The sequence below is a fragment of the Thiovibrio sp. JS02 genome (assembly GCF_053485635.1).
Map to the genome: position 1 here is coordinate 1939086 of NZ_CM130715.1, position 230686 is coordinate 2169771.

192 protein-coding genes, 3 tRNA genes, 2 rRNA genes, 1 pseudogene and 1 CRISPR repeat array (1 of these 199 running past the window's edge) are annotated in these 230686 nt (G+C 60.4%); of the genes and pseudogenes, 96 read left to right on the plus strand and 102 right to left on the minus strand.

Features of this window, described 5'->3' with window-relative positions; all coding sequences use genetic code 11:
• The 5 genes from ACUUL3_RS08985 to larB form a co-directional block, all read right to left on the minus strand.
• Positions 1–2040: ribosomal RNA gene (locus ACUUL3_RS08985) — 23S ribosomal RNA — on the minus strand; it reaches 917 nt to the left of the window's first position.
• 173 nt (positions 2041–2213) lie between these two features.
• Positions 2214–2289: transfer RNA gene (locus ACUUL3_RS08990), tRNA-Ala, on the minus strand.
• A 17-nt stretch (positions 2290–2306) separates the two neighbouring features.
• Positions 2307–2385: transfer RNA gene (locus tag ACUUL3_RS08995), tRNA-Ile, on the minus strand.
• A gap of 119 nt (positions 2386–2504) precedes the next feature.
• Positions 2505–4066, minus strand: a 16S ribosomal RNA gene (locus ACUUL3_RS09000).
• The 16S and 23S rRNA genes sit together here with 2 tRNA genes alongside, the layout of an rRNA operon.
• Before the next feature lie 455 nt (positions 4067–4521).
• On the minus strand, positions 4522–5283 hold the full coding sequence (gene larB, locus ACUUL3_RS09005) for a nickel pincer cofactor biosynthesis protein LarB (RefSeq protein ID WP_448550643.1): 762 nt from the start codon (positions 5281–5283) through the stop codon (positions 4522–4524).
• Positions 5284–5473: 190 nt separating this feature from the next.
• On the opposite strand from larB, the gene ACUUL3_RS09010 reads away from it, so the two are divergent.
• From ACUUL3_RS09010 to ACUUL3_RS09025, 4 genes are all read left to right on the plus strand, one after another.
• Entirely contained in the window at positions 5474–6400 is a 927-nt protein-coding gene (locus ACUUL3_RS09010) for a 50S ribosomal protein L11 methyltransferase (RefSeq protein ID WP_448550644.1), read from the plus strand.
• A 6-nt stretch (positions 6401–6406) separates the two neighbouring features.
• Positions 6407–7153, plus strand: coding sequence for a 16S rRNA (uracil(1498)-N(3))-methyltransferase (locus tag ACUUL3_RS09015; protein ID WP_448550645.1), 747 nt, complete (start codon positions 6407–6409; stop codon positions 7151–7153).
• Positions 7154–7171: 18 nt separating this feature from the next.
• Positions 7172–7621, plus strand: coding sequence for a D-aminoacyl-tRNA deacylase (dtd, locus tag ACUUL3_RS09020; RefSeq protein WP_448550646.1), 450 nt, complete (start codon positions 7172–7174; stop codon positions 7619–7621).
• 138 nt (positions 7622–7759) lie between these two features.
• The gene (locus tag ACUUL3_RS09025; protein ID WP_448550647.1) at positions 7760–8467 is read left to right on the plus strand and encodes a hypothetical protein; all 708 of its coding nucleotides are present in this window, start codon (positions 7760–7762) and stop codon (positions 8465–8467) included.
• Here the strand turns inward: ACUUL3_RS09025 and ACUUL3_RS09030 are convergent.
• Positions 8464–9525: an HD-GYP domain-containing protein gene (locus ACUUL3_RS09030; RefSeq protein ID WP_448550648.1), complete on the minus strand. Its 1062-nt coding sequence runs from the start codon at positions 9523–9525 to the stop codon at positions 8464–8466. The genes ACUUL3_RS09025 and ACUUL3_RS09030 overlap by 4 nt on opposite strands.
• Before the next feature lie 278 nt (positions 9526–9803).
• Between ACUUL3_RS09030 and ACUUL3_RS09035 the strand changes: the two genes are divergently transcribed.
• The 3 genes and pseudogenes from ACUUL3_RS09035 to ACUUL3_RS09045 all read left to right on the plus strand — a co-directional run bounded on the left by ACUUL3_RS09035 (position 9804) and on the right by ACUUL3_RS09045 (position 13716).
• Positions 9804–11315, plus strand: a complete 1512-nt coding sequence (locus ACUUL3_RS09035; RefSeq protein ID WP_448550649.1) for a nickel-dependent hydrogenase large subunit — start codon at positions 9804–9806, stop codon at positions 11313–11315.
• A gap of 30 nt (positions 11316–11345) precedes the next feature.
• Positions 11346–12275 (plus strand): annotated as a pseudogene (locus ACUUL3_RS09040) (hydrogenase small subunit); the annotation flags it as partial.
• 13 nt (positions 12276–12288) lie between these two features.
• Positions 12289–13716 carry a methyl-accepting chemotaxis protein gene (locus ACUUL3_RS09045; RefSeq protein ID WP_448550650.1) on the plus strand — a complete coding sequence of 476 codons (1428 nt, stop codon included), beginning with the start codon at positions 12289–12291 and terminating at the stop codon, positions 13714–13716.
• Between the two features lie 7 nt (positions 13717–13723).
• Here ACUUL3_RS09045 and ACUUL3_RS09050 read toward each other — a convergent pair whose 3' ends face one another.
• Positions 13724–14212, minus strand: coding sequence for a DciA family protein (locus ACUUL3_RS09050; protein WP_448550651.1), 489 nt, complete (start codon positions 14210–14212; stop codon positions 13724–13726).
• Positions 14213–14378: 166 nt separating this feature from the next.
• On the opposite strand from ACUUL3_RS09050, the gene ychF reads away from it, so the two are divergent.
• From ychF to ACUUL3_RS09070, 4 genes are all read left to right on the plus strand, one after another.
• Positions 14379–15473, plus strand: a complete 1095-nt coding sequence (gene ychF, locus ACUUL3_RS09055) for a redox-regulated ATPase YchF (protein ID WP_448550652.1) — start codon at positions 14379–14381, stop codon at positions 15471–15473.
• Positions 15474–15514: 41 nt separating this feature from the next.
• Positions 15515–16399: a DUF4438 domain-containing protein gene (locus ACUUL3_RS09060; RefSeq protein WP_448550653.1), complete on the plus strand. Its 885-nt coding sequence runs from the start codon at positions 15515–15517 to the stop codon at positions 16397–16399.
• A 92-nt stretch (positions 16400–16491) separates the two neighbouring features.
• Positions 16492–17043, plus strand: coding sequence for an orotate phosphoribosyltransferase (gene pyrE / locus ACUUL3_RS09065; protein ID WP_448550654.1), 552 nt, complete (start codon positions 16492–16494; stop codon positions 17041–17043).
• Between the two features lie 14 nt (positions 17044–17057).
• Complete coding sequence (locus tag ACUUL3_RS09070; protein WP_448550655.1) at positions 17058–17228, plus strand: dual CXXC motif small (seleno)protein; 171 nt, start codon at positions 17058–17060, stop codon at positions 17226–17228.
• Between the two features lie 3 nt (positions 17229–17231).
• Here ACUUL3_RS09070 and ACUUL3_RS09075 read toward each other — a convergent pair whose 3' ends face one another.
• Both ACUUL3_RS09075 and ACUUL3_RS09080 read right to left on the minus strand, forming a co-directional pair.
• A complete protein-coding gene (locus ACUUL3_RS09075) occupies positions 17232–19220 on the minus strand; it encodes a ribonuclease catalytic domain-containing protein (RefSeq protein WP_448550656.1) in 1989 nt (662 codons plus the stop codon).
• A 125-nt stretch (positions 19221–19345) separates the two neighbouring features.
• Entirely contained in the window at positions 19346–19600 is a 255-nt protein-coding gene (locus ACUUL3_RS09080; RefSeq protein ID WP_448550657.1) for a hypothetical protein, read from the minus strand.
• Here ACUUL3_RS09080 and era point away from each other — a divergent pair.
• Entirely contained in the window at positions 19593–20492 is a 900-nt protein-coding gene (gene era, locus ACUUL3_RS09085; RefSeq protein ID WP_448550658.1) for a GTPase Era, read from the plus strand. The genes ACUUL3_RS09080 and era overlap by 8 nt on opposite strands.
• A gap of 59 nt (positions 20493–20551) precedes the next feature.
• Here era and ACUUL3_RS09090 read toward each other — a convergent pair whose 3' ends face one another.
• On the minus strand, positions 20552–20887 hold the full coding sequence (locus tag ACUUL3_RS09090; protein WP_448550659.1) for a hypothetical protein: 336 nt from the start codon (positions 20885–20887) through the stop codon (positions 20552–20554).
• A gap of 269 nt (positions 20888–21156) precedes the next feature.
• On the opposite strand from ACUUL3_RS09090, the gene gltX reads away from it, so the two are divergent.
• Complete coding sequence (gene gltX / locus ACUUL3_RS09095; protein ID WP_448550660.1) at positions 21157–22635, plus strand: glutamate--tRNA ligase; 1479 nt, start codon at positions 21157–21159, stop codon at positions 22633–22635.
• 73 nt (positions 22636–22708) lie between these two features.
• Positions 22709–24397 (plus strand): glutamine--tRNA ligase/YqeY domain fusion protein, encoded by a 1689-nt coding sequence (locus tag ACUUL3_RS09100; RefSeq protein ID WP_448550661.1) that lies wholly within the window; start codon positions 22709–22711, stop codon positions 24395–24397.
• A 56-nt stretch (positions 24398–24453) separates the two neighbouring features.
• On the opposite strand, the gene fbp is transcribed toward ACUUL3_RS09100, so the two are convergent.
• The 19 genes from fbp to ACUUL3_RS09195 all read right to left on the minus strand — a co-directional run bounded on the left by fbp (position 24454) and on the right by ACUUL3_RS09195 (position 54207).
• A complete protein-coding gene (gene fbp / locus ACUUL3_RS09105) occupies positions 24454–25479 on the minus strand; it encodes a class 1 fructose-bisphosphatase (protein ID WP_448550662.1) in 1026 nt (341 codons plus the stop codon).
• Between the two features lie 395 nt (positions 25480–25874).
• Positions 25875–27461 (minus strand): response regulator, encoded by a 1587-nt coding sequence (locus ACUUL3_RS09110; protein WP_448550663.1) that lies wholly within the window; start codon positions 27459–27461, stop codon positions 25875–25877.
• A gap of 134 nt (positions 27462–27595) precedes the next feature.
• Positions 27596–28660, minus strand: coding sequence for a protein-glutamate methylesterase/protein-glutamine glutaminase (locus ACUUL3_RS09115; RefSeq protein WP_448550664.1), 1065 nt, complete (start codon positions 28658–28660; stop codon positions 27596–27598).
• A 10-nt stretch (positions 28661–28670) separates the two neighbouring features.
• Positions 28671–29189, minus strand: a complete 519-nt coding sequence (locus tag ACUUL3_RS09120) for a chemotaxis protein CheD (RefSeq protein WP_448550665.1) — start codon at positions 29187–29189, stop codon at positions 28671–28673.
• Positions 29180–30034, minus strand: coding sequence for a CheR family methyltransferase (locus tag ACUUL3_RS09125; protein ID WP_448550666.1), 855 nt, complete (start codon positions 30032–30034; stop codon positions 29180–29182). Before ACUUL3_RS09125 ends, ACUUL3_RS09120 begins: the two co-directional genes overlap by 10 nt.
• Positions 30035–30075: 41 nt before the next feature.
• Positions 30076–30630, minus strand: a complete 555-nt coding sequence (locus ACUUL3_RS09130) for a chemotaxis protein CheW (RefSeq protein ID WP_448550667.1) — start codon at positions 30628–30630, stop codon at positions 30076–30078.
• A gap of 216 nt (positions 30631–30846) precedes the next feature.
• On the minus strand, positions 30847–32964 hold the full coding sequence (locus tag ACUUL3_RS09135; RefSeq protein WP_448550668.1) for a chemotaxis protein CheA: 2118 nt from the start codon (positions 32962–32964) through the stop codon (positions 30847–30849).
• Between the two features lie 61 nt (positions 32965–33025).
• Positions 33026–34684 (minus strand): methyl-accepting chemotaxis protein, encoded by a 1659-nt coding sequence (locus tag ACUUL3_RS09140; RefSeq protein WP_448550669.1) that lies wholly within the window; start codon positions 34682–34684, stop codon positions 33026–33028.
• A 53-nt stretch (positions 34685–34737) separates the two neighbouring features.
• Entirely contained in the window at positions 34738–36519 is a 1782-nt protein-coding gene (locus ACUUL3_RS09145) for a methyl-accepting chemotaxis protein (RefSeq protein WP_448550670.1), read from the minus strand.
• 216 nt (positions 36520–36735) lie between these two features.
• Entirely contained in the window at positions 36736–38868 is a 2133-nt protein-coding gene (locus ACUUL3_RS09150) for a HAMP domain-containing methyl-accepting chemotaxis protein (RefSeq protein ID WP_448550671.1), read from the minus strand.
• Positions 38869–38925: 57 nt separating this feature from the next.
• Positions 38926–39489, minus strand: a complete 564-nt coding sequence (locus ACUUL3_RS09155) for a PDC sensor domain-containing protein (RefSeq protein ID WP_448550672.1) — start codon at positions 39487–39489, stop codon at positions 38926–38928.
• 174 nt (positions 39490–39663) lie between these two features.
• Positions 39664–41838, minus strand: coding sequence for a methyl-accepting chemotaxis protein (locus tag ACUUL3_RS09160; RefSeq protein WP_448550673.1), 2175 nt, complete (start codon positions 41836–41838; stop codon positions 39664–39666).
• 153 nt (positions 41839–41991) lie between these two features.
• Entirely contained in the window at positions 41992–45096 is a 3105-nt protein-coding gene (locus ACUUL3_RS09165) for a methyl-accepting chemotaxis protein (RefSeq protein WP_448550674.1), read from the minus strand.
• 296 nt (positions 45097–45392) lie between these two features.
• On the minus strand, positions 45393–47651 hold the full coding sequence (locus ACUUL3_RS09170) for a methyl-accepting chemotaxis protein (RefSeq protein WP_448550675.1): 2259 nt from the start codon (positions 47649–47651) through the stop codon (positions 45393–45395).
• A gap of 130 nt (positions 47652–47781) precedes the next feature.
• Positions 47782–48621, minus strand: a complete 840-nt coding sequence (locus tag ACUUL3_RS09175) for a glycosyltransferase family 2 protein (protein ID WP_448550676.1) — start codon at positions 48619–48621, stop codon at positions 47782–47784.
• 91 nt (positions 48622–48712) lie between these two features.
• A complete protein-coding gene (locus tag ACUUL3_RS09180; RefSeq protein WP_448550677.1) occupies positions 48713–49636 on the minus strand; it encodes a biotin--[acetyl-CoA-carboxylase] ligase in 924 nt (307 codons plus the stop codon).
• Positions 49637–49742: 106 nt separating this feature from the next.
• Positions 49743–50390, minus strand: coding sequence for a hypothetical protein (locus ACUUL3_RS09185; RefSeq protein ID WP_448550678.1), 648 nt, complete (start codon positions 50388–50390; stop codon positions 49743–49745).
• A 21-nt stretch (positions 50391–50411) separates the two neighbouring features.
• Positions 50412–52664: an acetyl-CoA carboxylase carboxyl transferase subunit alpha/beta gene (locus ACUUL3_RS09190; RefSeq protein ID WP_448550679.1), complete on the minus strand. Its 2253-nt coding sequence runs from the start codon at positions 52662–52664 to the stop codon at positions 50412–50414.
• A gap of 136 nt (positions 52665–52800) precedes the next feature.
• Complete coding sequence (locus ACUUL3_RS09195; protein WP_448550680.1) at positions 52801–54207, minus strand: biotin carboxylase N-terminal domain-containing protein; 1407 nt, start codon at positions 54205–54207, stop codon at positions 52801–52803.
• 564 nt (positions 54208–54771) lie between these two features.
• On the opposite strand from ACUUL3_RS09195, the gene ACUUL3_RS09200 reads away from it, so the two are divergent.
• The 9 genes from ACUUL3_RS09200 (at position 54772) to ACUUL3_RS09240 (ending at position 65351) form a co-directional block, all read left to right on the plus strand.
• The gene (locus ACUUL3_RS09200; RefSeq protein WP_448550681.1) at positions 54772–55623 is read left to right on the plus strand and encodes a hemolysin family protein; all 852 of its coding nucleotides are present in this window, start codon (positions 54772–54774) and stop codon (positions 55621–55623) included.
• Positions 55620–57221: an apolipoprotein N-acyltransferase gene (gene lnt, locus ACUUL3_RS09205; RefSeq protein ID WP_448550682.1), complete on the plus strand. Its 1602-nt coding sequence runs from the start codon at positions 55620–55622 to the stop codon at positions 57219–57221. The genes ACUUL3_RS09200 and lnt overlap by 4 nt, the downstream gene beginning before the upstream one ends.
• 14 nt (positions 57222–57235) lie before the next feature.
• Positions 57236–58334, plus strand: a protein-coding gene (prfB, locus tag ACUUL3_RS09210; RefSeq protein WP_448550683.1) for a peptide chain release factor 2 whose coding sequence is annotated in 2 segments (ribosomal slippage) — positions 57236–57304 and positions 57306–58334 — 1098 coding nt in all. Because the reading frame shifts where the segments join, the coding sequence is not laid out codon by codon here.
• 67 nt (positions 58335–58401) lie between these two features.
• On the plus strand, positions 58402–59592 hold the full coding sequence (locus ACUUL3_RS09215) for a (Fe-S)-binding protein (RefSeq protein ID WP_448550684.1): 1191 nt from the start codon (positions 58402–58404) through the stop codon (positions 59590–59592).
• A gap of 195 nt (positions 59593–59787) precedes the next feature.
• The gene (locus ACUUL3_RS09220; RefSeq protein ID WP_448550685.1) at positions 59788–60660 is read left to right on the plus strand and encodes a DsbA family protein; all 873 of its coding nucleotides are present in this window, start codon (positions 59788–59790) and stop codon (positions 60658–60660) included.
• Positions 60661–60673: 13 nt separating this feature from the next.
• The gene (locus tag ACUUL3_RS09225) at positions 60674–61669 is read left to right on the plus strand and encodes a PhoH family protein (protein WP_448550686.1); all 996 of its coding nucleotides are present in this window, start codon (positions 60674–60676) and stop codon (positions 61667–61669) included.
• An 8-nt stretch (positions 61670–61677) separates the two neighbouring features.
• Complete coding sequence (locus ACUUL3_RS09230; RefSeq protein ID WP_448550687.1) at positions 61678–62850, plus strand: pyridoxine 5'-phosphate synthase; 1173 nt, start codon at positions 61678–61680, stop codon at positions 62848–62850.
• A gap of 21 nt (positions 62851–62871) precedes the next feature.
• Positions 62872–64869 (plus strand): cation:proton antiporter domain-containing protein, encoded by a 1998-nt coding sequence (locus tag ACUUL3_RS09235; protein ID WP_448550688.1) that lies wholly within the window; start codon positions 62872–62874, stop codon positions 64867–64869.
• A complete protein-coding gene (locus tag ACUUL3_RS09240) occupies positions 64866–65351 on the plus strand; it encodes a DUF3124 domain-containing protein (RefSeq protein ID WP_448550689.1) in 486 nt (161 codons plus the stop codon). Before ACUUL3_RS09235 ends, ACUUL3_RS09240 begins: the two co-directional genes overlap by 4 nt.
• Before the next feature lie 31 nt (positions 65352–65382).
• On the opposite strand, the gene ACUUL3_RS09245 is transcribed toward ACUUL3_RS09240, so the two are convergent.
• The 3 genes from ACUUL3_RS09245 to ACUUL3_RS09255 form a co-directional block, all read right to left on the minus strand.
• The gene (locus ACUUL3_RS09245) at positions 65383–66849 is read right to left on the minus strand and encodes a DUF342 domain-containing protein (protein ID WP_448550690.1); all 1467 of its coding nucleotides are present in this window, start codon (positions 66847–66849) and stop codon (positions 65383–65385) included.
• 173 nt (positions 66850–67022) lie between these two features.
• Entirely contained in the window at positions 67023–68009 is a 987-nt protein-coding gene (locus tag ACUUL3_RS09250) for a potassium channel family protein (RefSeq protein WP_448550691.1), read from the minus strand.
• Positions 68010–68201: 192 nt separating this feature from the next.
• A complete protein-coding gene (locus ACUUL3_RS09255; protein ID WP_448550692.1) occupies positions 68202–68564 on the minus strand; it encodes a hypothetical protein in 363 nt (120 codons plus the stop codon).
• Positions 68565–68705: 141 nt separating this feature from the next.
• Here ACUUL3_RS09255 and ACUUL3_RS09260 point away from each other — a divergent pair, with 141 nt between their 5' ends.
• The 7 genes from ACUUL3_RS09260 (at position 68706) to ACUUL3_RS09290 (ending at position 73752) form a co-directional block, all read left to right on the plus strand.
• Positions 68706–69386, plus strand: a complete 681-nt coding sequence (locus ACUUL3_RS09260; RefSeq protein WP_448550693.1) for an adenylate kinase — start codon at positions 68706–68708, stop codon at positions 69384–69386.
• A gap of 380 nt (positions 69387–69766) precedes the next feature.
• Positions 69767–70189: a thioesterase family protein gene (locus tag ACUUL3_RS09265; RefSeq protein WP_448550694.1), complete on the plus strand. Its 423-nt coding sequence runs from the start codon at positions 69767–69769 to the stop codon at positions 70187–70189.
• A gap of 256 nt (positions 70190–70445) precedes the next feature.
• Positions 70446–71024, plus strand: a complete 579-nt coding sequence (locus ACUUL3_RS09270) for a cysteine hydrolase family protein (RefSeq protein WP_448550695.1) — start codon at positions 70446–70448, stop codon at positions 71022–71024.
• Positions 71025–71135: 111 nt separating this feature from the next.
• A complete protein-coding gene (locus ACUUL3_RS09275; protein WP_448550696.1) occupies positions 71136–72242 on the plus strand; it encodes an alkene reductase in 1107 nt (368 codons plus the stop codon).
• Between the two features lie 122 nt (positions 72243–72364).
• Complete coding sequence (locus ACUUL3_RS09280) at positions 72365–73075, plus strand: class I SAM-dependent methyltransferase (protein WP_448550697.1); 711 nt, start codon at positions 72365–72367, stop codon at positions 73073–73075.
• A gap of 82 nt (positions 73076–73157) precedes the next feature.
• A complete protein-coding gene (locus ACUUL3_RS09285; RefSeq protein WP_448550698.1) occupies positions 73158–73433 on the plus strand; it encodes an Lrp/AsnC family transcriptional regulator in 276 nt (91 codons plus the stop codon).
• Positions 73434–73557: 124 nt separating this feature from the next.
• Positions 73558–73752 carry a hypothetical protein gene (locus ACUUL3_RS09290; RefSeq protein WP_448550699.1) on the plus strand — a complete coding sequence of 65 codons (195 nt, stop codon included), beginning with the start codon at positions 73558–73560 and terminating at the stop codon, positions 73750–73752.
• Between the two features lie 87 nt (positions 73753–73839).
• On the opposite strand, the gene ACUUL3_RS09295 is transcribed toward ACUUL3_RS09290, so the two are convergent.
• Both ACUUL3_RS09295 and uvrB read right to left on the minus strand, forming a co-directional pair.
• The gene (locus ACUUL3_RS09295; protein WP_448550700.1) at positions 73840–74550 is read right to left on the minus strand and encodes a lysophospholipid acyltransferase family protein; all 711 of its coding nucleotides are present in this window, start codon (positions 74548–74550) and stop codon (positions 73840–73842) included.
• Entirely contained in the window at positions 74541–76535 is a 1995-nt protein-coding gene (gene uvrB / locus ACUUL3_RS09300) for an excinuclease ABC subunit UvrB (RefSeq protein ID WP_448550701.1), read from the minus strand. Before uvrB ends, ACUUL3_RS09295 begins: the two co-directional genes overlap by 10 nt.
• Before the next feature lie 300 nt (positions 76536–76835).
• Here uvrB and ACUUL3_RS09305 point away from each other — a divergent pair, with 300 nt between their 5' ends.
• Entirely contained in the window at positions 76836–79463 is a 2628-nt protein-coding gene (locus ACUUL3_RS09305) for a glycosyltransferase (protein ID WP_448550702.1), read from the plus strand.
• A gap of 70 nt (positions 79464–79533) precedes the next feature.
• Here the strand turns inward: ACUUL3_RS09305 and ACUUL3_RS09310 are convergent, their stop codons facing one another.
• Positions 79534–79980, minus strand: coding sequence for a universal stress protein (locus ACUUL3_RS09310; RefSeq protein ID WP_448550703.1), 447 nt, complete (start codon positions 79978–79980; stop codon positions 79534–79536).
• 420 nt (positions 79981–80400) lie between these two features.
• On the opposite strand from ACUUL3_RS09310, the gene mtgA reads away from it, so the two are divergent.
• Entirely contained in the window at positions 80401–81189 is a 789-nt protein-coding gene (gene mtgA, locus ACUUL3_RS09315; protein ID WP_448550705.1) for a monofunctional biosynthetic peptidoglycan transglycosylase, read from the plus strand.
• Here the strand turns inward: mtgA and ACUUL3_RS09320 are convergent.
• From ACUUL3_RS09320 to ACUUL3_RS09340, 5 genes are read right to left on the minus strand one after another with little or no spacing between them, the layout of a single operon-like run.
• A complete protein-coding gene (locus ACUUL3_RS09320) occupies positions 81173–82021 on the minus strand; it encodes an RluA family pseudouridine synthase (RefSeq protein WP_448550706.1) in 849 nt (282 codons plus the stop codon). The genes mtgA and ACUUL3_RS09320 overlap by 17 nt on opposite strands.
• A 58-nt stretch (positions 82022–82079) precedes the next feature.
• Positions 82080–83264, minus strand: a complete 1185-nt coding sequence (locus tag ACUUL3_RS09325; protein ID WP_448550708.1) for a S1C family serine protease — start codon at positions 83262–83264, stop codon at positions 82080–82082.
• Positions 83265–83289: 25 nt separating this feature from the next.
• On the minus strand, positions 83290–84282 hold the full coding sequence (gene thiL, locus ACUUL3_RS09330; protein WP_448550710.1) for a thiamine-phosphate kinase: 993 nt from the start codon (positions 84280–84282) through the stop codon (positions 83290–83292).
• 8 nt (positions 84283–84290) lie between these two features.
• Positions 84291–86126 (minus strand): phosphoenolpyruvate--protein phosphotransferase, encoded by a 1836-nt coding sequence (gene ptsP / locus ACUUL3_RS09335; protein WP_448550712.1) that lies wholly within the window; start codon positions 86124–86126, stop codon positions 84291–84293.
• 24 nt (positions 86127–86150) lie between these two features.
• Positions 86151–86423, minus strand: coding sequence for an HPr family phosphocarrier protein (locus ACUUL3_RS09340; RefSeq protein ID WP_448550714.1), 273 nt, complete (start codon positions 86421–86423; stop codon positions 86151–86153).
• Positions 86424–86552: 129 nt separating this feature from the next.
• On the opposite strand from ACUUL3_RS09340, the gene ACUUL3_RS09345 reads away from it, so the two are divergent.
• Complete coding sequence (locus tag ACUUL3_RS09345) at positions 86553–86726, plus strand: hypothetical protein (protein WP_448550716.1); 174 nt, start codon at positions 86553–86555, stop codon at positions 86724–86726.
• A gap of 39 nt (positions 86727–86765) precedes the next feature.
• On the opposite strand, the gene ACUUL3_RS09350 is transcribed toward ACUUL3_RS09345, so the two are convergent.
• Entirely contained in the window at positions 86766–87140 is a 375-nt protein-coding gene (locus ACUUL3_RS09350; protein ID WP_448550718.1) for a hypothetical protein, read from the minus strand.
• 314 nt (positions 87141–87454) lie between these two features.
• On the opposite strand from ACUUL3_RS09350, the gene ACUUL3_RS09355 reads away from it, so the two are divergent.
• The 4 genes from ACUUL3_RS09355 to ACUUL3_RS09370 all read left to right on the plus strand — a co-directional run bounded on the left by ACUUL3_RS09355 (position 87455) and on the right by ACUUL3_RS09370 (position 91503).
• Positions 87455–88015: an RNA polymerase sigma factor gene (locus ACUUL3_RS09355; protein WP_448550719.1), complete on the plus strand. Its 561-nt coding sequence runs from the start codon at positions 87455–87457 to the stop codon at positions 88013–88015.
• Positions 88016–88028: 13 nt separating this feature from the next.
• Entirely contained in the window at positions 88029–88859 is an 831-nt protein-coding gene (locus ACUUL3_RS09360; RefSeq protein ID WP_448550720.1) for an anti-sigma factor family protein, read from the plus strand.
• 405 nt (positions 88860–89264) lie between these two features.
• On the plus strand, positions 89265–90728 hold the full coding sequence (locus ACUUL3_RS09365; protein ID WP_448550721.1) for a DegQ family serine endoprotease: 1464 nt from the start codon (positions 89265–89267) through the stop codon (positions 90726–90728).
• Positions 90729–90750: 22 nt separating this feature from the next.
• Complete coding sequence (locus ACUUL3_RS09370; RefSeq protein WP_448550723.1) at positions 90751–91503, plus strand: hypothetical protein; 753 nt, start codon at positions 90751–90753, stop codon at positions 91501–91503.
• A gap of 94 nt (positions 91504–91597) precedes the next feature.
• Here the strand turns inward: ACUUL3_RS09370 and ACUUL3_RS09375 are convergent, their stop codons facing one another.
• The 6 genes from ACUUL3_RS09375 to rpsT all read right to left on the minus strand — a co-directional run bounded on the left by ACUUL3_RS09375 (position 91598) and on the right by rpsT (position 96750).
• Positions 91598–92248, minus strand: coding sequence for a phosphoribosylanthranilate isomerase (locus tag ACUUL3_RS09375; protein WP_448550725.1), 651 nt, complete (start codon positions 92246–92248; stop codon positions 91598–91600).
• 66 nt (positions 92249–92314) lie between these two features.
• Positions 92315–93079 carry an indole-3-glycerol phosphate synthase TrpC gene (gene trpC / locus ACUUL3_RS09380; RefSeq protein WP_448550726.1) on the minus strand — a complete coding sequence of 255 codons (765 nt, stop codon included), beginning with the start codon at positions 93077–93079 and terminating at the stop codon, positions 92315–92317.
• Positions 93076–94107 (minus strand): anthranilate phosphoribosyltransferase, encoded by a 1032-nt coding sequence (gene trpD, locus ACUUL3_RS09385; RefSeq protein ID WP_448550728.1) that lies wholly within the window; start codon positions 94105–94107, stop codon positions 93076–93078. The genes trpC and trpD overlap by 4 nt, the downstream gene beginning before the upstream one ends.
• The gene (locus ACUUL3_RS09390) at positions 94104–94712 is read right to left on the minus strand and encodes an anthranilate synthase component II (RefSeq protein WP_448550730.1); all 609 of its coding nucleotides are present in this window, start codon (positions 94710–94712) and stop codon (positions 94104–94106) included. Before ACUUL3_RS09390 ends, trpD begins: the two co-directional genes overlap by 4 nt.
• A 49-nt stretch (positions 94713–94761) precedes the next feature.
• Positions 94762–96264: an anthranilate synthase component I gene (gene trpE, locus ACUUL3_RS09395; protein WP_448550731.1), complete on the minus strand. Its 1503-nt coding sequence runs from the start codon at positions 96262–96264 to the stop codon at positions 94762–94764.
• Positions 96265–96474: 210 nt separating this feature from the next.
• Positions 96475–96750, minus strand: a complete 276-nt coding sequence (gene rpsT / locus ACUUL3_RS09400) for a 30S ribosomal protein S20 (protein ID WP_448550733.1) — start codon at positions 96748–96750, stop codon at positions 96475–96477.
• A gap of 442 nt (positions 96751–97192) precedes the next feature.
• Here rpsT and cdaA point away from each other — a divergent pair, with 442 nt between their 5' ends.
• From cdaA to ACUUL3_RS09420, 4 genes are all read left to right on the plus strand, one after another.
• Positions 97193–97987: a diadenylate cyclase CdaA gene (gene cdaA / locus ACUUL3_RS09405; RefSeq protein ID WP_448550735.1), complete on the plus strand. Its 795-nt coding sequence runs from the start codon at positions 97193–97195 to the stop codon at positions 97985–97987.
• A complete protein-coding gene (locus ACUUL3_RS09410) occupies positions 97969–98934 on the plus strand; it encodes a CdaR family protein (protein ID WP_448550736.1) in 966 nt (321 codons plus the stop codon). Before cdaA ends, ACUUL3_RS09410 begins: the two co-directional genes overlap by 19 nt.
• A gap of 111 nt (positions 98935–99045) precedes the next feature.
• The gene (gene glmM, locus ACUUL3_RS09415; RefSeq protein ID WP_448550737.1) at positions 99046–100404 is read left to right on the plus strand and encodes a phosphoglucosamine mutase; all 1359 of its coding nucleotides are present in this window, start codon (positions 99046–99048) and stop codon (positions 100402–100404) included.
• A 64-nt stretch (positions 100405–100468) separates the two neighbouring features.
• Entirely contained in the window at positions 100469–101206 is a 738-nt protein-coding gene (locus ACUUL3_RS09420) for a TlyA family RNA methyltransferase (RefSeq protein ID WP_448550738.1), read from the plus strand.
• Here ACUUL3_RS09420 and ACUUL3_RS09425 read toward each other — a convergent pair.
• Entirely contained in the window at positions 101182–102936 is a 1755-nt protein-coding gene (locus tag ACUUL3_RS09425) for an HD domain-containing phosphohydrolase (RefSeq protein ID WP_448550739.1), read from the minus strand. The two genes, ACUUL3_RS09420 and ACUUL3_RS09425, sit on opposite strands and share 25 nt — an antisense overlap.
• Before the next feature lie 135 nt (positions 102937–103071).
• Between ACUUL3_RS09425 and ACUUL3_RS09430 the strand changes: the two genes are divergently transcribed.
• The 7 genes from ACUUL3_RS09430 to ACUUL3_RS09460 all read left to right on the plus strand — a co-directional run bounded on the left by ACUUL3_RS09430 (position 103072) and on the right by ACUUL3_RS09460 (position 110200).
• Entirely contained in the window at positions 103072–103737 is a 666-nt protein-coding gene (locus tag ACUUL3_RS09430) for a DUF3047 domain-containing protein (RefSeq protein WP_448550740.1), read from the plus strand.
• Between the two features lie 179 nt (positions 103738–103916).
• The gene (locus ACUUL3_RS09435) at positions 103917–104384 is read left to right on the plus strand and encodes an SH3 domain-containing protein (protein WP_448550742.1); all 468 of its coding nucleotides are present in this window, start codon (positions 103917–103919) and stop codon (positions 104382–104384) included.
• Between the two features lie 285 nt (positions 104385–104669).
• A complete protein-coding gene (locus tag ACUUL3_RS09440) occupies positions 104670–106073 on the plus strand; it encodes a sigma-54-dependent transcriptional regulator (protein ID WP_448550744.1) in 1404 nt (467 codons plus the stop codon).
• 31 nt (positions 106074–106104) lie between these two features.
• The gene (locus ACUUL3_RS09445) at positions 106105–108210 is read left to right on the plus strand and encodes a PAS domain S-box protein (protein WP_448550746.1); all 2106 of its coding nucleotides are present in this window, start codon (positions 106105–106107) and stop codon (positions 108208–108210) included.
• A gap of 284 nt (positions 108211–108494) precedes the next feature.
• Complete coding sequence (locus ACUUL3_RS09450) at positions 108495–108833, plus strand: chemotaxis protein CheW (RefSeq protein WP_448550748.1); 339 nt, start codon at positions 108495–108497, stop codon at positions 108831–108833.
• Between the two features lie 268 nt (positions 108834–109101).
• The gene (locus ACUUL3_RS09455) at positions 109102–109722 is read left to right on the plus strand and encodes a chemotaxis protein CheD (protein ID WP_448550750.1); all 621 of its coding nucleotides are present in this window, start codon (positions 109102–109104) and stop codon (positions 109720–109722) included.
• 73 nt (positions 109723–109795) lie between these two features.
• A complete protein-coding gene (locus ACUUL3_RS09460; protein ID WP_448550752.1) occupies positions 109796–110200 on the plus strand; it encodes a response regulator in 405 nt (134 codons plus the stop codon).
• Here ACUUL3_RS09460 and ACUUL3_RS09465 read toward each other — a convergent pair.
• Positions 110197–113178, minus strand: coding sequence for a DEAD/DEAH box helicase (locus ACUUL3_RS09465; protein WP_448550754.1), 2982 nt, complete (start codon positions 113176–113178; stop codon positions 110197–110199). The two genes, ACUUL3_RS09460 and ACUUL3_RS09465, sit on opposite strands and share 4 nt — an antisense overlap.
• 143 nt (positions 113179–113321) lie before the next feature.
• Here ACUUL3_RS09465 and ACUUL3_RS09470 point away from each other — a divergent pair, with 143 nt between their 5' ends.
• The 5 genes from ACUUL3_RS09470 (at position 113322) to ACUUL3_RS09490 (ending at position 119471) form a co-directional block, all read left to right on the plus strand.
• Entirely contained in the window at positions 113322–115004 is a 1683-nt protein-coding gene (locus ACUUL3_RS09470) for a prephenate dehydratase domain-containing protein (protein ID WP_448550755.1), read from the plus strand.
• Between the two features lie 32 nt (positions 115005–115036).
• The gene (locus ACUUL3_RS09475; protein ID WP_448550756.1) at positions 115037–116611 is read left to right on the plus strand and encodes a DUF445 family protein; all 1575 of its coding nucleotides are present in this window, start codon (positions 115037–115039) and stop codon (positions 116609–116611) included.
• 163 nt (positions 116612–116774) lie between these two features.
• Positions 116775–117281: a Cache 3/Cache 2 fusion domain-containing protein gene (locus ACUUL3_RS09480; RefSeq protein ID WP_448550757.1), complete on the plus strand. Its 507-nt coding sequence runs from the start codon at positions 116775–116777 to the stop codon at positions 117279–117281.
• A gap of 147 nt (positions 117282–117428) precedes the next feature.
• Positions 117429–119048, plus strand: a complete 1620-nt coding sequence (locus ACUUL3_RS09485) for a methyl-accepting chemotaxis protein (RefSeq protein ID WP_448550758.1) — start codon at positions 117429–117431, stop codon at positions 119046–119048.
• A 222-nt stretch (positions 119049–119270) separates the two neighbouring features.
• The gene (locus tag ACUUL3_RS09490; protein ID WP_448550759.1) at positions 119271–119471 is read left to right on the plus strand and encodes a ferredoxin; all 201 of its coding nucleotides are present in this window, start codon (positions 119271–119273) and stop codon (positions 119469–119471) included.
• A gap of 61 nt (positions 119472–119532) precedes the next feature.
• Here the strand turns inward: ACUUL3_RS09490 and ACUUL3_RS09495 are convergent, their stop codons facing one another.
• Both ACUUL3_RS09495 and ACUUL3_RS09500 read right to left on the minus strand, forming a co-directional pair.
• On the minus strand, positions 119533–119934 hold the full coding sequence (locus ACUUL3_RS09495; protein ID WP_448550760.1) for an Hsp20/alpha crystallin family protein: 402 nt from the start codon (positions 119932–119934) through the stop codon (positions 119533–119535).
• 51 nt (positions 119935–119985) lie between these two features.
• Positions 119986–120444: an Hsp20/alpha crystallin family protein gene (locus ACUUL3_RS09500; RefSeq protein WP_448550761.1), complete on the minus strand. Its 459-nt coding sequence runs from the start codon at positions 120442–120444 to the stop codon at positions 119986–119988.
• A 337-nt stretch (positions 120445–120781) separates the two neighbouring features.
• Between ACUUL3_RS09500 and ACUUL3_RS09505 the strand changes: the two genes are divergently transcribed.
• The 3 genes from ACUUL3_RS09505 to ACUUL3_RS09515 all read left to right on the plus strand — a co-directional run bounded on the left by ACUUL3_RS09505 (position 120782) and on the right by ACUUL3_RS09515 (position 125898).
• On the plus strand, positions 120782–121432 hold the full coding sequence (locus ACUUL3_RS09505; RefSeq protein WP_448550762.1) for an adenylate kinase: 651 nt from the start codon (positions 120782–120784) through the stop codon (positions 121430–121432).
• A gap of 121 nt (positions 121433–121553) precedes the next feature.
• On the plus strand, positions 121554–122885 hold the full coding sequence (gene trmFO, locus ACUUL3_RS09510; RefSeq protein WP_448550763.1) for a methylenetetrahydrofolate--tRNA-(uracil(54)-C(5))-methyltransferase (FADH(2)-oxidizing) TrmFO: 1332 nt from the start codon (positions 121554–121556) through the stop codon (positions 122883–122885).
• Entirely contained in the window at positions 122815–125898 is a 3084-nt protein-coding gene (locus tag ACUUL3_RS09515; RefSeq protein ID WP_448550765.1) for a ChaN family lipoprotein, read from the plus strand. The genes trmFO and ACUUL3_RS09515 overlap by 71 nt, the downstream gene beginning before the upstream one ends.
• A 10-nt stretch (positions 125899–125908) precedes the next feature.
• Here ACUUL3_RS09515 and ACUUL3_RS09520 read toward each other — a convergent pair whose 3' ends face one another.
• The 3 genes from ACUUL3_RS09520 to ACUUL3_RS09530 are packed head-to-tail and all read right to left on the minus strand — an operon-like array spanning position 125909 to position 127153.
• Complete coding sequence (locus ACUUL3_RS09520; RefSeq protein WP_448550767.1) at positions 125909–126346, minus strand: gamma-glutamylcyclotransferase family protein; 438 nt, start codon at positions 126344–126346, stop codon at positions 125909–125911.
• The gene (locus ACUUL3_RS09525; protein ID WP_448550769.1) at positions 126330–126527 is read right to left on the minus strand and encodes a hypothetical protein; all 198 of its coding nucleotides are present in this window, start codon (positions 126525–126527) and stop codon (positions 126330–126332) included. Before ACUUL3_RS09525 ends, ACUUL3_RS09520 begins: the two co-directional genes overlap by 17 nt.
• Before the next feature lie 23 nt (positions 126528–126550).
• Positions 126551–127153, minus strand: coding sequence for a nitroreductase family protein (locus ACUUL3_RS09530; protein WP_448550770.1), 603 nt, complete (start codon positions 127151–127153; stop codon positions 126551–126553).
• 179 nt (positions 127154–127332) lie between these two features.
• Between ACUUL3_RS09530 and ACUUL3_RS09535 the strand changes: the two genes are divergently transcribed.
• A complete protein-coding gene (locus ACUUL3_RS09535; RefSeq protein WP_448550772.1) occupies positions 127333–128142 on the plus strand; it encodes a uracil-DNA glycosylase in 810 nt (269 codons plus the stop codon).
• Between the two features lie 382 nt (positions 128143–128524).
• Entirely contained in the window at positions 128525–131878 is a 3354-nt protein-coding gene (locus ACUUL3_RS09540; protein WP_448550774.1) for an RCC1 domain-containing protein, read from the plus strand.
• 97 nt (positions 131879–131975) lie between these two features.
• Here the strand turns inward: ACUUL3_RS09540 and epmA are convergent, their stop codons facing one another.
• The 12 genes from epmA to ACUUL3_RS09600 form a co-directional block, all read right to left on the minus strand.
• The gene (gene epmA / locus ACUUL3_RS09545; protein WP_448550776.1) at positions 131976–132878 is read right to left on the minus strand and encodes an EF-P lysine aminoacylase EpmA; all 903 of its coding nucleotides are present in this window, start codon (positions 132876–132878) and stop codon (positions 131976–131978) included.
• A gap of 27 nt (positions 132879–132905) precedes the next feature.
• On the minus strand, positions 132906–133469 hold the full coding sequence (efp, locus tag ACUUL3_RS09550; protein ID WP_448550778.1) for an elongation factor P: 564 nt from the start codon (positions 133467–133469) through the stop codon (positions 132906–132908).
• A 114-nt stretch (positions 133470–133583) separates the two neighbouring features.
• Entirely contained in the window at positions 133584–133949 is a 366-nt protein-coding gene (locus tag ACUUL3_RS09555) for a molybdenum cofactor biosynthesis protein MoaE (protein ID WP_448550780.1), read from the minus strand.
• Complete coding sequence (locus tag ACUUL3_RS09560; protein WP_448550781.1) at positions 133919–134215, minus strand: hypothetical protein; 297 nt, start codon at positions 134213–134215, stop codon at positions 133919–133921. Before ACUUL3_RS09560 ends, ACUUL3_RS09555 begins: the two co-directional genes overlap by 31 nt.
• A 3-nt stretch (positions 134216–134218) precedes the next feature.
• The gene (locus ACUUL3_RS09565; RefSeq protein WP_448550783.1) at positions 134219–135265 is read right to left on the minus strand and encodes a hypothetical protein; all 1047 of its coding nucleotides are present in this window, start codon (positions 135263–135265) and stop codon (positions 134219–134221) included.
• A 13-nt stretch (positions 135266–135278) separates the two neighbouring features.
• Positions 135279–137480, minus strand: a complete 2202-nt coding sequence (locus ACUUL3_RS09570) for a DUF1156 domain-containing protein (RefSeq protein WP_448550785.1) — start codon at positions 137478–137480, stop codon at positions 135279–135281.
• A gap of 164 nt (positions 137481–137644) precedes the next feature.
• Positions 137645–140290 carry an aminopeptidase N gene (gene pepN / locus ACUUL3_RS09575; RefSeq protein ID WP_448550787.1) on the minus strand — a complete coding sequence of 882 codons (2646 nt, stop codon included), beginning with the start codon at positions 140288–140290 and terminating at the stop codon, positions 137645–137647.
• A 124-nt stretch (positions 140291–140414) separates the two neighbouring features.
• Positions 140415–142562: a LysM peptidoglycan-binding domain-containing protein gene (locus tag ACUUL3_RS09580; protein WP_448550789.1), complete on the minus strand. Its 2148-nt coding sequence runs from the start codon at positions 142560–142562 to the stop codon at positions 140415–140417.
• A gap of 181 nt (positions 142563–142743) precedes the next feature.
• Complete coding sequence (locus ACUUL3_RS09585) at positions 142744–143706, minus strand: hypothetical protein (RefSeq protein ID WP_448550791.1); 963 nt, start codon at positions 143704–143706, stop codon at positions 142744–142746.
• A gap of 26 nt (positions 143707–143732) precedes the next feature.
• Positions 143733–145214 (minus strand): carboxypeptidase M32, encoded by a 1482-nt coding sequence (locus ACUUL3_RS09590; protein WP_448550793.1) that lies wholly within the window; start codon positions 145212–145214, stop codon positions 143733–143735.
• A 15-nt stretch (positions 145215–145229) separates the two neighbouring features.
• Positions 145230–145970, minus strand: a complete 741-nt coding sequence (locus tag ACUUL3_RS09595) for a sulfite exporter TauE/SafE family protein (protein WP_448550795.1) — start codon at positions 145968–145970, stop codon at positions 145230–145232.
• A gap of 22 nt (positions 145971–145992) precedes the next feature.
• On the minus strand, positions 145993–146985 hold the full coding sequence (locus ACUUL3_RS09600) for a GGDEF domain-containing response regulator (RefSeq protein WP_448550797.1): 993 nt from the start codon (positions 146983–146985) through the stop codon (positions 145993–145995).
• Positions 146986–147143: 158 nt separating this feature from the next.
• Here ACUUL3_RS09600 and ACUUL3_RS09605 point away from each other — a divergent pair, with 158 nt between their 5' ends.
• On the plus strand, positions 147144–147629 hold the full coding sequence (locus tag ACUUL3_RS09605; RefSeq protein WP_448550799.1) for an NUDIX hydrolase: 486 nt from the start codon (positions 147144–147146) through the stop codon (positions 147627–147629).
• 37 nt (positions 147630–147666) lie between these two features.
• On the opposite strand, the gene ACUUL3_RS09610 is transcribed toward ACUUL3_RS09605, so the two are convergent.
• From ACUUL3_RS09610 to ACUUL3_RS09620, 3 genes are all read right to left on the minus strand, one after another.
• On the minus strand, positions 147667–148062 hold the full coding sequence (locus tag ACUUL3_RS09610; protein WP_448550801.1) for a hypothetical protein: 396 nt from the start codon (positions 148060–148062) through the stop codon (positions 147667–147669).
• Between the two features lie 137 nt (positions 148063–148199).
• Entirely contained in the window at positions 148200–148616 is a 417-nt protein-coding gene (locus ACUUL3_RS09615) for an Lcl domain-containing protein (protein ID WP_448550803.1), read from the minus strand.
• Between the two features lie 122 nt (positions 148617–148738).
• A complete protein-coding gene (locus tag ACUUL3_RS09620; RefSeq protein WP_448550805.1) occupies positions 148739–149332 on the minus strand; it encodes a TetR/AcrR family transcriptional regulator in 594 nt (197 codons plus the stop codon).
• A gap of 278 nt (positions 149333–149610) precedes the next feature.
• On the opposite strand from ACUUL3_RS09620, the gene ACUUL3_RS09625 reads away from it, so the two are divergent.
• The 8 genes from ACUUL3_RS09625 to ACUUL3_RS09660 all read left to right on the plus strand — a co-directional run bounded on the left by ACUUL3_RS09625 (position 149611) and on the right by ACUUL3_RS09660 (position 160026).
• On the plus strand, positions 149611–152580 hold the full coding sequence (locus ACUUL3_RS09625) for a 7TM diverse intracellular signaling domain-containing protein (RefSeq protein ID WP_448550807.1): 2970 nt from the start codon (positions 149611–149613) through the stop codon (positions 152578–152580).
• Between the two features lie 7 nt (positions 152581–152587).
• The gene (locus ACUUL3_RS09630) at positions 152588–154273 is read left to right on the plus strand and encodes an AMP-binding protein (protein ID WP_448550809.1); all 1686 of its coding nucleotides are present in this window, start codon (positions 152588–152590) and stop codon (positions 154271–154273) included.
• 18 nt (positions 154274–154291) lie between these two features.
• Entirely contained in the window at positions 154292–155536 is a 1245-nt protein-coding gene (locus tag ACUUL3_RS09635; protein ID WP_448550811.1) for an OmpP1/FadL family transporter, read from the plus strand.
• A 10-nt stretch (positions 155537–155546) separates the two neighbouring features.
• Positions 155547–156743, plus strand: coding sequence for a TraB/GumN family protein (locus ACUUL3_RS09640; RefSeq protein WP_448550812.1), 1197 nt, complete (start codon positions 155547–155549; stop codon positions 156741–156743).
• A 12-nt stretch (positions 156744–156755) separates the two neighbouring features.
• Entirely contained in the window at positions 156756–157076 is a 321-nt protein-coding gene (gene yhbY / locus ACUUL3_RS09645) for a ribosome assembly RNA-binding protein YhbY (protein WP_448550814.1), read from the plus strand.
• 35 nt (positions 157077–157111) lie between these two features.
• Positions 157112–157975, plus strand: coding sequence for an isocitrate lyase/PEP mutase family protein (locus ACUUL3_RS09650; RefSeq protein WP_448550816.1), 864 nt, complete (start codon positions 157112–157114; stop codon positions 157973–157975).
• 3 nt (positions 157976–157978) lie between these two features.
• The gene (gene cmoB, locus ACUUL3_RS09655; RefSeq protein WP_448550818.1) at positions 157979–158938 is read left to right on the plus strand and encodes a tRNA 5-methoxyuridine(34)/uridine 5-oxyacetic acid(34) synthase CmoB; all 960 of its coding nucleotides are present in this window, start codon (positions 157979–157981) and stop codon (positions 158936–158938) included.
• Between the two features lie 248 nt (positions 158939–159186).
• Positions 159187–160026 (plus strand): flagellin N-terminal helical domain-containing protein, encoded by an 840-nt coding sequence (locus ACUUL3_RS09660; RefSeq protein ID WP_448550820.1) that lies wholly within the window; start codon positions 159187–159189, stop codon positions 160024–160026.
• Positions 160027–160111: 85 nt separating this feature from the next.
• Here ACUUL3_RS09660 and ACUUL3_RS09665 read toward each other — a convergent pair whose 3' ends face one another.
• From ACUUL3_RS09665 to ACUUL3_RS09675, 3 genes are all read right to left on the minus strand, one after another.
• Positions 160112–160540, minus strand: a complete 429-nt coding sequence (locus tag ACUUL3_RS09665) for a hypothetical protein (protein ID WP_448550822.1) — start codon at positions 160538–160540, stop codon at positions 160112–160114.
• An 83-nt stretch (positions 160541–160623) separates the two neighbouring features.
• Positions 160624–162042, minus strand: a complete 1419-nt coding sequence (locus ACUUL3_RS09670; RefSeq protein WP_448550824.1) for a choice-of-anchor F family protein — start codon at positions 162040–162042, stop codon at positions 160624–160626.
• Between the two features lie 620 nt (positions 162043–162662).
• Positions 162663–163637: a LysR substrate-binding domain-containing protein gene (locus ACUUL3_RS09675; RefSeq protein ID WP_448550826.1), complete on the minus strand. Its 975-nt coding sequence runs from the start codon at positions 163635–163637 to the stop codon at positions 162663–162665.
• Between the two features lie 175 nt (positions 163638–163812).
• Here ACUUL3_RS09675 and ACUUL3_RS09680 point away from each other — a divergent pair, with 175 nt between their 5' ends.
• Together ACUUL3_RS09680 and ACUUL3_RS09685 are read left to right on the plus strand one after the other, a co-directional pair.
• The gene (locus ACUUL3_RS09680; RefSeq protein ID WP_448550828.1) at positions 163813–164286 is read left to right on the plus strand and encodes a hypothetical protein; all 474 of its coding nucleotides are present in this window, start codon (positions 163813–163815) and stop codon (positions 164284–164286) included.
• The gene (locus ACUUL3_RS09685; RefSeq protein ID WP_448550830.1) at positions 164270–164701 is read left to right on the plus strand and encodes a hypothetical protein; all 432 of its coding nucleotides are present in this window, start codon (positions 164270–164272) and stop codon (positions 164699–164701) included. Before ACUUL3_RS09680 ends, ACUUL3_RS09685 begins: the two co-directional genes overlap by 17 nt.
• 103 nt (positions 164702–164804) lie before the next feature.
• On the opposite strand, the gene ACUUL3_RS09690 is transcribed toward ACUUL3_RS09685, so the two are convergent.
• From ACUUL3_RS09690 to ACUUL3_RS09700, 3 genes are all read right to left on the minus strand, one after another.
• Positions 164805–165779 (minus strand): transposase, encoded by a 975-nt coding sequence (locus tag ACUUL3_RS09690; protein WP_448550832.1) that lies wholly within the window; start codon positions 165777–165779, stop codon positions 164805–164807.
• 143 nt (positions 165780–165922) lie between these two features.
• Positions 165923–166669, minus strand: a complete 747-nt coding sequence (locus ACUUL3_RS09695; RefSeq protein ID WP_448550834.1) for an SAM-dependent methyltransferase — start codon at positions 166667–166669, stop codon at positions 165923–165925.
• A gap of 79 nt (positions 166670–166748) precedes the next feature.
• Positions 166749–167963 (minus strand): IS256 family transposase, encoded by a 1215-nt coding sequence (locus ACUUL3_RS09700; RefSeq protein WP_448550836.1) that lies wholly within the window; start codon positions 167961–167963, stop codon positions 166749–166751.
• A 795-nt stretch (positions 167964–168758) separates the two neighbouring features.
• Here ACUUL3_RS09700 and ACUUL3_RS09705 point away from each other — a divergent pair.
• Positions 168759–169178 carry a hypothetical protein gene (locus ACUUL3_RS09705; protein WP_448550838.1) on the plus strand — a complete coding sequence of 140 codons (420 nt, stop codon included), beginning with the start codon at positions 168759–168761 and terminating at the stop codon, positions 169176–169178.
• A gap of 90 nt (positions 169179–169268) precedes the next feature.
• Here ACUUL3_RS09705 and speA read toward each other — a convergent pair whose 3' ends face one another.
• Complete coding sequence (speA, locus tag ACUUL3_RS09710) at positions 169269–171212, minus strand: biosynthetic arginine decarboxylase (RefSeq protein ID WP_448550839.1); 1944 nt, start codon at positions 171210–171212, stop codon at positions 169269–169271.
• Between the two features lie 330 nt (positions 171213–171542).
• Between speA and ACUUL3_RS09715 the strand changes: the two genes are divergently transcribed.
• The 9 genes from ACUUL3_RS09715 (at position 171543) to ACUUL3_RS09755 (ending at position 178738) form a co-directional block, all read left to right on the plus strand.
• Complete coding sequence (locus ACUUL3_RS09715) at positions 171543–172835, plus strand: radical SAM protein (RefSeq protein WP_448550841.1); 1293 nt, start codon at positions 171543–171545, stop codon at positions 172833–172835.
• 20 nt (positions 172836–172855) lie between these two features.
• The gene (locus ACUUL3_RS09720) at positions 172856–174277 is read left to right on the plus strand and encodes a CDP-archaeol synthase (protein WP_448550843.1); all 1422 of its coding nucleotides are present in this window, start codon (positions 172856–172858) and stop codon (positions 174275–174277) included.
• Positions 174274–174585, plus strand: a complete 312-nt coding sequence (locus tag ACUUL3_RS09725; protein WP_448550844.1) for a 2Fe-2S iron-sulfur cluster-binding protein — start codon at positions 174274–174276, stop codon at positions 174583–174585. The genes ACUUL3_RS09720 and ACUUL3_RS09725 overlap by 4 nt, the downstream gene beginning before the upstream one ends.
• Before the next feature lie 126 nt (positions 174586–174711).
• On the plus strand, positions 174712–175746 hold the full coding sequence (locus tag ACUUL3_RS09730; RefSeq protein ID WP_448550846.1) for a rod shape-determining protein: 1035 nt from the start codon (positions 174712–174714) through the stop codon (positions 175744–175746).
• Entirely contained in the window at positions 175710–176135 is a 426-nt protein-coding gene (locus tag ACUUL3_RS09735; protein ID WP_448550848.1) for a VanZ family protein, read from the plus strand. Before ACUUL3_RS09730 ends, ACUUL3_RS09735 begins: the two co-directional genes overlap by 37 nt.
• 137 nt (positions 176136–176272) lie before the next feature.
• Positions 176273–176734, plus strand: a complete 462-nt coding sequence (locus tag ACUUL3_RS09740; protein ID WP_448550850.1) for a glycine zipper domain-containing protein — start codon at positions 176273–176275, stop codon at positions 176732–176734.
• A 257-nt stretch (positions 176735–176991) separates the two neighbouring features.
• Entirely contained in the window at positions 176992–177924 is a 933-nt protein-coding gene (locus ACUUL3_RS09745; protein WP_448550852.1) for a magnesium transporter CorA family protein, read from the plus strand.
• A 157-nt stretch (positions 177925–178081) separates the two neighbouring features.
• Entirely contained in the window at positions 178082–178324 is a 243-nt protein-coding gene (locus ACUUL3_RS09750; protein WP_448550853.1) for a TM2 domain-containing protein, read from the plus strand.
• Between the two features lie 12 nt (positions 178325–178336).
• Positions 178337–178738 (plus strand): hypothetical protein, encoded by a 402-nt coding sequence (locus ACUUL3_RS09755; protein WP_448550855.1) that lies wholly within the window; start codon positions 178337–178339, stop codon positions 178736–178738.
• 122 nt (positions 178739–178860) lie between these two features.
• On the opposite strand, the gene ACUUL3_RS09760 is transcribed toward ACUUL3_RS09755, so the two are convergent.
• The 3 genes from ACUUL3_RS09760 to ACUUL3_RS09770 all read right to left on the minus strand — a co-directional run bounded on the left by ACUUL3_RS09760 (position 178861) and on the right by ACUUL3_RS09770 (position 182320).
• Positions 178861–179658: a C-GCAxxG-C-C family (seleno)protein gene (locus ACUUL3_RS09760; protein WP_448550857.1), complete on the minus strand. Its 798-nt coding sequence runs from the start codon at positions 179656–179658 to the stop codon at positions 178861–178863.
• A gap of 307 nt (positions 179659–179965) precedes the next feature.
• Positions 179966–181774, minus strand: a complete 1809-nt coding sequence (locus ACUUL3_RS09765) for a SulP family inorganic anion transporter (RefSeq protein ID WP_448550859.1) — start codon at positions 181772–181774, stop codon at positions 179966–179968.
• A 12-nt stretch (positions 181775–181786) separates the two neighbouring features.
• Positions 181787–182320 carry a hypothetical protein gene (locus ACUUL3_RS09770; RefSeq protein ID WP_448550861.1) on the minus strand — a complete coding sequence of 178 codons (534 nt, stop codon included), beginning with the start codon at positions 182318–182320 and terminating at the stop codon, positions 181787–181789.
• Positions 182321–182477: 157 nt separating this feature from the next.
• Between ACUUL3_RS09770 and ACUUL3_RS09775 the strand changes: the two genes are divergently transcribed.
• Both ACUUL3_RS09775 and ACUUL3_RS09780 read left to right on the plus strand, forming a co-directional pair.
• On the plus strand, positions 182478–182840 hold the full coding sequence (locus tag ACUUL3_RS09775; RefSeq protein WP_448550863.1) for a diacylglycerol kinase: 363 nt from the start codon (positions 182478–182480) through the stop codon (positions 182838–182840).
• A 121-nt stretch (positions 182841–182961) separates the two neighbouring features.
• Positions 182962–184716 (plus strand): YcaO-like family protein, encoded by a 1755-nt coding sequence (locus tag ACUUL3_RS09780; protein WP_448550865.1) that lies wholly within the window; start codon positions 182962–182964, stop codon positions 184714–184716.
• Between the two features lie 28 nt (positions 184717–184744).
• On the opposite strand, the gene ACUUL3_RS09785 is transcribed toward ACUUL3_RS09780, so the two are convergent.
• Entirely contained in the window at positions 184745–185290 is a 546-nt protein-coding gene (locus ACUUL3_RS09785; RefSeq protein WP_448550867.1) for a DUF3617 domain-containing protein, read from the minus strand.
• A gap of 267 nt (positions 185291–185557) precedes the next feature.
• Between ACUUL3_RS09785 and napF the strand changes: the two genes are divergently transcribed.
• The 6 genes from napF (at position 185558) to ACUUL3_RS09815 (ending at position 191316) form a co-directional block, all read left to right on the plus strand.
• Positions 185558–186034 carry a ferredoxin-type protein NapF gene (gene napF / locus ACUUL3_RS09790; protein ID WP_448550869.1) on the plus strand — a complete coding sequence of 159 codons (477 nt, stop codon included), beginning with the start codon at positions 185558–185560 and terminating at the stop codon, positions 186032–186034.
• A 215-nt stretch (positions 186035–186249) separates the two neighbouring features.
• Positions 186250–186525 carry a chaperone NapD gene (locus tag ACUUL3_RS09795; RefSeq protein WP_448550870.1) on the plus strand — a complete coding sequence of 92 codons (276 nt, stop codon included), beginning with the start codon at positions 186250–186252 and terminating at the stop codon, positions 186523–186525.
• 150 nt (positions 186526–186675) lie between these two features.
• On the plus strand, positions 186676–189186 hold the full coding sequence (gene napA, locus ACUUL3_RS09800) for a nitrate reductase catalytic subunit NapA (protein WP_448550872.1): 2511 nt from the start codon (positions 186676–186678) through the stop codon (positions 189184–189186).
• Positions 189187–189196: 10 nt separating this feature from the next.
• Positions 189197–189979, plus strand: a complete 783-nt coding sequence (napG, locus tag ACUUL3_RS09805; protein ID WP_448550874.1) for a ferredoxin-type protein NapG — start codon at positions 189197–189199, stop codon at positions 189977–189979.
• Complete coding sequence (napH, locus tag ACUUL3_RS09810; RefSeq protein ID WP_448550876.1) at positions 189976–190821, plus strand: quinol dehydrogenase ferredoxin subunit NapH; 846 nt, start codon at positions 189976–189978, stop codon at positions 190819–190821. Before napG ends, napH begins: the two co-directional genes overlap by 4 nt.
• 51 nt (positions 190822–190872) lie before the next feature.
• The gene (locus ACUUL3_RS09815; protein ID WP_448550878.1) at positions 190873–191316 is read left to right on the plus strand and encodes a nitrate reductase cytochrome c-type subunit; all 444 of its coding nucleotides are present in this window, start codon (positions 190873–190875) and stop codon (positions 191314–191316) included.
• A 138-nt stretch (positions 191317–191454) separates the two neighbouring features.
• On the opposite strand, the gene ACUUL3_RS09820 is transcribed toward ACUUL3_RS09815, so the two are convergent.
• The 6 genes from ACUUL3_RS09820 to ACUUL3_RS09845 form a co-directional block, all read right to left on the minus strand.
• On the minus strand, positions 191455–192366 hold the full coding sequence (locus ACUUL3_RS09820) for a GGDEF domain-containing protein (protein ID WP_448550880.1): 912 nt from the start codon (positions 192364–192366) through the stop codon (positions 191455–191457).
• On the minus strand, positions 192363–197330 hold the full coding sequence (locus ACUUL3_RS09825) for a response regulator (RefSeq protein WP_448550882.1): 4968 nt from the start codon (positions 197328–197330) through the stop codon (positions 192363–192365). Before ACUUL3_RS09825 ends, ACUUL3_RS09820 begins: the two co-directional genes overlap by 4 nt.
• Before the next feature lie 357 nt (positions 197331–197687).
• Positions 197688–199748 (minus strand): OmpA family protein, encoded by a 2061-nt coding sequence (locus ACUUL3_RS09830; RefSeq protein ID WP_448550884.1) that lies wholly within the window; start codon positions 199746–199748, stop codon positions 197688–197690.
• 131 nt (positions 199749–199879) lie between these two features.
• Positions 199880–200671 (minus strand): hypothetical protein, encoded by a 792-nt coding sequence (locus ACUUL3_RS09835; RefSeq protein ID WP_448550885.1) that lies wholly within the window; start codon positions 200669–200671, stop codon positions 199880–199882.
• A 117-nt stretch (positions 200672–200788) separates the two neighbouring features.
• A complete protein-coding gene (locus ACUUL3_RS09840) occupies positions 200789–201532 on the minus strand; it encodes a tRNA1(Val) (adenine(37)-N6)-methyltransferase (RefSeq protein WP_448550887.1) in 744 nt (247 codons plus the stop codon).
• A gap of 18 nt (positions 201533–201550) precedes the next feature.
• On the minus strand, positions 201551–202915 hold the full coding sequence (locus ACUUL3_RS09845; protein ID WP_448550889.1) for a DUF1015 domain-containing protein: 1365 nt from the start codon (positions 202913–202915) through the stop codon (positions 201551–201553).
• 238 nt (positions 202916–203153) lie between these two features.
• Here ACUUL3_RS09845 and queD point away from each other — a divergent pair, with 238 nt between their 5' ends.
• The 3 genes from queD (at position 203154) to ACUUL3_RS09860 (ending at position 205429) form a co-directional block, all read left to right on the plus strand.
• Positions 203154–203525, plus strand: coding sequence for a 6-carboxytetrahydropterin synthase QueD (queD, locus tag ACUUL3_RS09850; protein ID WP_448550891.1), 372 nt, complete (start codon positions 203154–203156; stop codon positions 203523–203525).
• Entirely contained in the window at positions 203515–204171 is a 657-nt protein-coding gene (locus ACUUL3_RS09855; RefSeq protein ID WP_448550893.1) for a radical SAM protein, read from the plus strand. The genes queD and ACUUL3_RS09855 overlap by 11 nt, the downstream gene beginning before the upstream one ends.
• 100 nt (positions 204172–204271) lie before the next feature.
• Positions 204272–205429 carry an ATP-binding protein gene (locus ACUUL3_RS09860; RefSeq protein WP_448550895.1) on the plus strand — a complete coding sequence of 386 codons (1158 nt, stop codon included), beginning with the start codon at positions 204272–204274 and terminating at the stop codon, positions 205427–205429.
• A 47-nt stretch (positions 205430–205476) separates the two neighbouring features.
• On the opposite strand, the gene ACUUL3_RS09865 is transcribed toward ACUUL3_RS09860, so the two are convergent.
• From ACUUL3_RS09865 to kdsB, 3 genes are all read right to left on the minus strand, one after another.
• Positions 205477–207717 carry a gluconeogenesis factor YvcK family protein gene (locus ACUUL3_RS09865; RefSeq protein ID WP_448550897.1) on the minus strand — a complete coding sequence of 747 codons (2241 nt, stop codon included), beginning with the start codon at positions 207715–207717 and terminating at the stop codon, positions 205477–205479.
• 67 nt (positions 207718–207784) lie between these two features.
• Complete coding sequence (mdh, locus tag ACUUL3_RS09870) at positions 207785–208714, minus strand: malate dehydrogenase (RefSeq protein WP_448550898.1); 930 nt, start codon at positions 208712–208714, stop codon at positions 207785–207787.
• A 117-nt stretch (positions 208715–208831) separates the two neighbouring features.
• Complete coding sequence (gene kdsB, locus ACUUL3_RS09875; protein WP_448550900.1) at positions 208832–209614, minus strand: 3-deoxy-manno-octulosonate cytidylyltransferase; 783 nt, start codon at positions 209612–209614, stop codon at positions 208832–208834.
• Positions 209615–209730: 116 nt separating this feature from the next.
• Here kdsB and ACUUL3_RS09880 point away from each other — a divergent pair, with 116 nt between their 5' ends.
• From ACUUL3_RS09880 to ACUUL3_RS09895, 4 genes are all read left to right on the plus strand, one after another.
• Complete coding sequence (locus ACUUL3_RS09880) at positions 209731–210522, plus strand: class I SAM-dependent methyltransferase (protein ID WP_448550902.1); 792 nt, start codon at positions 209731–209733, stop codon at positions 210520–210522.
• Between the two features lie 229 nt (positions 210523–210751).
• Complete coding sequence (locus ACUUL3_RS09885; protein WP_448550904.1) at positions 210752–213385, plus strand: ATP-binding protein; 2634 nt, start codon at positions 210752–210754, stop codon at positions 213383–213385.
• 26 nt (positions 213386–213411) lie between these two features.
• Entirely contained in the window at positions 213412–214233 is an 822-nt protein-coding gene (locus tag ACUUL3_RS09890) for a nitroreductase family protein (protein ID WP_448550905.1), read from the plus strand.
• Between the two features lie 147 nt (positions 214234–214380).
• Positions 214381–214551, plus strand: a complete 171-nt coding sequence (locus ACUUL3_RS09895) for a hypothetical protein (protein ID WP_448550907.1) — start codon at positions 214381–214383, stop codon at positions 214549–214551.
• Between the two features lie 273 nt (positions 214552–214824).
• A CRISPR array of direct repeats spans positions 214825–217781; the repeat unit is 29 nt; unit sequence CGGTTCATCCCCGCGAGTGCGGGGAACGC.
• 64 nt (positions 217782–217845) lie between these two features.
• Here ACUUL3_RS09895 and cas2e read toward each other — a convergent pair.
• The 9 genes from cas2e to cas3 are packed head-to-tail and all read right to left on the minus strand — an operon-like array spanning position 217846 to position 227128.
• Positions 217846–218163, minus strand: a complete 318-nt coding sequence (gene cas2e / locus ACUUL3_RS09900) for a type I-E CRISPR-associated endoribonuclease Cas2e (RefSeq protein WP_448556464.1) — start codon at positions 218161–218163, stop codon at positions 217846–217848.
• On the minus strand, positions 218144–219067 hold the full coding sequence (cas1e, locus tag ACUUL3_RS09905; RefSeq protein ID WP_448550909.1) for a type I-E CRISPR-associated endonuclease Cas1e: 924 nt from the start codon (positions 219065–219067) through the stop codon (positions 218144–218146). The genes cas2e and cas1e overlap by 20 nt, the downstream gene beginning before the upstream one ends.
• Complete coding sequence (rhuM, locus tag ACUUL3_RS09910) at positions 219064–220044, minus strand: RhuM family protein (protein ID WP_448550911.1); 981 nt, start codon at positions 220042–220044, stop codon at positions 219064–219066. Before rhuM ends, cas1e begins: the two co-directional genes overlap by 4 nt.
• Positions 220045–220070: 26 nt before the next feature.
• Entirely contained in the window at positions 220071–220817 is a 747-nt protein-coding gene (gene cas5e / locus ACUUL3_RS09915; protein WP_448550913.1) for a type I-E CRISPR-associated protein Cas5/CasD, read from the minus strand.
• Positions 220807–221844 (minus strand): type I-E CRISPR-associated protein Cas7/Cse4/CasC, encoded by a 1038-nt coding sequence (gene cas7e / locus ACUUL3_RS09920; protein ID WP_448550915.1) that lies wholly within the window; start codon positions 221842–221844, stop codon positions 220807–220809. The genes cas5e and cas7e overlap by 11 nt, the downstream gene beginning before the upstream one ends.
• A 38-nt stretch (positions 221845–221882) precedes the next feature.
• Positions 221883–222569: a type I-E CRISPR-associated protein Cas6/Cse3/CasE gene (cas6e, locus tag ACUUL3_RS09925; protein WP_448550919.1), complete on the minus strand. Its 687-nt coding sequence runs from the start codon at positions 222567–222569 to the stop codon at positions 221883–221885.
• Entirely contained in the window at positions 222566–223051 is a 486-nt protein-coding gene (casB, locus tag ACUUL3_RS09930) for a type I-E CRISPR-associated protein Cse2/CasB (protein ID WP_448550921.1), read from the minus strand. The genes cas6e and casB overlap by 4 nt, the downstream gene beginning before the upstream one ends.
• The gene (gene casA / locus ACUUL3_RS09935) at positions 223048–224571 is read right to left on the minus strand and encodes a type I-E CRISPR-associated protein Cse1/CasA (RefSeq protein ID WP_448550923.1); all 1524 of its coding nucleotides are present in this window, start codon (positions 224569–224571) and stop codon (positions 223048–223050) included. The genes casB and casA overlap by 4 nt, the downstream gene beginning before the upstream one ends.
• 10 nt (positions 224572–224581) lie before the next feature.
• Positions 224582–227128 (minus strand): CRISPR-associated helicase Cas3', encoded by a 2547-nt coding sequence (gene cas3 / locus ACUUL3_RS09940; protein WP_448550925.1) that lies wholly within the window; start codon positions 227126–227128, stop codon positions 224582–224584.
• A 634-nt stretch (positions 227129–227762) separates the two neighbouring features.
• Between cas3 and ACUUL3_RS09945 the strand changes: the two genes are divergently transcribed.
• Positions 227763–228050 carry a hypothetical protein gene (locus ACUUL3_RS09945; RefSeq protein ID WP_448550927.1) on the plus strand — a complete coding sequence of 96 codons (288 nt, stop codon included), beginning with the start codon at positions 227763–227765 and terminating at the stop codon, positions 228048–228050.
• A gap of 207 nt (positions 228051–228257) precedes the next feature.
• On the opposite strand, the gene brnA is transcribed toward ACUUL3_RS09945, so the two are convergent.
• The 4 genes from brnA to ACUUL3_RS09965 form a co-directional block, all read right to left on the minus strand.
• The gene (gene brnA / locus ACUUL3_RS09950; protein ID WP_448550929.1) at positions 228258–228482 is read right to left on the minus strand and encodes a type II toxin-antitoxin system BrnA family antitoxin; all 225 of its coding nucleotides are present in this window, start codon (positions 228480–228482) and stop codon (positions 228258–228260) included.
• Complete coding sequence (locus ACUUL3_RS09955; RefSeq protein ID WP_448550931.1) at positions 228472–228732, minus strand: BrnT family toxin; 261 nt, start codon at positions 228730–228732, stop codon at positions 228472–228474. The genes brnA and ACUUL3_RS09955 overlap by 11 nt, the downstream gene beginning before the upstream one ends.
• 110 nt (positions 228733–228842) lie before the next feature.
• Positions 228843–228918: transfer RNA gene (locus ACUUL3_RS09960), tRNA-Ala, on the minus strand.
• A 75-nt stretch (positions 228919–228993) separates the two neighbouring features.
• Complete coding sequence (locus tag ACUUL3_RS09965; RefSeq protein WP_448550933.1) at positions 228994–229854, minus strand: hypothetical protein; 861 nt, start codon at positions 229852–229854, stop codon at positions 228994–228996.
• A 230-nt stretch (positions 229855–230084) separates the two neighbouring features.
• Between ACUUL3_RS09965 and ACUUL3_RS09970 the strand changes: the two genes are divergently transcribed.
• Positions 230085–230669, plus strand: a complete 585-nt coding sequence (locus ACUUL3_RS09970) for a TetR/AcrR family transcriptional regulator (RefSeq protein WP_448550934.1) — start codon at positions 230085–230087, stop codon at positions 230667–230669.
• Positions 230670–230686: the final 17 nt, after the last annotated feature.

A 230686-nucleotide genomic window follows, 5' to 3' on the forward strand; every position in this document is an offset into this window, starting at 1 on the left:
GAAATCGTTACGCCATTCGTGCAGGTCGGAACTTACCCGACAAGGAATTTCGCTACCTTAGGACCGTTATAGTTACGGCCGCCGTTTACTGGGGCTTCGGTTCAGTGCTTCGCCGAAACTAACACTTCCCCTTAACCTTCCAGCACCGGGCAGGCGTCAGACCCTATACTGCGTCTTTCGACTTCGCAGAGTCCTGTGTTTTTAGTAAACAGTCGCTCCCCCCGTTTCTCTGCAACCCCCTTCCGCTCCATAAGTGAATTACTTCACGTAATGAGGGCATACCTTCTCCCGAAGTTACGGTATTATTTTGCCGAGTTCCTTAACTAGAGTTCTCTCAAGCGCCTTGGGATACTCTCCCTACCTACCTGTGTCGGTTTACGGTACGGTCACTCTATCAGCTCGCTACGAGGATTTTCCTGGCAGCATGGGATCAATCACTTTAGTGCGGTAAACCGCTTCGTCGTCGCGCCTCAGCGTTAACAAGGTTCCGGATTTGCCTGGATCCTCCGCCTACACGCTTAAACCGGGACAACCAACGCCCGGCTGACCTACCCTTCTGCGTCCCCCCTTCGCTCAAACGCTGATAAAATGGTACAGGAATATTAACCTGTTTCCCATCGACTACGCCTCTCGGCCTCGCCTTAGGGACCGACTAACCCTGAGCAGATTAACTTTACTACAGGAAACCTTAGGTTTTCGGCGTGCGGGTTTCTCACCCGCATTTTCGCTACTCGTGTCAGCATAAGCTCTTGTGATACCTCCAGCACTCCTCGCGGTGTACCTTCTCAGGCGAACACAATGTTCCTCTACCACCACGCTTGCGCGTGGTCCGTAGCTTCGGTAGCATGCTTAAGCCCCGTTAAATTTTAGGCGCAGACCCATTCGATCAGTGAGCTATTACGCTTTCTTTGAAGGATTGCTGCTTCTAAGCCAACCTCCTGATTGTCTGGACAGTTCCACATCCTTTACCACTTAGCATGCATTTAGGGACCTTAGCTGACGGTCTGGGCTCTTTCCCTTTTGACCACGGAACTTATCTCCCGCAGTCTGACTCCCGTACTTGAACTTGACGGCATTCGGAGTTTGATAAGGGTTGGTAATCCTGTGGGGACCCCTAGCCTTGTCAGTGCTCTACCTCCGTCAGTCATCATACGAGGCTATACCTAAATATATTTCGAGGAAAACCAGCTATCACCGAGTTTGATTAGCCTTTCACTCCTAGCCACAGCTCATCCGAACAGTTTTCAACCTATATCGGTTCGGGCCTCCACGAAGTGTTACCTTCGCTTCACCCTGGCCATGGCTAGATCACCCGGCTTCGGGTCTACCCCATGCAACTTGTCGCCCTATTAAGACTCGCTTTCGCTACGGCTACACCTTTCGGCTTAACCTCGCTGCATAGGATAAGTCGCTGACTCATTATGCAAAAGGCACGCGGTTGCACTGTATTGCTACATAGTGCTTCCACTGCTTGTAGACAGACGGTTTCAGGTTCTATTTCACTCGGGTCCCCCCGTTCTTTTCACCTTTCCCTCACGGTACTAGTTCACTATCGGTCACCGGGTAGTATTTAGCCTTGGAAGATGGTCCTCCCAGATTCCCACTAGGTTTCACGTGCCTCGTGGTACTCGGGGACACCCTAGGGTGCTTCAGGATTTCGCATACCGGACTATCACCGTCTGCGGTGGGCCTTTCCATGCCCTTCTGCTATCCATCCACAATCCCATGTCGGGGCCCCACAACCCCATGTCATAAATGGCATGGTTTGGGCTTCTCCGCGTTCGCTCGCCACTACTTACGGAATCTCTAAATTGATTTCTACTCCTGCAGGTACTTAGATGTTTCAGTTCCCTGCGTTCGCCTCGTTACACCTATGTATTCAGTGCACGATACCTGAACATTACTTCAGGTGGGTTTCCCCATTCGGAAATCTCCGGTTCAAAGCCTGTTAGCAGCTCCCCGAAGCTTATCGCAGCTTACCACGTCCTTCTTCGCCTCCCGGTACCCAGGCATCCTCCGTCTGCCCTTAGTAGCTTGACCAAAAAACGCTTGATCATTTCTTATCTCAGCTATTTGGGTACAACAAAAACAAAATATTCAATTATCAAAGATCTACTCGCAGAATCTCTCTGCCTGAGCTGAAAGCTCAAAACTAAAAGCCTATTCCCATAGACTTCTACTCTTCAACCTTCATCCCTTTCCATTACTGCTAATGGTGGAGGTGAACGGGATCGAACCGATGACCTCCTGCGTGCAAGGCAGGCGCTCTCCCAGCTGAGCTACACCCCCACTCGTTACCAGTCTGGTGGTGGGCCTAACTGGACTTGAACCAGTGACCTCACGCTTATCAGGCGTGCGCTCTAACCGGAACTGAGCTATAGGCCCGTTCGTTTTCTCTACGTCTGGTGTCACTGAACAAAACAGCGATCACTCAAAACTGAATAGTGATGTAAGACAGGGTTGACCAGGTATGCATTACCGTTACCGGTAACGTGCATCCTTTAAAAGGAGGTGATCCAGCCGCAGGTTCCCCTACGGCTACCTTGTTACGACTTCACCCCAATTACCGACCATTCCTTGGCAGCCTGCCCCCCGAAGGTTAGCTCAACCGCTTCTGGAACAACCGACTCTCGTGGTGTGACGGGCGGTGTGTACAAGGCCCGGGAACGTATTCACCGTGGCATGCTGATCCACGATTACTAGCGATTCCAACTTCACGGAGTCGAGTTGCAGACTCCGATCCGGACTGAGACAGGCTTTTCGGGATTCGCATCACATCGCTGTGTCGCTGCCCTTTGTACCTGCCATTGTAGTACGTGTGTAGCCCTAGACATAAAGGCCATGAGGACTTGACGTCATCCCCACCTTCCTCCGGTTTGACACCGGCAGTCCCTCTAGAGTGCCCAACTGAATGCTGGCAACTAAAGGCGAGGGTTGCGCTCGTTGCGGGACTTAACCCAACATCTCACGACACGAGCTGACGACAGCCATGCAGCACCTGTCACCGGGCTCTTTCTAATGAAAGCACTTCACTGTTTCCAGCAAATTCCCGGGATGTCAAGCCTAGGTAAGGTTCTGCGCGTTGCGTCGAATTAAACCACATACTCCACCGCTTGTGCGGGCCCCCGTCAATTCCTTTGAGTTTTAACCTTGCGGCCGTACTCCCCAGGCGGTGCACTTAATGCGTTAGCTGCGACACAGGAAAGGTCAACACTCCCCTACATCTAGTGCACATCGTTTACAGCTGTGGACTACCAGGGTATCTAATCCTGTTTGCTCCCCACGCTTTCGCGCCTCAGCGTCAGTATTCGTCCAGAAAGTCGCCTTCGCCACCGGTATTCCTCCCGATATCTACGAATTTCACCTCTACACCGGGAATTCCACTTTCCCCTCCGATACTCAAGCCAACCAGTTTCAGATGCACTTCTCATGGTTAAGCCACGGGCTTTCACATCTGACTTGATCGGCCGCCTACGCGCCCTTTACGCCCAGTAATTCCGATTAACGCTCGCACCCTCCGTATTACCGCGGCTGCTGGCACGGAGTTAGCCGGTGCTTCCTCTGCAGGTACCGTCAAGCTGCGCAGATATTAACTACACAGCATTTCTTCCCTGCTGACAGAGCTTTACGACCCAAAGGCCTTCATCACTCACGCGGCGTCGCTGGATCAGGCTTGCGCCCATTGTCCAATATTCCTCACTGCTGCCTCCCGTAGGAGTCTGGTCCGTGTTCCAGTTCCAGTGTGGCGGATCATCCTCTCAGACCCGCTACCCATCGTCGCCTTGGTAGGCCTTTACCCTGCCAACTAGCTAATGGGACGCAGGCTCATCTCTGCACAGTAACTTCCAAGGAGAGGTCACCTTTCCTCATAAAACTCGCGTTCCATGAGTGTATCCGGTATTAGCAGTCCTTTCGAACTGTTATCCCAAATGCAGAGGTAGATTACCTACGCGTTACTCACCCGTGCGCCACTCTACTCAGGGCCGAAGCCCCTTTCTCGTTCGACTTGCATGTGTTAAGCACGCCGCCAGCGTTCAATCTGAGCCAGGATCAAACTCTCCAGTTTGAAATATCTTATCAACCCGTAAGCTGATATTCTTCTCATTCAAGAGCTTTTGATTCTCTTTTTACAAAACTCGCCAGGGCTTTCACCCTGGACTTCTTGGGCCCATCTTATTCTCACTATTCAGTTTTCAATGATCGCTGCGCCCGGCAACCGGGCCACCCACATGGTGGGCGATAAAAAAGAAAAGATAACCGGAACACCTGGGGGCTGTCAAGATGTTTCCTGACTTTTTTCAAATGCCCCAGAGTCGGTGTCAGGTTATCGTTCGGGGGGCAAATTAGCCGAAGAGCCCCTCCTTGTCAACAGCTATATTTGCAGGATTGGCAAAAAAATGCACCCGAGTCTGCAATACCAATCTATCTCTTTGAATTCTCGTCCACCGCCCATGTCGCCCGGCGACGACACTGCGGGCGGCCAAGGCTTGCCATACTCCCCGGGACGTTAAAAAAACCGATTCAAGCCCGAGCAGCTATCTGCCGGTTGATGCTGGCGGCAAGGCAGGCGGCGCCGAAACCATTGTCGATATTGACCACCGCCACCCCCGGCGCGCAGCTGTTCAACATTCCCAGCAAGGCGGCAATGCCGCCAAAACCCGTCCCGTAGCCAACGCTGGTCGGCACGGCGATGATGGGCTTATCCACCAGGCCGCCGACCACACTGGGCAACGCCCCCTCCATGCCGGCCACCACGATGAGGATGGCGGCCTTCTCCAACAAATCCCGCCGGGAGAGGAGCCGGTGGATGCCGGCGACCCCGACATCGTAAAATTTTTCCGTCCTGTTCCCCAGAGAGAGGGAAGTAACATATGCCTCTTCGGCCACGGGAATGTCCGAGGTCCCTGCGGTAAGGACCAGGATCGTCCCGCCCCCTTTTTCGTCCGGAGCAAGGGCCGAGGTCAGCATCCGCGCCTGCTCATGGTACACAAGGCCAGGGACCTCCGCGCATACCTCGTCCGCCTTTGCCGGAGAAACACGGGTCGCAAGAACCATGGGGGAAAATTGCCGAAGGTTCCGCAGGATTTCGCTGATCTGGGCCGCGCTTTTGTTCTCACCATAAACCACTTCCGGCATGCCGGTTCGCAGTCTGCGATGATGGTCAACATGGGCGCAATGCAGCATCTCGGCGGGGAAATGTTTGAGCGCAGCCATGGCGCCCTCCACATCACAGGCTCCGCTTTGCACCTTCTCAAGGAGTTCCTTCAGCTTTTTTTCATCCATGGCAAAACCGGCTGCTCTTATCTTATTATATGTATATATCCCTTCCAAGGAGGAGGGTTCAAGTTGCACTTGCCGGAGCAATCCGCATCCAGTACACTACCGCACACTATACTGGCCTTGATCAGCGGTTGGCTATTTTTTTGTGCCTTTTCCCCAACGCCATACCCCAACAAATTACCACGGGAGCCTTATGCCGGCGAACACCCCCAGCACAACCCCAGTGAAATCCTGGCTGCGGATTACCATCACCGCCGAGGAAACCTGCGCGGACATCATCGCCGGATTTCTCAGCGAGCAAACCGGAGGCGTGGAGCAGGTGCCGATAACCGCCGGCGCCTGCTCCACGCCTCGGGAAAAGATCATCAGCTATCTCAAAAACGATGAACACGCAGCAGACGAACTTACAAAAATGGAAGAGTTCCTCACCCGCCTCGCCGCCTTTCTCCCCGACAACCTGCAGCCAAGCCTGGAAACCGAGGTGATCGAGGAGGTTGATTGGAACAAGGCCTGGAAAGAACGGTTCAAGCCCTTTCCCATCACCGCTCACCTTGTGATCAAGCCAACCTGGGAACCCTATGCCGCCGGGAACACGGAAAAGGTCATCGAAATGGACCCGGGCATGGCCTTTGGCACCGGCCACCACGCCAGCACCAGGCTTGCCCTTTCCTTCATCGAAAAACTCTTTCACGGAACGGACGCACCTCCCCAATCCGTGCTGGACGTGGGAACGGGCACCGGCATTCTCGCCATGGCCAGCGCGCTTTTCGGCGCCCAAAAGGTGGTGGCCACGGACAACGACCCGGAGGCGGTCGGCGTGGCCATTGAAAACATCGAACGCAACAACCTCAAGGAGGCCATCGAGACCAGCGGTACGGATCTGGAAAATATCCCGGGAACCTTTGCGCTGGTGATCGCCAACATCATCCACGACACCCTGCTTGAAATCGCCAGCCCCCTTTGCCTTCACCTGGCCGCCGGCGGCCACCTCATTCTCGCCGGGATTCTCACCGGCCCCCAGACCGAGAACATCCGCACCACCTACACCACCATGGGACTTGCCCATGTGGAAACGAAAAGCGAAGGCGAGTGGAGCGCCCTGCTTTTCCGGAAACCATAGCGTGCCATGAACATCCACCGCTTTTTCATCCGCCCGGAAGAGATCTCGGAGGGGACAGCCCACCTGAGCGGAGACGAGGCCCACCACCTTCGCTCCGTCCTGCGCCTAGCCATTGGCGACGAGATCACCCTTTTCGACGGGACGGGGATGCGCTTCCGGGCCCGCCTCGACACCATCAGCAAACACCTTGTCAGCGCAACGATTATCGACCAGCGCAAGGACAAGCCCGCCAAGGTGCGGGTGGACCTGGGGCAAGCCCTTCTCAAAGGGCAGAAAATGGAATTCATCCTGCAGAAAGCGACGGAATTGGGAATAGACGCCATCCGACCTTTTTGGTCCGAGCACGGGGTGAACAAAACACGGAGCGACACCAAGGGCGATCGCTGGCAGCGGATTGCCCTCGAGGCATGCAAGCAATGCGACCGCGCCCTGCCGCCGCAGATAGAACCGCCCCGCAAACTCGCCGAACTCCTCCGGGAAATATCGGGCTATGACCTCAAGCTCCTCTTCTGGGAGCAGGAGACGGAAAAACCTCTTGCCGAAATCCTGACCGAACGGCCCAGCGAAGTTCGCGCCGTTTGTTTTCTCATCGGTCCGGAAGGAGGCTTCAGCCCCACCGAAGTGGAAGACGCCCGGAATAACGGCTTTATCCCGGTTTCCCTGGGCTCGCGCATCCTCCGGGCCGAAACCGCGAGCCTGGCCGCAGCGTCCATCCTGCAGTTCATGCTCGGCAATCTCTCTCCATCCCCGTAAGCGAAAGGAGCAAAGCCAATGCGAGCAGTCGTGCAGCGCGTAAGCAGGGCCTCGGTGACAGTTGAAGGGCGAACCTGCGGCAGCATCGGCCCGGGTCTTCTCGTTCTCCTGGGGGTAGGGGGGACAGATACGGAAAAAGAGGCGGAACTCCTGGCGGGCAAGATCGCCAACCTGCGCATCTTCGAGGACGACAAAGGATTGATGAATCTTTCTCTCCTCGACGTTGGCGGCCAGATGCTGGTCGTCTCCCAGTTCACCCTCCTTGGCGACTGCCGCAAGGGCAGACGGCCCTCCTACTCCACGGCCGCGCCACCGGAAGAAGCGAACCGCCTCTACGAGTACTTCATCGACGAGGTACGAAAAAAACAGATTCAGGTGGAAACCGGCAGATTTCAGGCCATGATGGACGTTTCTCTTGTCAACAGCGGGCCGGTGACCCTGCTGCTGGACACGGAAAAGACCTTCTGAACAGAAGCCAAGGCTGAAAATGTTCTTACAATCAGCCCTTTACAGACATCACCCCCTCCGGCTATACTTATTTTCAACAATATCGGGCGCCGCCAACCGCGCCGAAAACGCCCTTGTCCGCCGCGAGGCCTTTGCCGCATGAAACAGCTCTGGTCCGACGATCCTCAGGTGATCCGGGAAGAACTTGTCAGAATCATTACGCAAAAAACACCGGTGATCCTCTACCAGAAAGGCCAATCACCACAGCGGACAATCCCGGCGGAAATCTTTAAGGAAGGAGAACAGACCCTCCTTCTACTGCACAAGGAAACCGCCTTTCCCATGAGCAGGGAAGCCTGCCTCCTGCTCTATCAGCCGCGGGCAGGGGCCATGATGCGTGGCTTTTCCTCCCCACCGCTCCTTGAAACCAACAGCCAGCTGGGAGTCCTGCTGCCAAGCTCGATCATCCATGTCCAACGGCGCAAACACCCCCGCTTCGTGACGAGTCCGCGCTCGGTTGCCACCTTTACCCGCCAGGGAAGCCAGTATCTCAACCACGGCGGAATAGAGAACATCTGCATCGAAGGGGCAAAGCTTGTGGGCAATTTTTCCCAGCATATCCGGAAAGGCGATGCCATCAACCCCCTGACCCTGACCCTGCGCCTCGGCTTCGGAGATTATGAGGAAAAGATCACGGCGACTGAGGCTTATGTCCGGCGGGTAAGGGATCTTGGCAACGACACCACGGAATTGGGTGTCCAGTTCATCGTTAACGGCTCGGATCTTGCCCGCCTGGAGAGCTATCTCGCCATCCGCGCCCTGGAGGAATCCGCCCCTGCCTCCCCCGACACGAGCAGCACGGCTTAAATCTTCCCCTTTGCCGCCACGCCCACCTCGCGCGATGCGCCCAGATCGTTCCCGTACTTCTCCACCACAGCCTGCCACTGCTTCTCCTGTCGAAAAAAGGCATCGACCAACCGCGGATCGAAATGACGCCCCCTTTCAGCCAGGATGATTGCCCTGGTCTCGACAAAGGAAAGCGCATCCTTATAGCATCGCTTCGAGATCAGGGCGTCCACCACATCGGCAAGGGCCATGATTCTGGCAGGCAGGGGAATCCGCTCGCCGGCAAGCCCGTCCGGATAACCGCTGCCGTCCCAGCGTTCATGATGGTACATGGCAATCTCATGGGCCAGCAGAAGAAAGGGGGCACCGGTCTCTTCGTATATCTCGCGCAGGAGATCCCCACCCAGCCTGACATGGCCCCTCATCAGCTCGAACTCCTCCCTGCTCAGCCTGCCGGGCTTGTGAAGGATGCTGTCCGGAACACCCACCTTGCCGATGTCGTGGAGCGGCGCCATCTTGGCGATTTCTTCGGCAACGGTTCTGGTCAGACCGAACTCGGGATGGTGCTCGTGAAGATCCAAGGCCAGAAGCAGGCAAAACTCGCGGACCCGATGGAGATGCGAACCGGTTTCCCCGCTCCGGTAGGCGGCAAGCTTGGCAAGGGAAAAAACGAGCTCCTCATGGCTTTCCAGCTTCAGAAGCCGCATGGCCCCTCCCAGACGGAGGTTGAGCTCGTCCGGGAAGAATGGCTTGGTGATGAAATCGTCCGCGCCAAGAGAAAGAGAGCGGACAACTGACTCCTTATCCTCGCGGGCGGTCAAGACAATGATGTATGTATAGTTGGTTTCCTGGCCCCGAATCGCCTTGATAAGATCAAAGCCATCCACGTTCGGCATCATCAGGTCGGTGACGACCAGCCTGATCTGCGGGTTTGCCAGACAGAGGTCAAGACCCTGCCGCCCATCCTCGGCCTCATGGACCTCATAACCCTGCTTTTCGAGCTGCAGCCGCAGAATCCTGCGCTGGACCGCCTCGTCCTCGACAACGAGAATTTTTGTTTTCACGGGATTGAAATTCATTGCCGCTCCAGGAAGGGGAAAAACCACCAAATCGAGACTGCACATTAGGATATCGCGCTTGGCCGGTCCGAGTAAAATTTTTTCGCGCAAAATTCTTCTTTTCCTGAAAATCACGTGGCGCCGTATCGCTGTTGCGTCTTATTGCTTGACAAAAAAACCGTGTTCACCCGATGATGTTTTTCAATGCTGCGGGCATAGCCCATCCCAATGAGATCACAGAATAAATAAGGTACGACCTGAAACGGCAGCCACGTTTTGGTCGGGAAAGGGATAGAAACATGAAGATAGACCTTGGTCCGGTAACCCGTATTGAAGGGCACCTCAACGTCCGCACCACCGTTGAAAACGGAACCGTCACCGACGCGCAGTGCATGGCGGAAATGTTCCGCGGCTTTGAAGTTTTTTTACAAAACCGCGACCCCCTCGATGCCCAACAGATCACCCAGCGCATCTGCGGGGTCTGCCCCTATGCCCATGCCATCGCCTCCTCCTATGCCCAGGAAGATGCGTACCGGCTCAACGTGCCGCCCAACGGCAGAATCCTGCACAACCTCATCCAGGGCGCAAACCACCTCTACGATTATCTCCTCCATTTTTATCAGCTTTCGGCCCTTGATTTCGTCGATGTGACCGCGATTTTGCAATATAACGGCAAGGACGGCGATCTCCTCAAGGTCAGGCAGTGGGTCAAGGCGGAACTGGACAGGAACAAGCCCTTTCCGGCCGCGCCCTTCCTTCCCCGCCTCTCGGGCAAATATATCACCGACAAAGAAATCAACATCGGGGCGTTGAAACATTACCTCGAAGCCATGGAGCTCCAGAAAAAGGCCAACCGGGCGGCCGCCATCTTCGGCGGCAAGTTTCCCCATTCCACCGGCATCTTCCCCGGCGGCTGCACCCAGGAAGCCCGCATCGACCTCATCGCCTCGTACCAGTCACTGATCAGCGAGGTGCGCCAGTTTATCCTTGACAAGTATATCCCGGATGTCGCCGCCGTGGCCGCGGCCTTTCCCGAATACTGGCATATCGGAGCCAGCAGGGGCGGCTTTCTCTCCTACGGCCTGTTGCCGCTCACCGCGGCCCGGAACAGCGAACGGCTCCTGGCCCCCGGCGCGCTCTTTGACGGGCAGATCTCGCCCGTTGACCTAAAACAGATCACCCAGGACATCAAGTACGCCAAATATTCTTCGGCCAGCAACCTCGCGATCCGCGACTCCGCCCTCACGCCGGCGCCCCACAAGGAGGGGGCCTACTCCTGGGCAAAGGCCCCGCGCTACGGCGGCAGAATGGTCGAAGTCGGGCCTGCCGCCCGCATCCTGGTGGACTATCACCAGGGTCACAATCAAACGGTCCGCACCCTGGTCGACAAATTCGCGGCAACGGCAAGAATAACGCCGGCCAACCTCAACTCCGTGCTCGGCCGCCACCTTTCCCGGGCCATCCTTGCGGCGGTTATCGCCGACTTTTTACTGGCCGAGACGGAGCGCCTGACTCCTGGCGCCCCCACCATGGCGGATATCGTCGTGCCAAAATCCGGGGAAGGCTTCGGGATTACCGAGGCCTCGCGGGGAGCGCTCCTCCATTACATCCGCATCGAAAACCACCGGATTGCCAAGTACGAGTGCGTGGTGCCGACCACCTGGAACGCCTCTCCCCGGGACGACCAGGGGCGGCCCGGCGCCATGGAGTCGGCCCTGGTCGGCACCAGGGTAAATAATGCGGAAGAACAGATCGAGTCGGTCCGCATCGTCCATTCCTTTGATCCCTGCATCGCCTGCGCGGTCCATTGAGGCGCAACCCGCCAGACCTTCACTTCAGATGACGGAGGAGTCATGCTAGACAGACGCGATTTCTTAAAAATGGCCGCCACCCTGAGCGCAGCCTTCGGGGTGCAGGGCATGCCGACGCCGGTCGCGGCGGCGCTGAACACGCTTGCCCCGGATTCCGTGCCCAAGCTTATCTATCTCCAGGGCCTTTCCTGCACCGGCTGCTCCATCTCCCTGCTGCAGGCGGAATCTCCCTCGCCACTCGCCCTGATCACCGATTATTCCCAGCTCGCCTTTCATGCCGATCTTTCCGCCATCTCCGGCAAAAAGGCCCTGGACCTCATCGAACAATACATCTCCGGCCAGGCCGGAGAGTACTTTCTGGCGGTGGAGGGGGCCATCCCTGAAAAAATCCCCGAGGCCTGCATGATAGGGCAGAAAACCTTTGCCCAGTACCTGGAAGAGGCTGCCAAAACCATGAGCGGCGCCGTGGCTGTCGGGGCCTGCGCCTGCGACGGCGGCATCCCGGCGGCCGAGGGCAATCTGACCGGCGCGATCGGCGTCAAGGAGTTCTACGGCAAACGGGGCATCAACAAGCCGGTCATCAACATCCGCGGCTGCTCGGTGCACCCCGACTGGGTCTGGCATACCATCATTCATCTGGTCAAGGTGGGGATGCCGGAACTGGTCAACGATGCGCCGAAACTCTTTTTCAACCGCAAGGTCCATGAGCTGTGCCCCCGGTATCACGACTTCCAGCAGGAAATCTTCGCAAAAAAGCTGGGGGAGAAGGGATGTCTTTTCAAACTCGGCTGTCTGGGCCCCGACACCTATGCCGACTGCCCGACCCGCTGGTGGAACGGTGGCCGCACCTGGTGCATCGACAGCAATGCCCCCTGTATCGGCTGCGCCTCGCCCAACTTTGCCCGCAAGAAGAATATCCCGTTCTACCGGATCAATGAACAGGCAGTGACAACTGCTTAACCTGGAGTCCCCCATGGCAAGAAACACTTTCGCCGAATACGCAGTCACCCCGAGGATCATGATCGCCGTGCTGGCGGTGCTCGCCGTCACCCTGCTCGGCGGCACCTTTTTCCTGAGCGGCTACGTGAAACACAAAATGACGGAATCCTACATCGAATCCGTCCATATCCTCTTCAACTCCTTTGAAGAAGGGGTAAAGGGCTCCCTGGAGCGGGGGCAGATGAAAAATTTCGAAAAACTCCTCTTCAGCCAGAAGAACATCAAGGGAGTGATCGATGTCTCGCTGTACGACAGAAAGGGCAAGGTCAACCTCTCCTCCTCCGGGGAAGCGATGGCCGGGAAAACCCTTTCCCCCGAGGTCATGCAGCTCCTTGAAGGCGAACATCAAGGCATCGAGGAGATCACTTCCGACCATATCCGCATCATCGCCCCCCAGATCGTGGACGCGGACTGCCTGCGCTGCCACCATGACTGGCAGGAGGGGGAAATCGGGGGCAGCCTTTCCCTGCTCTACGACCTGAGCACCCTCAACAGCATCATCCGCAGACTCCATCTCATTCTGGCCCTCGGCTCCATTTTTCTCCTCTTCACCACCTGCGCCATCATCTATCTGGTTATGGAGAAGACGGTGAGCCGGCCCATCAACAGCATCATCACCGATCTCACCAACAGCGCCATCATGGTGGCCTCGCTCTCCGGCCAGGCGGCCACGGGCAGCAAGTCCCTGGCCGACCACGCTTCCCAGCAGGCGGCCTCCCTTGAGCAGACCAGCGCTTCGTTGGAAGAAATCGCCTCCATGACCACCCAGAACGCCGACAACGCCGCGGCGGCCAACGATCTGATGACGGAAACCAACAGGGTCATGCGCGACGCCAATGCCGCCATGGATCAGTTGAGCAAGGCCATGGGCGAGATTTCCGCCGCCAACGAGGAAACCACCAAGATCATCAAAACCATCGATGAAATCGCCTTCCAGACCAATCTTCTCGCCTTGAATGCCGCGGTGGAAGCGGCCAGGGCCGGCGAGGCGGGCGCCGGTTTCGCCGTGGTGGCGGGCGAGGTCCGCAATCTTGCCATGCGGGCCGCCGAGGCGGCCAGGGAGACGGCCCTGCTCCTGGAGGGAACCAACGCCAAGGTGGACAACGGGGTCAAGCTTGTTCAGGTCACGGAACAATCCTTCAACCGCGCCGAGGGACAGAGCCAGAAGACCGCCCAGATCCTGGACGAAATAACCACCGCCTCGAAAGAGCAGTCCACCGGCATCACCCAGGTTGCCAAGGCCATCCAGGAACTCGACGAGGTCACCCAGCACAACGCCGCCGACGCGGACCAGGACTCGCGGATCGCCGAGGATATGAAATTTCAATCCCAGCAGTTGAACGAGTATGTGCGCAAGCTGGTCGAACTGGTGAAAGGCAAGGAGAAAGGAGCGATGGAATAAGAGGCCGCTACTCCTTTTCGGGCAGGGGCCGCTGGTGCGCTTTGATCCAGAGGGAGAGAAGCCTCCTCCGATTCTCTTCATCGGGGAGACCGGCAAGCAGACGTTCAAAATCCTTTCTCTGCTCCGGGTCAATTGGCTTGAGGGCAGGCGGCGCGGCCGGGCCGTTCTCATCCTCTTTGCCCTGGCCGAGCGTCACATCGAGCTGAAAGCGGATGTCGCTGATGGTTTCCGGACCATCGAGACTGTTGTTGATGTACTCCAGAAGCTGCTGTTTCTGCAGGTGCAGCTGCTGCATCCAGACCGAATCCGATACAGCGACCCAGAGCACGGTGCCCCGGATGACCTGGGGCGCCGCCCGCCCCGCTATTTCCCGCCCCACCACCCGCGGCCAGGTCCGAAAAATGGCATGGAGGCCGAGCCGCCTTTCCCACTGCCTTTTCTTGAAAAGCTCGGCAAGAAGGGAGTCGATGCGGGTCAATTTCTCTGTTCTGGCCATGCCTGTTGCGCCTAACTGAAGGGGATTGGGTGGTTAAATGACTTCCCAATTGTAAACAACCCTTGCCGCATTGGAAAGAAGTCATTATATAGTGCGCACAGTTTTTTCATGGTCATCACCAAGATGACCATTTTTTATTGATGAAATCGCAAGCAAGGATATTCCCATGGGTTTCCGCTGTGGCATCGTCGGCCTGCCCAATGTCGGCAAATCGACCATTTTCAACGCTCTCACTTCGGCCGGCATCGAATCGGCCAACTACCCCTTCTGCACCATCGAGCCGAACGTGGGCATGGTGCCGGTGCCGGACCCTCGCCTGGACAGGCTCGCCGAACTGGCAAGAACCAAGACCAAGGTCAACGCCCAGATGGAGTTTGTCGATATCGCCGGCCTGGTGAGCGGCGCCAGCCGCGGCGAGGGTCTGGGCAACCAGTTCCTCGGCCACATCCGGCAGGTGGATGCCATCGCCCATGTGATCCGCTGCTTTGAGGACGGCAACATCGTCCATGTGGAGGGCAGCATCGATCCCCTGCGCGACCGCGAGGTGATCAACACCGAACTGATCCTGGCCGACCTCGACACGGTGGGCAAACGCATGGCGAAAACCGCATCCCAGGCCAAGTCAGGCGACAAGACCTTCAAGGCACAGCTCGTGATCCTGGAGCAGCTCCATGCCCTCCTCGACGCCGGCAAACCGGCGCGCCTGCTGGAACTGGATGAGATGGGGCAGAAGCTGATGAGGGAGCTCTGCCTGCTCACCGCCAAGCCTGTTCTCTACGTGGCCAATGTCAGCGAGGAGGAAATCAACACCGGCAACCAGTGGGTTGATGCCCTGCGCAAGGCGGCGGATGAGGAAAACGCCACGGTGGTCATGATCTCCGGCGCCATCGAGGAGGAGCTGAGCGGGCTTGCCCCGGAAGAGCGCAAGGATTTCCTGGCCGACATGGGTCTTGCCGAACCCGGACTCAACCGGTTGATCAAGGCCGGCTACCAACTGCTGGGACTGATCAACTACTTCACGGTGGGAGAAAAGGAAACCCGGGCCTGGACCATCAAGCGCGGCACCAAGGCGCCGCAGGCGGCAGGGGTCATCCACACCGATTTCGAACGGGGGTTCATCCGGGCAGAGGTCATCTCCTACGCGGACTACATCGCCTGCGGCAGCGAGAACGCGGCCAAGGAAAAAGGGTTGTTGCGCCTGGAAGGAAAAGAGTACATTGTCCAGGATGGCGACTGCATGAACTTCCGCTTCAACGTCTGACCCCACCGTTTCTCACACGGCCCCAACCTTCAGGAGGCGTCATGATCAGAACCAACAGCGACAAACTCGTCTGCCAGTCCGTGATCGGTGAAATCACCTCTCCCCAGGGCGGCATCAACCCGTACCGTATCAACCCCGACGGTCACTCCGACGTCTATCCCGGCGTGGGCGGCATCACCTACAACCTGCGGATCGGCGACCTGGCCGGGGAGAAATTCGGCGACCATGTGGAACCCGCGGTTTCCATCAGCAACTTCACGCAGATTCAAGGGCAACCCGGCCCCAACCGCGCCCTGAACCAGTTTTCCTGCGTCGGCAACGTCGCCAGGGTCGTTTCCGGCGATGCCAAGGGCAAGACCGGCAGGGTTACCGGCAAGCACGGCGGCATCGAACATGTGCTCGTCGATTTTGAGCCGCGGGTCATGGAAAAACTCACCATCGGCGACAAAATCCAGATCAAGGCGCAGGGCTGCGGCCTGAACCTGCCGGACTATCCGGGCATCAAGGTGATGAACATGGATCCGGGCCTCATTGCGGCAATGCCCCTTAAGGAACTCAAGGGTGGCAAGCTGCAGGTGCCGGTGACCCATCAGGTGCCGGCCAGGATCATGGGCTCCGGCATCGGCGCCAGCCACAGCCACAGCGGCGATTACGACATCCAGCTTTTCGATGCCCCCACCGTGCGGGAGTATGGTCTGGACGACCTGCGGCTGGGCGATTTCGTCGCCATCCTGGATGCGGACGCCACCTACGGCCGCATCTACAAAACCGGCGGCGTGGTCATCGGCATCGTCGTGCACGCAAGCTGCGTCCTGGCCGGACACGGCCCCGGGGTGATGGTCGCCATGACCTCAAGGGAAGGGCTGCTGGTGCCGAAAATCACCGCCAAGGCAAACCTGACCACCTATTTCAAACAGATGAAGTGAGCCGTCACCGCCTCCGCGCCCGAAAGGACGCGGAGGCGCCGTGGAAAGAGTTCGCAGGCAACAACAATAACCAGAAGACAAAGGACCGTTCCGTGAGCGAAAAAGAACAACTCAAGAAACTGCTGCTGGCCAAATCCTACCGGCATGGGAAATTCAAGCTTTCCTCGGGCAAGGAATCCGATTTTTACATCGACGGCAAACAGACCACCCTTTCCGCGGAAGGGGCCTACCTGTGCGGCAGGCTGATCTTTGAGGTCATCCGCGACAACGCGGAAAAGATCGATGCGGTGGGCGGCATGACCCTCGGCGCCGACCCCCTGGTCACGGCGGTCTCGCTGGTAAGTCATCTTGAAAAGGCGCCGATCCCGGCCTTTATCGTCAGAAAGGAATCCAAGGGGCACGGGACCGAGCAGTACATCGAGGGACTCGGCAACATGCCGGCAGGCGGCACCGTGGCCCTGCTGGAAGACGTGGTGACCACCGGCGGCACTCTGCTCAAGGTCATCGAGCGGGTGGAAGCGCAGGGTTTCAAGGTCGGCCTGGTGGTGACCGTGGTGGACCGCCTGGAAGGCGGCGCCGAGGCTTTGGCGGCCAGGGGCTACAAGCTCGAATCCATTTTCACCAGACACACCCTCCTGCAGTAAATCAGAGGCAGACCATGCAGTGCAAGAAATGCAAAGGAAAGCTGGAAGTGGCCCGCGCATGCCGGCGAGTCCGCATGCGCTGCAACCGATGCGGCCAGGAATACCAGATCCACGAAGTGGCGGACCAGCTGGATGCGGAAACCGAGGAGATCCTCTCCCGCTGGACCTGCGTCATCTACGACTGAGCCCTACCATTCAAGGCGGATAAGGCCGTCCAGGGGATCAACCCGGCCGACCCGCACCGAAACCATATCTCCCGCCTTGGCGGCCACGCCCTGGCTGGAAGGCATGTCCACATCGAGAAGACAGTCCTCAAGAATCAGGGTGACCCGCTTGGGTCCCTTGTTCAGGAGCAGCGCTCTCACCCTGCCGCCGGTCTTTCCTTCCAGATATCTGAGCAGCCAGTAACGGTGCCGCACCCGGCGCACCTGATTCACCCGGGCGAGGACGGTGTTGATATCTCCGGCAATGCCGGCCAGCTCATCGGCATTGAACCGGGCGCCCCTGCCCGACAGCAGGGCGTGGAGCTGATGCTGCATGACCAGATCGAGGAACCTGCGGATGGGTGAGGTGATGGTGGTGTACTGCATAACCCCCACCCCGCTGTGCGGCTTGGGATGGACAAGCAGCTCGCCGGGCTTGAGCTGCTTCCGCTGTCTGAGCACGGAAAAAAGATCCTTTTCCGTCGCCCCCACCAGGCGCTGATGCGGTTCGCCCTGGGCCCGAAACAGGCCCGGGGCCTGCCGATCGGCGACAAATTGAGCGGCCAGGGCATTGGCCAGCACCATGAATTCCGCCACCAGGCTGCGGGAGGGGGTATCCACCGGAGAGAGAGTCACGGCGACCCTGCCGTCCACCCCCACGCCGATATTGACATCTGGCACCGGCAAAAGCAAAGCGCCGCGTTCGATGCGCCGCTGCTTGAGCTGCTCGCTGAGACGAAAGAAATCACGCAGCTCCCGGTCCTTTTCCATGAGTCCGTCCGCCTCGGGGTAGCTGAGCTGACGCCTGACCTCGACAACGCTCGGGACGATCTCGAAATCAACCACCTCACCCCGGGGGGTAAGCTCGGCCAGGACGCTGAGGGCGGCCCGTGCCCTGCCGGCAATCAGGCTGCAAACCCCTTCGGAGAGCTCGCTGGGCAGCATGGGAATCTGGGTCTCGGGAAAATAGAGGGAGGTCATCCGCCGGGCCGCTTCCCGGTAAACCGGATCCTCGGGCTTCACATAGTGGGCGACATCGGAGATATGGATGCCCACGAGAAAATTGTCTCCCTTGCGCGCGATATGCAGGGCATCGTCATAATCCCGCGTTGTCTCTCCGTCGATGGTGAGCAACGGCAATTCGCGCAGATCACGACGTCCTTTCACGAGAAGCTCGACAGGGTCCGGCTCGGGGATGCGGGCCGGAGAAAGCACATCCTCTGCAAAGGCGACCGGGATCCCGTAGCGCAGCAGGGCCACGTTTTCATCCTCCCGCCAAATCCCGGCCTTGATCAGGAGATGATACACATCATGGGGGCCGGTGAGCCCGGACTTCTTGAGGAGCTCCCTGGCAATGGCCCCGTCCGGCGCCTCATTGCCGAAGAGATAGTAGTCGCGGAGCAGGACAAGGCAAAGGTCCCGTTCCGGCCAGTCCGGGAGCGGCTGCCCCTCCCAGAGCCGTTTGAGACCTGAGGCGCCGGTGACCATCAGGGCTTCCTGCTGTTTTTCCTTTTCCTGCCTGAGACGAAGCTGCTCAACAACTTCGGGCGCATGGGCGAGAATCCGCCCCTCCTTGTACTTGAAATAAAGGCGGTCGACAAAGATGCAGCGCAGAAAGGCGGCAACCTGATCATCATCGGCATCCCCGCCAAAGGCCAGGCCGGCGAGAAATTCGGGAGTAAAGCTGCCGCCCTCCTCCTCGCTGGCAAGTTGCCAGATCTCTTCCAGGGCAATCCGGCCCATCATGGCCTCCCTGGACTGGTCGGCCTCCCTGAGCAGGCGGATCTGTTCGTCCCGGCCGAGGGTTGCGGGCTGTCTTTTGCTTGAGCAATGGAGCAGGCGCGAGAGGGGCAGATTCACCTCCCTGCCGTTCTGGTTGATGAGACGCAAACGTTTGTTGCTTTCATCCACCACCACGGCACAGACGAATTTGCCCTGCTCCATGTACTCGATGATATTTCCTGGCAAGGTCATGGGGTACTCTCTAAACAAAAAAAGCGCCCCGAAAACCAAGCGAAAATACACGTTGGGGGTTCGGACTGCGCACATTGGATCGATAAAAAAGAATGAGCAAGGTATACTAAGTATTGCCGGGTTTGTCACCCTTTTCCAAAGCCCGCCGCCAGGCGCAGGGACATCGCGCCGCCATGCCGGATCGCTCTTTTCGACAAGGAGGGATGCGGAAATTGATAAATACTGTTATGAATGCGCTGCACCTTGGATGATATATCAGAAATGGATGGGAATGGGATCATCGGCGCCGATGGTTTCGATAACGCAAAAAACTCCCGCTCCCTGCCGGGCGCGGTACTGCTTACGCCTTCTGCCAACACCAGGAAACCACCAATGAACAACTCCCCTCATCCGGTAACATCCGGCATCGTCGCCCTGATCGGTCCGCCAAACGTCGGTAAATCCACCTTGCTGAACAGTCTGCTCGGCCAAAAAATTTCCATCGTCTCGCCCAAGCCCCAGACGACCCGGAACCGCATTCTCGGCATCGTCAACGGCGACACCTACCAGATCGTCGTCCTGGACACGCCCGGGATCCACAAGGCAAGAAGCCCCCTGAACCGTGAACTGGTAAGAATCGCCCTGGATTCCCTGGCCGAAGTCGATGCCATTGTTTTCATGGTGGACGTCACCATGCCTCTGCCCGGCAAAAGCGACACCCCCACCGAATGCCTCAAGGGGGTGACGCAACCGGTGCTGCTCCTCATGAACAAGGTCGATCTCGTTGACAAGGAAAAACTCCTGCCCATGATCGCCGCCTACCGGGAGCTTTACCCCTTCCACGCCATCCTGCCCGTTTCGGCCGGCAAAGGAGACGGAACCGATCTTCTCATCGAGGAGTTGTGCAAGATTCTTCCGGTGGGCCCCCGCCTCTATCCCGAGGACATTCCCACCGATGCCACAGAACGGTTCATCGTCGCCGAGATCATCCGGGAAAAAATTTTCCTGCAGACCGGCCAGGAGGTCCCCTATTCCACGGCGGTGACCATTGAAAGCTTCAAGGAAAACCCGCTGAAAAATCTGGTGACAATCCATGCCACCATCCATGTGGAAAAGGACTCCCAGAAAGGGATCATCATCGGCAAGGGAGGCACCAGGCTGCAGCAGATAGGACACGCCGCCCGCCTCGACATCGAAGCGCTCCTTGACCAGAAGGTACTGCTCAAACTCTGGGTCAAAGTGCAGAAGGATTGGAGCAAGAATCCCCGTTTTTTAAAGGAACTGGGATTTTAAACACAAAAAAGGCCGACTCTCGCGAATCGGCCCTGGTGGTTTTTAAGTTTTGGTTTCGCTTACGCAACCAGATCGATTCCCCGCCGCTGCTGCTCACTGCGCGACATCTGTTCCTGTTGCTGGCGGGCAGGCGGCTCACGCCTTTCCGACTCGCGCACCGTCTCTTCCGCCCTGTTCTGATTCGCGGTTTGCGCGGGCTGGGTTACTGCCCGTGATGCCTCAAGGGCGGCGGCGGAAATGCTGGTGATAACGTCCGGAGAGGTCTGGCTGGTTTGCCCGGCTTCCTGGCGTGGTGTGTTCTTTGCCCTGCTCGCATAATCTGCCTGCGGGGCAGCGTTGGAGCGGTCGGTTTTCACGTTGGTTTGCACCGAAGTGGCGGTCGGGTCGAGCAGCATTATTCCACCTCCCTGTTCCCTGAGGACTCCCGGAAAAATCCGGGCCAGATGACTTACGATCATTACATATTATAATGCTGTTTTCCAGGAAAGCAACTGCTTTTGATAATGATTCCCATCAGAAGCCTCCCTTGCGTTCCACATGCTTTTTCAGCAGCATCCTATTGAATAACGTGGCAAAACGATATATAAAAGCACATCCATGAATGATCCCCATTGCGCATGGTCATGCCAGTCACCGCGTTTCCGATTCCTGAAGGAGAATTTCCATGTCTGAAGTAAGAGTCCGTTTCCCACCGAGCCCAACCGGCTATCTCCATATCGGCGGGGCCAGAACCGCTATCTACAACTGGCTTTTTGCCAGGAAGCACGGAGGGAAACTGGTTTTACGCATCGAAGACACCGATGCCGAGCGTTCCACCAAGGAATCCATCGCGGGAATCATCGATGGTCTGGAGTGGCTCGGGGTGACCTGGGATGAGGGCCCCTATTTCCAGTCGGAACATGCCAAGGAACATGTGGCCGCCGCCCAGAAACTTCTGGCTGACGGCAACGCCTATAAATGTTTTTGCAGCAAGGAGACGCTGGACGCCAAACGGGAAGCGGCCGCCGCCGCCAAGGGCGATTACAAGTATGACGGCACCTGCCGCAGCCTGAGCCCGGAAGAGGTCAGGAGCAAGGAGGCGCAGGGAATCCCTTACGTCATCCGCTTCAAGGTGCCACGCGAGGCCGGCAAGGTCGGCTTCGACGATCAGGTCTACGGTCGGGTCGAACGCGGCTACGAGGATATCGAGGATTTCGTCATTGTCCGCTCAAACGGCATGCCCCTCTATCTGCTCTGCAACGTGGTGGATGACATCCGCGACCGCATCAGCCACATCATCCGAGGGCAGGACGGCCTCAGCAACACCCCGCGGCAGATCCTCCTCTACAAGGCCCTGGGCGCCCCGTTGCCGGTCTTTGCCCATATGCCGCTGACCCTTGACCTCAACAAGGCAAAAATCTCGAAACGAAGCCACGGCGAGATCGTCTCGGTCCAGTTCTACCGCGAGCAGGGCTTCATCCCCTGGGCACTGGCCAACTTCCTCGTTCTTCTGGGCTGGTCCACCTCGGACGACCGGGAGATTTTTTCCAGGGAGGAGCTGATCGAGGCCTTTTCTCTGGCGGGCATCACCCGTTCAAACTCCATTTTCAACTACCGCAAGGACGACCCAAAATTCTTCACGGATCCCAAGGCGATCAACATCAATGCTCACTACCTGCGCACCATGCCCATTGAGGAAATCGGCCCCCTGGTGAAAACGATCTTCATCAAGGAAGGGCTCTGGGATGACAGCTATGATGGCGAAAAGAAAGCGTGGTACCTGAAAACCCTGGACCTGCTCAGGGAGCGTTTCCACACCCTGAGGGACTTCGCCTCCCTTGGCCGCGCCTTCTTTGCCGACGACTTTGCCATGGATGAAACCGCCTTAAACAAAAATCTCCTCAAATATCCGGAGCTCAAGGAATGGCTGCCGAGGCTGGCCGACCGTTTCGCTCAGCTTGCCGAGATCACCCACGACGATGCCGAACGCATTGCCCGGGAGTTTGCCGAGGAGGTCGGGGTCAAGCCCGGCATTCCCATCAACGGCGCCCGCGCGGTGATCACCGGTCAGGTCAAGGGCCCGAGCATGTTCGAGGTGTTCGGCCTGATCGGCAGGGACCGGGTTGTCGCCCGCCTTAGAGACACTCCGAAATACTTCGCATAAAAATCGCCGGCAAAGAACACGAGGTTTTTCATTTTCAGATTCTTTCCCGGCAAAAAATATCTGGTACTTGCATATGAGCAGCGACGAGATTCAGGCAAAGGATTTTATCCGCACCATCATTGCCGACGACCTGAAAACCGGCAAGCATGACCGCATCGTCACCCGCTTCCCGCCGGAGCCCAACGGCTACCTCCACATCGGCCACGCCAAGTCGATCTGCCTGAACTTCGGCATTGCCAGGGAGAACAGCAACGCCCGCTGCCACCTGCGTTTCGATGACACCAATCCCACCAAGGAGGAGGTGGAGTATGTGGAATCGATCAAGGACAACGTCCGCTGGCTGGGCTTTGACTGGGGAGAGCATCTCTACTTCGCCTCGGATTATTTTGCCAAGCTCTACGAGTATGCCGAACATCTGATCAAAACCGGCAAGGCCTATGTCTGCGATCTTTCCGCCGACGAGATTCGCCGGTATCGCGGCACCCTCACCGAACCGGGTAAGGACAGCCCATACCGCAGCCGTTCCGTCGCGGAAAATCTCGATCTGTTCCGGCGCATGCGGGCAGGCGAATTCCCGGACGGCAGTCGGGTGCTCAGGGCCAAGATCGACATGGCCTCCGGCAATCTGAACATGCGCGACCCGGTCCTCTACCGGATCCTGCATGCCAGCCACCACCGCACCGGCGACCAATGGTGCCTCTACCCCATGTACGACTATACCCATCCCATCTCCGATGCCCTGGAGGGGATCACCCACTCCCTCTGCACCCTGGAGTTCGCCGACCATCGCCCCCTCTACGACTGGACCCTGGACAATCTGCCGGTGCCCTGCCACCCGCGTCAGATCGAATTCGCGAGGCTCAACCTCAGCTATACGGTGGTGAGCAAACGCAAGCTCCTGCAACTGGTGAACGAAGGCTTTGTTTCGGGTTGGGATGATCCGCGGATGCCGACGCTTTCCGGCATTCGCCGCCGGGGTTACCCTCCGGCGGCAATCCGGAGCTTCTGCGAAAAAATCGGCATCGCCAAAAAAGACAGCGTGGTGGACGTGGCGCTCCTTGAGCACTGCGTCCGGGAAGACCTCAACGAAAGCGCGCCCCGGGTCATGGGGGTGCTGGAGCCGCTCAAGGTGGTGATCACCAACTACCCGGCAGACAAGGAGGAGGAACTCACGGCCCAGAATCATCCCCAGAAACCGGAGATGGGAACGCGAACCGTCCCCTTTGCCCGCGAGGTCTATATCGAGCGGGAGGATTTCATGGAGGAGCCGCAGAAGAAGTTTTTCCGCCTGGCTCCCGGTCGGGAGGTCAGGTTACGCTATGCTTATTTCATCAAGTGCGAAAAGGTGGTCAAGGATGCCCAGACCGGCGAGGTCACCGAACTGCATTGCACCTACGACCCTGAGACCTTGGGCGGCAACGCCCCGGACGGCCGGAAGGTGAAGGGGACCATCCACTGGGTTGCCGCCCAAAGGGCAGTGCCTGCCGAGGTGCGGCTCTATGACCGGCTCTTCACCGAAGAAAGCCCGGACAATGCCGCAAGCGGCGCTGATTTCAAATCCTTTGTCAACCCCGATTCCCTCCGGACCCTCACCGGCTGCCTGGTGGAGCCGAGCCTGACCGGAGCAGTCCCGGAGAGCCTGTACCAGTTCGAGCGCCAGGGCTATTTTTGCGTGGACCGGGCGGACTCCACCCCGGAAAAGCTGGTCTTCAACCGGACCGTCACCCTGCGCGACACCTGGGCCAAGGTGCAGGACAAATAAAAAAGCCGGGGCATGAAACGCCCCGGCTTTTTTTTCATCCATCCCTTGGCTGCCGCCTATCGCTTCCCGGCACAAAACTCCTCAAAAAGATCCACTTCTTCCCGGCTGCCGATCACAAGCGGCACACGCTGGTGCAGGGAGGTGGGATTGATATCAAGGATATTCACCCCGTCATCGGTGATGGCGCGGCCGCCGGCCTGTTCGACGATAAAGGCCAAGGGCGACGCTTCGTAGAGCAACCGCAGCTTGCCGTGGGGTTTGGCCGGGTTCCGGTTGTCCCGCGGATAGAGAAAGATGCCGCCGGCTATGAGATTGCGGTGAAAATCCGCCACCAGCGAGCCGATGTACCGGCCGTTGTATGGCCGCCCGCTCTCCCGGTCGTCCTCCTTCAGGTACTCCACGAACCGCCGCATCTCAGGCGCCCAGAAATTATAATTTCCCTCATTGACGCTGAAGTACTTGCTGCGGGCAGGAATGGTGATATCCGGGTGGGAAAGGTAGAATTCGCCCACGCTGGGATCCAGGGTGAAGCCATGCACCCCCTCGCCGGTGCTGAACACCAGCATCGTGCTTGAACCGTAAATGATATAACCGGCAGCCACCTGCTCGCGTCCAGGCTGCAACAGGTCCGACTCCTCCCCCTGCCGCAGATGATCGTGAAGAGACTTGCGGCGATGGATGGAAAAAATGGTGCCGATGTTGACATTCACGTCGATATTGGAGGAGCCGTCCAGGGGGTCGAAAGCCAGGGTGTACTTGCCCTCGTAGCCATCGGCCACCGGTATGATATCCGCCTCCTCCTCCGAGGTCATCACGCAGATGTAGCCGCAGCGGGCCATCCTGCGCTTGATGGTGTTGTTGGCCAGTTCGTCGAGCTTCTGCACATGCTCGCCCTGGATGTTGGTCTTGCCGGACATGCCGAGGATGTCGGCAAGACCTGCCATGTTCACCTCGGCATTGATGGTTTTCGCGGCCACGATCAGTTCATTGAGCAGGCCGGTCAAATCGCCGGTCGCCTCGGGATGGAGGCGCTGGCTGTCCATGATGTGCCGGCTGACGGTAATTCCAAGCGGTTTGGTCATTGCGGATCCTCAGTAAAAATAAAGCGCACGGTTGCGGGCGATGCGGTCCCGTAAGAATAAACCCTTACGTATCCGCAAACGGGCCGCCAGGGCACCATACTTAAAACAGCGTCAGGAGCGCGCTTATCTCCGATGCCGACGGGAATGCCTTGTAAATATTACGGAAGAAAGGCATGGAGGTCAAACAAAATAACCTGCAAAAGAACGCGGCGCGACGGGGCCGTCAGGGGGCATGCGTCTTTTTGCCGGACGGGCGAAAAAGGTCTTTCTCGGCCCTCAAAGCGCATTTGCGCGGAAATTGCCCTGGCTGCTTTGATTCCCATGCATTGGCACAAAAAAAAGAGCCTGCACAGGGCAGGCTCCGGGCAGTCGCGGCAAAAGAGAAGGGCTTTCGCTCAGGCAAACATCTGGCCGATCTTTGCCTTGAAATCGTCCTTGGAAAAAGGTTTGGTGATGAAATCGGTGACTCCGGCCTGCCGGGCGAGGTCGGACTGGGATTTCTCCGATTCGGTGGTGGCCATGAGGATGGGCACCTTGCCAAGCTCCTGCTTCCTTCGTATCTCGCGGGTCAATTCGATGCCGTCCATGTTGGGCATGTTCATGTCGGTGATGATCAGGTCGAACTCGTTGTCGATCTGCAGGTAGTCAAAAGCCTGCTTGCCGTCTTCCACCGTGACCAGCTCCATGCCCAGATCCGCGGCGACCCCCTTGTAGAAGAAAAGCATGGCCTTGGAGTCATCTGCGGCGAGAATCCGTTTCCCTCCGGCGCCTGCGCCTTCAACCTGCAGCCGGGCAATGTCCTGGGCAGCCTCACTCCCGCCGATTTTCTCAAGCTCCGCCCGGAAGGCGCCGATGGCATCCTGGTCACCCGAGGTCTGAATAGCCAGGAGCACGGCATCCCGCTGCTGCCCGTCTTTATAGAGAGCGGCGAAAAGATGCCGGGCATGGGTGGTGACAATGGCACTCAACACCCGCTTGGCCTGTGCATCGTTTCTGGCGATGGTCGCGTTGAGTATCTTGACGACGCCGGGGTTGCACTGGTGGTCAAGAGCCGTAACCACCGCAATGAGGACGAGCTCCTCTTCCTCGGCAAGGCCGTCGGTCAGGCCGATGACGCTGCGCATGGAACTGATCCGGCCCAGGGCCTCATAAATCGCGAATTTCAGATTGGCTTCTCCAGCCTTTTCAAGATGGGCGACCAGAATATCCGCCCCCTGCTTCCTGCCGGTCATGCCGATGACGTTGGCGGCCATGATCTTTTCGTCCTTGTCCCCGGAGTCGAGACAACGCTCCAGGGCAGGCAGGATCGCTTCCCCCATGTCGGCAAGGGCGGAGATAACGACCCTGCGGAAGGAAGGATTGCCATGATGGATGAAGCCGATGAGAAAAGCAGAGGTTTTTTCATCGGAAAACCGGGCAAGATTTTCCACCGCCAGGGCGGTGCGCAAATCACATCCGGTGGCTGTGCCCTTCACCTCGTTGCTGGAGGAGACCATCTCCATCAGGGCGTCACGCACCCTGTTGTCGTGGAGTTCGGCAAGTCCGCGCATGGCCCAGGCGACCACGGAGTAGTCATCGTGACTCAGAAACGGCAGAAAAGTGTCGATCAACGCACTGTCTTTGTAGTTAACAAGCGCTCGGATAATTTCCGAAACCAGTTCATTGCTGTTCGCGGCGGCGAGGAGTTTGACCAGGGCGTCTTTCAGGGCGGGAGAGCCGCCATCCGCGGCCCGGCGGATGCACATGAGCCGCACGGATTCGGAGGGATGCGCGAACCCGGCGACAATCTCCCCTTCCTGGCCGGCCAGAAGATCAAAAAGGGTATGATAGACCATTTCGTCGACAGCCTGGTCGCCAAGGGGATTGGCGTAAAGATCCCACAGCTCCGGGATGGCCTGCGCCTGCTTGGACTCTTTGATCTCGTCCAGGATGGTGATCTGTTCGATCATATCTTTTTGAGCAAAATCCTTTAAGAGACCCATAACTCTCCTTCTTGCTTTTTCTCGGGACAAAATGCGCGCGATCCCATCAGATCCTCGGATTTGCAGGAGGCGGCAGCTACCCGTAAATCAATGTTATCTTATTGTACAGATTACCAAATAGAGAATCAATTTTTTTACATTCCCGCGATCTGGGGCGCTATTTTTTCCAAGGGAAGCACCTTGTCGACCCCGCCGAGGGCAATGGCCTCCTTGGGCATTCCGAATACCACGCAGGAGGACTCATCCTGGGCGATGGTGTGGGCGCCGGCCTGCTTCATCTCCAGCATCCCCCTGGCGCCGTCATCGCCCATGCCGGTCATGATGATGCCGATGGCGTTCTTGCCCGCATAACGGGCAGTGGAACGAAACAGCACATCCACCGAGGGTCGATGCCGGCAGACCAGCGGCCCGTCCTTGATCTCGACAAAATAGCGCGCCCCGCTCCGCTTGAGCATCATATGTTTGTTGCCCGGAGCGATAAGAGCCTGGCCCCGCAGCACCGAATCGCCGTCCTGGGCCTCCTTCACCCGGATGCGACAGAGCCCGTTCAACCGTTCGGAAAAGGCCTTGGTAAATCCCTCCGGCATATGCTGGACAATGACGATGCCGGAGCAGTCCCCCGGTAGAGCCTCGAGAAAAACCCGCAGAGCTTCGGTGCCGCCGGTTGAAGCGCCCACCGCCACCACCCGTTCGGTGGTCTGCACCATGGCCTTTGTCGGAGGCGGCGGCAGCATGACATCGGCGGTGAGCTTTTTCTCCACCCGGTGATGGCTGGCCGGCGCGACCCGCCGGACCATGACCCTGGCGGCGGCCTTGACTGCGTCACAGATCCGGATCTTTGATTCCTCAAGAAACTGCTTGGTGCCGAGCTTGGGCTTCTGGATGATATCCACCGCCCCGTACTCCAAGGCCTTGAGGGTAGTTTCCGCTCCTTTTTCGGTCAGGGTGGAACACATCACCACCGGGATGGGATGCTGGCTCATCACCCTGTGCAAAAAGGTGATGCCGTCCATGCGCGGCATCTCCACATCAAGGACGATGACATCCGGCACCTCCCTGGCGATGAGGTCGGCGGCCACATAAGGATCCCGGGCCGCCCCCATGACCTCGATCTGCGGATCGGACTGCAGGGTATCGGTCAGGGTTTGCCTGACCACGGCGGAATCATCAACGATCAGTACACGAATCTTCTTGCCCATGACTCCCTGTTTAGTCGAATGAACGCGGGATACGTTTCAGGAGGACATCTCCGGTATGGGTGTAGAAAAAAAGCTTGCGGCCATGCACCCCTCCCACCTTTTCCACGGCCACGTTGACGTTGAACTTGGCCAGGGCCTCCCTGGCCGCCTTGATGTTCAAGGAACCGATCGTGTTGACCTTGCCCGCCGCGGCGAAACGCATCTCAAGCACGTCGGCGCCGCCAAAGACCTTGGCCACCAAGCCGGCGTTCGGGCAATAAGGATTGCCGTGGGTCAGCACCTCAACCATGTATCGGACCGAGCTTTCCACGAAACGGAAGTTGTCCTCCTGGGCGAGATCCGCCCTTTCCGGCATCACGCCATGGCACATGGCGCCCGCCTTCTGCCGCGGGCAGAAGAGGCAGACCGAGATACAGGAACCAAGAATGGTGGTGATCAGGGTCGGCTCAGTGGCGATAAAAAGCTCTCCGGGGTGGAGATTGACCACGGGCAGATCCCCTTGCCGGGGATTTATTTTCGCTACCGGCATCGGTACACCGCCGAAGCGACCCGATCCACCCGGTCCACAATACCTTCCAGGGTTTCCGAATGGCCGGTAAAAAGGTACCCCCTGGGAGCGAACTGCCTGTAGAATTTCTCGAAGAGTTCGCACTGGGTTTTGCGATCAAAATAGATGATGACGTTTCGGCAGAAGATGATGTCCATCTTCTGCTCGATGCCGAAATCCCGGTCCATGAAGTTGAGCCGTTTGAAGGTCACCTTGCGGCGAAGCTCCGGCACGATCCGATGGAATCCCTTGTAATCCCCCTTGCCGCGCATCAGGTATTTGTTGCGAAAAGCCCCCGGCACCGGCGCCACGGCATCGTTGGCGTAGATCGCCTCCTGGGCCTTGGCCAGGACTTCGGTGCAGATATCGGTGGCAAGAATGGAATAGTCAAAACCGGGACAACGGGACAGGTAATCATCGAGAACCATGGCCAGGGTGTAAGGCTCCTCGCCGCTGGAACAGCCGGCGCTCCAGACCCTGATCACCTTGCGGCCGGTGTTGTTCAGCCGGTTTACATACTCGGGGAGAACTACCCCGGTCAGCACCTCGTAATGTTTGGGCTCCCGGAAGAAATCCGTCTTGTTGGTGCTGACCACATCGATCATGTGGCACAGCTCCTTGCTCTGCCCCTCGGCGCTCAGGACATAATCGAGGTAGGCGGAAAAGGATTCGATGTGGAGCTGCCGCAACCGCTTCTGCAGGCGGGCGGAGAGCATGGTTTTTTTGATGGGGGGCAGCTTGATGCCGCACGCATCATAAATAAAGGCGCTGAAGCGCTTGAAATCCCGATCACTCAGCGCAGGTTGCGCGCCCGTCGACCAATCCATCGATGTTCCCTGGGTAGAGCCCGGCATTGTCGGCAGTCAACTCATGCTTCGGAAACAGCGCCTTCCTCCGGCATGGCCTCGGCCGCCTTGGCAATGGCCGCGCTGTCCAGATCCCGCAGGGCAAGTTCGCCTTCGCTGGCCAGGACCTTGTCGATGTCGAGAATGATGAGAAACTTCTCTTCTGTCTGGCGGCCCATGCCCTTGATGAACTCGGTATTGAGATTGGTGCCCATCTTGGGAACCGATTCAATGTCGGAGGCATTGAGATCCAGAACCATCTGCACGGAATCGGTCAGGACCCCCATCTCCACCATGCTGCCGTCGACCTCAAGCTCGACGATCATGATACAGGTGTTCTTGGTGTAGGAGATCGACCCCATTCCCAGCTTCTGGCCCAGATCCATCACCGGAACCACGTTGCCGCGCAGGTTGATGACGCCGCTCAGATAATCGGGCATCCTGGGGATCCTGGTCATGGTGGTAACGTCCAGAACCTCCCTGACCTTGGAAATTTCGATGGCAAACCCTTCCTCACGGAGCGTAAAGGTAAGATATTGAGTCGCCTGCTGCTGGACATTCTCATTTTTCGTAGCCATATGCCCTCTCCCTGTTCCTTTTTTGCCGGCATCGTAGCAGAACAACGATGCCAACGGTTATTTCGCTGTCATTCCTTGCGTCAGCGTCACGGCCCTTTTGGGTTCGGATGTCCCGACAGGGCCATCATCCTTCCCGCTGACTGCTTTTCGTATTCAATGCCGACGATGCCGGCTCTCCGGCAATGCGGGATAAGCAGGCAGCAGCCCCCCATCCTTTCAGCTGTTCAGGGCCGCATACTCTTCGCGCTGGGCCCACTTCATCACGTCAGGAACATCCAGAATCAAGGCGACATGCCCGTTGCCAAGAATTGTCGAGCCGGAAAGGCCGGTGGCATTGCGGTAGATCCAGCCCAGCGATTTCAGAACCGTCTGGTGCTCCCCCACCACGTCGTCAAGAACCAGCCCGAACCGTTCGCCATTGATGCGGGTAATGACCATCTGTTCAAGCTCGGGCCTCTCGCCCGGAATGGCGAAAAAGTCCCGCAGGCGCACATAGGGCACCAGCTGGTCGCGAACCGGCAGCACCCGTCGGCCGTGGAACTTGGCGATATCCTCCTTGCCGAGTTCCACGCACTCTTCCACCTGGGTGAGCGGCATGACAAAGTAGGTGTCCTCCACTTTCACCAGGAGGCCGTCGATAATGGCAAGGGTAAGCGGCAACATGATGGTGACCGTTGTGCCCTTGCCCTTTTCACTGCCGGTGACATTCACCGAACCCTTCAGGGAATCCACTGTGCTCTTGACCACATCCATGCCTACGCCCCGACCGGAGACACTGGTTACCGTCTTGGCCGTGGAGAGCCCGGGCATGAAAATGGTGTTGCAGATGTCCTGCTGGCTCAGATCCTCGTCGGCCCGGATCAGGCCTTTTTCCAAGGCCTTCTGTCTGATTTTTTCCGCATCCAGGCCCTTGCCGTCGTCGCTCACGGTGATGACGACATTGGCTCCCGAATGGCCGGCGGCCAGAGTAATGGTGCCCTTGCGCGGCTTGCCCGCCTTGAGCCGTTCCTCCGGGGATTCTATACCATGGTCGATGCTGTTGCGGATCAGATGGACCAACGGATCGCCCAATTGGTCAATCACGTTTTTATCAAGCTCGGTCTCCGCCCCTTCGGTGAGCATGGCCACCTCCTTGCCCAGCTCGGCGGAAAGGTCGCGCACCAACCGCTTGAACTTGGCAAAGGTGGTGCCGATGGGCAGCATGCGGATATTGAGGACACAGTCGCGCAGCTCGGCGGTGAGGCGCTCCACCTCCTCCACCGGCTCCACCAGATCGGGATCCTTGTTCTGGGAGGCAACCTGCGTCAACCGGGCCTGGGTCACAACCAGCTCGCCGACCAGATTGATGAGGTGATCCAATTTTTCCGAGGCGACCCGGATGCTTTCCGCTCCCTTGGCTGCTTCGGTCTTCGTTTTGCTCTCCTTGACCATTTTCTGCTCGGCAAGGGCGGCCTCCACCTGGATTTTCGAGACCAGCCGCTCTTCAATCAGCAATTCGCCCAGGGGCCGTTGCCGGTTAAGAACCTTTTTCAGGTCATCAGGAGAAAGCGCTCCTTTTTCCACCAGGATTTCGCCGAGCTTCTTATGCTCCTCAAATGCATCCTCACCCTCGACGGCAAGAACGGTTACCTTCACCTCGCAACTCGACTCGGCAAAGACAAGGACATCCTCCACGGCGTTGATCCCCTTGTCGGCGGTGAGCAGAATTTCCCAGAGGCCGGCCGACTTCTCATCATCCGCGCCTTTTTCATGGAGAAAAACCGTGCATTCGCCGAGGGTTTGCAATTCCTCAAGAAGCTGTTCCATGGTGCTGCCGGCCACAAAAAACTCCTCTGTCGGCTTGATATGGATCCGGTAATGGGTGAGCGTCCCTTCGGTGGGATCTTTTTCCTCCTCCGCAACCGGCTGCGCGGCAACCGATGCTGCCTCCGCCGCTTTCTGCGGAGCGGGTCCGCCGCCAACCAGGGTCTGCAAGGCGCTGATGATCCGCTGCCCCTCGGCCGGGTCTGCTTCGCCGGCGCCGGTCGCGGCATCAAGCAGGGCATAGATGTGGTCACGGGAAGCAAGGGTCAAATCGATGAGATCCTTGGTGACCGGAACCGCGCCGTCCCGTACCTTGTCGAGCACTGTTTCCACATGATGGGTAAAGCCGGCAATATCGTCAAAGCCGAACATTGCCCCGGACCCCTTGATGGTGTGCATCGCCCGGAAAACCCGGCTCACTATCTTCAGATCGGCGGGATTTTTTTCAAGCTCCAAAAGCGAGGTTTCCAACTCTTCAAGAAGTTCGACAGCCTCTTCGCGAAATACCTCCGCGTATTCCGTATCAGCCATAACTCACCTTCGCCCCTCGACGTTAGTTAAAAGATTCCGCACCCAGCACACCACATGCCGCCTAATAGCGTTCAAAGTCGCCCTGCTCGCCAAGAGCAATCCTGGCCCCGCCATTCTGATCGGGCGGAGGAGTGGTCAACGGCCGCCTTCCTGCCGGGCCGTAAGAACTCCCCGACGGTAAGGACAGTGGGCCACCGCCCCGGTGTTTTCCATTCCCGGGAGCCTTCCCTCTCTCGTCGATCTTAAAAAATGCGATCGTCTCCTGAAGATTCGCCGCCTGGGCGGTCAACTCTTCGCTGGTGGAAGCCATCTCCTCGGCGGCGGCGCTGTTTCCCTGAATAACCTGATCAAACTGCTCAACCGCCTTGGCGTTTTCGTCGATCCCCCTTGCCTGTTCATTGCTGGCGGCATCAATCTCCTGAACCAGCTCCGCGGTTCTCTGGATCTGGGGCACAATCTCATTGATGAGCTTGCCGGCACTTGCCGCCGTATCCACGCTTGCCGCGGCCACGCCGCGGATCTCCTGGGCCGAGACCTGGCTCCGTTCCGCAAGCTTGCGCACCTCCGAGGCCACCACGGCAAATCCCTTGCCGTGCTCGCCGGCCCGCGCCGCCTCGATGGCGGCATTTAAGGCCAGCAGATTGGTCTGGCGGGCAATCTCCTCAATGACTTCGATTTTTTCGGCAATATGCTGCATGGCGGAAACCGTTTCCGCCATGGCCCTCCCGCCCTCCACGGCATCCTTGGCGGCCTTGGTGGCAATGGCCGTGGTCTGCCGGGCATTATCGGCGCTCTGGGCCACGGTGCTGGCCAGCTCTTCCATGGCGGAAGAAATCTCCTCCACCGAGGCAGCCTGCTCGCTGGCGCCCTGGGAAATCTGCTGGGAGCTGCTGCTCAACTGGTGACTGCCCGCAGCCACCTGATCGGCAGCCATGCGCACGTCGTGAATAATCTCCTTGAGCTTTTTCTCCATGCGCCCCAACGACCGGGAAAGCTGGCCGATCTCGTCCTCCTGGCACAGCACCACGTGCTCCCTGGTCAAATCGCCATCGGCAATGGCCTCGGCCAGCACAACCATCTTCTGAAGGGCCGCGGCGATCCGGCCGGAAAAAACAAAGGCCAGGGTCACGGTGAAGGCGATGATGGCAAGAGCCAGCATGATGCCGATGAGCCCGGAGAGCCGGATGGTGGACAAGGCACGGGCAATGTCGTTTGCCGCCTCTTCCTCCATTTCCTCTTCCAGCTGGTCCACCTTTTTGCCCAGCATTTCGGCGGCGGCATCGAATTCATCCATGGCCTTCCCGCCGGCGGCCGAATCCCCTTTCACATAGAATTCGGCGGTCCGCTTGCCCTTTTCCAGAAGCTCCGCGAACAATGCCTCCATTTCCTCGATATCACGGCGGTTATCGGGATGAAGCGCCAGCAGGGCCTGGCCATGCTCGCGGAACCTGGCGGCATGTTCCCCGGCATCCTTGCCTGCGCTTTGCAGAACCTCGGGGGTTCGCACGGCGCTCGCGTCCGTGAGAATTTCCAGCACCTGGAGCATCTCGATCTTCATGCCCATGGCCAGCTCATTGCCGCCATAGCCTTTATCCCGCGCAAGCTCGACGCCTGCGACCACCCGGTTCTGGAAAAAACCGTTGACCAGGAGCTGGACCACCAGAACCAGGCAGACACCGCCGAAGGCCAGCAGCATCTTGTTGCGGATATTCTTCTTCATTTCACCTCACCCTGATATAAGATCAACCGCTTGCCGGACGCGCTCACCTCTCCTCAATACCGCTCGAAATCGCCCTCCTCGCCCTCCTTGCCTTTTCCCTTTCCGGACAGATTCAGATTCACGCCGCCGGATACTCTTACTCCCGGAGAGGTCAGACGGCCATTGGCGACAGCGGGCAAGCGCGGCTGTGGAGGTTGGGATTTTCTTTCTCCCGCCGCCTTTCTTGCATACGGCAGCGCATGCGTCCGCGTTTCGTTTCCGGTCTTGAAAAAACTGATGATCTCCTGCAGACGCTGGGATTCGTCAGCCATTCTCGCCGAACTTTCCGACATGGTTTCCGCGGTGGCGGAAAGTTGTTCCGCCGAGGCGGAAAGCTCTTCCGAGGCCTGGGCGTTCTGCTGGATCACCTGATCAAGCTGCTGAATGGCGCCGTTCACCTGCTCGGCTCCGGAGTTCTGTTCGGCGCTGGCGGCGCTGATCTCCTGGACGAGCTGGGCGGTTTTCTGGATGTCCGGCACCAGGGCGGCAAGAAGATTGCCGGCCTTTTCCGCGACCTGGATGCTGGATGAGGAAAGAGTGCTGATCTCGCCCGCCGCGTTCTGGCTCCTTTCAGCCAGCTTGCGCACGGCCGCGGCCACCACGGCAAACCCCTTGCCGTGCTCTCCGGCCCGGGCCGCCTCGATGGCGGCGTTCAAGGCCAGGAGATCCGTCTGGCGGGCGATCTCCTCGATGATGGAAATCTTTTCGGAAATCTCCCGCATGGCCCGCACAGTGGCTTCCACGGATCTGCCGCTCTCCGCGGCCTTGCCGGACGATTCGGTGGCGATCCGTTCGGTTTCCTGGGCGTTGTCGGCATTCTGCTTGATATTGGCGGCCATTTCTTCCATGGCCGAGGAAGACTGTTCGGCCGCGGCGGCCTGCTCGGTGGTTCCCTGGGAAAGCTCTTCCGAGCTTGAGCTGAGCTGCTGGCTCATGGAGGAAACCTGGGCGGAAGAGGTGTTGACGTCGTTGGCCATGGCGAGGACGCCCCCCGCCCCCTCCTGGACATCATTGACAATGGTGCGCAGCTTCGTCACCATCTCCCGCATGGCGAAAAGCATCTGACCGATCTCGTCCTTGCGATTCACCTGCATCTCGACGCAGAGATCCCCTTCGGCAAGTTTCCTGTTTATCTCGACTGCTTCCGCCAGGGGCCGGGTGATGGAGTTGGTCATATACAGGGCAATGGCCAGGGCGATGGTCATGCCGAGAATGGCGAGGATCACGGCCATGCGGATGGTGGCACTGCGTACGCTGTCGTAAGTTTCATCCGCCTCCACGGTTTCCGCTGCCAACGATTTGACGATCTGGTCGAGATCCTCAAGCGTTTCAGCCCGCAGGGAATCGATGTTGCCGTCGAGTTCCCGAATGGCAGCCGTGTGGTCCCCGTCCTGTTCGAGGAGCGGCAGCATCTGTTTTTCAAAAAGATCGAGAAAGGCCTGGTAGTTCGTGGCAAAACGCCGGGCCGCCACCTTTTCCATGTCGGTGTCGGCCAGCTGTTCGACGGCGGCGCTGTCGAACTCCGCCTGCTTGCGTGCTTGGGAAAAATTTCTTCGCGTTTCGTCGAGATGCCGGTTGATGACGGCGTCGGCGATAATCGAATACACCCCTTCGGCCCTGGTGGCGATCTGCCCGATCTTGATGGAGTCGGCGGCCCGGCCGGCTCCTTCATCCTGCAGCCGGGCCAGTCGGTTCATATTGGCAATCTGGTAACCAGCCGATACCACGAAAATGAGAACAACCAGCAGAAAACCGGACATGAGCTGCCGGCCGATCTTAAAATCAGAGAGTTTCACAATGCACCTCCACGGCGGCCGAACAGCTTCGGACCAATTTGCAAAACAAAAAAACAGTTTGTAATTTCATTGAGATATTGCACACTCTCAAAAAATTATAGGTGAAGCAAAAAAGAGATGTCAAATTAAAAGAAAAAGTGGAGATTCTTGAGAAAAAAGGGGTGTGCCTTTTCTCGGCGCCACCCCTTTCCTTACCCACACAAGCAGTTGAAATCCTTAATAACGTTCAAAGTCGCCTTCACCAACCTCCGGCAGGGACAATTTCACTCCCCGTGTTTTTTCGACGTTTTTTTTCCCGACCTTCCCCCCGGGAGGGGAAAGCGCCTTGCGCGGCATTCGCGCCTCTGGAACCAGCCTTCCCCCGCCCGTTTCCAGATCAAAGAAGGAGATGGTGTCCTGCAACTGGGCGGCCTGGGCGGTCAGTTCCTCACTGGTGGAGGCCATCTGCTGGGCCGCTGCACTGTTGGCCTGAATCACCTGATCAAACTGCTGGATGGCGCGGGCATTTTCTTCAATGCCGCGGGCCTGCTCGTTGCTGGCCGCGTCGATCTCATGGATCAACTCGGCGGTTTTCTGAATCTGGGGGACAATCTCGTTGATGAGCTTCCCTGCATTGGCTGCGGTTTCCACGCTGCTGGTGGCCACGCCCTTGATCTCCTGGGCGGAATACTGGCTGCGTTCGGCGAGTTTCCTCACCTCCGAAGCCACCACGGCGAAGCCCTTGCCGTGTTCACCGGCCCGGGCCGCCTCGATGGCGGCGTTCAAGGCCAGCAGATTGGTCTGGCGGGCGATCTCTTCGATCAATTCGATCTTTTCGGCGATATGCTGCATGGCGGTCACTGTCTCGGCCACCGCCTTGCCGCCGGCCACCGCATCCGCCGCCGCCTTATTGGAGATGCTTGCCGTCTGCCTGGCATGATCCGCGGTCTGGGCCACGGTGCTGGCCAGCTCCTCCATGGAGGAGGAAATCTCCTCCACCGAAGCAGCCTGTTCGCTGGCCCCTTGAGAAACCTGCTGCGAGCTGCTGCTCAGCTCCTGACTGCCGGAGGCAACCTGATCAGCGGCCATGCGCACATCCTGGATGATGTTTTTCAGCTTTTCAACCATGGCGGAAAGGGCAAGACCGAAGGCATCCCTTTCCGATTGCACCTTGATCTGCACATTCAGATCGCCGGCCGCGATCTTTTCCGCCGCCTCGGCCATGTGCCTGAGATTCTCCACCATCCGGGCAAGGGCCTTGCCCAGCACATCCTTTTCCGCGGGCGCAACATCGAGGGAAAGGTCGCCCCGGGCAATCTCCCCGGCCAGCTCCGCTTTAGCCCGCAAACTTTTCACCATCTTCTGATGGGCGTGACCGAGGGCATCCTTGCCGGAAAGGAGTTTCACCTCAAAATCAAGATTGCCGGCCGCGACCTCCTCGGCCTCTTTGGCGGTTTCCCGCAGGCTTTCCACCATCTTCGCCAAGGATTTGCCCAGTTCATCCTTATCGGAAAGAACCTTCGCCTCGACATCGAGATCGCCCAAGGCGATCTGCCCGGCAACCCGGGCGGTGGACTTGAAGTTTTCCACCACTTTCTGCATGGCGGAAAGCATGATGCCGACCTCGTCCTTTCGGTCCACCGTGATCTGCTGTTCCGTATCCCCCAGGGCCAAACGCTCGTTCACCTGCACGGCCCTGCCGAGGGGCACGGTGATGTTCCTGCTGACCACAATGGCCAGCAGGATTGCAACGACCGCACCTCCGGCAATGACCGCAGCCAGCACCGTGACTGCCTGCCTGTAAGAGGAGGACGCCTCCTGCCGGGCCGCGGCGATATACGAATCATTGAGATCCTGGAGCTGGTCTATGAAGCCGCGCATCTCCTCGAATTTTTCCATGGTCGGGCCAAGGGTCAGATCAATGGCCAGGGCGCGTCCCTCACGGGTGTCTTCCTTTCGGCCGTCCACCACCTTCCGGGAAAGCCCCTGCCACTCGAGAAAAGACTTGTCGAATTTCGCCAGCAGATCCTTTTCCCTGGCGGTGTCGGCCAGGGCTTTGTACTTGCCCATCCGCTCAATGACCTGGCCCAGATTCTCCTCGTAATCCTTGACCAGATGCGCAAAGACCTCGGACTCGACATTGGCGAAGATCATCGACCGTTCGGAAACGAGAAGCTGCTGCAGATCCCGGTCCGCCGAGATGAGGTAGTTGATGGCAGGAAGTCTCTGTTCGGCAATATCGAAGAGTTGCCCATCGACATGCCTGAGGCCTGTATAACCGGTGGCGCCGATCACGGCCATGAAGAGAATCATCGCGGCGAAACAGAGGGTCAGCTTGGCGGCGACCATCATATCAGACAAACGTTTCATTGACAGAACCTCGCATCAGTTTCCATGTGAAAAGGCGGCCATATTCTGGCAACCAGATTATTTCAGCTTGTCCACGTCAATGCCGAAGGTGATGGCGCCGATGGTGGCGGCCCCGTCCTTGACCGGCACCGATACCTGCACGACATAGGCCTGGGTGCTGTCATCGAACTTGACATCGCTGATATGGACCGCACCGGTTCCACCCTTATAGGATTCCGTGAACTTGGGTTCGTCGCCCTGCCAGTAATCCGAGGTTTTGTCGGTCATGCAGACATTGCCACCCAGATTGTCCATGACAAAGATCTCGGCATAATAGGGCGCTGATTTCTGAATCTCCTTGAGACGCTTGCCGCAGGGGCTGTTCATCAGGGCCTGCATGTAGTCTACGACCCCGGCTGCCGCCTGCCATTTCTTATCAAAATCCTTGACCTGATCAAGTTTTTTCCCCTTGGCGTTTTCCGCCTTCACCGCCTCAACAACGACAGGATCCGCGCCCAGATTGACAAGCTCGCCGTTGGCCAGATCGACAACCTTCTGAGGCGCCTTCTCCCCGGCAAGAGCAACTCCGGCAGTGAACAGCATGGCACCGGCAACCACACCTGCTACGATTCCTTTCTTCATGGCTCATCCTCTTTCTGTATGGGTTCGAAGGAAACACAACCGTGACACCCCCAACAAACATCTTGTCCATTCAGGATTATAGGTTTTGAAAAAATAAAAAGTCAAACCGGAAAAAAAAAGAGGGGCAGCGCCCACCGCACCGCCCCTCCCGCCCAAAACCCTTTTCCCCAAATATCAATAACGTTCAAAATCGCTTTCAGTCGCTTCCGGCAGGGCGATTTTCACCCCGCCGCCCTTCCTGCCCGGTTTCTTTTCGCCTCTTGCGGCCGCAGTGCCCATGGCGTGGGCTATGGCCCGGACCTGTTTCTTGAGCCGGCTTCCCTCTTCCACCTTGAAAAAGGCGATGGTGTCCTGCAACTGCGCCGACTGGGCGGTCAGCTCCTCGCTGGTGGAGGCCATCTCCTCGGCGGCCGCGCTGTTGGCCTGGATCACCTGATCAAACTGCTGGATGGCCTTGGAGTTCTCCTCAATACCCCGGGCCTGTTCGTTGCTGGCCGCGTCGATCTCGTGGACCAGTTCGGCGGTCTTCTGGATCTGCGGCACGATCTCGTTGATGAGTCGGCCGGCATTGGCCGCGGTTTCCACACTGGCGGAAGCGACCCCTTTGATCTCCTGGGCGGAGACCTGACTGCGCTCGGCAAGCTTGCGGACCTCCGAGGCCACCACGGCAAAGCCCTTGCCGTGCTCGCCGGCCCGGGCCGCCTCAATGGCGGCGTTCAAGGCCAGCAGGTTGGTCTGGCGGGCGATCTCCTCGATCAGTTCGATCTTTTCCGCGATATGCTGCATGGCGGTGACGGTCTCGGTAACCGCCTTGCCGCCGTTCACGGCATCGGCGGAAGCCTTGTTGGCGATGGCCGCGGTCTGACGGGCATGGTCGGCGGTCTGGGCCACGGTGCTGGCCAGTTCCTCCATGGAGGAGGAAATCTCCTCCACCGAGGCGGCCTGCTCGCTGGCTCCCTGGGAAACCTGCTGGGAGCTGCCGCTCAATTCTTCGCTGCCCGCGGCGACCTGGTCGGCGGCCGCGCGCACGTCGGTGATGACCTGACGCAGCTTGTCGATCATCGCGGAAAGAGACTTGCCCAGGGTATCCTTGTCGGAAAGCAGCTCCACATTGACGCGCAGATCGCCTTCGGCAATGAGCTCCGCCTTGGCCGCGGTCTTCTTCAGGCTCTCCACCATCCTTGCCAACGACTTGCCCAGCACGTCCTTTTCGGAAAGAATCCTCACCTCGACATCCAGGTCACCCAGGGCAATGCGGCCCGCCATGGCGGAAGTGGCCTTGAAATTCTCCACCACCTTGTGCATGGCGGCGAGCATGGCGCCGATCTCGTCCTTGCGGTCGGTCTCCATCTTCATCTCCACATCGCCCAAGGCCAGCTGTTCGTTCACCCGCATGGCATTATGGAGAGGGACGGTGATGGAGCGGGTGATACCGTAGGCGACCACCAGGGCGATCAGCACGCCGGCAAGGGCGACCACCAGAGCAACAACGCTCTTGGTGTTTATCTCCTTTGCGGTTTCAACGGAAACTCTGGCGACCTCCTCCTCGGTCTTGCGCACGACCTCCTCGAGCACCGGCTCGATCTTGTGGACCGCTGCCCGCATTTCCTCGATTTTCCCGGCAAGTTTTGCATCCGCGGCAACCAGGGCATGAAAAGCGTCTTTATAGATGGCGATGTTCTTTTTTAACCCCGCCGCCTGTTCGGGGGAGAAACGCTGCCTGGCGACGGACTCGACGAAAACGCCCAAGGCCTTGTCCACATTTTCCACGTACTTTTTATCCAATCGCAGCAGGTAATCCTTTTCGTGCCGGCGGATCATGAGATAGTCTGCCAAAAGCTCCCGGTTGTCGGAAACATTTCCCTCCAGGGCATGGGCCGCGGCCCGGAACTCGCCCTGCAGGCCGGCCTTTTCGTCAAGCCCCTTCTCCTTCCAGGATTCCACCACCTCGGAAAATGCCCGGTGATATTCATCCGTGTACTGGACAACCTTGTTGACCATTTCCAGATCGTCGCCATGGCCCCCTTCTGCCTCAAGGGCGGACCAGGCGACGGCGTCCTTCCTGATCTTTTCCACCGATTCCTTGACCTTGTCGCTATACTTGAGGTCCAGGCGATTGAGAAAATCCTTTTCAGAGCGCCGCGCCTCCAGCATATAGATATCAATGGTCTGCGCGTAACTCTTCATGGCCTGTTCTTTGTTGAGCAGCCTTTCGTAGTTGCTCTTGGCGGAAGAAAGGGTCTGTTGCATGAGTCCGATGCAGAGGACAAAAATAATCCCGATCAACCCGAAACCAACCCCAAGTTTTTTCGCCATTCCCTGATTGTCAAACCACCCTGTCAAACCCATCGGATCCTCCGGTTTTGTTTAAAACTGCCAACGGAAACAACCCGCCGGACGCCTCGCCGCCACCCCCCAAAAATTGAGAGAGAGCCTCCGCGCGGATCAGATCATAAAAACGCCCCGCCTCGTGGGGTGTTAACGGGATTTCAGCCAGCTCGTTCAGTACCGCTCAAAGCCATCATCACCCGTCGCCGGCAGGGAAAGTTTTATCCCTTTACCGCTCGGGCCGGCCGGACGCCGGCCCGGCCCCGGCGAAGGCAGCGGAATTTTTGCCGGCTTCCGCAGGGTAAGCCGCGCCGCGCCCGCCTCGTTGCCGATCTTGAAATAGGCGATGGAGTCCTGCAACTGCGCCGCCTGGGCGGTCAGTTCCTCGCTGGTGGAGGCCATCTCCTCGGCGGCCGCGCTGTTGGCCTGGATCACCTGGTCAAACTGCTGGATGGCCTTGGCGTTCTCGTCGATGCCCCGGGCCTGTTCGTTGCTGGCCGCGTCGATCTCGTGAACCAGCTCAGCGGTCTTCTGGATCTGCGGCACGATCTCGTTGATGAGTCGGCCGGCATTGGCCGCGGTTTCCACGCTGGCCGAGGCAACCCCCTTGATCTCCTGGGCGGAATACTGGCTGCGTTCGGCAAGTTTCCGCACCTCCGAGGCCACCACCGCGAAGCCCTTGCCGTGCTCGCCGGCCCGGGCCGCCTCGATGGCGGCGTTCAAGGCCAGCAGGTTGGTCTGGCGGGCGATCTCCTCGATCAGCTCGATCTTTTCCGCGATATGCTGCATGGCGGTCACCGTCTCGGTAACGGCCTTGCCGCCGGCCACGGCGTCATCCGCCGCCTTGTTGGAAATGGCCGCAGTCTGGCGGGCATGATCGGCGGTCTGGGCCACGGTGCTGGCCAGCTCTTCCATGGAGGAGGAAATTTCCTCCACCGCTGCGGCCTGCTCGCTGGCCCCCTGGGAAACCTGCTGCGAACTGCTGCTCAGTTCCTGGCTGCCGGAGGCGACCTGATCGGCAGCCCCACGGACGTCGGTGATGATTTCCTTCAGCTTGCTCACCATATCCTCAAGGGCCTGGAGCAGTTCATCCACCTCGCTCCGTTTCCTGAGCTTCACCGTGAGGTTGCCGGCGGCGATCTCGCGAGCCGCGCCGGTGATATCCTTCAGGGCATCAACCAGGTATCCCACCGCCCCGCCGATCCCCTCAAACACCTTCTTCACCGACTCGGTATCAGCGTCGGCAGGTTCCGTTTCCAGGGAGATATTGAGGTCGCCGATGGCGAGCTTGTTGAGTGTTTCCACCAGTTTATTGGTTTCAACATCCTGATAGTCCGCGACCTTTCTGGCGATCCTCGCCGCCTTCTTGATGGCTGTCTGGTCGGAAACCACCTCAAAGGCGCCGATGATCTTGCCCTGCTCGTCACGAAGAGGCGTGCCGCTGTAAGCGATGTCAAGATCCACGCCTACAGCCGGGTGGGCGTCGGTTTCGGCGCTTGCGACCCTTCCGCCCCTGATGGCCTGCCCGCAGGCGCATTTGTCGCTGTTGCAGTCACTGGTCTTGAAATGGTCGAAACACTTGCTGCCGATCAGTTGAGCAGGACTTTTTCCACCGGCCCTGGCCCCCAGTTCGTTTATGTACCGGATGGTAAAATCGGTGTCGATGATCATGGCCGGCGCGGGCATGGAATCGAGCAAGCCGACCAGACGGGAGATGGTGTTGTTGACGCCTTCGATGATCTTCCTGAAATCGCCCTGGTGCTTTGCTGCATCGGCCCGGGTGTTGAGCCTTCCTTCCACCGCCGCGCCGGCAAGCATATTGACATCGGCGACCAGGGCGTTGATCGTTGCCACGCTGGCATTGAAGGAATCGGCAATGATTTTGAAGGTGTTGTATACCTCCATGGTATCCGCATCCCCGGCCGCGGGGCTGATGGTGCAGGTGATGTCGCCCTGGGAAAGTTTTTTCAGGCAGGCGACCACCTTTTCGGTCTCGGCACCCTGATAATCGGCAACCTTCCTGGCCAGCCTGGCCGCCTTCCTGACCGCGGTCTGGTCGGAAACCACCTCAAAGGCGCCGATGACCTTACCCTGTTCGTCACGGAGCGGAATGCCGCTGTAGGCGATATCCAGATCCACGCCGGCCGCCGGATGGGCGTCGGTTTCGGCGCTCGCGCCCATCCCGCCCCGGATGGCCTGCCCGCAGGCGCATTTATCGGTGTTGCAGTGGCTGGTCCTGAAATGATCAAAACACTTGCCGCCGATGAGCTGGCCGGGATTTTTGCCGCCTGCCCTGGCGCCCACCTCGTTGATATAAAGAATGTTGAAATCGTTGTCGATGATCATGGCGGGCGCCGGCATGGAGTCGAGCAGGCCGACCAGGCGGGAAATGGTATTGTTGACGCCTTCGATGATCTTTTTATAATCGCCTTCATGGCCGGCGGCGTTGGCTCGGATGGTGATCCGCCCCTGCATGGCCGCCTTGGCGAGCAGATCCGCATCGCTGACCAGGCTATGAATGGCCCTGATCATTTTCGCCATGGCCGCCTGCAGTTCCCCGATCTCGTCCCTGGCGTCGGCGGCAAGCGCTATGTCGGTTCGTCCCGCGGCAAGCTGGTTGGCCGCATCCAGGCATACCGCGACCGGCCTGGTGATTGCCCGGGTTATGATGAAACCGATCGTCAAAGCGGCCAGGACGCCGGCGGCTATGAGGAGATAGATCAATTGCGAGGCCCGGCTCGCCAAGGTGGCGTTGTCGGTCGCGATTTTTCTGGCGGTTGCGACCTTAAGAGCGTTCATCTGGTGAATCAATTCCCTCGTCTGCAGCCGAAGCCGGCTTCCTTCCCCGGTCTGCAGGGCAAGGGCTGCGTCAAACCTGCCGGCCCGCAGCAACTCCTTCTGCTGCTCGACAAATTTCCCCCAGGCAGACCAGGAGGTGAGCAATTCGTTGTATGCTTTCTCGTCCTCGGTGCCGCCCAGGGTATTGCGGTATTCCCGCAGAAGCAGATCCGCGTCCCGCATGTCCCCTTCCACCGCCTGCAGGTGCTCGGTATTTCTTTGATAGGCCATATGGCCGATATTGGCAGCGGCCCGTTCAAACCCGGAGCCAAGATCAACGAGATACCCAAGGGGAAGCGTGCATTTCTCGTAGAGAAAGCCATCGGCAGCGTCAAGACTCCGCAGCTTGGCGCTGCCGAACACGCCCACCACCGCCACAATTGCCGCAAGCACCAGAAAGCTGCCGAGCAACTTCGTGCCGACCTTCATGTTTTTCAGCATGGCCAACCCAGCCTCAATTTTGTATTGCCTCTCTAAAAAGGCCGCGCAATGCGCGCCTGCCACATCGAACACGATGACCCAAAAGGGAATCCCGATCACGGGAGGAGACGGCACACCCCCTAGGTATAAACACCCATAGCCATGCTATGTGAATTCCGGGAGTGATGTCAAACACAAAAAAAAACGCGAAAAGGAGAATACAGATGCGCATGGCGCGGTCCAGACCGCGCACAACAGCCTGAGATTACGAAAAAAACGAAAAACCCCTCCTGCTTTCGCGGTTGGAGAATGCCCCCTCAATAACGCTCGAAATCGCCGTCAACCTGCCCGCCCAGGGCGATACGGACCCCCGGCCCAGGTTGCCGGTCGGTCTGCCCCGCCGGGCGGCCGGCCGAAGCCAGCCGCGGCTGGACCGCGCCCACGGCCGCGGAACCTTGCCGGGTAAGCGCAACGCCTCTTCCCTCGGCATCGTCCAGCCCGAAGAAGGTCATGATCTCCTGAAGATGGCCGGCCTGGGCATTGAGCTCCTCGCTGGTGGAGGCCATCTGCTGGGCAGCGGCGCTGTTGGCCTGAATCACCTGATCGAACTCCTCGATGGCCTTGGAATTCTCCTCGATCCCCCTTGCCTGCTCGGTGCTGGCGGCGTCGATCTCCTGGACCAGTTCCGCGGTCCTCTGGATCTGCGGCACCATGGCCTCGATCAGGGAGCCGGCATTGGCCGCGATCTGCACACTGGAGGTGGCGACTTCGCGAATGTCCTGGGCGGAAACCTTGCTGCGCTCGGCAAGTTTTCTGACCTCGGAGGCGACCACGGCAAAGCCCTTGCCGTGCTCGCCGGCCCGCGCCGCTTCGATGGCGGCATTCAGGGCAAGCATATTGGTCTGCCGGGCGATCTCTTCGATCATCTCGATTTTTACGGCAATATGCTCCATGGCCTCCACGGTTTTCCGCATGGCTTGCCCGCCCTTCTCGGCGTCCACCGCGGCCTTGGTGGCAATGGCGGTGGTCTGCCGGGCGCTGTCGGCGCTCTGGGCAACGGTGCTGGCCAGCTCTTCCATGGCCGAGGAAATTTCCTCGATGGAGGCAGCCTGCTGACTTGCTCCCTGGGAAACCTGCTGGGAACTGCCGCTCAGCTCCTGGCTGCCCGAGGCGACCTGATCCGCGGCCATGCGCACATCACGGATGATGGTCTTGAGTTTTTCCACCATGGCGGCAAGGGCAATGCCAAAGGAATCCTTCTCGGAAAGCACCTTCACCTCCACCCGCAGATCCCCTTCGGCAATCTTTTCGGCGGTTTTCGCCATGTTCCGCAAATTTTCCACCATGCGGGCCAGGGCTTTGCCGAGCACATCCTGGCCAGAGGGATTTATCTCCACCGACAGATCGCCGAGGGCAATCTGTTCGGCCATGCGCGCCTTGCCTTTGAGGCTTTCCACCATTTTCATATGGGAATGGCCAAGAACGTCCCGGTCGGAAAGCAGCACGACCTTGACATCGAGATTGCCGTTGGCCACTTCCTCCGCTTCCTGCGCCGTGCTTTTCAGGCTTTCCACCATCCTGGCCAGAGCTTTGCCCAGCGCGTCCTGAGCGGAAAGAAGATCGATCCGGACATTGAGGTCGCCCAAGGCGATCTGCTCCGCCTTGGCTGCCGTGCCCTGGAGGCTCTCCACCATCTTGAGCAAAGCCTTGCCCAGCTTGTCCCGCTCGGAGAGAAGCCGCACCTGCACGGCCAGATCGCCGGTGGAAACCTTCTCCGCCATCTGCGCGGTGGCGCGAAGGTTTTCCACCATGGTCCGCATGGCGGCGAGCATCCGGCCGATTTCATCCCCGCTCTCGCCGGCAATCTCCACATCCAGATCGCCCTGCGCGATGTGCTGGACCTTGCTCACCGCATCACGCAAGGGTTTGACAATGATACCGATGGTGGCATAGACGACCAGGCCGATGAGGATAATGACCGCCAGGGCAAACAGGACAATGTTCCGGACAATGCGTTGCGCCGCTGTCTTTTCGGCGGCCTGCGCCTCGGCGATGGCCTGGTCGCTGCGGGCGGCGGCCTGCTTGATATTCCTTTCGACATTGTCATAGTTGAGACCAAGCTCGACCGCGCCGACCTTCTGTTCATTGATGAGGATCTCCTTGGCAACGACGTTTGCGGCCTTGAAAGACTCCGGCCGGACGCTGCCCCTGGTGATCGGGGCACCGTCCTTGTCATAGAAAACCACAAAATCGATATCCGGATCATTGACCGTGCTCTGGACGATCTGCTCGAGAAAGGCGAATTCGTAGTTGACGATGAGATCCTGCCCGGTCCTGCCCAGCATGTCGGCAAAGGATTTGCCCTTGAGGACAAGATCCCCGCGCAGCAGTTTTTCCTGTTGCTTCTGCTGTTCTTTCAGGGTGTTGACAAAGGTTGCGCCCTGGTTGCCCAGCGCCTTCCTCACCGAGGAATTCACCGCCACCGTCATGCCGAGCATGAGCAGCAGGACCGCGGCGACAATGGCGATATTGAGCTTGGCGGCGATACCGAGATTGCGAATTTTTTCCTTGACCATCTCCAGCTCCTTTTCCTTCCTGAGAAAATCCCCCAACCTTCCAAGCAGAGCATGGGAATTCCCAATCGCTCTTTTTGATTATAGTGAGGAGTGAAGAAAGGGGTCAAAGTTTTTTTAAGCAGGGAACGATTCAGGGAACGGCGGGAGAATACTTTTGGGACAGCGCCAGATAACGGCGCCCTTCCTCGCCGCGGCCATGCTTGAGGCAGCCGTTGCCATAGATGGCCGCCTTGCGGGCGAGGGCGGCGCCGGCAAGAAGGCGCTGGTCAGAGGAAAGATTTTCGCGCTGAAGCAGTTTTTCAATGGCCCGGATGCGAAAGCGGTCCATGCCGACCCGGTAGCGCACCGAGACCTGATCCGGCCTGCCGCCATGCTTGACGGTCAGGGGCGCGTCGACGAGCAGGAAGAAATGGCCGATGCTGGCCCGCAACCAGAGCTCATAATCCTCGCAACAGGGGAATGATTCGTCGAAGATGCCGATCCGCTCGAACAGAACCCGGCGGACCATGACCGTGGACATGCCCACCACGCACAACTCCAGACTGCGGGCGAAGATGTCGCCGCTCTCCTTGCGATGCCTCTTCTTCTGGTTGAGGTGCCTGCCGTTGCGGAACCAGGCCTCTCCGGTATGGGAGATGAGGAACTCGGGCCGCGCCGCCATGGCGGCCGTCTGCAGGGCGAGCTTATCGGGGACGAAATGGTCATCCGCATCGAGAAAGGCGAGCAGCCCATGGCGGGCCTCCCTGATCCCGTGATTCCGGGCCGCGGCCGGGCCGCGGTTTTCCTGGAAGAGGTAGCGGACCGCACTGCCGTAAGAGGCGACCAGGGCGGCGGTATTGTCGGTGGAGCCGTCATCCACCACGATGAGTTCGAAGTGGCGAAAGGTCTGGGCGAGGACCGAGTCGATGGCCTTGGCCAGAAAGCCTTCCCGGTTGTAAGTGGGGATGATGACACTGACTGGCTGCGACATGGTCCTCTCCGCTGAGAAGAAACGTCATGGGGTCGGCGTACGCCCCATCCCCATTCAGGATACGGCTGAAAAAGTTTTTTTCAGCCGTATCCTAGTCCACATAGAGGATCTCCCCCGAATGCTCGATCAGCTCTTCGCCGCTGACAAGCTGCTTCAGGATCAGGCCGCCGTCCGGGGCGATGCCGATCACCTTGGCCAGATATTGCGGCTGCCGCTGCACGTCGAAGCCGAAGCGGACCGTGCGGCCGATGGTGTCGCTCAGGTTCCGCCAGGCAGGGAGAAGAAGGCCGCCCGCGCCCTGTTCGCCGCCGTAATCATCTCCGGCCAGCCCCTCGGCCTCGTCGTGGCAGAGCAGGCCGAAGTACCAGGAAAACTTGGCGAGCAGCCGGGTGGCGAAGGCGGCCAGGTCGAGGTCACGGCCGAGAACGGCCTTCATGGAAAGAGCCAGATCGGCCAGTTCGGCCGGGAAATCGACGTTATTGACATTGATGCCCACGCCGATGAGCACATACTCATCGCCGAACCTGCGACTGCGGTAAGACTCGCTGAGAATGCCGCAGATCTTGCGGCCGGCCAGATGCACGTCGTTGACCCACTTGACCTGCGCGTCGATCCCGCAGCCGCGGATCGCCTCGCAGCAGGCGGCGCCGGCCGCCATGGGATACAGGGCCATGCTCCTTGGCAACAGGGTGTTGGCCATGACCAGGGTCAGCCAGAGGCCGCCGGGCGGGGCGAACCAGGAGCGTTGAAACCGTCCCCGACTCTCCGTAAGCGCATCGGCGATCAGGAGCATGCCGCTGGGAAAGGAATGGTCCCGCTCCTCATGGGCGTCGATGCGCTCTCTCGCCAAAGACATCAGCCGTCCGGCCCTGGGCAGCTGCTCGATGCGGCTCGCCACCGGCGCGCCATAGCGGTAAACGGCCTCGACCACCTCGGCGGGATGGTGCTTAAGCCGGAGGGGAATCTCCTCCTCGGCGATGCATTGCTGAATACGCTGGTAGGACAGGCGCTCCACGGAGTAGGCCTCACGGAAAAGTAAAGAAAAAAGGCGGCCGGGGGCGGCAGATGCATCCCCGGCCGCCGTGCCTGCGACTGGAAAGGGCTCCCTCAGCGGGAAACGGTTATTCCCATTCCGCCTTGACGCGGGTGATGATCTTCTGGATGTAGGGGAGCTTTTCCTTGGAGCAGATGCCCAGCAGCGGCTCGCCCTGGGAAACGCTGACCCCGGGCTGGAAGTAGACGGAATGGATGATGCCGGGCTCGCCGGTATAGTAGACCGGCGTGTCGCGCTTCATCAGCGACATGGTCAGAACCTCGTCCCCGGGCTGGATGGAGACGGCGCGCTGGCCGTATTTGTCGATCTTTGCCTGCAGGTCCAGGGAAAAGAAATACTTGGCCCGCTCCGGCGCGTTGAAGGGCTCAAGCACCTGGCGGAGAATATTTTCGATGATCTCCCGCTTCTTCAGGGGATGCCGGATGGTGAGGATCTTCTCGCCCGCTTCGACGAACTGCCCTTCGAGATCGTCGCGGATAAAGGAGACCACCCCGTTGCTGGTGGAAAAGATCTTCTTCTGATTCCCTTCGCGGAGCATCTCGTAAAGCAGGGTGCCGGGGATGTGGTGCCACTCGCCGGTGGGCCCCTCCACCTCGGAATCCTTCCGCACCTTGAAGCGGACCTGTCCGGTATGGATGGTGTGCACATCCATGTACTCAAAGGGATCGGAGCGATACTTGCCGATTATTGCGTCGAAATCTATATCCTGCGTCATGGTACCCGTTACCCTTGACCGTTATCGATAGTAAAGATTGCCGCCACCCATGGTCAGCAGCGACTTGTGCAGATTGCGCCGAAATTCCCGGCGGTCCCAGATACCCTGGATATGTCCACGCCGCAAGGCATTGCGGGCGTTATGATAATCGGGCGGGATATCGGTGCCGGTGGTGTCGCGGATGACCCGCGGCCCGGCAAACCCGACCCGGCTGGAGCGGATGGCGAACTGATAGGGCGAACAGCCGAGAAAGCTGGCCACCGGCCCGGCGTAGGAATTGTTGTCGTAGACCACGATGTAGAGCCCGCCGGAATCGATATACTCGCGCACGGCCATGGTGCACTTGGGCATCTGCGCGACCCCGAGGGTTCCCTCATGGATGCGGATGCCGCCGGTGGTGTGCACATAGGAAAGCAGGGGCCTCCGCTTGATCTTGGCCGCATCGCAGGCCCGGACAAATTTTTCGCCCTCGGCGCTCCCCACGGTGCCGTTGCGGAAATCGCTGTACAGCATGGCCACCACCAGATCCACCCCCATGACCCGGGCGTCAAAGGTGATGATGCCGCTACGGCGGCCGGTTTTGGCGATGGCGGCCTGCAGGCGCTTGTCAAAGCCCGGGTAGCTCAGGGGGTTGCCCGAGCAGATCTCGCCGTTGAACTCGCGAATGGAATCCGGGTCAAAGAGATGCTTGAGGTACCACTGGTATTCCAGGGGAAAATGGTGGCCGCAGGTTTCGCACACCCCGCAGAACTCGCCGTAAAGATCAGGCACCCAGAGATCCTTGCAGCCCTGTTTTTCGGCATTGGGGCAGGTTACGGTGCGATCCTCGTTGGCGAGCGGGCTGGTATAGACATCGCCGAACTCGATGGGATCCTCACCGCTGCCGCCGGGGGCGATCAGCTTCCCTGTCTTGGCGCCGGGCTTTTTGGCGATGAAATCATAGGCGGCGGAAAAGGGGGCCGCCACCTGCTTGATGAGGACCGAGCCCTCGCCGGAGACATCCTGAAACACTTTTTTCACCTGCTTCTGCTGGCTCTTGAGCACGTCATAGCGGAAGCTGTAATAGAGCTTGGCCAGGTTTTTCCTCGCCGTCTGGCACAAGGTCGAGCAGGTGGAGCCCTCGTAGGTGTAACCGCTCTTCGACATGGCCCGGTATTTTTTCGAGCGGAAGCTCAAGAGCCGTTTCTCCTCGTCCTCATTGAGATCCCAGGATATCTCGATATGCGGCTCCTCGGCCACATGCTCCTCGGCCTTCTTCATCTTCAGCTCATAGGCGCGGAAGGCCCGCAGGCTCTTGGTCTTGAGCACCACCTCGTCGGTGGCCCGGATCACCTCGCTTTTGAGCTGGCGGAAAAAGCCGAAATCATCACGTTTGGCCCCCAGGGGCGGCTCATGGATGATGCGGTCGATGGTGCCGAGCTTGAGGTTCTCTTCCGCAGTGATGTGCAGATTTTCGGCGCAGGCCTCCACCAGCTCCTTGGGCATTTTTTCGCCCTCCCGGATCTTGCCCTCGATGGCCGCGGCCCCTTCCGGCGAGATCACCGAATAGTAGCCGTGGGAGAACATGAGACGGATATCGGCCATGCCCACCGCCTCGGCGCCGCCGGAGCCGCCCTCGGAGGTGACGGAAATCATCGGCACCCTGAGCTTGGACATGGCGTAAAGATTGCGGGCAATCTGCTGGCCGGCGCCGGGATAATCCTCGACAGGGAAGGAGCCGGGGGTGAAGATGTAAAAATGGATGGGAATTCCTTCGGTCTCGGCGACCTTCATGTAGCGCAGGGCCTTCTCGTTGCCCCAGGGCTTACTGCAACCGCCGTTGCGGAACTCCTCGCCATGCCCCTTTTCGTGGCCGATGACCATGACCTGCTGCATGACCGACTTGTTCTTGACCCGGCGCATGATGCTGGCCCGGGCGGCCACCATGGAGGGATCGATGCTGATCTCTTCGGCGCCGCCGAGTTCGGTATAATCCTCGTAAACATTTTCCAGAATGTCCTTGAGGGTAAAGCGGTGCGGATTGCGGACGATGCGCACCTTTTCCATGGCGCTCAAGGTTTCTTCGCAGCGTGCTTCCAGAAAGGCGAGAGAGTCCTCAAAGGCGCGGATCTCCTCGCCCATCTCCTCTTCCTTGAGGTCGTAGAACTTGTCGCGCAGGCGAACGAATTTTTCACGCAAGCCGGACAGATTTCCCCATTCGCTGCCATCCTTGATCTGGGTCAGGTAGCTGATGCGTTCTTCTATCTTTACAAGCCGCTTTCGTAAGTCTTCCATGTATTATCTACCTTGGTTGCGATCGTAAAAAAAACACGATGACAACGGTCATTGCTTTGTTGTTTCCCGGGGCGCGCTCCCTGCCCAACCGGCAAAATGTCCGCGCCCTGCCGCCGAAACCGTTGGCGCACGGCCATCAAAAGGTGAGCAGCCTGTTTATATTTTCCTGCAGATAGGGAAGATTGGTCATGATCTGCCCCCCGGAGGCATTGCTGCCTTCGATGGCAACCTCCGAAAGGAACTGCCTGCCCCGCTCCTTGGCCTCCTCCATGCTCTCGCCCCAGACCAGGGCCAGGGCCAGGTTGGGGTCGTAGTCGCTGGGAATGCTGTAGGAACGATCGGTGGGCACATGGGTGTAGACCGCGGACCAGTCGTGCCTGGGATAGGAAAAGCGGGAGATGGTCCCGATCCAGGGCGCAAAGCCCCGGTAGGTATCCTCAGCCACTATCCGGAACTCGATGCTGGCGCCGCGGAACTCGATATCATTCTGGCTGTAGCCCATCTTGTCGCCCAGGGCCAGCCGGATCTGCTCGCGGATCAGATTGGGGTGCTTGTTGCCCAGATAACTGATCCGGGCGGAGACATCGTTCTCCACCTGGATTCTGGTATTGACCTCAAGCAGGTAGGGCTTGCCGTCCCGGGTGACGATCCATTCCCAGGTGCCGACATTGTCGTAGCGCACATGGGAGGCAAGTTTCAAGGAGTATTCAACCACCTTGTCCTGCACCTCCCTGGCGTCGAAATCATAGGCGAAACAGGAGTCGTCGAAGCAGGGCGCCGCCTCCAGCCGTTTCTGGCGGCCGGTGGACTGGATGGTGCAGTTTCTGGTGCCGAAGTGCACCCGCTCGCCGTGCCGGCTGCAGAGGATCTGCACCTCGAGATGGTTGAAGTCGCGGATCCGCTGCTCGATGAGCACTCCGCCATCACCGAACTGCCGCTTGGCATAGTTCTGAACCTGCCGGTAGATGCGGCGGAAATGCTCGATCTGGTAGACCTCTTCGATGCCCATGCCGCCGCCGCCGGCCGCCGCCTTGACCAGGATGGAGGGATTTTTGATATCGATGGCTTTCTGGTCTTCGAGCAGACGGAGAGCGATGTCCTCGGCCTCCATCTCGTTGTAGATGGGGCCATCGGTCCCGGGAATGGTGGGAATCCCCAGCTTGTTGGCGACCCGCTTCGTATTGATCTTGTCGCCCAGGGACTTCACCACCTCCCACTTGGGGCCGATGAAGGTCAGGGGCCGGTTCCGCACCGTGACCCGACGGGCGAAGCGGAAATCCTCGGAAAAGAAGCCGTAGCCCGGATGGATGGCCGTGCACTTGGTATGGTCCGCCACGGCGAGAATGTCGTTGGGATCGGTGTAGCTGGCAACACGCCAGGCCCGGCGGATATTGCTCGCGCTGTCGAGATTACGACGGACATGCTCGGACTCCTCGTCCGCGGCCGTGTATATCACCACATACTCAAGGCCCAGATCCTTGCAGGCCTCCATGATCCGCAGGGCGATCTCGCCCCGATTTGCAATCAAAACCTTTTCTTTCAAGCGAACCCTCGAATTCGGTTGCGGGGCGAGCGGCAAAGATCACCGTATCCCCATAAAACAAAAGGAAAAAAAAGCAAAAGCACAGGACACCGTTTCTGCTATTTTTCCTTTTTTTCCGTTACACGTTGCATTGGCTTCGCGAAAATCACGCCGCCAACGGTTTGCGCTCGGCAACCCGACAGCTCATGCCGCGAAGCAGTGGCTGCCTTCCATGGCTTACGAGTCAATCATCAACAGGGGCAAATTAATAAGGATGAACTCTCCTCTGAAGAAATGCCCCCCAAAACGTGAAGTGCATTCTATTGAAATACCATTTTTCCATATGGTATAGTGGCTCTGCAATCGAGTCCTTTTTGGGATACGTACATTGTCTAGCATGTACAAAGTGTGGCTCTTATACCGATTTTAACAATAAACGTCAATTTTTTTTCTTGACACCCCCTGCTATTTCCTTTAGCCAGAACAAGCTAAAATCAAGGAAAAACAGCGTGTGCAACCCTGGAGCGAACCGGCCCTCCCTCGCGGCGTCCGACTCCTGCTTTGAAATGGATTTTAAGACTCTTTATGGACAACTCCTCCTCTCCCGACGCAGGCGATTCGCCCTTTAAACGCATCCTCAACTTTTTCGGCATCAATCGCGCGCCTGACAGCGCCGAAGACATTGAACAGGAAATCCAGGACATTCTCGACGAAGGGGCGGAACAGGGCCTGATCAGCCGGGAAGAGGGGGAAATGATCAGCTCCATCCTGGAGTTCCGGGGCACCCTGGTCCGGGAGATCATGACCCCGCGCAGCGACATGGTGAGCGCGGAGGATCTGACGCCGGTCTCCCAGCTCATCCAGCTGATCATCAAGGAAGGCTACACCCGCATTCCCATCTACCGGGAAACCCCGGACAACATCATCGGCATCCTCCACGCCAAGGATCTTTTGCCCTGCTGCCTGCAGGCCGCGCCCATGCCGGACGCCTCCGAGCTTATCAAGCCGGCGTTCTTCGTCATGGACACCAGAAAAATAGTAAATCTTCTCAAGGACTTCCAAACCCAGAAAATCCACATGGCCATCGTCACCGACGAGTTCGGCAGCGTCCGCGGCCTGGTCACCCTGGAGGACGTGCTCGAGGAGATTGTCGGCGAGATCCGCGACGAATACGACACGACGGAAAAACGCTGGAAGGTGGTGGACAAGCATGTCCTCCTCACCGACGCCAAGGTGAACCTGGAAGAGATCGAGGACTTTTTCGGGGTCACCCTGCCGGAAGGCCCATACGAGTCGGTGGGCGGCCTGATCATCCATCACCTCGATCAGGTTCCGCCGCCGGGCGCCACCATGCTGATCAACACGCTGGTCTTTGAGGTTGTTTCCGCTGACCAGCGCCGCATCAATACGGTAAAGATCCAACGCAAGCCCCAATGATGACCAGCCATCATTCCCCGCCGCGGCGGCAGGAGGGCGGCTTCGCCCTTTCCTGCGCCTTTGCTCTGGCAAGCAGCGCCCTGCTTTTTTTCGCCTCCCCCGGCGAGCAGGGCGGCCTGCCGCTTTTGGCCTGGGTCGCCCTGCTGCCCCTTTTCATCCGTTTGCCCCGACACACGCCCGGCCAGGCAGCGGCCTTGGGGCTTCTCTGCGGGCTTGCCTATTACGGCCCGCTCCTCTACTGGATCGTCATCGTCCTGGCCACCTATGGCGAGGTTCCCCTGCTCCTCGCCTGCCTGGCCCTGTTCTTCCTGGCCGTGTACATGAGCTGTTTTCTGGCGGCGTTTTCCTTCCTCTGCGCAGGATTTTCCCGGACACTGCCGCTTCTCGTCGCGGCCCCGGTACTCTGGGTGGGCCTCGACCTTGTCCGCAGCCTGCTCTTCACCGGCTTTCCCTGGCTCGACCTCGGCTACACCCAGCACAGCCTGCCGCTGGTCATCCAGATCGCCGATCTTGCCGGCCACCATGGCGTCAGCTTCCTCATCGTTCTTGCCAATGGCCTGGCCGCGGCCCTTTTTTCCTCTTCTCCTCGCGCCGGCACGAAAGCGAGCCGCCCCGCCATTCTTCTTGCCGCAGGCCTGATTCTCTGTCTTGCCTTTGCGTATAACGCCTGGCGCCTTGCCACCCTGCCGGCGGCCATGGCCGGGGCCGAACGGATGACCGTCGCCGTGGCGCAGGGCAACTTCCCCCAGAACCAGAAATGGCTGCCCGCCTTCCAGGCGGAAACCGTGGAAACCTATCTGCGTTTGAGCCGCGAGGCCATTGCCGAAAAAAAACCGCGCCTGCTTGTCTGGCCGGAAACCGCCCTGCCCTTTTACCCCTATGAAAATCCGCTCTTTTCAAGCCTGCAGAGCAAGCTCACCCATCCGTACGGGGTGGCGCTCCTCACCGGCGCGCCGCACCGGGAACGGAAGAGCCTCGCTGCGGCGCCCAGCTACTTCAACAGCGCCTTTCTCCTGACCCCGGAAGGAACGGTGGCCGGCCGCTACGACAAGCAGCACCTCGTGCCCTTTGGCGAGTATATTCCCCTGCGGGGCCTTCTGGCCTTTGCGTCGCCGGTGGTGGAGACCCTGGGCGACTTTTCGCCGGGCGTCACCGGGGAGCCCCTGTCTTGCCAGAACGGCAGAATTGGAGTATTAATCTGCTTTGAGAGCATCTTCCCGGAACTGGCGCGCAGGCAGGCGGCAAACGGAGCGAATCTTCTGGTCAATATCACCAACGACGCCTGGTTCGGCCGTTCGAGCGCGCCCTGGCAGCACCTGAGCATGGCGGTATTCCGGGCCGTGGAAACGCGTAAGAGCCTGGTGCGGGGGGCAAATACCGGGATCAGCGCCTTCATCGACCCGCTGGGCCGGATCCGGGCCGCATCCCCCCTTTTCCGCCGGTATGCCAAAAGCGAGGAGGTTGTGCTGCTTGCGGGGAAAAGCCCTTACGTGCGCTTTGGCCACCTGTTCCCCTGGGCCTGTCTCGGCGCCGGCGCGGCAGTGGGCCTCTGCTTCCTCGTCCGCAAAAGAAAAGACCTTCTGCACTCACATCATTAAATAAGGAGAAGAACATGTCCGCAGAACTGAAACAGAAAATCCACGACCTGAAGGGGAGACTGCTCTCCTTGAAGGAGCATCTTTGAGGTAGATCACAAGAAAGAACGGCTTCAGGAACTGGAGCAGCTCACCCTGGCCCCCGGCTTCTGGGATGATCAGGAAAAGGCCCAGAAGGTCCAGCGGGAGCAGGGCAATGTCCAGAACATCGTGCAGAGCTGGGAGAGCTGCCAGAGCGACCTGGATGAGTCCGAACTTCTGCTCGACCTGGCCATGAGCGAGGGCGACGAGGCCACGGCCAGAGAGGTTGACCTGCTGCTTACGGCACTCATCGAACGGGTGGAAACCGTGGAGCTTGAGTGCATGTTCACAGGCGAGCACGATGCCAGCAACGCCATGCTCACCATTCATGCCGGCGCCGGCGGCACCGAGGCGCAGGACTGGGTGAGCATCCTGATGCGCATGTACCTGCGCTGGGCCGAGGCAAAGGAGTTCGCCACCGAGATCCTCGACTACCTGCCCGGCGACGAGGCCGGGGTCAAAAGCGTCACCATCATGATCACCGGCCACAACGCTTACGGCCTGCTCCGTTCGGAAATGGGCATCCACCGGCTGGTGCGCATCTCCCCCTTTGACGCCGGGGGACGCAGACACACCTCTTTCGCCTCGGTCTTTGTCTTTCCGGAGCTTGACGACGACATCCAGGTGGACATCAACGAAAAGGATCTGCGCATCGACACCTACCGGGCCAGCGGCGCCGGCGGCCAGCACGTCAACAAGACCAGCTCGGCCATCCGCATCACCCATCTGCCCACCGGCATCGTGGTGCAGTGCCAGAACGAACGGAGCCAGCACCGCAACCGGGACACGGCCATGAAGATGCTCAAGGCCCGGCTCTACGAAAAGGAGCGCGAGGCGCAGAAGGAGCAGCACCAGGAGCTGAGCGGCGAGAAAAAGGAAATCGCCTGGGGCAGCCAGATCCGTTCCTACGTGCTGCAGCCCTACCGCCTGATCAAGGACCACCGCACCAACTACGAGGTGGGCAACGTCGACAGCGTGCTCGACGGCAATCTTGATCCCTTTATCAAGGCCTACCTGCTCTGGCAGCGCAAGTAAGCCGGAAGCGGAAACGGAGAGGGCCTTTGCCGGCAATGGCCTCTCCGTTTTTTCGCAGGCCATCACCATGAGCGATAAACCCAGGCAGTGCGCAAAATGTGGGGCATGCACCGTTGTCTGTCCGGTCTTCCGGGCCGGGCAGCGGGAATCCCTTTCAGCCCGCGGCCGCCTGCACCTGCTCACCCGCTTCGATCCGGCAGAGGCCTCGGAAGCCTATGCCGAGATTCTCTCCAGATGCCTGCTCTGCGGGGCCTGCCGCCCGGTCTGCAGCCGCGGGCTCGACCCCGCCGACCGGTTCAGCGAAGCCCGCTCGCATCTCACAAGAAGCGCCGGCCGCAACGTCTTTCTCCGCGCCGTCACCCAGCGGGCCCTGGCCTCGCCGGGCCTGCTCTCCATCTTGAGCACCATCGGCCTGCCCCTGCTTACGCGCCTGCCCGCGGAAAGCGGCCTGAGAATCCGCCTGGGCCTGCCGGCGGAGACCGAGCCGGCTCTTCACCCGGCCGGAGACGAAAGGCCGACCGCGCAGGCGCCGCCGCGCGGCCTTGCCTACTTTGCCGGCTGCTACGCCGGCCATCTCCAGCGGGGCATTGCCAGGGCCACGGAAAAGATCGCCCTGGCCGGCGGCCAATCCCTGTTTTCGCCGCCGGCGCAACATTGCTGCGGCCTTGCCGCCGAAAGCGCCGGCGACCTTGTCACGGCCAGACGGCTGGCCAAGGCAAATATCAACGCATTTGCCGACGGCGATCTCCCCATCCTCACCTCCTGCGCCTCCTGCTACAGCCAGCTGCGCCGCTACCCGCGGCTTCTTGCCGATGATCCGCTCTGGCGGACCAGGGCCGCGGCCTTCGCCGGCAGGCTTCTTGAATTTTCCTCCTTTGTCGCCACGGCTGCCGGCCTTCGTTTCGCTGGCTTTCCCAGGCCCTGCCGCGTTTTTTACCACGATCCTTGTCATCTGCGTTTCCATGCCCGGATCAGCGCCGAGCCCCGCGCCGTCCTGCAAGGGATCAGCAACCTTGACCTGCGCGAGCCGACCGACGGCCCGCGATGCTGCGGGCAGGGCGGCCTTTTTCATCTTGCCCAACCCGAGCTTGCCCGGACCATCCGCGGGGAATTGCTCTCGGCGATCGCCGCCACCGGCGCCGAGGAGGTCGTCACCACCTGCAGCGGCTGCCTCCTCCATCTCGGCGCCGGCCTGACCGAGGAACAATCCCCGGCCAAGGCAAAACATCTGGCCGTTTTCCTGGCCGAGCGGCTCTGAGCGGCAACCGACCCCGGCCTCCGCCGTTTGCCCGGGCCAATTTCTTTCGCAAAGCCCTTACTCGTTCTTGCGTTATTTCGCGCGCCGATATAATCTAAGCCCTGTTTGCCGGCTGTACAGCGCAGGGTTTTTGCCCGAAAAGATACTTCCAGCGCCCGATTTATTTCCGGCGCCGCACCGAGGAGGCACACGCAGATGACCAACGCCATGCAACGTATTTTCAAGGGTTTTCTTCTCTTTTTCACGCTCCTGGCCCTCGCATCGCCCACTTTCGCGGCAATCGACTGGGATGTGGCCACCACCCTGAAGACCGCCACCGCTCCCCTCGACGTCACCGCCTCGGTGGACGGCAAGTGGACCTTTGTCCTTGGCGAGGGCGGCAAACTCTATATCTTCGCCGAAAACGGAGCCCTCACCGAAACGATCAGCGTCGACCCCGGCATGGACCGCATCGCCAGCTCCGGGCTGCAGCCGGCCAACATCCAGGACAAGCTCTATCTGGCGAGCAGCAAAAACAAGACCGTCCAGGTGGTGACCATCGACTTCTCGGTCAACATCGACATCAGCGGCGCCCCCTTCCTCGGGCCGGAGAATGCGCCGGTGGTCATCGTCGAGTTCAGCGATTTCGAATGCCCTTACTGCAGCAAGACCGTGCTGCTCAACGAAGCCCTCCTGGCCAAGTATCCCAAGCAGGTAAAAATCGTTTTCAAACAGTTCCCCCTTTCCTTCCACAAGCAGGCGCAACCCGCGGCCCTGGCCGCCCTGGCCGCCCATCACCAGGGCAAGTTCTGGCAGTACCACGACCTGCTCTTTGAAAACCAGAAGGCCCTTTCCGATGCCCGCTACGTCGAGGCGGCCAAGCAGCTCGGCCTGGATCTGCAAAAGTTCAACAGCGACCGCAATTCCCCCGGCACCAGGCAGCAGCTGGAAAATGACATCAACGAGGGACGCAAGGCCGGAGTGCGCGGCACCCCCTCCCTTTTCCTCAACGGCCGCCGGGTCAAGGATCGCAACCTGGAGAGCGTCGAGAAGATGATCGAGCAGGAACTGGCCAGGATCGGCAAGTAAGCGGAGCGGGTTCTTGATCAAGCGCGACATTACCTTTGCCGACAACAATACCGCCCTGCTGATCTACGGCGACCTCAACAAGCATCTTGCCATCATCGAGGATGCCACCGGCGTGAATCTGGCGGCCCGGGGCAGCCAGCTCACGGTGAGCGGCGCCAAGCACGACGTGGAACTGGCGGTTTCGGTGGTCGACAAGCTGCGCGAGCTGATCAAGACCGGCTACCCGGTCTACCCGGCGGACGTCGCCTATGCCCTGCGCATCCTCAAGGCGACGCCCGGCGCCAACCTCAAGGAGATCTTCCTCGACAAGGTTTACATCACGGCGGAGCAGAAGATTGTCTCGCCCAAGAGCATCAACCAGAAAACCTATATCGACTCCATCCGGGAAAACGACATCGTCTTCGGCATCGGCCCGGCCGGCACCGGCAAGACCTATCTCGCCGTGGCCATGGCGGTTTCCGCCTTCGTCAGCAAGCAGGTCCGCTCCATCATCCTGGCGAGACCAGCGGTGGAGGCGGGTGAGCGTCTGGGCTTTCTCCCCGGCGACATGGCCCAGAAGGTCAACCCCTACCTGCGCCCCCTCCATGATGCCTTGAACGAGATGCTGGGCCGGGGCAAGGTGACCGACCTCATCGAGGAGGGCTTCATCGAAATCGCGCCGCTCGCCTTCATGCGGGGCCGCACCTTGAGCAACGCCTTTGTCATCCTGGACGAGGCCCAGAACACCACGTCAGAGCAGATGAAGATGTTCCTCACCCGCCTGGGCTTCAACTCCCGGGCCGTGATCACCGGCGACATCACCCAGATCGACCTGCCAGCCCCCAGACACTCCGGGCTGGTGGACGCGGTGAAAATCCTGAAAAACGTCAAGGGCATCTCCTTCAACTACTTTTCGGATGTGGATGTGGTGCGTCACCGGCTGGTCCAGGATATCATCCGGGCCTATGCCAGACAGGATGGCGGCGGAAGCCGGCCGGCCACCGCCCGGGCCGGGCGTGCCAAACACTGAGGACGCGGATGCCCGTTCTGATCACCAGCCAATGCCAGACGCCGCCCGTCAGCCTTGCCCAGCTCAGGAAGCGGGGGGAAAGACTTTTGCGCCTCTGCGGCCGCGCCGACGGCGAGTTGAGCATCCTGCTCCTCGCCGACCCCGAAATGGCGCGCCTCAACGAGCAGTACCGCGCCAAGAAGGGGCCGACCAATGTGCTGGCCTTTGCCCTGCACGACGGCGAGGCGGGCGGGCTTGCCCAGGAGATGCTCGGCGACGTGATCATCTCGGTCGATACCGCCCTCCGCGAGGCGCACACGGACGGGGTCACCCTCCACCAGCGGCTGACCATCCTGCTGATCCATGGCCTTCTGCACCTGCTGGGCCATGACCACGAACGTTCCGCCAAAGAGGCCAAGGCCATGGCGGCGCTGGAAAAAGAAATTTTCGAAAAACTGCTACAGGAAGAAAGGAGAGGAGAGATGATCCATCTTGCCGTCAACGTCGACCACGTCGCCACCCTGAGACAGGCCCGCGGCATCAGCGAGCCCGACCCGGTGCTGGCCGCCGGTATCTGCGAACTGGCCGGCGCCCAGGGCATCGTGGTCCATCTCCGCGAAGACCGCCGTCATATCCAGGACCGCGACGTGCGCCTCCTGCGGCAGACGGTAAAAACCAAGCTCAATCTGGAAATGGGGGCCACCGAGGAGATCATCGGCATCGCCCTGGATGTCAAGCCGGACCTGATCACCCTGGTGCCGGAAAAGCGCCAGGAACTCACCACGGAAGGCGGGCTCAACGTGGCCGGCCAGAAGAAAAAGCTTGCTGCCGTGATCAAACGCATGGGCAAGGCGGGCATCCCGGTGAGCCTCTTCATCGACCCGGACTCCAGGCAGATCAAGGCCTCAAAAGAAATCGGCGCCACCTTCGTGGAGATCCATACCGGCCGCTACTGCGACGCCCGCACGGAACAAGACCGGGACCAGGAATTTGCCCTCATCGCCACGGCGGCGGAAGAGGCCTACGAAACGGGGCTCAGGGTCAATGCCGGCCACGGCCTCAACTACCTGACCAGCCAGCGGGTGGCCAACCTGGGCACCATCGAGGAACTGAGCATCGGCCACGCCATCATGGCCCGCGCCATCCTGGTCGGCCTTGACCAGGCGGTACGGGAGATGGTGGCCCTGCTGCCGAAAGTCTGAGCAGCGAAACTTCCGCCGGCCATGGGAATCACCGCCGATATCGTCATCATCGTGGTCGCGGCCCTGCTGGGGGCGCTCGTCGCCCAGCGCCTCAGGCAGCCCCTGATTCTCGGCTACATCCTGGCCGGCATCGTCGTGGGCCCCTACACGGGGGGTATCACGGTCGGCGATATCCATGAAATCGAAATGCTGGCCGAGATCGGCGTGGCTCTGCTGCTCTTCGCCCTGGGCCTGGAATTCTCCTTAAGCGAACTCAAACCGGTCCGGAACATCGCCCTGATCGGCACCCCCATCCAGATCATCCTTTCCATGGGCTTCGGTTTTGCCCTGGGAAAACATCTCGGTTTTCCCCTGCCCCAAGCCATCTGGCTCGGCGCCCTGATCTCGCTGTCCAGTACCATGGTCACCCTGAAGACCCTTACCGGCAGAGGGCTTTTGGGCACGCTTTCCAGCCGGGTGATGATCGGAATGCTGATCGTTCAGGATCTTGCCGTCATTCCGATGATGATCATCCTGCCGCAGCTGGGGAATCCGGAAGCGGGTCTTCCCCTGCTCGCCGTTGCCGCGGCCAAGTCCGTGATCTTCCTCCTCCTCATGCTCTATCTGGGCACCCGGCTGCTCCCCTGGCTGCTGGGCTATGTGGCGCAGTGGAATTCCCGGGAGCTTTTCATTCTTTCCACCACGGCCATCGGCCTGGGCATCGGCTACGCCACCCACCTCTTCGGCCTTTCCTTCGCTTTCGGCGCCTTTGTCGCCGGCATGGTCCTCAGCGAATCCGACTACGGCCATCAGGCCCTGAGCGACATCATCCCCCTGCGTGACATCTTCGGCCTTCTTTTTTTCACCTCGGTGGGCATGCTGCTCGACCCTGCCTACCTCTTCGCCAACTGGGACAGGGTTCTTTCCCTTTTTCTCGTGGTGGGCCTGGCCAAGGGCGCGATCTTCTTCCTCCTGGCCCGACTGTTCGGCTACGGCAACGTGGTGCCCCTGGCGGTCGCCTTCGGCCTCTTTCAGATCGGCGAATTTTCCTTTGTCCTTGCCAGGGTCGGCCTGGAGTCAAAAGCCATCGACCAGGATCTCTATTCCCTGGTTCTGGCGGGGTCGGTTCTCAGCATGATCGCCACCCCTTTTGCCTCGGGACTGACCGCCCCGCTCTACGCCCTGAAAAAACGGCTCCTGAAACCCGAACCCCTGCAAACGGAAAACCTTCCCGGCCACACCCTCTCCGGCCATGTGGTCATCGCCGGCGGCGGCAGGGTCGGCCAGCACATCGCCCGGATTCTGAGCCAACTCGCCGTTCCCTGCGTCATCGTCGAGCTGAACCACCAGCGGATGCTCGAATGCAAGGCCGCCGGTTTCCCGGTGATCTTCGGCGACATGAGCCAGCCCACCGCCATCGAGGCCGCCCGGGTGGCGAAAGCAGGACTGCTGCTCATCACCACTCCCTCGGTGGTTGTCAGCCAGGCCATCGTCAAGCATGCCCACCGCTTAAACCCGGGCCTGCACATCGTCGCCAGGGCGGAGGGGGTTGCGCAAACCCGGAAATTATACGAGAATGGCGTCTATATGGTCGTGCTGCCGGAGATGGAAGCGGGGCTTGAGATCGCCAGGCAGGCGCTCCTGCACCTGGAAATTCCCGTGCCCGTGATCCAGCAGTACACCGACGAGGTGCGGCAACAGCTCTACGCGCCGATGTATTCCGAACGGAATTACCAGCTCCTCACCAGGCTGAACACCATCAAGAACCTGCTGGAAATCTCCTGGGTGGAAATCGTGGCCATGAGCCCCCTCGTCGGGGTAAGCCTCAAGGACGCGGCGGTTCGCACCAGGACCGGGGCCTCGGTGGTGGGAGTGGTGCACGAAAGGGTCTTTCACGCCAATCCCAAGGCGGACTATGCCTTTGCCCAGGGCGATCTGGTCGCGGTGGTGGGAAACCGGCAGGAGCGGCAGGCGTTTCAGGATCTGGCCAGAAGTCCGGAAAAACCCATGACGGCGGAACTCGCCAAGGAGATTTCATGAAAAAGACAGGCCGCCTCTTCCTGCTCCTCTCCCTGCTTCTCACCGCCCCCGCCCTTTCCGGACCGGCCCGCGCCGGGGAGTGCCCGCCCCTGAGCGACGGACAGTCCGTTTATGTTCCCGCCTATTCCCATATCTACTACGGCAACCGCGAGCGTCCGTTTCTATTGACCGTGACCTTGAGCATCAGAAACATCGATCCCAAACACCCTGTCACCCTGAGCAAAGTGGCCTATTATGAGACCAGGGGAAAACTGATCAGAACCTACCTGGAAAAGCCGCTCACCCTCGGCCCCCTTGAATCAATCCGCTACGTTGTTCCGCAAAGGGACGAAACAGGCGGCTCGGGAGCCAACTTCATCGTGAACTGGAATTCGGACAGCGCGGTGAACCCGCCGCTCATCGAGTCCATCATGATCGGCGCGGAATCACAGCAGGGAATCTCCTTCACTTCGCGCGGACAGGCGATCGTCACGGACAACTGAGCTTCCAGGCTCGATGTGCCGGCGGGAACAATCAGTGGGGGGCGCTTGATTCCGGCGAGGGCATGGAGGCCTGCTCCTCGCGGCTCATCTTGCGGACCAGGATCTGGTGGGTCGGTTTGTCGAAGTACACCACCACCTGGCTCTCTTCCACGGTGATGGTGCGGGCCAGGCTGCCGATGCGGACCACGACCCCGGGAAACAGCCGGCCGTAGACAAAAATCGCCTCGTTCACCATCTGCTCGAATTCAACCTCGAGGGTCTTGCCCTCCTCGGTGAGATCGTTGACCTTGTCCATGGCCTTGGGCATGAAGGCATGGCACTTCCTGAGGAGCACCGCCCTTTCTTCCGGCAGTTTCCCGCCCTCGTCCTTCTTCATCTTCTCCAGGGCGCTGATGTTCTTGAGCACCTCGTTGAGACGGTCGGACCAGAGCTTGAGATCCTCGTCGAGCTTCAGCTTCTTCGCCTGCAGCGAGGGGACGATGCCGACGCTGACCTCGGTGCCGATCTCCGCCTCGGAGCCGAGATCCTTGACATGCATGGAGCCGGCGAGGATGAATTTGCCGCCGATGATGGTGCCCTTGTTCTTGGTGGCGATCACGTCCTTGCCGACCTTGGCCTCCACCTGCACCAGAACGTCGTTGACCAGAAGCGAGCCGGCGGTTTCGAGATGGGGACCGTTTTCCACGAACTCCACCATGATGTCGCCTTTGGCCCGGAGAACGGTCTGTTCGCCCACCACCCCGCCCTGCACGGTGAGGGTGCCGCCGGCCATGACAAAGGCATTGTTGATCCCGCCCCGGATGGCGATGTTACCCCGGCATTTGACGCTGAACCCGGGCAGCACCTCGCCGCCGATGACCAGGCTGGTACCGCCGAAGGCGATGTTGCCCACCGTCAGGTCCACGTCGCCGGTTATCGCATGCTCGGCAAAAACCGCGGGTTTCCCCTCGGCCATGACGAACTTGCCGTCCAACTCGGCAAAGATCTTCATTTCGTCCGGGGAGAGATAGACACCCTTGCCGAATTTGAGCTTGCGGTCCTTGCCCGACTTGGCGGGAATGCCGATCCCGAAAACATCCAACCCGGCCGTGCCCATGGTGAAGGGGATCTTTTCCAGAAGCAGCCGGTCCTTGGCCACGTTCACTATGCTGCCCAGCTCACGGTAATCGACCATATCCTTGTCCGGATCGATCCGCTTGGGAATGTGCACCACCGCCGGCTTGACGTGCAGCTTCACCTTGGCGTCCTCGCCGGGGACGGGAGGCTTTCCCCTGGCCACGCAGTAGGACCCGCCGCCCATCGGCTCGGGTTGCGGCAGGAGGCCGGCGCTGATTTCGTTTTCGGCAAGCTCGCCGCGCAGCCGGTCATGATCAAGAGGCACGCCCGCCTTGACGTCCTTGGGGGTCACCACGGCCTGGAGCCGGTCCTTGGTCACCCGCAGGATAAAGGCGCCGTTCTGCACCTCCACTCCGCCCTTAAAAAGCTTGTCGCTTGGCATGGTCGCTACCGTCTGCTCTTCACGAAAAATCCCATCCCCACCTGCACCTGTTCACCCTATCGGTACCAAAAGAAAAATCCATAAGGCAGGCCCTGTTTTTTTTGCCGGCCGCCCGTGGCGCCTGCCGGCTTCCCGCCCAAGATGCGGGCCCGTTTATCTTCATGCTACCGAAATCACAGATGCTTTTCAAGCTCGGCAATATGTTGGTGCTCGCCCAGCACGATGAGGATGTCGCCGGGCAGGATAAGCGTCTGCGGGTTGGGGTTGAACAGCATCTCGCCGTGCTCGCGCTTGATGGCGACGACAATAAGGTCGTACAGCTTGCGCAACCCGGAATCCATGAGGGGCTTGCCGGCAAAGGAGGAGTTGGCGGAAACCCGCAGCTCCTCAAGACGCAGCCCCAACTCGCCGCCGTGCACGGTGAGATCGAGAAAGTCCACCACGGTGGGCCGCACCACCAGCTGGGCCATGCGGCAGGCGCCGATGAAATACGGGGAGATAACCTTGTCGGCCCCGGCCCGCAGGAGCTTGGTTTCCGAGCCGTCCGCCCCGCTGGAGCGGGCCATGATGTAGAGGTTGGGGTTCAACCCCCTGGCCGAGAGGATGATGTAGACGTTTTCCGCATCCGAGGAAACCACGGCAATCAGCCCCTTGGCCTCTTTGATGCCCGCCTTCAGGAGCATGTCGTCGTTGGAGGCACTGCCCAAAAGGGCCAGATAGCCCAGGGCGTCGATCTTTTCAACCTCCTGCGGGTCGTTTTCCACGATGACAAAGGGCAGCCTGCTCTCCTTGAGATTTTTGCAGATGACCTTGCCGATCCGACCGAAACCGCAGACGATGTAGTGATTCTTCAAGGCCGCCACCTTTTTTTCCATATTGTTTCTCCCCAGGATCTTGCGCAGGCCTCCTTCGATCATGGCCTCGGTGATCTCGCCGACCAGATAGAGGACGAAGCTGATGCCCACCAGAATAAGGCCGATGGTGAAATACTTGCCCGCCGGACTCAAGTGCACCACCTCGCTGTAGCCGACGGTGGCGATGGTGATCACGGTCATGTAGAGGCTGTCGAGAAAGGAGGCGTTCTCGATGAACATGTAGCCGCCGGTGCCGATGAACAGAATGACGTTCAACAGGAGAACACAGAAAAAAATCTTTTTCATCGCGACCTCGGCACCCCTCCATTTTCTCCAGGCGACTCGCCATTGCGGCGACAGCGAAAGTATTGTAACCACATTATCAAGCGTTTTTCCAATAGTATCGGCGGGAAACGCGCAACAAAACCAAAATGCCCCTCCCGGGCAAAAGGCCCTGGCCGGGGATGCCGGTTGCAGCAGGGCGCGCCGGCGCGATATTTATTTCATGAAGATTCCGGAAAAAAAGACCGATGAGATAAGTAAACGACCGGAATAGAGGGGAATGAAACCGCTGCCAAGGAAGGTGAAGCCATGACCCAGAGAAGAGCCATCCAAGTCCTCATGCAAAGTCCTTTTTACTTCCGAATGGAACTTTCCGCCCGAATGCTGCTGGTTAAGGAATTCTGCGCCCTGCACCAAGCGGCCTGAACCGACCGGCCCCCTGATTTTTTCTCCTTTTCGCGCCCGGAAAACGACCGGCTCCCGGACCTCCTCTCCCGTGCCCGCCATTACCGCCTGACCGCCTCCGGCGGCCGGCGCGGCGCGCCCGCCCCCCTCGCCCCGGATGAAGCCGGGCGGCAATATTTTTTCTGGCCTCAATCTTTTTTTTGGGATATAGTCAGTACCTATTTTGCCTTGAGTGAATACTCATTCACGTCCATGGACCGGGGCGCGGCAAGCGTTTCCCACCAACATACACTGCATTGATAAAGGAGAATCGTCATGGCGGTAAACATTCTGGCCTTCGGGCCAAATGGAAGCGGCAAGGGCACCCAGGGCGCCATTGTCAAGGACAAGTACAAGATCGATCATATTGAATCCGGCGCCATCTTCCGCGAGCACATCAAGGGCGGCACCGAGCTGGGCAAGAAGGCCAAGGCCTTCATCGAGCGTGGCGATCTGGTTCCCGACGAGATCACCATCCCCATGGTTCTCGAGACCCTGAAAAAATCCAAGGACAAAGGCTGGCTGCTGGACGGCTTCCCCCGTTCCCTGGCCCAGGCCGAGGCCCTTGACAAGGCGCTGAAAGAGGCGAACATGCCCCTGAGCTACGTGGTGGAGATCGTCCTCGACCGCCAGATCGCCAAGGACCGCATCATGGGCCGCCGCCTCTGCGCCAACGACAACAACCATCCCAACCACATCGCCTTCGAGGCCATCAAGCCGGTGGAAAAAGACGGCAAGCTGGTCTGCCGGGTCTGCGGCGGCGAGTTGAGCGCCCGGGCCGACGACCAGGACGAGGACGCCATCAACAAGCGTCACGACATCTACTACGACACCAAGACCGGCACCATGGCCGCGGTCAATTACTTCAAGAAAGCCGGCGGCGCCAAGGTGATCTCCGTGGATGGCTCCACCTCCATCAAGGCGGTAACCGAGTCCATCATGAAAGAACTTGCCTGAGCCGTAAGCAGCAGGACCTTTTGCCGATGGCAGAAAGGGGGAAAAGGGCCGGCAGGCCCTTCTCCCCTTTTTTTATGCCGCCCCGGCCGGCAGCCCCCTCCCGGGCCGCTTCCTCATTCCTTTTCCCTCCTTCCGGTGGTCGGACATCGCCAAAGAATAAAATTCTTGTGGCGCTCCATTTCGTCAGGTAGACATAGAGTATCGGGTCCAGGTTGCCGGGGCGGAGATACGCGAAAAAGAAGAGCTGCGCATGGGCAACCGCTCGCAGGCAAGGGGGAAAGCCGGTCAAAAACGGCCCGAGCCCTCTGGCAAAGAAGACCCGCCAAGGATAACAGCTCACCCCTTTTCGCACAGATCCCCAAGCACGACAGGTGGCACAGATGAAAGAAACACTGAGACCGGGCATCACCCATGAACACCGTTTCGTGGTCCCCTCTTCGAAAATCGTTCCCGCGCTGTACCCGGAATCCGAAGAGTTTGTGGCGATGCCGGATGTTTTCGCCACCGGTTTCCTGGTCGGGTTCCTGGAATGGGCCTGCATCAAGGCGATCAACCCCCATCTTGACTGGCCTGCGGAACAGACCGTCGGAACCCATATCGATGTCAGTCACGAAGCCGCCACGCCTCCTGGCCTTGAGGTTACGGCAAAGGTCGAGCTTGTGGAGGTCAGTGGCAAAAAGCTGGTATTTGAGGTGGAGGCCCATGACGGCGTCGATCGGATATCCAAAGGACGGCACGAGCGCTTTGTCATCAACAAAGAGAAATTCGACGCAAGAGTCGGGGAAAAGAGGCGCAACGCCTAATCGGGCAGCCGGAACCTTTCTCTTCGGACCCCGCACCCCACCCGAGAAGCGGGTCCGCCCCAGGCGGTTCCCATGCGTCACCGTGGAGAACAAATCCCGCTCCTTGACATTTGCGGGAAACGGGCCGCATTTCCGATTATGACATTATTGCCATCCGTCCGCGCCTGCCTCTTGACTTTGTCGAACAGGGGGATTTTCAAAGGCATCCACGAAAGGCAGGGCCATTCCCTGACAATGGAATTGCCGGAGTACTCGCATGACCTATGTTGAAAGAACAGGAAAAACAAGGCGCGCATTGCTGGTGATCGATGTCCAGAATGAGTATTTCTCCGGGAAACTGCGGGTGACCCATCCGCCCGGCAGCCTGGACAATATTTTAGAGGCCATGGACGCCGCGACCGGGAAACGGATCCCCGTGGTGGTGATCCGGCATACGGCCAGGTCGGAGACGTCGCCCGTCTTTCGGAAAGGCAGTCCGGAATGGGAGCTTCATGCCGGCGTTGAGAAGCGGCACCGGGACGCGTTGATTGAAAAAAACTGGCCGGACAGTTTCACGGAAACCGAACTGCAAGGATGGCTCCAGGGCAACGGCGTCGATACGCTCACCGTGTGCGGATACATGACGCAAATGTGTTGCGATACCACCGCCCGCCGCGCCTTTCATCTCGGCTATGCCGTCGAGTTTCTCGCCGACGCCACCGGAACCCTGTCGTTCAGGAACGAGGCCGGCGCCGTGACGGACGAAGAACTGCACCGCGCCATACTGGTGACGCAAAGCCGCTTCGGCAACGTGCTGAAAACCGCCGAGTGGATCCGCCTCATCCAAGGCGAATGATTCGCCGCTCTCTGTTCAGAACGGCGGGAAATCGGCCGCCACCCCTGGCGCGCATTTTCAAGCAGGGCCGGCGCCCGCCACCACGCAAACGGATTAACAGGAGGGGATACCATGAATACCAGAAAATTGTTTGCACCGCTCGCCATGGGAAATCTTCGTTTGAAAAACAGGATCGCCCTGGCGCCAATGACGCGGGGGCGGGCCGGCGCGGCCCGGGTGCCCAACGACCTGATGGCCGGGTATTATCTGCAGAGAGCGTCAGCCGGCCTGCTGATCACCGAGGCGACCGTGGTTTCCCGGCAGGGCATCGGCTGGATCGATTCGCCGGGGATCTATACCGATGAGATGGTTGCGGGCTGGCGCAAGGTCACCGACAAAGTCAGACCCACCGGCACCCCGATTTTCCTCCAGCTCTGGCATTGCGGCCGGGCCTCGCACAGTGATTTTCATGACGGCAACCTCCCGGTCTCCGCCTCCGCGGTCAAACTGAACGGCGATTTTATCCATACCCCCCTCGGCAGGAAGCAGTACGAGACGCCGCGGGCCTTGAGCGTGGAGGAAATCAGGACGACGGTGGACGATTACCGACGGGCGGCCCGAAACGCCATGGCCGCCGGTTTTTCCGGGGTGGAGGTGCACGGCGCCAACGGCTATCTGATCAACCAGTTCCTCGATTCCAAAACCAATCGCCGTAATGATCAGTACGGCGGCAGCCTGGAAAACAGGTTCCGTTTTCTTCAGGAAGTGCTTGCCGCGGTGCTTACGGTTTGGCCCCCGGAACAGGTGGGCGTCCGCATCTCGCCCAACGGGGTTTTTAACGATATGGGCAGCGAGGACTTCCGGGAAACCTATCTCCATGCGGCAAAAGAATTGAACAAGCTCAACCTCGGCTATCTGCATATCATGGACGGACTGGCCTTCGGCTTCCACGCCAAGGGCGAAGCCATGACCCTGGCGGAATTCAGGCCCATCTACCAGGGAATCATCATCGGCAATTGCGGCTACACGCAACAGACCGCCGAGGAGAGGCTGGCCGAGGGCACCGCCGACCTGATCGCCTTTGGCCGGCCATACATCACCAACCCCGACCTGGCCGAGCGGTTCCGGCACAACTGGCCCCTCAATCCCGCCGAGGACATGACGCGCTGGTATACCCCGGGAGCCGAGGGATATACGGATTATGCGCCGTTTCAGACATCTTCTCCCGTGCAATCCTGACGGCAATGGGTTAGCCTTGCTCCATTCACTTGGCCGGCGGGCCGGCAAGAACCGCCGCCGCGCCCTGGCTTCCGCCGAAATCACGAGAAGGAGAGGGGTATGCCCGGCGCAGCCCGAAAAACATGAACCAGTGGAATCAACTGACCGACATCTTCGGGCGCGGCTGGGATCAGGACACCATCCCCGAATGCGCCGCCGACAATATCTGCATTGCCTGGCCCTCCCTCATCGCCTGCATCGACAGGGCGTTTGCCGGACGCTTCTCCGGCAAGGCCCTGGACTTTGGCTGCGGCGGCGGCTTGTTCTGCCGGAAATTGCACGAGATGGGCTTTGCGGTGACGGGTTATGACGAGGCAGCGGAACTTCTCGAAAGCGCCCGGCGCAACACCCCGCCGGAGGTGACCCTGACCGCCTCCGGCGCGGAGGCGGCGCGGAACGGCAAGTATGAACTGATAACCTCGATTATGGTCCTGCAATTCATCGCAGACATCGATTCGACCACGGAACGCATCGCCTCCCTCCTCAAGCCCGGCGCCTTGACCGTTCACGCCGTGTTCAACCCGGAATTCCTGAAAGCGAACTCCGGAAGCCGCGTGTTTTCAGGGTTCAGCAGTGGAGGGGCAGGGTTCATGGAACTGAAGGAAGGGATCAGAATCCCGGTCCACAACCGCACCGCGGCGGAATACAGGCGCATCTTCGCAAAGTATGGTTGCGAGGAGGTGTACCTGGACTACCCGCCATTCAGCGAAGAATTTCTCGACCAATACCGGATGCCCTTTGCGACCGAGCAGCCGGAGTATCTGGTCCAGGCATTCAGAAACGCAAGCGCATAAGCGGCCGCCGGCCGGGCCGTTCCCCGGAATATGGCCCTCCGGGTTGTATGGAAAAAAGAAAAAACATCGATAAGGAGCGCAGATGGTCACCGCAATTATTCTCCTCAATGTGGAAAGAACGAAAATCAACGAAGTGGCTGAAAAACTGGCGGAACTGGAAGGGATCACCGAGGCGTATTCCGTCAGCGGCAGGTACGACATCATCGCAATCGCCCGCGTCCCCGGCAATGAAGATCTCGCCGATCTCGTCACCAGGAAACTGCTTCGCATCCATTCCATCCTGAAAACAGAAACCATGCTCGCGTTCCAGGCCTTTTCCCGTCATGACCTTGAAGCAATGTTCCAGATCGGGATGTGAGTCACCCCCAGATTGCCGCGCCGGGATATTTTTTTTAAGGATCAGGGAACCCTTTACCCCTCCCCTGCGTTTGCTAGTTTGGAGTCGCTTTTTTTCATCTCACAAACTTTTGGAGGGTATTTCAATGCTTAAAAAGATGATGGTCGCTTCCGCGGCACTGCTCCTGATCGTTTCCTTTTCCGGTCCGGCCTCGGCCGCCAAGAGCGGAAGCGTGGTCCAGAAAAAAACCAGGACCCAGAGCCAGCAGAGATTGCAGACCAACAAGAAGGCTGACGGGGCGCAGAAGGTTACCCGGACCCAGACCCGCAGCAGCTATTGAAAAAATCCGCAACTCTGTGCAAAGCCGGAACAGCCCGAGGGGCCGTTCCGGCTTTCTCGTCGCGGGCCCAAAAGCAAATCCCGGAGCCTAAACTCCCCCCAGCCGCAGCCCATCGTGGCTCTCCCTGCCAAAGTCCTGCCAGGCCTGGGTATAGAGACCGTTCAGACGCCCCTCCAGAACAAGCCTGGCCTTTTCAAGCGCCTCGCCATCCGCCTTCGCCTCGACCCGCAGGGGTTCGCCATAACGGAGATGAATCCTGGCAAAGGGCTTGGGCAGCAGGGTTTTATCCCAGCTGCGGAAGGCCCAGTAGCGGTCAGCCGCCATCACCATGGGCAGGATCGGAGCCTCCATCCTGCCGGCAAGCAGCAAGGCGCCGGCCTGCATCCGACGCGGCGGTCCCTGGGAGCCATCCGCGACAATGACCACCCGGCAGCCACTCTTCATCGCCGCGACAAGCCCCTTCAGGGCGCTCAGGCCGCCACGGTTCCGGGAGCCCCGGGCGGTGACATAGCCTTTGCGCGCGAGGATGCGGGCGACAAATTCGGCATCGTCGCTGGCGCTGACCATGGCGGCCCAGCCCTTGCCCCGATCCCGGTGCAGTTCGATCATGTTGAAGACGCTGTAGTGCCAAAAGACGGCGATGAAGGGCCGCCCTCCGGCCTCGCAGGCAAGGCGGTGCTCCTCCCCGGAGACCGTGACCCGGCAGGTGGCGAAAAGAACCCGGCTCAGCAGGGAATAGAGGGGCGGCACGATCGCCAGCAACAGGTGATAGACGAATCCTTTTTTCTTCATAGCCATTGCAGCTCCAGTTCCCGCAACCCCTTGATCCGGTCCCGCAGCTCGGCCGCATCCTCGAAGGCCAGCTCCTTGGCCGCGGCCAGCATCTCCTTTTCCAAGACCTTGATCTCCTTGCGCAGTTCGGCGAGGCTCTGGTACTCCTTCACTCCCTCGCCGCTCTCCGGGGCAACGGTCACGTAATCCTGCTCATAGACCGTTTCCATGAGCTCCTTGATCCGCGAATGGACGCTCTCCGGGGTGATGCCATGCTCCTCGTTGTAGGCCGCCTGGATGGCCCGGCGCCGCTCGGTTTCCTCGATGGTGCGCCGCATGGAATCGGTGACCGTATCGGCATAGAGGATGACCGTGCCGCGCAGATTGCGGGCCGCCCGGCCGCAGGTCTGGATCAGGGAGCGCTCGCTGCGCAGAAAACCCTCCTTATCGGCATCGAGCACCGCCACCAGGGAGACTTCCGGAATATCGAGGCCCTCCCGGAGAAGATTGATGCCGACCAGAACCTGGAATTCGCCCAGCCTCAGATTGCGGATCAGCTCCATCCGCTCAAGCGTTTTGATGTCGGAATGGAGATAGCGCACCCGCACCTTGAGTTTTTCGTAATATTCGGTGAGATCCTCGGCCATCCGCTTGGTCAGGGTGGTGACCAGCACCGCCTCGCCCCGCTCCTCCCTGAGCCGGATCTCCTCCAGCAGGTCGTCCACCTGATTTGTCGCCGGCCGCACGGAGATTTCCGGGTCCATGAGGCCGGTGGGCCGGATGATCTGCTCGACGATCCGCCCGCCGGAGCGTTCCAGCTCGAAATCGCCGGGGGTGGCCGAAACATAAACCGCCTGCCTGATGCGGGCCATGAACTCCTCGAAGATCAGAGGTCGGTTGTCCAGGGCCGAGGGCAGCCGGAAGCCGAAATCGACCAGGGTCTCCTTGCGGGCGCGGTCCCCCCGGTACATGCCGCGCACCTGGGGGATGGTCACATGGGACTCATCGGCAAAGAGAACGAAATCCGGGGGGAAATAATCGAGCAGGGTGGGCGGCGGTTCGCCGGGTGAACGGCCGGTGAGGTGGCGGCTGTAGTTTTCGATGCCGTGGCAATAGCCAAGCTCCTGGAGCATCTCCAGGTCGAACATGGTGCGCTGCTCCAGCCGCTGCGCCTCCAGGAGCCGCCTTTCCTTTTCATAAAAGGCAAGGCGTTCCTTAAGCTCCTCCTTGATGGAGGCCATGGCCACCTGCAACCGTTCCCTGGAGGTGACAAAATGGCTGCCCGGAAAGACGGTGAGCTCACCAAAACGCTCCAGAACCTTGCCGCGCAACGGGTCGATCATGCTGATCGCCTCGATGGTTTCGCCGAACAGCTCCACCCGGACGGCGCGATCCTCCTCGTAGGCCGGAAAAATCTCCAGAACATCGCCGCGCACCCGGAAGGTGCCGCGATGGAAGGAGAGATCGTTGCGTTCGTAGAGCATGTAGACCAGCCGGCGGCTGATCTCCTCCAGGGGATACTCCTCTCCCTGTTTGAGAAAGAGGTGCATGTTCCTGTATTCATCCGGGGAACCGAGGCCGTAGATGCAGGAGACCGAGGCGACGATGATCACGTCCCGCCGGGTCAGGAGCGCCCTGGTGGCGGAATGGCGCATCTTGTCGATGGCGTCGTTGATGGCGGAATCCTTTTCGATATAGGTGTCCGACTGGGGGATATACGCCTCGGGCTGGTAGTAGTCGTAATAGCTGACAAAATACTCCACCGCGTTGTGGGGGAAGAGCTCCTTGAATTCGGAATAGAGCTGGGCGGCCAGGGTCTTGTTGGGTGCCATCACCAGGGCGGGCCGGCCGGTTTTCGCGATGACCTGGGCCATGGTGAAGGTTTTGCCCGAGCCGGTGACGCCGAGGAGCACCTGGTCCCGGACGCCGTCCCCGATGCCGCGGCTCAGCAGCTCTATGGCCCGGGGCTGGTCGCCGGCCGGCGTATATGAGGTTTCGAGCTGGAATGCCATTGTTGCCTGCCTGCCTGTCTGTGGGTTTTCCGATGGTCTGGCAAAAGGTACCATATGCCGACGGAAATTTCCCTGAGAAGAATGACCTGGAGGGCGTTGCGAGCCATTGCTCCCAAAAAAATGCGTTCCCCCTCGGAAGGGAATTGACAGTTTCCCCCGGCCGGGCGTATTGTGGGCTGCCGCAGAGGCGGGCGAAAAAAATCACGTTGTTCTTTTCCCGCGTAATTTACTACCATAAAAAGGCACGGCGGGAAATCCCCCTCCCCCGGCACGGACGCACCATACTCACAGGGAACTGCCATGACCAGGGCCAATATCCTCATCGTTATTGCCATCGCCGTTATTTCCAGCAGCATCTGGGCCTTTTTCAACAAGCCCGAGCAGGAGCCGAACTGGCCGGATCGCATCCAGGGCTTTTCCTTTTCGCCCATGCGGGCCGACCAGAGCGCGGCGGAAAACATCCTGCCCTCCCTGGAGGAGATCGATGAGGATCTCGCCCTGCTTGCCGACAAGACCCATGCCATCCGAACCTACACCGTGGAAGGAACCCTGGGGGAAATCCCCCGCCTGGCCCGCAAGCACGGACTTACCGTCACCCTGGGCATCTGGCTGACCAGCGATCCCGAGAGGAACGAGGCCGAACTCGCCAGCGCCATCCGCATCGCCAAGGAGAACTACCAGAACGTGGTCCGGGTGATGGTCGGCAACGAGGCGGTGCTCCGGAGGGATCTCACCGTTGAGCAGATCGGCGCGTATCTCGACCGGGTCCGCCGGGAACTGAACGTGCCGGTGAGCACGGCGGAACCCTGGCACGTCTGGCTTCACAACAAGGAGCTCGGCGAGCACGTCGATTTCATCACCACCCACATGCTGCCCTACTGGGAAGGCATCGAGCTCGACCGGGCCATCGACTACGTGGCGGACCACGTCAGCCTGCTGAAAAACACCTTCCCCGGCAAACCGGTCGTCATCGGCGAGGTGGGCTGGCCCAGCAACGGCCGGACCCGGCATGCGGCCGTGGCCTCCCCGGCCAATCAGGCCGCCTTCCTCCGCCGCTTCCTGGCCAGGGCCGAACAGGAAAAATACATCTACTTCATCATGGAAGCCTTTGACCAGCCCTGGAAAAGGGTGAGTGAAGGAGCGGTGGGCGCCTACTGGGGGGTCTATGACGTGAACAGGAACCCCAAATTCCCCTTCACCTCCCCGATCATCAAGATCCCGGAATGGCGCGTCCTCGCCGGCATCTCCCTGGTGATCGCCGTCATCACCTTCGCCCTGCTCTTGATCGACAGCAAAACCCTGCGCACCAGGGGCCGCAGCTTCCTCGCCACCATCGCCTTTGCCGCGGCCACCGGCGCGGTCTGGGTGGTCTACTCCTATACCCGGCAGTATCTCACCCCGGCCACCATCATGGTCGGCCTGATGATGGTGGCCGGCATGATCGGCGTGGTGGTGGTGCTGCTGGCCGAGGCCCACGAATGGGCGGAGGCGACCTGGCTTTCCCAGTGGCGTCGGCCCTTCACCCTCCCCAGGGTGCCCCGGGAAAAGCTGCCCATGATCTCGGTGCATGTGCCGGCCTATAACGAACCGCCGGATATGATGATCGAGACCTTGAACGCCCTGGCCGAGCTCGATTACCCCCGCTACGAGGTGCTGGTCATCGACAACAACACCAAGGACCCGGCCACCTGGGAACCGGTGCGGGATCACTGCGAAAAACTGGGGGAAAAATTCCGTTTCTTCCATGTGGCGCCGCTCGCCGGCTTCAAGGCGGGCGCCCTGAACTACGCCCTGGAACGAACCGCCCCCGAGGCGGAAGTGGTCGCGGTCATCGACAGCGACTACATCGTCACTCCGGACTGGCTCAAGGACATGGCCCCCCAATTCACCAACCCGGCCATCGCCATCGCCCAGGCCCCCCAGGACTACCGCGACGACGGGGAAAACCTCTTCAAGGCCATGTGCTATGCCGAGTACCAGGGCTTTTTCTACATCGGCATGCTGACCAGAAACGAACGCAACGCCATCATCCAGCACGGCACCATGACCATGGTCCGCAGGTCCGTGCTCCAGGAGGTTGGCGGCTGGGCCGAGTGGTGCATCACCGAAGACGCGGAACTGGGGCTCAAGATATTCGAGCGCGGCCATGAAGCCACCTATATTCCGCAGACCTATGGCCGGGGGTTGATGCCCGACACCTTCATCGACTTCAAAAAACAGCGTTTCCGCTGGGCCTACGGCGCGGTGCAGATCCTCAAGCACCATGCCCGCGCTCTTTTAAACCGGAAAGAAAGCCGCCTCACCTCCGGGCAGCGCTACCACTTCATCGCCGGCTGGCTGCCCTGGATGGCGGACAGCCTCAACCTCTTCTTCACCGTTGCCGCCCTGTTCTGGTCCCTGGGCATGGTCTTCTTTCCGCTCAAGGTGGATCCGCCCCTGGTCATCCTCTCGGCTCTGCCGCTGACCCTGTTCATCTTCAAGGTGGGCAAGATGTTCTATCTCTACCAGACCCGGATCGGCGCCACCATCCCCCAGACCCTGGCCTCGGCCCTGGCCGGCCTCTCGCTTTCCCACACCATTTCCCAGGCGATCCTCCTCGGCTTTGTCACCAAGGGCATCCCCTTTTTCCGCACCCCCAAGCAGGCCAAGGCCCATGCCGTGCTCCGCGCCCTGCTCTCCGCGCGGGAAGAGGGCCTGATCATGCTGGCCCTCTGGCTCGCCGCCATCACCGTGGCGGTGCGCCAGGGCTCGGACACCGCCGACCTGCTGATCTGGATCATCATGCTTCTGGTCCAGTCCATCCCCTATTGCGCGGCGGTGGCAATGTCGCTGGTCAGCGGCTTTGCCAGGACCGAGAACAAGATCATCAGCAACATCACCGCCCTGCCGTCGAAGGTGGCGGAATCAGGTCCCGGCGAGCCCGCATGAAAAAAGCCCCGGGCGGCCGGCGTCGGCGTCTGGGGCTTCTCGGGGCACAACCGGTACGACAGAGCGTGATTCAGCTTGGCACGACCATCACCGCGCAAGGAGCATGGCCGATGACCAGCTGCGCCACGCTGCCGAGGAGAAGGCGGGTAAGGCCGGTGCGGCCGTGGGTGCCCATGACGATGAGGGAGGCCTTCCGCCTCTTCGCCTCCTCGACGATGGGCCGGTAAGGCTGATCGTCGTGCATCACGACTCCTTCCGCCTTGACCCCGGCCTCTTCCGCTTTTTTCAGCCCCTGGGCGAGAATGTTCGCCCCCTCCTCTTCCATTTTCTCCGAAAGGCCGACGCTGATGGCCATATATTCCACGTTCGCGTCAACCACATGCACCAGACACAACTTGCCGGCGCAGGCCGACACCATCTCAATGGCAAGCGCCAGGGCGCTTTCACTGTATTTCGAGCCGTCATAGGCAACCAGAATGGAATCGTGCAGCGTAAGACAACATGGTTTTTCCGCCATAGCCCCTCCCTGTTGATGAAAATGGTGTGATGGATCTTCTGCGCGCAACCTCTTCCCCTGATTATGAAAGGGGGGGGATCGCCCTGTCAACTGAATAAGGGAAAGGGGGTCTGCCCGAGGCGTACGCCCTGAAAAACAAGGCGGAACCGGAAACGAAACGGCTCAGCCTGTTTTTTTGTCCGGGGAGGCGAAAGACAAAGCGGGATAACCTGGCGTGGCAACAGGGAAAAATCAGCCCGCAGCCAATTCACTTGCAGAAAGACGAAAAATCGGTTAGATACCACGATTCCCCACCAGGGGAGAAGAAGCCCCAAAACACGCCGCGCCACCCTTACAATGGTTGCAGAGGGAACGGCAGGCACATGCAGTCAGAATGGAGGCAGGATCGGCAGCAATGATGCCGGACCCTGTCAGGCAAGTATGCAAGTTGTACCAGAAAACGCCACCGGCGTTCTCCCCCCTGTGTCCCTGCCGCTCCGGCTGGCCGGGATCTCCTTCCGTTTCCGTTCGCTCCGCGCCCTGCTCCTGAAATGGCTTTTCTTTTTTCTTGCCGGCAGCATCGCGCTCACCGCCTTTTTCCGCTGGGCCCCGGTGCCGTTCAGCTCGCTGATGGTGCAGAGGCAGTTCGCCGCCGCGGCAAACAGTCAAAAGCATTACCAGCAGAGGTACGAATGGGTCAGCCTGGAGAAGATGTCCCTGCACGCGCCCCTGGCGGTGATTGCCGCCGAGGACCAGAAATTTCTCGACCACCAGGGCTTTGACCTTGAAGCCATCAACAAGGCCTGGCAGGCGAACCAGCGCCGGAAAAATCCGCGCGGGGCAAGCACCATCACCCAGCAGGTTGCCAAAAACCTCTTTCTCTGGCCGGGAAAAAGCTTCCTGCGCAAGGGAATCGAGGCCTACTTCACCGTGCTCCTGGAAGGGCTCTGGTCCAAACAGCGGATCCTGGAGGTTTACCTGAACGTGGCTGAGTTCGGCCCCGGCATTTTCGGCATCGAAGCCGCCAGCCAGGCCTATTTTCATAAATCTGCGGCAAAGCTCAATGCGGCGGAAGCGGCGATTCTGGCCGCCATCCTCCCCAGTCCTCTGCGTTCGAGCGTCCGCCAGCCCTCCGGCTACATCACCAACCGGGCCTGGCACATCCAGAAACAGATGCGCCTTCTCGGCGGGACCGGCTATGTCCGCCCCCTGGTCACCCCCAGGGGATGAGATCCTCCGCAAGGCGGACTCGGATTTCCTTGTTGCTGAAGGGGCAGCGAAAAGCCAGAGAGTAGGCGACAAGCTGCAGGCCGGCGCTGTTTTTGTTGCCGCGACCATAGCGGGGATCGCCGAGAACCGGATGGCCGAGGAGGGCGAAGTGGCGGCGGATCTGATGCAGCCGGCCGGTGGCGATACGCACCTCCACCGTCGCGGTATCGCTTTTTTCATCATAGGCGGTGACCTGATAGCTGGTCTTCGCCTCCTTTCCGTCCAGGGGCAGATCGACCGCGCCCTCCCGCTCCGTCGGCTTGCCCTTCACCCGAATCCGATACCCCTTTTCAATCCGGTTCTCCTGAAGCAGCGCGGAAAGCCTGGCAGCAGCCCCGCTGTCGTGCGCGATGAGCATCAGCCCGCTGGCCTCGCGGTCCAGGCGATGCACCGGCAGGGCCGGCCGCGCTTTGCGAAAATGAAGCTCGACCTGCCGGAGCAGCGAGCAATGATCCCCGTAATCGGTGCCCTGGGCCAGCAGGCCCGCGGGCTTGAACCAGACGCTGTAATGGCCGGCGTCGTGCAGGCATTGCCCTGACGGCGGCAAAAGGACCAGGAGCTGCGGATCATAAAAAAAATCGAGGACATCCCCGGGCTTGAGCGGCGTCGAGGCCCGACGCAGCCTTTTCCGGCCTCTTTTGCCGCTGTGCAGCCAGACCGCGCCTTTACCCATGGCATCCTTGATCTTGCCCTTGGAAAGGCCGGCGTGACGGGCAAGGATCTCCGTTGCCGTTCCTGCCTCGGCAGAGCCGACTGTGATATGGAAGATCCGGCTGCGGCTTTCCGCGATCATGGCAGGTTGCTCTCCTCGCCGCCTTCGCCCGCACCGGGCGGCGGGGCTTGGCAGCGGCCTATTTGTTTTCAGCAAGGTAGTTGGCGAATTCGGCAAGGGCGGTTTCGATGCTGATGGCAAACCCGAGCCCCTCGAATTTTTCGGTGATGAGCTTCATGGTGTTGACCCCGATCACCTCCCCCTGCTCATTGACCAAGGGGCCGCCGCTGTTGCCGGGATAGATTTCCGCATTGGTCTGCAGCAGGGTATCCCGGAAGCCGGACAGCACCCCGGAGGTGACGGAATTTTTCATCTTCAGCGGGCTGCCGATGGCGTAAAGGGGCGCACCCTGGGCCACGTTCCGCGAATTTCCCGGCTGCAGAAAGGGGGTCCGGTAGCCGGACACCTTGAGCAGGGCGAGGTCATGCTCCGCGCTGGCCGTGACAAAGCTTGCGATCAGGCGCCGATCGTCGACGAGAACCACCTCAAAGCTGTTGAGCAGGGCGAACTTCTCCTGCCGCTCACGCAGGGCGTGCTCCTGTTTCTCGCAATCCTGTTCCTGGACGCGGTACCTGTCGAACTTGCGCTGGTATGCCGCCTGCCACTCCTGGAGGGTGAGATTCCGTTCCTCAAGGGCGGCGCGCCGGGCCGCGAAAAGCTGTTTGTCGCCGGCGCGCGCCTGCTTCTCCTGGGCGTGAAAGAGGGACCATTCCTGGGTCAGATTTGCCTGAAAACGAACGATCTTCCCCTCCTCCTCGGCAAGAACCTGCCTGTACTCGGCCAGCTTCTTCCGGAACTCGGCGAGATTGGCCTGCGCCTGTTTGTCGCTGGCCGCATCGCCCCGCACCACGTGCCGGTTGGTGAGGATATAACCGTCCGGGCTGATGAAGAAGCCGGAACCGAAGCTCAATTCACTCTTGAGGGCAACGGTGGCGAGGCCGGCCTCTTCGATGGGAGTCTTCGGCTTGACCGAAGCGACAAGCTGAGCGGCCAGGTCATCGCCGGCAGGGGCAAGCGCCACCCCTGCCTCGCCCCGCTGGGTGGCCGCCTTTTCGTCGGCAACCGGAGCCCCGTCCGAGACAATCCTTTCCACCAGCTCGGCCTCCATGGCAACGGTGCCGCCATGGAGGCCGTAGCGCACCATGCCGGCCTCCAGACGCACCCATTCCACGTTCCTGATCACCTTGCCGTTTTTCAGGTGAATTTCCCGGGCCTGGGCGGAAGAAAGCCAGGAGCACAGCAGCAGGGCGACCGGCAAAAACACCCTGGTCGCCGCGACCCTCCCCCGCCTATTTGAAATGTTCGTACCCCGCATAGCTGATCTCACGAAGCTCCCCTCCCTGTTCAAGGAAAACACCGCCTCCTTCCACGATCCGACCCACCGCCTGCACAATGCCGCCCGCCGCCGCGGCCAGCCCCTTGAGCGCGCCAACCGCCTCGGCCGCCGCGGTAAAAAGCAACTGATAATCCTCGCCACCGGAAAGCGCCCAGTCAAGGGCCGGATGGCCACAGAACGAAGCCGCCGCCGCAAGCTGCGGAGAAAGGGGAACAGCCTCGGCCGTCACCACTGCGCCGACCTTGCTTTCCGCGCAGATATGGGCAAGATCGGTGGCCAGACCGTCGGACAGATCCATCATGGCATGCACCAGGCCGCTTTCGGCAAGGGCCTGGCCCAGGCCGACCTGCGGCACCGGAGTGAGATGGGCCTTCACCAGCTGTTGCCAACGCGCCTCCTCCTGCCGGGCCAGCCGGCAGATCGCCAGCCCCGCCGCCGCTTCGCCCAGCCAGCCGCTGACCATGACCTGATCACCGACCCGGGCGCCCGCCCGGGTGAGCAGCCGCGTCTCCATGCCTTCGCCGAGGATGGTGACCGAAAGCATGATTTCATGGCCGGTCTGCACCGTGTCCCCGCCGATGAGCGTCACCCCGCACTCGGCGAGAACGGCAAGAAATCCGGCCATGAACTCCGAAAGCCAGCTGGCCGGCGTGTCGGCGGTAAGCCCCAATGACAGGAGAGCGTAGCGGGGGGTGCCGCCCATGGCGGCGATATCACTGATATTGACTGCCGCGGCTTTGCGGCCCAGGGCGTGGGCCGGATGCCAGGCACGATCGAAATGCACCCCCTCAACCATGGTGTCGGTGGTCACCAGATTGACCAGCCCCGTGCCGGTGCGGAAGACGGCGCAGTCATCGCCGATGCCGGTGAGAAGTCCTTCCGGCCGGTTTGCGGCCTTTTCCCGAATACGGGCGATGATCTCCCTCTCTCCTGTCGAGCGCGCCATTTCTCCTCCTAGCCCTGCGGGGTCGGGTTCTGACCGTCGCCGGAAAGCACGGTGCAGCACGACTTACGCAGATGGCCGATGCCGCCGATGCCGAACTCCTCCGGGTAATGCCTGGACAGATAGTCGGCAAGAACGGTGTGCACCTCTTGGGCCGAGACGCAGGCAAGCAACTGCGCACAGAGCCCTTCCGCCTCTTCGGCCATGGTGTTGCGCACCATTCTCTTGACAAAGGGAATGGCCAGGGGATGCATGCTCAACTGATCGAGGCCCAGGCCCAATAGAAGAGGGACGTAGCTGATTTCGCCGGCCATCTCGCCACAGAGCCCCACCTCGATTCCGGCCTGATGGCCGGCCTCCACCACCTGTCTGATCATGCGCAGCACCGCCGGGTGCAACGGTTCGTACATATGGGCGACATGCTCGTTGCCGCGATCAATGGCCAGAGCATACTGGATGAGGTCGTTGGTGCCGATGCTGAAAAAATCGACCTCCCGGGCCAGGACATCGGCAATGGAGACGGCGCTGGGCACCTCGACCATGATCCCGATGGGGGTCTCGCCGGCAAAGGCGATGCCCTCTTTTATCAACTCCTCCTTGACCTCGGCCAGCAGCGCCTTGATCCTCTTCATTTCGCAGAGAGAGGCGATCATGGGAAACATGATGCGCAGCTTGCCGTGCACGCCGGCCCGCAACAGGGCCCGCAACTGCACCTTGAAAATCTCCGGCTCGCGCAGGGAAAATCGAATGGCGCGCAGGCCGAGAGCCGGATTGGTTTCCCCGACAGAACCCACGCCGGCCATCAGCTTGTCGCCACCGGCGTCCAGGGTGCGGATGGTGACCGGAAAAGGGGAAAGGCGGGAGAGCAGCCCTCTGTACACTTCAAAAAGCGCCTCCTCCCCGGGCAATTCCTTCTTGCCGAGATAATAATACTCGCTTCGGAAAAGACCGATGCCGGCGGCGCCATAGCTCAAGGCCTGGGGCGCCTCCTCGGCCATCTCCAGGTTGGCTTCGATGGTAAGCCGCATGCCGTCCCGGGTTTCGGCGGCGAGGTGGGTGTAAAGGGCCACCTGCTCGCCATACTGCCGCTGCTGCCGCTGATACTCCCGATATTGCGCGATTTGTTCCGGGCTTGGCCGCAGGATGATCCGGCCGCTGCCGCCGTCGAGAATGGCAAGCTCCCCGGTGACCACCTGCCGCAGGGCATCATCGGCCCCCACCACCGAGGGAATGCCGAGGGTCCGCGCCACGATGGCGTTATGGGAGGTCTCGCCCCCTTTTTCGGTGAAAAATCCCTGCACCTTGTCCGCCGCCATCCGCAGGATATCCTCCGGGGCAAAATCCTGCGCCGCGACGATATGCCTTTCACCGGTCCCGGCGAAACGCTGTTCCTCATCGCCGGCCAGGCAGCGGAAAATCCGCTCCGCGACCTGCTCCACGTCATGGACCCGTTCCCGGAGATACTGGTCCTCAATGCGGGCGAAGGCCTGACGGGCCTCGGCCAGGGCCTCCTCGAGGGCCCACTCCGCGTCGTGCCGATCTTCCGCGATGATGGCAAGGGCGCGGCCATGCAGCATCCGGTCGCGCAGCATGAGGATATGGCTGTCGATGATGGAGGCATAGCCGGCCAGATTGCCGTTGAAGGTGGCGCGCACCGCCACGAGCTGGGCCTCGGCCCGCGCAGTCGCCTCACGAAAGCGGGCAAGCTCCGTCTCCACTTCGCCATCGCCAAGCAGACGATGGCCGCGGCGGCCGCTCTTTCTGCGGCCGAGGTAGAGCACCGGCCCGATGACAATGCCGGGCGAGGCGCCGATGCCGTAAATGGTGCGGGAGTGGTTGTTGGTCATGAACGTCTTATCCGGCCGAAGAAATCAATCCTCGCCGAACTTGTTCTCCACCAGATTGCCGAGGGCGGCAAGGGCCTCTTCGGCGTCCGCCCCCCGGGCCTTGATTTTAACGGGGGTCCCCTTGGTGCAGGCCATGGTCATCACATCGAGGATGCTTTTGCAGTCAACCTCCTCCCCGTCCCGGACCAGCCGGATCTCGGCCTGAAAGCAACGGGCCGCCTCAACCAGTTTCGCCGAAGCCCGGCCGTGCAGACCGCACTGATTGGCTATGGTGATTTTTTTCTCCGAAAAATTCATCGCCCCCGTTCCCCTTCGCGCCCTGCGCATAAAATAAGTCGCGCGCGCCGTCGCGCCGCACCTTTATTATTTAAGTTTCCCCTTAAACCAGCCGATCAGTATGGTAAAGGAAAACTCGAGGAATACGACATGCACGTCATCTGCTGTGTTTGCCAAAAAACAAAAAACCGGAACCACTGGGTCAGCAAGGCCACCCCCGCCGGGGCAAAGCTTTCCCACGGCTACTGCCCGCGCTGCTACCGGCAACTGCTGGAAAGGATGAACGATTTTTCCGCCAGACAGGAATACCGCAAGAGCGCCTGACCCCGCCCGGGCCTTCAAACAACCTTGCATGTTAACATGCTACTTGAGTAAGGTAAGGACAGGCCCTTTTTTCCTTTTCGTTTCTTCCTTGCCGCCGATTGCCTTCTTTTTCACTTTTTTTCCGCCAACCCCGAAGTCAATGGCCTTTACAAATCGCTCTTCCCCCCCCATGGTGAAGATCTCCTGGCCGGTGAACTGCGGTTCCCGCAGGGTCCAGGTGAACTTCTGGGGCGGGATGGAGAGAAGCTGCATGCCCACATGCCACCATTCGTCTTTTCTGGTTGTGTCCCGTTCGATCTCGGTGACAACGGCGTACATGAGGCTTTCGGCGACGAGGAGAACGATATCCCCCTCTCCGGTGGTATCCTTGAAGGTGAAAATATTTTTCAGATCCGCGACAATCTTTTCTATCATGCCTGTTCCGCCCCCGTTCATGCCCCGCCCCCGGGGCTGTTTTCTCTGTGCCACGCCTGGCAGAATACCATAGAGAATGACGCTCTTTCAACAGATGCCGCATGTGGGGCCAACAAAAGCCGCGCCACGCTTTCCAGTTGTTCTTTTCCTTCTTTTCCTGTTAAATCTGACAAGCCGTTCCTGTCTCCCCCCTTGCTCCCCGGAAAAGGTCGCAACATTCCCCCGATGAAATCGACAGGAACTTTTTCAAAAAACGATTGTCTTAACCACTAGAGGAACAAATTGCCCCAGGTCCTCCTGGCGCAAATCTCTCCATGCAACAGAGCGACACAACGGAACTGGTCCGCGCCTTGCGCCAGGGAGACAATCAGGCATTCAACCGCCTGGTGCTCCTCTACCAGAGCAAAATATACAACCTGGCCCTGGGATACGTAAAACAGCAGGACGAAGCAAAGGATCTCACCCAGGATATCTTCGTGACCGTCTTCCGGCAGATTGGCAAACTCAACGACGACAGCAAGTTCGTTGCCTGGCTCTACCAGCTTGCCACGAACCACTGCCGGAACCGCTATAAAAAACTGGTCCGCCGGGGGTTTTTCAGCAGTCTGCCCATTGATGATCCGGAAACAGGGGTCAATCTGAGCACCGGGGCGACACCGGAAAAAGACCTGGAACGGAACAACACCTCGCGGATGGTACGCAGGGCCATTGCCTCCCTGCCGCCGGCGGAAAAGGAAATAGTGCTCCTGCGCGACCTGCAGGGCCTTTCCTACGATGAAATCAGTGAAATCCTTGACATCCCCATGGGAACCGTCAAGTCCAAACTCAACCGGGCCAGACTGGCCCTGAAAGATCGCCTGAAAAATTTTTTTTAGAAACGGCCTGCCTATGCAATGCACGGAAATCCAAAACCTGTTCACCGACTATGCGGACAACAGCCTCGACCGGCAGGATCTGCTCCTGCTGAAAAACCATCTTGGCGAATGCGGATCCTGCGCCGGAGCGTGGCAGGAATTTCAACAGACCGTCCAGCTCGTGCAGGGGTTGGAGCCGGTCAACCCGCCGGCGGATCTGTTGCCCGGCATACACGCCAAGCTCAGCAGGCAGGGAATGCTGCCGCGGCTCTGGCAATTGCTGAAAAAAGCGAATTTTTCCATGTCCATCCCGGTGGCGGCGGCAACCTTCACCATCGCCATGATGGCCGGCTTTCTCGTGAAAAACAGCGTCGTCGAATCCCCGCAATCCCCGCCCTCCGCCCAGACCTATGCCGCCCGGTCCGGAGATGCGCCTGCCTCCCGTTCCGCCCGGCTGGTTCGTCCGGAACGGATGCTGGCCGTGGCCCACAGCGACCGCAGGCTGTACCAGCCCTCTTCCCTGACCGGCCAGATCAACGGGCTCCGCCCCGCGCCCACCGCCCTGGCGACCCACCTGGACGCCCATCGGAATGCCCGCCGCCTGCTTTCCCCTGATCTCGGCGTTCTGATAACCGACACGTCCGAACATGACCGCCTGCGCATGGTCGAAGCCATGCGCAATCATGCCTGGCAGGTGCACCAGATGGCGCCCGGCGTTCTCCTGATCCATCTGCCGCCCGCGGATCTCGGCCACTTTCAGGCCATCATGAGCCAATACCGTTTCGCCATGAGTCCGGCAGAGGCCGCGCAACCGGAGTTCGGCAGCGGGAAAAAAATGCTGACCGCGGCCATCCGCTTTCAATAAAAAATTTCTTCCGGCATTTTTTCAGGGAACATTTCCCGCCCCGGCACTGTCTAATAATTACGATGCGCATCTTCCGTAGCATCATTTCTTCCCAACCCCTTCTTCCCCAGAAGGGCCCTCTCGGGACCGCAGCGCACCCCCGCTGCTGCGGTCCTTTTTTTTAAAATAAGGAAACCCGCAACTTCCCATGCCGCGCACTGTCAGGAGTTCCGCGCCGGTCATCGCCGGGCCAAGCCAAGGGCATCTCTGCTTGACATCTTGAAAAGATGGCATACACAATGTGTTCATGTTGCTCGATTATGCACGGCGTTACCGACCTCCCTCTTATCGACCATTCAGACGGGAAACATCCCATTGAGACTCGCATACCGATTCCTTTTCATATCCTTACAAAGGAGCATGCCCATGATTTATAAACAAGCCACAGCACGATCCCCACAGCGCAGCATCCACTCCCTGCTCTTCGCCCTTCTCCTCGCCGGCGCCTGGGTAGCCGGCCTGCCAGGCCTTTCCGGCGCGGCCGGATCGGCGCCGGCAACCTTTGCCGACCTGGCGGAAAGACTTGGCCCGAGCGTGGTCAACATTTACACCACCCAGGTGGTCAAGGCCCCCCGCAATCCCCATGAGTTTTTCTTCAATCAGGACCAGGAAATGCCTGAGATGTTCCGCCGCTTTTTCGGCCTGCCCGCCCCGGATGGCACGGAACAGCCGCAGCGGGAAATGAAGCGGACCAGCCTCGGCTCCGGGGTGATCATCGGCAAGGACGGCTACATCATCACCAACAACCATGTGGTTGACAATGCGGATTCCATCAACGTCCGTCTCACCAGCTATGAGGAGTATGACGCCAAGATCATCGGCCGTGATCCGAAAACAGACATCGCCCTGATCAAGATCGAACCCAAGAGTGAACTGCCCGCCACCGAAATGGGTGATTCCGACACCCTGCGGGTTGGGGACTGGGTCATGGCCATCGGCAATCCCTTTGGCTTCGAACAGACGGTCACCGCCGGCATTGTCAGCGGCAAAGGGCGTTCTCTGGGCAGCGGACCCTACGAAAACTTCATCCAGACCGATGCCTCGATCAACCCCGGCAATTCCGGCGGTCCCCTCTATGACATGAACGGCAAAATGGTCGGCATCAACACCGCGATCTACAGCCGGAGCGGTGGCAACATCGGCATCGGCTTCGCCATCCCGGTGAACATGGCGAAAAACGTCGTCACCCAGCTGAAGGCGCACGGCTCGGTGGTGCGCGGCTGGCTTGGGGTCATGATCCAGCCCGTGACACCGGAACTTGCCGCCCAGTTCCACCTCGACCGGCCCATCGGCGCCCTGGTCGGGGAGGTCTCGCCGGGCAGCCCCGCTGAAAAAGCCGGCATCAAGCCTGGCGACGTCATCCTCGACTTCAACGGAAAAGAGATTACCCAGATGAGCATGCTGCCGAACCTCGTTGCCCAGACCGCGGTCGGCAACAAGGTGGACGTCACCCTGATCCGCAAGGGACAGAAGAAAAAAGTCGGGGTGGTCATCGCCAAGCTTGAGGAAGAACAGCTTGCCATGGAGCAGCCAAACAACGGCCTTGCCAGGGAGCTGGGCATGCAGGTGCAGGATCTCACCCCGGAAATCGCCGCCTCCCTTGGCATCGACGACAAATTCGGAGTGCTGATCACCAATGTGGAACCGGACTCCCCGGCGGCGGAGGCCGGTCTGCGCAAGGGCGATCTCCTCCTCGAAGTGAACCAGGAACCGGTCAAGGACGTGCAGAGCTTCCTGAAAAAAATGAAAGGCGTAAAAGAAAAGTCGGTAGTATCATTCTTTGTAAAACGTGATGGCCATACCCGCTTCTTTGGTCTGCGCCTGAACTGAACCTTTGCCCAGAGGAACGCATATGACACATACCCTGCATTTTTCCAAACGCCTGGGCTGGCTCGCCACCATGTTGAGCATTCTCGGCATGCTCGGTGGCTGCACCTATCAGGATCGGGTCGCCCCCTTGAATCTGCCGGATGCCAACAACGGCATCACCCTTGAGAACGGGCTGAAAATTTCCGCGCTGGCATTCACCGACGCAAACCGGGCCAAGGATTCCTTCGGGTTTGATGCGCGGGCCGCCGGCCTGCTCCCCGTCCAGGTCACCTTCCAGAACGACAGCCATGAACGGGTGATGGTCAACCCGACCCAGACCTTCCTGGTCGACCGCAACAACAAGGCCTGGCCGATTCTCACCCTGGAGAAGACATACCAGCGCACCTCCGGCCAGGTGGACATCGGCGAAACCGCCAAGGGAGCGGCCAAGCCCTCGCTGCTCATGGGCGCGGCCGGCGCCCTGGCCGGCCTGGCCGTCGGCGTAGCCACCGGCAATAATGTCGGCGAAGCCATGGGTACCGGCGCCGTCATCGGCGCAGCCGGCGGGGCCATGCTGGGTGGCGCCAAGAGTTACGCCACCACCGGCGAGAAGATCAAGGACGACCTTGCCGGAAAAACCCTGCAGAATGCCCCGATTCTCCCGCAGCAGATCGCCTATGGCGTCCTCTTCTTCCCCGGCATCAAGGGGGAAGAGGCTGACGGCGTAAAAGAACTGCGCCTCTCCATCACGGTGGGCGAAACACCCCAGGTGGTGAAGCTCGCCTTCCCGGACTAAGCGGAATATCGGGAAAACCCAAAAACCAAAAAGCCCCTGCCGCTTTTCCAGCGACAGGGGCTTTTTCCTTGTCAACAGACCGGAAAATCGCCGCTTATGCCTGAGACTGACGGCGCCTGTCCGCCGCCATCACCTGGGCGATGGCGGCGCGCACCTTGTCAAGATCCTTGCGGCCCGGCGCCAGCTCCACCCCGGAATTGAAATCAACGGCAAAGGGCTGCGCCTGCCGGATCGCCTCCCCGACATTCTCCGGGGTCAGACCGCCGGCCATGACCATGGGCGCCGGCAGCTCCATTTTTTCAAGAAGACTCCAGTCAAAGGTCTTCCCGGTCCCCCCGGCCATCTCCCCATGATACGTATCCAGCAGAAAAGCGGAGACTTCGCCGGCATAGGGCATGAACCCGGCCGGATCAAAGGATGGACCGATGCGAAAAGCCTTCAACACCCGGCAATTGATCTCGGCGCAATAAGCCGGCGACTCGGAACCATGCAACTGGACCTTGGTCAGGCCGCAGTACTGGACGATCTCATTGACTTCGGCTGCCTCCTGATCCACAAAAACGCCAACCGCATCCACAAAGGGCGGCAAGGTCTTGACAATCTTTCGCACCCTCTCCGGGTCGATATTTCGGGGGCTTTGCGCCACAAAGATAAAACCGACCGCATCCACCCCGGCCGCCACCACCTCGGCAACCTCCGTCATTTCCCTCATGCCGCATACCTTGATACGCGTCCGGGCGTTCATGCACCGCTCCTTACTTGAGTTAATCTTCACCGCGCCCGAAAAGATATTCGTCTCGGGCACATCCCGCTATTGCCCGCGCAGTTTCCGCAGAGCCTTTGCCTGGTCGGCGGCCCGCATCAGGGACTCGCCGATGAGGGCGGCTCGTACCCCGTGGGCGGCAAGTTTCCGCATGTCTTGACAATCGCGAATCCCGGATTCGCTCACCAGGGGAATCTCTTTCGGGATCAGCTTCTGCAACCGAAAGGTGGTGTTCAGGTCCATGGAAAAATCGCGCAGATCACGATTGTTGACCCCGATCAACCTGCTGCCGGCCGCCACCGCCTTTTCGGTTTCCGCCTCGTCATGCACCTCCACCAGCGCGTCCATGCCCAGTTCGCTGGCAAGCGCCAGAAACTCCTCGATCTGACTCTGCGACAAAATGGCGGCGATCAGGAGAATGGCGTCCGCGCCAAAGGCGCGCGCCTCACGGATCTGCATGGAATCGATGATGAAATCCTTGCGCAGTACCGGCAGGGGCACCGCCGCACGCACCAGAGGGATATAGGCGAGGGAGCCTTGGAAAAAATGCGCGTCGGTGAGCACCGACATGGCCTGGGCGCCGCCGGCCAGATAGTTTCTGGCAATGGCAACCGGATCAAAATCCGGCCGGATGACCCCCTTGGAGGGAGAAGCCTTTTTCGCCTCGGCAATGACGGCGACGCCCTGATACGCGGTCAGGGCCCGGATAAATCCGCGGGGCGGTTCCACCGTCATCCCGGGCTCCTCAATCCCCTTCGCCTTGAGGGCGGCGACCTCCTCTTTTTTCCGCGCCACAATCGTATCGAGAATCATGATTTTTTCACCGACTTACAGAAAGAGACCAGAGCATCGACCTTGGCCAGGGCAGCGCCGCTCGCCACCGCCTCCCGGGCCAGGGTGACGCCGGCGGCAAAATCCTCGCCGCGACCGGCGGCCATCAGGGCGGCGCCGGCGTTGAGCAGGACCATGTCAAGGCAGGGACCGGGATTACCGGCAAGAACCTTCCGCAGTTGGGCGGCGGCTTCTGGGGCGGTGACGCCGCCCCTGATATCGGCCAGGGTGGCGGTGGCCATGCCCAGCTCGGTGGGATGCACGCTGTAGGTGGTGAGCGAACCGTTTGCCCAGTCGGAGATCCTGGTGCTGCCGGTGACGGTTATCTCATCGAGATTTCCTTCCCCGCAGACCACCAGAGCCCTCCTGGATCCGAGCTTGCCCAGTACGCTGGCCAGGGTCTCGGTGAGGGAGGGGTCGAAGACCCCCATCACCTGCACATTGGCGCCGGCCGGGTTGGTCAGGGGTCCCAGGATGTTGAAGATAGTCCGGATGCCGATCTCCCGGCGCGGACCGATGGCATGTTTCATGGCGCCATGCAGGGCCGGGGCGAACATGAAGCCGATGCCCGTTTCCCGGATGCATCGGCCGATCTGCTCGGCGGTCAGCGTCAAATCGACGCCGAGTGCCTCAAGGACATCGGCGCTGCCGCAATGGCTGGAAACAGAACGGTTGCCGTGCTTGGCCACCGGCACGCCGGCGCCGGCCACGACAAAGGCGGCGGTGGTGGAAACATTGAAGGTGCCGGAGGCATCACCGCCGGTGCCGCAGGTATCGACCAGAACACGGTCGTCGGCAAAGGCGTGAACCTTGGTGGCCTTTGCCCGCATCACCCTGGCCGCGCCGGCTATTTCGGCGACCGTTTCCCCCTTGATCCGGAGGGCGGTGATGAAAGCGCCGATCTGGGCCTGGGTGGCGTTGCCGCTCATGATGGCATCCATGACCGCGACCATTTCCTCTTCGCTCAGGTGAACGCCGGTAACAATCTTGCCGATGGCCGCCTTGATCATCCCTGCATCTCCCGCCGTTGTTTTTTCAGAATTTCCGGATAGGCAGAATCAATGAAATTCTTGAGCAGGGTGATACCGGCCGGGGTCATGATCGATTCCGGATGGAACTGGACCCCCTCCACCGGCAGACTCCGGTGCCTGAGGCCCATGAGCTCGCCCTGGTCGGAGCGCGCCGAAACCATGAGACAGGAGGGCAAGTTCTCCTCGCTGACCACCAGGGAATGATAGCGCATGGCCTCGAAGGGATTGGGCAGGCCCGTGAAGACCCCGAAGCCGTCATGGCTGATGGGGCTGGTCTTGCCGTGCATGAGCCGGCCGGCCCGGACCGTTCTGCCGCCAAAGGCCTCGCCCAGCGACTGATGGCCGAGACAGACGCCCAGCACCGGAATCCGTTCGCTGAAATAACGGATCGCCTCGATGGAAATCCCGGCCTGGGCAGGATCGCAGGGCCCCGGCGAGATGAGGAGGCGGTCGGGCTTGAGCCCGGCGATAAAGGAGACGTCCACCTCATCGTTGCGGAATATCTTCATATCCGCCCCCAACCCGCCCAGGGTCTGGACGATGTTGTAGGTAAAGGAATCATAATTATCAATGATGACGATCATGCCAGTCCTCGTGGTTGAATGCAATGCGCCGCAAGCCCGGCCGCGGCGCTCAGAACTCTTTTTCCGCAAGCTCCACGGCGCGCCGCAGGCCCATGGATTTATTGATGGTCTCCTGGTATTCCAGGGCCGGCACGGAGTCGGCGACGATGCCGGCGCCGGCCTGGACCCAAAGGTCCTCGCCCTTCATGATAAAGGTGCGGATGGTGATGCAGAAATCCATATTCCCGGAAAAGCCGAAATAGCCGACCGAGCCGGCATAGGGTCCGCGCCGCTCGGGTTCGAGTTCCTCAATGATCTCCATGGCCCTGATCTTCGGGGCGCCGCTCACCGTACCCGCCGGAAAACAGGCACGCAGCACGTCGAACTGATCCTTGCCAGGCGCCAGGATGCCGTGTACCCCGGAAACAATGTGCATGACGTGGCTGTAACGTTCGATCACCAGGAGATCGCGGACCTCGACCGAGCCGTAGCGCGCCACCCGGCCGACATCGTTGCGGCCGAGATCGACCAGCATGAGATGTTCCGCCCGCTCCTTGGGATCGGCGAGCAGTTCCTTTTCAAGGGCCCGGTCCTCCTCTTCGCTCCTCCCGCGCTTTCTGGTGCCGGCAATGGGCCTGAGCTCGATATTCTCCTGCTCAAGGCGCACCAGGATCTCGGGGGAAGAGCCGATCTGCACCAGATCCCCAAGCTTGAGATAAAAGAGATAGGGGCTCGGGTTGATGTGACGCAGGGCCCGATAAAGTTTGAAGGGCGGCAGTTCGGTCTTGCTGTGGAACCGCTGGGACAGCACGACCTGGATGATATCGCCGGCCCGGATGTACTCCTTGGCGGCAAGAACCATCCTGGCAAAGGCCTCCTCGCTCATGTTGGAGCTGAAGGCGTGGGTCGAGGGCGTCTGCTTTCCGGAAACGCCGACATAGTCGGTGGGCAGCGGTTTTTTCAGACGGCAGATGATTTCCTCCACCTCGGCTTTCGCTTTTTCGTAGAGAGTGGCGGTCTCTTCCCTGCCGGCGGTCTCGACCAGATTCACCACGGTGAGGGTCTGGCGCAGATTGTCGTAGATAAGAACGATCCGCGGCACCATGAAGGCGCTGTCAGGAAAATGGGGCAGCGGCGGATTCACCTCCGGCAGCCGCTCCATGAAACGGACCATGTCGTAGCCCAGAAAGCCGACGGCGCCACCGAAGAATCGGGGCAAAAGATCGGGATCACAGGCCATGGAGGCGTTGCAGGCGTTGAAGGAGGCAAGCAATGCCTTCAAGGCGGCCAGGGGATCTCCCTGCTGTTTTTCCACCTTGCCCCCACGTGCGATGCTGATCTCCTGGCCACGGCTTTCAAAGGTCACCAGGGGATCAAGACCGATGAAGGAGTAACGTCCCCACTTTTCCCCGCCCTCCAGGCTTTCGAAAAGAAAGGCATGGGATTCTTCGCCTGCCACCTTGGCAAAGATGGTCAGGGGAGTATCGAGATCGGCAACTATTTCCCGATATACCGGGATCAGGCCGGCATCGATGGCCAGTTGGGCAAACTCTTGCGGGGAAGGACGGAGCATGTCGGTTCCTCATCTCAAAAAAAAAGCCATGGAGACTCAGGCGTCCCATGGCTTCGGTTTAGCAATCACGGTGAAACATCTTGTCGGAAGAACATGCAAAGCCCTGCGCCAGGCAGGGGAAGCAACGACCGGAAGACTCCTCGGACAAACGGCGCTCTGCTCCGTTGCCTGAAAATTGCCGCAGGGCTTTGGCCGCTGCAGCGGGAGCGCTTATTGCATGCTGCTTACCAAGGCGTTCACCCGCTTGGTCAAACGAGACACGCTGCGGGAAGCATTCTTCTTGTGAATGGCGCCTTTCACCGCGGTTTTCTCGATAACCGGGATGGCGGCCTTCAATGCGGCCTGGGCCTGTTCGGCGGAATTCTGGGCAATGGCCTCAAGAACATTCTTGATAACGGTCTTCATTCTGCTCTTGTTGGCCCGGTTGCGAAGACGGCGCAACTGGTTTTGGCGATTCCTCTTCAATGCTGATTTATGGTTAGCCAATTCTCAACTCCTATCTTTCTGAAGGTAATCTTGCTGCGAAACGAAAACATGCTGCAACTGGGCAGCCTCTTATCCACAATCAAAAAACCGTAATCGTCAATCCATGCGATTACGGTGGATTTTCGCCTCCCGTCGACGCGATACCGAAGGGAAATGCTGGAAAATTTTGTGATCATAAAACAAATCCCTGACCATGTCAAGCAACAAGTGGCCAACCATTTTCCCCTTTTTCTTTTTCCCGGCTCCGCCGATTTTTTTGCCATCGATCCTCCGCGGAAACGAAGAGGCAAAATCCAGCAATCTGCCCAATTTTTTTCAAAATTTTTCACATGCCCCTTGCCCAAACGGCTGTTTTTCGTTTAATTTGTAAGAGATGCAATCACCCTCCTCTTCGTTGATTTTTTTTTAACGGGGCTTCTCTGCCCCCGGGACCGCGGCATACATGTTTGATATCGTACAGTCACTCCGCTGGCAGGACATCATCGATATAATGATCGTTTCGTTCATTATCTATCGGATCATGCTCCTCATTCGGGGGACCCGGGCGGTCCAGATGCTGGCCGGCATCGTCGTCCTCATCGTGGTCTACTTCGGGGCCCGCGAATTCGAATTCCTCACCCTTTACTGGCTGCTGGGCACCTTCTTAAGCTCCATCTTCCTCATCGTCATCATCATCTTCCAGCGCGACATCCGGCGCGCCCTGACCCAGGTGGGGCAAACGCCATTCTCCAAGACCGACGCCGACACCATCCATGCCCTGGTGGAAATCGTCAAGGCGGCCCAGTACATGGCTCACCGCAAGATCGGCGGCCTCATCGTCATCGAACGGGAAACCGGCCTCAAGGATTACATCGAGTCCGGCCACCACCTTGATGCCGTGGTGAGCAGGCAGCTGCTGATCAGCATCTTTCAGACCACTTCACCGTTGCACGACGGCGCGGTGGTCATTCGCGACGGCCGTGTTCTTTCGGCCGGCGCCCTGCTGCCCCTGACCAAAAACCCATACATCAGCAAACAGCTCGGCACCCGGCACCGGGCCGCCATCGGCCTCTCCGAGGAGACCGATGCCGTGATCGTCGTCATTTCGGAGGAAACCCAGAAAATATCCCTGGTCCAGCATGGGGCCATGACCACGGACCTTGACGAAAACGCGTTACGGAGCCGCCTGGACGCGATCTTCGTCACCAAGGAATACTCGACACCGCATCTATGGAAAAATTGGTTAAACAGATCATAGGACGCACCCCTTCGCCGAATTTCCTCAACTGGCCGAACAACTGGGTTCTCAAGCTCATCTCCCTGTTCTTCGCCATCTTTCTCTGGTATTTCGTGGTCGGCGAAGACAAGGTGGACACCAACGTCTTCATCCCCGTGGAGATCGTCAACCTGCCCAGGGAGCTGGTCATCTCGAACCAGTTCAAGAAACAGCTCGAGGTGACGATCAGCGGTCCCCGGGGGCTGATCAACGGCATCAACCGGCAGCACATCTCCCGCACCATCAATCTTTCCAAGGCCGCCCCCGGAACCACCGTGATCCGGAACGACCCCGAATCGATCCACTTTCCCCGCGGCATCAATGTGCTGCGCATCCAGCCGACCCACATCACCCTGCTCATCGACGAACTGGTGGAAAAAGACCTGCCCATCGAAGCGAAAACCGTCGGGACCCCGGCAAGCGGGTTCGAGCTTGCGGCCGTCCACTTCGAACCGAAGTTCATCAAGCTTGCCGGCCCGAAAACCGTGGTGGGCGAAGAGAAGCTCTTGAGAACCAAGGCCATTGACATCAACGGCTTAAAGAGCCCGGTGACCACCCAGGTCGCCCTTGAACTGCCGCAGGAAATTTTGGATCTGATCGGCGAAACCGTGGTCACCGCCGACGTGGTGATCAAGGAAAAAACCCTGGAGAAAAAGATCTCCGACCTGCCGGTTCAGGCCGTTGACGGCCCGACCCACCAGCGCCGCATCGAAATCCGGCCGCAGACCGTAAGCGCCCGGATCATCCTGCCGCTGAGCAGGATCACCGATCAACCGGAAAGCCTGGTCGAGGTCCGGATCCAGACGGAACAGCTCCCGGCCGGCACCCATAAAGTCCCGCTGGAGGCGGTGGCCTCGGAGCCGGTGAGGATCATTGAGACCATCCCCTCCACGGTCACCGTGGAGATCGGCGGGAAAAAGAAGCAATGATCATCCCCTTTTCCGGAATCCCCTGCCGTCCCGCCGGCACCAGCGCCGAACGACCCGGCGACGCACTGCCTGCATGTCCGCACCTTTACTCATAAGCCAGGAACAGAGACGATGAGAAGATTATTTGGAACCGACGGAGTTCGGGGGGTGGCGAACAACTATCCCATGACCACGGAAATCGCCATGCAGATCGGCCGCGGCATAGCCTTTCTGGTCAAGGACATGAAACACGACCACCGGATCGTCATCGGCAAGGACACCCGCCTTTCCGGCTACATGATCGAAAACGCCCTGGCGGCAGGCATCTGTTCCATGGGGGTCAATGTGCTTCTGGTCGGCCCACTGCCCACGCCGGGCATCGCCTTTATCACCACCAGCATGCGGGCGGACGCCGGCGTGGTGATCTCCGCCTCGCACAACCCCTTTCAGGACAACGGCATCAAAATCTTCTCCCGGGACGGCTTCAAGCTGCCCGACGAACAGGAACTCGAAATCGAGGATCTGATCTTTTCCCAGAAGATGGCGGCCCTGCGCCCGGTCGCCGAAGAGGTGGGCCGCGCAGCCCGCATCGATGACGCCCGGGGCCGCTATATCGTCTTCCTGAAGAACACCTTCCCCAAGGAATATACCCTGGACGGCTTTCATCTCGTCCTTGACTGTGCGCACGGGGCCACCTACGGCGTCGCCCCCCATGTCTTCGAGGAACTGGGCGCAACCGTCACCTGCCTGGGCGTTGAGCCGGACGGCACGAACATCAACAGGGATTGCGGGGCCCTGCACCCGGAGCACATGGCCACAAAGGTCAGGGAGCTGGGCGCCGACCTCGGCATCGCCCTGGACGGCGACGGCGACCGGGTCATCGTTGCCGACGAGAAGGGCAACATCGTGGATGGCGACCACATCATGGCCATCTGCGCCGCTGATCTCATGGCCAGGAAGAAACTGCGAAAAAAAACCCTGGTGGCCACGGTGATGAGCAATCTCGGCCTGGAGGTGGCCATGCAGAAACTGGGCGGCGCCATGGTGCGCACCCAGGTCGGCGACCGTTACGTGGTGGAAGCGATGCGCCAGCGCGGCTACAACTTCGGCGGGGAACAATCCGGCCATCTGGTGTTCATGGAACACAATACCACCGGCGACGGAATCCTGGCCGCCCTGCAGCTGCTGGCGGTGATGATCAAAAAGGGCAAGCCCCTCTCCGAACTGGCCACCATCATGGAAAGCTTCCCCCAGGTTCTGAAAAATGTCCGCACCGCCGAAAAAATCAACGTGAGCCGGGTGCCGGGCTTCGGCAGGAAGGTGAGCGAGATGGAAAAGGCCCTGGGCCAGGACGGCCGCATCCTGGTCCGCCCCTCCGGCACCGAGCCGGTTATCCGGGTGATGGTGGAGGGCAAGGATGCCGGGCTCATCGACCGCCTGGCCGACGAACTCTGCGAGATGATCCGCAAGGCCGACGCCTCGGAAGGCTGAACGGAGCCGGAACCTTGCCACTGCCGATACCGCCGCCTCCGCATTCCGCTCCGCCCGCAAGCGCATGAAACTCCCTCTCCACAGGCTTCTGCTCCTCCGCGGCCTGGCGCCCACACGCGAAAAGGCGCAGGCGGTCATCGCCGCCGGGCTGGTTCTGGTCAACGGCCAGGTGGCGGACAAGGCCGGCTCGCTCTTTGCCGACAGCGTCGCCATCGAGCTGAAGGGCAAGACCTGTCCTTACGTGAGCCGCGGGGGCTTGAAACTTGCGGCCGGCCTCGACCATTTCGGCATCGAGCCCACCGGCTTCACCTGCGCCGACATCGGCGCCTCGACCGGCGGTTTCACCGATTGCCTACTCACGCGCGGCGCAGCCAGGGTATATGCCGTGGATGTCGGCTACGGCCAGCTGGACTGGAGGCTGCGCCAGGATCCACGGGTGGTGGTGATGGAGCGCACCAACGCCAGAAACCTTCAACCCGGCGACATCCCCGAGCCTCTTGACCTGGCGGTGATCGACGCCTCCTTTATCTCTCTCAGGCTCCTCCTGCCGCCGTTGCTTGCCTTTTTCCCCGAAAAAGTCAAGGTCCTGGCCCTGATCAAACCGCAATTCGAGGTGGGAAAAGGCAAAGTGGGCAAGGGCGGGGTCGTGCGCGACAGCGAGCTGCACGAGCAGGTCGTTGCCGAAATCGCGGGGTTTGCTCAGGCCCTGAAGCTCAAAACCGTGGGCATCATTGCCTCGCCTGTCCTCGGCCCCAAGGGCAACAAGGAATTTCTCATCTATCTTGTTTCCGATACGCGATAGCGGCGCCCGCGCCAGTAAAAGTCGTCACACTGCCGCCGGGCCAGATTTTCCCGGGCGAAACGACTGATCAACCCCGAGGTGACCGCCAGGTCGCAGAGATCACCATCCAGTTCCCCCCGCGCCACCATGCCTGCCAGGATGGTCATGGATTCGGAAAGCATCTTGCCCCGCTTGTAAGGGCGGTCCGCCGCGGTCAGCGCCTCGAAGATATCGGCCAGGGCCAGCATCCTCGCCGGCAGTGGCAGCTCCTCCCCGTCCAGGCCGCGCGGATACCCGCCGCCGTTCATCTTCTCATGGTGCATGCCGGCATAAACCGGCACCCGCCGTAATTTCCGCGGAAAGGGCAGGCGTTCGAGCATTCTGATGGTCATCTCCACGTGATGCATCATGACCTTGCGCTCGGTGGGGGTGAGAGTGCCCTGGGGCACGCAGAGATTTTCGACCTCGTCCGGCGCAAGGAGTGGCACCACCGTCCCGGCGATTTCATAGGATTTTTCGGCAAGCCGACGGATCCGGGCAATGCTTTCCGCCGAAAGGCTCTCGCTGCCCAGGTTCACCCGGTCAAGAAAATCGATGATCTCCAGCCACTCCTCCTTTTTCCCCGGCAACTGAGGCGGCCTCTCCTCCCGACGGGGCGCGGAGGCGCACTGGGCGCGCTGAATCAGCTCGACCCGGTGGCGGATCAGCTCGATGCGGTCGAAAATGGTTTCCAGCTTGGTGGCTTTGTCCATCAGATGTTCCGGGGTGGTGATCTTGCCCACGTCATGCAGCCAGGCCGCCATCTTGATCTCCGCAAGCTCGTCCTCGCTGTAGGAGACCTCCCTGAACTTACCGGTGGTGGCCCTGTCGACCTCCGCGGCAATCTGCAGGGTAAAATCCGCCACCCGGAAGATGTGGCCCGCGGTGTGGGGCGATTTCTGGTCAATGGCGTCACCGATGGTTCGGACAAAGGCATCGAGAAAATTCTCCAACCCCCGGACCAGACGCATATTGGTCAAGGCGATGGCCGCCTCCGAGGCCAGGCTGGTCACCATGTCCACCTCGTGTTCGGGAAAGGGAACGACCGCGCCGCTATCCGGATCCCTGGCGTTCAGCAATTGCAGAACTCCGATGACCTCGTCCTCATGGTCCCGCATGGGGATGACCAGCATGGAGCGGGAACGGTAGCCGGTGGAGGTGTCGAAATCCTTTGTTCCCTGAAAATCAAAGCCCTTGGCCGAATAAACGTCGTGGATATTGACGGCCTTGCCGGTCAGCGCGCAGTAAGCCGAGACATTCCGGTGATTATCCCGATTGTTCCGGGTGCGCAGCGGCACCGAGGGCCAGGAAATGCTCTCGCCGCTGCCGCCCATGAATACCTTGAGGGAGTCATTCTGCACGATGGTGAAATCAAGCTCCTGCCGGTCCTCATCCTTAATATAGAGGGTGCCGCCGTCGGCGTTGGTGAAACGCCGTGCTTCGCTGACGATCATCTCGAAAAGGCGGTCGATGTTCTTTTCCGAAGAGAGACCGAGGCCGATTTTCACCAGTTCATAGATGTGGGTCACCTGCCCTTCCGCGAAACGGCGGACTTCCTGGACAACCCTGTCGGTGAGCGCGGCGATGGCCGGGGCCGGCACCTGGGCCATCTCCTTTTCCGCGCAGTTTTCGATTTCCCGGACAACCTTGGCCAGCAATGCCTCCACCGCCGGATGTCTGCTGAAGCGGGAGTGCTCCGAAGAAGTATTCATCGCTTTTCCTCAAAAATAACGGGCCGGCCCGGGTTTTTCCCCGCCCCACCCTGCCCGATGGTGGCGGAAGCGCATTTTCTCCGGTATACTGACGGCCATACTTGCGCCAGCCCCCCAACCACCAGGAAAGATCGCATGCAAAACCCACCGTGCCGTCTGCTGCCCCTCTTCGCCCTCTGCCTTGCCTCCGCCGCCACGGTGGTGCATGGCAGCACGCGGGAGCGGATTCTGGACAATTACGAAAACGGAATTTCCGCCGAATGGCAGAGCAAATCGTTCGCGGGACAGACCTATTATACGGCAGAAAAAACCGCCAGGCAAACCTCCATTAAAGCATCCAGCCAGGCGGCCGCTTCCGGGCTTTTTTACAGGATCGACTATGACCCGCGCGAAAAGCCGCTGCTCAAGTGGAGCTGGAAGATCGAACACACCATCGGAAAAGGCGATGCGCGCACCAAGGCGGGCGACGATTACGCCGCCAGGGTTTACGTGGTCTTTCCCTCCTTTTTCTTCTGGAACACCAGGGCGCTCAACTACATCTGGGCAAACAAGCTGCGGGTGGGGATGGCCGTGCCCAACGCCTTTACGGCCAACGCCATGATGATCGCCGTGGAAAGCGGGGATTCGAAGGCAGGCCAATGGGTTTCGGAAGAAAGGAATATCTACGAGGACTTCAAGCGTTGTTTCGGCGGCGAGCCGCCCCGGGTGGGCGCCATCGCCATCATGACCGACACGGACAACACCGGCGACAGCGTCACCGCCTGGTACGGGCCGATCATCATCGCACAACCCGGGCAATAGCCCGGTCCCGCTGGTGTCCCTCCCCGGCAGCCTGCACCGGCACAAGGTTTGCCTCACCAACCGGGTTGACTTGCCCGGCCGGAGATGCTACCTTGTAAACCATATCTCCCCGGCGCCCCGCGGCCCGGCTTTTTTTCGACTTGCCACACCCAGAACGGATTTTTTCAGGAGTTCCCACCATGACAAGAAACGTCCCCATCCTGACCCGCTTCATCCTTTCCTGCCTTGCCGGCGCGATACTGTTCCTGGCCGCCCCGCCGGCCTTTGCCGCGGAATACGTCAGCGTCCTCAAGGACGGCGTCAATGTCCGTTCCGGCCCGGACACCAACAAGGAGGTCCTCTGGGAGCTCTTCAAGGGCTTTCCCCTGCAGGTCGTCTCCCGCAAGGGAAAATGGGCACAGGTCGTTGATTTTGAAGGCGACAAGGGCTGGGTCTTTGCCCCGCTTCTCGCCAAGGAAAAAACCCTGGTGGTCAAGTCCGACACCGTGAACATGCGGGTCGGCCCCGGGCTGAACTATGAGATTGTGGCCACGGTCAAGTACGGCGTTGTCTTCACTCCCCTGGAAAAAGATGGGGAATGGGTGAAGGTGCAGCACGAGGACGGCACCAGCGGCTGGATTTCCGCAAAGCTTCTCTGGCCGAACTGACCTCCGTCCTCGGCACGAAGAAGCCGCCGGGGCAGTTCAACTGCCCCTTTTTTGCGGCAGCCCTCCTTTACCTTTCCACGGCCCCGCCTTCTGTGTTACTATTTTGCAAGCGTCGCCAAATCCAGCGCCAGCAAGGGATCAACCGCGCCCAGCGCTGTTTTTCTCCGTCGGCTGCGCACGATCATCGGGTGTTTGCGAGACCAGCGTCCCTGATGCCCGGCATGAACAGGCAAGATTCGACTCTCGCCCCGTCGACGACAAAACACCATGGAACCTAAACCCGGCATGGCATACCCCCTCCATCCCGTCCTTCTGGTCGACGACGAGGCGCACACGCTGGCGAGCTTCGATATCGCCCTGCGCTCGCACGGCATCAACAACATCCTCCGTTGCCAGGACAGCCGCGAGGTTCACGAAATCCTCAAACAGCGGCCCATTGAGATCATCCTCCTGGACTTGATGATGCCCCATGTCTCTGGCCAGGAAATCCTCAAGGAAGTGAGCGCACGTCATCCGGAGATTCCGGTGATTATCGTCACCGGGGTCAACGAGGTGGAGACCGCAGTCCAATGCATCCGGAACGGCGCCTTTGATTACGTGCTCAAGCCGGTGGAAATCGAACGGCTCCTGCCCGGCATCCGGCGGGCCCTTGAGATCCGCAATCTCCGCAGGGAAAACACCAGGCTCGCCAGCAGTTTTTTCGCCGACAAACTGGCCCACCCCGAGGCATTTAAGGATATCATCACCAACAACGAGAAAATGACCACCCTCTTCCGCTACTGCGAGGCCATTGCCGAGGGCCGCCAGCCCGTGCTGATCGCCGGGGAAACCGGGGTGGGCAAGGAGAGCATCGCCCGGGCCATCCATGATCTGAGCGGACGGAAGGGCGAATATGTGGTGGTCAATGTTGCCGGCCTTGACGACCAGATCTTTGCCGACACCCTCTTCGGCCATGTCAAGGGCGCCTTTACCGGGGCGGAGCGCAGTCGGCCCGGCCTGGTGGAGCGAGCCGCCGGAGGTTCGCTCTTTCTCGATGAAATCGGGGATTTGAGCGAGGCCTCCCAGGTGAAGCTTCTCCGCTTTCTCGAAGAACGCGAGTATTATCCCCTGGGGGCGGACACCGCAAAACGTTCGGACGCCCGGGTGATCGTGGCAACCCATCACGACCTGGCCAGGGAGCAGGAGCAGGGCCGGTTCCGGACCGATCTTTTTTACCGGCTCAAAACCCATGCCCTGCAAATCCCCCCCCTGCGGGAGAGAAAAAACGACCTGCCGGTCCTGCTGGATTTTTTCCTCGCGGAAGCGGCGAAGGAATTCAGGAAAAAGAAGCCCACCTACCCCAAGGAGCTCCTGCCGCTCCTCGCCAGCTATAATTTCCCGGGCAATGTCCGGGAACTGCGGGCCATGGTCTTTGATGCCGTCAGCAACCACCAGGCCAAGGTCCTCTCCCTGGATATCTTCAAAAAAAACATCGGCGCCCCGGCCGCCGCCACGCGGAAAGAGCCGGCAAGCCCCGGCCGCCGGCGAACCTGGGCCGCCGAACTGGACTCGCTGCCCTCCCTCAAGGAAGCGACCCGCACTCTCATCGAGGAAGCCCTGCAGCGCACCGAAAACAATCAACGGGCCGCCGCCACTCTCCTGGGCATCAGCCCCCAGGCCCTGAACCAGCGGCTCAAGCGCCTGCAGTGACTGTACCCCGTCCCGCCCATCCCGGAACCGCATGACGCCTTCGAAAGGGAACATACTTATTGTCGACGACGAGCCCATTGTCCTCAAACTGCTCGCCATGCAGGTGATGCGCCTCGGCTACGGGGCGGAAACCGCGGGAAGCGGCCAGGAAGCCCTCGCGTTCCTGGGAGGATCCCGTTTTGATCTTCTCATCACCGATATCATGATGCCGGGCATGGACGGCCTGAGCCTCATGCAGCAGGCCAAGGCGGTCCAGCCCGACCTGGAATGCATCGTGGTTTCCGGCCAGGCGGAGGTTTCCATTGCCGTGGAAGCCATGAAGCTCGGGGCGATCAACTATATCCAGAAACCGGTCGCCATGCTGGAACTCGATGTTTCCCTGAGCAAGGGCATGGAGCGCCTGGCCCTGCTCAGGGATCTGCGCAGAAATCAGCTTGCCTTGCAGGCCGCCGCCCGGGACCTCTCCGCGGAAACGGAAAAAAACAGGATGATTCTCGATGCGGCCGGGGAAGGAATTGTCGGACTCGACGCGGCAGGGAAAATAACCCTCATGAACCCCGCCGCCATGCAAATGCTCGGCGTCGCCCCGGAGGATGTGCCGGGCAAGGCCTTTTCGCAATTCCTCCCCACCCCCCCTCCCGACGAGCCGCCGGCAAATGATTCCCCGCCTCTCTGGAACCCTCCTGCCCGGCAGATGGCCGGCGCCTCCCTGCGCCGCCGGGACGGAAGCGAGCTGAGCATCGAATATATCAGCTCCCCCATCATCAAGGAAGGAGAGGTCGCCGGTTCCGTTCTGGTCTTCACCGATATCAGCGAACGCAAAAAAGCCGAGCTTGCCCTGCAGAAGAGCGAGGCCCAGTTGCGGACCCTGATGCAGTCCACCCAGGTCGGCATCTTTCTCTACCGGGACGACAAAATCATTTTTGCCAACCCCGTGCTGGAAGCCATCACCGGCTACAGCGTGGAGGAATGCCGGACCATGCGCAACTGGGGCTTTATCCACCCGGATCATCTGGAAATGGTCAGGGAATACGGCCGGCAGCTCATCCGGGGCCAGGCCTTGCCGAGACGCTACGAGGTCAAGATCCTGACCAAATTCGGCGAGGTGCGCTGGCTTGATTTTCTGGTCAACCTGATCAGCCTGGACGGCCGCCAGACCGGCATGGTGAGCTTCATCGACATCAGCGAGCGGAAAAACATCGAACAGGAGCTGGACAAATACCAGAGGCATCTGGAGCTGCTGGTGGAGGAACGGACCGCCGAACTGGCCCGCATCAACGAACAGCTGCAGGAAGACATCAAGGCCAGAAAAAAGGCGGAAAAGGAAGCGGAGGAACGGCGGCAGCAGCTCATCGAGGCGGACAAGATGGTCTCCCTGGGCATCCTGGTCGCCGGGGTGGCCCATGAAATCAACAATCCCAACAACTTCATCACCATGAACGCCCCCATCCTGCTCCGGGCCTGGGAGGATTTCCAGCCCATCCTCGAAAGGCATTACCGGGAGGAGGGGGATTTTCCCGTGGCCGGCATCCCTTTTTCCGAGATGCGCGAGCACATTCCCGAGCTTTTTTCCGGCATTCTCGACGGCTCGGAACGGATCCGCAGGATCGTTCTGAACCTGCGGGATTACGCCCGGCAGGGGATCTCGGACATGGAGCAGACCGTTGAACTCAACAACGTGGTCAGGGCCGCCCTGGTGCTTCTGGCCAGTCCCTTAAAAAAGGCGACCCACCGGCTTACCGTGGCCTACGGGGAGAACATTCCGCCGGTCAAGGGCAACTTCCAGCGGGCGGAACAGGTCGTCATCAATCTCATCCAGAACGCCTACCAGGCCCTGCCCGGCCCGGAAAAAAGCATCACGATCTCCACGGGGTACGACGGGAAAAGCGACAGGGCCTTTGTGGAGGTTTTAGACCAGGGCTGCGGCATCTCCACCAAGAACCTCAAGCGCATCCAGGATCCTTTCTTCACCACCAAACGCGACAACGGCGGCAGCGGACTCGGGCTTTCCATCTCCGCCGGCATCATGGAAGAGCACGGCGGCAAGCTGGAATTCATCTCCGAGCCGGGAAAAGGGACCAGGGCCAGAGCGCTCTTTCCCCCCGCCGCCGCTCCGGAGAACACGCCTTTGCGCTAGCCCGCGTCAAACCCCGTCAACATTTCCTTAGTTATCAACATTTCCTTATTTCCCGATTTTCTCTGGAAAGGATCAGCATTCCGCCTCCGGCGCCGCGGAAACGTCAAGTTTCCTTGCGGCTCTTTCCCTGTTGCGCCCCAGCCACAAAGCCAATTCTTAACGCGGAAAATCAGCAAGTTAAAAAAAACTCCCTGCCCTGGCATGGTTCTTTCAATAAAAAAAGGCAAACCCCAGATAAAGACGTACCCGCAGTCCAAACCCAAACAAGGCCTGGAGGTAAGCAGATGGGGATTTCCGTTGCAAAAAAAATGACCACCTCCATTCCCTCCGAGGGAAATGGTTATCTTGACGGGGCACTCAGGATCACGGGCATCCTTGGCATAGTCCCGGCGACCGCCCTGCCCCTCTCCAGCGATACGGTAATGGGCGTCATCAACTTTCGCGGCAAGACCGTGCCCGTCCTCGACCTGAGAGTAAACTTCCTTCCCGGCGACGACAACATTGCCGAACAGATCTGCATCCTTTCCGCGGAAACGAACCGGGAAGATTCCCCGCTCATCTTCGGGGCTCTGGTCGATTCGGAAGACGATGCCTATGCCCTGGTCACGGGCAATACGCACTGACAGGAGATCGGACCCTGGCTCGCCGCCGGGTTCAGACTCTTTCCCATAAATTTCCGGGGCGCAAGTACAGCTCCAGCCAAGTAGCCGCTTGGATCGGTCCCCCCCCCTCGCCGATCCAAAACTTCCTGCCAAGTCCTCCTCGGAGGCTTGGCAGGAAGTAGGCTTTTTCCTGCCGCCCTCGACATGGATTTCAGCCAGGGGAAACCACTTTCGTCGGTATGGATTGCCGGCTTTATCGCACCCGGGCAGGAGGATGCCAGGCCGGACCATGCACACCAGCGACCGAGACGACATACTGCCTGCGCCGCACCTTGCCGCGGAATTCTGGGCCGACCAACCGGGGCACCTTTCCCGGCTGGAAACCGAGCCGGACCTGCCGCTCATCAATCTCTATCCGGGCAAACTGCTCGTCACCAACAGAGCCGTTCTCATCGGCACCATCCTCGGCTCCTGCGTGGCGGTCTGCCTGCACAGCGAACGGTTACAGGTGGCCGCCATCTGCCACTCGATTCTGCCGCGGCAGCTGAAAACGCCCCTGGCCGGTAATTTTCCCTATGTGGACACGGCCATCGCCCATATGCTCGATTCGCTGAAGCAGCGTTTCGGCCTGGCCGCCCAGGATCTCACCGTCAAACTCTTCGGTGGGGCATGCGTACTGACGCCGGTGCATGAAGGTCTGGACGATATGGCCATCGGCCAGCGAAACATCAATGCCGCGCATGAAAGCCTGAATCGCTTCGGCTTACGGCCAAGCGTGGAAAAAACCGGCGGCAGCAAGGGGTACAAGATCCTTTTCAACACCAGCACCGGCGAGGTTTTTTTGCGTTACCTCGTTCCGAGGGCGGCCAAAAACCTTGCCGGCACGATCAAGAGAACACATTTGCAATAAGAGAGGGGAAATAAAGATCCCGGGCTGATCCGGACCCGTTCCGGAAAAGCGCTGGATATGAGGCAGGAAGAGCATGGCCCGAAAACATATCCTCATTGTGGAAGATGAAAAGCACACCCGCCTGGCACTGAACATCGTCCTGCGCCAGGCCGGCTTCAATGTGCTCATGGCCAGCAACGGCCGCGACGCCTGGGAGCAGGTCCGCAAGCAGCCCTCCTCCCAGGCGATCAGCCTGATCATCACCGACTTCAAGATGCCGGAACTCGACGGCATCGGCCTCATCGACAAACTGCAGGAGGCGGGCATCGCCATCCCGATCATGGTCATCACCGGGTATGGCGACAACGAGCTGATGCTGCAGTTGCGCCGCCGCGGCTGCGCCGCATACATCGACAAGCCGTTTATCCCGGAAGAGGTCTTGAGCCGGGTGGCAAACGTCCTGCATCAACCCCTCTGCATTCCCTCCACCGTCTTTTAACCGGATTTCACCACGGCAAAGGAAACCGGACAGCGCACCAGCATGCCGGCCTTGTTGCGGAAGAGCAGATGGTTGTTTGCCAGGCCGAAGAGATACAGCTCCCTGGTGATCTCCACGTCCTTCCGGCAGTATTCGCTGATCTTGTCAAAAGCCCCCTCCCTGTACCAGGCAAGAGCCAACAGGCCGTTGGCCGATTTCTTGATGCCCAGGGTATGCTCGGCCAGATGGTCGAGGCTTAAGCGGTAGCCGAGGCGGTCCCGGACCTTCTCCAGGATATCCAGGGTCGGCAGGCCGGCCAGATCCTCGCCGGTGTAAGCGGAGAGCACCAGATTATCAAAACGCTTGTTGTTGAAGCCGATGACCAGATCCAGTTCCTTGAGGCGGGCAACCAGCTCGCCGATCCGTTCCTCCTCAAAAATCAGGTAGCGGTCCTCTCCCGAATCATAGAGCACCCCGATACTGACCCCCATCCTGGCGGCATGCTGCCAGCCGCCCACCTCGGCGGCCGAACGTTTGGTTTCCAGGTCGAAAACCCCGTAACGCAGCGGCCGCGCCGCCTGGACGACAAGCGGGGCTTTGGCGACCGCCTCCTGCGGCCCGGCATCCGTCTCCGCCGCTTCGCCAAGGGTGAGCCCCACCTCCCCGCGCCCGCCGCCGGCATAATCCCCATGCACCAGGCCGTTCAACAGCTTTTTCGCCGCCGCCTTGTCAATGGGCCGGTTGCCGGAACCGCATTTGGGGGAATGTACGCAGGAGGGACAGCCCACCTCGCAGGGGCAGCTCTCGATGGTCCGCAGGGTAAGACGCAGCAGCTCGCCGATCTCGCGGAAGGCCTGACGGCTCAAGCCAACGCCGCCGGCATAGCCGTCATAAATAAAGACCGCGGCCCGGCCGAGCTGGGGGTGAAAGGGATAGGCAATGCCGCCGACATCGTTGCGGTCGCAAAGAACCACCAGGGGAAAGATGCCTATGGCGCCATGCTCCAGGGCATGGATGCCGCCCATGAAATGCATCCGGGCCTGCTCCAGATCCTGCTGCAGGGCCCGGGGAATCTCCAGCCAGAGCCCTTCCGTTTCAAAAACCTGGGGCGGCAGATCAAGCAGTTCGGCGGAGAGAAGCTTCTGCCCCTGCACCAGCCGCCGCTGGAAGCCGGTCACGGTGTCGGTCACCCGCAGCCTGCCCCAGGAAACCTTGAAATGGGGGAACTCGCGGCTGCCGCAGACCTCGAGGATCTCGGTTTCCTTATTGCTCATGGCCCGGGTGAAGTAATTGACATTCCGGCGCGCCACCGTGACGTTGTGACCGTTCAGATCGAGGTCGAGCACCAGCCAGGTCTGTCCCCGATGCAGATAAATGGCGCCGGGGTGGCATTCTTTGAGACATCTGATCCCGTCGATCCGCCCCAGGGGCTCGGAACTTATCGCCTCGCTGATGGTGAAGGACTTTCCGCTGCCCCTGAGATCCACCTCCCGATGCGGATACTTCCGGTTGGTAAACCAGTTTCTGCCGTCGGCGCCCAGCAGCAGCGCACCCTCGGCGCAAAGCCTTTCGATGGCCTCGCGGACGCCGGGCTCGGCCAGCAGGGCATCGTCCGCGGCCAGAGGCCGCTCGGCCACGGCGCAAAGCAGATGCCTGGCCAGGATCACCGGATTTTCCGGATTCAGCACCGCGGTCTCCACCCCGCGCCGGAAAAATTCCTCGGGATTGCGCAGGAAAAACTGGTCCAGGGCATCCTCCTGCCCCGCCAGGATGGTGAGGGATTCCCGCAGTTTGCGGCCGACCCGGCCGCTGCGCTGCCAGGTTTGCATCACCGTGCCGGGATAGCCCACCAGAATGCAGATATCGAGGGCGCCGATATCGATGCCCAGTTCCAGGGCGCTGGTGGCCACCACCCCGTAGAGGCTGCCGTCGCTCATTTTCGCCTCGATCTCGCGCCGTTCCTCGGGCAGATAGCCGGCCCGGTAGGAGGTGAGCTTGTGCGCCAGGCCCTTGAGCCGTTCCTGGGTCCAGACCGCGACCAGTTCCGTCATCTTCCGCGACTGGGTGTAGACAATGGTGCGCAGCCCCCGCTTCATGGCCGCCTCCAGCAGCTGGCTGGCGACATGGGCGGCGCTGTCCCGGGGATCCATGAAGAGAAAATGACGCGGCCCCTGGGGGGAACCGCTTTCCGTGATGAGGTCCACCGAGAAGCCGGTGAGATCGCGGGCCAGCTCCGCCGGATTGCCGATGGTGGCGGAGGAGAGGATGAACTGCGGCGCACTGCCGTAAAGGCGGCAAATCCGCTTAAGCCGCCTGAGCACCCAGGCCAGGTGGGAACCGAATACCCCCCGGTAGGTATGGGCTTCGTCGAGGATCACGAATTTAAGCCCGGCAAAAAAAGCGGCCCAGCTCTCGTGGTAGCCCATGAGGGAGAGATGGAGCATGTCCGGGTTGCTGATCAGGATCCGGGGCGGATTTTCCCGCAGCTTCTTGCGCTGGTAGGCCGGGGTGTCGCCGTCGCAGATGGCTGCCGGCGGCCTGAGTCCCGGCGGCAGACCGCGGGCCAGCTCCTCCACGGCCCGGAGCTGATCCTGGGCCAGGGCCTTGAGGGGAAACAGATAAAGGGCCTTGGCCGCGGGGTCGGCCAGCACCGCCTCGAAAACCGGCAGGTTATAGATGAGGCTCTTGCCGCTGGCCGTGGGGGTGGCCACCATGACGTGCCTGCCCTGACGGACCAGATCGATGGCTTTGGCCTGATGGCTGTAGAGCCGGCCGATGCCCAGGGCCACCAGGGCCTCGGCAAGCTCGAAGGACCAGGCGGATTCCGGTTCGCCATAACGCGCCTTCCGGGCCGCGGCCTGGTGGTGGTGCACCACCTGCCGCCCGAAGCGGGGAGAGGACTTGAGGCTCAAGAGGTATTCCGCCACCGAGCCGTCCCCGGCCAAACCGCCGGGGTTCTGTTCTTTCTTTTCTTTGCCCACGCTGCTTTTGCCCGACATTTTTCCAGAAAAGCTATTGACCCGACAGTGCTAAAACACTAAAAGAAGGGAATCGCTCCCGCCTGCCAATTATCCCGTCTTTCCCGGGCGTTCGCGACTTGCCGGAAAACACCACTATAAACCTTATGCACGGATAGTTCACCATGGTTTCCATAGCCACCCTCGGGCCACGGGGCTCCCATGCCTGGCAGGCCGCCCGCCAATACAACCCTGCCGCGGCGATCAGCCTTTTTGCCAGCCTTACCGCGGTCATGCAGGCATTCACCGAGGGAAAGGCCGATTTCGCCCTGCTGCCGTTCTACAATACCCGCACCGGGCAGAACCACGAGACCGGCCGCCTGATCAGATCCGCAGGCAAAGGGTTCTGGCGGGACAACATCGTCCTGCCCAGCCATCTCTCCCTGGGCGGACTCGACACCGACACGCCACTTACCACCCTGCTCGGCAAGAGCGAGGTTCTTCGCCAGTGCGAAGAGTATATTGCCACGACCTTTCCCCAGGCAACCCTGGTGGCGGCGCCCGATCTGGATGCGACCGTCGCGGGAATCACCGGCAAGGGACTTTGCGACCACGGGATAATCGAAACGGAAGAGGCGCTCAAGGCTTACGGCCTCAAGATTCGCGCCCGGGAGATCGCCCCCCACAACCAGACCCGCTACGTCGTCCTCGGCCTGAGTCCTGCCGGGCGCAGCGGCTACGACGCCACGGCCCTCGTCACCACTCCGATCAAGGACCGGGTCGGCATTCTGATGGACCTCCTGGGGGAGTTCGCCAAACGCAGCATCAACCTGCTGGACATGCAGACCGAAACCGACCCCAAGAGCCAGAAACTGCGGTTCTTCATTGAACTGGAAGGCCACATGGAGGATGAGGGGGTCCGTCAGGCCCTTACCCGCATTGAAACCCAGGTCATCCAGGAACCCGGCTCGGTGAAGGTACTGGGCAGCTACCCCCGAGTGGACATGCGGCCCAAGCACATCAAGCGTTTCGGTTTCATCGGCAGCGGCGAAATGAGCCTCTGGTTCGCCGACCGCTTGAAAAGCGAAGGCTATGAAACCGTGATCACCGGCCGCAGCAGCAAAATCAAGCCGGCGGAAATGATCCCCCAGGTCGACGTGGTGGTGATCTGCGTACCGATCAGCGCAACGCCGGCCAGCATCAAGGAATTCGGCCCCCTGCTCAGGGAAAATCAGGCCCTGATCCTCCTGGCCGGCGAGGCGGAAAACGTGATCAATACCGCCCTGGCCCATACCCGGGAAGGCGTCGAGGTGCTCCTGGTCCATAACCTCTGGGGCCCCAAGGCCGCCAGCATGAAGGACAAGAACGCCTCGGTGGTGCGCACGCCCCGCTCCGGCATGCTGAGCAGCGAGTTCGAGGCCTTTCTCTACAAGCACGGCACCATCATTTCCATCGATACTCCCGGCGAACACGACCTGATGATGGGCGTGAGCCAGAAACTGCCCACCTCCATCTCCGTGGCCCTGGCCATGGCCCTCAAGGAAAACAGGATCGCGCCGGATCAGATCGGCAGCCATTCCACCCTGACCTCGCTCTACTCCATTCTCTCCATGGCCAGGGTGCACAGCCAGAACCCGCGTACCTACGCGGAAATCATGGCCACCGGCGGCGAGGGCCGCCGCATCGTCGACAGTTTTGTCGAAAATCTGCGCAAAATCAACGAACTTGCTGAATCTTGCGAAATTACGGCCCTCTGCAAAATCATCGAAGAAAACCGCCTCTATCTGAGCGAGGAGTTCCTCGCCGACCGAATGCGCCAGGCCCTGGCCGTGGATGAAACCCTGGGCCGGGTGATCAGCCGCGACTGATGCTTTCCTTTCCGCGCCCCAGGATCTGAGCCATGTCCCTTCTCACCTATCTGGCCCCTCCCCTGGTGGGCGCCTTCATCGGCTACGCCACCAACCATGTGGCGATCCGCATGCTCTTCCGGCCACTCACGCCCTGGCGGATTTTCGGCCTGCGCCTGCCGATGACGCCTGGAGTGATTCCGGCAAAACGCCATGAACTTGCCGAAAATATCGGCAAGATGGTGGGCCGCCACCTGCTCACCAGCGAGGATGTCCGCCATGCCCTCGGCCAGGAAGGCTTTCAGTTCGAGCTTCAGCAACTGCTCGACAACAGAATAGCCCAGACCCTGGCCCGGGATCTGGGCCCGGTGGCAAGCCTGGTTCCGGAGCGTTTCCGCTCCTATTTCACGGTGGGGATCAAGATTCTGCGCTGGCGCTTTCTCAAGCATCTCCACGCCCATCTGGACGGCGAGCAGGTCGCCGCTCTCCTTGGCGCCTCGATTCAAAAACAACTGGATCTCTTCCTGGCCCGGGAGGCGGGCGACATTCTTCCCCTTGCGAGTCGCGCGCACCTGGGGGCCATGGCGCAGGAAACTCTTGACCGCTTCCTGGCCAGCCCGGGCCTGCATGCGCTGGTCCGGGATCTGGTCGAAGAGAAGCTCGCCACCTTTCTCAAAACGGGAGGACGCCCGCGGGATCTTCTCCCGGCCGCCCTGCAGGAGGCGCTGCTTGCCCGGCTGGAGGCGGAAACGCCCAGGCTCCTGCGCCAGCTTGCCGCACACCTCGGCGAACCGGCGATGCAGGATCGCATTGCCCGCGCCATCACCGGCGCCATCCAGAAATTCACCGGTTCCCTTGGCCCCATGGCCGCCCTGCTCGGCAGCTTTGTCTCCCCGGAGTTGATCGACCAGAAGGTGCGCGCCTACCTGGCGGACAAGGGACATGACCTTGCCGGCTGGCTGCTGGACGACGCGGTGCAGGAAAAAGTCGCCGCGCTCCTGCGGGAAAAGACCCGGCAATTCCTGGCCACCCCGCTGCGGGAGCTGCTGGCCGGGGTGGAAGATGAAAAAATCAGCCAGGCCCGCACCTGGCTTGCCGACCTCCTCATAGCAGGACTCAGGAGTCCGGCAATCGGCAAGGCGCTCCGGGAACTCATCGACAAGAGCCTTGCCGGTCAACAGGAACGCCCCCTTGCCGCAATCCTCATCGACCTCTTCGGCGCCGAGGCGCTGACCCGGGGCAGGGAGTGGACCGCCCGGGAGATTGTCGCCCTCCTCCGCGCCCCGAAGAGCAAACGCCTTCTGGACGCCCTGGTTGTGGAACTGATTGAGGAAAAACTGCTTGCCGCCCCCATTGGCCCGCTTGCCGCCTTCCTGCCCCAAGAGGTGCAAAACGGCATCAGCGACTACCTCCTCGATCAGGTGAGCTCCCTGTTGATCCGCGAGGTTCCCGACCTGGTGGACTCCCTCAACATCCAGCAGGTGGTCGCCCGCAAGGTGAACTCCCTGGATATCCTCAGCCTGGAGGGCCTGCTTCTTTCCATCATGGAGGAACAGTTCAGGTACATCAACCTCTTCGGCGGCCTTCTCGGCTTTCTCATCGGGCTGATCAATCTCCTTTTCCTGTAGAGACCGCTGATCCTGCAAAAGAGAATTTTTCCTATCTGCGTCGGAAAGCCGCATTGACTTTCCCCTCTTTTTTTCGCTACCATGGCGGTGTCGGTTCAATACAAATCCGCCGACAAAAGGGTGTGAGGGGTACACAGGAAATAAACCAAACAGGAGGTATGCGATGCGAGTTGTTGGAAAACCCATGATGAAACCGGTGCTGGTGCTGATCACCCTCGGACTGATGCTGGCAGGGGCCATGCAGGCCGCGGCGGAAACGGAATTTTCGCCAAAGATCAAAACGGCCATGGCCGCCATGAAAGAGGACGCCGCCAAACTCGGCACCCCCACCAGTGACGGCTCTTCGCTCTTCTTCGGCGCCAACAGGATGAACGAAAACTATGAGCTTGTCGATTCCCTGAAGGCCAGATTCGGCGGCACGGCCACCTTCTTCGTAAAGAAAGGGGATGCCTTTGTCCGGATCAGCACCAATGTGATGAAAGATGGCAAACGCGCCATCGGCACCCCGCTCGACCCCAGCGGTCCCGCAATCGCGGCCATTCGCCAGGACAAGGCATACTACGGAATCGTCGACATTCTCGGCAAACTTTACGACACCGGCTATGAGCCCATCAAAAACGCCGGCGGCGAAATCATCGGCGTTTACTACATCGGTTTTCCCCTGGAATAAATAACGCTCCGCTTTGCGCCGGAAACGCACTTTCCGGCGACGCCCTGCCGGCAAGGACACAACTCCGCCAGATTTCCAGGCGGCACCCGTCCCTTTGCCGGCAGGGCGCCACAATATTATCAAACCACGTTAACATGAAGGGAAGAGATGGCCAGAAAACAGACAACTATCGGCAAAAAGATCGGCGCCGGATTCGCAGTGATGCTGCTGCTGATCCTGCTGCTTACCGGCATCTATCAGTTCACGCTCTCCTCGACCACGACGGAATTCACCAGCCTCATCGAACAGGAGCTGACCATCGCCCTGCACACCGGCGCCGCCAAGATTTCCCTGATCCATTGCCGCCAAAACGAAAAAATGTTGCTGTACGCCGACGATGAACTCCTGAGCAAGGAGGCGCACAACGACATCGCCAATTTCCAGGACGAAATGGACACCATCGCGGCAGTGGCGAAAAAGGCCGGCCATGACAAGCTGCTGGAAGCAACCCAAAAACTTCAGACCCTGGCCGCCGATTACGAGAAAGCCTTTGACGCCATGCTCGCAGCTCCGGTCGGCAATGAACGGATGGCCACCGTCCTTGCCGTGCGGAAAACCGCCAAGACCATGGAGCCTCTCCTGGACGAACTGCTCAATGACGTCAAGGCGGCGGCCGGGCAGGAAACCATGCAAACCAAGGAGTCCGCCACCCTGCTGGGCCGGATCGCCCTGGGCCTGGGCGCGGCCGCCCTCCTCTGCGGCGGGCTGCTGGCCTTTTTTCTCAGCCGGGGGGTTTCCGCAAGCCTCGGGAAGATCAGTCTTACCCTGGGCGACGGCGCCGCCCAGGTGACCGCCGCGGCCGCCGAGGTTTCCTCCTCCAGCCAATCCCTGGCGGAAGGCGCCTCGGAGCAGGCAGCCGCCGTGGAGCAGACTTCCGCCTCCCTGGAAGAGGTCGGCTCCATGATCAAACAGGATGCGGATAACGTCCGCCAGGCCGACAATCTGATGAAAGAGGCGAATCAGGTGATCGGCGCCGCCGACGAGTCCATGAAAAAACTCACCACCTCCATGGAGGAAATCTCCGCTGCCAGCAGGGAAACCCAGAAAATCGTGAAGACCATCGACGAGATCGCCTTCCAGACCAACCTGCTTGCCTTGAACGCAGCGGTGGAGGCTGCCCGGGCCGGGGAGGCCGGCGCCGGTTTCGCGGTGGTGGCCGACGAGGTGCGCAACCTGGCCATGCGCGCGGCCGAGGCGGCACGCAATACCTCGACCCTGATCGAAGGCACCATGCACAAAGTGGAGACCGGCTCCGCACTGGTCAGCGAAACGAGCGAATCCTTCTCCGCGGTTTCCCTCTCCACCTCCCGCATCGGCACCATCATCGCGGAAATCGCGGGTTCCGCCTCCGAGCAGGCCAGGGCCATCGATCAGGTGACCCAGGCGATCCACGAGATCGATCAGGTGACCCAGGCCAACGCCGCGGCTGCGGAAGAATCCGCTTCCGCCTCGGAAGAACTTTCCGCCCAGTCGGAAATGATGAAGGGTGCTGTCGCTGAATTGCTTCAATTCTCCGGCTATTCGCGCCAACAAGGCCCCAAAGCCCCGGCCCGGGATGAGCGCAGGTTCCAGGGTACCCCTGCCGCGGCTGCCAAACCCGGCTCCCCGCCGGTGAAAGTAAAAACGTTGCCCGCGACGCCCGGCGCAAAAGCAATCAAGGCACCGGCGCAAAGCCGCAACCCCAACGATATCATCCCCATGGACGACAAGGAATTCGAGGATTTTTAAAGAAAAAATTATTTTTTAAAAAAAGCGGGAACTTTTCCCGGACACGGGTGGTCTTAAAATTAAAAGCAACGTGAGAAAAAAGAAGCTCCCTCCTTCTTCAAAACTTTTTCACCTTGTTTCTTCCCTCTCCTTCCTTAAGTCGCCTTTGGCGACGGACAAAGGCCATTTCCCCCTCCCGGAAATGGCCTTTGTTTTTTTCTTTGCCCCCCACAAGGAGCAGCCATGATCTGCCACGTTACCATCGACACCTACCGCTGTAACAGCTGTGAAACCTGCGTGGAAATCTGCCCGGAGATTTTCCGGATGAACGAGGCCCTGGGAAAGGCGGAACCCAGGGATGGAAAGGTGGAATGCAGCGAATCCCTGCACCTGGCCGCCGCCATGTGCCCGGAAAAATGCATCGAGATCACGGAGGAAAAATAACTACAGGCAAAGGCCGCCCCTTGAAGGACGGCCTTTGCCTGCATTTAGAGAAGAAAAATGCTCAGGCCCCTTTCACCTCGATCCTGCGGGGCTTGGCAGGTTCCACCTTGGGCAGGACCAGGGTGAGGACGCCGTCCGCCATCTTTGCCTGGATTTTCTCCTGATCAATGCTCTCGGCGACGCTGAATCGGCGCAGATAATTGCCTCGCTCAAACTCCCTGATGAGCACCGTTTCCCCCTCCTGCTCCCGGGAGGTTATCATTCCTCTGATGGTCAGGGTTCCCTCTTCGAGCTGCACCTGCACCCCATCCTTGGCCACGCCGGGCATTTCGGCGAGAACATGCACCGCCTCGACCGTTTCAAAGATATCCACGGCAGGGACGTAAAACTTCTCCTCCGTGGTGGGCTCCCCGGCCTGCTGCACTTCTTTTTTCTGCTGAACCTGCATCTCTTTTTCCGTCATAAGCCTTACCTCCTGAAAAGCAATAGCTTTTTACCCGCGAATTCGCCGCTCTTAGCCGGCATTGACCTTGATCTGGCGGGGCTTGGCCTCCTCCGCCTTGGGCAGGGTGATGGTGACGATGCCGTCCACCACGGTGGCCTCGACCCTGTCCGGCTGCACCTTGGCCGGCAGGCTTACGGCGCGGCTGAAACGACCGCACTCCAGTTCCCGCCGGTGGTAGGAGAGTTTCTCCTCGACCGGGCAGATTTGCCGTTCCCCGCTTATGGTCAGGGTATCCCCTTCCATGGAAATTTCGATCCGCTCCGCGGGCACCCCCGGGATTTCGGCGCGCACATAGAGATTGGCTGCATCCTCGGAGATGTTTAAGGCCGGAAAGACCGTGGGTACGAGCCGCCCGCCGAAATCCGTCACTCCTCCCTGGAAGAGGGCATCCAGCTCCCGACGCATTCTTTCAAAATCCGCCCAGGGATTTCTGAAAAATTTCTGATCGCCAAACCGTACAATTGCCATAAGAAGCCTCCTTAAAAAAATCAGTTAACAGCTTGATTTAAAAGGATATATCCCCTGATTGACTAAAAAAATAATCCCTTTTGCCGGCTTGTCAAGATGCCGTCGATCCTCCATGATCTCACAAAAAATAAGAGCATGGCAATGACTCTTGGTTTTCGCGAAAAATATCGCCTTTGCAAAACAGAATCGTTTTGCGCTATCATCGGATGGATAAATCGTGTATATTTGCGGCCCGGCCTGGTGCTGCCGCCGGCGAAGAAAACAGCGCAAAATCATTGCGCTCGCGCAACCCCGTTATCATCCCATCCATTCAATATCCGAAACAAGGAGAAACACCATGAAACTGATTCTTTTGGGCGCCCCTGGCGCCGGCAAGGGTACCGTGGCGAAAATGCTCACCGCCATCGACGGCTCCGTCCAGATCTCCACCGGCGACATCCTTCGCGGCGCCGTACAGGCCGGCACCCCCCTGGGCAAGGAAGCCGAGGGCTACATGAAGCGCGGTGACCTGGTTCCCGATGCCCTGATCATGGGCATCATGGAGAAAAGATTGCAGGAGCCCGATTGCGCCAAGGGCTTTCTGCTGGACGGCTTCCCCCGCACCATTCCCCAGGCCGAGGCCCTGACCGGGCTTCTCGACAAGCTGAACATCAAGCTGGACATGGTCGTGGCCATCGACGTGCCCCGCGACGTGATCTTTGACCGCCTCTGCACCAGAAGGACCTGCTCCAACGCCGCCTGCCAGGCCATCTACAACATCAAGAGCAATCCGCCCAAGAAGGAAGGCATCTGCGACAAGTGCGGCAGCCCCGCCGTGCAGCGCGAGGATGAAACCGAAGAGGCCATCGGCCATCGCCTGGACACCTACAACGAAAAAACCGCCCCTCTGGCCGGCTTCTATGAGAAGAAGGGCATGCTGAAAACCATCACCGGCACCTCCAGCGATGTGGTCGTTGACGCCATCAAGAAGGAACTGGGCATTCGCTGAACCGCCTTTGTTCCCCGCGGCTGTTGGATGTTGACGGCGGAAGAACCTTTTTCCCTTTCGGGTGTCTAATGAAAATGAGTCTTTTCTCCGCACAATATCCAACAGCCGATCCCTCAAGTCCGTGAACACTGAAATCACCATCATCGGCGGCGGCCTGGCCGGCTGCGAGGCCGCCTGGCAGGTTGCTCAACGCGGCATTTCCGTGGCCCTCTTCGAGATGAAGCCGGAAAAGTACAGCCCGGCCCATGAATCGCCCTGTCTCGCCGAACTGGTCTGCAGCAATTCCCTGCGCGCGGCCGATGTATCCTCCGCGGTCGGGCTCCTCAAGGAGGAGATGCGCCGCCTGGGCTCCCTGATCATGGCGGCGGCCGACCAGACCCGGGTGCCGGCCGGCAAGGCGCTTGCCGTGGACCGCGCTCTCTTTGCCAGATTCATCACGGAAAAAATTGAAAACCATCCACGGATCAGCTTGCACCGCCGCGAGCTCGTCGAAATTCCGCCGGCGGGCAAAGCCCCCATCATTCTCGCCACCGGCCCCCTCACTTCCACCCCGCTGGCCCAGGACCTGGCAGCGCTTACCGGCGAGGAACACCTGGCCTTTTACGACGCCATCGCTCCCATTATCCACGCCGACTCCCTGGACATGGGCATCATCTACCGGGCTTCCCGCTACGATGACGGCCCGGGTGATTATCTGAACTGTCCAATGAACCGGGAGGAATACCAGGCCTTCATTGCCGCCCTGCGCGCGGCCGACAAGGTGCCTCTCAAGGAGTTCGAGGAACGGAAATACTTCGAGGGCTGCCTGCCCATCGAGGTCATGATGGAGCGAGGCGAGGAGACCCTGCGCTTCGGACCCATGAAGCCGGTGGGCCTGCCCGACCCCGCAACCGGCCGTGACCCGTACGCCGTCGTGCAGCTTCGCATGGAGAACAAGGAAGGGCTGCTGTACAATATGGTGGGGTTCCAGACCAAGCTCACCTATGCGGCGCAAAAGGCGGTGTTCCGCCTGATCCCCGGTCTGGGCCAGGCGGAGTTCGCCCGCCTCGGCAGCATCCATCGCAACACCTTTGTCTGCGCCCCCAAGGTGCTGCTTCCCTCCCTGCAGCTTGCCCGCCGGCCCGACCTCTTCCTGGCTGGCCAGATCACCGGGGTGGAAGGCTATGTGGAATCGACCGCCATGGGATTGTTGGCCGGCATCAACGCCGCCCGTCTTGCCGCGGGGTCGTCCTGCCTTGTTCTGCCAGCCGAAACCGCGCTGGGCGCCCTGAGCAATCACCTGACCAAAACAGATCCCAGCCACTTCCAGCCCTCCAATATCAATTTCGGGCTCTTTCCGGCCTTCAGTAAAAAAATGCCAAAAAAACTACGAGGTCAATACCGTGCAGAAACAGCTCTGGCTTCCCTCAACAGATTATGCGAACAGGAAAACCTGCGGCCGGTCGCGGCATGAGCGGCCGTTTTCGCTTCTTGTCCTCCTTGCCTGCCTGCTGCTGACCGCCATGCCAGGAGCAGTCCATGCCGGCCAGACATACCCGCCCCGCCAGGAACTTCATGTCAGCTTCGATCTGCCGCGCCACACCCTGACCGGCACGGCAAGGCTCATTCTCCCTGCCGGCCAGGAGTATTCCCTCAATCTCACCGGGCTGGCGGTCTCCAGCCTGACCCTGAACGGCGGCCCGCTGCCGACGGCGGAGCATCTCCTGCTGCCGGCCAGGGACGAGGAACAGATCCTTCAACTCAGCTACCAGAAAACCTATGCGCCGGGCGTAAGCGCGGACGGGCTCATCGGCCCCGACGCCATCGCCCTCACCGGCGCCTGGCACCCGCGGCTTAATCTCGATTGCCTCTTTACCCTCACCGCCGAAGTGCCGAAAAATTTCGAAGCCGTTTCCGAAGCGGAGGAGACCACCAGCACCGTTGCCGGCGAAAGCAAGGAGGTCCGCTTTCACTTTCCCCACCCGCTGGGCGGTCTCGACCTGATCGCCGGCCCCTATGTCGTGACCCGGGAGCCCTTCGGCAACGGCCAGACCCTTTACTCCTACTTCTTTGCCGAGGACCAGGAGCTTGCCGCCGAGTACCGCCGAAAGGCCCTGGCCTATCTGGCGCGCTACCAGGAACTGCTCGGCCCTTACCCGTACAAGCGCTTCGCCATTGTCGAAAACCGGCTGCCCACCGGCTATGCCATGCCCACCTTCACCCTGCTCGGCCAGGCGGTGGTGCGCCTGCCCTTTATCACCGACACTTCCCTGGGCCATGAGATCCTGCACAGCTGGCTCGGTAACTCGGTGTTCATCGACTATGCCTCCGGCAACTGGTGTGAAGGCCTGACCACCTATCTGGCCGACCAGGCCTTTGCCCACGACAGGGGCGAGGATGAGGAATTTCGCCGGCAGCAGCTCATCAACTACCAGAGTTATGTGGGGCCGGAAAACACCATCGCCCTCAGGGATTTCACCGGCGGGGTCAGCCATCTCGACCCCCTGGGCAAGGAGTTGCGCGCGGTGGGCTATGGCAGGAGCAGCATGCTCTTCCACATGCTCTTCAAGCGAATCGGCGACGCGGCCTTTACCGCCGGCCTCCGGGATTTCTGCGCGCGATTGCGCTTCAAACGGGCAAGCTGGCAGGATCTTGAAGAGAGTTTCGCCAGAAGCTCCGGCCAGGATCTCAGCGCCTTTTTCAGCCAGTGGCTCAACCGCGCCGATCTCCCCAGGCTCAAGGTAAGCGTGGAGGATCTCACGGAAGAAGAGGGCCGGCCGCGGCTTGCCCTCACCGTCAAACAACTCCAGAAGGAGCCCTACCAACTGACCGTGCCGCTGAAGATCATCACCCCGACCGGCAGCGAATTGCATGAAATTGTGCTCACCGAGACGGAATCCAGGACAGAGCTCTCCCTGGACGACTCGCCCACCCTGCTGGTCCTTGACCCCGATTACGATCTGATGCGGGAGCTTACCGAAAAAGAGCTGCCGCCGACCTGGTCCCGTTTCGCCGGAGCCCGGGAGAAGCTGGCCATCCTGCCTGCCGCCGAAGAAGAAGAGGCCTATGCCCCCCTGCTCGAAATACTTTCGGCCATGGAATGCCCGACCAAACCGGCAAACGAAGTGACGGACAAGGAAGTGGCTGAAAAATCCGTCCTTTTCCTGGGCACCTCCAGCCGGCTGGCCCGCTCCCTTTTTGCCGGGCCGCCGCCCCCGCCCACCGGCTTTACCTTGGATGCGCGGCAGAACCCCCTCAACCCCGCCACGGTCGCGGTGCTGATCTCTTCGGCAAATGCCGGGGAAACCGCGGCTGCCGGCCAGAAGCTCATCCACTACGGCAAATACGGCTTTCTCCGTTTCGAAAAGGGCCGCGTCGTCGAAAAGGGTGTGCCGGAGACAGAGCAGGGCCAGCACCTTGCCATCGATCCTCCGCCCGTGGGCCTCGCCCTGCCGCAATCGCTTTCCTTTGCCGACATCGCCCGCCAACTTGCCGACAAACAGGTGGTTTATGTGGGGGAGAATCACACCCGCTATGCCGACCATCTCCTGCAGCTCAGGGTCATCCGCGCCCTTTTTGCCGAAAACCCGAAGCTCGCCATCGGCATGGAGATGTTCAGCCGCGACATGCAGCCGGTTCTTGACCGCTACCTGGCCCGGGAATTCGACGAATGGGAATTTCTCAAGAAGTCGAGCTACTTCAGCAGGTGGGGTTATGATTACCGCTTTTACCGGGACATCATCAACTTCGCCCGGGCAAAACAGATCCCCATCGTGGCCTTGAACCAGGAAAAGGAGCGGGTCAGCAAGATCTTCAAGGAGGGTTCCACCACCGCCCTCACGGAAGAGGACCTCGCCAAGGTGCCCGCTGACCGGGATTTAAGCATTGCCGGCTACCGGGAGCGGATTGCCGACGTCTTCACCATGCACGGCCAGCATGGCGCCACGCCCGAGCAGGTGAACGGTTTTTTCCAGGCCCAGGCCCTCTGGGACGAAACCATGGCCGAGTCGGTGGCCAACTACCTCAGCGCGAATCCGGAGCAGAGAATGGTGGTCATTGCCGGCCAGGGTCATACCGTCAAGGATACGGCGATCCCGCCCAGGGTGGCGCGCCGCCTGCCGCGGATCCGCCAGGCCGTCATCCTCAATGCCGAGGACGCGGAGCCGAATCCGCAAGAGGCGGACTATCTGATTTTCTGCAGGCCGGATGAACTGCCGCCTCCCCCGGTCCTCGGGGTAATGCTCACGGACGGCGAGGAAGGCGTAGTGGTTTCCGGGCTCTCCGAACAGGGCAAGGGCAAGGAGGCAGGCATCCGGGAAAAGGATGTGATCCTGGCGGTGGATGACGAACCGGTGGCCGACATCGACGACTTGAAAATCATCATGCTGTACAAGAAAAAGGGCATGCCGGTTACGGTGCGCATCAAGCGCAAGACCGGCTTCTGGTCCGGCACGGGGAAGGAACTCTCCATTACGGTGCCGCTGTAAAAACAACGGCTCAGGGGCGAAAGCCCCCATGGGAGGCGAGAAAGGCGGCAAGCTGCTTCCGTCGGAAAAAGGCAAGTTCCCATCCTTCCCCGGAGAGGCAGGAAAGAAAATCCGGGGCGGTGACGTAGACATGCGCCGGCAGGCTTTGGCCATCCGCGGTCCGCACCAGCACCTGCCGCCGTTCATACTGCTCCCCTTCGAAGGCATCGAGAAGGACGAGGAACTTTTCGTCCACCTCGCGGTAGAGGATGCCATCGGTGCGACAGCCTGCTTCCCCGCGCAGGCCTGGATAGGATTCGTTCCTGATGGCGCAGCGACGGAAGCCCTCCAGGACCGAGGGCTCTCCGGCCAGGATCCTGCCGGTCGCCAGGGTCATCACCTCGGCAAGCTGCAGGGTGCCGTAAGCGAAAAAGTTATTCCCGCCAGCCGGCTCACTGCTTTTCGGCAAAGACCGTCTCCGGCACCGGCATGAGCGGCAGGGAGATATCCTTCTCCTTCCAGCCCAGGCTGAAGGATTGGCCGCAGTTGGGGCAGATCAGGCCCAGGCCGACCCCATCGGCCTCCGCCTTGAAAAACAGATGAAACCCCCGGCCGTAGCCGCAGGCGGGACATAACCGAAATTCCTGCATGGTCGCTCCTCCCTGTCAGACAATTAAAAACGATCGACGATCACCACCTCGTCCAGGGGCAGCTGACCGCCCCGCGGCCATGCCTCCTGAGTGCCCTTGCCGATGGCGACGAACATGGCAATGACATGGTCGGAGGGCAGATTGATCAGCTTGGCCACCGCCTCAAAATCAAAACCGTCCATGGGGCAGGAATCATAGCCCATGGCCTTGGCCGCCAGCATTAGGGTCTGGGCGGCAAGCCCGCAGGAGCGCATGGCCTCGTCCCGCTCCACCAGGGGCTTGCCGCGATAGTAGGCAGCAAGGGCCGGCACGATGAAATCCCGCATCTCCCTGGGGACATTCACCCAGTAACGGCCCGGGTTCTGCTCCCAGCTTTTCAGATTGGCGCAGAGGACGACAAGCAGGGAGGCGTCGGTGACCTGGGGTTGGTCCCAGGCCGCCTTGCGCACCTCCCGCCGGTGGGCCGGGTCGCGGAGGAGCACGAACCGCCAATTCTGGATATTGAAGGCGGTGGGCGATTTCAGAGCCAGGCCCAGGAGCTTTTCGATTTCCTCCTCGCCCATCCGATGCTTGGGATCGAAATGCTTAACAGCCCGTCTGGTCTCGATGGCGGTGAGGGTATCCATAATCCGTGTCCTCGTTCTGCGGTATTCCCGAGAGAAGAGATACATCCAGTGTAGAGACAGTGTAGAGAAATTTTTCCGGATGCACAAGCGGGTCAGGCTGGGACGGAAATTGTTTTTTTGCATTGGCCTTTGCGCCTGCCGGGGATAAGATGTAAAAACACTTTGCAAAGCCGGAAACAATGACCAACGAAACCAGACAGGCAACCAGGCCAGAACAGCCGCTTTCCGCCCTTGGCGCCCAAGAGCTTCTCTTCGGGGTGCGGAAGGTGCTCCGTTTCCACCATTGCCTGGGCATTGAGGAATACCCAGCCTCCCCGGAATTGCGAATCTTCCTCCAAGCCCAGGGAAAAGCGGCTCCGGCAAAAGCGCAGGCGCCCAAACCCGCGCCGCCCGTTGCCCGGACCAAGGCGACGGCACCGCAGCCCCCTCGTGCGGCAACGCTCCCGGCCTCCCTTGCCGGTCTGGCGGAGGAGGTAGCCTCCTGCCGGCGCTGCCCGCGCCACAAAAGCCGCGGCCAGGGAATCTGCCCGCCGGGGCCGCGGGAAGGCAAGCTTCTCATCGTCGGCGACAGCCCCTCGGCCGAGGATGACCGGCTGGGCATCCCCTTCAGCGGCGAGGCCGGAGCCCTGCTCGACAAGATGCTGGCAGCCATCGGCATGGGCAGAGAGAACGTGCGCCTGACCTTCCTTGTCAAGTGCCATGGCCCGGAGCCGCCGGACGCCGCCGCCGGCGAGGCCTGCCTTCCCTTCCTGCTCAGGGAGATCGCCGCCTTCCGCCCCAGGGTCATCTGCGCCATGGGTCCGCTGGCCAGCCAAAAATTGCTCCACTCCCCAAAACCGCTCAGCCATCTGCGCGGCAGGTTCCACGACCTGAAGGGCACACCGCTGATGCCCACCTTCTCCCCGGATTTCCTCCTGAAAAACCCGGAGCTGAAAAAGGCGGCCTGGCTCGACCTGCAACTGATCCAAAAGCTGTGCGACGGGAAATAGAAGCGTAAAATCCCGCCCCACAGATCCCCCTTTTCCCATCGCAAAAAAACAAAGAGCCCTGTTGCCCTTGGGTATTTCACCACCATAATATTGGGGAAAAAACCCAATCCGCCGTCGTTATCTTTTTCCTCCCCCTTTGCCAAACATCTTTCTCTCGTCCGGCCCGAGAACGTAACCAGAGAATATCTTATTGATTTTCAACAGATTAATCACCACAGTCAGCCACACGCTTTCCGGTAGCCCCCCGAGTATGCTCCGCCCAGCCCCCATCATCACCCTGGCCCATATTTTGCTCTCAACACTGCCAGGGAGGTTTGCCGTTTTTTAACGGCATTACTTTTTTAGGGATGGGGCCAAAGAATATGACCAAGGGAGAGAGAATATGAAAAAAACAGAAGAAGAAACAAACCAATGGATGCGCGGCCGGGGACTGCTCCTGGTTCCCCTCCTGATGCTCATGCTGGTTTTACCGGCGCAGGCGGCAAAAAACGAACATGCCGGCAGGATCGGCAACGGCCGGATTGCCGCCAATCTCTATCATACCCTCATGGTCAAGGCCGACGGCTCCCTCTGGGCATGGGGACAAAATAACTTCGGCCAGCTGGGCACAGGGGACACCACCGACAGAAGCGTGCCGACCCGGATCGGCATGGAAAACGATTGGCTCGCCGTGACATGCGGGCTGTATCACTCCTTTGCCATCCGTCGCAATGGCACCCTCTGGGCCTGGGGCGCGCAGCACAAAACCTACGGCACTCTGGGCACCGGAGATACCAGCGACAGAACCGCGCCAACCCAGGTTGGCACCGATTCCGACTGGATATCCGTCAGCACCGATCAGCTCCATACCCTGGCCCTCAAAGCGAATGGCTCCCTCTGGGCCTGGGGCCGCGGCGGAGAGGGCCAGCTGGGCACGGGAACTTATCTTAATAAAAATGTCCCCACCCGAATCGGTACGGATAACGATTGGCTGTCGGTTGCAGCGGGGGCGACTCACAGCGTGGCCCTGAAAGCAAACGGCACCCTCTGGGCCTGGGGCTCCAACGTCGATGGCCAACTCGGCAGCGGAGATACCGTTGACAAAATCTCGCCGACCCAGGTTGGCAACGAGACAGACTGGAGGGCTGTTGCTGCCGGATTTTTATACACCGTTGCCATCAAAGCGGATGGCAGCCTCTGGACCTGGGGAATGAACGACCATGGTGTTCTGGGCACGGGTGACACCATCAGCAGGCTTACTCCCACCCGGGTTGGCACCGAAAACAGCTGGGTCGCCGTTTCAGCCGGCACGGCTCTCACCACGGCCTTGCGCGCCGACGGAACGCTCTGGGAAACCGGCAACAATGGCGGTTATCCGCTTGGTACTGGTGTGGTGGGCTACCTGAACTCTCTGGAACAGATCGGCCAGGAAAATACATGGGTTGCGGTTGCCACCGGAGGATTTCATGTCATTGCGCTGCAGGACGACGGCACCATCAGCACCTGGGGCCGGAATCTTGAAGGGCAATTGGGCACCGGAGATACATCCCCCGGCTATCTGCCGACCCGGGTCGGTTCGGAGGAAAAAAAATGGACCGCCGTTGCCGCCGGGGCGAATTTCAATATAGGCCTGCAATCGGACGGCACCCTCTGGGCATGGGGGGATAACGGCGCCGGGCAGCTTGGCACCGGAGACAGCAGCGGCAGGACAATCCCGACCCAGATCGGCATGGGCTCCTACTGGACCGCCGCCGCGGCGGGGCAGGCGCATACCCTGGCCATCCAGGCGGACGGCACCCTTTGGTCCTTTGGCGCCAACGGTTCTGGCCAACTGGGCGCAGGCGATACCATGGCGCGCCTCGAACCGTCCCAAATCGGTTCCGACAACAACTGGACCGCCGTGGCGGCCGGTAACGGGCACAGCATGGCCCTCAAGGCCGACGGCTCGCTCTGGACCTGGGGAGACAACCTCCAGGGGCAGCTGGGTACCGGAGATATTCTTGAGAGGACAGCGCCAACCAGGATAACCACGGACAGCAACTGGATCGCCGTTGCCGCCGGCGCCGGCCACTCCCTGGCCCTGAAGGCCGATGGCTCGGTCTGGGCCTGGGGCAGAAACGGCGAAGGGCAGTTGTCGACCGGCGACCTTGCCAATCGCCACACTCCGACCCTGATCGGCTTTACCTGGATTTCCGTGGCGGCCGGGGCCAACCACACCCTGGCTCTGCAGGCAAACGGCAACCTCTGGGCCTGGGGAGAAAACACCCATGGCCAGCTGAACGGATATCCCGGCCTCAACGAAACGGAATCGGTACTGATAAGCGGGAACAACTGGGTTTCCCCGGCGGCCGGCGCCTTCCATTCCATGGCCGTTCAAACCGGGGGAACTTTGTGGGCCTGGGGCGACAACACGCACGGACAGCTTGGCGTCGGCAATGCGCTGACGGCCACTGCCCCGGTCCAGATAGGCGCGGACAACGGCTGGCTTTCTCTTGCCGCCGGAACAGCGCATTCCCTGGCCCTGCAGGCGGATGGCACTCTCTGGGCATGGGGCGATAACGCGTATGGTCAACTGGGCATCGAAAACAGTGCGATGGCGACAACCCCTGCCAAGGTGACCGGGCTGCAGATCGGCTCGCTCACCATTACGGCGACTTCCGGCCCCAAAGGGACGATCAGCCCCCAGGGCAATATGGCAGTGGAATATGGCTCGGGGCAAACCTTCACCATCACCCCGCACCCCGACTATCTGGTCGCCGAGGTGCTGGTTGACGGAGAATCCATGGGCGCGGTGACGTCCCACACCTTCAACGATGTCCACACCGACCATACCATCACGGCCTCCTTCAGCCCCGACGGGTATGTGATCATGGCCACCACCTCCAACGGGGGCGGCATCTCACCCTCCGAGGACGTGGTGGTGCGCGAGGGCGGCAGCCAGACCTTCACCATCACCCCCGCCCCCGGTTATGTGATCAGCCGGGTGCTGGTCGATGGCAGGAATCTCGGGGCCATCACGAACTACACCTTCACGGATGTCGTTTATGGACATAGCATCAAAGCGTATTTCCAGGTGATCAGCCATGAGATAACCGCCACGTCCGGGGCAAACGGCAGTATCACGCCAGCAGGCGCCGTCTCGGTGGCGCAGGGAGCAACCCAGACCTTCACGATCACTCCCGCTGCCGGTTATACCGTTGAGGCGCTCCTGGTCGATGACGTGCCGGTGGGCGCCGTGCGTTCCTATACCTTCAGCGATGTCGGGGCGCCGCATACCATATCCGCCTCCTTTGCCGCGAATCCCGGCTACGCGGTTTCGGCCACTGCCGGTGCCGGCGGCGCCATCAGTCCGGCCGGGACTACCATGGCCATGGGCGGGACCGATCTCACCTATTCCATCGTCCCGGATACGGGGTACAAACTGGCGAGCCTCACCGTTGACGGCCAACCGCAGGTATTGTGGAACAGCTACACCTTCCATGATATCTCCGGCAACCATACCATCAACGCCACCTTTGTCCAGGATCTGACCTACACCATCACGGCCACCGCCTATGCCGGCGGCACCATCAGTCCGGCCGGCCCGGTGGACGTAAGCAAGGGGGGCAGTCTGACCTTCAGCATTACTCCGGATGCCGGCTACCGGGTGGGACGGGTGGTTGTTGACGGAAAAGCCAAGGGCGCGATAACCAGTTACACATTTGACAATGTCACCTCGGCTGGACATACAATCAAGGCGTACTTTTACCTGAATTAACCCCGGCCCTCCCCTGTGGGACCGGAAATCAAATATCCGCCAGGGAGCAAAGACCGGCTCAGCGGATGGCACACTGCCGTTGCCGTCCGCTGAGCGCCTACAACTCCTCGGGAGAAAACGCCACCACCTCGTCGAGGAAAGAGGCGCCGGCAAAGAGCATGGCCAGGCGGTCCACGCCCAGGGCGATGCCTGCCGCCGCGGGCATGGTCGCCAGCTCCTTGAGGAACGGCTCCGGCATGGGGCCGGGCTTACGGCCCAGGGCCTCGATCCGCGCCCGCTCCTCCATAAACCTGTGCCGCTGCTCGGCCGGATCGGTGAGTTCGGAAAAGCCGTTGGCAAGCTCGATCCCGTTGACGTACAGCTCGAAGCGTTCGGCAAGGGTCGGTTCCCGGGGCTTAAGCCGGGCAAGCGCCCCCAGTTCAGCCGGATAATCATAGAGAAAGGTTGGCGTTTCCATGCCGAGCCGCGGCTCGATGTGCTCCACCAGGATTTCGTCAAAAAGATCCTTTGCCAGCGCCTCGGCCACGGAGCAGGGCGCATGGCGGCGGAAGGCCTCGGCCACGGCAAGCCGCTCCCACTCCCCTCCCAGATCAAGGTGTCTGCCCTGCACCATCAGGCTGGAGCCGCGGCCCAGCGCCTGGGCCAGGTGCCGGAACAGTTCCTGGCATTCGACCATGAGATCGCGGTAATCGCGGCCTGCCGCGTACCATTCCAGCATGGTGAATTCCGGCAGATGACGGCTGCCGCGCTCCTGGGCGCGAAAACATTTGCAGATCTGAAAAATCCTGGGGAGGCCCGCGGCGAGCAGCCGCTTCATGCAGAGCTCGGGCGAGGTCTGCAGAAACCAGCCTTCGCTGGCCACGGGGACGATGTGCGCTTCCGGGGCAGGGGCCGGGATGCGGAGGGGGGTTTCCACCTCGAGATAATCCCGGCTGCTGAAAAAGGTGCGGAGGGCCTGAACAAGAACGGCCCGCGTCTGCAGGCCGTGTTTGCTGATCATGGTTTGCGACGGGCTTAAGGAGGGAGCTTACTGCTTTACCCGGGTCACGTAAGCGCCGGTGCGGGTGTCGATCTGGATCTTCTCCCCCTCTTCGATGAAGGGCGGCACCTGCAGCACATAGCCTGTTTCCACGGTGACCGGCTTGGTATCGGAGCCGCTGGTGTCGCCCTTGACCCAGGGATCGGCCTGGGTCACCACCAGATTGACGAAGTTGGGCAGGGTGACGCCGATGGGCCGGCCGTTATAGAGCAGCACCTCCACCTCCATGTTGTCGATCAGAAAGTTGATGGAGTCGGCCAGCTGCGCCTTGGAGATCTCCAGCTGCTCATAGGAGGTGTTGTCCATGAAGACATAGTCGTCGCCCTGCTTGTAGAGGTACTGCATGGTCCTCTCCTCCAGGGCCGCCTTTTCGAGCTTGTCGTTGGAGCGGTAGGTTTTCTCAAAGGCGTTGCCGGTGATCATGTTGCGCAGGCGGCAGCGATAGAGGGCCTGGCCCTTGCCGGGCTTGGAAAATTGAAAATCCGTCATAATATAAGGTTCGCCGTCGATCTGAACCTTGAGTCCTTTACGAAAGTCAGAGGCGGAGTACATACCCTTCTTCTCCCTGTATCATTTATAAGCGGTGGCTCCCGGACCGAACCCAATCGGCCCGCGGCACCTTAGTAACCGGATTCGCGCATTTTTGCAAGGATGAACTTCCGGCCATCAGGCCAGCATCACTTCCCGCTTGGAAACGGCCTCCGCCTTGACGCGGTCCAGAAGATCGGCCAGGGCGGGCTTGACGTTTTCCCGGATGTCGCCGGCGACAATAATGAAGAGAAGATCGTCGCCCGGCTGGAACCGACCGCTCTTTGCCTCGATGACGATATCGAAGATCCCTTCCCGTTTCAGAAACTCCTGGCGGATCGCCTCGATCTTCCGCTGGTCCGGGGTGACCTCCAGCGCCACCACCCCCTCCCGGGTCTTGCGCGACCAGGCGCGGACCACCCCGTTGTGCACCAGCACCATGCCGACGTTTTCGGCAAAGGCCGGGTTCTTTTTCATCTCGGCGATTGTTCTTGAAATATCCATGCAAGCACCTCCACGTGAGGATTGTTCTCCCGATTCATCGTTAGCAATGTAGCCAGTTTCCGGGAAAAGGTCATCCCCTTTTCCAAAGCCGGGAACGCCCGCCAAAAAGGCTGCCAGCGAAATCCCAAAACCAACATCTCACGAAGATGATCGCAAGTTGCCGGGAAAGATTGAAGACACCGCACGAAAAAATCTGTAAAACCGCCCCGTTCATGGGCGTTCCTGCCTGTTTCAATCAATTTGAGCGCTTTAGGAACATCCGCCATCTGTCATTTACTTACGAAATCCTTGATCATGGTGTTCCGGATCAAATGATCGAGCGTCGCAGCGGTGAACACCTTGCCGTTCAGACGCAATATCAGATCACGCATATCCGCTCTTCTCTGCCTGAAGCCTCGGCCATCGATACAGGCGACCACCTCGTATCTCGATTTTCCCGATTGGACATGCTTATTCCTTTGCGTTTCGAGTTCCTTTATTCTTGTCACCTTATCTCTGGCTGTTCCGTCGTCACTTGTGACTTTGGCCTCGATGATTACCGCCGGGTTGAGTTCATCAGGAATGCAAAAATCAGGCGCTTGGCCAAACCCAGGAATTTTTTCGGCCCGCCCGGTCTTGCGGTAGGAAACGCCTGCATCCCGCAGCCGTTGCTCGATGGCGTTTTCCATTACCTCGCCCACGAGTTCGGATACGGCATCACGATGGGCGGCAAAGGGACGCCCTAAATATCGTTCATAGAGCAGGACCGCATACGGGATGTTTTCTCTTGCCGCATGCGCCAAAGATTCCTCCCCATAGGTCGTATCGAATTTCGCCAACCGATGCAGAACTCCCTCCTGTTCAGGCGGAGCGCCCTTCTTCATATATTCAACCGCGACGGCAATAAGGTCGCTGATCCTTTGCAGGGTTTTCGTTGCCGACCGCCGGTGGGACAGATGCAAGTAATAGCCGATTGTCCGGCAACCCCTATCGATATTGCGGGCCGCCCCCTGGGTGATGTCGCTCTGCAGCTCGACTCTGGCAAGTTCCGCCCACTCTGGAGCGGTCAAACCCAGGATCGAGCGCAGCACTCCCAGGGACAGGCTGTTTTCAAGCAGAGCAGCCTGCACCGTATCGAACGAAATACTCGTAAAACCTGCCGTTTTTCTTTTCAGCACCTCGTAGGCTGCCTGAAAATCGTTATACTTTGTAAAACCGCTTCCGGTCGGCATGAGGAGAAATTCCGACGAAAGGTCGACGATGGTGGCGCTCACCATCTCTTCAATGCGCTGTGCGAGTTCTTCCTGCGGCAACTCGAAAGGTCTGGTCTTGGGCATGGTCTCCCTCACGTTAAAAACGGCACTCCCCTGCTTCATCTTCATAATCCGTAAAATTTTCATTCACGGCCAACCGCGGAAGAGGGGATTCCGCAACCGAAAGTGGCTCCTCGATGGCTGCCGGCCGCGGCAAAGACAATACATGCAGTCCGAGGATCTGCAATTTTTTCTGGACCGACAGGTTTGCATCCCAATCCTTCCGCAGGTTCCAGATGGCCATCCTGATCAGATGGCCGAAAACGATGCAGCGAATATCCCCTTTCGTCGGTCGCAAACCTCCTTCCCGGAGTTTGTCGAGATCTCCGGATATGAGGAAAACGAATTCGTCGATGGTTGTTGCCAGTGTCCTGCGCGAAACACTTCCCGTTGCCCGGCAGACAAAAACCGTGTCAACGACAGATGAAGCCGTGCCGCTGATATGGATCGAGGCTCCCATTTCCGCCGGGCAGGGCAAAGAGGCGGAACAGGTGAGGCCGGCGTCCAGAATAGCCACTGCCACCGGATAGTAGGCCTCCAGCTTGTTGTGGTGGTAAGTGAAAGCCAACGGTCTCCCCGGTCTCAGTGCCTGGGCCATGTTGCGAAAGACAGCGGCAAGCCCTTCAGTAAAGTGCCCCAGCCCCCGCTCCATGGTGATGTTGCCGGTCAATTCGTCGGGATTGCGGGTGGAATGGGGTTGAAATACCGGATTTTCCGCTCCGACCAGCTTCCGCACCCAAATGTAACAGAAATCCATCAGCTCGGCATACTGGACATTGCCGAAATAGGGCGGATCGGTAAAAACTCCATCAAGGCTCGCCGGCGGCAGATCTGCGGCAGTGCCGCTCTGGCAGAAGAGACGAACGGCCCTCGTTTCGGTGGTGGAATCGCCGTTGCGGCGGTCGCCGATCCATTCGCCCGCAATCGGCACCCGGATCTTCCTGGTCCCGCTCTGTCGGGTCTCGAACGGCTGCTCGCAGTACCTCTTCGCCCTCAGATATTTCTCCATGATGTTCGACCAGCCGCCGCTCCCCACGCTCATACCGCCGCCGTTGGCGATGCCGAGGAGGTTGGACTCGCACTGCACCAGACCGACGGGAAAGCCGTGCACGGAAAAAATATCGAGGGACTTGAGGGCCATGGTGTCGTACCGGCAGAGCATGTTCTGGTAGCGCAACAGATCCGAAAGATTGGTAATCAGGGCGTTTCTGCATCGTTCGTCCTGTTCAGCCGCGACCAGCCGACAGCTCAGTTCCAGGCCGAGCAATTGCCGGTCATTGAACATCTGCCGATATTGTTTATACCCCCAGCGCAGAAGGCGGTCGGTTTCGTCACCGGGAAGGATTACCTCTTCAGGGACATTGGGCGTTCCGATCTCGCCAAGCATGGCCGCGGCCCTGATGTAATTGCCCAGATCATTCTCGTCCGGTTTTTTAAAGAATCGGCCCCGATGCGTCAGCTTGCAGCGGCGGCAATGGTACTCAAGCGCAAACATGCGGTGGCGCGGCGGGCCGTCGGTCGGGACGGGATAGGAGTTGACGGTTCCGCATGTCGGGCAGGGGCATTTGCTTCTCTTCGCCGGACCGGAGAGGCTGAGCTGCCACCCGCAGGAGTCGCATTTGCCCGGATTTTTGCGGTCGGCCACGCCGTTTAACTCACCGCAGGCGGCACAGATCAGGATATTTTCTGGATGGCGCCGGTCCTCTGCCAGCAGATAACCAGGAAACAGGTCAAATACAGAGCCACAGCCCCGGCAGGTCTGTTCTTTCACCCAGAGGAAATATTTGACATGGGCCTCGGGAGAACCGCACCCCAGACAGCGGGTACGGTAGAGATCACCAATGCGCTGTTCCAGATCGCTGGCGAGTTTTTCCGCCGCCTTACGGTACCCGGTCAGATCCAGGTGTTCGATTTCCCGATTGACGATCCAGTATGCCATGGGATTGATGTCATAGCCCTCCACATCGCAACCGACGCGATTGGCCTCGACAAGCGGCGTCCCGCCTCCCATAAACGGGTCGGCGATGGCAATTCCCTGCAAATCATTGGCGGAATAGAAGGCATCCCGGAGCGGGCGATCACTGTACTCGGAAAGAATAAGCCCGCGGAACAGTGTGCCGGGCCGGCGGGCAAACCACTTATGCACGGCGATGATCGGCCGGTAATTTTGCTGGATCTGCTTTTCTCGCAAAGCCAATGCGGCGACGAAAGGAATATCGAATTTTTTCTCAATGCACATGGGGAGGTTATAGTTGTTTTCGGAAGTTCTTGCAATCGCTTGAAAGATGAGAACACGAAACAACCCGATGCAGACGGTCGGCCTCCATTTATCGGGTTGTTAAAAAAGGACATGAGTCACCATGGGAAACAACCAGCCCGTGGCAGGGACGAGCCCGCGCCCATTCACTTCAGACTCTTGCTCACCACCTCGTAGACATCCCTGGAAAGGGACGGCGCGGCGCCGATACGTTCAAGCTCGGCCCGCATCAGTGCCCGGCGGTTTTCGTCATAGCGGTTGCCCCGGCTGAGCCGGGCAGTGAGCCGGGCGGCCACCTGGGGGTTCAGGGGATCAAGGGCGATGATCTGCTCGGCCAGGAAGGCATAGCCGCGGCCGGCAGGGTCATGAAAGCAGAGCGGGTTCGCGCCGGCAAAGGCGCCGAGCAGGGCGCGGACCTTGTTGGGATTCTTGAGCTGGAAGGCCGGATGCGCCGTCAGCGAGCGGACCTCGGCAAGCGTTTCGGGCAGCGGGGCGGTGGCCTGCACGCTGAACCATTTGTCCAGGACCAGGGTGTCGTGCCGCCACTGGGCATGGAAAGCCGCGATCACCTGTTGCCTCTCCGGCCGGGCCGAATGACAGAGGGCGCTGAAGGCGGCGAGCTGATCGGTCATGTTGTCGGCCTCGGCAAACTGGGCAAGACAAAGCGCAGTGGCTTCCGCATCCTCCAGACTGATCAGATGGAAAAGGCAGAGGTTCTTCAGGGCGCGCGCCCCGGCCCCCTCAGGGGTATAGCGGTATGGCTCCGGACTCCGGTTGTCCTGGTACACCTTCTCCCACAAGGGCCGCAGCGATTTGGCCAGGGCCTGCCGGACAAAGAGGCGGGCGGCATGGATCGCCTCCACGTCAACCACCTCCATCTGCTCGCCCAGGTACTCTTCCGAGGGCAGGGTGAGAAGCTGGCTGAAAAGGGCCTTGTCCCTCCCCGCCGACGCTTCGGCGAGGAGCCGGGCAAAAGCGCCAATAAAGTCCTCGGCCAGAACCAGTTCCCTGCCCTGGCGGAAGTCCGCGCACAGGCCGAGGAGCAGGCGCACGGCCAGACGCTGCCCGGCCTCCCAGCGGTTGAAGGGATCCTGGTCATGGTTGAGGAGAAAGAGGAGTTCCGCGTCGCTGTATGGGTAGTCGATCTTCACCGGCGCGGAAAAATTCCGCAGCAGCGAGGGCAGCGGCTTTTCCTCCACCCGGCTGAAAACCAGGCGTTCCTCCTCCCCGCGCAGCTCAAAGAGGCCGCGGGCCGCCTCCTCCTGCCTTGTCGGACAGAAAAGCGGCAGCTCCTCGCCGTTTGCGCCAAGCAGGGCCAGGGCCACCGGGATATGGAGCGGCTCCTTCTCCGGCTGGCCGGGGGTGGGCGCGGTCTGTTGCCGGATGTTCAAGGTATAGACCTGCCGGGCGCCGTCGTAGTGGCCGGCCACGGAAAGCCGCGGGGTGCCGCCCTGGCTGTACCAGCGCCTGAACTGGTCCAGATCGCGGCCGGAGACCTCGGCCATGGCCTGGACAAAATCATCGGTGGTGGCTGCCTGGCCGTCGTGCCGGGCAAGGTAGAGCCGAAGCCCCTGCCGGAATCGCTCCCCACCGAGCAGGGTATGGAGCATGCGGATCAGCTCGGCGCCCTTTTCGTAAACGGTGACCGTATAGAAGTTGTTGATTTCGATGTAGGAGTCGGGCCGCACCGGATGGGCCATGGGTCCGTTGTCCTCGGGAAACTGCACGTTGCGCAGCAGGCGTACGTCATGGATGCGTTTCACCGCCGGCGAGAGCATATCGGCGGTGAACTGCTGGTCGCGGAAGACGGTGAGACCTTCCTTGAGGGAGAGCTGGAACCAGTCGCGGCAGGTAACCCGGTTGCCGGTCCAGTTGTGGAAATATTCATGGGCGATCACCGCCTCGATCCCCTCGTAGTCGCTGTCCGTGGCCGTATCGGGCCGGGCCAGCACATACTTGGAGTTGAAGATGTTGAGTCCCTTGTTTTCCATGGCGCCCATGTTGAAATCATCCACCGCCACGATCATGTACTGGTCAAGATCGTATTCCAGGCCGAAGACCTCCTCGTCCCAGCGCATGGCCTTCTTGAGCGAGGCCATGGCATGGCCGCATTTGTCCTGGTTATGGGCCTCCACATAGATCTCAAGGGCGATTCGGCGGCCGGAGGCGGCGACGAAGGTGTCGGAGATTTTCACCAGCTTGCCGGCAACCATGGCAAAAAGATAGGAGGGCTTGGGAAAGGGATCATGCCAGGTGGCATAGTGACGGCCGTTGGCCAGGGCGCCCTTTTCCCGCAGGTTGCCGTTGGCCAGGAGGACCGGATACCTTGCCTGTTCGGCGGTGATGGTCACGGTATAGCGGGCCAGCACGTCGGGCCGGTCGGGAAAATAGGTGATCTTGCGGAATCCCTCCGCCTCACACTGGGTGCAGAAGTTGCCGCTTGAGCGGTACAGCCCTTCCAGGGAGGTGTTGTTCTGGGGATAGATCTCGGTTTCCAGCTCAAGGCTGAACTCCGCAGGCGCTTCCGCGATGGTGAGGGATTCGCCGTCGAGCCGGTAGCGATCGGGGGCCAGGGGCAGACCGTCGAGGACGATGCTTTTCAGGACCAGCTCCTGGCCGAAGAGAATCAGCGGGCCGTCCTGTTCCCCGGCGCCGGGATTGCGGCGGCAGGAAAGAGCCGCGCGAACCAGGGCGCGCTCCTCATGAAGATCCACCCGCAGGACCACCTCCGCGACCCAAAAGGCCGGGGGCCGGTAATCCCGCAGATACACGGTTTTTGCTTCGCTGGGCATGATGAAAGTCCGGAAAGCGGCTTTGCCGGGGCGCGGATTCCGCAACACGCGGCGCCATCGGCTTTTGTTCTGTAACTCTTTTTTTCGTCGCGGCCCCCTGTTTCCCCGGGGCGTTACGAAACCGTCAACTTTGGGATTCGACCAGGGGAACCAGAAGCGGTTGATCGAGCTTGAGCTGATTGAAATCGACGCCGTTGTTGTATTTCTTGATCAGCCAGAAGGGCAACTCGAATTCGCCCTGGCACAAGGCCCAGATGTTATCCCCCTTTTTCACCCGGTACTCGCGGGATCCCTCCACCTTGTAGGCGGCAAAGAAATCCTCCTCCATCTCCTTGTGGTACTCGTAACGCTGTTCCTCGAAGCGTTCCTTGCCCACCTTGGCAAGGGGGATCTTGAGCTGCTGGTTTATCTTCAGATCCTGGTTATAACGAAAGCCATTGAGACGACGGATATCCCAGGCGCGCACCCCAAGCCACTCGGCATAATGGCCAAGGGTCTCCTCCGCTTCCACCCGGATGATGCCGTAGACAATCCCATTCTTTTTCCCCATCTGCTCCACGGCGAAATTGCCCAGCACCACCGCGGGATTCGCCGGCGGCGCCAGGGACTCCCCGGCCGGGATCGCGCTTTTTTCCGGCGCGGAAAGGCCCGGGGCGGCCGCCAGGGACCCGTTTCGCTCTCCGCCACTTCCCTCGCCGCCGGCAGGGGAGGCAACCACCGGGGCCTGCGCGGCCTCAGGCGGAAATACCTTGGCCGGCCCGGCCACCACCGGCGCAAGCGGCGCGGCGGCCTTCCCCGGGGCCGCCTTTCCAGCCTGGGCTACGATTTCGGGTACCGCGGCAACCTTGGGGGTAACGGGCGGCGCCGGCGGTTTCAGGCTGGCCAGGCGCGGCGAGGAGGGACTTTTCTTCCTGTCCCGGCCGGCCAGTTGCGCCACCCGTGCTTCCGGCCTGGGAATCCTCAGGTTCTGCCCCACATAGATGGTGGCCCGCCGGTCCAACTGATTGGCCTGCGCCAGCTCCTGAACCGTGAGCCCGTGCTGCCTGGCGATGGAGCTGGTGGTGTCCCCGCGCCGCACCATATAGATGCTGCTGCGCGTCTGCTCCTCCTTGAGGATGGTCTTGGGAATGCTGGCAGCCATCTGCAGCACCTTGCCCTGCTCCGGCACCCGCACCTGATAGCCCTTGGGGATCAGCTTCTGCCCGCTGTACACCGGCTCGCGCAGGGCGGGATTCAGGGCGCGGAAGGCGGCCATGTCCACCTTGAGGTGCTTGACCAGATCATTGACATGCGCATAGTTGGGCAGGGTGACCGCCTTGCTGTTCACCGGCGGGTTGAGCCGGAGCGAACCGAAATGGGTTTTATAGTTTTTGGCCACCTCCCTGGCGGCCAGGAACTCCGAATAAAAATTCCGCGAGGCAAAGCCAAAGCTCTTGCTCGCATACTCCTTATAGATTTTCTCGTAGCTGCCATGCGCCTCCTTGGCGCGCATCATGCCGTTGGGGCCGTGATTGTATGCGGTGATGGCCAGAGGCCAGCTGCCCAGCCGTTCGTAGTTGCGCTTCAGCATCCTGGCGGCGGCATGGGTGGCCAACAGAGGATCGCGGCGCTCGTCAATGGCATAGTCCACGGTCATATACTGCTTGGCCGTGTCGTGCATGAACTGCCAGATGCCGGCGGCGCCGAACTTGCTGTAGGCCTGGTAGTTGAAGGAGGACTCCACATGGGGCAGGTAGGCAAGCTCCTCCGGCAGGCCGTACTGGCCGAGAATGTTCTTGATTTCGCCGAGATAGGAACCGGAACGGATCACCCCCTCGCGGAAAAGATCTTTCTGGCCCGATTGCACCCGAAGATAATCCCTGGCGGCGAGAAAATCCTCCGGAGTCGCCTGCGGGCCGAACAGGGAGACAACCCGCCGTTCCTCCCGGGTCTGCGGGCACGCCCCGGAGTTTGCCAGGGTCGTGAGAATCCGGGCGTACTTTTCCTTTGCCTGCTCGATCCGTTGCTGGTCGCGCTTGCGGGCGCCCTTTTCCCAGACGCCCTCAAGCTCGATCACCTCGTAGACGATCCCCAGGTTGCGGCTGTCGTGCACCACGCCCTGGGTATTGCTGTACCTGGCATAGATATCGCGCCAGAAGGCGACATTATCCCTGATGCAGTCATAGACGGGAAATGGATCCGAGCCGGCGACGGCCTGGGGGGCTCCGTAAAAAATCGTTGCGAGGGAAAGAAGAAAGGGGACAAACAGCCGAAAGCAATGGTGCACGAACACGGGAACGCCTCCTGTAGACAAACGCGATGAACCAGGCGACAATATACCCTTTCCTTCCGGAATTCGCCGTGAAAATCGGCATCCCCGCGGCAGGACGGCGAACCGGCGAACCGGCGAAAAAAAGGAAAACAACGCAACAACAGGGAAAAGTCGGGGAAAATTTTTTCAGCCCCACCCTGTTTCAGAGGAGGGAATAAACCACGGCGACCAGAATCAGGCTGACCGCCCGGAAAATCTGATTGTAAACAATGAGTTGCGTGGCAAGCCCTGGGGTGAAGATGCCGGCGTAAAAGGGGAACTGATGACGGACGCCCCGCACCGGCGAAGAAAGGATATTGCCGGCGAGCAGGGCCAGAACCACCTCCTGCTCCGGCAGAGTGCCGGCGGCGAGCAGGGCGCCGGCCGCGGCCAGGCCGGCGGTGAATTCCGCGGCGATGTGAAAAACGACAATGGAGAGGCTCTCGGGCTTCAGCCAGGCAAGAAAGGCCAGATGCTCGGCGATGAAACTCTCCAGACTGGAGAACAATCCGTATCGCTGCAGCAGGAAGAAGAGGATGTAGATGGGCACCGTAAAGAGGACAATCCGCCGGATCCTCGCCTGAAACCGCTGCCAGGCGCCAAGCAGCGCCTCCTGCCAGCCCCTGGCTTTTTTCTCGCTCAGCCGGCAGGTGACGCAGCCCTCCTCCCGGGGCGGCAGGAGGATTCGGCCCAGCCCGAGGACAAAAAGGGTGCGGAGAAAGGCCGCCGCCAGGGTGAGGCCCACATAGACAAAGGCCACCTCCTTGAGGAGGGAGGCAGTGATAAAAAAAAGGGTGGGCAGATGGAGAAAATAGGTGGGCAGGCTGTTGAAGAGGTTGGCCAGCACCAGTTCCCGCTTGCCGATCTTGCCCTGCTCGTAGGCCTCGCCCAGCATGGCGTTTCCGGAAACCGAGGAAAAAAAAGAGACCGAGAAGCTGGCGCCGCAGATGTCCGAGAGATTGCCGAGCCGAATCAGGGGCGAGGCCAACCGGGCCACCCCATGCGTCCAGTTGAGGGCCTCAATGAAATTGGCGAGCAGCAGGCCCAGGGACATGAAAAAGACCAATCGCGCAAGCGGCCAGCCCAGGCCCTGCCAGAGGGTATGCAAAATCTCCTGCCCCGCCATGTCGCCGCCTCTCCCACCGCGCCTGTTCAGCCGAGCAGGGCGGCGAATTTCTCTTCGAGGTACCGGAGGAAATACCGTTCGTCAAGCTCCTCGCCGGTTACCCGCAACAGCAGTTCCCCGGGGGGATGGACGCTGCCGTGGCGATAGACCCTTTGCGTGAGCCATTCCCGGACCTGCCTCAGGTTGCCGACGGCGATGGTCCGGTCCACATCGGGTTCTTCCCGCCGGTATGCCTGCCAGATCTGGGCGGCGGCGAGGTTGCCCAGGGTATAGGTGGGGAAATAGCCGAAGCTGCCGTGGGCCCAGTGAATATCCTGCAACAGACCGTTTGCGTCGGAATCCACGACCACCCCGAGATACTGCCGGTACTTCTCCCGCCAGAGCGACGGCAGGGCCGCGACTTCGAGGCTGCCTTCGAGCAGGGCCTTTTCGATCTCAAAGCGGATCAGGACGTGGAGGTTGTAGGTCACCTCATCGGCGTCCACCCGGATGGGGCCCGGCTGCACGGCATTAATGCCCCGCAGGAAGCGTTCGGGCTCCATGTCGCGGAACTGGGCGGGAAAGGAGTTCCGCAATTCCGGGAAAAAATGCTGCCAGAAGGCGGGAGAGCGGCCGATGACGTTCTCCCACAACCGCGACTGCGACTCGTGGATGCCCAAGGAGACTCCGTCGTCGAGATGGCTGTTGGCAAAGGTTTCGGCAATTCCCTGCTCATAGAGGGCATGCCCTCCCTCGTGCAGGGCGCCGAAGATGAAATCAAGCCCCCGGGGGGCATAACGGTTGGTGATGCGCCGGTCATGGTGGTCCAGGGTGGTGGTGAAGGGGTGGGCGGAGCGGGCCAGGCAACCCCGTTCGAAATCAAAACCGATGGCCAGCAGCAGATGCTCGGCAAACCGCTCCTGCTCCTGCAGGACAAAGGGCTCGGCAAAGACCAGAGGCTCAAAGCGGCAGGCAAGCCTGCGCACCAGATCCTTGAGCGGCTCTTTCAGGGCGGAAAAAACCCTTTCCACCTTGGCGCTGACAAGCCCCTCTTCGTAAAGATCGAGAAGCGCGTCGTAGGGATGCTCCTGATAGCCGAGGTATTCCGCCTGCTGGCGCGCCATGGCCACCAGCCTTTCCAGCAGCGGCTGAAAAACGCCGAAATCGGACTGCTCCCTGGCCTCAAGCCATTTGCCCTGGGCCTGAGAGGTGAGGCGGGCGAAATCGGCCACGAACTGCTCCGGCAGCCTGACGCTCTGCTCGTAGCGACGCCGCATGACCCGCACCAGGGCCTGTCGCTCCACCGGCCAGCCATCCTTTTCCCCCTGCGCCTCGGCCAGAAGAGCGCCAAGCTCCCCGGCCACCTCCTTGCGGTGGATGAGGCCGCTCAGGGTCGCAAACTGCTGCGCCCTCCCCTCCGCGGCCCGGCGCGGCATCCGCACCTCCTGATCCCACTGGAGCAGGGCCACGGCATGGTGCAGGGCCACCAGCTCTCTTGAATACTCCTGCAGCCGGGCAAAGGTATCCATGACGTTCATTCTCCTTCAGAACGATTTCAGCAGCAGGGTAAGGCCGCTGCCGAGAAGAATAAGGCTGACCAGACGGACAAAGGCCGCATGGCTGATGGTGAGGTGGATCCTCCCGCCCAGCCGGAGGGCCAGGAACTCCACCGGCAGCACCGCCAGCCAGACGAGGAGGGCGGCACGATCGTAATGGCCGGCCAGAGCAAAGCCGACCAGGCGGCAGAAGCCGTCGATCACGAAGATGGTGGCCACGGTGGCGCGGAATTCGGTTTTCGAAAGCCCGCGCAGGGTGAGATACACGACGTAAAAGGGGCCGCCGGTGCCGAAGAGGGAACCCACCGTGCCGCCAAAGAGTCCCGCCGGCCCGGCGAGCCAGCGTCCGCCCCGGAGAGGCGGGAAAGGCAGCAGGGCATAGATGGCGTAGAGCAGGATAAAGACGGCGAGCGCCAGGGTCAGGCTGCCCGCGGCAAGCACCGTATGCAGATAGAGGCCGGTCGCGACCCCGAGGGCGGTAAAGGGCAGGAGAGGCAAAAGATCGGGCCAGCGGACCAGGCGCCGGTGAGGCAGCCCCTGGCTCACCGAGGCAAGCCAGTCCCAGAGGACGACAAGCGGCACGACCCGGGTAACCGGAAAAAAGATGGCCAGCAGGGGCACGGCGATGAGGGCCGAGCCAAAACCGGCGATGCCGCGGATGAAATACGCGAAAAAGAGCACGCCCAGGGCGGCGGCGAGTTCGAGGGGGGCAAGGGAGGGCATCGGCATGGCGCAGGGAAAAGGAATCGGCTCAGCTGCACTCGAGTGCGATCTTGATGCGGTTGCGCCCTTCGCTCCTGGCCAGATAAAGAGCGCCGTCCGCCGCGGCCAGCAGCCCCTGCATGTCGGAGCATCTTGCCGGAGAAGCGGTGGCCAGACCGATGCTCACCGTAAGCAATCCCCCGTTCTCCCCGCCTTCATGCCGGATATTCAGGGCAGCCACGTTCTTCCGAAATTCTCCGGCCACGGCCAGAGCCCCATCGTTCGCGGTATTGGGGAGAATGACCGCGAATTCCTCTCCCCCGTAACGGACCACGGTATCCCCGGCCCGTTTGAGTACGCAACTCAGGGCGCCGGCCACCAGCTGCAGGCATTCGTCCCCCTTCCGCTGCCCGTACCGTTCGCTGAATGCCTTGAAATCGTCCACGTCGATCATGATCAGGGAAAGAGGCACCCCGTCCCGCCGGGCCCGATTCCACTCCTTGATGAGGATCTCCTCGAAATAGCGACGGTTGCCGATCTCGGTGAGGTCGTCGATCTGCACCAGCCGCATCAGGCGACGATTGATGGTATCAAGCTGCCTGGCCAGCTCGACCAGTTCCCGCTCCCGCTCCTTGCGGCGTTCGATCTCCTCCTTGAGCTTCAGGGCGGAGCGCACCCGGGCCAGCAGCTCCACCTCCCTGACCGGCTTGACGATGTAGTCGATGGCGCCGATGGCAAAGGCCTGGGCCAGGGCTTCCTCGTCGTCGCGGACCGTGACCATGATCACCGGGATGTCGCGGCTGTGCTCCTGCGCTTTCAGCCTGCGGCAGGTTTCGATGCCATCCATGCCCGGCATCATCACATCCATGAGGATCAGGTCGATCCGCTCCGGAGCGGCCTCGACCCGGGCCGCCTCGGCAAGCAGGGCCAGGGCGTCCTCGCCGGAGCGGACGCAGTGAATCGGCGCGTACCCCTCCTCCTGCAGCATCTCTTCCAGCAGCATGAGATTGACGGGAGTGTCGTCAACTATTAAGATTGCCATCCTTTCCCCAAAACGATGAACACGCGGCCAGAGCCGCGCGGGTTCGCACGAGATTGCCAAGCCGGCCGCGACACCAAGTGTATAAAAAGAGGCCGGCGATTGAAAAGGCTATTGTATAACCGGTTTATGATTTTGTCCCAGAAAAAAAGGAGCCCCAAGTGTATCAACCCATAATCGGCACCCTCGGCTACATCCTCTCCCCGGACCGGCGCCAGACCCTTCTGATTCACCGCAATGCACGGCCGGACGACGCCCATCTCGGCAAATACAACGGCCTGGGAGGCAAGATGCTGCCGGATGAGGATGTGGTCAGCTGCATCCGCAGGGAAATACTGGAAGAGGCGGGAATCGACTGCGAGGAGATCGTCCTGCGCGGCACCATCAACTGGACCGGCTTCGGCCCGCAGGGGGAGGACTGGTTCGGCTTCATTTTCCGGATCGACCGGTTCAGCGGCACGCCGTATGAAAAAAACGAGGAAGGGGTGCTCTCCTGGCACCCCGTCTCATCGCTGGGCTCGCTGCCAATGTGGGAGGGAGACAGATACTTTCTGCCCCTGGTCTTTGACGATGATCCGCGCATCTTCCACGGCCACCTCCCCTACCGGGATGGACGGCCGTACGGCTGGCGCTATACGCGGATCTGATTTCCCTTCTCCCGGACCGGGAGAGGCTCACGGCTTATCAGCCGCAGCTCGTGGCGCTGTTGGGATTCCAGGTGTCGTAGGCCTTGCTGTAAAGATAATCGTTTACCTTGCGCAGATCCTCTTCGCTCAGCGAATCCCAGGAACCGTCTTTCGCGCAGCGCACATTCCTCTTAAAGAAGATATTGTTCCAGCCGCGCATGGTCCGGGAATCCTCGTTGAGAAAAACCGCGCCCTGGTCGTTGCCGCGGAAATGGCAGCTTTTGCAGTTTTCCCTGTAGGCCTGGTAACCGGCCCAGAGATTGCCGAAGACCAGGGCCCGGCTGGACTGGGTCACGGGATCGAAGCGGTACACCGTTTCGCCGGCCAGGGCAGAGGTCCCGGGGAGCAGAAAAAAGACCGCCCCCGCAATGATGGTCATGACACGCTTGTTCATTTCACACCTCCCTTTTTTTAGGTTAACAGCCCGCGCACATTCCGACAAAACGCTCTCCGACCAACAGCTCATGCCGGCTTCGGCCACCGGGAAAACCGCCACCTGGCGCCCGGACCGGCAACTGTTCTTCGCCCGCCTCAAGGACGGACGGCACGGACATACCCCTTGGCCTGCGGGTAATACTTCCGCTCCGGCTCGCACTGATCGCCGATCTCCCAGCTGCCCGCCATCCCCTCGCCATCCTTCTCGCCGGACCAGTAGTTGCCCTCAAGTTTTATCCTGATGGCATCGGCTTTGTGCAGGTCGAAAAGATAATGCAGGTCGTAAAGCTCATAGATCGTGGGCAGCCGCCAATCGTGATATCCTCCCAGCTCAAGGCGTTCCGCGTAGGCCTTCGCCTCTTCATAGCTTGTGAAATTGCCGCTCCGCTCCTTCTGCCACATTCTGCCGCCATGGGGCTCCTGCAGGATGCCGTTGCCGAGATCGACCACCTTGCCGCCCGTCGCCGTCATGGAGCCGCAGGCGGCGACCAGAAGCAGCGGCAAAAGGGCCATGGAAATTCCAATTTTTTTACCCGGAAAACCTTGCATGGCAAACCTCCCTTGACTTGCAGGGCAAGAAGCGAACCCCCTTGCCGGAACAGAACGAACAGCCGTTAAAAAAATCGCCAACACCATCAGGCCGCCACGGACCGCCAGGCGCATTCCCACACCGGGTCGAGCGAAGCGGACAAGGGCTCCCGCAAGACCCCGTCGAGACGCAGATAGACCATGCGGATCGCGCCGCCGAATATGCTGGTTGCCGCGATATAGGCGGGATAATCCCTGATCTCCCCGGCCACGATTCCCTCGCTGACCATCTGTTTCATCATCTCAAAGGGCCGCGAGGAGCAGACCGGCTTCTCATCGGGCATGAATTCGCGATGCTTGGCGTAGAGCATGTACTGCATGGCGGCCGGGTTGGCCTCGGTGAGGTCGAACAGGTAGGCGACAACCGCCCGGCACCGGTCATGGGTGGAGCCGTACCGGCCCATGATATCGGTCATCACCGCGGCCATGCCGTCCACCAGGCTGTCGTAAAGCGCCTTGGCGATGGCTTGCTTGTTCCTGAAATGGTGATAGATCGAACCGATGCTCACCCCGGCCTCTTTTTGAATATCATGCACAGAGGTATTGAAATAGCCGCGTTTGGTAAAAAGGCCCAGCGCCGTCATCAGAATCAGCTCACGCCGCTCGGTGCTTCCCTGTTGCGGATCCGTTTTCTTCGCCATGCCCCCTCGCACAGAGGATGTTAAAAAAGAATTCCCCCACTAGAACGAATATTCGTTCTAATAATAATCCCCCCGGCGCCGCCTGTCAATATCCCTGACCGGGAACAAACGGCGGCCCCGACGATCCCATGCGGAGGCGCTGGACAAACTTGTTGTTTTTTGGCTCAATTCCGTGTTTAACCTACTGAAATCAATATCACGCCACGGCAAAGCGGTCGGCCGCCCGGCGCAAGGCATTGGCCGGCCGCGATTTTCCCGATAACGATGCCAGGATCTCCATGCCGAACCGTCATTTTTCGCCAAGCATCCTTCTCCTTGCCATTATTGTCATTTTCCAGCCGGAGTTCTCTCTGGCAAGCGCCCCGGCCGTCAGCCTGACCGCCGACCAGGGCACCTACCACCTGGGCCGCCACCTGGAACTCCTGCAGGATCCGGGCGCGGAACTGACCATCGCCCAGATCCGGCGTCCGGAACACGACGGCCGGTTCTCCCGGTCGGACAGCGACTCCCCGGGGTTCGGCTTCACCAACGCCGCGGTCTGGGCGCGCTTCACCCTGGCAAACACCTTACCCCGGTCGATCGAATACTACCTGGAGATAAAATATCCCCTCCTGGACCACATGGAACTCTACCAGCCAGACGAATCCGGCGGATACACGATCTCCGAAGGAGGCGACCGATACCCCTTCGCGGAAAGGGCGATCCAGTACCGGAATAATATTTTCCCCATCACCCTGGGGCCCGGGCAGCAGAAAACCTTTTACCTGCGCTGTATCACCACCAGCTCCCTCAACCTGCCGGTCACCCTGCACTCCCCGGCCAACCTGGCGAGTGAAATCAGCAGCGAGCAGACCCTGCTCGGCATCTACTACGGCATCCTGCTGGTCATGATGATCTACAATCTCTTCATCTTTATCAGCCTGAAGGACAACACCTTTCTCTATTACGTTCTTTTTGTCCTGACCTACATGCTTTTCCAGCTCAGCCTGAACGGCATGGCCTTTCAGTATTTCTGGCCCAACCGCATCTGGTGGGCGAACAACTGCACGCCCCTTTTCATCTTTCTCGCCTACATCTGGGCAACCCAGTTCACCAGGAAGATCCTCGACACCCCCCGGAACGTCCCGCGCCTGGATGCAATCCTGCGGGCCTGCCTGATTCTTTCCATCCTCGGCAGCGTCATCACCCTGTTCTTCAGCTACAACCTGAGCATCCGCCTCGCCACCCTGATGAGCCTGACGGTCTTCGCCCTGATCGCCGCCGGCTTTCTCTGCATGCTCAAAGGCTACCGGCCGGCCCGCTATTATTTCCTGGCCTGGTCCCTTTTCCTCCTGGGAGTGACGGTTTATGCCCTGAAAACCTTCGGCGTTCTCCCCCACACCTTCATCACCAACTGGGGCATCCAGATCGGCTCCGCCTGGGAGGTGATCCTGCTCTCCATGGGCCTGGCGGATCGCTTCTACCTCATGAAACAGGAAAAGGAACAGCTCCAGAGCGAATATGCCCAGGAGATGCGGGATGCCCACGACAACCTGGAAAAATCCTTCCGTGAACTGGAACTCTTTAAAAATTCCCTGGAAAAACTGGTGGAGGAACGGACTGAAGACCTCAACAACCTCAACGAGGATCTGGCCCAGGAGGCTCTCGACCGCAAGAATGCCGAGCAGCGGGCCGAGGCGGCCAGCAGGGCGAAATCACAATTCCTTGCCTCCATGAGCCACGAGATCAGAACCCCGATGAACGCCATTCTCGGCATGGCCAACATGGCGGCCAAGGGGGCGGAAACGCCGCGGATGCGGCAGTATCTCAAGATCATCCAGGATTCCGGCCAGTCGCTGCTGGCCCTGATCAACGACATTCTCGATTTCTCCAAAATCGAAGCCGGCCGCCTTGACCTCGAATGCACCAATTTTGACCTGCGGGAAACCCTCGACGGCCTGGCGGACATGTTCAGCAAGCAGGTGGCGGAAAAGGGGATCGAACTGATCATCTCGCTGGACAGGGCGGTGCCCTGCGCCGTGGTGGGAGACCCGCTGCGCCTGCGGCAGATCCTCACGAACCTGACCAACAATGCCCTGAAATTCACGGAGAGCGGCGAAATCGTCATTGGCGTGCGCCTGGAAAAAACGACGGGCGACTGGGCAAGCCTGCGATTTTCCGTCAAGGACTCGGGCAGCGGCATCAACCACGACCAGATCAGGAAGCTCTTCAACGAATACACCCAGGCGGACACTTCCACGGCAAGGCTCTACGGCGGCACCGGCCTGGGGCTGGCCATCAGCAAACAACTCGTCACCCTCATGGGCGGCGAGATTTCCGCGGAAAGCGCGCCCGGCCAGGGCAGCATCTTCCACTTCACCATCCAGCTGCAGTTGCAACCCAGGGAACTGCAGCAAGAGCAGAGTCTCCCGCCGCACCGCTGGGGCAGCCGGGTTCTGCTGGCCGTCCAGCACCCCATTCTGCGGCAAAGCCTGCGGGAAATGCTGGCCGGCTTCGGCTGCGTCGCGGAACCCGTCGATTCAGCCGCCGGCTTGACAACCCGGCTGCCCTCGGCCGAGCAGGGGCGGGATCTTGCCCTGCTGGTTCTCGATGCTTCCCTGCCAGGGCTCGCGGTCTCCGACTTTTTGCAACAGCTTGCGCCGCGCGCTGAGACGCAGCCCCTGCCGGTGATCATCCTCAGCGCCATGGGGGTTGACCTGGCTCCGGAAAGGATCAATTTCCATCCCGGGGTCTCGGTTCTGACCAAGCCGATCAAGCAATCATACCTGTTCGAGGCGGTCCGGAGACACCTCGCCCCGGAGGAGTGGGCCGCCTCCCCCCCTGCTGTGGGCCCGGACAAAGGGCAGACGGACAACATCAGGCCCCTGGCCGGAAAAAAGGTGCTGGTGGTGGAAGATGACCGGGTCAACCAGCAGGTATCGACTCAGCTCTTGACAAACATGGGAATTATGGTTGATATAGCCGGCAACGGTCGGGAAGCTGTCGAGCGCCTGCGCCACGCCGCCTATGATGCGGTGGTGATGGACGTGATGATGCCGGTGATGGACGGCCTGACCGCCTGCAGAACGATCCGGGAGGAGCTCCATCTTTCTCTGCCCGTCATCGCCCTGACCGCCAATGCCCTCAAGGGCGACCGGGAAAAATGCCTTGCCGCCGGCATGAACGACTATCTGACCAAGCCCGTTGACTTTGAAAAACTCTTTCTCACCATGCAGAAATGGCTGATGCAGGGCGAGGAGAATCCATAAGAATCGTATGCTCTCTCCCACCGTCACCTCACTCAACCAGCTCATGGAGCAGAGCGCCTGGGCCTTCGGCAATCAGCCGGCAGTGGGCTTTGCCTTCCAGCCGGCCATGAGTTACGCCGACTTCCACGCCAAGATCCGCCTGGTTGCCGCCCTGCTCAAGGACCTCGGCATCCGGAAAAACGACCGGGTGGCCATTCTGGCGGACAACTCCCCCCAGTGGGGAGTCGCCTATCTGGGCGTCGTCCGGCTGGGCGCGGTGGCGGTGCCGATTCTCCCCGACTTTTCGGAGCCGGACGTCAAACACATCCTGACCGAGTCCGGCGCAAGGATGCTTTTCACCGCCCAGCGGCAACTGGAAAAACTCTACGACCTGAAGAACAGAAAGCTGAAAACCATCGTCACCCTGGACGATGCCGCCGACCCCAACGGCATTCTCGCGCCGATCCCGTTCACGGAATTCCTCGCCAGGGCGGAAGCGCTGCCGGAACGATTGCGGACCGCGGCCAACAATCAGGTCAGGGAGGAGGATCTCGCCTCGATCATCTACACCTCCGGCACCTCCGGACATTCCAAGGCCGTAATGCTGAGCCACGGAAACTTCCTCAGCAACGTCCGTTCCACCCTCTCGATTTTCGCCGAGGAGACAATCCGTGGCTGGTCCTTTCTTTCGGTCCTGCCCATGTCCCATGCCTATGAGTTCACCATCAGCTTTCTCGTGCCCCTGGCCACGGGCTCCCGCATCATCTACGCGGGAAAAACCCCGACTCCGACCATCCTGGAACGCATCTGCAGGGAAGAGCAACCCACCCTCATGTGCATGGTGCCCATGGTCATGGAGAAGATCTACAAGAAGAAGATCCTGCCGGCCATCAGCGGCAATCCCCTCATCCGGACGGCGCTCAGGCTGCCCGTCATCCGCGGGAGAATCCTGAGAAAAATCGGCCGGGAACTGCACAGATTCTTCGGCGGCAAGCTGAAGTTCATCGCCATCGGCGGCGCCGCCCTCAACATCGAGGTGGAAAAATTCCTTGCCGAGTCCGGCTTTCCCTATCTGGTGGGCTACGGGCTCACCGAGGCCTCGCCCCTGGTCAGCGCCGGTCCCTACAAGGATTCCACCATCGCCGTGGGCTCGGCCGGCAAACCGGTGCCGGGGGTGGAGGTCCGCATCGTCGGCGCCAGTCCGGAAACCGGCCTGGGCGAGATTCTGGTCAGGGGCGCCAACGTGATGAAGGGCTACTGCGACAACCCCAGGGCCACCGCGGAAACCATCGACCAGGACGGCTGGCTTGCCACCGGGGATCTGGGCTATCTCGACAAATACGGCAACCTCTTCATCAAGGGCCGTTCCAAGAGCGTCATCGTTCTTTCCCATGGCGAAAACATCTATCCGGAGGCCATCGAGGAGAAGATCAATGCCTTCCAGCATGTGGTCGAATCCCTGGTGGTGGAGCGCAATGATCGGCTGGAGGCCCAGATCTATCTGGACTACGAACTGATCGACGCCGAAACCCGCGGCAAGGGGCAGACCCGGCAGCTCGCCCATATCGAGGAGATCCTGACCGCCATCAAGAAACAGGTCAACGCGCAGCTCCCCGCCTATTCGCAGCTGGCCGGGGTGGTGGAGCATCGGGAGCCCTTCACCAAAACCGCGACCCACAAAATCAAGCGTTATCTCTATACCAGCGCGAAGTAGACAACAAGGAGAGAGGAGATGAACAAGAAGATCGCCGTTGTGTCCCTGGCCGCCGTGCTTGCCGCCGGCCCCGCCTTTGCCTCGGGCTACCGCATCCCGGAGCAGTCCGTCAGCTCCGTGGCCCTGAGCAACGCCTATGTGGCGCACACCCCCAACGCCGACGCCAGTTACTACAACCCGGCCAACATGAGCTGGCTGGAAAACAGCTGGCAGACCGAGGCCAGCCTCACCTGGATCCATCTGGCCAGCATCGAATATGTCGACGCCGCCACCGCCGCCAGGAGCAGCGGCTCCCGCAGCGAGGACTTCGCCCTGCCCAACCTGCACGTGGTTTCGCCCCAGTACAACAACTTCCGCTTCGGCCTCTCCGTGGTGTACCCCTACGGCCTTTCCAAGCGCTGGGACAACTCCTTCCCGCGAACATCAGCCGAGGAGTTTACCTTGAAGACCTATGAGCTCAATCCCACCGTTTCCTGCAAGATCAGCGACAGGCTCTCCATCGGCGCCGGCCTCCGCGCCCTCCATGCCGAAGGCAAGGTGAAGAGCAACGGCACGGTTTACCTGCCCGCGCCAGTGGATGTGCAACGTGACATGGATGGCGACACCACCGAATACGGCTACAACCTCGCCATCTCCTACAGGCCCGTGGAGAATCTCTCCCTGGCCGCCACCTACCGCTCCAAGGTCGATCTGGACATCGAAGGGGACGCGAGGCTTTCGCTGAGTGGAATCGGGCTTTACGACGGCTTCACCTCCGTTTCCGTTCCGGCCCCGGCCGTACTGACCCTGGCCACCGCCTACACCTGCAACAACGGCAAAACCACCGCCGAGTTCACCTATGACAAGACCTACTGGAACGCTTACGACAAGCTGGATTTCAACTATTCCGGCACCTTGCCCCACGCGGTCCTGACCGCCGTCTTTGACGATCCCAAGGCCAAAAACTGGGTCAATGCCGAGGCCTACCGCATGGGTCTGACCCACCGCTGCACGGACAGGCTCACCGCCATGCTCGGCTTTGCCATCGACAAAACCCCGGCGCCGGACCAGACCCTGGGTTTCGAGCTGCCCGACTCCGACGCCAAAATATACTCCTTGGGCCTCCGCTACCAGTACCGCGACAATCTGCAGGTGGGCGCGGCCTATCTGTACGACGACAAGGAGAGCAGGACCGTCACCAGTCTTGACCCCAACAGGCCAAACGGCACCTTTGACAACGCAGCCGCGCATCTCCTGACCGCCGGCCTGCAATACCGGTTCTAAAAAAAACACCATGACGGAACAGACGACGGCCGCGGCCACCCCCTATCCCCCGGACGTCCATCGCCTCAGGCTGGACGGCCGGGAAATCTTTCTCATCGGCACCGCCCACATCTCCCGGGAATCCGTGGAGCTTGTCCGGCAGGTGATCGCGGCGGAAAAGCCCGATTGCGTCTGCGTGGAACTCGACGAAAAACGCTACGAGGCCCTGGCCAGACGCAAAAGCTGGGAGCTTCTCGACCTCAAGGAGATCATCCGCAAAAAGCAGCTGGCCACCCTGCTCATCAATCTGGTCCTCGCCTCCTATCAGAAACGGATGGGCGACCAGATGGGCGTGCAGCCCGGCACCGAACTGCTCGAAGCGGTGAAGGAGGCGGAAAAACATGGCCTGGCCGTGGCTCTCTGCGACCGGGATGTGCGGGTCACCCTGCGCCGGGCCTGGCATTCCACCTCCTTCTGGCGCAAGAATTACCTCGTGGCCACCCTGCTCACCAGCATGTTCGAGGAGACCGAGGTCACCGAGGAAAAATTGCGGGAGCTCAAGGAAAGCGACCTGCTCTCCGAGCTGATGAACGAGCTGGGCCAGGCCATGCCCGAGCTGAAAAGGGTGCTCATCGACGAGCGGGACACCTATCTTTCCGAAAAGATCAAGGCGGCCAGGGGCGAAAAGCTGGTGGCCGTGGTGGGGGCCGGCCATGTCGCCGGCATCAGGCAGGCTCTTGGCGAAGACCGCGGCGGCCAGATCGAGGCCATCAGCGAAATCCCGCCGGTCTCCCCGGCCTGGAAGGCTTTGGGCTGGGCCATCCCCGCCATCATCATAGGCTCGCTGGCGCTCATCTTCATCAACAAGGGCGGAGCCGTGGCCGGCGAGAATCTCCTCTACTGGATCCTGGCCAACGGCATCCCCTCGGCCATCGGCGCCATGCTGGCCCTGGCCCATCCCTTCACCATCCTGGGCGCCTTTGTGGCCGCGCCCATCACCAGCCTCACCCCGGTCATCGGCGCGGGTTATGTCACCGCCTTTATCCAGGTGATGATGCAGCCGCCCGTGGTGCTGGAATTCGAAAGCGTACTCAAGGACATGGCCACCCTGCGCGGCTGGTGGCGCAACCGGCTTCTCCGCGTCTTCCTCGCCTTTCTCCTCCCGGGTTTCGGCAGTATGATAGGGACCTATGTCGGCGGTTACAAAATTCTCTCAACCCTCTTCTAAGGCACGACAACCATGAGCAACAAACTGTACCTCACCGGCAAGGAGGCCCGCCATCTCCGCGGCCTGGGCCACCACCTCTCGCCCCTGGCCATGATCGGCAAGGAAGGCATCACCGATAACCTGATCGCCTCCCTGGAAGCGGTGCTCACCGCCCATGAACTTGTCAAGGTGAAGATGCAGGACGGCTGCCCCCACGGCAAGGAGGAGGCGGCCGAGCTCCTGGCCAGGAAAACCAGGAGCCGCATCGCCCAGATCATCGGCAAGACCTTTCTGCTCTTTCGCGAGAACAAGGATCTCAAGGAAGACAAAAAGATCAAGCTGCCCAGAAAATAACCCCCGGCCGCAGCCGGCTGCCACGCAAGGAAACCATGGACTCCCCAGCCGCCAGACTGAAGCAACTCCTGGACTCCAAGGAGTTCCTCCTCATGCCCTGCTGCTTTGACGCCCTCTCGGCGCAACTCATCGAAGCGGCCGGTTTTCCGCTCACCTTCATGAGCGGTTTCGCCGTCTCCGCCACCCGCCTGGGCCTGCCCGACACCGGCCTCATTTCCTACGGAGAAATGGTGGACCAGGGCCGCAACATCACGGCCGGCGTCACCATCCCGGTGATCGGCGATGGCGATACCGGCTACGGCAACGCCATGAACGTCAGGCGCACGGTGCAGGGCTACGCCCGATCCGGCTTTGCCTGCATCATGCTCGAAGACCAGCTCTCGCCCAAGCGTTGCGGCCATACGCAGGGGAAAATGGTGGTGACGCGGCAGGAAGCCCTGCAGCGGATCAAAGCGGCGGTGGCCTGCCGGGAAGAGGGTTGCGAGATCCTGATCATGGCCCGCACCGACGCCCGGGCCTGCCACGGTTTTGGCGAAGCCCTCTGGCGGGCCCAGGCCTTTGCCGATCTCGGCGCCGACATCGTTTTTCTCGAAGCGCCGGAAAACGAGGAGGAGATGCGCGTCTTCTGCCGCGAGGTGCCCGGCCCCAAGATGGCCAACATGCTGGAAGGGGGGAAAACACCGCTCCTGCCGCCGGCAAGGCTCGCGGAAATGGGCTTTACCATCGCCGCCTATCCGCTCACCCTGCTGAATCACGCGATCCACGCCATGCAGCAGGCGCTGCGGGAACTGCAAGACGGCCGCCAGCCCCAGCCGCCCCTCTCCTTTGCCGACCTGCGCCGGATCGTCGGCTTTGCCCGCTATCAAGGAGAGGAAGAGCGCTGCAAGGCCGGAGTCTAGAAGATGGATTACCTTGACCTGCTGCCCACCGCCGACCGCAAGACCATCACCCGCCTGCGCCGGGAAAACCAGGAGCGCCTGGCCCAGGCCAAAAAAGGTTTCCTGCGCTTTCGCACGCCCTACGAAGCCGTGCTGCACCTGCAAGCCCGCCACACCGACTTTTCCGGCGACGCCGTCATCATCGGCAGGCAGGATGAACTCCCGGCCGCGGACCAGCAGCTTGTCCTCGGGGCCATGCGCGCCTTCATGCCCTGGCGCAAGGGGCCTTTCAATGTCTTCGGCACTGAAATCGACGCGGAATGGCAGAGCTTCCGCAAGTGGAACCGCCTGCTTCCGGCCCTGCCGGATCTCGCCGGCAGGATCGTCGCCGACATCGGCTGCAACAACGGCTATTACATGTTCCGGATGCTGCCGCACCGGCCGCGCTGCGTCATCGGCCTTGAACCCATGCTCCAGCACTATTACTGCTTCCGGACCCTCCGCCATCTCGCCGGGGCCGAAAATCTCCACATCGAGTTGCTGGGCGTGGAGAACGTCCCCCTCTTTCCCGCCTGCTTCGACGTGGTTTTCCTCATGGGCATCATCTACCACCGCATTTCGCCGGTGGAGATGCTCCGCGACATCCGGCAAGCCATGCGGCCCGGCGGCGTATTGATTCTCGAATCCCAGGCCATCCCGGGAGAAATGCCGGTGGCCCTTTTCCCGGAGGAGCGTTACGCCAAGGTGCCTGGCACCTACTTCGTGCCCACGGCCGCCTGCCTGAAAAACTGGCTAAAGAGGACCGGATTTTCCGAGGTGGAGATCTTTGCCAGCCATCCGATGAGCAGCGAGGAGCAGCGCAAAACCCAATGGATGCCCTTTGAGTCTTACCGCGATTTCATAGATCCGGCAGACCCGGGCCGTACCGTGGAGGGGTATCCCGCGCCGCTCAGGGTCTTTTTAAAGGCGGTGAATCCGGGTTGAGGCAAAGGCCGCGGTACTGACCGGCGACCCGGAATTCCGGCTGCGCAAAAAAGAGAGCAGGCCCTCCTGGCTGAGATCACCGGCAACAAGAACAGCTTGCCCGCCGCTCGCAATAACAAACAGGCATTGTGTCACAGGAACAGGCAAGAGAAGAAAAAATTCACAATAACGGGAAATTACAACAGACAACCGCCCTTGACTTTGCCGGCACAATGGGTATATTCTGAAAGATAAAAGGGAGGTGCGCCATGGCCATTTCAATCAACAGCTCAAGCAGCTCTTTTGCCGTCAACCAGCTTCGGGAAAGCAGCAAAACCCTGGCTTCCTCGCTGGAGAAGATCGCCTCCGGCAAGCGGATCAACAAAGCAGCGGATGACGCCGCCGGGCTTGCCATCGCCAACAGCCTGCTCAGCCAGGGCCAGGGGCTCGGCCAGGCCATCAGAAACGCCAATGACGCCATCTCCATGACCCAGATCGCCGACAGCGCCTTGAACGAATCCACCGCCCTGGTGCAGTCGATCCGCCAGAAGGCCTTGCAGGCGGCAAACGCCGGCCAGAGCGCGGAAAGCCGCCAGGCCCTGCAGAGCGAGATCGACAAATCGCTCTCCCAGCTCGACAACATCGCCCAGAACACCACCTACAACGGCCAGCAGCTGCTGTCCGGCACCTTCACAAACAAATCGTTCCAGGTGGGCGCCACCGGCGGCGAGACCATCACCCTCTCCATCGGCTCGGCCAGGCCAGGCCAGCTGGGCGGCCCGGAAGGCGGCATGCTGACTGACATAGATGTGACCAGCGCGGAAGGCGCCCAGGCCGCCATCGGGATCGCCGACCAGGCCCTGACCCAGCTCGACGCCAGCCGCGGCCGGATCGGCTCGGCCCAGAACCAGCTCTCCTCAACCATCAACAACCTCTCCACCACCCAGGTCAACGTGCTCTCCGCCGCCTCCACCATTTCGGATGTGGACCTGGCCGAGGAGATCATGAACTTCACCAAGATGCAGGTCTTGAACGAGGCAAAGTCCTTTGCCCTGGCCCAGACCAGGAACATGAACAAGCAGAATGTGCTAAGCCTCCTGCAGGGCTGAACAGGCACCTCCCGGGAACGGAAAAAAGGCCGGGATACCCCGGCCTTTTTCAGTTGCCGCCGACCGCACGGTTTTTAACGGGCTGTCAATGGTGGTGGCCGTCATCATCGTCGTCGTCGTGATCATCGTCATCATCATGATCGCCGTAATGATCATCATCGTCATCGTAAACCGCATAGGTGCCGCCTCCCGCGTTCAGGCAGGAGCCGTTGATCTCAACCCTGGGGGACCAGTACAGACCGGTGGCATAGCCGGGTGCCTGCCACAGATAGCTCACCGTGGTCGTTTTCCCGGCGGCCAGATACACCTCCCTGCAGAGCCTGCCAACTTCGCCGCCCGCGCCGTCATACGCCTTCATCTTGACCGCTGCCTTCAGATACCGGCTGGTGCTGTTCTTCACATTGGCGCTCACCGTGACGGTCTGCCCCTTGTTCACCGTGCCGGCGGCGGCTGCAATACCCGTGATCGCGCAGGCGAACACTGCCGCGAGCATTATTGTCTTGAAAAGCTTCATGATATTTATCCTCCATTTTCTTGCTGTATCGTCAACGTAGCATTATTGCCGGGATTTCCGGCTGCGAAATCCGCGAATCCTCTTCAGATCACACTGCTCGGCGCGTTGATGGAGACGACGAACGCGGCCGGATCGGAAAGTCCCGGCTCGGCCTGTGCCGCTTCCACGTCAAAGGTCGGGGTGATCCGGATGGTGAAGCTGGCGTTGCCCGCGCCGTCGCTGGTGGGCCAGGATGCGGTTCGGCCCACGGAAAGGAAGGCGTTGATGTTGACGTTGGCCAGGTCGTCGATATCGCCGGGAATCCAGAGGGGATCAGTCATCCAGGCGCTGATGGTGGCGGCGTCCACGGCAATGGGAGGCCTGAGGTCGGTGCCCACCGGGGCCGGGATACTGTAAGTGCCGTCGGAATTTACGCCGACCGCATAGGACTGGCGGTAACTGACCCACATCCCGTCGCAACCGGCATTGGCCGCGCCGGCAAGGGCCGCCTCCTCGTCAAAGGCGCCGGTGCAGTTGGCCATGAGGATATTGTCGGTATAAGGATTGCCGTCATCGTCAAAGAACATGCCGCCCTTCATCTGGTCGCTGGGCAGCCACTCGCCGAACAGATCGCGGTGCACCTGGGCCATGCCGGTGGTCACGATACTGGTCTCGCCGGCCAGCATGCCGAAGTTGGCGCGCACATAGGGGTTGAAGTAGCCGGGCGTGAGGTGATGTTTGTCCGGGGCGCCGAACAGGCCGTGGGCCATGAGGGCGCCAAGTTCGCCCTGGTTCATGATGTCGCTGTGGGTGGGAGCCAGGTCGGAGTAGATCTGCCCGCTTTTTGCGGCCCAGGCGATGCCGTCGCCGGGACTTGCCTTGATGAATTGGCCGCCGACCATGAAGCCAAGCTCCATGCTGAAGCCGGTAACCCGGCTGCCGGTCTGGTTGCCGTATTTCTGCAGGACGCGGTACACATCGGTCTGGCCGTTGTCCGTGACGTTGAAGGTCAGGTCCACCGGCCCGTCCAGCACATAGCCCACCATCTTGAAGCGATTTGAGGACTGCCAGGGATCGGAGCACTGCTTGATGTCGGTGCCCCATGGCGATTCCGGCATCCAGCCCGCCGACATGATGCAGTTGGCGCCGGTGACGTCATCGCCGGTCACCACGGAAAGGCCGGGCCCCTGGGTATCGCGCTCCTTCCAGGTCATGGCGCCGTTCTGGGCGGCCATGGTGGCGTCGGTGAAGATGTCGGTCCTGCCGGTTGAGTACAAGACCCGCCCGCTGGGCATGAAGCCGTCGCTGGCCACCGCCCCGGTGTCGGGATCGGTGAGGGAGCCCGGCTCCACGTAGTTGAACTGATCGAACGCAAAGGGGATGCCGCTGGAAATGGCGATCTCCTGCTGGGTGGGCGACGGGCTGGTCAGGGACATGTCCCAGCCGTCGATGACGGATGCCCGGGCCATGCCGGCCATGGTCAGAATACCCAATGCCGCTGCCGTTGAAATGATCTTCTTCATTACTGCACCTCCACATGCAAATTGTCTCATTTGAGGCGATACCGAATGCATCCCCCCACTCTCCTTTCTCCCGCCGGCGCCCCTTTTCAGACTACCGGCTCCGGATCTCCCGTCCCTGTCGATCCGGGGCACCGTTTCTGGCGACAATCCTTTTTCAGACGCCCGGAACAACGGGCCGGAATAACGCCATTCCGTTGCCTGGCGCATCCTGCGCCCGCCCGGCTTCTGTGGCGGAAGTCGGCATGCTATTGAGCAAAAGCGGTGCCAACCCTGCCCCCCATCTTGCCCGGAGAGAGAACCACCCCACCGCTCCAGGGCTAAAAATACCCAAGCAAAATACCTTGCACCGGTTCAGGATTGGGAATAAACAACCAAGCGGTCAGAATGTGGCGAACTCTGCTGGCCAGAATATGGCCAGGTGGAAATGGAGACGGCAAATATAATTGCCAATGGGATTGGGGCTTAATAAGGAGTAGGCAAATGGAAGTCGGACCTGATTATCTCAAGCGTGAATCGCCCGCCCCCATTTCAGTCCGTCAACTCCGGATACGGTTCTGTTTCCCAGGCACCCCACGTATCAAGCCTGAAGCAGGGTGCGAAACATAGCCAGTCACGCGCTGTCACGCCCCTGGCTGCTGACAGGATTTTGCCAGCAGATCCTGTAATTTCCTGGGCGAGGAGAGACAGGCGCAGCCCTGGCTGCACTCGTTGAGCAGGGCGCAGAAGTTGATGAACTCATCCATCAGGTTGGTGGAGGCCTTTTTTTTGTATTGAATGATCTGCAGGGTCCGTTTCATGTCGACGCCCTCCACGGGCAATCCCGCCAGCCATCCCTGTTCCACCTCCCGGCAGACCGCCAGCTTTGAGAGGCAGGCGACCCCGGCCCCGGATTCCACCGCCTTTTTGATGGCCTCGGTATGGCCAAGCTCCATGGTCACCTTGAGGCCGGTTACATGGCGGCCCAGTTTTTTCTTGAAGATCTGGGCCGTGCCCGAGCCCTTTTCCCGCATGACCCACTCGCATCTCTCCAGATCCTCCGGAACCCGGAAGGTCTTCTGGGCGCCGATTCCGCTGACCGGGCTGGCGATCACCATCAGTTCGTCCTGCAGCCAGGGCAGGGTGGCGATCTGGTCATTGCTGACCTCGCCTTCCACAAACCCCAGATCCATGCCGCCGCCGACGATGAGTTCCTCGGCATGCCCGGTGTTGCAGACATCCATATCAATGGAGACCGAGGGATGCATCTGCTTGAAGGCGCCGATCAGATAGGGCAGGACATAATTGCCGACGGTGGAGCTGGCCACGATTTTCAGGGCGCCGACAACCTTGTCCTTTTTTTCGCTCATCAGGGTTTCGATGTTGTTGATCTGGCAGAGGATCTCCTTGGCAAAGGGCAGGAGATAGCGGCCACGGTCGTTGATCAGCAGGGTGCGGCCCCGCCGGTCGAAAAGAGGGCCGCCCAGTTGGTTCTGCAGTTCACTCAAAGCCATGCTCACCGCCGATTGGGTCAGGAACAGCTTCTCGCTTGCCTTGGTCACCTGCCTGGTTTCGACCACGGCGACGAAGATTTCCAATTGTCTCAGGGTAATGCTCATCAGGGGCGCCTCCAGGATAATGGTTGGCCATGCTGTTTCCCGGCAAGAAATCATAAATTAAATTCGTGTTAAATATTTATATTATTCATTTTTATTTATCATTGGGGATCGTTACAGTGGTAGTACTTTCGCTTGGTCGGGCCAAAAAATAGGCAGTAAAAAAGGAGGCATGGTCATGGAAAAGTCGGAAGAGCACCACGGGAAATTTCCCCGGTTTGCCCCGCGCCGGGAGATGTATGTCTTTCATCAGGGGGTTGGCCGGGTGCTCGATATCAGCATGGGCGGGGTGTCGTTTTCATACATTGCCGATAACCACCCGCCGACAGAGCCGCCAAGGGAAGGAATCCTCTTTACCCACCACGGCGAGCACATCCAGGGGATTCCCTTCGAGATCGTGGCCGATGCGGTGTGTTCCCGGTTTTTCTCAAGCGATTATTTCATCCGGGAAAGGCAGGTTCGTTTTGGCGAGCTTTCCGAGGTCCAGATCAGGCGGCTGGAAAGCTTTATCCTGAACAATGCCCACATTCCGCAATGTTCCTATGACACGCGGTACACGGAGTACAAATCAGCGTATGTCACCGCCGCTTGGACTTCCCTTGCCAGGAAAGCCTTGGGAACGGAGGCCGGCGCGGATGCACACCTGGCTTGATCGGCTCGATCTCAGGATTTCCGCGGGGATGGACAGGTACTGCCAGCCCCTGATGCGGTACTCCATCGCCCTCATCTTCATCTGGTTCGGTCTGCTGAAGCCTTTGGGGATGAGCCCGGAGGAGGAGCTGATCAAGCGGACAGTCTACTGGGTTTCGCCCCGGATTTTTTTGCCGGTGCTCGGCTGGTGGGAGGTGAGCGTGGGGTTGTGTCTGCTCTACAGGCCGTTGCTCCGCGTCGCTCTCCTGCTCCTGCTTCTCCAGTTGCCAGGGACGATGTTGCCTTTGGTTCTGCTGCCGGAAATTTGCTTTACCCAACCGCCTTTCGGGTTGTCCCTGGAAGGTCAGTACATTGTGAAGAATCTTTTTTTGGTGAGCGCGGCCTTTATGATTGGCGGAAAGGTCCGCGCCCAGTGATCGCCCTCGGCACTGGCAGCCCCTCCTCCACCGCCTGGGCGACTGCGGCCTTGCCCGGCCCTTCTCCCCTGGGCAGGGCCGCAGGTTTTTTTTGACAACGGGCCTACAGGGCCTTTTCTGTTTTTGCGTACAGGGCGTACAGCTTCCTGTCCGTGTCAAGCCGTTGTCGAAACCGCTTTCTGCCCTGACTGACGGTGCTGTAGTGCACGCCCATCAGCCTCCCTATCTCCGGGTTCTTCATCCCGCCCAGCCGGTAGAGCAGATCCATGGCCATCTGGCGTAACGGTCCGGGTGTTTGCAGTATCTCTTTCCTGGTTTTTCCGGTCACTTTGCAGACAGCAGCAATGATGACGTCCTGGGCCAGATATTTTCGCCCCTCGGCAAGGGTCGGTTGCTCGCGGGTGGTTTCCGTATCAAGATATCCGCTTTTGATCCGTTGCACAAAATCATCGCTGCCCAAGAGACTCTGCGCGACGATCCGTTCCCGCACCGGCAGGCCTTCCGCCAGGTCCGCGGCAAGCTGCTTTTTGTATTTTGCCCGGCCCGTTGCGATATCGCCGCCGAACTCCGCGAGGGCCACCGGATAATCGACGAACGCCCACCGTTTTTTCAGAGAGACAAAGCCTGGCAGGCTGCTCCATTTGTAGGCCCAAAGGATATCAAGCCGTTCGGCAAGCGGCTTATTCTTGCTGCCGCCCACCTTGACCGGGTTCAGATGGATATAACGGGAAACCAGGGAAAGATACGCATCACCATCCACCAGAAAGCTCTTGTATCTTCCCTGGTAGAGATGGCCGGAGCGGCGGTGGCGGCGGTTGAAAGCCGAGGTGTAGCTGATGTTGAAGTGGCGCATGAACTGGCTGAGATTCCCCAAGGGAGTCTCCACCAGGAGATGGAAATGGTTGTTCATCAGAACAAAGCTGTAGAGCTTGACCGAGTAGACGGCAAGGGAGCGGGCGAGAAGGGCAAGGAATTCCTGCCGGTCCGTGTCGTCCTTGCAGATGGGCTTGCGCTCATTGCCCCGGTTGGTGACATGATAGAGAGCGCCTGGGTATTCGATGCGAAGAGGTCGTGCCATACCAGGATCTTAGAGGAGGGAATATCTGGCGTCAAGAATAAAGATTTGACCCCGATTCGGAGACCCGATTCGGAGTTTTCCCCTTGACTTTACTTATCATGGATGTCCCCGCAACCTTTCTGAGTCGCCCGGGAATCCCTCCATCACCGCGTCATCAGCGCGAACACACCCCAGCCCAGGTATTCACGCGTGTAAGCGGCGTAGCGCGCGGGTTCCGAGGTCAGTTTGGCTCGCACCTCTTTCGCCAACTCGTCGCCGGGATTGGCTTCGAGCCATCGGCGCATGGTGAGCCATTTGGCCGCCTCGTACCTGTCCCAGCCATCTTGGTCAGCCAGAACCATTTCCACGACGTCGTAGCCAAGACGGCCGAAAGACGCGAGAAGTTCCGGAAGCATGAGAAAGTCGGAGATTGCGTTGGCAAGACACCCCTTGGCAACATCTTCCGTCGGTGGCAACTGCCGCCAGTAGGGCTCGCCGATGAGGATGATCCCGCCGCTGCGCAGGCTCCGCGCCAGAAGTTCGATGGTGCCGGCGACGCCCCCACCGATCCAGGTGGCGCCGACACAGGCTGCCACACTGGCCTTCTCGTCAGAGACATAGCCGGCAGCATCGCCATGGATGAACGAGACTTGATCGGCGACACCGAGTTCTTCAGCACGGAGTTTCGCTTGCTCGGTGAACAACTGGCTCATGTCGATGCCGGTGCCGATGACGCCGTGATCGCGCGCCCAGGTACACAGCATCTCCCCCGAACCGCTGCCGAGGTCGAGCACTCTGGCCTCCGATTCCAGCCGCAGCGCCGCGCCGAGAATAGCGAGCTTTTCGGGTGTGATCGGATTGTGGATGCGGTGAGCACTTTCGGTGATGTTGAAGATCCGAGGAATGTCCATTGCAGAAAATCTCCTTGCCGGTGTGAATGGATTCGGTCACTGGGGCGTGTAAAGAATTTTGTGTAAATGTTTTTTGTGATCAAAATTCCGGCAGCCTGTCTTCAAACATGATGCTGAATTGATTCAGCGCCGATTTCCAGTTTTTGATCGGCATCGTCCATCGTTTCGAAATATTCGTCAGCGCCAGATAGAGCAGCTTGAACATCGACTCGTCATTCGGAAAAGAGCCCCGGTTCTTAGTGACCTTGCGCAGGGACATGTTCAACGATTCGATGGTGTTGGTCGTATAGATCACCCTGCGGATCTCCGGAGGATAGGCAAAATACGGGATGATCCGCTGCCAGTTGTTCTGCCAGGACTGACTTATCCGAGGATGGGTAGCATCCCATTTTTCCCCGAAGCTGATCAGGTTTGCCTCGGCCTGTTCTACGGTCGGGGCGCTGTAAATCTCCTTCAGGTCGTCCGCCATTTCCTTGCGCTGTTTCCAGGAAACGAAATTCAGGCTGTGCCGCACCAGGTGCACGATGCATAACTGGACCTGGGCGGCGGGGTACGCCGCTTCGATGGCCTCCGGAAAACCCTTGAGCCCATCGACACAGGCGATCAGGATATCCTTCACGCCCCGATTTTTCAGCTCGGTCAGGATGGCCAACCAGAACTTGGCGCCCTCGGTCTCGGCGGCCCACATGCCGAGAACCTCCTTCACCCCAGTCATCGTCACGGCAATCGCCAGGTAGACGGCCTTCTTGATGATCTGGCCGTTGTGCTTGACCCTGATCCGCACCGCATCCAGATAGACGATGGGGTAAACATCTTCCAATGGCCGGTTCTGCCAGAGCCGGACCTCTTCCGTGACGGCGTCGGTCACTTGGGAGATCAGGGTCGGTGAAATCTCAACGCCGTAAATCTCCTCCAGATGGCTCTGGATATCACGGGTGGTCATCCCACGGGCATACATGGAGATGATCTTGTCATCAAACCCCTTGAAGCGGGTCTCTCCCTTGGGAACGATGATCGGCTCGAAGGAGCCGTTCCGGTCACGGGGAACCGCGACGTCTATCTCGCCAAAATCTCCCTTGAGCTTTTTCTTGTAGCTGCCGTTTCTGGAGTTGCCGCTGTTTTTCCCAGCCGGAGCGTTCCGGGGATAGCCGAGGTGATCGGTTATCTCGGCCTGCATGGCCCGCTCCAGCAGGGCCTTGGTCAGTTGTTTCAGTATGCCGTTCTCGCCGATCAGGTCTTCCGGCTTTTTGTAATCCGCAATCAATTGGTCAAGCAATTCTTTGGAAATGGCCATATCTCTCTCCTTGGTTGGGGGCGAACTTTTCTACCCCCGGAATGGCCATTTACACAATCCTTTTTACACCCTCGGTCACTGCCCAACAGGTGCTGTGCCGGACGGGTTAATATGCTTTGTACTGGTGACGGCATGGCACAATATTGGCCCGTACCGCGTAATATTTTTTCATCGCCAACCACCTGATAACAATCGAACATGGATAATAATCCCTGGTTCGTCAACCCCCAAAAAACAGTCAGGCTTCCATGGACAGGAACAAGGCGAATTGGGTCAGGTCTTCAAAAGCAGGTTTTTCCGCTGGGATCATCTCCTCATGACGCGGTCTTCACGATTGGAGTTCCCAGAAGGGGAAGCTGAAACTGTTTGCCGACAAAGCCGCTTCTTGCGGCATCCCGAGCGGACGGAAACCCAACCCCAACGCGGGCCGTGCCCCGTACAGCCTGCGGGTAGCCATCGCGGAGCCGCCCTTTGCGCATGCGCACATCTGCCCGCGCATGGTCCTGGACCGACTTCCCTTGCGCGGCAAGAAAAAGGTGAACATCCGGTGGAACCTGCGTGAACCGGGTTGTGCCGCTGCTGTTTCTCATATGATCTCACCCCACGAAAAAAGAATACGCAGGGCGCCCGTCCCGCGAAAACCCTGTGAAAACGCCAGGGATCGCGGCCTGTTTTCATGCAGCATTTGCGTCGGAATGCAAGATCTCTCCTCTTTACGCTTTCCCTTTATGGAAATTTCCGGTATTTAGCATATAATATTACATTGATAACGTTCAGCACAGGAGCAGGAGAGGAATGGGCAGTCACAGCAGACCATTTAACGACAAGGCAGGCGGCGCCATCGACCGCAAACGCGAGCGCGAACGCCGTTTCATGATGCAGATGCTTTACAAGAACGCGGGAGAGCTGGCCACCAAGATGGTCCAGCGCCTGCTGGACAAGCATATCATCGAAATCACCGACGAGAGCGCGATCCGGAAGATCTTCGCCGACCTGTTCGAGAAGCTCTCCTCCATGGAAGAGTTTGACATGCAGTACAAAATCGCCCCGGTGCGGCAGCTGGTGGTGGACCCGAACGTCTTCAGCCTCTACGTGACCCAGTATATCTGCGAGGATCTGGTGGAAAACGACAAGGTGCAGGACGTGTTCGGCGACGACCTGGAGATCTACCAGGCCGTTGAATCGGTGCTGCACGTCATCCGTCCCCTGGACTGACGGAATCGGCGGCTGTTCCCTGGCCGCCTCGCGCCTGTGGCGTGGACCTGCGTGAGTTCCCGATTCTCCCAGGTCCGTTGTTTTTTTTGATCAGCTCTTCTTCCTCACCTTCTTGAGGTCGAGGTAGGTATAGCCCTTCAAGCCCTTTTCATACTCGCCCAGCAGGCGCATCGCCTCGTTGGGCCGGAGCCGGTCGCCTTTGATGGCGCGGTCGATCTGACTCTTCATCTTCCGCTTCAAATCGTTGCCGGCATACTGCACGAGGGCCAGCACCTTTTCCATGGTGGTGCCCTCGATGGTCTCCTCGATGTAGTAGCCGGACTCCTCATCCTCATCCAGAAAGACGTGCGCCTCGTTCACCCGGCCGAAAAGATTGTGCAGATCACCCATGATGTCCTGATAGGCGCCGGTGAGGAACACCCCCACATAGTAGGGCCTGCCGTTTAAATCATGGAGCGGCAGGGTATCGACCCCTTCCTCGTAAAGGTTGATGAATTTCGAGACGGTGCCGTCGGAATCGCAGGTGATGTCGGCAAGCGTCCCCTTGCGCTGCGGCTCCTCGTTGAGCCGGTGCAGCGGCATGATCGGGAAAAGCTGGCCGTAGCCCCAATGATCGAGAAGCGACTGAAAGACGCTGAAGTTGCAGAGATACTGGTCGGAGAACTTGCTCTCCAGCTCGACGATCTCGTCGGGCACATACTCGGCATCCTTGAAGAAAGCCAGCACCCTGGCGCTGGTCAGCCAGAAAAGCTTCTCCGCCTCGGCCTTGACATCGAGGTCGATCAGGCCCAGCTCGAAGTGGACCTGGGTTTCCTCCTTGTTGTGCAGGGCGTCGTGGTAGGCCTCCAGGGGGTTGCTGGGATTGACATGGGTGTAATTGTACCACGCCTCCTCCACCAGCTTGTGCCTGATCGTCGGCCGGGCCGGAGTCTCCTCCTGGGGCATCTTCTTGATGTGACCGAAGGTCTCCACCACCAGCACGGAATGATGCGCCACCAGGGCGCGCCCGGATTCGGTGATGATCACCGGGTGCTCGACCCCCTGGTCGTCGCAGACATCCATGATGTTGTAAACGATATCCCGGGCATACTCGTTCAGGGAGTAGTTGATGGAGGAGTGGAAGGTGGTGCGGCTGCCGTCGTAGTCCACGCCCAACCCACCGCCCACGTCAATATATTCGAGGGCGTGGCCGAGCTTTTTCAGCTTGGCGTAAAACATCGCCCCTTCCCGCACCGCTTTTTTGATCGTGAGAATGTCGGGGATCTGGGAGCCGCTGTGGAAATGGACCAGCTTCAGGCAGTCGGCAAGGTCCGCATCCTTGAGCATGGCGGAAACCTGCAGGATCTCGTGGGTGGAGAGACCGAACTTGGCATCCTCGCCCGTGGATTTCTCCCACTTGCCCTTGCCGCCGGTCATCAGCCGCACCCGGATGCCGATGAGCGGCTCCACCTTCAACTCCCTGGCGTAACGGATGATGTTGGCCAGTTCCTCGACCTTTTCCACCACCAGGACGATCTTTTTCCCCAGCTTGCGGCCGAGGAGCGCGGTGCGGATGTACTGGGAATCCTTGTAGCCGTTGCAGATGATCAGACTTTCCAGGTCTTCATGGAAGGCGAGGCCCGCATAGAGCTCCGGCTTCGAGCCGACCTCCAGGCCATGGTGGAAGCGGCTGCCCGCGTCGATGATCTCCTCGACCACCTCGCGGAGCTGGTTCACCTTGATGGGATAGACGCCTCGGTAGTACGACTTGTACTCCAGCTCGGCCACCGCATCCTGGAAGGCCTTGTTGATCCGCTCCACCCGGTTCCGGAGAAGATCCTGAAAGCGGATCAGCATGGGAAAATGCAGACCCTGGTCCACCGCCTCTTTGATCACGTCGACAATGGCGATGGTGCCGCCCTCCTCTTTCAGGGGAGAAACGGTGACCTGGCCGCGGCCGTTGATATCAAAATAGCGCAACCCCCAGCGGGAGATGCCATACAGCTCCCTGGCCTTTTCGATATTCCAGGCCTTAGAATCCGCACCTTGCTGCATCTGATATCCTCCTCAGGAAAAGTACCAAAAACGAAGAGGGACAAAATACACAATTATCACAGAAATTCAATCACTCTTTGCAAATCCCGCCGGGCCGGGGAGCAGCGGGATTTGCAAAAGCCGCTGCCGATGCAGGCCGAAGGACCTTGCCTGGGCGTCACTCTTTCATTATTTTCAGAGGGTTGCCGTTCTGTCCATCAGAAAAGAAGCAAGAGACGTCAAGTTGGGTTGTTGATCGCAAAAAACTGATCTAGGATAGAGGATACGAAAAGAGACCCGGCCGGCCCTGAAAAGCAGAACGCCGAAACCAGAAAACCATTGCCAGAGACCATGCCCGTAAAACATCCCGAAAAAACACCCAGCCTGCTCTTTGCCAATGCGGCGGGCGAGATCAAGGATTTCCCGGAACTTCTGATGGCGGGCCGCAGCGGCTCCCATTTTTACCGGCCCAGGCCGGAAGAACTCATCCCTTTGCCAGAAGGCAGCGATATCTTTGTCCTGCCCGGCCGCAACCCGGTGGGCATCGACCCGGAAAGCGGCGAACCGCTGCTGCTCGCCGAAAACCCCGAAGACCCGGCGGCGGGCATCCAGGCGGTGGCCGCCTTCATGGCCCCGGCCCACACCGCCATCCACTGGGCCGCCTTTGAAAAATCGGCGAGCGCCCTGGCGCATCTGCCGCTTTTCGCCTACACGGCGGTGGGCTGGCTGGACGGCCGGTTCTGGGTCAGCGCCTTTCGCAGCGATCCGGACAAGCGCCAGGAGACGAAACGCTTTGAACCGGAAAACCTGCGACGCCGCACCGAACACCGGCTCAAGAACAACGAGCAGAACCGGCTCATCCAGCATCTGGGCAAGTGCTGCCTCACCTACCGCTGCCCGGCGGCGATCAACTACTTTCTCGACAAGTTCGAGGCGCCCCTGCCCACCTCGCCGGCCTGCAACGCCCAGTGCATCGGCTGCATCTCCCTGCAGCCCTCGGGCTGCTGCCCCTCCACCCAGGAACGGATCAAGTTCGTGCCGACGCCCAAGGAGATCGCGGAGATCGCCGTGCCCCACCTCAACAAGGTCAAGGGTGGGGTGGCCAGCTTCGGCCAGGGCTGCGAGGGCGAACCCCTGCTCCAGGCCAACACCATTGAAAAGGCCATCCTTCTGATCAGGAAACAGACGGGCAAAGGCACGGTGAACCTCAACAGCAACGCCAGCCTGCCCGAGGCAGTGGCCCGCCTGGCCCATGCCGGCCTCGATTCCATCCGGGTGAGCATGAACAGCGCCCGACCCGATTACCACCAGCGCTACTACCGGCCCAAGGGCTTCACCTTCGCGGACGTCAAGCAGTCGATCCGGGTCATGAAGCAGCACCACCGTTTCGTTTCCCTGAACTACTTCATTCTGCCCGGCTTCACCGACGACCCGGCGGAGTTCGCCGCCCTCTGCGACCTGGTTGCCGAGCTGAGGCCGGATTTCATTCAGCTCAGGAACCTCAACATGGATCCGGACTGGTACTTCGACGCGGTCAAGTTTGTTGCCGACGGCGAGCCCATGGGCATCCTCGCCTGGCACCGGCGGCTGAAAAAGCTCTTTCCCCACCTGCGCTTCGGCTACTTCAACCCGCCCCTGCGCTGAACAGGCACACGAAGGTACCCATGGCCGACACCCTGATCCTGCTCGCCTTTCTTTTCTGGGGCAACTTCCTGCCCCCCATAGCCAGCATGGCCCTGGCCGACCGTTTTTCCCGGCCGCTGGACAACAACCATATCTGGTTGGACGGCAGGCCCCTCTTCGGCTCCCACAAGACCATCCGCGGCATCGTCGCCTGCCTTGCCGGCTGCACCGCCGTCGCTCCCCTGCTCGGAGTTTCCTGGCGGACGGCAGCCCTGGCCGCCCTTCTCCTCATGCTCGGCGATCTTGTCTCGAGCTTTCTCAAGCGTCGCCTCCATTACCAAAGCGGCGAGCCGGTCTTCGGCCTGGATCAGCTCTTCGAGGGGCTGCTTCCCGCCCTTTACCTCGGCGACCAACTCGATCTTGCCTACTGGCAGATCCTCCTCGCCCTGGCCTGCTTTGTGCCGGTGGCCCACCTCGGCGCCCGCTTCTGGAAGAACATCCTCTACAAACCGCCCATGGAAAACTACCCCAGGGTGGTGCGCTCCACCGTGCGGCTGCGCGAGTGGCGTTCCTGCCACCAGCCCCTGGTGCGCTGGCATGCCTGGCTCAATCTCTCGAATTTTCTCTACAACCGGGTGCTGGTGAGCAGTTTCTTCAAACTCATCGGCCGCTACCAGGAGGGAATCGGCAATGCTCTGCGGCCCGAGGTGAGCGAGCAAACCTTTTTCTTCGCAAACCTGCCCCCCTCCTTTGACGGCCTCACCATCCTCCTGCTCACCGACCTTCACCTCGACGGCCTGCCGGGTCTTGCCGACATCGCCCTCGCGCGCATCGGGGAAAGGGGCTTCGACCTCTGCCTGGTGGGCGGCGACATCCGCATGAACACCTACGGACCCATCGCCCCCAGCCTCCGGGAGCTGCGCCGGCTTCTCGGTCCCATCAGAACCCGGGAAGGGATCTTCGGGGTCCTGGGCAACCACGACTGCATCGAGATGGTTCCGGACCTGGAAGAGGCGGGCATGCTCATGCTGGTCAACGATGCCTGGCAGGTAAGGCGCGGGGAGGAAAGCCTCTGGCTGGTGGGCATCGACGACCCCCATTACTACAGGACCCATGAGGTGAAAAAAGCCTGCGGCCTGGTGCCGGCCAACGGTTTTTCCATTCTCCTGGCCCACTCGCCCGAGGCATACGAGGAGGCGGCCCTTCAGCAGGTCGATCTCTACCTCTGCGGCCATACCCACGGCGGCCAGATCCGCCTGCCCACCGGCAAGCCGATTTACACCAACAGCAGGGCACCGCGCCATACGGCGGCCGGCCCCTGGCGGCACCGGAAAATGCAGGGTTACACAAGCCGCGGGGTCGGCGCCTCGGGCGCGCCCCTGCGCTTCAACTGCCCGGGCGAAATCACCGTTCTGACCCTGCGGCGGGGCCCGGCGAGTCAGGACCGGGAGGAGGAGATATGAGCAGCCGACCGGAAATCCATATCAAAAACCGCGACCTGCTGGTCACGGTGAACCCGGCCTTCAGCCTGCTCAACAATTACCTGATGCAGGATATCCCCATCCAGACCCTGTGCGGCGGCAAGGCCAAGTGCGGCCGCTGCCGCTTCAAGGTGCTGGAAGGTGGCAAGCACCTCAGCCCGGTGCGGCCGGCCGAGATCGCCCGGCTGGGGGAGGAACTGATCGCGGCGGGCTGGCGGCTCTCCTGCCAGAGCCATGCCCTGCGCAACGTGGTGATCGAGCTGCCCGACCCTGATGAAAAATTCAAGTGACGGCCGGCCCGCCGAAAAACGGCCTGACCCCTGCCCCGCATTGCTTCCTCTTGATAACACGAGGAAATATGTGTACATTGGGATAATGTTCTTTCCAGGCAAACACGCAGAGGAAAAACAAATCCCATGTTATCCATAGTCAAGCAGCTGTTCAGCCATCCGAATATCGCCATCGACCTCGGCACGGCCAATACCCGCATCTACGCCTCCGAGCGCGGGGCTTTCGAGGAAGAACCTTCCCTGATCCGCCACGTCAGCGACGGACAGAACGGCCATGATTCCGATCCATACCTGGGCTACCTGAACAGCAAGCTGGTCTCCTCCCCCCTGAAGGGGGGTGTCATCGTCGATGTCCAGAACGCCGTCAACCTGCTCAGGCCGCTGGTGAAACGCGCCCACCGCGGCTTCCGCCAGCCGATCTCCCTGGCCTGCGCGCCCACCGATACCTCTGAAAAAGAGCGGAAGCTTCTTGCCGAAGCCGTGCTGCATGCCGGCGCCAGCCACGTGGCCATCATCCCGGAAGTCTGGGCCGCCGCCATCGGCGCCGGCGTGGATGTTTCCCTGCCCTATGCCCAGATGCTCATCGACATCGGCGAGGGCGTTACCGACATGGCGGTGATCCGGGATGGCCGTCTTGTTTTCGCCACCGCCGTGCGCACCGCCTGCGCCGACCTGCAACGGGAAATCCGCAATGCCATCATCGCCCGGCACAAGGTGAGCCCCTTCCACCACGAGGTCCAACGGCTGACCCACGAGGTCAGATATATGCAGGCCCAGGATGGGAGCGCCGCCGATCTTCTCGCCGTGCAGGGCATGGACATCATCAAACGCAGGGAGATAACCGTTGAGGTGCCGAGCAGGGAGGTGATCGGGGCCATGCGCCCGGTTGTCCTGAAAATTCTCAAAATGATCGAGAGCGGCTTCAAAAGGCTGCCGGACAAGGTCGCCTGCGAGATATGCGAAACCGGAATCTGCCTCACCGGGGGTGGCAGTTGCATCACCGGCATGGATTCCTTGATCGCGGCGCGGACCAACCTGCCGGTGCGGGTCGCCACCGACCCCATTCATTCGGTAATCAACGGCGCGATCCAAACCCTGGAATACTGGAAGGAAAAGGAACACTGGTGGGAAAACATGGCCTGGCCCAGGCTGCCCTCATGATTTCCCGGGCAATGCCCGGGGCGCGCCTCCCCGGAACCCTCAAGCTCCTGCAGTTCTCCCTCTTCCTTGCCTATGCCACCTACGCCAGCCTCAGCCCCTATCCGTCCGGGGCCATGGAGGTCGTCTCCGACAAGCTCATCCACACGGCGGGCTATTTCCTCTTCTACCTCTCCACGGATCTGGCCTTTGCCCAGGACCGGCTGCGGCTCAACAAGCTGCTCCTGCTCTTTGCCTATTCCATGCTCATCGAGATATGCCAATACTTCATCCCCAGCCGCTCCTTCTCCCTGCTCGACCTGATGGCCAACCTGGCCGGCCTTCTCCTGGGACTGACCGTCTGCGCTTGGGCACACCGGCGCTTCCTGACCGGGCCGGCGCGCAGGTCCTGAACCAGGCCCCACGGAAAGGACGGGAAAAAAGAAAACGGGCATGGGGTCCGGCATTTTGTTCTGGTATAATGGGAAAAAGTTTCGCGCATCCGGCCCTGGCCGCTTCACACCAATCTTCCGTCCCCGAGGAGAAATCGATGAAAACACAATACCGATCAGCGACGACCACCCTGGCCCTCATCTGTATGCTCTTCAGCGCAGCCTGCGCCGGCACCACCCCTTCCAAGGGCACCGGCGGCGCGGCCATCGGCGCCGGCGTCGGCGCCCTTGCCGGCCAGGCCATCGGCCGCGATACCGAAGGCACTCTGATCGGCGCGGCAGTGGGCGGGCTGCTCGGCTATATCGTCGGCAACGAAATGGACAAGTACGACCAGGCGCGCCTCAATCAGGTCTACGAGAGTTCCCCCTCCAACCAGACCACCCAATGGGTCAATCCGGACACCAACCGCTCCTACAGCGTGACCCCGAAACCTGCCTACACGCAACCCTCCGGCCAGGTCTGCCGGGAGGCGGAGATTCTCGCCACCGTGGACGGCCGCCCGGAAAAGGTGGTCTCCGTTGCCTGCCGGGACAACACCGGCCGCTGGGTGGTTCAATAGGAATGCCGCTCCGGATGCCTTGCCCCTTGCGGGCAGGCCCAGCCCCGGCGTAACCGGCGAATCCCATTCCGGATTGGGGATTCGCCGGCCGCCTCGCCCCTTTCGGGTTTCCGGCGGCATTCTTGCCTGGAACCTCCTCTTTTGCTTTCAGGGAAAGCAGGCCGCATGCTATAATAGGCGCGTTTGCCAAGACCCGTTTCAACGAAAACCCGACCCAGTGCGCCGTTGCTGCGCCAACCGGAAAGGACGCAGCGCCCATGCTCACCTACATGAAACACAAGGCCGGGGGCCTCGCGGATGCCGCCTCCCTTGCCGAAAGCCAGATTGTCCGGGCTTTTGCCCCGACCCCGGCGGAAATCGCCCAACTCAGGGACGGTCTGCACATCCCCGAGGATTTTCTCCTGGCCGCCCTGGACCGCGACGAACGACCACGCATCGAGGTGGATGACGCCTGCCGCCTGCTGATCATCCGCATCCCGCACCACAATGCCGCCTCGGACACGCCCTATGTCACCATCGCCCTGGCCTTTATCCTCACCCCGGAACACATCGTCACGGTCTGCTCGGAGGAGTCCATGCTCTGGCGCGACCTCCTCGCCGGCCGCCGCAGCCGCCTCCCCTCGCCTGCGGACCGGGTATCCTTCCTTGCCACCCTGTTCCTGCAGGTGGCGCGGCAGTACCTTGTCTTCCTGCGCCAGATCCGCGACGAAGCCGATGCGGCGGAACGGGCCATCCACGGTTCCATGAAAAACGAAATGCTGATCCGCATGCTCAACCTGGAAAAATGCCTGGTCTTCTTCACCACCTCGCTCAGGGCGAACGAACCGCTCTGGGACCGTTTCCGGCGGATCCACGGCCGCGAGTTGACCGAGGACGAAAAGGATCTGATCGACGACGTCAAGATCGAGTTCCGACAGGCCCAGGATCTGGCCGACATCTACAGCAACATCCTGAGCGGCATGATGGACGCCTTTGCCTCCATCATCGCCAACAACCTCAACGTGGTGATGAAATTCCTCACCCTGATCACCATCATCCTCATGCTGCCCACGCTGATCGCCAGCATCTACGGGATGAATGTCGAACTGCCCTGGCAGCATTCTCCGCATGCCTTTCTCATTCCCATGGTGATTTCCCTGACCCTTTCCGCCATAGGCATCGCGGTGTTTTTCAAGAAAAAATGGTTTTAGCGGACCGCACGCGGCCAGGCCCGGCGCCGCATTCCATAAAAAATAGGGAGTACTCCTTATTGCAAAACGCCGAGCAATGACCTATTGATAATAATTACCACCTAACACATTTCCATATCATAAAAGTCTGTTCTGCCCCCTGGCCGAAAAAACGCCTATGCCCCAAACGCAAACCTCTCCCAAGTCACGCCTGGCATGCCTGCTGCTCTGCCTCTTTCTGGGCGCCCTGGGCGTGCACCGCTTTTACGTGGGCAAAACCGGCACCGGTATCCTCATGCTCCTGAGCCTGGGCGGCATCGGTATCTGGACCCTCATCGATCTGGTCATGATCATCGTCGGTTCCTTCAAGGACAAGGAAGGCAGGGTTGTCTTCAGATGGGCGGAGCCAGGGTCCATTTAAATGACAGGAACCATGAAAATCCAGTACCGGATCGACCCGGAAACAAAATTCATCACCCAGGAATTTCACGGCGAAATACTGTTGCGGGATATGCTCGGTTTCCTGGAAACCCTTTTTGCCGACCCGGCCTATCAGCCCCATTACGACGGGATCGCAGATCTGCGCGGCGCCATGCTCAACCTGAACTACGAAGAGGTCAAGGAGCTGGTCGCCTTCCAGAGCGGGCACCCGCGTTGCTCCTGCGGCGCCTGGGCGTTTCTGGCGGAAAAGCCCCTGAATTTCGGGGTGATGCGCATGTTCCTCTCCGTGGGCGACGGCTTGGGCATGGATCTCAATATCTTTGAAACGGAACGGGAAGTCCGCTACTGGCAGCAGAAACGGGTAGCCGCCAAAAAGCAGAACAAGGCATCCTGACCACCTCCCGCCCGCAACCGACGAAAAAAGGCCGCCCGCTGATGCGGGCGGCCTTTTTTTTGGTACGACATACAGCGCTTCCGGTGGTCGTCGGACCGAAAGCGCCGGGGAGGAAACCGGGATCAGGTCTTCTGAGCCTTGGGAGGAGTGGGAACATCGGAACCGTGACATTCCGTACAGTTCGGCTGGCCGGTGATGCCGAATTCCTTGCCGGGCGCCCAATCGCTGGTGGGGGTATACTTGCCGTCCTTCCAGTCGTTGAGCAACTCGACGAGATGATAGGCGACGCTGGCCGCCACCCTGGCGCAACGGTCCTTTCTTTCGGGGCTGCCCAGCGGCTTACCCGCGGCGCTCATCCACTTGCCCACGGAAACGTGACAGAGGGGGGATTCGGCGGTGGTCTTGATGATTTCCCCCTTTACCTTGGGCTCCTTGGGCATGAAAACGGGCTGGGGGGTATCGGAGTACCACTGCATCATGTCCGAGCCGATCTGATGTCCCGCTTCGGCGCCCGCGGTCCGTGGGCCGATGATGAGGTTGGCGACGATGTTGGCGCCGGCATTGGAGCCGCAGACCGTGCCCCAGCCCACCATGCCGCCTTCCAGGAAGACAAAGGCATCGACCGGGATGGAGGTGTAGGGTTCGCCCACCTTCTCACGCAGCTGGCTGAACACGCTGCTGATAACGGCAGCGCCGCAGAACACCCTGTACCATTCGTTGTAGGCAAGCTCCGCGGTTTTGGCGGGATCGAGTTTCTCATAGGGCCAGGGCCATTTGTCGGCGGCTCCCCCCTTGGCCTGGGCAATACCCGGCCAGGCGCTGAACTGGGCGAGGGCGGTGCCCGCGGCAAGAACCCCTGCACCAATTACCATCTGCCGGCGCGACAATCCCTTGCTGTCCATGCTTTCATCAGACTTCATCGACTCTTCCTCCGTATTGTTGGGTAAAGTCTCTCCCCGCGGCGTCATGCCCGGAAGCCTCCCCCGTTTTCAACCTGGGTCATCCGTGAAGAACGCCCCATCCCGGTTGGGGAAAGAGGCGAATATGTCGATATGTACCACAAAATGGCATCCTACTTTGTGGCATATGTTAGCACCGCGTTAGCAGCAGACAAATATGGCAAATTGTCGCAGCGGCAAAAAAATTGCCGCTGGGAGGGAAAAATGCCAGGGCAGAGGGAGACGGCCCCGGAAAAGAGGAGTGACAAGGGGATGGCGGTTCGCGCGGTCAGGCCGAGGCCGTGTCCCCTTTGCCAGGGCCGGGCGGCGGCAGGGTCATGCACTCCAGAAAGATCCGCCTGGTGCAGCGGGCGCAGACCTCTTTGTCCAGGCGGGTGAAGATTTCCGCGATGGCTTCATCCTTGGATTCGAAGATGTTCTCAGCCCCGATTGCATCCAGATAGCCGCCTTTTTCGATATGGTCGCAGACCGGTTTTTTGATGTCGTAGAGATAGAGGCGCCCGCCCTCCGCCTTTTCCGTCCTGACCAGTTCGGCGAGAAAATCGGCGCCGGCCATGTCGATGAAGTTGATTCCGGAAAAAATCAGGAGCAGATGCCTTTGCTCGGGCTGGGTGCGGTGCATGGCCGCAAGCCTCTCCTGAACATGGTTGATGGCCCCGAAGAAGAGCGAACCGTCGATGCGGACGATCTTCAGCTGCGGGCACTCGGGCAGGGACGGATCGGTGGTGAAGGAGCGCATGGGATGGCGGGGGTCCGGCACCCGGCTCAAGACCCGGGGATGCGAGGTACGGTTGAGATAGAGGACCAGGGAGAGGAGAACGCCGAGGAAGATGGCGAATTCAAGCTCCAGAAAGAGGGTGGCCAGAAAGGTGGTGACCAGGATCACGCTCTCCTGCCTGCTGGTCAGCAAAATCCGCTTGATGTGGTGGAAATCGATGAGTCCCCAGGCCACGAGAATGAGGATGCCGGCCATGGCGGCATTGGGCAGATAGACGGCCCAGGGGGCGACGAGGAGCACCACCACCATCAGGAAGCCGCCGGCAAAAATCGCCGCCAGCGGGGTTTTGGCGCCGGCCTGGAAGTTGAGGCCGCTCCGGTTGAAGGAGCCGGTGGCCACGTAGCCGGAGAAAAAACTGCCGGCGATGTTGGAAAGCCCCTGGCCGATGAACTCCTGGTTGCCGTCAAGATGCTGCCCCGTCTTGGCCGAGAGGGCGCGGGCGATGGAAACCGCCTCGGTCAGGGCGAACAGCGTGGTCGCCACCGCGGCAGGGGCCAGCATCTTGATGTTTGCCAGGGTAAAATGCGGGGCGGAAAGGGGCGGCAGCGAAGAGGGCAGGGCCCCGACCACCGGGATGGCGGCGACCTCCACCCCAACCCGCCGGGAGATGACGAAGGCCGCTGCACAGCCGACCAGCATGGAAACGATCATGTAGGGAAACCTGGGGCTCAGGCGCCTGATGATGAGCCCGGAGGCCATGGTCAGCAGCCCCACCCCCAACACATAGAGGTTGTAGTCCTGCCACTGGCTCGCCACCGCATGGACGGTATGGTGCAGATGGCCGCCCCTGGGCACGGAGACCGCGAAAAGATGCTTGAGCTGGCTTGCGGCGATGAGGATTGCCGCGCCGGCGGTGAAGCCGACCACCACCGAATGGGAAATGAAGTTGACCAGGGCGCCCAGCCGCGCGAATCCCATGGCCAATTGAATCAGGCCGACCATCATGGTCAGGGTGAGCGCCAGCTGCACGTACTCGGCGCTGCCCGGCGCCGCATACTTGCTCAGAGAGGAAAAAAGGACGATGGAGGCCGCGGTGGTGGGGCCGGAAACCAGAAGCCAGGAGGAGCCGAACAGGGCCGCGACAATGGCCGGAACCATCCCGGCATAGAGGCCGTATTCCGGAGGCATGCCGGCGATGGTGGCAAAGGCCACGCCCTGGGGCAGGGCGACCACCGCGCCGGTGAGGCCGGCGAGCAGGTCGTCGCGCATGGTTCTCCGGCTGACCTGAGGCCACCATTTCAGAAAAGGAGCCAGATAGGCGCGCCAGCTGCCGGAATCCGCGTAAGGGCTGTTTTCCATGCGCATCCCCCCTCAGACGCCCTGGTCCCGGAATCCTTCCCGCAGCACGCTGTATTTGCCGGTTTCCACATCCAGGTCGTAGATGTTGAAATTGCTCCGCATGTCGAGCCCCTCATGATGCACGGCGAAGTTGAGAGAGGCCGAGCCTTCCGGCCCGCTGACGATGCGGTGGAACACATACCTGGGCCAGACCAGCATGGCCGGGCCGTCGAAAAGTACCTCCCCTTCCTGGAGGATCCGGCCGGGGGTGACGGTAAACCTTTGCAGGCCGTGCCCCGCCAGGAAGATATCCACCTGGCGCGTACCAAAAAGGACGATGAGATTGTCGTCCTGGTGGGGATGCATGTACCACGGCCGCGCTGTCATGCCGATGGGGCCGGGAGATACCGCGCTTTTTTCGTGGATCACCCGGTCGATGGCGTTGATGCGCGGCAGCGCCTCCATGGGCACGTTGTCGAAAAAAACACCGGGCGTGCGCCGAAGTGGTTTCAGGGGAATGATCCGATAAAACCCGGGCACCTCCTTGCAGACTGGAATACCGACCATCTGCCTCTCCTCCTGTTAGCGTCCGAAAAGATATTCTTCTCGACTAAATATTTTTTATGGTACTGTCATTGTCGCAATTTTATCGGATTCCGAAAAGGGATAATTGACCACGGCCCACGGGAAGCAAGTCGCCGGGGCGGCAACGGAGCGTATCTCAATGAATAAGAAAAGCGGCAGCGGCCTTACCAGGATCGTCAACGCCTTCGGCTGGTCCATGGCCGGCCTCGCGGCGGCCTGCAGGCACGAAAAGGCCTTCCAGCAGGAACTGGCCCTGGTCCTCCTCCTCGCCCCCCTCGCCCTCTGGCTGGGAAAAACCGGCCCGGAAAAGGCCCTGCTCCTCTCCGCCCTCTTTCTGGTGCTCATCACCGAGATCGTCAACAGCGCCATCGAGGCCGTGGTGGACCGCTTCGGCGGCGAGATCCATCCCCTGTCCGGCCGCGCCAAGGACATGGGCTCCGCCGCCGTCTTTCTGGCCCTGGCCAATGTCGTGGCGGTCTGGCTCCTGGTTCTTCTCTTCTAGCCAAAATATCCCACATTGTGGTAGCGCCTTCCTCTTGACAACCGTCCCGTTGTCGGCAATAATCCGCAGCGTTCCTCCGGCATATTTTATTGTTTTTACGATTTAAGATACAGGTGCAGCCATGAGACCATCCCCCATCCGCCCCCAGGACTGTTACAAACACTACACCATGGACCAGGACAAGGTCTGCAGCCCCATGGAAACGGTCAACCGCTTCAAGGAGCGTCTGAAGGAAGTGAACCTCGACATCCTCAAGGAGGTGCGCCGCATCGACAACGGCCGCCTGGACATCCCGGTTTATTTCAGCGTCTGCGGCAAGGATGCCCGAATGGTGATCGGCAACAAGAAGCAGATGGGCAAGGGCAGCTCGCCGGAACAGTCCCAGGCCAGCGCCTGCATGGAACTGGCCGAGCGCTTCAGCTTCTTTGCCTTCAAGAAAAACGAGGCGAATTTCATCACCGACACCTACGCCAACCTGAAAAAACAGGGCCAGCCCCTGCTGCCCCTGGTGCGCCTGCTGCTCTCGGTGCATGACGAAAAAACCGACATCGCCACCCTGGAGCGGCTCATCGAGGACATTCCCATCCAGTGGACCTGGGCCACCAACCTGGGCAGCGGCGAGCTGCTGCTGGTCCCCTTCAGCTGGTTTTACGCGATCAACGAGTTCAACGGCCCCTCCGCCGGCAACACCTACGAGGAGGCGATCCTCCAGGGGATCAGCGAGATCGTCGAGCGCCACGTCTGCGCGGTGGTGAACCACGGCAGGCTCGTCACCCCGGCCATCGATCCGGAGAGCGTCACCGACCCGGTGGCCCGCGAGCTGATCGATAAGTTCCGCAAAAACGGCATCGAACTCTACATGAACGATTTCAGCCTCGATACCGGCATCCCCACGGTGGCGGCGCTGGCCATCGACCGTTCCACCTTTCCGGAGTCAAGCGAGATCGTCTACACGGCCGGCACCACCCCGGACCCGGAAAAGGCCCTGATCCGGGCACTGACCGAGGTGGCGCAACTGGCAGGCGATTTCAACACCAGGGCCAACTATGTGGCCAGCGGCCTGCCCAAGCCCCTTTCCATGGAAGAGGTGCGCTACCTCACCCATCCGGGCGGAACCGTCTCCATCCACGATCTGCCCAAGCTCGCCGACGACAACATGAAGGTGGAGATCGACAACTGCCTGGCCGCCCTTGCCAGGCTCGGCCTTGAGGTGCTGGTGGTGAACACCATGCACGAGAAACTCAAGATCCCCACCATCTACACCATCGTCCCGGGTTGCCATTTCCGGGAGCGTTCCATGATCAACAACGTGGGCCTGTTCGCGGCGAAACTCGCGGCGGAACGGATCGGCGATCCCGACGCGCAGCTCGCCCAGCTTATGAAGATGCAGCGCTTTCTGCCCGATGCCTATTATCTGGAATACTACCTTGGCAAGAACATGCAGGCCAAGGGGGAGCTGGCGAGCGCGGTGGCCCACCTTGAGCGGGCCCTGACCTTAAACCCGGAGGAGGAGGACATCCCCTACATTTATTCCCACCTGGGCGACTGCCTGAAGGACATGGGGGAATACGCACAGGCCATCGCCGCCCTCAACAGGGGCGCGGAGTACGACGAAGAGCGGCCGGACATCCACAACCTGCTCGGCTTCTGCCATTTCAAGCTGGCCGACTACGAAACCGCCATCCGCCACTTCAACCGCACCGTGGAGCTGAACCCGGCCTCGGCCATCGATTACGCCAACCTGGGCGTCAATTACAAGAAGCTGGACAAGGCCGAGGAGGCGATCAAGTATTTCCAGCTCGCCCTCTCCCTGGACCCGAGCATCGAGTTTGCCCACAGCCATCTGGCCGAGCTGATCGGGGCGGAGCACCCTTAGGCCAGCCCGGCCGGGCTTGCCCAGGGGCTTAGAACCCGAACATCTCCTTCATCTTCCTGGCACCGTCGAGGAGAGGATCACCCGATCCCTCGCCGCTGCCGCCGGGGACAGAGCCGTCTTTCGGCGGGGCAGTGAATTTCGGCTCCTCATACTTGCAGGAACCGACCTTCTTGCCTTCGTAGGAGGTGGCCATCTCGAACGGTTCGCCGCCCTGCTTGCCCTGCATCTGCATCCTGCCGCTGTAATGACCGGGCCCGTATTCCATCTCGCCGTTGCCGGTCATGGGATTTTCGCCGGTACAGACCATCTTCCAGGTCATTTTGTTGCCGGAAACCTTGACATCGGTCATCTTGCACTGCTGATTGGGATCCTGGGGAATGGACTTGGAAGGATCCTTTTCCTGTCCTTTGGGGATGCAGACCGTCACGGTCTGCGCCGGCATGGGAAAAGGCATGCCGGGCATTTCGGTTTTTGAGCGAACCTCCCACAATTCGTCCGGCCCTTCCCCTGCTGCCGCAGAACCGGTGCAGCAGAGCAATATCGCAAAAGCAGAGAACATTTCTTTCTTCTTCATAATGCGCTCCTGGTCATAATGAATTTGCTTGCATCCTCAAGCGGGAGAAATCTTTTGCTGCACGAAAGAAACAGGGCCGGCTGGCCTCGAGGTTGACGGACAATGCCCCGATGACCGCCGACTCTCTTAAAAAATTACCAAAATCATGGAATAATAGCAAAAGGGAACTCCATGGCTTGTTTGGACATATTGACAAGCCGCAGCATTTTCCGGTAATTGGCGGAATAGAGTCGCAAATTACCTCTCACCCTGAAAAAAGGCCTTCCCATGATCAAGGATTTCAGCCGCCGCCTCTTCCTGCGGGGAGGAAAGCCCCTCCCCATCCGGCCGCCCTGGGCGCTGCCGGAAAACGAGTTTGTCGCGTCCTGCACCAGATGCGGGGCCTGCCTCAGCCATTGCCCGCAACAGATCCTCGAGCCCGACCGGGCCGGATTTCCGCGGGTGAACTTCAGCAGGGGCGAATGCACCTTCTGCGGGGAATGCGTCCGGCAATGCCTGCCCCAGGCCCTGATTGCCCTGCCCGGCGCTCTCCCCTGGCGCCGCAAGGCCGTCATTGCCGAAACCTGCCTCAATGTGCGCGGCATCCAATGTCGAACCTGCGGCGAGCAGTGCGAGCGGCAGGCCATCCTCTTTCGCCCCGCGCCAGGGGGACACACCCTGCCCCGGTTGGTCGTGGCCGAATGCAACGGCTGCGGGGCCTGCTTTGCGGTGTGCCCGGTTCAGGCCATCAGCATCACCTCCTGACCCACCCTCACGAAGGCCGGCCCGGCCTCACCATGCCACCAAACGGTAACATCCATCCCTGCCAAACGGTAACCACTCGGTAACACTCCCCAATTCGGAACATTGAATTTCCACGCAAATTCAATGCTTGACTTTCCTGGCACGCCTGTTGCTATCCTGTATCCAGGAATACTTGGAAAGCCATCAGCCGCACGCTGTCCGCCCTGGGAATTTCAATGGAAAACACGGGAGGAGGAAAGGAAAAGATGCATATCGCCGGTGTTCTCGTCCACGCAAAACCGAATTTCACGGATCAGGTCGCAGCGACGCTTCGCAACCTCCCCGGACTCGAAATCCACGCCCGCACAAACGACAACCGCTTTGTCGTCACCATTTTTGAACAACACGATGCCGTGATCTCCGAAACCCTGCGAAAGCTCCACGATGTCGAGGGGGTGTTGTCCGCGGCCATGGTCTACCAGCATTGCGAAGAAGAAGATCCAACGGCATGACATAACCTGTTTTATCCCCTTGTTCCCCGGCAGACTTCCATTCGGCCCGGGAAGACGGATCAGAAAGTTACAGGACAAGAGCCCTTGTGGACGTGTCTGAATTTCGAGTGCAATAATCAGCGGGAATCTCGCGCAGGAGGAGGAAAGTGTATGGAACTGACAAGGCGTAATTTCATCAAGGCCAACGCCATCGCGGCCACCGCCCTGGCGGCCGGCATCTCGCTGCCGGAGGGCAAGGCCGTTGCCGCAACAGAGGATCCGGCCATCCGCTGGGACAAGGCGCCCTGCCGATTCTGCGGCACCGGCTGCAGCGTCCTGATCGGCAGCAAGGACGGGCGGGTGGTGGCCACCCAGGGCGACCCGGATGCGCCGGTCAACAAGGGCTTGAACTGCATCAAGGGCTATTTCCTTTCCAAAATCATGTACGGCAAAGATCGCCTGACCCGCCCCCTGCTGCGTATGAAAAACGGCAGGTTCGACAAGAACGGCGACTTCACCCCGGTGAGCTGGGAACAGGCCTTTGACACCATGGCCGCCAAATGGAAAGAGGCCATGCGGAAAAAGGGCCCCAGCGGGGTGGGCATGTTCGGCTCTGGCCAATGGACCATCTGGGAAGGCTATGCCGCGGCCAAACTCCACAAGGCCGGTTTCCGCTCCAACAACATCGACCCCAACGCCCGCCACTGCATGGCCTCGGCCGTGGCCGGTTTCATGCGCACCTTCGGCTCCGACGAACCCATGGGCTGCTACGACGATCTGGAACATGCCGACGCCTTTGTCCTCTGGGGCTCCAACATGGCGGAGGCGCACCCCATCCTCTGGTCCCGCCTCACCGACCGCAGGCTCACCGCCCCCCATGTCAAGGTGGCGGTGCTCTCCACCTTCGAGAACCGCTGTTTCGAGCTGGCCGACCTGGGGCTGATCATGAAGCCGCAATCAGACCTGGCCATTCTCAATTATATCGCCAACCACATCATCGAAAACAACAAGATCAACGAGGCCTTTGTCAAAAAATCGGTCAACTTCAAACGGGGCGCAACCGACATCGGCTATGGACTCAGGCCCAACGATCCGCGGGAACAGCAGGCCAAGAACGCCGCCAAAGCCGGGGCCGCCGAGCCCATGAATTTTGAGGAGTATAAAGCCTTTGTGGCCGAATACACCCTGGAGAAGGCGCACCAGCTTTCCGGGGTTCCCAAGGAGCAGCTTGAGGCCCTGGCCAGGATATACGCCGACCCGAAGATCAAGGTGGTTTCCTACTGGACCATGGGTTTCAACCAGCATGTCCGCGGCACCTGGGCCAACAATCTGGTCTACAACCTCCACCTGCTCACCGGCAAGATTTCCGAGCCGGGCAACGGCCCCTTTTCCCTCACCGGCCAGCCCTCGGCCTGCGGCACGGCCCGCGAGGTGGGCACCTTTGCCCACCGGCTGCCGGCGGACATGGTGGTCGACAATCCGGGGCACCGCGCCTTCAGCGAAAAGATCTGGCAGCTGCCGGAAGGCACCCTGCCGGACAAGATCGGCTTCCACGCGGTCCTGATGCAGCGCAAGCTGCGCGACAAGGAAATGAACTGCTACTGGCAGCTCTGCAACAACAACATGCAGGCCGGCCCCAACATCAACGGCGAGATGTATCCGGGCTGGCGCGATCCGGAAAACTTCATCGTCGTCTCCGACCCCTATCCCACCGTCTCCGCCATGGCCGCCGACCTGATTCTGCCCACCGCCATGTGGGTGGAAAAGGAAGGCGCCTACGGCAACGCCGAACGCCGCACCCAGTTCTGGCGGCAACAGATCAAGGCGCCGGGCGAATCTCGGTCCGACCTCTGGCAGGTGGTGGAATTCGCCAAGCGCTTCAAGGTCGAAGAGGTCTGGCCCGCCGAGCTGCTGGCCAAAAAACCGGAGTACAAAGGCAAAACCCTCTACGACGTGCTCTTTGCCAACGGCGTGGTGAACAAATATCCCAAGCAGGCAATCAAGGACCTGGCCGGCAAGGCCTACCCCAATTCGGAGATGGAGCACTTCGGCTTTTATCTCCAGAAGGGGCTCTTCGAGGAATACCGCCGTTTCAGCCTGGAAGGCCCCAAAAAGGGCCACGAGCTGGGCGAATTCGACCAGTACCACAAGGCGCGCGGCCTGCGCTGGCCGGTGATCGGCGGCAAGGAAACCCTCTGGCGCTACCGCGAGGGCTATGATCCCCATGTCAAGGCCGGCGAGGGGGTGGTCTTCTACGGCAACCAGGACGGCAAGGCCAACATCTTCGCCCTGCCCTACGAACCGCCCGCCGAATCCCCGGACCAGGAATACGACCTCTGGCTCTGCACCGGCCGGATCCTCGAACACTGGCATTCCGGCTCCATGACCCAGCGGGTGCCGGAGCTGTACAGGGCCGCGCCCAGTGCCGTGGTGTTCATGCACCCGGAGGACGCGGAAAAACGTGGACTCAGCCGCGGCATGGCGGCAAAGATCACCTCCAGGCGCGGCGAGATCCTGGCCACCGTGGAAACCCGGGGCCGCAACAAAATGCCGGCAGGGTCGATCTTTGTCCCCTTTTTCGACGAGCGCCGCCTGATCAACAAGCTGACCCTGGACGCCACCTGCCCCATTTCCAAGGAAACGGATTTCAAGAAATGCGCGGTCAAGGTCAGCAAGGCATAGGACAAGGGCCATGAGGCGCAACAGGGAAACAGCCGGCCAGGACCGGAGAAAATTTCTGCTGGAAACGGCGCGCACCGCCTGCGGGGCCGCCCTGTTCGGCCTGGCTCTCGGCCTGTACGGAAACAGGCAGGCCGTGGCCAGACCGGTATACACCCTGCGGCCGCCGGGGGCACTGCCGGACCGGAAATTTCTTGCCACCTGCATCCGCTGCGGCCAGTGCGTTCGAGCCTGCCCTTACAAGACCCTGCGCCTGGCCAGGCCGGAAGAGGAGGCAGCCACCGGTACCCCCTGTTTTGCCGCCCGCCGGATCCCCTGTGAGCTCTGCGAGAATCGGCCCTGCATCCGCGCCTGCCCCACCGGCGCCCTGGACCCGCAACTCACCGACATCTACAAGGCGCGCATGGGACTGGCCGTGCTCATCGACCGGGAAAACTGCCTCAACTTCCTCGGCCTGCGCTGTGATGTCTGCTACCGCAGCTGCCCGCTCATCGGCAAGGCCATCACCTTGAACGCCCTGCACAATCAGCGCAGCGGTAAACACACCCTCTTTCTGCCGGAGGTCCATTCCAAACACTGCACGGGTTGCGGCAAATGCGAAAAATCCTGTGTGCTGGAAAAAGCGGCCATCAAGGTGCTGCCCGTCGAGCTGGCCAGGGGCGAGCTTGGCAAACACTACCGGCTGGGCTGGGAGGAGAAGAGCAAGGCCGGGCAGAGTCTGATTCCGGAACAGCTGGATCTGCCCGACCGGATGCCCGAGTTCACCACCCCCATCACGCCGGAGTGGAAGCCATGAGCGCCGGGCGCCATGCCGGCGCAATGGCCGGGGAGAAAAAAAGCCGGCTTGCCGCCCACCGCTGGCTCCTGCTGCGGCGGACCTGCCAGTTTACGCTGCTCGCCCTCTTTCTGAGCGGCCCGCTGACCGGATTCTGGATCTTCAAGGGCAACCTGGCGGCCAGCCGTTTTCTCGACACCGTGCCGCTGACAGATCCCTTTATCCTGCTGCAGAGCCTGGCGGCCGGGACCGTGGTCGGCGGCACGGCCTTTGGCGGGGCTCTGCTCATTGCCGGCTTTTATCTGGTGATGGGTGGCCGGGCTTACTGCTCCTGGGTCTGTCCCCTCAACCCGGTCACCGATTTGGCGGCCTGGCTGCGGCGGCGCCTCAATCTGCGGGAGGGATCACCCCTGAACCGCAACAGCCGGTACTGGCTGATCGCCATGGTGCTGCTGGTCAGCGCCGTTACCGGGTCCCTGGCCTGGGAGGTGGTCAATCCGGTCACCATGCTGCACCGCGGCCTCATCTTCGGCCTGGGCCTGGCCTGGACCCTGCCCCTCGCCATCTTCTTCTTTGATCTTCTGGTGAGCAAGCACGGCTGGTGCGGCCACCTCTGCCCGGTGGGCGGATTTTACAGCCTGCTCGGCCGGTTCAGCCTTATCCGGGTCCGGGCCGACGGACGGGAAAACTGCAGCAACTGCCTGGAGTGTTACGCCGTCTGCCCGGAACCACAGGTGATCGGCCCGGCACTGAAGGGGGAAAACGACCAGGCCGCGGTGATCACCGCGGCAAACTGCACCAACTGCGGCAGATGCATTGATGTTTGCGCCGAAAGGGTTTTTTCCTTCGGCAGCCGGTTATAACGAGGACGACAAAACCTTCTGACAGCGACCAACCCCGCAAAAGGAGTTACCATGATGAAAAAGCACACCCCCCTGATCCTGATGAGCATCGTCGGCTGCCTGGCCATCCTGCCTGCCTCGACCTCTGCCGCGCAACCGCAATCGTTGCGCGGCCCCGGGGAGATCACCGCCCCCGACCAGCTGCCTGAGGTTGAGAAACCGCTGCCCGATCAAAAACCGATCAAACGCGACTTTGCGGAACAGCCGCCGCTCATTCCCCACGCCATCGAAGGCTACAGGATCGACAAGGAGAGCAACCAGTGCCTGGATTGTCACGGCAAGGACCGGGCGACGGCCGCGGCCGGCATCAGTCGCACCCACTTCCTGGACAGCGCCGGCAAGGAGATGGCAAGCCTGGCTCCCAGCCATTACTTCTGCACCCTCTGCCATGTGATGCAGACCGATGCCAGACCGCTGGTGGAAAATACCTTCCGGCCGGCGCCGGCCGGCAAATAACGGCGCGGAAGCCATCACCTCCGGATCGGGGCCTGAAAAACAGCGGGGAAGCCGTCGGGAAGATCCCGCTCCCATTTCCCGCGCAAAGGGGGCCCGCCACGGGCCTCCTTCCTGTTTTCTATCCTGGCCGGGAAAGGCTCAGAGGCTGTCCAGTTCCACCCGGTTCCGGCCATTGGCCTTGGCCCGGTACAGCGCCTGGTCGGCCAGATTGATCAGGGCCCGGGCATCGACAAACCGGGCCCGCGGCACAATTCCCACCCCAAGGCTGGCGGTGACCGGGATGGACCCGGCGCTGGTGGCAAAGGGCCGGTCGGCCAGGGCAAGACGCAGCCGCTCGAAATGCTTCCAGATCTGCGCACAGTCGCAGTCCGACATGACAACGAGAAACTCCTCGCCGCCGTAGCGGCCCACCCGGTCATAGGGGCGCAGGGCCTGTCCCAGCCGCCGGGCCACCTCGCCCAACACCTCGTCGCCCACCTGATGGCCGTATGTATCGTTGATCTGCTTGAAATGGTCGAGATCCATGATCCCCACGCAGGCGCTTTCCTGCTGGCGCAGGCTGCGGGCCAGCTCCCCGTTCAGGTGTTCGAGAATGGCCGGCCGGTTGAAAAGGCCGGTCAGCGCATCGTGGGTTGCCTGCTGTTTTAAGGCGTTGCGGGCGGCGAGCAGTTCGAGGTTCAACTCGACAATGCGCTTGCCGGCCCGGACCCGTGCCTCAAACTCATGGGGGTAATAGGGTTTGGTGATGTAATCGTCAGCCCCCGCCTCCATGCCCCGCACGATATCATCCTTGGCATCCCTGGCGGTGAGCAGAAGGATATACACATAAGGCTCCCGGCCCAAAGCCCGCACCCGCCGGCACAGCTCGACGCCGTCGAGACCGGGCATCATCCAGTCCAGGATCAGCAACGGCGGGCAGCCGGCGCTCTGGATCAGCTCCCAGGCCGCAAAACCGTCATGGCAGACAACCGTTTCATATCCCCATTTTCCCAGCATGGTTTCCAGTTTCACCCGGGAAATCGGGTCATCATCGGCAACCAGAATCTTCATGCCTTCTCCTTTGCAATGAATTCGGCAAGGGCCTCCGCGAGGCGAAGACCATGCTCTTCAATCCGCCGCACCAGCGGGCCGACCTCCTGCCAGTTCCCCTGCCGGCCAGCCTGCTCCAGGGCAAAGGCCGCGGCATGGCATGGGCCTTTGCCGAAATTCGTCACCGCGCCTTTGAGCTTGTGCGCCGCCATGCGCAGGGCCTCGGCATCGTGATTCTTCACCGCCGCGCCGATGGCGGCCAGGTACCGCTCCCGTTCGGCCACGAACATGGCGGCCAAGGCCACCAGCAGGCTGGTGTCGCCATCCACCACGGCCAGGGCCTCGGGCCGGTCGAAATCCAGGTCGCTTTCCTGGGGGCCGGCCGGGGCTTCCGCCGGTCGGGGCCTGTCCCGGAGCGACGCCGCCGGCAGCCCGGGGGCAAGCCCCAGCACCCGTCTGATTTCCGCCAGCAGCTCCCTGCTGCCGAAGGGTTTGGTCACATAGCCGTCCATCCCGAAGGTAAGCCCCTTCTGCCGGTCTTCGCTGAAGGCCTGGGCGCTGAGACCGATGATGGGCAGATGCCCCCCCTGCCGCTCCTCCCGCTCCCGGATCTCCATGGTGGCCGCGATGCCGTCCATGACCGGCATGTTGATGTCCATCAGGACCAGATCGAAATCCTTCTCGGCGCTGCGCGCCACCGCTTCCCGGCCGTTCGCGACGATCTCGACCTGCTGGCCGTGGATCATCAGCAGTTGGGAGGCGACCTGCTGGTTGATGGCATCGTCCTCGGCCAGGAGGATGGAAAGAGCGGGCAGCGCGGCCCGGGCCGGCGCCGCCTTGCCGGCCTCGGCCTCCGGCGCCTTGCCCACCGCCTGGTTGATGGCCTTGAGCAGGGTGTCCCGCCGGATCGGCTTGGTGAGAAATCCGCTGATGCCCAGGGTTCTGGCCCGCTCAACCAATTCCCTGCGGCTGTCCGAGGTCAGCATCATCACCGCGCTGCCCCCGCGCAGCCGCGCATCCCCCTGGATCGCCTCGGCCATGCCCAGCCCGTCCATGCCCGGCATCCGGCAATCAAGAAGGATAAGCCGGCAGGGATTGCCCTCCTGCCGGGTCGCGGCCAGCCTGGCTAACCCCTCGGCCGCGCTGGCCGCCTCAACCACCTCGGCGCCCCAACCGGTGAGGATGTCGCGCAGAACCAGGCGATTGGCCTCGGTATCGTCCACCACCAGAACCCGCATGCCGGCGATGGCCGGCGCCGCCTCGCGCCCCACCTGCCGTTTTTCGCTCAACGCCTGCTTGCGCAGGGGAACGGCAAAGAAAAAAGTGCTTCCCTGCCCGGGCACGCTGTCAAGCCAGATCCGCCCCCCCATCCGCTCGATGACCTTTCTCGAAATGGCGAGCCCGAGCCCGGTGCCCCCATATTTGCGGGTGGTGGAGGTGTCCACCTGGGCAAAACTTTCAAAAACCAGTTCCTGCTTGTTCGCCGGGATACCGATGCCGGTGTCGCGCACCGCGAACCGCAGGGTCACGGTCTGTTCATCCTCTTCGAGTCGTTCCACCGAGATCAGGATCTCGCCGCTCTCGGTGAATTTGATGGCATTGCCGACCAGATTGACCAGCACCTGCCGCAGCCGGTACGGGTCGCCGATCAGATAAGGAAAGACCTCCGGCCGGATGCGGGAAACAAGCTCCAGATGCTTGCTGTGCGCCTTGATGGCGAAAAGCTCGCAGATCTTGCCGAGAAAAAGATTGAGATCAAAGTCAACCGCTTCCAGGGAGAGGCTCCCGGCCTCGATCTTGGAGATATCGAGAATGTTGTTGATGAGATCCATGAGATCCTCGCCGGCGTTGCGAAAGATCGTCACGTATTCGCGCTGCACCTCGGAAAGCTCCGTGTAGCTCAAAAGGTCCGCCATGCCGATGATGGCGTTCATCGGGGTTCTGATCTCGTGGCTCATGGTGGCCAGAAACTCGCTCTTTGCCTGATTGGCCGCTTCCGCATCCCCCTTGGCCGCCAGCAGCGCCTTGCCGGCCCGATCGTGCTGAATGGCCAGGGCGTAAAGATCGGCCAGCCGGCGGACCACCGTCAGATCCTGGTTGGTATAATCCCTGGTCGGATTGGCCAGGGCGAGCTGGCCGACCAGTTTGCCTTCCACCAGGGCCGGCACCGAAAGAAAGCGCTCCACCGGCATATGGCCGCCCGGCATCACCCCGGCATAGGCGGGATGCTCCTCGGGGCTGTTGGTGAAAAATCCCTGCCGGGTGTTCAAGGCATGCCCCCACAGGCCGCGGTACCCCTGGGGACCCTTCGGCAGGATCACCTCGCCGGCCGCGGCCACCCGGCACTGTTCGCCCAGCATCGGGGTAAGGGTATGGCCGACGTTGGCGCCGGTCCCGGCGTCGATCTCCGAGGCATAGCCCTGGCTGCTGCCGGTGAGGCGGCGGGCAAGCTGCAGGACCAGTTCGGCCACCTCGCTGATTTCCGGCTCGCTGCCGATCAGAATCTCGGCAAGTTCGGCAATGCCCGAATTCAGCTGGGTTTCAAGCTCCAACTGGCGCTGGGCCCTTTTCCGCTCGGTAACGTCGCGGAAGATCCCCTGGATGAGCTGGCAGCCCTTGTAGGCAAAAGCCGCCGCCTTGATGGCCACCTCGCGCACCTCGCCATCCTTGCGGAGCACCTGGGCCTCAAAGGCGGTGCCCGGCGGGGCCTGGCGATGCCTGGCAAAGGTCTCTGAAAATCGGCCGGCATGCTCGTGGGGGGGGTGCAGTTCCCGCTGGTGGATGCCGAGCAGCTCCTCGCGGCCGCGGCCGGTCAGGATTTCCGCTGCGGCGTTGCAATCGACGATCAGGCCGGTTTCCGGGTCCGCCACCAGAATGGCGTCCATGCCCTTTTCAAAGAGGAGCCGATATTTTTCCTCCGAATCCTGCAGATCCTGCGCCACCCTCTTCCGCTCGGAAATGTCGCGCACCACGGACATCACCAGCTGTTCCCCCCGGAAGGACACCAGGCGGGCCTGCACCTCCACCGGCATGGGGTCGGCGTTCTTTCTGCGATGGCACGACTCGAAGAGCGCCTCCCCATGCGTGATCAGATCCTGCGCATGCCGGCTGATCCCCTGGGCCGCTTCCGGGGTGTCCAGCTCGGAGATCTTCATGGCGAGCAGCTCTTCCCGGCTGTAGCCGCGGCTGACCCAGGCCGCCTGATTCACATAGACCAGGCGACCGTCCAGGGTGTGGACCAGCACCGAATCCGTGGCGCTGTCAAGCATCAGGGAACGGAAGGTCACCTCCTCGTCGGCCCGCCGTTGCTGCAGGATTCCCCACATGCTGTTCATGAAGAGATTGAGCTGACGGACATCGGTCTCGTCGTAGGGCGCCACCTTGTTGCCCACCCCGGCCACCGCCACGATCCGGCCGTCATCAAAGACCGGGATGGAGAGATGACGCCTGAGGGGAAAATGGCCCTGGGGCAGCCCCTTGCGCTCCGGACAGGCGGGATAGTCATTGTGGATGACCGGCTTGCGCCTTCGGATGGCGTCCGCCCAGATTCCGGCCTGGGCCAGGGGATAATGGGAGGTCGCGCCGGCCGAGCAGCCGGCGGGGACATTGCGCGACCAAGAAAAAAGTCCCAGGAGCTGCCGGGCCTCGTCATAAAAGTGGAGATAGCCGACCTCGCTGCCGGTGAGGCGTACCACCGCGGCCAGCGCATGGTCGCAAAGTTCCTTCTCGGAAGCGAAACGGTGCCGGCTCAGTTCCAGCAGGGCTTCGAGCCGTTCCTCCTCAAGACGCAGGAGCCCCTCGGTCTGCTTCTGGCGGCTGATGTCCTCATAGGTGCCCAGGACGCCATAGACCGCGCCCGTTGCCTCGCACAACGGAATCTTGCTGGTTTTCAGCCAGTGGCGGACGCCGTCGGCATGCAGCATGGATTCCTCGAAATCCAGTTTGGGCTCACCGGATTCCATCACCGCCGCGTCGTCCCGGCGGTAAGCCTCGGCATCCGCGCGCCGGAACAGATCGAAATCATCCTTGCCGATCAGCTCCTCCGGGGAGCCAAGCCGGGCATCGCGGACAAAATTGGCATTGGCGCCAAGATATCTGAGATTGCGGTCCTTCCAGAAAACCCGGGCCGGAATGGTATCCAGCACCGACTGCAGCATATTGCGGGAGGCGCGGAGCGCGGCCTCCGCCTCCTTCTGCTCGGTGACATCCTTGACCACCACGATGATCGAAGGGTTGTCCGTGACCGGATGCGGCACGAAGTGGAGCACCACCTGATGCCGACAGAACTGAAAAGGCTCCTCCATGGAGGACTGCTGGGGGGCAATGGCGGCCTTGCGGATGAAATCACTGATGAGCGCGGCCTCTTCCGCGGTATCGGCAAAGAGATCGGCCAGGGTCTGCCCGAGCAATGTCACCTCGGGAAGCCGGCACATCTGCTTGATCGCCTGATTGGCAAAAATGATCCGACCGGTGAGGGTGATCTCGAAAATACCCTCGGAAATCTGATAGAGGAGCGATTCCTTGTGGTGATTGGCGGCCAGGAGTTCCTTGGTGATCTGCCGCTCATGCACCGTTTCCCGGCCCTGGATGACGGCCTCCCGGCTCGCTGCCACCTCGGCGGGGGGTCTGGCCAGAATCTCCTTCACGAAGACGGCCAGCTGCTGAAAAGGCCCTTTGGCAATGCAGGCATTGGCGCCCCAGCTCAGAAAATCGACCGCATCCTCCACCGCGGTGGCGGAAAGGATCACGATGAGGCAATCGGCGTAGCGCGGCCGCTGGCGGAGAATCCGGCAGAGTTTTTCGCCGTTGATGTTGGGCATGACCAGATCGGTGAAGATCACATCCGGCAGAAAATCCTCAAGGACGTCAAGGGCGGCCAGGCCGTCCGCCGCCGTTGCCACCTCGTGCCCCTCCTTTTCGAGGAAATTGCTCAGCAGCCGGAGGATAACCGGATGGTTGTCGACAACGAGAATACGTTTCTGCATGAATTTTCACCCGCCCGGCCTGGATTTACTCAAAAAAACACAAAAGCATTATACAGCATGCCTGCGGCCGAATTGGAGAAAAAGCGGAGAGGATCGCGGATACGCCCTGATTTTTTTTCCCGGGCTGGGAAAAATGCGCCCCAACAGCGACCCGTTGAAAAACGGGCGGGCGGCACGGGGATCTGTCGCCGAGCGCCGCAGGTTCGGGAAAAGGCAAGGAATCCTGGATGGTTACCGAAGCGTCTTTGCCCGACCGCTGGTTGAAAAAACAGGGGACGGCTTTTTCGGCGGACCGACAAGGAAGGGGCCGCCAGGGCCCCTTCTCGGATCAGCATGATGTCGCAAAAAAAACGCCGCTCACTCCGTGTAGGAGAGGGTGATGATCACCGTCCGGTTCAGGGCGCGGCCCTCGGGCAGTTCGTTGTCGTAGGGAGGATCATTGGGGCCCTTGCCGGCATGGCCGACCTCCTCCTCGGCAACCAGGCCGGTGTTGAGCATGGCATCGTATACCGCGGCAGCCCGGCGTTCGGACAGCTCCAGGTTGTATTTTTCCTTGCCGATGCTGTCCGTATGCCCGGTGATCTCCATGTGCGGCGAGGCCAGTTCCGCCATTCTGGTGATGACCCGGTTGACGATGACCTGATTGCGGTCCTTGAGGTCCGTGCGGTCGAATTCGAAGAGGATCAGGCCGTACTTTTCCACCACCTTGGTTTCAAGCTTCTGGGCGATGCGCTCCTCCCGCCGGATGAAGTTGACCGTAATCGGCGCCTGGCTCTTGGCCGTGAATACGTTCTGCTCCCGGTCCTTCACTTCAATTTCGGCGCTGAGTCGGCCAGCCGCGGCTATTTCCCGAAGCCCCAGCGATTCGGTGGCAAAGGAGAACTCCAGGGGCACGTCGCCGATCCCCTCCCGGGTCAGCAGCTCCTTTTCGCCGCCCAGCAGCCTGAACCGCCAGCCTTCGACCCCGGCCTCCGCCTGCACGGCCGGGAGAATCCGGACGGCGGCGGCGTCACACTGTTCGAGCACATAGGTGCTTTTGATCGTGTCGAGAATCGCCGGCGTATCGGAATAAATCTCCACCCGCTGATTCTCCACGCTCCCCTCCGCCACCCGACCGGTGCTGGGCGCCTCCGGCAGGTTTCTGGCCTTGACCTCCATCCGGGCGGGGTCGATGCCCCAGACATACTTGAAATAGGCGAATACCGCATCCGCCCGGCTTCTCGACAGGGCGATCCCGCCCTTTTCCTCCCCGGCATTGGCATTGCAGCCCACGATGCTGATTCGGGCCTCGGGGTGCTGCTGCAACCGCTTGCCGAGCACGTTCAGAATATGATGATACTTCTCCATGGTGCCGGTGAGCTTCTCCTCGGCGAAATCCCTGGTCATTTCCGGGCTGGCAAAGGTGACGTAACGTTCTGGAATCTCGCTCTTTCCGGTCTCGAAATAGACATAATTGAGCAGAGGCGAGCTGTCCACCATGGTCACCTCCTCGATGTTCACCGCCGCGGGCTCACCGTTGAGGACGCCGGTGGGCGGGGCGAGGAAGCGGAAGGTCACGGCGTAACGGTGAAAGATGGTGGAGGAGAACTGCTTGAAGATGGGCAGGAAATCCTCCGCGGACTTCGCCTTGCGGATTCTGCCGTTATGGGCCTGGGCAAAGGAGTGCAGAAAGGGGTCGAGCCCGGGCCGATCCATGAAATCCACGGCAAAAAAGGTGAAGTTCCTGAGAGAGGCGGCGGCGGCCGTAAGCGCGTTCGCCTTGACAGTGCTGTTGATGTCTTCCCCGTCGGAAAAGACCACCATGAACTTCTGGCTCTTTTCCGGCATGGCGCCGATGATCTTCAACCCTTCCTGCATGGCGTCATAGAGGTAGGTCCCCTCGGTCTGGGAGGGAAAATAGCTACTGCGCAGAATCTGGCTGAGCAGGGCCGGATCGTTGCCCTGCTCGCTCTTGGTGGTGACCCTGATCTGGCCCGGCTTCACCTCGCCGTACCCGTTGCGCGGGTCGACAAAGGTGACGATATGCACGTTGTCGATGGGCCGGATGAGGGAAAGGAAGTCGTTCAGGGCGGCGAGCACCGGATCGATGGCGTCGCGCAGCTTCATGGAATAGGAATTGTCCACCACCAGGACAAGGTTCAGTCCGACCTCCCGCTGTTCCTTCACATCCTCCACCGAGAGGATCTGCGCGGTCTTGGGTCCCTTCCTGATCAGAAAATCGGCTTTCGTAAGCCCCAGGACCGGTTCTCCCTCCTCGTTGAGAACCGAGACCAGCACCTTGTTTTCGGCAACCGGCTCCACGTTCAGTTTCGCCTTGAGCCAGGAACTCTGCACATTGAGCGCGTCGTCGGCAAGGCCGACCGCGGCCCAGGAAAAGACCCCCAGCAACAGACAGATAACAACCGCCACCCTCTTCATAGCCTTTCCTCCCGGTGCGTAGTCAACCCTCGAACCATCCGAATCCCTGGTAAACGTCAAAATCTCAAAAACGGTCCCGTATTTTTTCCATACTCACGAAGCCGGCCCCCCGTGCGCCCCTTGCCCGGAGGCTACTGGGGGAGAACCTCTTCAATAATGGGGCTGTCCGCGCCGTTGAGGGGGGCGCCGTCCTTGCGCAGGTCCTCGGGCTCGCCGGGCCCGGGATTCTTTTTGCGCAACTGCTCTTCCGGGCTGGTCAGGGCGGTTTTCCCTCCTTCCGCCGCCATTCCCTTCCCCGGTCCGGACGGCTCCGGCGCGGGCACGGTCTCCATTCCCAGCGGCTCCTTCACCTTCCTGGGAAGACTGATCTCCGACTTTTCCCCGGCCGGAACGGGCTGGGCCGCCGCCGGCTCCCTGGTCCCGGCGGGAGCCGGCTCCTTGCCGCCGCCATCGGTCTTGGCCGGGGCCGGCTTTTCTCCGGTCCCGGCCTTTTCAGCCGGCACGCTGTCGCCGCCCCTCTCCGGTCCGGGCCGATCTTTTTCCGGCGCGCCGATCCGGGCTCCGGAGTCGGGCACTCTCCCTCTTTTGCCTTCCGCGGGGGGCACCAGCCCCTTGCGCTCCTTGAGGCGCGGGTCTCCGGCCTCGACACAGCTGAAGTAGAGATCATAGGCAATCAGATCGATGCCGAGGCTTCGTTCGTACTTGAAGATGTTCTTCACGAAGAGGTAGTGCCTGTCCTGGCTGCCGCAGTATTCATGGGCGCTGTTCACGGTTTCGGCAAGAATCTTTCTTGAGGTGCCCCGACCGCTGATCAGATACACGTCCGGCCCCAGCGTGTCGGTGGGCGCCACCTGCACCGAGGCGCAGCCTGCCGCGAAAAAAAGCGCTCCTGAAAGCAGTGTGGGGAAAAAGAGATTTTTCATGCCGCCTTTGTTTACGAATCAGTAGCCGCCGCTGAACTTAAGGTAACACAGGCGGGCCGGGGGAAAAAAGAGAAAAGCATGCGGCGGCCCGCCAGCGGTCGGCGGCGGCCGGCCGGTTCAGGGGGCATAACAGGCCGCCATCCCGGTCGTATAGTCGCCGCCCTTCTCTTCATAGACATGGAATGGGGGCAGAATGTTCATCCCCTCCCCGCCGTTTTTCACCGCCTCGACCAGGACCAGCCGCCCGATATCGCCGGGATAGCTGTGCACCACTTGCAGCCGTTTCGGGGCGAAGCCGTGCTCGACAAGGCAGGCCAGAAGCCCTGCCGCCCGGGAGGCCGGATAGACAAAGGCCGCCCGCCCCCTGGTCTTCAGGGCAAAGGCAGCGGCCCGCACCACCGCGGCAAGATCGGCCAGGATCTCGTGCCGGGCCACGGCCTGCTCCGTGAGGAGATTCCGGCGCCCGCCGGCCACCTTCCGGTAGGGGGGGTTGCAGACCAGGCAGTCGAAACCGCCGGCCGGCAGCAGCCCGCCCATCCGCCGGCAATCCCCCTCCACCACCTGAATTCTTTCGGCAAAACCATTTTCCGCGCTGTTGATGCGGATCAGTTCGGCAAGCCGCGGCTGCACATCAAGGGCAGTCAGACGCGCTTCCGGCCAGCGATGAGCCAGAATGAGCGCCACCACCCCGCAGCCGGCGCAAAGATCGAGGATGCGATCGTTTTTTTTCGGGACAAGAAAATGGGCGAGCAGCACCGCGTCGACGGAAAACCGGTAGCCGCGCCGGTGCTGCCGGCAATGGAGCCGGCCGGCGAAGAGGGTGTCGAAACTTTGTTCGCCGACGGCTTCCGAACTGTCCATCAAAAAAGAGAGCGGCCGCTAGGGCAGCACCTTCTCCTCGGGCACGATCTTGTTGAGCAGAAGCCCGGTCAGGGCCTTGGGATAGAAGTAGGTGGATTTGTGCGGCATCACCAGACCCTGGTCCGCCACCCGCTTCACCTGGGAAACCCGGGTCGAGTTCATCAGGAAGAGCACCGGGCTGCGGTCCCCTTTGCGCTCGCTCTCCTTGACCGAGGCATCCAGGGCGTCGTCCGGGTCGCTGTAGTAATCGACCAGATTTTCCTTTTCGCATTTTTCATGGGAGAGGGAGAGCAATCGCGCAAGAATGAGATCGGAAAGCACCACCACGTCGAGCTCGCGCAGGCAGGCCGGCTGCTTGCCGGCGAACTCGCTGTCCATCACCCCGTCCCGCAGGGTGAGAAGAAAGCAGCGATCCTCGCCGGGATGGTAGAGGCCGAACATCGTCGCCCTTCCCGCGTTTTCATCCATGCGGTTCAGAACCTCGCCCAGCAGGAACTCGCGGCTGCCGCCGGCGATCTCTTCGAGACTGAAGCCCCGGCCCAGCTTTGCGGCAAGATCGGCAACCGCCACCATGCCGGGCAGGTGCACCAGCCGATGGGTGGGCAGCACCGAGAGGCCCGGGTCTTCCATGCCGCAGAGGTACATCATCGTATGGTTGTAAGGGCTGTCCGCCGGAACCTCGCCGAGACGCTCACGCATCAGGGCCCGGAACTGCAGGGCGGTGGTGTAACGGTGATGGCCGTCGGCGATATAAAGGGATTTTTCCTTAAACAGCTCGCGCACCTCGGCAAGCACCTCCGGATTGCTCACCGCCCAGAGTTTGTGCACGCAGCCGTCGTGGTCCGCGGCGGCGCAGAGCGGCTCCACCGGGCAGGCCGACTCAAGCAGCGCCATGACCCGCCCTTCCGCGTCGGGATAAAGCGAGAAGATCGGGCTGAACTGGGCGTGGCAGGTGTCCAGCAACCGGAGCCGATCCGAGGTGACGCCGGCAAAGGTCTTTTCATGCGGCTTGACGACGCCCTCGCTGAATTCGGCCAGCCGCACCAGACAGAGCAGCCCCTTCCGCGTCAGCCGCCGGCCGGAGGGCAGGGCATAATCGACGTGGTAAAGATAGATGGCGGGCTCTTTCTCGCGGATCAGCACCCCTTCCCGCTGCCAGGCGCCGAAGGTATCCCTGGCCTGCTGGTAACGGGCATCGGTCAGCTCGCTGGCGCTGAAATTCTTGCTCAGATCCAGGTGGATCATGTTGTAGGGGTTCTTCGCGGCAAAGGCCGCCTGCGCCTGCGGATCGATAACGTCGTAGGGCGGGGTCACCACGTCTTCCATCTGGGAAATTTTTTCCAGGTTGTACCGTAAGCCGCGAAGGGGCGCGATCAAAGCCATATTTTTTCTCCATGCCGGCATGGGCGGCAACAGCCTCCGGCCACCGGCAAATGCTCTCTCTGGTTATGAAGCGATTGACTTCCCCGGGGGGAACGAATATCTTTCATCCTTGCTCTTCCGAAGCAACCGGAAGAACGTGTCATACATAGTCAAAAAACGGCCGCTTTTCAAGTGGACATTTTCGCCGGCACGGAAAGCGGCCACCACAAACCCATGCCAGGCAGGAGAGGTTGTTCCCATGTTCGATATCTTCACCCGCACCCATTTTTCCTCAGGCCATCATCTGCGCAACTACCCCGGCAACTGCGAAAGGCCGCACGGCCACAACTGGAAGGTCGAGGTGACGGTGCGCGCCACCGAGCTTGACGAGCTGGGCATGGGCATCGACTTCAAGACCCTGAAGAAGGCGGTGAACGTCATCATGGAAGATCTGGACCACCGCGACCTCAACGAGCATCCCGCCTTCCGGGATAAGAATCCCTCTTCGGAGAACATCGCCGCCCATATCTTCGCCTGCCTGAAGGAAAGCCTCACCACCGACCGCTACCGGCCTTACAGCGTCACGGTCTGCGAAACCGACAACTGCTGCGTGACCTACCGTGAGGACTGAACCGGAACTTTCCGTTTCCGAGATATTTTACAGCCTCCAGGGCGAGTCATCCTTTGCCGGCTACCCCTGCCTCTTTTTCCGGCTCGCCGGCTGCAATCTGCGCTGCTCCTACTGCGACGCCAGGTACACTTACGAGGAGCCGGCGACCGTCATGCCGCTTGCCGCCCTGCTGGCCGGGGCGGCAAAATACCCGCGCGCCCTCGTCGAGATCACCGGCGGCGAACCGCTGCTCCAGGAAGGCGTCTACGACCTGATGGCGGCGCTGCTTGCCGGGGGCCGCACCGTACTGCTCGAAACCAACGGCAGCATCGACATCGGCCGGGTCCCGACGGAGGTGGTCAAGATCGTCGACCTCAAGTGCCCGGACAGCGGCATGCAGGAGAAAATGGAGCCGGCCAATCTCGACCGGCTCGCCCCCCATGATGAAATCAAGTTCGTGCTGAGTTCGCGGCGGGATTACGAGTGGGCCCGGACCATGCTGCTCGGACAGCGGCTGGCGGAACGGGTGAAGGTGACCTTCTCGCCGGTGGTGGCGAGGCTGAAGCCGGCCACCCTCGCCGAATGGCTGCTTGAGGATGCCCTGCCGGCCCGGCTGCAGCTGCAACTGCACACCCTGCTCTGGCCGGAGGAAAAACGGGGGGTATGACGCCGGTGCGCGTTTCTGCAAAAAAAAAAAAAACATTGCGGGCATGGCCGATGCAACTATATTACAGGACAGAATCACTCCGAATAAAAGCAGGCACCCCGTGGAAAAGCGATTTTTTCCGAAGATGACCGACACACCCTGCCCCGCGGCGACCGCCGGATTCCCGCGTTCTTCCCGCACCGAGATCGAAACCAGGAGCAGAGAGGTCCGCGACAACCGCCAGCTCCGGGCGGTGCTGGACGCCTTTCCCAACTTCGTCCTGGTCCTCAACCGCAACCGGCAGATCGTCTTTGCCAACAAACCCTTTCTGCGCTTCATCGGCGCCGCCGATCTCGCCGAGGTTCTCGGCAAGAGGCCTGGAGACGCGCTGGCCTGCGAACATGCCATGCAGAGCACCCTCGGCTGCGGCTCCACCGACTTCTGCGCCACCTGCGGCGCGGCCAAGGCCGGCCCTTCCCTGCATGGCGAGGCGCAGGAGTGCCGGATCAGTCAGGAGACGAGCGGCAAGGCCTTTGACTTTCGCGTGCACATCGCCCCCTTCCCGGCGGACAGCCAGGACCTCTTCCTTTTCTTTCTCACCGACATCGCCCATGAAAAACGACGGCGGGCACTGGAGCGCATCTTTTTCCACGATGTGGCCAACATCGCCAACGGCATGGTGGGACTGAGCCGCATGCTCTGCCAGAAAAAGCTGACCCCGGAAAAAAAGACCCAGTTCCAGAGCGTGCTCCACAGCTATACCCACCGGTTGGCCGACGAGGTGGAGGCGCAGCGGGCGCTTGCGGCGGCGGAAAACAATGATCTGCGTCTCCAGCTCGCCCCCTGCGCGAGTATCGCCCTGCTTGAGGAGGTGGCGGATTTTTACAACGCCAACAGCCACAGCGGCAGGGTGGAAATCGCCAACGATGCCGTGGCAACGGAGCTTGTCACCGACCAGGGGATCCTGCACCGCATCCTGACCAACATGACCAAGAACGCCCTGGAGGCCTCACGCCGCGAGGGCGTGGTCCGCCTGGGCTGCGGCCGGCAGGGAGACGACCTGGAGTTCTGGGTGCACAACCAGGGGGCCATGCCCGAGGAGGTCAAAATGCAGATCTTCAAGCGCTCCTTCTCCACCAAGGGCCCGGACCGCGGCCTGGGCACTTACAGCATCAAACTGCTCGGCGAGCGATACCTCAAGGGCCGGATCAGCTTTTCCTCCTCGCCGGAACAGGGCACCACCTTCCGCTTCCGCTGCCCGGCCAACCTTGGGGAGTAACCCGCCGCCGCCTTGCCGGCTGCCGCCGGACTCCCGAAAAAACAGGCTTACGGCCGAAAATGGCTGGCGTTGTCCTTGAAGACGATGGTGCGGAAGAAATCGATCACCTCCCGCCGCCGGCCGGCATCCTTTTTCTGCTCCGGGATCAGATTGCAAAGGGTCATCCTGCCGATGGACATCTTGAATTCCACATGGCAGGCATAGCGGTTGTCCAGGTACCAGGCATAGGTGAGACCGAAAAAGAGGCCCGGCGGGGTGAAGCCCTCCTCGCCGTTCACCAGCCGGGTATAGAGGCGGGGGTTGCCGGCGGCGCGCCGCATGCGGACAAGGGGCAGATAATGGTCCAGTTCCTCGCCGGTGAAATAGGCCCTGAGTTCCGCCTCCGGCCGCAGGAGAAGACGGAACTCGTAGCCGAGCTGCTCGCCGTCCCGCAGCACCGGCACCCTGCTTTTTTCCGCCGCGTAGTTGCCGAGCAGGGACTGGCCCAGGGCGATGAGCAGACCGACCTCAAAGCGCGCGGGCTCCTCCACCACCTCCCGCCGCATCTTGATGAAGCGGTCCCCGGGGTCATAAAAGGCAAAAACCGTGTTCCACTCCTGCGCCCCCTGCCACTCCTCGTTGTCCAGCAACTTCACGCCGGCGAGAAAATCGAGGTGGCAGACCGGAATATCCCAGTGGTTCCAGAAGATCGCGCTTAAAAGCGGGCGGAGGTCCGGAGCGATCTCCAGGGCCGCCAGCCGGTGGTTTATCTCGGCAAAACGCGCGTCCGGGGTCTGGCCCTTGGGGTTCAGCAGCACGCCCGGACAGAGGAGGGGGGGCGGCAGCATCTTCCGGCCGCCTGCCGGCAGAAGCTCGCGGATCGCCCACATGACCCGGACCGCCTCGGCAAGCGAGGCGGGATCGTGCTGGATAACCCGGCGCCGGTCGATATCATCCTGGGAGTAAAGGCGCGCCTCCACCGGGGCAAAGCCCATCTCCCGCACCTTTTCCCGATCCAGGTAAATGGGCACCTTGTCCTCGATGGCGTAGTTCTGCAGGATGGAGCCGGGAATATCCCTGAGCCCCAGAATGAGAATCTGCTCGAAGAGATCCGCCACCCCGCCGGGAATGTTGCGGTGATAGGCGGAAATGAGATCGGAGACATGGAAGCGGCGGCGGGGATCGTCGTGGGCGATATCGGTTTCGCCGGTCTGCACCCAGAGGTTGGCGACCAGCAGCTTGAGAGCCCGGCTGTTGGCGCGGATCGCCTCGGCAATCCCCGGCACCTGCAGGATGGGAACGATGCTGGTGAAGAGGCTGCCCGGCGCGTAGAGGATGATATCCGCCTCGGCAATGGCGGCCAGCACCTGCGCCGGCACCTCCGGCTCCCGGGCGAATTCCACGAAGACCCGCTCCATGGGATAGCCGCGTTTCGCCTGGCCGGACTTGAATTCGCCGCTCACCAGCACGCCGTTGGTATAGAGGATCTTGAGGTGGGCCGGAGTGGTGGTGCAGGGATAGACCGCGTCCTGGTTGGCGCCGATCAGGTCGGCCAGAAAGCCGATGCCCCGCAGAATGGTTTCGCCGCCGATTCGCCCCTCGCCCGGTCCGTGCCGCCCGTCGCCGTGCTGATAGATGGCGGAGGCAAGGAGAAGATTGCCCAGGCAATGGGGCCTTGCAAGCTGGGGAGCAAGCAGGGCGTTGCGGAAGAGTTCGTCGAGCAGCCAATACAAGGCGCGGCGCATGAATTCGGGCAGCAGATCGAGATCCGTCCCGGCACCGGCGAGCAGATCGGCCACCGAATGCGGTCTGGCGTCAAAGCGGTAATTGAAAAGGCGATGGAGCTGGATGCAGATCCTTGCCGCCTCCCGGTCATCCAGGCCGTACTGTTTCTGCAGCTTCTGCTTGCGCACCGAGGAGAGCAGCACATGCCTGATATCGCCGAGGGCGATCAGGGGCAGATCCTTGAGCAGCTCGCCGGTGGAGCCGCCGTCGTCGGTCACGCAGACCACGGCCCTGGTATTGGGAAAGATCTCCTTGATGCCCCGGAAGGGATCCTTGGGCCAGCGGGCGCCGCGGCTGTCGCCGCCGAGAAGATTGGCAAGGCCGGTGCCGCCGCCAAAGACCACGACGCGGACATCCCTGGTCTCCGTGGCGTTCAGGGTCTTGGCCAGGCGGCAGAGTTCGCCGCCGAGGTGGCCGGGCGCGGCCGGCGCGCCGCCGAGGGCAAGGGCGATCAGCTTTTCGGCGAGATCCCCTTCCGGCAGCAAATCAAGAAGGCCGAAGCGCGCCTCGGCCGTCCTGGTCAATATCTCCTGTACTGATGCCGTTTCGGTCAATCAGCAAGCCCTCCCAACCCTGGAAAATGAGCGCAACTCATAAGCCGGTGGCGGCCATCTGCCTGCGCACCGCCGCCTCGGACTCGGCCATGGCCTTTTTCTCCTCGTCGCTGAGCCTGAATTCGATGATCCGCTCCATTCCCCTGTCGCCCAGTACCACGGGCACTCCGAGGAAGCAGTCGGAAAAGCCGAATTCGCCCTCCACATAGGCGGCGCAGGGCAAAACCCGCTTGCTGTCGGTGAGCACCGCCTCGGCCATCTCCACCGCCGCCAGGCCCGGGGTATAGAAGGCGCTGCCGGTCTTGAGATGGTTGACGATCTCGGCGCCGCCGTGCTGGGTCCGTTTGACGATGGCGGCCAGCTCCTCCTGGCTGAGCAGGTCGCTGACCGGCACGCCGGAAACATTGGCCAGCCGGACGAGCGGCAGCATGTTGTCGCCGTGGATGCCCATGACCATGGCGCTCACGTCCCGGGGCGCCACGCCGAGGGCCTCGGCCAGGAAGGTACGGTAACGGGCCGAATCGAGTACGCCGGCCATGCCGATCACCCGCTCCCTGGGGAAGCCGGAAACCTTGAAGGCGGTATAGACCATGGCGTCGATGGGGTTGGTGACCACGATGAGCACGCAGTCCGGGGCGTATCTGGCCACCTGCTCGGCGCAGGATTTGACGATGGCCACGTTCTTGGCCAGGAGGTCGTCCCGGCTCATGCCGGGCTTTCTGGCCAACCCCGCGGTGATGATCACCACGTCGGAACCGGCCATCTCGGCAAAGTCGTTGGCGCCGGCGACCCGGTTGCAGAAGCCGTCCACCGGCCCGGCCTGCGAAAGATCGAGCGCCTTGCCCTGGGGAATGCCCTCCACGACATCCAGGAGCAGAACATCGCCCAGACCTCGGCTCGCGGCCCAATGGGCGGCGGTGGCGCCGACGTTGCCGGCGCCGATGATGGTTATTTTGTTTCTTCGCATGGTCTATTCCTCACATTTGATGGTCTTGTAAAATTATGCGGCGACCCAGCGGGATCGCCGTTTCCCTCTTTGGGCAAGGGCCGGCATCCGCGCCTTTGCGCCATGGCGTTGCGGTTTTTAATTGCGCCGGATCAACTCCTCCACCCGCTCCAGGTCCTTGGGAGTATCCACCTCGATGGAGTCGTGCCTGGTGAGCACCACCCGGATGGTGAAGCCGAACTCCAGGGCGCGCAGCTGTTCGAGCTTTTCAAAACGCTCCCATTCCCCTTCCGGCAGCCCGACAAAGGAGAGGAGAAAACCCTTGCGGTAGGCGTAAAAGCCGAGGTGCTTGTAGTAGGTGGGCGTCACCGCCTCCTCCGGATTGCGCTGGAAGGGGATGGGCGAACGCGAAAAATAGAGGGCGTTCATGTGCTTGTCAAAGACGGTTTTCACATGGTTGGGATCGTTGATCTCTTCCTGGCGGACGATCTTGTAGATTAAAGTGGACATGGGCAGGGACGGGTCCTCGAGGAGCGGCGAGGCCACCTGGGAAATCACCTCCGCCTCGAAAAGGGGCTGGTCGCCCTGGATGTTCACCACCACGTCCTGCTCGGCGATGCCCATCAGACCGGCGGCCTCGGCCAGACGGTCGGTGCCGGAGACATGATCGGCCCGGGTCATGACCACTTCCCCGCCGAAGGCGCGCACGCAGTCGGCGATGCGCGCGTCGTCGGTGGCCACCGCCACCCTGGAAAGCAGGGCCACGGCGCGGGCCCGCTCATAGACATGCTGGATCATGGGCTTGCCCGCGATCCTGGCCAGGGGCTTGCCTTCAAACCGGCTGGAATGGTAACGGGCCGGAATGATGGCGACAACTTTGGGTTGTGCTTTATGCTGGGTATCCATTATCTTCTCTGCCATGTGTTCGGTATGCATTTGGCGCAAGGCGGCGCCCAAAACCCTATGAATATACCATCTCTCGAAAATCGTGCACTGGGAAAAAGCGTTGCCGACCAGGGGCCGGGAGCCTTGCGGCCATGACCATCCCCAGCCCCCTGCTGCCTGTCGCGGTGAGCTATGACGAGGAAGGGCTTGCCGCCAAAGCCGGGGCCCTGGCCGGCCAGCTCGGCCTGCCCCTGGTTGGCCCGGCGGAAGACGCCTGCCCCCTCCTGCTGGTCCTGACCGCGAAACGCCTGGAATTGCGGCAGACCGGCAGGACTGCCCCCGGTCCCCTTTTTGTCGACTTCGCGGCCGAGGCCCTGAGTTACCGCCGCCGTCACTCCGGCAGCCGCAAGGAGGCGGTGGCGCGGGCCGTCGGCCTCAAGGGCGGCGCCGCGCTTTCCGTCCTCGATGTCACCGCGGGCCTGGGCCGTGACGGCTTTATCCTGGCCAGCCTCGGCTGCAGGGTGCATCTGGTGGAGCGCTCCCCCATCGTCGCCGCCCTGCTGGCGGACGGCCTTGCCCGGGCGGCGGCGGATCCGCTCCTCGCCGGGATCGCCACCGGCAACCTGACCCTGCGCGTGGGCGACGGCCTCGCCGTGTTGACAGGCTGGCGGCGGGAACGGCCGGAGGTGGTCTACCTCGACCCCATGTACCCGCATCGCGGCAAAAGCGCCCTGGTGAAAAAAGAGATGCGCCTGGTCCGCCTGCTGGTCGGCGACGACGAAGACAGCGACAGCCTGCTGGCCGCCGCCCTCGCGGTCGCCACGAAAAGGGTGGTGGTGAAACGCCCCCGTCTGGCCCCGCCCCTGACCGGCCCCGCTCCCGGGTTCACCATCGACGGCAGAAACAGCCGCTTCGACGTCTATCTGCTGCCGGGCAAGGCGTAAGTCTCTGTTGGCAAGCGCAAGCGGCTGATTCCGCGCCCGGCCGCGTAGTGCCGGCGGAAGCAGCGGCCGCCGGGGCGGAAGCAGTACCGCCTCTTTGCAACCGCCTTCCATTGTGATAGACTGACGATGCCCAAGCCGGGCAGCCGCGCACCGGGGCACTTTCCCGCCGCGCCACCGCCAATCCCAAACCCTCGGGCTTTTCCATGCGACCGCCCCGGGAGAACCTGGCATGAAAATTCTCAACTTCTCCATTGGCAATAAGCTGGCATTCCTGGTGCTGCTTTCGGTTCTGCCGGCCCTGCTCATTCTCCTCTATACCGGCATGGAACAGCGCCGCCATTCCCTGCAGATGGCGGAGGACGACGTCCAGTTGCTCGCCCACAGCCTGGCCGAGGCCCAGCAGGCCATCGCCGTCTCGGTCAGGCAGACCCTCTCCACCCTGGCCCAGACCCCGGCGGTCCAACGGCTGGACGCCCGGGCGAGCAGCGCTCTTTTCAAGGCCGTGGCCGCGAAGAACCCCGAATATCTCGGGCTCACCCTCACCGATCCCGCCGGGCAGGTTCTCGCCTCGAACAGACTGGTCACCGGCATCAATCTGGCCGACCGCAAGCATATCCGCGACACCGTCTCCGCCAAAAAATTCAGCGTCGGCGAGTATATCGTCACCAGGGAAGGCTTGAACACGCCCGTCTTCCCCTATTCCTACCCCGTGCTCGACCAGAAGGGAAATATCAGGGGGGTGCTGACGGCGATCCTGCGGCTGAACCGCCTGGCCGGCTTCTTCGATGTTTCCCGGCTACCGGCGAACTCCTTCGTGGCGGTGACCGACCATCAGGGGATCCGCCTCTTTTACCATCCCGTCAAAAAAGAGACCAACCCCATCGGCAAGCCGATCCGGAGGGAAAACTGGGACATTGCCCGGAAAAGCATGACCCCTGGCCAGTTCATCGACCAAGGCTCGGACGGCATCCGCCGGATCTTTGCCTTCGAACAGGTCCGCCTCGCGCCGGAAAACGCGCCCTACATGTACGTCTGGGCCGCCATCCCGGAAGCCACCATTCTGAAGCCGGCCAACGGGGCTCTGGCCAGGAATCTGCTGCTGATGCTGCTCTGCACCGGACTCGCCCTCGGGATCTCCTGGCTGCTCGGCAAACGCACCCTGCTCGCCCCCATCCAAAGCCTTGTCGCCACCACCCGGGACTTTGCCCTCGGCCGCCTGGACGCCCGCAGCGAACTGGCCGCGAAGCCCGACGAACTCGGGACCCTGGCCAGGGCCTTCAACGAGATGGCCGACAGCCTGGCGAAAAGCCAGGCGATGCTGCGGGAAAGGGAGGCTCACCTGGAGGAGGCCCAGCGCATGGCCCACATCGGCAGCTGGGAATGGGAGGCGGCCGCGGACACCCCTGTCTGGTCCAAGGAACTCGCCCGGATCCTGGAGATTGACCCGGCCGGACCCACGCCCTCCCTTGCGGAACTGGCGCGGCTCTTTACCCCCGAGAGCGCCCGGGGCATGGAGGCGGCCCTGGCCAGGACCAGGCAGACAGGGGAACCTTACGAACTGGAACTGGAGTGGAAACGGCCGGACGACGCGCGGAGATGGATCCTGGCGCGCGGCGAAGCGAGGAGGGACGCCCGGGGAACCATCACCGGCCTGCGCGGCACGGCGCTGGACATCACCGAACGCAAGCAGGCCGAGGAGGAACGGGAACGGCTGCGGGGGCAGCTGGGTCAGGCGCAGAAGATGGAATCCATCGGCAGACTGGCGGGCGGGGTCGCCCATGACTTCAACAACATGCTTTCCGTGATCCTCGGCCATACGGAAATGGCCCTGGACAAACTTGGTCCCACCGATCCCCTGCATGACGAACTCCAGGCGATCGCCAAGGCGGGCCGCCGCTCCGCCGATCTCATCAGGCAGCTGCTGGCCTTTGCCCGCAAACAGATCGTGGCCCCGCAGGTCCTCGACCTCAACGAAACCGTGGAGGGGATCCTCAAGATGCTGCGCCGCCTGATCGGCGAGGCCATTGAACTTGCCTGGCTTCCCGCCGTGTCCCTGTGGCGGATACGGATGGACCCCAGCCAGATCGACCAGATCCTGGCGAATTTCTGCGTCAACGCCAGGGATGCCATCGCCGGAGTCGGCACGATCACCCTGAAAACGGAAAACGTCATTATCGACCATGCCTTTTGCGGGACGCACAACGACTGCGTGCCCGGCGAATACGTGCTGCTCAGCGTGCGCGACACCGGCAGCGGCATGGACCAGGAAACCCAGGCCAATCTTTTTGAGCCCTTCTTCACCACCAAGGAACTGGGCAAGGGCACCGGCCTGGGCCTGGCCACGGTCTACGGCATCGTCAGGCAGAACAAGGGCTTCATCACGGTGGAAAGCGCGCCGGGCCAGGGCGCGACCTTCAGGATTTTCCTGCCCCGTTTCCACGGCGAGGCAACGGCAACGGAATCCCGGCCGGAAAAGGAACTCCCCCTGGGCAGCGGGCAAACCGTCCTGCTGGTGGAGGACGAGCCGATGGTCATGAACCTGGGCCGAAGCCTGCTCTCCGACCTGGGCTACAAGGTGTTGAGCGCGGCCACGCCCGGCGAGGCGATCCGCCTTGCCGCCGAACACGGCGACGATATCCGCCTGCTCATCACCGACGTCATCATGCCGGAGATGAACGGCGGCGAGCTGGCCGCCCGCCTGCGGGCCGATGGCTCCGGCCTGAAATGCCTGTTCATCTCCGGCTACCCGGCCGACGTCATCGCCCATCAGGGAATTCTCGACAAGGGCGTTCTGTTTATCCCGAAGCCTTTCGTGAAAAGGGAACTCGCCTTCAAGGTGCATGAGGCGCTGACCAGAAACTGAACCAGCACCACACGAGGAGGATTTGCATGCTTGACTTTCGCATCGATGATACACGTTGCATCCAGTGCGGCGAATGCGCCCTGGACTGCCCGGCCGGCGTCATCGCCCTGGACCCGTATCCGAAAATCAGCAATGAAGCCGGCTGTTTGCGCTGCCAGCACTGCCTGGCCGTCTGCCCGACCGCGGCCGTTTCCATCCTGGGCAGGGATCCCGGGGCGAGCACGACGCTGCGGGGCAATCTGCCGGCGCCGGCAGGCCTCGCCACCCTGATCAAGGGCAGACGGGCGGTGCGCCGCTACCATGACCGGGATCTGGACCCGGCCCTGATCGACGAACTGCTGGAAGTCTCCTGCCACGCGCCCACCGGGGTCAATGCCTGTTCAGTGCTCTTCACCGTGGTAAAGGAGCGGACCGTACTCCACAAGCTGCGGGAGGAACTGGTAGCAGGGCTCGCCGGGCTGAGGGCGGCCGGCGGCCTGCCGGACGGCCTGGCCGGCAAGTATCTGGCCTGGACCGTCAAGGCCTGGCAGGAGGAAGGCAAGGACATCCTCTTTCGGGGCGCGCCCCATCTCGTCATCACCAGTGCCCCGGCGACCGCGCCCTGCCCGGCCCAGGATACCATCATCGCCCTGACCACCTTCCAGCTTTACGCCCACACCAGAGGCGTCGGCACGGTCTGGGACGGCATCTGCATGATGGCCCTGGCCGCCTGCCCCGAAGTGGCGGCCAAACTCGGCATTCCGCAAGACCACAGCCTGGGTTACGCCATGGCCTTCGGCGAGCCGGCGGTGGAGTACCACCGCACCGTGCAGCGGGGCCCGGCCCAAGTGAATACGGTCAGATGGTGAAGAGAGAGGGGACGCCATGGATATCTCCATGGGGATGGATTCCAGCGAGGCGCTCAATGGCGGCACTTCTGGCCTGCAATGACGAAGCCAGGGCAAGGTGGCCTATATTCCCGCTGCTTTCTCCCTGAAAGGAATTATGGCGCAACCATGATCACGGCACTTTTTCAGATACTGCTCGGTCTCCTCCTGACCGGCCCGTTCTTCTCAGAGCCATCCTGGAGCACGGCCATCCTCGCCCTGTTCGGCCTCAAATTCCTCCTGTACGGCCTGGTCGGCGTTCTCGGTCAGTTTGGCGAAAACTTCCCGCCCAACCCTTGACCGATCGTTCCTCAAGCAGGGCGGAACGGATTTCAATCCACGCGCGGGGCGCGGCCCCAGGAATCCGGGGACCGGCCGATCGAAGACGCGCAAGGCCCCGCGGAATCGCCGTAAAGCAAAAAATTGACAAAGCGTCTGGTAAGGAGTTCGGCGCCGAAGAGAAGAAGCAAAAAAACTCCCCCGCCAATCAGGTAGAAAAAAAGATCGACAAACATGGGCATCACCTTTGTTGCGGTTCTGTTTAGCAAAGGGCCAGCGAAGGACGGGAACGCGGGGTTCATCTTCACGGGTGCGGGGAACGCCTGCTCGCCAGCGCCGACACGCAGGACAACGGCGGTTCATCCCCGCGAGTGCGGGGAACGCCAGGGAATCCGTTAGGAGACGCAGAATTGTTGCGGTTCATCCCCGCGAGTGCGGGGAACGCTCCCCCCCTTACAGTAAACCCAAAAACACCATCGGTTCATCCCCGCGAGTGCGGGGAACGCTCAATACCCCGCCCAACCGCTGTATACGTTGCCGGTTCATCCCCGCGAGTGCGGGGAACGCTGGGGATGAAAACGGCGACCAGCCGCATCCTTAGGTTCATCCCCGCGAGTGCGGGGAACGCGCAATATCAGGCATTTTCATCGCGATCCTGTTCGGTTCATCCCCGCGAGTGCGGGGAACGCCTCCGGCAAAGAAGCTACTGCCATAAGTGTCTCGGTTCATCCCCGCGAGTGCGGGGAACGCCGGGTAAGTTCCTCTCCGGTTTCACCATTAGTCGGTTCATCCCCGCGAGTGCGGGGAACGCAGCTTTTGTTGCTGAATACGAACACCAAGAGCCGGTTCATCCCCGCGAGTGCGGGGAACGCCACGATTATTTTTTTACCACACCGGACCCGAACGGTTCATCCCCGCGAGTGCGGGGAACGCTGCAGGCTGTAGGTGGGGGAAGGGGAGGCGAGCGGTTCATCCCCGCGAGTGCGGGGAACGCGCGATCTGGACGAGGAAGCGCTTGACCCTTCCCGGTTCATCCCCGCGAGTGCGGGGAACGCATCCAGCTTTTTGTTAGTAGCATTTGAAGCCACGGTTCATCCCCGCGAGTGCGGGGAACGCCCTTCCCAGATCTCGATGCCAGGTATCCCAGACGGTTCATCCCCGCGAGTGCGGGGAACGCGGATCTGCGCCCTGGAGCTTGCCCTCCATGAGCGGTTCATCCCCGCGAGTGCGGGGAACGCTCACACAAGGAAAGGCCCCTGCGCCATCCCGCCGGTTCATCCCCGCGAGTGCGGGGAACGCGCCCGTTGATCTTCCGGCAGAACCGTGCTGAACGGTTCATCCCCGCGAGTGCGGGGAACGCTCCGTTGCCGAGCCGGCCAGATTCCCTTTCACCGGTTCATCCCCGCGAGTGCGGGGAACGCAAAGCTGCTCCTGTTTCCCAGATGGGAGACGGCGGTTCATCCCCGCGAGTGCGGGGAACGCCTTCCACCGGGCCGGGCACTTCTCGCCACCTGCGGTTCATCCCCGCGAGTGCGGGGAACGCACAACACCCCACAGAAACCCATGGACTTCCTCCGGTTCATCCCCGCGAGTGCGGGGAACGCGTGATTCCGTAGCCATACAGGCGCTGCATGTACGGTTCATCCCCGCGAGTGCGGGGAACGCCGGCTGGCAGACAACACGTTTTACACCCCGGACGGTTCATCCCCGCGAGTGCGGGGAACGCGGTTACTGACAGGCCCCCATCAACGGGGATACCGGTTCATCCCCGCGAGTGCGGGGAACGCCGGAGGGAGGCCGGTGCGGATCTGTAAATGGGCGGTTCATCCCCGCGAGTGCGGGGAACGCACGCCATGAGGATAATTATCTGTGAAGACCTGCGGTTCATCCCCGCGAGTGCGGGGAACGCCTCACCCATGAGGACAAAGCAACACAGAACATCGGTTCATCCCCGCGAGTGCGGGGAACGCAGGCGTTGATGGCACGAATTGAAAAGGGTGGCCGGTTCATCCCCGCGAGTGCGGGGAACGCGATTGCCGCACCATATGGCGGCGATCTGCCGACGGTTCATCCCCGCGAGTGCGGGGAACGCTTTGGTGGGATTGGCTGGCAAAGGAACCGGACCGGTTCATCCCCGCGAGTGCGGGGAACGCAGAAAATAATCACCTCCTGACGGGCTTGGGAACGGTTCATCCCCGCGAGTGCGGGGAACGCATGACCTCATACTATGAAGCGCCAGTGGTCTCCGGTTCATCCCCGCGAGTGCGGGGAACGCTATCCTTTTTTGATTTCCGCTGCTGCTGGCACCGGTTCATCCCCGCGAGTGCGGGGAACGCCGCACCATGATCATCAACGATGATCCGCGGGCCGGTTCATCCCCGCGAGTGCGGGGAACGCGTAATCGACCTCGATCCTTTCCCAATCTGTTTCGGTTCATCCCCGCGAGTGCGGGGAACGCGCGTTCCGTTGGCGGAAATCGTCCAGCGCCACCGGTTCATCCCCGCGAGTGCGGGGAACGCGGCCCCACAATAAGGAGAAACGAAAATGCCATCGGTTCATCCCCGCGAGTGCGGGGAACGCGAAGGCCGACACGATATGTGGGGGGGAATCAACGGTTCATCCCCGCGAGTGCGGGGAACGCACGGCATAAAGGACCATTTCATGGACAACTACCGGTTCATCCCCGCGAGTGCGGGGAACGCCCACCATCCTTCCCGCTGATCTCCTGCTCTTGCGGTTCATCCCCGCGAGTGCGGGGAACGCAGAGTTAGTAATGGACTTTCAAAAACATCTACCGGTTCATCCCCGCGAGTGCGGGGAACGCCCGGTGTAAAATAATGGCGCAACCGTTCCCGGCGGTTCATCCCCGCGAGTGCGGGGAACGCCTGCGCCGTGAGATAATTGTCATCGATCACGACGGTTCATCCCCGCGAGTGCGGGGAACGCCTGGCCCGGGTTGTTAAAATCTCCGCTGCCAGCGGTTCATCCCCGCGAGTGCGGGGAACGCGCCACCCCATAACCGGCAAAGACTGCCTCTACCGGTTCATCCCCGCGAGTGCGGGGAACGCGTAGTGGGTTTCTTTCTTCTTGCCGACATTCTCGGTTCATCCCCGCGAGTGCGGGGAACGCTTTACCGTACACACCCACCGCCCTGGATGGGCCGGTTCATCCCCGCGAGTGCGGGGAACGCTTACGATGATAAGGAGTTAGAAGATTAAAGGACGGTTCATCCCCGCGAGTGCGGGGAACGCACTTCCTTTAAATCCTTGTAATTCTATTTAATTTTCAAAGAGCAAAAATCCACCGAAAATCTCTCTACTCTTTATGCTCATCATATGACGACCCTGCAATGTCTGCCTCCGGCAAAAAAGAGACGAGCCGCACTCCATCCATTTCCACCGGAATTCTGCGGTTGGCGCCGATGGTGAGAAAATCAAAACCGGATTCCGTGTTGGTTGTCCAACTCATCACTGCATTTCCGTCGCCAACGCCCTCCCGCACGTTGTTCCAGATCATCTCCCGAACCCGGCGGGAAACCTTGCCTACATAGACGCCAGCCCGTATCTCCAAGAGCCACAACGCCAGACGCCCCCTAAGCCTTGGCGGCACGTTTTCAACCACGATGACCAGCATCACCCATTTGCTCCTTGTTCGGAATGGCAACCTCCACCGCCTCCTCGTGGGGGCGTGGCGGTTGCAGTTCACCGGCAGCTAAGACCTGCTCAATGGTCGGGATGATACGTTTCAGCAAACCGCTCTGCCGAAACGCATCCCGACAGGCAAGCCGTACCTCTCTTTCCGGATTCGCCGGATTTTTGGCGGCAATGCGAAAGGCCACCGGCACCACGGTTTCGAATTTGAAGATGTCTCCGATGTCGTACACAAAAGACTGCGGCTTGCCGGTGTGGATGAAACCTACCGCCGGGGCATAGCCGGCCGCCAGGATCGCCGCTTCGCAGATGCCATAAATGCAGGCGGTAGCCGAACTCAGACAGCGATTCGGGGTGTCGCCGCTACCCCAACTGGTATGGTCATAATTGCGCCTCGTCCAGGGTACCCGGTACTGCCGGGCCAAAAGCTCATACATCTTGCGGACCCTGGCGCCCTCGATGCCGCGCAACTGCTCGACGCTGCGCCGCTCAGGCGGCTTCTCGCCAAAGCGCAGTTCGTACATCTTGCGAACAACCTTGAGTCGGGCCGCGTCGTCCAGGGCCAGCTTTGCCTGATACAGCAAACGGTCGGCCCGCGCGCCGCCCGGCTGGCCGGAGGCATAGAGGCGAACGCCGGCCTCACCGATCCAGACCAGAAGGCAACCGACCCTGGCAGCGAGCGTCACCGCGGCATGGGAAACCCGGCTCCCCGGCTCCAGCATCAGGCAGGCCACGGACCCCACCGGAATGTGGGTGCGGACCCCGGCCACATCCACTACCACAAAGGCGCCGTCAAGGACATCCAGATTGCCCCTTTCGACATAGACCACTGAGATGCGGTCCTTGATGGGGATGGGCTTGAGAGGCGGGAGGATCGGTTCGTTCATGATTCCCTTTCCTCTCCAATCAGATTCACGATCAGCCGCACCAGCAGTTCCTTGTGCCCCGGTTCGCTGGCCGCGGTGAGCAGGGCCAGGGCCACCAGGGAACGGTTGTCGAAACCGGCAAGGCCGTTCTGCCGCAGGTAGAGCACGAAGAGGAACGAGCCGATTCGCTTGTTGCCATCACTGAAGGGGTGATCCTTGATGACGAAATAGAGAAGATGCGCCGCCTTTTCCTCGGCGCTTGGGTAAAGATCCTGCCCGGCAAAGCTCTGCTCGATGGCACCAAGAATGCCGGCAAGGCCGTGTCCCCGCTCCTGGCCGAAGAGTTCAGTGGCCTCACCCCGTACCGCCAGCTCTTTTTTCAGAGTGGCAATGGCCCGCCGGGTCTCATCAAGCCCAAGACCCGGCTTTACCCCCTGCCGAGCCGCCGGAACCGACAGCCGCTCCTCATCGTACTCAAGCAGCAGCCGCCAGGTGCGGGCATAGCGGCTCACCACCTCCAACACCGCCCGGCCCTCGTCGCTGACCAGTTCGTGGCTTTCCAGGGTAGTGGCCAGCAGGGCCATGGCCTGCTTCAGTTCGGCAACGCCCTTTTCGGCCAGCCGTTGCCGGTTGAGGGTGTAGCCCCGCACCAGGTGGTCTTTCAGCACTTGGGTGGCCCAGATGCGGAATCGGGTGCCGCGTTTGGAGTTGACCCGGTAGCCGACCGAGATGACAACATCAAGGTTGTAATACTCTACCTGGTATATTTTCCCGTCGCTTCCAGTTGTCGCAAAATTTGCGACAACTGATTTCTTGCGCAATTCCCCATCGTTAAACACATTGTTGATGTGTTTCGAGACAGTTTTATAATCCCTGCCGAACAATTCGGCCATTTGCTGTCGGGACAGCCAGACAGTCTCGTCCTTGAGGTGCACATCAAGGGCGCTGGTGCCGTCTTCGGACTGATAGAGGATGATTTCGCCAAGATCGTGGTTCATGTCAGTATGTCCTTTCGGATTTTCATTTACTTCTCCCCGGCTTGTCTCGTTACCACTCTACGGGGCGAAAACACCCGCCGATTCGTAACAAACGATACCGCCACATCAGGCAAACTGTCCCGCCCTTCGGCAAAGCTTTCCACCTCCTCCTGCCTCGTAAAGGATTCCAGCGGTTTCGTGCCAATGAGAAGGCTCAAAGCCTCGTCCCGCTCAGAGCTCAACCCAGCCAAGACCGGCGCAGAGGGAATACATGCCTTACGCCCCAGCCATAGACCCCACACCGGATTCTCCAGTGCTCTGGCCATCTTCACGAGCAATTCTGTCGAACCTTCCAACACTACACCAAAGCCAGCATCCACCAAGTATTGGCGATTGGTCAGCACCGCCAACGCCTGGCCATTTTTTGCCCTTGGCTTACCATCCTCGGCCGAAACGGTGATACTGCCTCGTACCCTGGGATCATTCGGATTATAACCACCACCAACGGTATGATAATCCTGCATCCGCCGTACCGGCAATTCATACTGCTTGTCCTTCTTGTGTATGATGCGTGGTATGGCAATAGCGGTCATGCGCACGTTCGAGAAAGAAACAAGAAACTCCTGCTCCTGTTTCGTACCACGACCATAGCCGAGCGCCGCGCAACACATGCCGGCAATTGCGCTCTTGGTGGGCATCAAACCGGTGTTGCGGCGGTTGTACTGGCTGTCGAAGCCCCATGCCTGGAGCGGCCCTTCCAGCCGCAGGGCCAGAAAGGATTTATCAGATGACATGAGCCACCATCCCGTCGATGAATTTCTTAAAACCAACCTCTGGTATGGCCTGCTCAAAGACAGCCTCGACGCCCCAGGTATTCTTGAGTTTCGCGTACTCATCCTTCAGCAGTTCAACCGATTTGGAGGTGTAACCCTGTGATGATTTCATCGGCGTTTCAAAAGCGTTGACCAACTGGATCGGGTGTCCTTTCTCCCGCACAATACCCAGCACGTACACGGGCAGGGTGTTGCCGTTCATGGTGTTTTTACGGGCCGACGGCACCGCCTTGATAGTGGCCTCAACGAAGGTCCGCACCACATTCTGCCGCTCTGCGCTGTCAAGGCTTCCCAAGTGCTCGGCATCGGCAAGCATATCGAGGTTGAGGGCGGCAAAACGATAGTAGGTGGCAGAGTTGAACTCCAAGGTGCTGGTCATGCCAGCGCCCGCTTCCTCCTTGGGTTGCAGATCATCCACCGCCGAGAAGAAGTCGATTTCGTTATCGACCTTGTGGGTAGACAGGGCGTGAGAGAACATGGCGGACGCCTCGACGGTCAGGGAATGGTCATTGGCGACCATGCGGCCAAAGATGGAAATATCGGCAGCGTCCTTCAATGACTTGGCATCAACAGCCTTGAGCGCTTTCTTTGCATCCTTTGTTTCAGCATATGCCTTGGCAAGTGTTTCCAACTCCAGCGGCGACATGAAATAAAGAGTAGTAGATTTTATTTTATCCTTTGATTTTTTATCGATCTTTACCAGCTCATCGACAATCTTCCGTGCTCCGTCGCCAGCGTCGGTATCAGAAGTTCCGACTCCCTTCATTGCCTTGACAAGAGGCTCGTACATCAGGCGGGTACGCTCCCCCTTGAACTGTTCCGGAGCGATTTCTTTTGCCAGTTCGCGGATAGCTCGCTTCCACGACTGGCTGGAAACCCGCGCCCGCTGGACGCCGCCGAACACGGCAGTTTTCGGGGAGTTGAGATCATCACGATTAAGGCAGGCCACGGGTACGGATTGAATGATGTGCAGTTCCAGGTGTTTCATAATCGGTTATCTCCTTTTCGCTGAGTTGGTTGTTGTGGTTAAAGATTGACTGGAGCCAGCAGCAGAAGGCCGAAGCCAAACCCCTTGGCGCTGCCAATTCCGGCTTGATAGGTTTGTATAAAATGCTCCCGGTCGGTTACTTCCAGCACGCCGCGAAACTGGACGCCGCCGTGATAGGCATTCTGTTCTTTTTTACGGAAGTAGCTCTCCACCATCGGGCTGATATCCAGCGGATGCTCCTCGACAACGCGGAAGCCGCCCGGAATGTCTTGCTTTGTTGCCATGCCCCTACAGCGCACCTGCCCCTTGCGAACCAGCCACGCTTTCAACTCTTCCGGCTTTACCAGCGGCACCCGCTTGCCCCGCTTACGCTTGCCGGCTGCTGTCATAAGGGGCTGTCCCTGCTCATCCCGTTGTGCCAGTGCCTTGGTGGGGTTGGCACGTAGGTCGAAGGCGTAATAGCGGTGCGACAGGAACGTGGGGGATATTTCCTTGAGAGCAAAACTTTCCGCCGGGCACCACGCAGGGCATACCGGTTCTACGGCGGCTAGCACCCAAACCCTGAAGGCGCCTTCCAATGGATCGATACGAGTAAGGAAAGTTCGGTTGGCATCGGGCATATTAGGAAAGCACTCCCAAATCTTCCTGTGCCAGGCGTAGTTGTCGAACATCCGCTCAGCACGTGCCGATTCTGCGCTTATGTCCACTCTGGCGAGCCAATTCATGCGCCCTCCTCGGCGGGGGTGACCCCCGGCGTCCAGAAAGACGTAGCCCATTCCGTCTTGGTGCGGTCGGACCAGTAATGGAGATCCTTTTCAAGTTGTGCGTAATTGACAGGCACTCCGTGCGATTTCGCCATCTTCACCATGCGCATGATCCGTTCGAACACCTCATGGCGGTCGGACGCCAGAATCTGCTGAAAGCGACGCTCGGTGGGAGTGAGCTTGTTGTCGTCGCTTCGCTTTTCATTCCGCTCCCGTTCAATGCGTTTGCAGGTTGCACCAAAGTTACCCTGCTCTATTTCCTCGGGATGCGTGGCATACAGACCGGCCACGTAGGCGGCCGCTTCATTGCCAACCTCAACCCCGATACGGCTGAGCACGGGCCAGGCCCGATGTTTCTTGCTCTCCACAAGGATGCAACGGAGGTTCGCCATCATCCCGCGATCCTCCTTGAACCTGCGGAGCCGTTCCAGAAATGCGCTCATTGATTGACCTCCTTGCTCTCTGTGCTATCCGTTTCCGGTTCATCTTTTGTTGTGGTCAGCTTTTGCCATCCTTTGGCAAAGGCCCGGCGCTGGCGAGGTGTCTCCTGGCCACAGGCAACTACATATGCGTCACGGGCCGCGCTATAAAGTCTGCAACGCCATTTATCCTGGGCTGTTGGAAACTCTTCCGTATCAAGAGCTTCAACGATGCCCATGAGCATGCCCAGGTTGTTTTCAATGGATGTCCAAAAATGCGTTACTACCGATGAGCCAAGCCCCTTACCATCGCTGACATCCAATTCGTTTCGATAAAGCTGTACTGCGTCATCCAATATTCTGGCGACTGATTGCGCCTTCTGAACTTCATTAGAATAGGTCGTGCAGCCTCTCTCCGTACGGAACTTCTTCGAAATATGAAATCGGGATTCAACCGAGTCCAAGATGTCCTGCTTACCGGGATTCCTGATTAATGCCCCCACCCAAATATCAATGGCTTGTTCGTCCAAATGCCCAAGGTTCAAGGCGCAGGAAAGTGTCTTGGATGGAAGGTTATATTGAAGAATGGCGTCCAACTGCCGCCAGGGCCTAATATGGAGTTTTGCCCCGACCAAAAATCTCTCTTCTTTCTTTTTGGTCTTTATGCTGACAACCGAGGTGTTGAACTCTCGTGGAAAATCTGGATAGATCGGATAACGTAAGCCTTCCCCGTACAGCATTTTGGAGCTGTTTTCGAACAACTTGATTGCCCTTGAAATCGGAACGAGCCGACCGAGGACTGTTTCCGTAGAGCCAGATTCCGTAGGGCTTTTTGGCATTTGTTCCCATACAGGCTTTCCGTACCAAAGCTGATGGTCCGAATCATTCATCAACCGCGACAACTCGTCAAAATCACAGAGATTGACGCACAGCGTTTCCATGAGATCTTTTCCCACCAGAAACACATGATACATGGACGAAGTAATGCAAGGCGCGTCTTTAGCAGAATCGGGTGTTGCAACTCCTTTCCAGAGAGGGCGAGACAGCAGCCCACAGGTAGAAAAATTCTGAATTGAGAGCAACCCCAATGCCAGTTGATGTGTCTCGAACGTCCTTTCGGCATTTTTGGTGCCATCGTGATCGAACAGGGTGGATGCCGCTCCGCTTGCCAAAGCGAAATCAAGCTTTGCTACCGGCGTAAACGCTTTTTCGTCATTCTCTTTGGACGGTTTCAGATCAGCCACCTGTAACCATGGCTTGGTTGGATGAAACAGCTCGAACGCATCTCGCCACTTTTCCAGATAGGCTCGCGCTGCCTCCGGCAAGCGTTTCGGCACCTCGCACCATTCGTCGTAATCCTTCGGTCCGTCCAGAGCCGCGTGGGCCACGCAGAGAAACAGCCGCATCAGCGCTACCCGTTCGTGCGGCCGTACTGCCAGATCGACATACTCTTCGCCTTCGACCAGTACGCTGCAAAGACTTGCCAGTTCCCGCTCGCCGTTGGCATTCACCACCGGTATCCACGGGTCAAACGCAACGTTCATATCCCCTCCTTCACCTGGATTTATTCACTACGAGTCCCAACTCTTCCGTGTACCGCAACGAAATCCCATCTTTCAGACCATCGACCTGAACCATGCCATCGGCGCCTACAATGCCGACGACATGCGCTTCGTGCAGGTACTCACCAAATGGCCCCTTGCCAGACAACGGTTTGAAATGATGCAACGACATCCTGACCAGATTCCTGTGCAGTGCCCGAGCGGTTTCGTAGCTGAATTCACCGTTGAAATGAGCTATCGAGCCATCGACACAGTGCGCATGATCTTTCGAGTGCTCCATACAAAGGATCAGAGAGATTGTCGGCAGTTCGTTGAGCCTTGTCTGAACGCCTTCCTGATCGTTAAGCGCCGGTTGCCAGATGTTGGTGCTCATCTGCGCTTTAAACTTTTTGGCGGAGTCGGTGCCAAACCATTCGTTGTAGAGCTGTTGCCACGACTCCGGCTCATCGTCCCGGTCACAATAGGTTTGTTCTATTAGTTCGCGTATCTGCCCCGGGATGGTGATACCGTCCGTTTGTTTTTGCCACACCTCCAGCGTACGCAGCAGCACGTACGGCGCATAAACGCGGGCTTTGCCGCCCAGGGCGCTGACAGTGGCCTTTGGCGGCATTTCCAGGAGTTCACCCAGCATCTTTTCCTCTTCAATGACGCAGACACGCGGCGCCGCTACCGGCCTCCCTTCCCGCTCATGCCGCCAGAGCCGGCCAAGCCGTTGCAGCAGCATATCGGTCGGGGCCAGCTCGGTAATCAGCAGGTCGGCGTCAAGGTCAACGCTCTGCTCAACCACCTGTGTTGAAACCAGGATCGAACCACCGCGATTCGCGCCATCCTTGCCGAGTCGTTGCATCCATTCTTCTTCCCGTTTCTCGCGATGGCTGAAAATCATGCGCGCATGCAGCAAGCCCAGCTTGAAACGACTACCTGCCTGTTGTTGCAGGCGTAGGAACTGCTGCTGGGCCGCATCGACGGTATTGCAAATCCAAATTACGGTTCCACCGGCGCTTGCAACCGCAATGGCGTCATCCAGCGCCGTATCCGGTTTGACAAACTCAAGCATGATTTTTTTTGAAGCGGGTGGAGTTGCGGAAACAGGTGGGAATGGGCTTTGCTCGGTACGTCCAGTTATCAGTGGATAGGATTGTGTTTCCGGTGTATTCGAGTCTTCCGAGTTGGCAAGTATTTGGGTGCGGCGTTTACCGGTCAGCGTGGCGGAGAGAATGATTACCGTGCAACCAAGCCGCTCAAGCATCTTGATCAAAATATCGACCAAGGCCCCGGTATAGACATCGTAGGAGTGGACTTCGTCGATGATTACCACCTTGCCGGCCAAGGCAAAGTGACGGACGAAAAAATGCTTGGCCGCCACGACGCCTAGCAGAGCCTGATCAACCGTGCCGACACCGAATGGAGCAAGCAACGCCCGCTTGGTTGAAGCAAACCAATCCCGACCGCTGCGGGCATCATTCTCCGTTTTTTCTGAGGCGTTCCTGGCAGGTTGATACTCACGAAATTCACTGTTCATAAGCCAGGAATTACCGTGGATAAGACGGCTGGCACCTGACGTGGGCGCAATGCGATTCAGGAACTCGTTCAAGCGCAGATGGATACGGTTACTGGTGGCCTGGGTCGGCAAGGCAAAGTAAATGCCGCTGGCCTTACCCGCCGCCAGCAACTGATAAGCAGCACCAAGAGCTGCTTCTGTTTTGCCCATACCCATGGGTGCTTCGATAACATACACACCGGGACCGGTAATGGCGGCCAGGGTCTTGGCCTGCATGTCGTTGGGAGTGAAGTCGAAAAGCTGCTCAAATGACAGACCGGGAACTATGGCCGGAGGAATCAAACCGATAGCGCCAATGGCCTCCTTGGCGCAAACAAGAGGATCGCTGTCGTTACTTTCGGCAATTGGCGAAAAGAACCGTTCATCGGAGCCGATCCAGTCAGCCACTGTTGTCAATCCGGCAAGCCACCAGATGGCGACGGCATCTTCGGTAAGACCTGCCGGTGCTTCTTGAACACCGAAATAATCCCACACCTTGCCGGCGCACAGGAGACGCTCGGCCTGCCAATCGATACCGCTTCGTTCTTCGGAAAGCGGGGCAATCAGCGGTGGTCTGATGCCGCGAGGCTCCGGTCGAAACTTGATTCTTCCGTGATGTGCCCCGAGGACAGTAGCAATATGCATCGCAGCATTTCTCGCACAACCAACCTCAAGCAAAAAGTCCTGAATCGCCGCATGGGACGCCCTCCCGTGATCTGTCTCTGTTCCGCCGACCCAATTCCCGTTTTTAGCCGCCGTTGCAAGGTGGTTTGCGATCAACCATTGCTCACACTTTTGCTGAAAACCGGGCGAAATCTTGCCCAGATCATGCAGAGCCGCCAGCGCCCCAACAAGTGATGAAAGCAATCCAAAACGCTTCAGTAACTCCGGGGCGGCTTCCGCAATGCAGCGCGCCACGCATCCCACATTGATCATGTGCTCGTAAACCGAGATACCCGGTGCACCGTCAGCGGTTGTTTTTGCCCAAAAGTAATTCATTCAGTCACATTACTCCTAACCATTCTTTCCCGAAACCATTTCAGTATCCATTTCCCTCTCCTGCACTCCTCCAAATTCACCGCCCCCACCTCCGCCCTGGGCGAGGAAATGGCCTGAACGATGCGGAAGAGACCTTCGAGGGTAACGCAATCAGTCCGCAGCGAAACGCCGCTCGGTGCCGGCAGATCCAACCCGTGACACAAGGTCACGACTTCGCCCACCGCCGCCTCAGAGCTCTGCCGCAACTTCCTCCAGCATGCCGCGCATCCGGAGAACCCATCAATGCCCCGCAGACATCCTCCACCGCTACCTCCCATTCGCCGTCATGGCGAACCCGCCGAACCCCCCTCCCCAAAACCCTCCACCATTGCCTCGCCATTCATATTCATTTCTCTACCTCCACCAGCCCCATACCCCGCACACCGTTTCAGCCAAACTATCCTAACAAGGTGAATCAAACAAGAAACAATTGACTGCCCAGTATTCTTTCGGTAATCGGATCAGGAAAACAGATTTGAATGGAGCATACCACCCCACCTGGGACAAATGGTGTCCCATATCAAAAAAAAAATCGCGGCTACGAAAATTTCCTCCTCCCCGGCCTGAAGACCGAGGATTCATGAAAATCTGACTAATGCTGCATACAGCCTCGGGTTGGCAACTCTCCCCGGGCTACGACATCACCCCCAACATCCACCAGGAGACGCATATCCTTCGGGTGAACGGCAAGGAAGGCATGTTCACCCGCGAGGATTTGCTCAACGAGGGCAAGCGGTTTTGCCTGTCGGCGCAACGGTGTCGCCGGGTGCTTGCTGAGGTGTTTGAAAAGCTGGCGGACTGGGAGGGTGTTTTTGATGAATGCGGAGTGCCGGGTGAGCATACCGGGCGGCTGCGGGAGAGCATCAGGGAGAAGAGGTTTTGAGGTCGGGCGGGACAACCTTGGGACATTTTGCGACAAAACAGCAGTGTTTTTGGCCCCAAACGAAAAAAGGAAACCAGGCACAATTACCTGATTTCCCTTGTATTTTTTTTGGGTGGAGCTGAGGGAGATCGCCCCTCTGGCCTACGCGTTGCCATAACCTGCCGATTTCGCAGGGGAAATTATTTTCAATCTCTCCAGGCTTGGATCTCAGGCGGCTTTTCCCAGCCGTTCGGCAATCCAGATCTTCAGCAGGGCCTGCCTGGACACCCCCAATCTTTTGGCTTCCCTGTCCAGGGCCTCGATGACCCATACCGGAAAATCGACATTCACACGCCTCAGTTCCTGATTGACACGCCGGGCGCGGGAAAGATCGAGATGCCCACTGATGTCTTCCCCTTCTTCGAACTTCTTGTCGAATTCTTTAGCTTTCATACAGGGCTACCTCCTCTTTTCGAGAGCGACGAACGGAAATAATTCGAATTCGATTGTTCCGATAGGTGATGATACCGGACCAGTGCTTTCCGGCTATCTTGCCGATCACCAAAAATCGTGGCTCACCAGAAGTTTTGGCAGGAATTTCCAGCAAATCCGGGTCACCCCACAAAGCTTGCGCTTCCAGGAAATCGATTCCATGCTTTTCTTTATTTACGCCGCTCTTGGCCGAATCGAACTCGAAAGTCATACCAAAAATATACCAAAACAATCCAATTGCGCCAAGGGAAATGGGCGATTTTGGGCCCAAAACAAAAAAGGGAAACCAGGCATGATCACCTGATTTCCCTTGTGTTTTCCTGGTGGAGCTGAGGGGGATCGAACCCCTGGCCTACGCATTGCGAACGCGTCGCTCTCCCAGCTGAGCTACAGCCCCACGCTTTTTCCTTTTATGCCACGCGCCGCCTGTTTCGTCAATCCCAGGCCGCGCCTGGCCGCGATATTTTCTCACTCACCGCAGCAGATCGGGGGCAAAAAGCATGGTGAGGCCAAGGCCAACGAGAACCACGCCGCCAATGAGCTTGCCGTATCTGGCATACCCGCTGCCCATGGTGGTTTCGAGGGCCACGGCGGCCAGGGTGAAGATGATGAGGTCGTCGAGCATGAAGAAAAAGTCGTAGAGCAGGATATAGCCGTAATAGGAAAGGGTGGGCAGCTCGCGCAGGGAAAGGGCGTGGGTGAAGATGGCGGGCAGGGCCGCGGAGCAGGCGAACTCGATGCTGTTGACCAGAAAGGCCAGGACGATGATGCCGGCAAAGGAGGCCAGGGACAGGGGCGCGGCAACGAGGCGCTCCATGCGGCCCATGGTCTTCTGCTTGAGCCCCCGGCCGCCCACCTTGCAGACCGGCCCGCCCCTGGTGACCGCGAAGGAACGCAGATCGCAGAGGCCGATGACGAGGGCGCCCAGGCCCACGGCCATGGTGAGCGGCCGCAGATAGCCGAGGATGAGAAAGACGTTGAGCCAGGCGGTCATGAAGAGAAAGTAGAGCACCCCCGAGGCCAGGACAAAGGAGCCGACCAGGAGCCGGATCTTGCGCCGGTCCCGCAGGGTGACGAGCAGGGAGAGCAGATAGACCAGGGCCCACATCGCGCAGGGGTTGAAGCCGTCCGCCAGCCCCAGGAGCACGGCCAGGGCGGGCAGGGAGAGATCGGCCAGGGGGATTTGCCCGACCAGGGGCAGGGTGACGAAATCCTGCCGCCACACCTCGGGGCCGGCTGCCAGGGCGTAGGATTTCAGGCCGCTGAAAAAAACAACGGCAACGGAAAGACAAAAGGAAAAATACTCAATGCCACGGCGCATGTCAGCCCTCATCCGGAAATATCCTGATTCCAGTATAGACGATGCCGACACATTTGCGGGGCGAAAACCCGCCGCAGGCCAGGGCGAGATTCTCCGCCCCAAGGCCATCCCCCCTTTGCCCGTCAGGAGATTGGCCCACTGCCCCCTGGTCGGCTGACGCGGAAAACGACAAAGATTGACATTCAGAGGAATTTTATTTAGAAATTCCCCATGCCATTGCCCTTATCCCTTGAGGTTATTCCATGAGTTTTTACACAAACAGCTCGAAAAACAGGCGGGACCGTATTCTCCACACCGCCTTGAAGCTGTTTCACAGCAAGGGGTATTTCAAGACCTCCGTTCATGATATACGCGAACAGGCTGATGTCAGTATCGGCCTTGTCTATCGTTATTTCAAAAACAAGGAAGAAATCGCGCAAACGCTTTATCAGGAAATCTCTGAAGATATTTTTGCAAACATCGAGAAAATAATTGCCCAAAATGCCAATACGCATGACCGTTGTCGCGCAATCATGGCGTATTATCTCCAACTCACCGAAGATTTTCCCGAACTTGTTGATTTCATAATCTTTGCCAGACACAAGGAGATCATGCCCTCGGTTGTATCCATTTGTGCCGGCAAAGCACTGGCACGGATCCGCCAGACCATTCAGGAAGGCATCGAAAACGGAGAGATCAGACCCCTGGCTCTGGTGGTTGCCGGGCCGAGTCTGTTTGGCGGCATGACACGACTCATTCAACTCCGGCTGATAGGCATGGTACAGGAACCGCTCCCCAGCCTGCTGGACGAAATCTGGGAATCAGCCTGGCGCGCCGTGAAGGCCTGATATTTTTTTCCCTTCAG

What these genes read in the sequence shown, in the direction of transcription:
- ACUUL3_RS09240 (WP_448550689.1), top strand. Translation starts at nt 64,866, where the DNA reads ATGAAAAAGACAGGCCGCCTCTTCCTGCTCCTCTCCCTGCTTCTCACC.
- ACUUL3_RS09285 (WP_448550698.1), top strand. Translation starts at nt 73,158, where the DNA reads ATGGTCACCGCAATTATTCTCCTCAATGTGGAAAGAACGAAAATCAAC.
- ACUUL3_RS09590 (WP_448550793.1), bottom strand. Translation starts at nt 145,214, where the DNA reads ATGGATACCTTTGCCCGGCTGCAGGAGTATTCAAGAGAGCTGGTGGCC.
- ACUUL3_RS09695 (WP_448550834.1), bottom strand. Translation starts at nt 166,669, where the DNA reads ATGGACATTCCTCGGATCTTCAACATCACCGAAAGTGCTCACCGCATC.
- ACUUL3_RS09615 (WP_448550803.1), bottom strand. Translation starts at nt 148,616, where the DNA reads ATGGCCCTTTTGCCGCTGCTTCTGGTCGCCGCCTGCGGCTCCATGACG.
- ACUUL3_RS09895 (WP_448550907.1), top strand. Translation starts at nt 214,381, where the DNA reads ATGATCACGGCACTTTTTCAGATACTGCTCGGTCTCCTCCTGACCGGC.
- ACUUL3_RS09260 (WP_448550693.1), top strand. Translation starts at nt 68,706, where the DNA reads ATGGCGGTAAACATTCTGGCCTTCGGGCCAAATGGAAGCGGCAAGGGC.
- ACUUL3_RS09360 (WP_448550720.1), top strand. Translation starts at nt 88,029, where the DNA reads ATGCAATGCACGGAAATCCAAAACCTGTTCACCGACTATGCGGACAAC.
- lnt (WP_448550682.1), top strand. Translation starts at nt 55,620, where the DNA reads ATGATGACCAGCCATCATTCCCCGCCGCGGCGGCAGGAGGGCGGCTTC.
- ACUUL3_RS09955 (WP_448550931.1), bottom strand. Translation starts at nt 228,732, where the DNA reads ATGACTTTCGAGTTCGATTCGGCCAAGAGCGGCGTAAATAAAGAAAAG.
- ACUUL3_RS09215 (WP_448550684.1), top strand. Translation starts at nt 58,402, where the DNA reads ATGAGCGATAAACCCAGGCAGTGCGCAAAATGTGGGGCATGCACCGTT.
- ACUUL3_RS09045 (WP_448550650.1), top strand. Translation starts at nt 12,289, where the DNA reads ATGGCAAGAAACACTTTCGCCGAATACGCAGTCACCCCGAGGATCATG.
- ACUUL3_RS09570 (WP_448550785.1), bottom strand. Translation starts at nt 137,480, where the DNA reads ATGTGCATTGAGAAAAAATTCGATATTCCTTTCGTCGCCGCATTGGCT.
- ACUUL3_RS09125 (WP_448550666.1), bottom strand. Translation starts at nt 30,034, where the DNA reads ATGGATTGGTCGACGGGCGCGCAACCTGCGCTGAGTGATCGGGATTTC.
- ACUUL3_RS09495 (WP_448550760.1), bottom strand. Translation starts at nt 119,934, where the DNA reads ATGACGGAAAAAGAGATGCAGGTTCAGCAGAAAAAAGAAGTGCAGCAG.
- ACUUL3_RS09135 (WP_448550668.1), bottom strand. Translation starts at nt 32,964, where the DNA reads ATGGCTGATACGGAATACGCGGAGGTATTTCGCGAAGAGGCTGTCGAA.
- ACUUL3_RS09265 (WP_448550694.1), top strand. Translation starts at nt 69,767, where the DNA reads ATGAAAGAAACACTGAGACCGGGCATCACCCATGAACACCGTTTCGTG.
- ACUUL3_RS09465 (WP_448550754.1), bottom strand. Translation starts at nt 113,178, where the DNA reads ATGTCGGGCAAAAGCAGCGTGGGCAAAGAAAAGAAAGAACAGAACCCC.
- ACUUL3_RS09595 (WP_448550795.1), bottom strand. Translation starts at nt 145,970, where the DNA reads ATGCCGATGCCCTCCCTTGCCCCCCTCGAACTCGCCGCCGCCCTGGGC.
- ACUUL3_RS09015 (WP_448550645.1), top strand. Translation starts at nt 6,407, where the DNA reads ATGAACATCCACCGCTTTTTCATCCGCCCGGAAGAGATCTCGGAGGGG.
- ACUUL3_RS09625 (WP_448550807.1), top strand. Translation starts at nt 149,611, where the DNA reads ATGCCGAACCGTCATTTTTCGCCAAGCATCCTTCTCCTTGCCATTATT.
- thiL (WP_448550710.1), bottom strand. Translation starts at nt 84,282, where the DNA reads ATGGCGCGCTCGACAGGAGAGAGGGAGATCATCGCCCGTATTCGGGAA.
- trpC (WP_448550726.1), bottom strand. Translation starts at nt 93,079, where the DNA reads ATGATTCTCGATACGATTGTGGCGCGGAAAAAAGAGGAGGTCGCCGCC.
- speA (WP_448550839.1), bottom strand. Translation starts at nt 171,212, where the DNA reads ATGCAGCAAGGTGCGGATTCTAAGGCCTGGAATATCGAAAAGGCCAGG.
- ACUUL3_RS09685 (WP_448550830.1), top strand. Translation starts at nt 164,270, where the DNA reads ATGCACACCTGGCTTGATCGGCTCGATCTCAGGATTTCCGCGGGGATG.
- ACUUL3_RS09155 (WP_448550672.1), bottom strand. Translation starts at nt 39,489, where the DNA reads ATGAAGAAAGGAATCGTAGCAGGTGTGGTTGCCGGTGCCATGCTGTTC.
- napF (WP_448550869.1), top strand. Translation starts at nt 185,558, where the DNA reads ATGATCAAGGATTTCAGCCGCCGCCTCTTCCTGCGGGGAGGAAAGCCC.
- ACUUL3_RS09250 (WP_448550691.1), bottom strand. Translation starts at nt 68,009, where the DNA reads ATGAAAAAGATTTTTTTCTGTGTTCTCCTGTTGAACGTCATTCTGTTC.
- ACUUL3_RS09725 (WP_448550844.1), top strand. Translation starts at nt 174,274, where the DNA reads ATGAGCAGCCGACCGGAAATCCATATCAAAAACCGCGACCTGCTGGTC.
- ACUUL3_RS09025 (WP_448550647.1), top strand. Translation starts at nt 7,760, where the DNA reads ATGAAACAGCTCTGGTCCGACGATCCTCAGGTGATCCGGGAAGAACTT.
- ACUUL3_RS09365 (WP_448550721.1), top strand. Translation starts at nt 89,265, where the DNA reads ATGATTTATAAACAAGCCACAGCACGATCCCCACAGCGCAGCATCCAC.
- cmoB (WP_448550818.1), top strand. Translation starts at nt 157,979, where the DNA reads ATGGATTACCTTGACCTGCTGCCCACCGCCGACCGCAAGACCATCACC.
- ACUUL3_RS09305 (WP_448550702.1), top strand. Translation starts at nt 76,836, where the DNA reads ATGACCAGGGCCAATATCCTCATCGTTATTGCCATCGCCGTTATTTCC.
- ACUUL3_RS09110 (WP_448550663.1), bottom strand. Translation starts at nt 27,461, where the DNA reads ATGGGTCTCTTAAAGGATTTTGCTCAAAAAGATATGATCGAACAGATC.
- ACUUL3_RS09035 (WP_448550649.1), top strand. Translation starts at nt 9,804, where the DNA reads ATGAAGATAGACCTTGGTCCGGTAACCCGTATTGAAGGGCACCTCAAC.
- cas5e (WP_448550913.1), bottom strand. Translation starts at nt 220,817, where the DNA reads ATGTCATCTGATAAATCCTTTCTGGCCCTGCGGCTGGAAGGGCCGCTC.
- ACUUL3_RS09815 (WP_448550878.1), top strand. Translation starts at nt 190,873, where the DNA reads ATGATGAAAAAGCACACCCCCCTGATCCTGATGAGCATCGTCGGCTGC.
- ACUUL3_RS09740 (WP_448550850.1), top strand. Translation starts at nt 176,273, where the DNA reads ATGAAAACACAATACCGATCAGCGACGACCACCCTGGCCCTCATCTGT.
- ACUUL3_RS09170 (WP_448550675.1), bottom strand. Translation starts at nt 47,651, where the DNA reads ATGGTCAAGGAAAAAATTCGCAATCTCGGTATCGCCGCCAAGCTCAAT.
- ACUUL3_RS09290 (WP_448550699.1), top strand. Translation starts at nt 73,558, where the DNA reads ATGCTTAAAAAGATGATGGTCGCTTCCGCGGCACTGCTCCTGATCGTT.
- ACUUL3_RS09555 (WP_448550780.1), bottom strand. Translation starts at nt 133,949, where the DNA reads ATGGATATTTCAAGAACAATCGCCGAGATGAAAAAGAACCCGGCCTTT.
- kdsB (WP_448550900.1), bottom strand. Translation starts at nt 209,614, where the DNA reads ATGGCAGAGAAGATAATGGATACCCAGCATAAAGCACAACCCAAAGTT.
- ACUUL3_RS09765 (WP_448550859.1), bottom strand. Translation starts at nt 181,774, where the DNA reads ATGGAAAACAGCCCTTACGCGGATTCCGGCAGCTGGCGCGCCTATCTG.
- ACUUL3_RS09050 (WP_448550651.1), bottom strand. Translation starts at nt 14,212, where the DNA reads ATGGCCAGAACAGAGAAATTGACCCGCATCGACTCCCTTCTTGCCGAG.
- ACUUL3_RS09475 (WP_448550756.1), top strand. Translation starts at nt 115,037, where the DNA reads ATGTCCCTTCTCACCTATCTGGCCCCTCCCCTGGTGGGCGCCTTCATC.
- ACUUL3_RS09610 (WP_448550801.1), bottom strand. Translation starts at nt 148,062, where the DNA reads ATGAACAAGCGTGTCATGACCATCATTGCGGGGGCGGTCTTTTTTCTG.
- ACUUL3_RS09755 (WP_448550855.1), top strand. Translation starts at nt 178,337, where the DNA reads ATGAAAATCCAGTACCGGATCGACCCGGAAACAAAATTCATCACCCAG.
- queD (WP_448550891.1), top strand. Translation starts at nt 203,154, where the DNA reads ATGTTCGATATCTTCACCCGCACCCATTTTTCCTCAGGCCATCATCTG.
- ACUUL3_RS09450 (WP_448550748.1), top strand. Translation starts at nt 108,495, where the DNA reads ATGGGGATTTCCGTTGCAAAAAAAATGACCACCTCCATTCCCTCCGAG.
- ACUUL3_RS09425 (WP_448550739.1), bottom strand. Translation starts at nt 102,936, where the DNA reads ATGAATACTTCTTCGGAGCACTCCCGCTTCAGCAGACATCCGGCGGTG.
- ACUUL3_RS09760 (WP_448550857.1), bottom strand. Translation starts at nt 179,658, where the DNA reads ATGAAGTCTGATGAAAGCATGGACAGCAAGGGATTGTCGCGCCGGCAG.
- ACUUL3_RS09200 (WP_448550681.1), top strand. Translation starts at nt 54,772, where the DNA reads ATGGACAACTCCTCCTCTCCCGACGCAGGCGATTCGCCCTTTAAACGC.
- ACUUL3_RS09830 (WP_448550884.1), bottom strand. Translation starts at nt 199,748, where the DNA reads ATGAAGAGGGTGGCGGTTGTTATCTGTCTGTTGCTGGGGGTCTTTTCC.
- rhuM (WP_448550911.1), bottom strand. Translation starts at nt 220,044, where the DNA reads ATGAACCACGATCTTGGCGAAATCATCCTCTATCAGTCCGAAGACGGC.
- ACUUL3_RS09030 (WP_448550648.1), bottom strand. Translation starts at nt 9,525, where the DNA reads ATGAATTTCAATCCCGTGAAAACAAAAATTCTCGTTGTCGAGGACGAG.
- larB (WP_448550643.1), bottom strand. Translation starts at nt 5,283, where the DNA reads ATGGATGAAAAAAAGCTGAAGGAACTCCTTGAGAAGGTGCAAAGCGGA.
- ACUUL3_RS09390 (WP_448550730.1), bottom strand. Translation starts at nt 94,712, where the DNA reads ATGATCGTCATCATTGATAATTATGATTCCTTTACCTACAACATCGTC.
- ACUUL3_RS09070 (WP_448550655.1), top strand. Translation starts at nt 17,058, where the DNA reads ATGCAGTGCAAGAAATGCAAAGGAAAGCTGGAAGTGGCCCGCGCATGC.
- ACUUL3_RS09485 (WP_448550758.1), top strand. Translation starts at nt 117,429, where the DNA reads ATGGCCAGAAAACAGACAACTATCGGCAAAAAGATCGGCGCCGGATTC.
- ACUUL3_RS09130 (WP_448550667.1), bottom strand. Translation starts at nt 30,630, where the DNA reads ATGGCTACGAAAAATGAGAATGTCCAGCAGCAGGCGACTCAATATCTT.
- fbp (WP_448550662.1), bottom strand. Translation starts at nt 25,479, where the DNA reads ATGACCAAACCGCTTGGAATTACCGTCAGCCGGCACATCATGGACAGC.
- ptsP (WP_448550712.1), bottom strand. Translation starts at nt 86,126, where the DNA reads ATGACCAACAACCACTCCCGCACCATTTACGGCATCGGCGCCTCGCCC.
- ACUUL3_RS09885 (WP_448550904.1), top strand. Translation starts at nt 210,752, where the DNA reads ATGAAAATTCTCAACTTCTCCATTGGCAATAAGCTGGCATTCCTGGTG.
- ACUUL3_RS09165 (WP_448550674.1), bottom strand. Translation starts at nt 45,096, where the DNA reads ATGCTGAAAAACATGAAGGTCGGCACGAAGTTGCTCGGCAGCTTTCTG.
- ACUUL3_RS09535 (WP_448550772.1), top strand. Translation starts at nt 127,333, where the DNA reads ATGACCAACGAAACCAGACAGGCAACCAGGCCAGAACAGCCGCTTTCC.
- ACUUL3_RS09730 (WP_448550846.1), top strand. Translation starts at nt 174,712, where the DNA reads ATGTTATCCATAGTCAAGCAGCTGTTCAGCCATCCGAATATCGCCATC.
- ACUUL3_RS09445 (WP_448550746.1), top strand. Translation starts at nt 106,105, where the DNA reads ATGACGCCTTCGAAAGGGAACATACTTATTGTCGACGACGAGCCCATT.
- gltX (WP_448550660.1), top strand. Translation starts at nt 21,157, where the DNA reads ATGTCTGAAGTAAGAGTCCGTTTCCCACCGAGCCCAACCGGCTATCTC.
- napA (WP_448550872.1), top strand. Translation starts at nt 186,676, where the DNA reads ATGGAACTGACAAGGCGTAATTTCATCAAGGCCAACGCCATCGCGGCC.
- ACUUL3_RS09140 (WP_448550669.1), bottom strand. Translation starts at nt 34,684, where the DNA reads ATGAAGAAGAATATCCGCAACAAGATGCTGCTGGCCTTCGGCGGTGTC.
- ACUUL3_RS09775 (WP_448550863.1), top strand. Translation starts at nt 182,478, where the DNA reads ATGAATAAGAAAAGCGGCAGCGGCCTTACCAGGATCGTCAACGCCTTC.
- ACUUL3_RS09795 (WP_448550870.1), top strand. Translation starts at nt 186,250, where the DNA reads ATGGAAAACACGGGAGGAGGAAAGGAAAAGATGCATATCGCCGGTGTT.
- ACUUL3_RS09675 (WP_448550826.1), bottom strand. Translation starts at nt 163,637, where the DNA reads ATGAGCATTACCCTGAGACAATTGGAAATCTTCGTCGCCGTGGTCGAA.
- ACUUL3_RS09150 (WP_448550671.1), bottom strand. Translation starts at nt 38,868, where the DNA reads ATGAAACGTTTGTCTGATATGATGGTCGCCGCCAAGCTGACCCTCTGT.
- ACUUL3_RS09965 (WP_448550933.1), bottom strand. Translation starts at nt 229,854, where the DNA reads ATGAGGGCTGACATGCGCCGTGGCATTGAGTATTTTTCCTTTTGTCTT.
- ACUUL3_RS09235 (WP_448550688.1), top strand. Translation starts at nt 62,872, where the DNA reads ATGGGAATCACCGCCGATATCGTCATCATCGTGGTCGCGGCCCTGCTG.
- ACUUL3_RS09565 (WP_448550783.1), bottom strand. Translation starts at nt 135,265, where the DNA reads ATGCCCAAGACCAGACCTTTCGAGTTGCCGCAGGAAGAACTCGCACAG.
- ACUUL3_RS09245 (WP_448550690.1), bottom strand. Translation starts at nt 66,849, where the DNA reads ATGCCAAGCGACAAGCTTTTTAAGGGCGGAGTGGAGGTGCAGAACGGC.
- yhbY (WP_448550814.1), top strand. Translation starts at nt 156,756, where the DNA reads ATGAGCAACAAACTGTACCTCACCGGCAAGGAGGCCCGCCATCTCCGC.
- ACUUL3_RS09100 (WP_448550661.1), top strand. Translation starts at nt 22,709, where the DNA reads ATGAGCAGCGACGAGATTCAGGCAAAGGATTTTATCCGCACCATCATT.
- ACUUL3_RS09750 (WP_448550853.1), top strand. Translation starts at nt 178,082, where the DNA reads ATGCCCCAAACGCAAACCTCTCCCAAGTCACGCCTGGCATGCCTGCTG.
- ACUUL3_RS09600 (WP_448550797.1), bottom strand. Translation starts at nt 146,985, where the DNA reads ATGGCAATCTTAATAGTTGACGACACTCCCGTCAATCTCATGCTGCTG.
- ACUUL3_RS09720 (WP_448550843.1), top strand. Translation starts at nt 172,856, where the DNA reads ATGGCCGACACCCTGATCCTGCTCGCCTTTCTTTTCTGGGGCAACTTC.
- cas2e (WP_448556464.1), bottom strand. Translation starts at nt 218,163, where the DNA reads ATGCTGGTCATCGTGGTTGAAAACGTGCCGCCAAGGCTTAGGGGGCGT.
- ACUUL3_RS09270 (WP_448550695.1), top strand. Translation starts at nt 70,446, where the DNA reads ATGACCTATGTTGAAAGAACAGGAAAAACAAGGCGCGCATTGCTGGTG.
- cas1e (WP_448550909.1), bottom strand. Translation starts at nt 219,067, where the DNA reads ATGAACGAACCGATCCTCCCGCCTCTCAAGCCCATCCCCATCAAGGAC.
- ACUUL3_RS09785 (WP_448550867.1), bottom strand. Translation starts at nt 185,290, where the DNA reads ATGAAGAAGAAAGAAATGTTCTCTGCTTTTGCGATATTGCTCTGCTGC.
- ACUUL3_RS09320 (WP_448550706.1), bottom strand. Translation starts at nt 82,021, where the DNA reads ATGATCGCGGAAAGCCGCAGCCGGATCTTCCATATCACAGTCGGCTCT.
- ACUUL3_RS09630 (WP_448550809.1), top strand. Translation starts at nt 152,588, where the DNA reads ATGCTCTCTCCCACCGTCACCTCACTCAACCAGCTCATGGAGCAGAGC.
- ychF (WP_448550652.1), top strand. Translation starts at nt 14,379, where the DNA reads ATGGGTTTCCGCTGTGGCATCGTCGGCCTGCCCAATGTCGGCAAATCG.
- ACUUL3_RS09075 (WP_448550656.1), bottom strand. Translation starts at nt 19,220, where the DNA reads ATGACCTTGCCAGGAAATATCATCGAGTACATGGAGCAGGGCAAATTC.
- ACUUL3_RS09310 (WP_448550703.1), bottom strand. Translation starts at nt 79,980, where the DNA reads ATGGCGGAAAAACCATGTTGTCTTACGCTGCACGATTCCATTCTGGTT.
- ACUUL3_RS09560 (WP_448550781.1), bottom strand. Translation starts at nt 134,215, where the DNA reads ATGGCGGATGTTCCTAAAGCGCTCAAATTGATTGAAACAGGCAGGAAC.
- ACUUL3_RS09430 (WP_448550740.1), top strand. Translation starts at nt 103,072, where the DNA reads ATGCAAAACCCACCGTGCCGTCTGCTGCCCCTCTTCGCCCTCTGCCTT.
- ACUUL3_RS09355 (WP_448550719.1), top strand. Translation starts at nt 87,455, where the DNA reads ATGCAACAGAGCGACACAACGGAACTGGTCCGCGCCTTGCGCCAGGGA.
- ACUUL3_RS09120 (WP_448550665.1), bottom strand. Translation starts at nt 29,189, where the DNA reads ATGCCGGTAGCGAAAATAAATCCCCGGCAAGGGGATCTGCCCGTGGTC.
- ACUUL3_RS09660 (WP_448550820.1), top strand. Translation starts at nt 159,187, where the DNA reads ATGGCCATTTCAATCAACAGCTCAAGCAGCTCTTTTGCCGTCAACCAG.
- ACUUL3_RS09370 (WP_448550723.1), top strand. Translation starts at nt 90,751, where the DNA reads ATGACACATACCCTGCATTTTTCCAAACGCCTGGGCTGGCTCGCCACC.
- uvrB (WP_448550701.1), bottom strand. Translation starts at nt 76,535, where the DNA reads ATGGCATTCCAGCTCGAAACCTCATATACGCCGGCCGGCGACCAGCCC.
- ACUUL3_RS09295 (WP_448550700.1), bottom strand. Translation starts at nt 74,550, where the DNA reads ATGGCTATGAAGAAAAAAGGATTCGTCTATCACCTGTTGCTGGCGATC.
- ACUUL3_RS09825 (WP_448550882.1), bottom strand. Translation starts at nt 197,330, where the DNA reads ATGCAGAAACGTATTCTCGTTGTCGACAACCATCCGGTTATCCTCCGG.
- cas7e (WP_448550915.1), bottom strand. Translation starts at nt 221,844, where the DNA reads ATGAAACACCTGGAACTGCACATCATTCAATCCGTACCCGTGGCCTGC.
- ACUUL3_RS09420 (WP_448550738.1), top strand. Translation starts at nt 100,469, where the DNA reads ATGAAACTCCCTCTCCACAGGCTTCTGCTCCTCCGCGGCCTGGCGCCC.
- ACUUL3_RS09490 (WP_448550759.1), top strand. Translation starts at nt 119,271, where the DNA reads ATGATCTGCCACGTTACCATCGACACCTACCGCTGTAACAGCTGTGAA.
- ACUUL3_RS09700 (WP_448550836.1), bottom strand. Translation starts at nt 167,963, where the DNA reads ATGGCCATTTCCAAAGAATTGCTTGACCAATTGATTGCGGATTACAAA.
- ACUUL3_RS09280 (WP_448550697.1), top strand. Translation starts at nt 72,365, where the DNA reads ATGAACCAGTGGAATCAACTGACCGACATCTTCGGGCGCGGCTGGGAT.
- ACUUL3_RS09840 (WP_448550887.1), bottom strand. Translation starts at nt 201,532, where the DNA reads ATGGACAGTTCGGAAGCCGTCGGCGAACAAAGTTTCGACACCCTCTTC.
- brnA (WP_448550929.1), bottom strand. Translation starts at nt 228,482, where the DNA reads ATGAAAGCTAAAGAATTCGACAAGAAGTTCGAAGAAGGGGAAGACATC.
- ACUUL3_RS09530 (WP_448550770.1), bottom strand. Translation starts at nt 127,153, where the DNA reads ATGGATACCCTCACCGCCATCGAGACCAGACGGGCTGTTAAGCATTTC.
- ACUUL3_RS09345 (WP_448550716.1), top strand. Translation starts at nt 86,553, where the DNA reads ATGCACGTCATCTGCTGTGTTTGCCAAAAAACAAAAAACCGGAACCAC.
- ACUUL3_RS09970 (WP_448550934.1), top strand. Translation starts at nt 230,085, where the DNA reads ATGAGTTTTTACACAAACAGCTCGAAAAACAGGCGGGACCGTATTCTC.
- ACUUL3_RS09090 (WP_448550659.1), bottom strand. Translation starts at nt 20,887, where the DNA reads ATGCTGCTCGACCCGACCGCCACTTCGGTGCAAACCAACGTGAAAACC.
- ACUUL3_RS09540 (WP_448550774.1), top strand. Translation starts at nt 128,525, where the DNA reads ATGAAAAAAACAGAAGAAGAAACAAACCAATGGATGCGCGGCCGGGGA.
- ACUUL3_RS09715 (WP_448550841.1), top strand. Translation starts at nt 171,543, where the DNA reads ATGCCCGTAAAACATCCCGAAAAAACACCCAGCCTGCTCTTTGCCAAT.
- ACUUL3_RS09640 (WP_448550812.1), top strand. Translation starts at nt 155,547, where the DNA reads ATGACGGAACAGACGACGGCCGCGGCCACCCCCTATCCCCCGGACGTC.
- ACUUL3_RS09350 (WP_448550718.1), bottom strand. Translation starts at nt 87,140, where the DNA reads ATGATAGAAAAGATTGTCGCGGATCTGAAAAATATTTTCACCTTCAAG.
- casA (WP_448550923.1), bottom strand. Translation starts at nt 224,571, where the DNA reads ATGAACGTTGCGTTTGACCCGTGGATACCGGTGGTGAATGCCAACGGC.
- ACUUL3_RS09705 (WP_448550838.1), top strand. Translation starts at nt 168,759, where the DNA reads ATGGGCAGTCACAGCAGACCATTTAACGACAAGGCAGGCGGCGCCATC.
- casB (WP_448550921.1), bottom strand. Translation starts at nt 223,051, where the DNA reads ATGAGCGCATTTCTGGAACGGCTCCGCAGGTTCAAGGAGGATCGCGGG.
- ACUUL3_RS09945 (WP_448550927.1), top strand. Translation starts at nt 227,763, where the DNA reads ATGCTGCATACAGCCTCGGGTTGGCAACTCTCCCCGGGCTACGACATC.
- epmA (WP_448550776.1), bottom strand. Translation starts at nt 132,878, where the DNA reads ATGATCAGCAAACACGGCCTGCAGACGCGGGCCGTTCTTGTTCAGGCC.
- ACUUL3_RS09770 (WP_448550861.1), bottom strand. Translation starts at nt 182,320, where the DNA reads ATGGTCGGTATTCCAGTCTGCAAGGAGGTGCCCGGGTTTTATCGGATC.
- trpE (WP_448550731.1), bottom strand. Translation starts at nt 96,264, where the DNA reads ATGCTCCGTCCTTCCCCGCAAGAGTTTGCCCAACTGGCCATCGATGCC.
- ACUUL3_RS09185 (WP_448550678.1), bottom strand. Translation starts at nt 50,390, where the DNA reads ATGACGCAGGATATAGATTTCGACGCAATAATCGGCAAGTATCGCTCC.
- napH (WP_448550876.1), top strand. Translation starts at nt 189,976, where the DNA reads ATGAGCGCCGGGCGCCATGCCGGCGCAATGGCCGGGGAGAAAAAAAGC.
- pepN (WP_448550787.1), bottom strand. Translation starts at nt 140,290, where the DNA reads ATGCCCAGCGAAGCAAAAACCGTGTATCTGCGGGATTACCGGCCCCCG.
- mtgA (WP_448550705.1), top strand. Translation starts at nt 80,401, where the DNA reads ATGCAAGTTGTACCAGAAAACGCCACCGGCGTTCTCCCCCCTGTGTCC.
- ACUUL3_RS09585 (WP_448550791.1), bottom strand. Translation starts at nt 143,706, where the DNA reads ATGGCGGGGCAGGAGATTTTGCATACCCTCTGGCAGGGCCTGGGCTGG.
- ACUUL3_RS09115 (WP_448550664.1), bottom strand. Translation starts at nt 28,660, where the DNA reads ATGGGCAAGAAGATTCGTGTACTGATCGTTGATGATTCCGCCGTGGTC.
- napG (WP_448550874.1), top strand. Translation starts at nt 189,197, where the DNA reads ATGAGGCGCAACAGGGAAACAGCCGGCCAGGACCGGAGAAAATTTCTG.
- ACUUL3_RS09780 (WP_448550865.1), top strand. Translation starts at nt 182,962, where the DNA reads ATGAGACCATCCCCCATCCGCCCCCAGGACTGTTACAAACACTACACC.
- efp (WP_448550778.1), bottom strand. Translation starts at nt 133,469, where the DNA reads ATGTACTCCGCCTCTGACTTTCGTAAAGGACTCAAGGTTCAGATCGAC.
- ACUUL3_RS09470 (WP_448550755.1), top strand. Translation starts at nt 113,322, where the DNA reads ATGGTTTCCATAGCCACCCTCGGGCCACGGGGCTCCCATGCCTGGCAG.
- ACUUL3_RS09220 (WP_448550685.1), top strand. Translation starts at nt 59,788, where the DNA reads ATGACCAACGCCATGCAACGTATTTTCAAGGGTTTTCTTCTCTTTTTC.
- trpD (WP_448550728.1), bottom strand. Translation starts at nt 94,107, where the DNA reads ATGATCAAGGCGGCCATCGGCAAGATTGTTACCGGCGTTCACCTGAGC.
- ACUUL3_RS09505 (WP_448550762.1), top strand. Translation starts at nt 120,782, where the DNA reads ATGAAACTGATTCTTTTGGGCGCCCCTGGCGCCGGCAAGGGTACCGTG.
- ACUUL3_RS09160 (WP_448550673.1), bottom strand. Translation starts at nt 41,838, where the DNA reads ATGGGTTTGACAGGGTGGTTTGACAATCAGGGAATGGCGAAAAAACTT.
- mdh (WP_448550898.1), bottom strand. Translation starts at nt 208,714, where the DNA reads ATGCGAAGAAACAAAATAACCATCATCGGCGCCGGCAACGTCGGCGCC.
- ACUUL3_RS09665 (WP_448550822.1), bottom strand. Translation starts at nt 160,540, where the DNA reads ATGAAGCTTTTCAAGACAATAATGCTCGCGGCAGTGTTCGCCTGCGCG.
- ACUUL3_RS09635 (WP_448550811.1), top strand. Translation starts at nt 154,292, where the DNA reads ATGAACAAGAAGATCGCCGTTGTGTCCCTGGCCGCCGTGCTTGCCGCC.
- ACUUL3_RS09680 (WP_448550828.1), top strand. Translation starts at nt 163,813, where the DNA reads ATGGAAAAGTCGGAAGAGCACCACGGGAAATTTCCCCGGTTTGCCCCG.
- ACUUL3_RS09230 (WP_448550687.1), top strand. Translation starts at nt 61,678, where the DNA reads ATGCCCGTTCTGATCACCAGCCAATGCCAGACGCCGCCCGTCAGCCTT.
- dtd (WP_448550646.1), top strand. Translation starts at nt 7,172, where the DNA reads ATGCGAGCAGTCGTGCAGCGCGTAAGCAGGGCCTCGGTGACAGTTGAA.
- ACUUL3_RS09500 (WP_448550761.1), bottom strand. Translation starts at nt 120,444, where the DNA reads ATGGCAATTGTACGGTTTGGCGATCAGAAATTTTTCAGAAATCCCTGG.
- ACUUL3_RS09190 (WP_448550679.1), bottom strand. Translation starts at nt 52,664, where the DNA reads ATGGAAGACTTACGAAAGCGGCTTGTAAAGATAGAAGAACGCATCAGC.
- ACUUL3_RS09435 (WP_448550742.1), top strand. Translation starts at nt 103,917, where the DNA reads ATGACAAGAAACGTCCCCATCCTGACCCGCTTCATCCTTTCCTGCCTT.
- ACUUL3_RS09745 (WP_448550852.1), top strand. Translation starts at nt 176,992, where the DNA reads ATGCTCACCTACATGAAACACAAGGCCGGGGGCCTCGCGGATGCCGCC.
- ACUUL3_RS09890 (WP_448550905.1), top strand. Translation starts at nt 213,412, where the DNA reads ATGCTTGACTTTCGCATCGATGATACACGTTGCATCCAGTGCGGCGAA.
- ACUUL3_RS09690 (WP_448550832.1), bottom strand. Translation starts at nt 165,779, where the DNA reads ATGGCACGACCTCTTCGCATCGAATACCCAGGCGCTCTCTATCATGTC.
- ACUUL3_RS09620 (WP_448550805.1), bottom strand. Translation starts at nt 149,332, where the DNA reads ATGGCGAAGAAAACGGATCCGCAACAGGGAAGCACCGAGCGGCGTGAG.
- ACUUL3_RS09650 (WP_448550816.1), top strand. Translation starts at nt 157,112, where the DNA reads ATGGACTCCCCAGCCGCCAGACTGAAGCAACTCCTGGACTCCAAGGAG.
- ACUUL3_RS09010 (WP_448550644.1), top strand. Translation starts at nt 5,474, where the DNA reads ATGCCGGCGAACACCCCCAGCACAACCCCAGTGAAATCCTGGCTGCGG.
- ACUUL3_RS09340 (WP_448550714.1), bottom strand. Translation starts at nt 86,423, where the DNA reads ATGAATTTTTCGGAGAAAAAAATCACCATAGCCAATCAGTGCGGTCTG.
- cdaA (WP_448550735.1), top strand. Translation starts at nt 97,193, where the DNA reads ATGTTTGATATCGTACAGTCACTCCGCTGGCAGGACATCATCGATATA.
- ACUUL3_RS09670 (WP_448550824.1), bottom strand. Translation starts at nt 162,042, where the DNA reads ATGAAGAAGATCATTTCAACGGCAGCGGCATTGGGTATTCTGACCATG.
- ACUUL3_RS09835 (WP_448550885.1), bottom strand. Translation starts at nt 200,671, where the DNA reads ATGAAAAATCTCTTTTTCCCCACACTGCTTTCAGGAGCGCTTTTTTTC.
- era (WP_448550658.1), top strand. Translation starts at nt 19,593, where the DNA reads ATGAACAACTCCCCTCATCCGGTAACATCCGGCATCGTCGCCCTGATC.
- cas6e (WP_448550919.1), bottom strand. Translation starts at nt 222,569, where the DNA reads ATGAATTGGCTCGCCAGAGTGGACATAAGCGCAGAATCGGCACGTGCT.
- ACUUL3_RS09455 (WP_448550750.1), top strand. Translation starts at nt 109,102, where the DNA reads ATGCACACCAGCGACCGAGACGACATACTGCCTGCGCCGCACCTTGCC.
- ACUUL3_RS09275 (WP_448550696.1), top strand. Translation starts at nt 71,136, where the DNA reads ATGAATACCAGAAAATTGTTTGCACCGCTCGCCATGGGAAATCTTCGT.
- ACUUL3_RS09880 (WP_448550902.1), top strand. Translation starts at nt 209,731, where the DNA reads ATGACCATCCCCAGCCCCCTGCTGCCTGTCGCGGTGAGCTATGACGAG.
- ACUUL3_RS09375 (WP_448550725.1), bottom strand. Translation starts at nt 92,248, where the DNA reads ATGAACGCCCGGACGCGTATCAAGGTATGCGGCATGAGGGAAATGACG.
- glmM (WP_448550737.1), top strand. Translation starts at nt 99,046, where the DNA reads ATGAGAAGATTATTTGGAACCGACGGAGTTCGGGGGGTGGCGAACAAC.
- ACUUL3_RS09525 (WP_448550769.1), bottom strand. Translation starts at nt 126,527, where the DNA reads ATGCAGGAATTTCGGTTATGTCCCGCCTGCGGCTACGGCCGGGGGTTT.
- ACUUL3_RS09820 (WP_448550880.1), bottom strand. Translation starts at nt 192,366, where the DNA reads ATGAAGATTCTGGTTGCCGATGATGACCCGATTTCCCGGGTGAAACTG.
- ACUUL3_RS09060 (WP_448550653.1), top strand. Translation starts at nt 15,515, where the DNA reads ATGATCAGAACCAACAGCGACAAACTCGTCTGCCAGTCCGTGATCGGT.
- ACUUL3_RS09175 (WP_448550676.1), bottom strand. Translation starts at nt 48,621, where the DNA reads ATGTCGCAGCCAGTCAGTGTCATCATCCCCACTTACAACCGGGAAGGC.
- cas3 (WP_448550925.1), bottom strand. Translation starts at nt 227,128, where the DNA reads ATGAATTACTTTTGGGCAAAAACAACCGCTGACGGTGCACCGGGTATC.
- ACUUL3_RS09845 (WP_448550889.1), bottom strand. Translation starts at nt 202,915, where the DNA reads ATGGCTTTGATCGCGCCCCTTCGCGGCTTACGGTACAACCTGGAAAAA.
- ACUUL3_RS09480 (WP_448550757.1), top strand. Translation starts at nt 116,775, where the DNA reads ATGCGAGTTGTTGGAAAACCCATGATGAAACCGGTGCTGGTGCTGATC.
- ACUUL3_RS09440 (WP_448550744.1), top strand. Translation starts at nt 104,670, where the DNA reads ATGGCATACCCCCTCCATCCCGTCCTTCTGGTCGACGACGAGGCGCAC.
- ACUUL3_RS09460 (WP_448550752.1), top strand. Translation starts at nt 109,796, where the DNA reads ATGGCCCGAAAACATATCCTCATTGTGGAAGATGAAAAGCACACCCGC.